A 230,686-nucleotide genomic window follows, 5' to 3' on the forward strand; every position below is an offset into this window, starting at 1 on the left:
GCGACCTGTCCCGTGCGGGTGAGCAGGTCGGAGGCCATCAGTTTGGTCAACGACGCCTCCGGGCCCGGCCGGCCGCCGGCGGCGCTCGTCCTGGCGACGCGGTCGACCGTTGCGGCTCGCAGGGCGGCACGTACGTACAGGTCGGCGAGGCTCTGGCGGACCAGCGGGTCCGCGGTGCGGCCGAGGGAGCGGGCGAGGGCGAGAACGTCCGAGAACGTGCCGCCCTTGCGGCGGTTGCCGCTGCCGGAGGCGGTCCGCTCGAAGGCGAGGGTGGTGGTGGCGACCTCCCAGCCCTGGCCCGGGTTCCCGATCCGGAGCCGGTCCGGGACGCGTACGTCGCTCAGGAAGACCTCGTTGAAGGAGGCGCCGCCACTCATCTGACGGATCGGGCGCACCTCCACGCCAGGGGCGTCCATCGGGACCAGGAAGGCGGTGATGCCGGCCTGCTTGACGACGTCCGGGTCGGTGCGGGCGAGCAGCAGGCCGTAGTCGGCGAACTGGGCGCCCGAGGTCCACACCTTCTGACCGTCGATCACCCAGTCTCCCCCGTCGACCTGGCGAGCGCGGGTGCGCAGGGCCGCCAGGTCGGATCCCGCACCGGGCTCGCTGAAGAGCTGGCAGGCCAGGAGGTCGGTGCGCAGGAACGCGCGTGCGTGGTGATGGCGCTGCTCGGCCGTACCGAACAGGGAGACGGCCATCGCGACCAGCCGCACGGTGACGCTGATCAGCTCGGTGGACGGCGGCACCTCGAAGGCGGACTCCTCCTGGGCGAAGGCCGCCGCGTGGGCGGCGGTCAGGCCCGCGCCCCCCTTGTCCACGGGAAGGGTCAGCGACTGGTAGCCGGCGTCGAAGCGGGCCCGCTGGTAGCGACGGCAGCGCTCCAGCAGCAGGCGTTCCTCGTCCTCCGGGAGATTGTGGAACACGGCGAGCTCGGCGGCCTCTTGGGCGGACTCCGGCGCCCGCGCCGGTTCGAGCACGGTGGCCAGCCACCGCCGAACCTGTGTGCGCCATGTGTCCGGATCGGTTTGGGACACGGCTCCTCCTCGGGCAGTTACCAGACGGAAGATGCAGTAACGGTGAGCGGGACTTGCGTCCACCTCGCCGCTGGAGCATGCGGTAATGGCTCCATCTGGGATCAGAGTGTTCCGTACTTTCTTGATAAACGCTACAGTCTCCGCATCTCCTCTCCCCTTGGATCGGGAGAGGACCGAGGAGCCGCCGGAGGAGCCATGTCGCTGCTGCCACTCGACCGTCGCGCCCAGGAGACACCCGATGAACCCGCCCTGGTGGACGACCTGGAGGTGCTGTCCTGGTCCGGGCTCGTCGACCAGGTGGCACGGGCGGCGGCACGGCTGCTGGAGTTGGCACCCGGCCCCGACGACCGGATCGCCGTCCTCGGCGACAACGCGATCCCGACACTGGTGGCCCATCTGGCCGGTCTGCGGGCCGGGGTCGGGACCGTGGCCACGTCCCGGCACCTCACGTCGAGGGAACTCGTCGACCAGATCATCGACGCGGGCGTCACCGGGATCATCGCCGGACCCGCCGGCGCGGGTGCCGCCCTCGACGCGGCCCGGGAACTGGGCCTGCCGTTGGTGCTGCACGGAACCGCGGCGATCGGACACGCCTTCGACTGGGACGTGTGGCTGGCGGCCGCACCCGCCGCAAGCACCCTCCCCACGGACCGGCCCGCCCGGCCTCCGCTCGTCTACACCTCGGGAACCACCGGACGGGCGCGCGGCACCGAGGTGCGCTGGGTGAGCGGCCCGGTCGCCGACGCCTCCGCCTACCTCGCCGCGATGTCCGCCCGGCCCGGTTTCCCTCCGGGACCGCATCTGGTGTGCGGCCCCCTGCAGCACAACGCACCGCTGACCTCGCTGCGGCACCTGGCGGCCGGTCAGCCGGTGGTCGTCCTCGGCAGATTCGACGCGGAGACGTTCCTCAGCAGGGTGCAGAGGTGGCAGGTCGCCTCGACGGTGATGGTGCCCACCCACTTCCAGCGGCTGCTCGCGCTCCCGGAAGAGCTCCGCGCCCAGTACGACGTCTCCAGCCTTCGGCAGGTCTCCCACACCGGCTCCGCGTGTCCACCGGACGTGAAGCGAGCCATGATCGACTGGTTCGGGCCGGTACTGACCGAGTCGTACGGCGCCAGCGAAGCGGGAACCGTGGCCCGCATCAGCAGCGCCGAGTGGCTGGCGCACCCGGGCTCGGTCGGGCGCGTCCGGCCCCCGTTCGAGGTGCTGGTCACCGATGAGGACGGCCGGCGACTGCCGCCCGGCGAACCTGGGCTGCTGGCCTTCCGCGCGCCGGACGACCAGGGCGTCCGCTACCACGCGGATCCGGAGAAGACCAAGTCCGCCTATCTCTCTCCCGGTGTCTTCACGCTCGGCGACATCGGCTATGTCGACGCGGACGGCTACATCTTCATCACCGACCGGGCCGCGGACGTCGTGGTCTCCGGCGGGGTCAACCTCTACCCGGCCGAGAGCGAGGCCGTACTGCGGCAGCACCCGGCGGTCGCCGAGGTCGCGGTCATCGGAGTGCCCGACCCGGACTTCGGCGAATCCCTGCGGGCGCTGATCGTGGCGGCGGACGAGCCCTCGGCCGATGAACTGGACCGGTTCTGCCGCGAGCGGCTGGCCGCCTACAAGTGCCCCAGGTCCTACGAGTTCGTCCCGGAACTCGTACGCAACGCCATGGGCAAGCTCGACAAACGCGCGATGCGCCGCTCCTACTGGCACTCCGAGCGCACCATCGCCGGCTAGCACGAAGAACCATAGATGGGACCACCCATGACCGAACTGCTCCTCATCCGGCACGGCCTCCCCCGGGCCGGCGTGTACGACCCCGGGTTGTCGCCGGAGGGCATCGCGCAGGCCGAGCGCCTCGCCGCCTGGCTCGTGCACGAGGACATCGACGCCCTGTACACCAGCCCGTTCCAGCGGGCCCGCCAGACGGTGGCACCCCTGGAACGGCTCACCGGCATGACCGCGACCGTGCTGGACGATCTGCGCGAGTGGGACACCGACGTCTCGCATCCCTACACACCACCGGAGCAGATCGACGCGGACGACCCCCGGTCGGTGGCGCTCGCCGAGGGACGGTACGAGGACTTCGTGCCCGATCTGAACTGGGACGCGTTCCGGGCCCGGGCGGTGCGCGCGATGGACACGATGCTGGACGCCCACCCCGGTGAGCGGGTCGCGGCCGTGTGCCACGGCGGCATCACCAACACCTATCTGGCGACGGTGCTCGGCCTGCCCACCATGTTCTGGTTCCACCCCGGCTACACGTCCGTCAGCCGGGTGCGGCGCATGCCCGGCGGCCGGATCGTTCTGCACTCGGTGAACGAGACGGCCCACATGATCGCCGAACGTGCCGTCGACGCGGTCGCCTGACCCCGCCCCACACCCAGGAGGTCCCGGTCATGCCCGGATCCGTCATCGTCGCCGGAGCCAGGACGCCCATCGGCAAGCTGATGGGCGCCCTGAGCACTCTGTCCGCGGTCGACCTCGGCGCCCATGCCATCGGCGCGGCCCTGGCCGCCGCACATCTGGACCCGGCGGCCGTGCAGGCCGTCGTCATGGGACATGTCGTGCAGGCCGGGGCCGGCCCCAACTCGGCCCGGCAGGCCGCGATCCGGGCCGGCATTCCGTTCTCCGTCCCCGCGAGCACCGTCAACAAGCTCTGTCTGTCCGGTCTGCACGCCATCGCCCTGGCCGACCTCATGATCGCCTCCGGCCGTCACGAGGTGGTCGTCGCCGGTGGCATGGAGTCCATGTCGGGCGCCCCGCATCTGCTGCGGGGGGCTCGCACCGGCTGGAAGTTCGGTTCGGCGGCCGTGGAGGACGCCCTCGACCGCGACGCCCTCGTCTGCGCCTTCGACGGCGTCTCCATGGGCGCGGCCACCGAGCGCTACCAGCAGCCGTTCGCCCTGACCCGGGAGGAACAGGACGAGTACAGCGCACGGTCCCATCAAAGGGCCGCCCACGCCCAGGCGTCGGGTGCGCTGTCCGAGGAGATCGCCCCCCTCACCGTGGCCGGACGCGGGGGCGAGACGGTGGTGGAGTCCGACGAGGGCGTCCGGCCGGGAAGCACCGCCGAGGGCCTCGGGCGCCTGAAGCCGGCCTTCTCCGGCGCGGGCACCATCACCGCGGGCAACTCGTCACAGCTGTCCGACGGCGCCGCGGCCGTCGTCGTGATGAGCGCGCAGCGCGCCCGACGGGAGGGCCTGACGCCGCTCGCCGAGATCGGCGCCTACGGCACGGTCGCGGGACCCGATCCCTCGCTCCTCGTCCAGCCGGCCGGCGCCGTCCGCGACGCCCTGTCCCGGGACGGCCGACTGAAGGCCGCCGACCTCGACCTGTTCGAGATCAACGAGGCGTTCGCGGGAGTGGCCCTGGCGTGTGTACAGGAGCTGGACATCCCCCTGGACAAGGTGAACGTCAACGGCGGGGCGATCGCGCTCGGGCACCCGGTCGGCATGACCGGAGCCCGCCTTGTGCTGACTCTCGCCGCCGAACTGCGGCGGCGCGGAGGCGGCAACGGAGCGGCGGCCCTGTGCGGGGGCGGCGGCCAGGGCGACGCGCTGTTGCTGCAGGTACCGACGCAGGCTTGAGATGCGGAGCTGAACCACCATGAACGAGCCACTCCCCACGGCCCCGACAGTCCTCACGGTGGCCGCCCGCACCCTCGCCGCCGACGGCGTGGTCTGCCTCACCCTGCGCCGCCCCGACGGCGGTCCGCTCCCCTCCTGGACGCCGGGTGCCCACATCGACGTACTCCTGGACGGTGACGACGGCGAGCTGATCCGTCAGTACTCCCTGTGCGGACGCCCGGCCGAACGGGCGGCCTGGCAGATCGCCGTGCTGCGCGAGCCGCAGGGCCGCGGCGGCTCCGCGTACGTCCACGACCAGCTGCGCGAAGGCGCCACCGTGCGCGTCCGCGGACCGCGGAACAACTTCCCGCTGCGGCCCGCCGCGCGCCAGCTGTTCATCGCCGGCGGTGTCGGCATCACGCCCATCCTTCCCATGGTCGAGGCCGCCGAGGCCGCGGGTGCCGACTGGCGTCTGCTGTACGGCGGCCGCACCCGCGCCTCCATGGCGTTCCTGGACCGCCTCGCCGCGCACGGGGACCGGGTGCTCATCCGCCCGCAGGACGAGTACGGCCTGCTGGACCTCGCCGCCCACCTCGGCGAGCCCCGGGAGGACACCCTGGTGCACGCCTGCGGTCCCGAACCCCTGCTGCGGGCGGTGCAGGAGCTGTGCGCGAGCTGGCCGCCCGGCACCCTGGGCGTCGAACGGTTCGCGCCGACCCGGACGACCGCACCCGGTCCGACCGGGACCTTCGAGCTGGAGCTGGCCCGTTCCGGGCTCACCCTCACCGTGCCCCCGGACCGTTCGGTGCTCGAAATCGTGGAGGCGGCCGGCGTCATGGTCGACTCCTCCTGCCGGGAAGGCACGTGCGGTACCTGCGAGACCGAGGTACTCGACGGCAGGCCCGACCACCGCGATTCACTGCTGACCGAGGACGAGCGGGCCACCGGCGACACCATGCTCATCTGCGTGTCCCGCTCGTGCGGACCTCGCCTGGTCCTCGATCTGTGACGGCGGTCACCTCCAGCAATTTACTAGGACGTCCTAGTATTTATGTGTCCCGCACCACCCCGCCCTGCCCGGGAAGGCCCCCATGAGCGCTCTGCATCGACCCGTGCACCCCGTCCGACTGGTCACCGCCTCAGCTCTGTTCGACGGGCACGACGCCTCGATCAACATCATGCGGCGCATCTTCCAGTCCCAGGGCGCCGAGGTGATCCACCTCGGACACAACCGGTCGGTGCGGGAGGTCGTGGACGCGGCGCTGGAGGAGGACGCGCACGGCGTGGCGGTCTCCTCCTACCAGGGCGGGCATGTCGAGTACTTCGAGTACCTGGTCGAGTCACTGCGCTCACGGGGAGCGGAGCACGTCCGGGTGGTGGGCGGCGGAGGCGGTGTCATCGTGCCCGACGAGATCGCCAGGCTGCGCGAGAGCGGGGTGACCGTCTTCTCCCCGGAGGACGGGCAGCGGATGGGCCTCGCCGGGATGGTCAACTCGGTGGTGCGGGACTGCGACTTCGACCTCTGGGACGGCGGGCCGGCCGATGCGGCCGCCGTGCTCGCCGGTGACCGGTTCGCGATCGCCCGCGCCATCACCGGAGCCGAACTCGGCAAGCTGCCCACGGGATTCCTGGAGCGGCTGCGTGCCGCCGCGGCCCGGGTCGTACCGGTGCTCGGCATCACCGGCACCGGCGGCTCGGGCAAGTCCTCGCTGACCGACGAACTGGTGCGCCGCTTCCGAGTCGACCAGCAGGAAAAGCTGCGGATCGCGGTGATCGCGGTCGACCCGACGCGCCGCCGTGGCGGCGGCGCCCTGCTGGGTGACCGGATCCGGATGAACTCCCTGGACGGGGACCGGGTGTTCTTCCGGAGCCTGGCCACCCGCGGCAGTCGCGAGCTGCCCGAGCACCTGTCCGATGTGATCGACGTGGTGAAGGCCGCCGGGTTCGACCTGGTGATCGTGGAGACACCGGGCATCGGGCAGGGTGACGCGGCGATCGTGCCGTTCGTCGACACCTCGCTGTATGTGATGACGCCGGAGTTCGGCGCCGCCTCACAGCTGGAGAAGATCGACATGCTCGACTTCGCCGACGTCGTGGCGATCAACAAGTTCGAGCGGCGCGGCGCCGAGGACGCGCTGCGCGACGTGGGCCGCCAACTGGTCCGCAATCGCGAGGCGTTCGGCAAGCGGCCCGAGGACATGCCGGTGTACGGCACCTCGGCGGCGACCTTCAACGACGACGGTGTCACCGCGCTCTATCAGCATCTGCGAACCGCCCTGGCCGAGAAGGGGCTGCCGCTGGCCGAGGGCGCGCTGGCACCTGTCGAGGTGCGCCACTCCTCCCGCATCCGGCAGGTGGTTCCCGCGGACCGGGTGCGCTACCTCGCCGAGATCACCGACACCGTCCGTGCCTACCACGCCGAGACCGGGCGGCTTGCCGAGGCAGCCCGGCGGGTGCAGCGCCTGGAGGCGGTCAAGGGCGAGCTCGTCGAGGCGGGCTCCGACGCCGGAAACGTCCAGGCGCTGCTCGAGGACGCCCGCAGGCGGCTCCCGCTCGACGTCAGGGAGCAGCTCGACGACTGGCCCGCTGTCGTCGCCTCCTACTCCGGCGACGAGCAGGTCGTGAAGATCCGAGACCGGGAGATCCGCACCAAGCTGACCCGCGAGTCCCTGTCCGGCAACAAGATCCCCCGCGTCGCCCTGCCCCGCTTCACCGACCACGGAGAGCTGGTCCGGTTCTGGCGCCGGGAGAACCTGCCTGGCCACTTCCCCTTCACCGCCGGGGTGTTCCCCTTCAAACGCGACGGCGAGGACCCGGCGCGGATGTTCGCGGGCGAGGGCGATCCCTTCCGCACCAACCGGCGCTTCAAACTGCTCTCCGAGGGCCAACCGGCCACCCGGCTGTCCACCGCCTTCGACTCCGTCACCCTCTACGGCCGCGACCCCGGCGAACGCCCCGACATCTACGGCAAGGTCGGCACCTCCGGCGTCTCGGTGGCCACCGTGGAGGACATGAAGGCGCTCTACGACGGCTTCGACCTCACCGCGCCGACGACCTCGGTCTCCATGACCATCAACGGACCCGCGCCGACCATCCTGGCGTTCTTCCTCCACACCGCGATCGACCAGCAGATCGAGAAGTTCCGCGCCGCGGAGGGCCGGGCCCCTTCGCCCGAGGAGGCGGCCGAACTGCGCGCCCACGCGCTCGCCACCGTGCGCGGCACGGTGCAGGCGGACATCCTCAAGGAGGACCAGGGCCAGAACACCTGCCTGTTCTCCACCGAGTTCAGCCTGCGGATGATGGCGGACATCCAGGAGTGGTTCATCGCCCACCAGGTCCGCAACTTCTACTCGGTGTCCATCTCCGGCTACCACATCGCCGAGGCCGGCGCCAACCCCATCAGCCAGCTCGCCTTCACCCTGGCCAACGGCTTCACCTATGTCGAGGCCTACCTCGCGAGGGGCATGCACATCGACGACTTCGCCCCCAACCTGTCGTTCTTCTTCTCCAACGGCATGGACCCCGAGTACTCGGTGCTCGGCCGCGTCGCCCGCCGGATCTGGGCGGTGGCGATGAAGGAGAAGTACGGCGCGAACGACCGCTCCCAGAAGCTGAAGTACCACGTCCAGACCTCGGGCCGGTCCCTGCACGCCCAGGAGATGGACTTCAACGACATCCGCACCACGCTCCAGGCGCTCATCGCGATCTACGACAACTGCAACAGCCTGCACACCAACGCCTACGACGAAGCGGTGACCACCCCCACCGAGGAATCCGTGCGGCGGGCCCTGGCCATCCAGCTGATCATCAACCGTGAGTGGGGCCTGGCGATGAACGAGAACCCCCTGCAGGGCTCGTTCATCATCGACGAACTCACCGACCTGGTGGAGGAGGCCGTCCTGCAGGAGTTCGAGCGGATCAGCGAACGCGGTGGTGTGCTCGGCGCCATGGAGACCGGCTACCAACGCGGCCGCATCCAGGACGAGTCGATGCTCTACGAGCAGCGCAAGCACGACGGCACCCTGCCCCTCATCGGCGTCAACACCTTCCGCAACCCGCACGCCGACACCACCGAGCCCGCCGTCCTCGAACTCGCCCGCGCCACCGAGGAGGAGAAGCAGTCCCAGCTGGAGCGGGTCCGGGGCTTCCAGGCCCGCCACCAAGAGCGAGCCCACGCTGCCCTGGCCGCCCTCAAGGAGGCGGCGGTGAACGGGGGCAACGTCTTCACCGTCCTCATGGACGCCGCCCGCGTCTGCTCGCTTCAGCAGATCACCGAGGCCTTCTTCGAGGTCGGCGGCCAGTACCGCCGCAACGTCTGAACCAGCCCCGCACACCACACCCAGCGACTCATCAGAGAGGACCCCGGATGGATCCCGTCACCCGGCTCGGCGTCGTCGGCTGCGGCCTCATGGGCTCCGGCATCGCCGAAGTCGCCGCCCGCAGCGGCATCGACGTCCGTGTGGCCGAGGCCACGCCCGACGCGATCGAGGCAGGCCGCCGCCGACTCACCTCCTCCCTGGACCGAGGCGTACGGCGCGGCAAGCTCAGCGAGGAGCAGCGAGACCAGGCCCTCGCCAGGCTTTCCTTCACCCATGACCTCAGCGACATGGCAGACCGTCAGTTCGTCATCGAGGCCGTCGCCGAGAACCGCGACATCAAGGCCGACATCCTGCGCACCCTGGACAAGACGGTCGAGGACCCTGCGGCAGTCCTGGCCACCAACACCTCCTCGATCCCCGTCGTCGATCTCGCCGTGGTCACCGAGCGGCCCGCGCAGGTCATCGGCATGCACTTCTTCAACCCTGTACCCGTACAGCAGTTGGTCGAGCTCATACCCGCTCTCGTCACCGGCACGGACACCGTGCGGCGCACCCGCGACCTGGCCGGGCAGTTGGGCAAACAGGCCATCCAGGCGCCCGACCGCTCCGGTTTCGTCGTCAACGCCCTTCTGGTGCCCTACCTTCTGAGCGCGGTACGGATGGTGGAGTCGGGCTCCGCGCGGCCGGAAGACATCGACCGGGGCATGGAACTCGGCTGCGCCCACCCCATGGGCCCCTTGCGCCTGCTCGACCTCATCGGCCTCGACACCGCACAGGCGGTGGCCGAGTCCATGTACGAGGAGTTCAAGGAGCCGCTGTACGCGCCCCCCGCCCTCCTGCGCCGCATGGTCGCCGCGGGCCACCTCGGCCGCAAGAGCGGCCGCGGTTTCCACACGTACGGTGACTGACTCCACCTGAGCCGGCATCGACACGGCGAGGCGTGGACTGCCCGACGCGGCCTCAGTGGGGTCAGCGGGTGCGGATCCAGACCGTCTTCTCGCGGGTCCACTGGTCGAAGGCGTTGGTCGATTTCTCCGCGCCGCCGAATCCGGACTGTTTCCAGCCGCCGAAGGGTGTGGTGATGTCGCCCTCGCTGTAGGCGTTGACGGAGACCACGCCGGCCTGGATGCCGTGTGCCAGTCGCAGGGCGGTGTCGAGGTCGCGGGTCCACACCGAGGCGGCGAGGCCGTACTCGGTGGCGTTCGCCAGGTGCAGCGCCTCGTCCTCGGAGGTGAAGGTCTGGACGGTGACCACGGGACCGAACAGTTCCTTGGTGAGGACGTCGCTGCCTTCGGGGGCCTGGGTGATCACCGTGGGCGGGTAGTAGGCGCCGCGCTGGGGCAGGCCGTGCGGCAGGCCTCCGGTGTGGATACGGGCTCCGCCGGCCCGGGCGGCTTCCACCGCCGTCGCGACCCGGTCGAAGGCCGTCCGGTCGATGAGTGGGCCCAGTTGCGTGCGAGGGTCCGCCGGGTCGCCGATGACCAGGCGTTTCGCGGCGGTTGTGAAGCGGTCGAGAACCACGTCGGCGATGCTGTGGTGCACCAGGACGCGGGAACCGGCCGTGCAGTTCTGTCCCATGGTCAGGAACGCGGCCTCGGTCATGTGGTCGATGAGTTCGTCACCGTAGGAGAGTGCGTCGGCCATCAGTACCTGGGGGCTCTTGCCGCCCATCTCCAGCGAGACGCGTTTGAAGTTGGTGTCGGCCGCGTCCTTGAGGATGCGGCGGCCGGTGCTGGTGGAGCCGGTGAAGGAGAGGGCGCCCACGACGGGGTTGCGGGCCAGGGCGGTGCCGGTGACGGAGCCATGGCCCGGCAGGACCGTGAGGACCCCCTCGGGCAGGCCCGCCTCGGCGGCGAGTCGGGCCAGGTGCAGGGCCGAGCGCGGGGTCGTCTCGGCGGGCTTGAGCAGCAGGCAGTTGCCCGCGGCGAGGGCGGGACCGACCTTCCAGGCGGTCATGGCCAGCGGGTAGTTCCAGGGCAGGATCGCCGCGACCACCCCGACCGGCTCCCGGGTCATCAGGCCGAGGCCGTCCGGTCCGCCGGGGGCGATTCTGCCGAACACCTTGTCGGCCGCTTCGGCGAACCAGCGGATCGACTCGATCGCGCCCGGTACGTCGCCGGTCAGGCATTCCGTGATCGGCTTTCCCGCGTCCTCGCTGTCCAGCCGGGCCAGGATCCCGGTGTCGCGTTCCATCAGGTCGGCCAGTCGCAGCAGCACCGCGCTGCGCTCCCGGACCGGCCGTCCGGACCAGACACCGGATACGAAGACCTGTTCGGCCCGCTCGGCGGCCTTGGTGACGTCTTCGGCACTGGTGGCCGGCACGGTGGTGATCGGTTCCCCGGTCGCCGGGTTGACGATCACCAGCGTGGCGGGGCGCTCCACTGCGGTCATTTCTCCTCCACCAGTTCCCAGCGTCCGTCCGTCTGCCGGGCCAGCCCCCGGCGGCGCAGCTCCTCCAGGTAGCGGGCCATCCCGCGCTCCCCTCTCTGCCGGAACAGCGGGAACACCTTCGGCAGCAGGTTGGGCGCCAGCATCGCGAACCGGACCAGGCGGGACTCGCCGGTCCGGGGGTAGGCCTCCAGACGCGGCTTGTCGAGCAGGGACACCACGGCCGCGACGACGTCGGCGGGCTGCTGCGGCGGGTCCTGGAACTGCATGGAGTTCCCGCCGTCCACGGCTTCCTGGCGCAGCATCCGGGTGTCGGTCGCCGACGGCAGCACCGACCCTGCCAGGATGCCCTTGCTCCTCAGGTCGAGCCCGAGGGCCAGCATCGCCCCGCGCAGCCCGAACTTCGAGGCCGTGTAGATCGGGGTCTCGCCCAACGGGAAGATCCCGCCGAGGGAGACGGTGGTGACCACGCGGGCGTCCTGGGAGGCCCGCAGCAGTGGGATCGCGATCCGGGTGGTGACCAGCGGCGAGGTCAGGTTGAGGGTGATCTCCTGCTCGATGCTCTCGACGCTGCGTACGTCGAAGCGTTCGGCGTTGGTCATTCCCACGTTGTTGACGAGGACGTCGAGGCGGCCGTACACGTCGGCGACCTGGTCGAAGAGGAGCTCCACCTGGGCACGGTCGGTGAGGTCGCAGCCGAGAGCGGTGTGGCCGGCGCCGGGAAGCTCGGCGGCGACGCGCTTCGCGCGGGCCTCGTCGATGTCGACGACCACGCAGCGGGCGCCGGAGGTGGCGAAGCGGCGGCACATCGCGCTGCCGATCCCGCCTGCGCCGCCGGTCACCAGCATGACCTTGTCACGGAAGTCGAAGCCGCTCACGAGACCGCCTCCACGCCCCGCAGGGACCGCACGCGCGGCGGCAGGCCCTCGGTGCGCCAGCCCATCTCGGCGGCGACCTTGGCGAGATGCTTCACGAAGGCTCCGCTGTCGACGTAGCCGGTATGCCGGGGCGAGTCGACGAACGTGAGGCCGCCGGACAGGTCCGGGTGGTCGGTACGGATCATGCCCGCGAACCGCTCCGCGTTCGGCAGCCCCTGCGCCACGTCGTCGATGTGCCCGGCGATCATCTGCGCCTGGGTGTCGAAGAGCCGGTACGCACCGGAGTTGGTCTCGACGAAGCCCACTCCGAACAGGCCCTGGTGCTCGCGGGAGAACGACGACAGGTACAGGTCGGGGTGCTGCTCGTCGCCGAAGTACTTCTGCGCGACCGGCACTTGGTGGACGTAACCGGTGGCCAGCAGGATCAGGTCGAAGTCGTCGCGGGTGCCGTCCGTGAAGTGGACCGTACTGCCCTCGGTGCGGGCGATCCCCGGCCTGGCGGTGATGTCGCCGTGCTGCAGGTGGTGGATCAGCATCGAGTTGATCGTGGGGTGGGTCTCGAACAGTTTGTGGTCCGGCTTCTGCAGGCCCAGGCGCGTCGGGTCGCCGTTGATGATCCGCAGGAGGGTGCCGAAGACCCGCTGCGCCAGCCACATCGGCAGGTGCGGCCCGTCGTTGGCGATGGTGTCCACGGGCCGGCCGAAGAGGTGCTTGGGGATGAACCAGTAGCCGCGGCGCATGCTGATCACCGCGCGGTCCGCGCTGCGGGCCGCGTCGCACGCGATGTCGCAGCCGGAGTTCCCGGCGCCCACGACGAGAACCCGCTTGCCGCGCAGCTCCTCCGCGCTGCGGTAGCCGACCGTGTGGCGGATCTCCCCGGTGAAGTGGCCGGGCAGTTCAGGGACGTTGGGGTGCCACTGGGACCCCGTACACACCACGACCTGGCCGTGCACGGACTGCCGTCCGTCGGTCCGGGTGACCGTCCAGGTGCCGTCGGCGTCCTTGTCCACGCTTTCGACCTCGACGCCGAACTGGATGCGCTCCGTCAGTTCGTAGGCGTCGGCGAAGGACGTCAGATACGAGAGGATCTGCCGGTGCGGCGGATAGTCGGCGAATTCGTCGGGCATCGGAAATCCCCCGAAGCCCGAGAGGGTTTTGCTGGAAATGAAATGAGCCGACTCGTACATCGGGCTGCCGGGGTTGTCGATGTCCCAGATGCCACCCGGGCCTGTGTGCCGCTCAAGATGCGTGTACGGCAGGTTCCGCTCCGTCAGGGCTCTGGCGACCGCGAGCCCGGCAGGTCCCGCTCCGATCACGCAGGTGTCGTACTGGATTTTTCCCATGAGGGGATCCCTTTTCTATCGGTTCGCAAGCCCATTCCTGAAGGACTGAAGAGTTGAAGGCCCGAAGGCCTGAAGGTCGTGGGGTTGAGGGGTTGAGGGGTTGAAGGAAACTTATTCATCTGCAGTTCAGCGGGAAATGGTCCCTGCGGTCAGAGAGGGGGCCTGGGCGGCCATGCGAAAGACCGGGCGGTCGCCAGGAGCGCGAGGACGAGTGCGGCCGGTATCGCGTAGGCGAGGCGGAAGTGGCCCGTGGAGCCGAGGATCCCGCTGGCGGCCCCGCCCGCGAGCACGCCCGTGTAGTTGAAGACGTTCATTCGGGCCAGGACCGCCTCGGTCGCCCCCGGTCGCAGGCGTCCGGCGGAGGCGAGGCACAGGGGCACGAGTGCGGAGACCCCGAGCCCGGTGCACGCGGCGGCCAGGACGGCGTACGGCCAGGCGGGGGCGGCCGCCAGTCCGGCCAGGGCGGCGGCGGTGAGCACGGTGGCGGCACGGATCACCGCCACCGGGCCCAGGGTGCGTACGAGACGGTCGGCGCAGGTCCGCCCCGTGACGGTGCCCACCTGGTAGGCCGCATAGGCCAGGGGTGCGAGGGACAGGGCGGTGTCCAGGGTCTGGTGGAGGTACAGGGTCGACCACGACGAGACCGTGGAGTCGATGACATAGGCGACCAGGAGGACCAGGCCGAACGGGGCGAGTGTGACCCACAGTTCGCGGCCGAGCGCGACGGACTCTCCCCGGGGCTCCTCATGGGCGGACGGGGCGAGGGGTGAGTGGGTGGGAAGCTCGTGCGCGCGGACGGTCAGGGCGAGGGCCGCGACGAGGCCTGCCTGTGCGGTCAGGGTGTGCTCGGCGGGCCAGCCGAGGTGAGCGGTGCCCGCGGTCAGCAGCGCGGCCGCGATTCCGGCCGCGCTCCAGGCGGCGTAGAAGGAGGCGAAGATGCTCCGGCCGTAGTGGCGTTCGACGACCGCGGCCCTCGTGTTCGCCGACACGTCGATGCAGCCCAGGGCCATGCCGAACAGTGCGTAGGACACGGCGGCCACGGCCTGGCTGGGAGCCCAGCCGATCAGCAGCAGGGCCGCGGCGGTCGCCAGGACGGCGGCGCGCATCGCGGCGACCAGCCCGACCCGCCGGATCACGGCCAGTCCGGCGAAGCTGCCGACGCCCGCGCTGAGCGCGACGGTCACGACGAGCACGGTCATCGTCAGCGGGGAGAGCGCGAGACGCTCCTTGACGGCGGGCACCGTGGTGGACACCGCGGCCACCGCCGCTCCCTGGGCGGCGAACACCGTCGCCACGGCCCCTCGGGCCGCCGCATGAGGGCTGCGGCGCACGGATCGTCGCCGGGCCGGGGTCTGAACGGGTGCGGTCATGGTGAGCCTTCGTTCGTTGCGCCGGCGCGAGAGCGCACATCGGGCGGGTTCCGCAAAAGGTAGGGATGGCGAAAAGCCCGTGTGCAGCGCGCCGGAGGCCGAAAAGGGGGCCCCGGCGGCCACCCCCGCGACAGGCGGGGCCCGGCTGCTTACAGTGAGGCGAGAAACGCCCTGGTGAGAGGGGACGCGATGCCCGATGCTCCCGCCCCGGTCACCTCTCCGGGAACGAACCGCAGCACCTCGGCGACCATCGCGCCGAACATCCTGCGCTACCTCGGACGGGTCGCCGGCGAGTCCGGCGTCGACCTGCAGCCGCTGCTGACCCGCGTGGGGCTGGACCCGGCGGTGATGGGCTCCGCCGCGCTGCGGGTCTCCTACCGGCAGGGCAGCGACGTCATCCGCCAGGCGGTGCGCCTGACCGGCGACGAGCATCTGGGGCTGCGGGTGGGCGCGGCGCAGCACCTCACCGCGTGGGGGCTGATCGGCCTGGCCATGATGGCCGCCGACACTCTTCAGGACGCCATCGAGACCGGGGTCCGCTTTCAGAACCTGTCCGGGGCGATGACGGTGTGGTCGGCCCGTTGGGAGGACGCCGGCTATGTGCTGCGCGCCGATCTGCCGGACCCCGCGCTGGATCCGACGGTCGCCGTCTTCCTCACCGAGGAGGCGTACTCCAGCGTCGTCACCCTCACCCGGCTGAGCATCGGCGCCGCGTTCGCCCCGCAGACGGTCGAGTTCGCCTTTCCCGCCCCGCGCGACACCCGCCCGTTCGACGACCTGTTCCGCTGCCCCCTGCGCTTCGACGCCGCCGGCAACCGCATGGTGTTCCCGGCCCGGTGGGCCCGTGCGGCCATGCCGGGCCGGGACCCCATCACCTACGCCTCAGTGCTGGAGGTACTGGAGAAGGAGACGGCCTCACGGCGCGACCAGCAGGACCTGCTGGAGGTGCTGGAGATCTCCATCGCGCAGAGCCTTCCGGCCGTCCCCTCCTTCACCGAACAGGCCCGCAGACACGCGTCCAGCGAACGCACCCTGCGCCGCCGCCTGGCCGACTGCGGCACCACGTACGAGGCGATCGTCGACGGAGTCCGTCGCGAGCAGGTCGAACAGCTCCTGCGCCGCCCGGAACTGACGCTCCGTGACATCACCCGCCAGGCGGGCTTCGCCGACGTGAGCGCGCTGCGACGTGCGGTACGCCGATGGCACGACCTGACCCCGCTCGAACTGCGCGCCGGACTGCTGCAGCGGGAGACGCCGCCCGACGGACCGCACGGCGCCGGTCCCTACCGCCGACCTGATCCGAACAACAGGGCCTAGCGCTGCCGCTCGCAGACGAAACTGTGGCTGCCCGGCCCGAGGTCCGACACGGTGACCAGCCCCTCGGTCACCTGCACGCCCCGCGTCGACGCCCGGCGCCCGTCCCACAGTGTCCGGCGGTCGGTGCGCACGCTCTGCCGGTGGGCATCGCCGGGGAAGGAGATCGAGCCCCGCGTGTGTGCCGGTGCGTGGACGGTGAGGCGGAAGGCCTGATCGCTGTTGTTCCATTCGACGCGCAACGGTCCCTGTGGCGTGGGCAGTTGGCCTGTCGCCCAGTCGACGTCGCCGGGCTGCGGGCGTATCTCCCAGGTGGCGTAACCCGGCGAGGTCGGGCGGGCTCCCAGCAGGTGGTGGGTCAGGGCCGGCAGGACGCCCGTGGACCAGCCGTGGGCCATGCTCGTGTAGGCGCCCTCGTACAGGGAGCCGCCCGGGCCGATGCCTTCCCAGTGGGTGATGCCGGGGTCGTTCCTGTCCATCCAGCCGTAGGTGCGCCGGATCTGGTCGAGCGCGGACGCGGCCCGGCCGGTCAGGAAGCGCGCCTCGATCTCGGGGTAGGAGGTGAAGGCGTAGACGCGCTGGGAGGCCTGGTCGAAGAGGGTGTCGTTGTCCATGAAGGCGTTGCCGTACGGCCGCCGCGTCGTGGCGTCGAGGTGGGCCAGTGCCGATGCGGCGCGGTCGGCGTCGGCGATGCCGGTGACGACGGCGAGCGCGTTGCCGTCCTGCGCATGGCGCGCCGGGCCGGTCGCGGAGTCCAGATAAGCCCCCGCTTCCGCATCCCACATCACCGCGTTGACGGCCTGGGCGACCTTGTCCGCTCTGGCACTCCAGCGCTCGGCATCGACCCCGCAGCCCAGCAGACGAGCCAGCTGAGCCCCGGCCCGCAGGGCCTGCACGTACAGGGCGTTGTAGTAGGTGACCTGGCCGGTGCGCCCCAGGAAGGCGTAGTCGCCGTATCCGCCGGTGCCGTTGAGCCCTTTGCTCAGCAGGCCCGCGTCGTCCGTGACGCCGGGGTACCAGGTGTCCAGGACCTTGACCAGGTTCGGGTGGTGCTGGGCGGCGTAGGAGCTGTCGCCGGTGTAGAGGACGTAGTCCCAGCCGCAGGTGACCCAGTACAGCGGATAGTCGAAGAGGGGCAGGCTGTAGTCCGAGATGGAGGCGGGCGGGATCCAGCCGTCGTCGCGCTGGTGTGCGGCGAGGTCGGCCAGCACGTTGCGAACCGCCTCGGCGGTGTCGTCGTGGGTCAGGTACAGGGTGCGCGCGGAGACCGCGAGGTCGCCGACGTAGGGGTCGCGGTCGCGTTTGGCGCCGTCGTGCAGGACCAGTTTGCCCTCCAGGGTGGCGCTCCAGGCGCCGCGCGGGTCGACGTCGTCCTGGCGGAAGGTGTCGGTGACCAGTTCGTTGGTGTACGACGCCCCGTACCAGTAGCGGTTCAAGTCGTCGTCGGAGCACAGGAACCAGCCGCGGTAGGTGCCGGGCGTGCCCAGGTAGCCGGTGAACTGCAGGGACACCGAGTCGATGTCGACCTCGCCCCACGGCTGCGCGGCGGGCGCGTCCGCGGGCAGGGCGTCGAGGGCGATCCTGAGGTAGCGGAAGCCGTGCAGCCCGTCCGCGAAGACCTTGTCAGCGGACTGGAAGCCCTTGTGGTCGGTCCAGCCGGCGCCGCCTGCCGGGACGGCGAACTGGTCCGTGCCCTGTCCGGCGCCGCCCGCCTGGTCGGAGCGGGTGAAGTCCGAGCGGTCGGTGAGGAACTGTCGGGTCTCGGAGAACGCCAGCCGCACGCCCGGGGAGTTCTCGGAGGCCGAGGTGAACCTGATCCGTGGATACCCGACCACGACCTTGCCGAAGTCCACGGTGACGCTCGGCACGGCGATCGGCTCGACGGGAGCGGGCCAGACCTCGTTGATACGGGTGAAGGCTCCGCGCGGGGTGTCCTGCACGGCCGTGACGGTGATGCGGACGCGGTCGGCCGTGACCGGCGAGGCGAAGGGCACGGCCTTCTGGATGACATCGTTGTCCACGATCGTGGCGGCGGTCTGCCACGCACCATCGCGCCCCACCTCGACGGTGAACGCGGTGGGCACGCCGTCGCTGTTGGAGACGAGTGTGATGCCGGGAAGCCGGACGGCCTGCGGCAGGAGGATGGTGAGGGTGTCGGGGAACGCGCCGATCGTGTCGTCGTTCCAGAACGTGTCCGGGTTGCCGTCGATGGCGTTGGCGGCGTCGTAGGTGCGGGGCTGACCGTCATTGCCGTTGTTGCCGGCGTGGGTCGAGGAGGCCTCGGCCGTGGTGCCGTCGGGCCAGTGGGGTGCGGCCGCGGGGCGGGGGCGCCGCAGGACGGTGGTGGCCCCTCCGGGCTGGAGCAGCGCCTCGGCGTTGTCGACGTCGCCGCTGGTCGTGACGGTCCGGACGGGCCGGACGGTGCGCGAGGACGGCGCCTGGACGTAGCGCTGCCAGCCCTTGGCGCGGCGGGCCGTCTCGTCGGCGGCAGGGGCGGCTCCCCCCTCGGCGGGGAGCGCCGCCGCCGAGGGGAGCCCGGCGGAGGCGAGGGCCGCCGTCAGCCCGATCGCGCCGGCTCCGGCCATCACGGTGCGTCTGGGGATGTCGTTCTCCGGTGTGCCGTTCGACGTCACTGCGCCTCCCTGAGCAGACGGGATTGAATCGTTTCAGACGATGGTGGTGACGTGACGGTATCCCGGACACCGGGCGCCCGTACAGAGATGGGACAGGAGTCGGGCGGGCCCGGTGCGGACGGTCGGAGGCGTCAGGACAGGGCCGGGGACACCCTCACTCGGCGTCGGCGACGACCGAGCCGACCCGTTCGGCCAGGCCCGGATCGCGGCGGACCAGCAGGGTCGCGTAACCGACGGACAGCAGCAGGGCGGCCAGCGCCGCGACGGGGAACCAGTTGTACGGCGCGGGCTGGCCGGGCTTGGCCAGGTAGTACAGCGGGACCAGGATGGCGAGCGCGCCGAGGGCGGGCAGCACCAGGTGGCGGCCGGTGCGGAACTCCTGTGGCCGGTAGCGGCGGTAGTACAGCGGCAGCGCGATGTTGGAAGCGAGGTACACCAGCAGGATCAGGATGGCGCCCAGGCTGGAGGACTCGGTGAAGAAGACGACGGGGTTCATCGGGCCGCCGTCGGCGCCGAGCAGATGGCCCAGGCCCCAGCCGCCGATGATCAGCAGGGAGATGGCGGCGAAGGTGACGATCGCGTTGTTGGGCGTACGGCGGGTGGGGTGGACGTAGCCGAAGAACGACGGCAGCAGTCCCTCGCGTCCGGCGTTGAACACCAGGCGGGCCTGGGAGTTGATGCCGGCGATCAGCACGCCGAGGGTGGAGGTCAGACCGCCGAGGTAGGCGAGGAAGGCCAGTGCGCCCAGGGTGTGGTGGGCGACCTCGATGAAGGGGATGCGCGCCTCGCCGAGGCGGGCGACGTCGTAGTCGAAGCCGGTGACCGTGGCGTAGGAGAAGAGGATGTAGCTCACGGTCATGATGCCGATGGAGGAGAACACGGCGCGGCCGACGTTGCGCCGGGGATTCTCCGTCTCCTCGGCCAGGGCCGCGGAGTTCTCCCAGCCGATGAAGAGGTAGACCGCAAGGGGGAAGCCCGCCGCCAGGCCCCTGAGGCCGTGGTGGATGTGCCCGGGCAGGAAGGGCGCGGCGGAGAGGTTGCCGCGGTGTTCGACGAGCGCCGCGACCGAGACCACGACGAGCACCAGCATCTCGACGCCGAAGAAGTAGCCGGCCCACTTGGTGGAGACCACCACCCCGCGCAGCATCAGCACCACCGAAAGGCCGGTCAGCAGCAGTGTCCAGATGATCCAGGGCAGGTCGACGCCGGTGTAGTGGTGCAGGGTGATCTGCACGAAGCCGCCGGAGATCGCGATGACGGAGGCCATCGCGATGATGTAGCCGAGTACGGCCAGCAGGGCCGTGGTCACGGCGCTGACCGGTCCGAAGGTCTTGCCCACGAAGGTGATGAAGCTGCCCGCGGAGGGGTGCGCGCGGGAGAACTGGGCGAGCGTGTTGCCCAGCAGGGCGACCGCGACGCCCGCGGCCAGGATGGTCAGCGGGGACGCCACGCCGGCGGTGGTGGACAGGAAGGCGAAGCCGAAGAAGAAGCTCATGGCCGGACCGACGTTGGCCATGGTGGCGGCGGCGATGTCGGCCATGCCGAGCACGCCGCCGCGCAGCCGCTGGGGCGTGCCGCCGACGGCGCCCGGCGTCGGCGGCGGGCCGACGGCTTTGGGGTCGGGCATGGCGGCGGCTCCTTCTGATCCAGTGCGGAGGTGCGAGCGGTGCGCGGGGGGACGTCAGCCGGGATGGGTGTGCTGGTGTGCCTTCACTGCCTGTACGGCCGGGTCCAGCGCGCCGCGGCCGAGTTCGGCGAGCAGGTCGGCGTGGCAGCGGTTGCGTGCCCGTACGGCCGCGAGGTCCGGGGCGGGCTGGACCAGGCAGAGCCTGCCGAGGAGGTCGGCGGTCAGTTCCCGGACGCCTGCGCCGCCGAGTGCCTCGGCGAGGTCGAGGTGGAAGCGGGTCTCCAGCATCAGCAGATGTCCGGGGTCTTCGGTCAGGTCCATCTCGTCGACCAGCACCTGCAGGCCGTCGAATCGGCCGGCCGGGACCTCTCCCGCGGCGTGGGCCACGAGGCCGCACTCCAGGAGCAGGTGGAAGGCGCTCAGCGAGGCCGCCTCGCCCTCGTCGTGCAGCGCGGGGACGATCGTGTCCCAGCCCTGGGCGACGAAGGTGCCGCCGGTCCGGCCGCGCCGGCGGTCGAGCAGGCCGTCCTGGCACATGGCCTCCAGTGCGCGCCGCACGGTGATCTCCCCGATGCCCAGCTCCTCGGCCAGGACGCCCGCGTCGGGCAGCCGGTCTCCGGGCGAGACGGAGGTCAGGCGCACCTGCAGGGCGATCCGGGAGCGGACGAGTTCCGCGCCGGTCTGGCCGCGGCCGGGCAGCACTCGGGCGTCGTGCACACCGGCGACCGACGCCGGTGCCGGCTGGCCGTAGGGCCCGAACTTGCCCGCTGCATTCACCACGACGTCACCTTAACGGCCTGCTGAGCGGGGGTTACGGCGGGCGGCGGAGCAGGGTCCTGTGCGCGCTCGGATGCATGCTCGGAAAATAGAGCATGGTGAACAGTTAAACAAGACTGTTCTTTTGGATCGTACTGAACTAATTTCCCGGTCACCGTCCCCGCTCCCCTCATGGATGTGTGATGACCTCAACGCTCACCCAGAGTCCGCCCTCCGAGCCCGGCCTCAAGGCCGGCCTGAAGAACCGCCATCTGTCGATGATCGCCATCGGCGGTGTGATCGGCGCCGGCCTGTTCGTCGGCTCCGGCTCCGGCATCGCCGCCGCAGGCCCCGGCATCCTCATCTCCTACGCCCTCGTCGGTGTCCTCGTCGTCCTCGTGATGCGGATGCTGGGCGAGATGGCCGCGGCCAACCCGACCTCGGGCTCGTTCTCCGCGTACGCCGACCGTGCGCTGGGGCGCTGGGCCGGGTTCACCATCGGCTGGCTGTACTGGTTCTTCTGGGTCGTGGTGCTCGCGGTGGAGGCGACCGCGGGCGCGAAGATCCTGGCCGGCTGGATACCGGCGGTCCCGCAGTGGGGCTGGGCGCTGATCGTCATGGTCGTGCTGACCGCCTCGAACCTGGCCTCGGTCAGCTCCTACGGCGAGTTCGAGTTCTGGTTCGCCGGCATCAAGGTGGTCGCCATCGCCGCGTTCATCGTGGTGGGCGGTCTGGCGATCTTCGGTCTGCTGCCCGGCTCCGACCACCCGGCCTCCGGCTTCTCCAACCTGACCGCACACGGCGGCTTTCTGCCGCACGGGCCGGGAGCGATCCTCACCGGCGTGCTGATGGTGGTCTTCTCGTTCATGGGCAGCGAGATCGTCACGCTCGCGGCCGGCGAGTCCGCGGACCCGCAGGGCGCGGTCACCAAGGCCACCAACAGCGTGATCTGGCGGATCGCGGTGTTCTACCTGGGCTCGATCCTGATCGTGGTGTCGCTGCTGCGCTGGGACGACCCGGCCATCCTCAAGGACGGCTCCTACGTCGCCGCGCTGAGCTCCATCGGCATCCCGCACGCGAGCCAGATCATGAACGCCATCGTGCTGACGTCCGTGCTGTCCTGTCTCAACTCGGGCCTGTACACGGCCTCGCGCATGGCGTTCTCACTGGCCCGGCGCAGTGACGCCCCCGCCTCCTTCGGCCGCACCACCGGGCGCGGTGTGCCGCAGGCGGCCATCCTGGCCTCGGTGGTCTTCGGCTTCGTGGCGGTCGCCTTCAACTACCTGTGGCCGGACACCGTCTTCCAGTTCCTGCTCAACTCCTCCGGTGCGATCGCCCTGTTCGTATGGCTGGTGATCTGCTTCTCGCAGCTGCGGATGCGCAGGATCATCGAACGGGAGACGCCGGAGAAGCTCGTCGTCAGGATGTGGCTCTACCCCTACCTGACCTGGGCCACCATCGCCCTGATCACCTTCGTCCTGGGCTACATGCTCACCGACACGGCCGACGGCGGCGGACGCGACCAGGTGGTCCTGTCCACCCTGGTGGCCCTCGGCGTGGTGGTCTTCGCGCTGGCCCGCGAGCGGGTGGGCCGGAAGAAGGACGCGCTGGCCCCGTAGGACGGACCTGCTGGTCCCGTAGGCCGACGGAACCCCGAGGGGCGGTGGCACCGCCCCTCGGGGTCGACGCGTCTCCTACGCCACCGCCTCCCCTGCGGCGGCGATCCCGGTCTCCTGCGCCGCCCGCTCCTCGAACTGCGTCCGGTACAGCTCCGCGTACCGCCCGCCGGCCACCAGCAGCTCCTCGTGCGTCCCCCGTTCCACGATCAGCCCGCCCTCGATCACCAGGATCACGTCCGCCGCCCGCACGGTGGACAGCCGGTGGGCGATCACGACCGCGGTACGGCCCTCCAGCGCCTCGGCCAGTGCCTCCTGGACCGCGGCCTCGGAGGTGTTGTCGAGGTGGGCGGTGGCCTCGTCGAGGATGACCACGCGCTGGCGGGCCAGCAGCAGCCGGGCGATGGTCATGCGCTGGCGTTCACCGCCGGAGAGACGGTAGCCGCGCTCGCCGACGACCGTGTCGAGACCGTCGGGCAGGGACCGTACGAGATCGTCGAGGCGGGAGCGGCGCAGGGCGTCCCACAGTTCGGCCTCGGTGGCGGTGGGGGCGGCCAGCAGGAGATTGGCGCGGACCGTGTCGTGGAAGAGGTGGCCGTCCTGGGTGACCATGCCGAGGGTGGCGCGCAGGGAGGCCGCGGTCAGGTCGCGGACATCGCTGCCGCCGACGCGTACGGCGCCCCCGTCGACGTCGTACAGCCGCGGAAGCAGTGCGGCGATCGTCGACTTGCCCGCACCGGACGATCCGACGAGCGCGACGGTCTGGCCCGGTTCGGCGCGGAAGGAGATGCCGTGCAGGACCTCGGCGCCGCCCCGGGTGTCCAGGCTCGCCACCTCCTCCAGGGAGGCCAGGGAGACCTTGTCGGCGGACGGGTAGGCGAAGCGGACGTCGTCGAACTCGACGGAGACCGGACCGTCGGGCACGGTGTGCGCGTCCGGTTTCTCCTCGATCAGGGGCCTCAGGTCGAGCACCTCGAAAACGCGCTCGAAGCTGACCAGCGCGCTCATCACCTCGACGCGCGCCCCGGCGAGCGCGGTCAGCGGCGCGTACATACGGGTCAGCAGCAGCGCCAGCGACACGACCGCGCCCGGCTCCAGGCTGCCGCGCAGCGCGAACCAGCCGCCGAGACCGTAGACCAGGGCGAGGGCCAGGGAGGAGACCAGGGTCAGGGCGGTGATGAACACCGACTGGGCGGTCGCGGTGCGCACGCCGATCTCCGCGACCCGGCGGGCGCGGGCCGCGAACTCCACCGACTCCTCCTCCGGCCGCCCGAAGAGCTTGACGAGCGTGGCGCCCGGGGCGGAGAACCGCTCGGTCATCCGCGTGCCCATCGCCGCGTTGAGCGTCGCCGCCTCCCGCTGCATCCGGGCCATACGGCTGCCCATGCGGCGGGCGGGAATCACGAACACCGGCAGCAGCACCAGCGCGAGCAGGGTGATCTGCCAGGACAGCGTCAGCATGACGGCGAGGGTGAGCAGCAGCGTGACCAGGTTGCTGACCACTCCCGACAGTGTGTTGCTGAACGCGCGCTGCGCGCCGATCACGTCGTTGTTGAGTCGGGAGACCAGCGCTCCCGTACGTGTGCGTGTGAAGAACGCGACCGGCATCCGCTGCACATGATCGAACACAGCCGTGCGCAGATCGAGGATGAGTCCCTCTCCGAGCGTCGCCGAAAGCCTCCTGCCGAGGATGCCGAGGGCCGCCTCCGCGACCGCGATGAGCGCGATGAGCAGGGCCAGGCGTACGACCGTGCCCTCGTCGCGGCCCGACACGATCGCGTTCACGACACGCCCGGCCAGCACGGGCGTTGCGACGGCGAGCAGCGCGGTCACCACCCCGAGCACCACGAACTGCGCCATGCGGGCACGGTGCGGGCGGGCGAAGGCGGCGATACGGCGCAGCGTGGCGCGCGCCAGAGGGCGCCGCTCCTGCTCGGCATTCATGACACTGTGCAACTGCATCCAGGCGGTGGTCTCCATGCTCATGAGGGAGACCGTAGAACCTCAAGCAACATTGAGGTCAATGTTTTCCTGACGTCCCCCACGAAGGACCCCATGTCCGTACGCAAGCCGCTGTCCCCGCTTCAGCCGCTGTCCCCGCTTCCGCAACCCGCCGTTGGCACGGCCTGGAAACCCTCCCCGGATGTGACTGCGGTACACCTTCCCCAAGGGCCACTCCCCCAAGGACGATTCCCCCGACGCGTCCCGGCCCGCGTGCTCCGGCAGATCCTGTGCCTGCTGCCGCTGCTGCTCGTGTCCGTCGTGGCCGTGCAGCACCGCTCCGTGCTCGTCGAGGGCTTCGGTCATCTGCGGGCCGCCGAGTGGCCCTGGCTGCTGGCGGCAGCCGGCGCCACCTGTCTGACCTGGGTGGCGGCCGCCGTCACCCGGCAGGGCGCGGTCGTCGACCGGCTGCCCAAGCGGCGCCTGCTCGCCACCCAGTTCGCGGCGGGCTCGGCCAACCACCTGCTGCCGACGGGCCTCGGCGCGGGCGCGGTCAACCTGCGGTTCATGACCGTCTGCGGGATTCCGCTCGCCCGCTCCTCGGCCGCGCTCGCCCTGTATCTGCTGGCGGAGTCGGTCACCCGGCTGGGCCTCTTGATCGGGCTGCTGCTCGTCTTCCCCGATGCGCTGCGGTTCGACCATCTGCTGCCCGAACGCTCCGTGGGTCCGCTGCTGCTCACGGTCTGCGCGGTCGCGGTCCTGGCCGTGGGGCTCCTGCTGCTCGTCCGCCGGGTGCGGACGGCCGCGCTGTCCTTCCTGCGCACGGCGCTGTGCGAACTGCGCTCGGTGCACACCCGCCCGTCCCGCGCGCTCGCGCTGTGGGGCGGCTCGCTCGCCTTCCCCGCGCTGCAGGCGGCCGGGCTGGTCCTGGTCGGTCTTTCGCTGGGGCTGCCGGTGCCGCCCGTGCACATGGCGGTCGCCTATCTGGCGGCGACGGTCGCGGTCGCGCTGGTGCCGACGCCGGGCGGGCTCGGCTCGGTGGAGGCGGCGCTGGTCGTGGCGCTGGTGGCCGCGGGCGGCCCCGCGGCCGTCGCGACCGCGGTCGTGCTCGCCTACCGGATCATCACGGTGTGGCTGCCGCTGCTGCCGGGCGCGCTGACGCTGGGCGCGCTGGTACGGCTGAAGGTGATCTGAGCAGGTCCTCGGCCCCTCACCAGGGAATCGGCTTCCCGTCCCGGAAGAAGCCCCCGGTCGGCCCGTTGTCGGGCAGCGTCGCCGCCCACACGATCCCGGCGGCACCTTCGGCGACGGGACGTCCGCCATGGCCACCCATGTCGGTGGCGACCCAGCCGGGGCAGATCGCGTTGACCAGGATGCGATGCCGGCGCAACTCACCGGCCAGCAGGCAGGTCAGGGCGTTGAGCGCGGCCTTGGAGACGCTGTAGGCAGGGGTGCCACCGCTCATCGACTGCAGCGAACCGCCCTCGCTGCTCACCATCACCACCCGCGGGTGCGGGCTGCGCTGCAGCAGCGGCAGCAGCGCCTGGGTGACCCGCCAGGCCCCGAACAGATTGGTGTCCAGGGCCCGTTGGACCTCATCGAGATCGGCCGACCGGGCCTGCGCCCAGGTGTCGTACAGGATCGCCGCGTTGTTGACGACCACGTCCACGCGCCCCAGGTCGTCACCCACCCGGTCGGCCATGGCCGCCACGCTCGCGGCGTCGGAGACATCGAGCTGCACCGCACTCACCCGCTCCCCGCCCGGATCGATGCGCGCGGCGGCGGCGCGTCCCTTGGCGAGGTCGCGCGAGCCGAGCACCACGTGGTGGCCGCGGGCGGCGAGCTGCCGTACGACCTCGTGTCCGATACCGCGGTTGGCGCCGGTCACGACGGCGACCGGTGGCGCGCCCGCATGTGCAGCTGCCATCAGCAACACTCCCTCTGTACGGTGATCCAGCCTCGCACAGCCGTTGCACGATCGCCCCGCCGGTGGCCGCCCGCACCGGCACTGTCGGAGAAAGAGGCCCAGCATGCCGGTCCGTACCGAACGCCAGGGACACGTCACCACCGTCGTGCTCTCCCGCCCCGAGGTCCGCAACGCGGTGGACGGTCCGACGGCCGCCGAACTCGTCGCCGCCTTCCGGGAGTTCGAGGCCGACGACGAGGCGCGGGTGGCGGTGCTGTGGGGCGAGGGCGGCACGTTCTGCGCGGGCGCCGACCTCAAGGCGCTCGGCACCGACCGCGGCAACCGGGTCGCGGAGGACGGCGACGGCCCGATGGGGCCGACGCGGCTCAGGCTGTCGAAGCCGGTGATCGCCGCGGTCGCGGGGCACGCCGTGGCCGGCGGGCTCGAGCTGGCACTCTGGTGCGATCTGCGGGTCGCCGAGGAGGACGCCGTCTTCGGCGTGTTCTGCCGCCGCTGGGGCGTCCCGCTGATCGACGGCGGCACGGTACGGCTGCCCCGGCTGATCGGGCAGAGCCGCGCACTGGACATGATCCTCACCGGGCGGGCGGTACCGGCAGGCGAGGCCTACGAGATCGGCCTCGCCAACCGCCTCGTCCCCACCGGCACGGCACGCACCGCGGCGGAGACCCTGGCCGCCGGGATCGCCCGCTTCCCGCAGGCCTGTCTGCGGGGCGACCGGGCGTCGGTGCTGGAGCAGGACGGGCTGGACGAGTCGACGGCGATGCGGGCCGAACTCCGGTACGGGACAGGGGTGTTGGCGGAGGGCCTGGAGGGGGTGGCCCGGTTCGCGGCCGGGGCCGGGCGGGGCGGGTCGTTCACGGACGTGTGACGGTGACCTCGAGCGTCCCGTCCCTGGTGCAGGGCGCCGTCCGAAACCGCACCGTCCGACCGGCCACCAGGTACGAACTCCTGTGCGGAATAGGGCAGGATGAGCGGCTGCACATCCCGAACTTGGAGGTAGCCGGTGAACCGAGCGCTCACCGTGGACGACCTGGTCATCGCCTCAGTCGCGCTGGCGGCGGGCCTGTTGGCCGCATTCCTGCTGCGCATGCTGCTGCGCTGGCTGGGCAAGCACGCCGACCGCACCCGCTGGAGCGGCGACGACGTCATCGTCGACGCGCTGCGCACGGTGGTGCCGTGGGCTGCGATCGTGGGCGGCGCGGCCTCCGCGGGGGCGGCGCTGCCGCTGACCAGGACGGTCCAGAACCACGTCAACCAGGTGCTGACGGTGGTGCTCATCTTCGTCGTCACGGTGACGGCGGCCCGGGTGATCGCCGGTCTGGTGCGGGCGGTCACCACGTCCCGCTCCGGGGTCGCCCGGTCGGCCACGATCTTCGTGAACATCACCCGGGTGCTGGTCCTGGCGATCGGTTTCCTGGTGGTGCTGCAGACGCTGGGCATCTCGATCGCTCCGATGCTCACCGCGCTGGGCGTGGGCGGTCTGGCCGTCGCGCTGGCGCTGCAGGACACCCTCGCCAACCTCTTCGCGGGCATCCACATCCTGGCCTCGAAGACCGTGCAGCCCGGCGACTACATCCGGCTGAGCAGCGGCGAGGAGGGCTATGTCGAGGACATCAACTGGCGTCAGACGACCGTGCGCGCTCTCTCCAACAACCTGGTCGTCATCCCCAACGGGGAGCTGGCGAAGGCCAACATGACCAACTTCATGCGCCCCGAGCAGAAGTTGACGATCCTCGTCCAGGTCGGTGTCGCCTACGACAGCGATCTGGAGCACGTCGAGCGTGTGACCATGGACGTCATCGCCGAGGTGATGACCGGGGTCGAGGGAGCGGTCCCGGACCACGAGCCGGCGATCCGCTTCCACACCTTCGGCGACTCCCGGATCGGCTTCACCGTCATCCTGGGCGTGGGCGAGTTCAGCGACCAGTTCCGGATCAAGCACGAGTTCATCAAGGCGCTGCACAAGCGCTACCGCGAGGAGGGCATCCGTATCCCGGCCCCCGCGCGGACGGTGGCGCTGCAGCAGGGGTCCGTGACCATCCCGCAGCAGCGCGGCCCGCAGGGGACGGTCGTCGAGGCGGGCGACGTGTCCGCCGCCCGCCTCGACTGAGAACCTCAAGGGTCGACGAGGTCAGAGCGTCGCGGAGTTCTCGTGCCAGTGCCCGCCCCGGCGGCTGTGCGGGGAGGCGAGCGCGGAGCTCACCGGCTTGACCGTCCAGTCCGGGTGGCCGGGCATCCGCGGCGTCTTCGTACCGTAGAGCCAGTCCTTGAGGAATCCGGACAGATCCTGCCCCGAGACCTCCGAGGCGACGGCGATGTAGTCGTCCGTCGTCACCGAGGAGCCCCGGTACCGGTCCAGGAAGCACCGCTCGATGGCGTGGAAGACGTCCTCGCCGACGACCTGGCGCAGCGCGTAGAGGACCAGGACGCCGCCGGTGTAGCGCTGGCTGTCGAAGAGGTTCACCGCGTTCGGGGCCGCGACCGGCCCCGAGTCGTGGCGCCACTGGTCGCCGACGCCGTAGGTGTACTTCATGCGGTCCTCGAACGTGCTGTAGCCGAGCGAGTCCGTCCAGCCGCGCTCGTAGCGGTACAACAGGCCGTAGTAGTCGGCGTGGCCCTCGTTCAGCCACAGGTCGGCCCAGTTGGCGGGGCTGACGAGGTTGCCGAACCAGGAGTGGACCAGCTCGTGCATCATGTGCGAGCCGATCTTCTTCTCCTCCTGGAGCAGGAAGTTCGGCTTGTACAGGGTGAGGGTCTGCGTCTCCAGGCCGGTGAAGTCGAAGGCGTTCGGGTTGTCGGAGTTGCAGGGCAGCAGCCCGTACGTCTCGAAGGGGAACGCCCCGAGCCGCTGCTCCAGCCAGTCGACCAGCCCGGGGGTGAGCGCCAGCGCCGGTTCCAGGGCGGCGGCCCGGGCGGTGGGCACGACGTCCCGCAGCGGCAGCCCGTGCGGGCCCTGCCGGTCCTTGACGACGTAGTCGCCGACGGTGATCTGGACCAGTTCGGTGGCCATCTGCTCACTGGAGCGGTACGAGTACGCGGTGCGGCCGTCGGCGAGGGTCTCGGTGCCGGTGAGCAGACCGTTCGCGACACCCCGCAGACCGGCCGGGACGGTGACGCGGAAGGTGAAGTCCGCCTTGTCCGACGGGTGGTCGTTGCACGGGAAGACGGTGTGCGCCGAGTTCGGCTGCGGGCAGATCGCGAAGCCGTCCGGGGTGACGACCCAGGCGGTGTGCGCGAGGGTGCGGCTCGGGTCCGCGCCGTACTCGACGCACACCGTCGTCCGGGCCCCGGCGGGCAGCGGGCGGTCGGGCGTGATCCGCAGCTTCTCGTCCGCCTGCTCGAAGGCGGCGGTGCGGCCGCCGACGCGGACGGAGCGTATGTCCAGGCCGAGGGCGTCCAGGGAGAAGCGGCTGAGCGCCTGGGTGGTGCTGATCCTCAGGACGGCGGTGGCGTCGACGAGCTTGGTCGTCGGGTCGTAGGAGAAGTCGAGGTGATAGGCCAAGGCGCGGTAGCCGTCGTTGCCGAGGGCCGGGAAGACGGAGTCGCCGAGGGTCTCGGGGCCCGGCGTGCCGTCGTCCTTCGGCGTGCGCCTGCCGTTCGGTGCGGCGGACGCCGTACCCCCCACGGTCAGTGCCGCGGCCGTGCCGATCAGGGCGGCCGCGGGGGCCGTCACTCTGCTGCGATATCTCATGGTCAGCTTTCGCTCTGGCGGCCGGGAGGTCAGCTCCGGCCGTCGACGAACAGATGCACGATCTCCTTCCAGGACCCAAGATCGGCCGCTTTGGTTGCACGGCGGGAGCGCAGATCGGTTCCGGAGTGTGGGACGTGTGGCCGGACCCCTGTCGAGCCGACCTCGATCAGGAGATATCTTGATGTCGAGCAATGTTGCAGACGTGGAGCGGAGCACCCGGTGACTGACTCGACCATCTTCTATACGCACACTGACGAGGCCCCGGCCCTGGCGACGTATTCCTTCCTGCCGGTGGTCCAGGCGTACGCCTCGCAGGCGGGTGTCGCTGTGGAGACCCGTGACATCTCGCTGGCCGGGCGCATCATCGCCCTGTTCCCGGAGTACCTGACCGAGGACCAGCGGATCCCGGACGCCCTCCACGAGCTGGGCGAGCTGGCCAAGACGCCCGAGGCCAACATCATCAAGCTGCCGAACATCTCGGCCTCGATCCCGCAGCTGAAGGCCGCGATCGCCGAGCTGCAGGGCCAGGGCTACGCGCTGCCGAACTACCCGGACGACCCCAAGACCGACGAGGAGCGGGAGATCCAGGCCCGCTACGACAAGGTCAAGGGCTCCGCCGTGAACCCGGTGCTGCGTGAGGGCAACTCCGACCGCCGCGCCCCCGCCTCGGTCAAGAACTACGCCAAGACCCACCCGCACCGCATGGGCGCCTGGACCCCCGAGTCCAAGACCAACGTCGCGACCATGGGCGAGAACGACTTCCGCTCCACCGAGAAGTCCACGGTGATCTCCGAGGCCGGCACGCTGCGCATCGAACTGCTCGGCGAGGACGGCACCACCACGGTGCTGCGCGAGTCCGTACCGGTGCTCGCGGGCGAGGTCGTCGACGCCTCCGTGATGCGCGCCGCCGCGCTCAACGAGTTCCTGGCCGCGCAGGTCGCCCGCGCCAAGGCCGAGGGCGTGCTGTTCTCCGTGCACCTCAAGGCCACGATGATGAAGGTCTCCGACCCGATCGTCTTCGGTCACGTGGTGCGCGCCTTCTTCCCGAAGACCTTCGCCAAGTACGGCGAGACCCTCGCCGCGGCCGGCCTGTCCCCGAACGACGGTCTGGGCGGCATCTACAAGGGTCTGGAGGGCCTGCCGGAGGGCGCCGAGATCAAGGCCTCCTTCGACGCCGAGCTCGCCGAGGGCCCGGCCCTCGCGATGGTCGACTCCGACAAGGGCATCACCAACCTGCACGTGCCGTCCGACGTCATCGTCGACGCCTCGATGCCGGCCATGATCCGCACCTCCGGCCACATGTGGGGCCCGGACGGCCAGGAGGCCGACACCCTCGCGGTGCTGCCGGACTCCTCCTACTCCGGCGTCTACCAGGCCGTCATCGACGACTGCCGCGCCAACGGCGCCTACGACCCCGCCACCATGGGCTCGGTGCCGAACGTCGGTCTGATGGCGCAGAAGGCCGAGGAGTACGGCTCCCACGACAAGACCTTCGAGATCAAGAAGGCCGGCACGGTCCGTCTGGTCGACCAGGCCGGCCATGTCGTCCTGGAGCAGCCGGTCGCGGTCGGCGACATCTTCCGCGCCTGCCAGACCAAGGACGCGCCGATCCGCGACTGGGTGAAGCTGGCCGTCACCCGCGCCCGCGCCACCGGCGACCCGGCGGTGTTCTGGCTGGACGAGACCCGCGGCCACGACGCCGTGATCATCGAGAAGGTCAAGCAGTACCTGCCGGAGCACGACACCGAGGGCCTGGACATCCGGATCCTCGCCCCGGTCGAGGCGACCAAGCTGTCCATCGAGCGCATCCGCCGCGGTGAGAACACCATCTCGGTGACCGGCAACGTGCTGCGCGACTACCTCACCGACCTCTTCCCCATCCTGGAGCTGGGCACCAGCGCCAAGATGCTGTCGGTCGTCCCGCTGATGGCGGGCGGCGGCCTGTTCGAGACGGGCGCCGGCGGCTCCGCGCCGAAGCACGTCCAGCAGCTGGTCAAGGAGAACTACCTGCGCTGGGACTCGCTGGGCGAGTTCTTCGCGCTGGTGCCGTCCCTTGAGCAGTACGCCACGGCCACCGGCAACACCCGCGCCAAGGTCCTGGCCGACACCCTCGACCGCGCCACGGCGACCTTCCTCAACGAGGACAAGTCCCCGACCCGTCGCGTCGGCGGCATCGACAACCGCGGCAGCCACTTCTACCTGTCCCTGTACTGGGCGCAGGAGCTGGCCGCGCAGACCGAGGACGCGGACCTGGCGAAGGCCTTCGCCCCGCTCGCCGAGACGCTCACCGCCAATGAGCAGAAGATCGTCGACGAGCTGCTCGCCGTCCAGGGCAAGCCTGCCGACATCGGCGGCTACTACCAGCCCGACCCGGCCAAGGCCGCCGCGGTCATGCGCCCCTCGGCCACCTGGAACGAGGCGCTGGCGTCCCTGAGCTGACGCACCGGGCCTCGACGGCCCGTTCCTGACTCCGCCCCGGCCGGCACACTGCCCGGCCGGGGCGGAGCCGTGTCACGAACGGCCTGCCACGGGAGGTGACCGCCGTCCCGCGTTCGACGGGGACGCCCTGCACGTCACCGACGGGGGAACACCCAGTCCGACGTCGAGCGGTTCTTCGCCGGCCGTGCCGGCACCCGCCGTCAAGGAGGCCGGCATCACCGGCGGGCCGGAGTCCGCGTTCTCACCGCTGCACCGGCGTTTCGTGGCGTCGGGAGTCAGCGGCGCCGGCTGACGACAGGCCGGTCGGCTCCTCACCGGTCGAGCAGTGACTCGTTCAGGGCAGTACGAGCTCCAGCTCGAGCCAGCGGGCCAGGTCCTCGATCTCCCGGCCTATCTCCGCCGCCATGGCCGGGGTGAACGGGACGTCCTCATGGACGGCGCCGACCCGCAGCACTCCGGCCCTGCGGTCCGCGGTGGCATCGAGTTTCCCGACCAGCCGGTCCCCGTACAGGACCGGCAGCGCGAAGTAGCCCCAGCGGCGCTTGGCGGCGGGCTTGTACATCTCCAGCTGGTATTCGTACTCGAACAGCTCGGCGGTGCGTCTGCGGTCGTGGACGAGACGGTCGAAGGGCGACAGCAGTGCCGCCCGCCCCTCGAAGGGCAGGCCCAACTGATCGGGGTCCACCCGCCACCTGCCCCGCACCCCCTCCACGACGGCGGGCTCACCCGCCTCGCCCACGTCCGCCGGCTCCACCGGGCACTCCGGCCCGCGGGCGCGGGCGATGCCGAGGGCGCGCAGCCGCCGCTCGTCGCGGATGCGCAGCGCTTCCTCCACCGGGACCGGCGGGAGGTCGGGGTAGACCCGGCCGGCCAGGTCCCACAGCCGGTCACCGCCGCTGCGCCCGGCTACGGCGACCTCACCGCGCTGCACCATCAGCTCCAGGAGCTTGGTGACATTGCGGTTGTCGGTCCAGCCGCTCGACTTCCACGGTGTGGCGCAGGTGTCCGGGAGGGCACGGGAGGGCAGTGGCCCTTCGGCGCCGAGCCGGTCGAGGATGTCCCGGCGGCAGGCGTCGTTGGCCGCCACCCATGACCGGTGATGCTCACGCCACGAGGAGGGCGTGCCCCGCTCGGGCCATTCGGCCATCTCGGCGCGGTACAGCGCGAGATCCTCGGCGGGCCGGATCATCGCCTGCAGCTCCAGCAGCGTGCGACTCTCCCGTGCCGCGCTCAACTGTCCTGGTGCGTACGGCGATCCGAGTCGGCTCCACGCCACCAGGTCGGCGTTGGGCGCGACGGCGGCGGTCGGGTCGATCTGCAACAGGGTCAGCCCACGCACCACGTCGAGCAGCCCGTCCGGCCGTACGGCGTCCAGGAGTTGGGCGCGTACGGCGATACGGCGGGCGTCGGTGCGCGAGAGCTCGTGGACGGTCATGATCCGACAGTAGGCGACGGCACTGACAACGGCCCGTGGCTGCGTCACCCCGCCCACGGCTCACCACTCCCGGGTGGCGATCAGCTCCTCCGCGTCCGCGTCCTCGAAGCCGTAGGCCTGGGCGATGAACCAGAAGTCGCCGCCGATCTCCTCCCGTGCCACGGTCTCGATCTCACTGCCTGCGGCGTCGAACGCGGCCTCCAGGAGGTTGAACTCCTCCGTGGCCGCCTGCGTCAGGGCATAGAGCGCGGCGAGGTCTGCGGGCCGCTCGGCCTCGATGCGCTCGCACAGGCCCAGCAGGATCGCCTTGCCGCGGTCCAGTACCCGGTCGGGAAAGTAGTCGTCCTCGTACAGCACTTCCAGAAAGGCGTGCTCGATGACCTGCTGGTTGGTGATGCGCATGCTGCTCCCCCACCGGTTCTCGTCGAACGAAGGCGGTCCACACCGTAAGCCCTCGGGGCGTACGGATATCACGCGGCGACTCCTGGCGGGAGCTGGCAGGCTGTGACCATGGAGTTCTTCTGTTACCACCGTGATCGAACCGGATCCCTCGGCCTGCGCGGGGAGTTGGTGGAGGAGCACTGGTCCTACATGGACCGGTACGCGGCGGAGCTGATCGCCCGGGGCCCGACCTTCGCCGACGACGGCGAGACGCCTTCCGGGAGTGTGCACATCGTCGGCCTGCCCGACGCCGCGGCCGCCCGTGCGTTCGCCTTCGACGAGCCCAACCACCAGGCCGGGGTGTACCGGGACGTGCTGGTGCGGCGGTGGCGGAATCTGCTGGGCCGCACCATGTGGGAGTTTCCCGGGGGCGCGAACGGCGGCAATCGCTACCTCGTGCTCGGCCTCGGTTCCGGCCCGGCGGCCGACCTCGAGGTGCCCGCCGACCGTGACGAGTTGATCGCGTACGGTCCGCTGTTGTCGGACGACGGCGTCGCCTGGCTCGGTACCGCTGCGCTGCTGCGGGCTCCCGACCCGGACCGGGCCCGTGCCGTCCTCACCGCGGAGCGTTACGCGGACGTCGAGGTCCACGCCTGGGAGTTCGGCGGGCGGCGCTGATGAACCCCTCCGTGCCGGCACCGTCCTACGCGCTGCTGCCCGGCGCGCCCCACTCCCCCGTCCTCCTTCATGTGCCGCACTCGGCGCGGGAGATTCCGGCCGAGGTGCGGGCGGGCATCGTGCTGGACGGGCCCGCGCTGGAGCGGGAGTTGGACCACATCACCGACGCGCACACGGCGGAGATCGCCGCGGCGGCGGCCGACCTGGCCGGGGTCGCTCCCTGGCGGTTCGTGAACCGGCTCTCGCGGCTGGTGGTCGATCCGGAGCGGTTTCCCGACGAGCGGGAGGAGATGCTCGCCGTCGGGATGGGCGCCGTGTACACGCGCACCACGCACCGGGAGGCGCTGCGGGCCGACGACACCGACCCCGCGCCGCTGATCGAACGGTACTTCCGGCCGTACGCCCAGGCCATGACGGAGGCGGTGGCCGACCGGCTGGCCGCCACCGGGCGGGCCGTGATCGTCGACGTCCACTCCTACCCGAGCGCGCCGCTGCCCTATGAGCTGCATGGCGAGGGACCGCGGCCGCCCGTCTGTCTGGGCACCGACTCCTTCCACACACCGCCGGGGCTGCAGGCGGCGGCGCGCGAGGCGTTCGCGGCGTGCGGGGAGACAGGACTCGACAGCCCGTTCAGCGGGGCGTATGTGCCGCTGGAGTTCTACGGGAAGGACCCGCGGGTGAGCGCCCTGATGGTGGAGCTCCGCCGGGACACCTACATGACCGAGCCGGGCGGGCCCGCCGGCCCCGGGCTGACCCGGCCGGCGCGGGCGCTGGCCGCGCTCGTCGACGCCGTGACCGGCTGAGGCAGGGCTCCCGCCCTCCGGCTGGAGCACTCCCGCGCGACAGGCGTCCGGGCCGAGGTGAGGGTGGAGGGCATGACTGAGGAGACCACCACGCTGACGGAGCAGGTCCCGCCCCCGGTACGGGAGTGGCCCGCGCACGACCTGGCCGGGACGGAGTTCGACCCGGTGCTCGCGGACCTCATGCGCGAGGGCCCGCTCACCCGCATCCGGCTGCCGCACGGCGAGGGCTGGGCGTGGCTGGCCACCCGCTACGAGGACGTGAAGCTGATCACCAACGATCCGCGGTTCAGCCGCACGGAGGTCACCCGCCGTCAGGTGACCCGGCTCGCCCCCAACTTCGCGCCCCGGCCGGGCTCGCTCGCCTGGGCCGACCAGCCCGACCACAACCGGCTGCGCAAACCGGTCGCCGGCGCCTTCACCGTGGGCGCGATGAAGCGGCTGCGGCCCCGCGCGCAGCAGATCCTCGACGGACTGCTCGACGGGGTCGTGCGGGACGGGCCGCCGGCCGACCTCGTCGAGCGGGTCCTCGAGCCCTTCCCGATCACCCTGGTCAGCGAGGTGATGGGGGTGCCCGCCGAGGACCGGGAGCAGGTGCATGCCTGGACCCGGCAGATCATCTCCACCTCCGGCGGGTCCGCGGCCGCCGACCGCGCCAAGAACGGCATGTACGGCTGGATCACCGACACCATCCGGGCCCGGGCGCACAGCACGGACGAGGACGTGTACGCGCTGCTCGGCGCCGCCGTCGGCCGGGGCGAGATCAGCGAGGAGGAGGCCGTGGGCCTCGCCGGGCCGCTGCAGATCGGCGGCGAGGCCGTCACCCACAACTGCGGGCAGATGCTGTTCCTGCTGCTCACCCGGCCGGAGTTGATGCAGCGCATGCGGCAGCCGCAGGCGCGCGGGCGGGTGCTGGACGAGCTGCTGCGCTACATCCCGCACCGTACCTCGGTCGGTCTGGCCCGCATCGCCCTGGAGGACGTCGAGCTGCACGGCCACCGCATCAGTGCCGGTGACCCGGTGTACGTCTCCTACCTGGCCGCCAACCGCGACCCGGACGTCTTCCCCGACCCGGACCGGATCGACCCGGACCGCGACCCCAATCCGCATGTGGCGTTCGGAAACGGCGTGCACTACTGCACCGGCGCCGTGCTCGCCCGTCTGCAGACCGAACTCCTCGTCGACACGGTGCTGGAACGGCTGCCGGGCCTGCGGCTCGCGGTCCCCGCCGACCAGGTCGTCTGGCGCCGCAAGACCATGATCCGCGGGCCGCAGACCCTGCCCGTCACCTGGTGAGGGCAGGGCCCCGCGTCAGACCGTCACCCAGTCCGTGACGAGCACTCCCTCGCCGGTCCGCAGCCGCAGCGCGAACGGGCCGGCGGGAGGTTCGCCGTAGGTGAAGCGCCCCATGTCGTCGGTGGTCAGCGGCGAGCCGGCCTGCGGGCCGCTGAGCACCTCGATGCCGGCCGTCTGCGGCGGCAGCACCTGTCCCATCAGCCCCTGTGCGGTCAGTTCGACGTCGACGGTCACCCCGCCCGCGTGGAACGTGAGCATCCGCGGCACGTCCGTCGCTCCCCTGACGGGGATGGCGTCCACCACGGAGTCGAAGGTCAGCTCGGCGATGCGGGCGTCGAGGTCGTGCAGCGCGAAGGCCTCGACGGCGATCTGCCGCAGCTGGGCCGGAACCGGGTCCAGGATGGCGGCGGCCCTGCGGAGCTCCTCCTCCACCAGGTCGTACGCCACCTCGTCGATGCCGTCGATGCCGTTGACCCCGTCGATGTCGCCCAGGTCGTTGATGTCGTCGTTGTGGTTGGCGTTGTTGTTGGCGTTGTTCATGTCGGTCACGCCGCTCCCCGTGCTTCCAGTCGTGCCCGCAGGCGCCGCAGACAGCGCTGGCGGAGCGGTCCGATGCTGCCCACGGCGATACCCAGCGCCGCGGACACCTCCTGGTAGCTGGGCGGCGGCGAGGCCATGAGGACGCGCAGCAACTGCCTGCAGCGATCGCCGAGTTCCTCGAACTCCTGCCACAGGTGCCGGATGCGCTCGGTCTCGGCGGCCGCCTCCTCCAGGTCGAGGAACGACTGCTCGGGCGTACGGTCCTCACTGACCCGGTCCAGCAGTTGCGGATCGTCCGTCGGGGTCAGCCGCCTCAAGCCCTTGAGGACCTTCAGGGACTCGTGGCGCGCCGTACTGGCCAGCCACGACCCGGCCTTGTCGGGTTCGCGGATGCGCCCCAGATGCTGGGCGAATCGGAACCACACCGTCTGGTACACCTCGTGTGCGTCGGCGTCCGAGAGCCGGTGCGCGCGCACCACGGACCACACCAGTGGGCTCAGGCCCTCCACGAGCGCCTTCCAGGCCGCCGCGTCGCCGTCGACGGCGGACTGGACCAACGCGCCGACATCTGCTCGGTCCACGGCCCCACCCCTCGTGTACGGCAAGTCATCGTACGCCGTGGAGGGGACCGTTCCGGACCTCATGCGGGAGGTGCCAGCTGCGTGACGGGCGTGGGGCGCCACGTCGGCGGGCGCAGCGCCGGCACATGCGCCCCGCGCACCTCCGCGTACGCCCCGGTCTCCGCGAGGAGCTTCCTGCGGGCGGCACGCGCATCACCCAGCTTGTTGGCGGTCATGTAGGCGACGACCATGCCCGCGGCGACCGGGGTGGCGAACGAGGTGCCGCTCCAGTGTGCGTAGCCCTCGAACATCACCTGGTCCGCCTTGCCGGCGGTGGGGGTTCCCGCCGTGCTCAGCACGCCGGTGTGCCGCGGGTACTGGCAGGTGCACGCGTAGGTGAAGTGGTACCGGCACGCGTCGTAGGTGGAGTGCTGGTAGACGTACGGCACGGGCGCGTCGAAGCCGGTCAGCGTGCTGGTCAGCCGCTCTCCGGGAGCGTAGGCCTTCACCCAGGAGCCGTAGTTGGAGAAGCAGGCGCCGAACTCGCCGTCGCTGCGCAGCGCTCCGACCGAGAGCACGGCGTCCTCGTAGTCGGGCAGATCGGCGTAGGCGGCGGGCCAGAACTTCGACGCGCTGGAGTTGTTGCCGGCGGCCGTGACCAGCAGGGTGCGCCGCCGGCGCAGTTCGTCCATGAAGCTCCGCACGCCGAGCAGGCCGTCGTCGCGGCCGTTGGCGGTGCCGGCGGAGAGGCTGATGACATCCGGCCAGCCGTGCTCGTCGACGGCGTCGAAGAGCCGCTGCCCGAACTGGTCCTCCAGGATCGCGCCGGCGTCGTTGAGGGTGTTGCGCACGGTGATGTTCGTGTTGGGTGCGACGGCCGCCAGCAGGCCCGCGATGAACGTGCCGTGGCCGACGTACTGCAGCAGGTCGCCCTGGGCGTCGGTCTCGGTGCCGTGCAGGTCGCCCTGGACGTGGGCGAGCAGCGGAACCGTGCCGTGGTCGTGGGTGAGGCCGTTGTCGATGACCAGGACGCCGACGGCGGTGTCCGCGTCGTAACCGGCCTCGGCGGCGGCCGGGTTGGTGCCCTGGGTGAGCGGGGCGGGCACGGGCTCGTCGCCGGGGCAGGAGTTGACCGCGATCGACACCACGTGGTTGCGGCTGACCAGCCGGCGCTCGGCGCGTGCCTCGTGCTCGCGCATGGCCCGCAGGGCGTGCGCGACCGCCCGGTCGCCGCGCCGGTCGCCGTGGCCGGGGTCGCCGACCTGGATACGGGTGATGCCCGAGCGGTTGGTCTCCGGGCCGGCCCGCCGCACATGGTCGGCGGTCAGTCCGGTCGCCTCGGTGAAGTGGGTGCGTACGGTGTCCTCGACGAGCCGCGCATCCTCACCGTCGCGGGCCAGGACCACGCCCTTCTCGTAGATGAACTCCGCCGCGTCGTCGGGTCCCATGGCCAGGGAGACGTCCGGCATCGAACGCTGGATCTGGTCGAACTGTTCGTGGAATCGCTGAGGTGCCATGGCGTGTCCTCCCCCTAGAGGCGACTGTCGTCAGACAGAGTCGCGGAGCCGTCCATTGATACAGCGCCAAACCGGTGTGGGGCGCAACCCACGGCCACTACCATCCTTTGAGTGACAGCGGGAAGCGACTCGGTTCTCGAACTGCTGCCGATGGTGTTCGCCGACCCGGGCGAGGCCCGGGCGCGGGCGCAGGGCGTACTGGACTCCGATCCCACGCCGTGGCGTGCCTCCGTCGCGCACCAGGTGATCGGCATCTGGCAGCGGGACTGGGGCGACCTGCGGATCGCGCTGCACCATCTGCGCCGTGCCCGCGATCTGGCCGCGCGTGCCCAGGCACCCGACCGGGAGGGCGACATCCTGGCCACCCTCGGCGTGGCGCTGGTGCACTCCGGCCGCACCCGGCAGGGTCTGGAGGCGCTGGAGCGGGGTGTCGCGGTGAGCAGCGGGCACACCCGCGCGCGGGTCCTGTTCCGGCGGGCCTACGCCTCCTGGGTGCTGGGCCGGCACCGGGAGGCGCTGGAGGACGTACGCAAGGCGATTCCGGTGCTGCGGCAGGCGGACGACGTCATCTGGACGGCGCGGGCGCTGACCCTGCGGGCCACGGTGCATCTGGCGCTCGGCGCGGTGGACCGGGCGGAGGCGGACTTCACGGCCGCGCACGCGCAGTGGGACACCACCGGCCAGGAGCACGACAAGGCGGACGTGGTGGAGAGCCGGGGCCTTGCCGCGTTCCGGTCGGGTGACATCCCCCTCGCGCTGCGGCTGCTGGACGAGGCCGAGGAGCGCTACGCCAAGCTCGGCACCCCGTCGTTCATGCTCTACATCCGGCGCTGCGAGGTGCTGATGGCCGCCGGGCTCGCCCCGGAGGCGCTCGCCGAGGCGGACACCGCCACAGGGGCGCTCGACGGCATCGGCGGGCAGTCCACCCGCAAGGCGGAGCTGCTGCTGGTCGCGGCCCGCGCGGCGCGTCTGGCGGGTGATCCGCACACCGCGATCGCGCGCGCGGCGCTGGCCGTGCGGCTGTTCGCCGGGCAGCGGCGCAGCTGGTGGGAGACGCATGCCCGGCTGGTGCTGATCGAGGCGCGGGTGGCCGCCGGGCGCCGCTCGGGACGTCTGGTCGCGGACGCGGCGGCGGTGGCCGAACGGCTCGCTTCCTTCGGCGCGCCGGCCGCCCCGGAGGCCTCGCTGCTGGCGGGCCGGATCGCGCTCTCGCTGGGCTGGACGGCTGACGCGGAGCGGCATCTGGCCGTCGCCGCCCGCAGCCGGCACAGCGGGCCGCCGCTGGCGCGGATGACCGGCTGGGCCGCGCAGGCGCTGCGCGCGCGGGCCGCGGGTTCCGGCCGGGGTGTCCTGGAGGCGTGCCGGCGCGGCCTCGACGTGCTCGACGACCACCGGATGACGCTGGGCGCCTCCGAACTGCGGGCCCGTGCCACCGAACAGGGGGCGGAGCTGGCCGCGTTGGCCCAGCAGGCCAGCCTCGACTCGGGCAGCCCGCGCCGGCTGCTGATGTGGAGCGAACGCTGGCGTGCCACCGTCCTGTCCACCCCGCCCACCCGGCCGCCCGCCGACCCGGCCCTGCTCGGCAACCTGACCGCGTTCCGGGAGATCGCCGCCCGCGCGGAGGAGGCCCGCAGCGACGGCCGCCCGATCCCCGCCCTGGAGCGTGAACAGCGGCGTCTGGAGCGGGAGATCCGCTCCCGGACGCTGCACATGCGCGGCGACGCGCCCGGCGACGGGGACCGTTTCGACGTCGGCCGTCTGCTGGAACGGCTGGGCGAGGTGCGGCTGGTGGAGCTCGCCGTGCTCGACGGGCGGGTCCAGGTGCTGCTGTGCGGGCAGGGGCGGGTGCGGCGGTTCGAGGCAGGGCTGCTCGCCGATGCCGAGACCGAGGCCGAGCACGTGCAGGCCGGGCTGCGCAGGCTGGCCCACCCGGGCGCGGAGGCGCGGCTTCCGGTGGTCGAGGCGATGGGCCGCCGCCTGGAGGAGCTGCTGCTCGGCCCGGCCGCCGCCCACCTGGGCTCGGGCCCGGTGGTGGTCGTACCGCCCGGCCGGCTGCACCGCGTGCCGTGGGCGCTGCTGCCGTCGCTGCGGGAACGGGTGCTGAGCGTGTCGCCGTCGGCGAGCAGCTGGCTGCGCGCCCACGAGACAGAGCCGCCGCCCGGCGGCCGCCATGTCCTGGTGCGCGGGCCGGGGCTCGCCACCGGCGGCGCGGAAGTGCCCGAACTCGCCGACCGCTACGGCAGACCGACCCTCCTGGAACATGAGGACGCGCGTGTGCCGCGCGTCCTGGAGGAACTCGACGGCGCCGCGCTCGCCCACATCGCCGCGCACGGCACCTTCCGCGCCGACAGCCCCCTGTTCTCCGCGCTGCGGATGGCCGACGGCCCGCTCATCGTGCACGACTTCGAACGATTGGACCGCAGCCCGTACCGGATCATCCTGTCCAGCTGCGACACCGCCCGCCTCGCCTCGGTCGGCGCGGACGAACTCCTCGGCCTGGTCACCGCCCTGCTGCCGCTCGGCACGGCGGGAGTGGTGGCCAGCAGCGCACCCGTCAACGACCACGCCGTGGTGCCGTTGATGCTCGCCCTGCACAAGGGCCTGAGCGCGGGCCTGTCCCTGGCCGAGGCCCTGCGCGACGCGCGCGCCTCGCTGCCGGGGGACGCGCTGCACCAGGCCACGGGGTGGGCGTTCACGGCGTTCGGGGCGGCCTGAACTCGCAGGGGCCCGCATCTCCCTGACGGCACGGGCGAATCGCCGGTTGTCCGCTTCGCCGGGGACTGCTGATGAGGTTCCGCCTGGGGAGTGTTCGCCTGCGCCAAGCTCACCGGTTGTCCGGCCGCTGCGCAAACGCAGGCGCGCGTGGCTCGGCGGCGCGGGCCTGCTCTTCGCAGGCGTGCTCATCGCCTCCCCCGCGAACGGCGAACCGACGGCCACTCGATGCGGAGGTCAAGCCCGCGACGACCATCACGGCGACCGTGACGGCCGCGCCCGCGGGCGGCACGCCGATCAAGTGCACGTACAGCTCGAACGCGTGGCGCTGGAAATGCGCGTGCCGGGACACGCCCGGCGCTCCGGGCAGCGGTCGGCGGCCTGACCCCTCCCCCGAATACTGGGGGTCAGACCGCCGGTTCTAGGGCGCGGCTCAGGCCGGCTGCGCGTCCGGCAGCTCCACGAGCCACGGCAGCGCACCCCGGTCGCTGGCACCGAGCCGGGCGTAGGCGCTGTAGAGGTGGTTGCCGACGGTGCGGATGGACAGCGTCAGCTGTTCCGCGATCTGCCGGTTGCTCAGGCCCGCCGCCGCCAGGGTGACGATCTGCCGCTGGCGGGCGGTCAGTTCGCCCAGGACCAGCCCGGACAGGGCGGGTGTACGGGCGCCCTGGCAGCGGCGGGCCAGGGCGACGGCACGCGTGCGTGAGGTGCGCGCGGCGCGCGGGTCGCGGTGCGCGCGTACGGCCTGCGCGTGCGCCTCGGCCGCGAACAGCAGGAACCCGCGCCCCTCCAGCGCCTCCGCGGCCCGGTCCAGCGCGGGGCCGTCCCCACGGGCCAGCGCCTCGGCATGCCTGGCGAACACGCCGTCGGCCGGGAGGCGTTCGGCGACCTTCTCGGGGGCTCCGAGGCGTACGGCGTCGTAGAGGGCGAACGCGCTGTCGGAGCCGGCAGCCATACGGTCGCTGCCGTCGCCGTACCGCTGCACCATGCCGTCGGTGGCGTCGCCGATCGCCGCGAGCGCCCCTTCCACGTCCCCGCGGGCCGCGATCAGCCATGCGGTCGGCTCGTCCAGGTGCGGGCAGCCCGCGGCGGCCTCCTGGGCGGCCGCCGCGTCTCCCGACTGGGCGGCGGCCAGGGCGAGTTCGGTGCGGCAGGACGCGTCCCCCAACGCGTCCCGCAGCCCCTCCCGCGCCCAAGCCGCCGCCTCCCGCAGCTCCCCCCGAAGCCGCGAGAACCTCGCCCGGACGGCCGCGTACCCGGCGGGCACCGGTGCGCCCTCCTGCGCGAGCCACTCCCCCACGGGCGTCGGCAGCGGCCATACGTCCGCCTGCTCGATCCGGCGGGTCAGCGCGTCCGACTCGGCGGTGAGGGCCGCGGCGCACTGGGCCGGTGTGCGGGCCAGCCGCCTCGCCCGGAGCCTGCCGGCCGCGGCACGTAGCACCGGGCCGTGCAGCGGGTGGGCGAGGCGGACGGTGCCCTGGTCGTCGACGCGGATCAGGCCCTCGCCCTCGAGGTTTTCCAGGATCCGCAGGTCGAGGTCGTCCATGTGCAGGGGCAGGGGCTCTGCGAAGGCGAGGCGTTCGAGGGTGTCCCGCTCGGCGGGGCCGGGGCGTTCGAGGAGCTCGGCGGTGCGCTGGCGGACGGTCGTCGTCACCGGCACCGGGCCCCGCCACGCCCATTCGTCCGTGTCCGGCAGGAGGCGGGTCAACAGGCCCTGCTCGCGCACCGCGTCCACCAGTTCGCGCAGCAGCCTCAGGTCTCCCTGGCACAGGTGGTGAAGGCGGTTCAGGGTGAGCGGCTCCAGGCTGCCGCCGACGCCCGCCGCCAGGAGCTGTTCGGTGTCCTCGCGGGGCAGGGGCTCCAGGGTGAGGCGCGGCAGCAGTTCGCCGGTCCACAGCCGGGAGATCGCGCCGGGGTACGGGCCGCCGTCGGCGGCGACGACGATCAGCCGGGTGCGGCCGTGCACGGCCAGCTGGTGCACGAGGGCGGCCGAGGCGTCGTCGAGCAGGTGCGCGTCGTCGACCACCAGCAGCCGTACGCCGGACAGGAGTTGGACCGCCCGGTGCAGGGAGACCGCCTCGGGCAGCAGATGGGCGAACGCGGCGAAGGGGATGTGCCGGGTCTCGGGTGTCCCGGCCGCACGGGTGCGGTCGCTGCCCCGTACGGCCTCGGTGACCAGGCGGGTCTTGCCGCTGCCGGCCGGCCCGGTCACCACGATGCCGTGCCGGCCTGCGGTCAGGGAGCGGCGGATCAGCTCGAGCTCGTCCTCACGTCCGGTGAACTGCCAGGGCAGTTCAAGGGCCTTCGCGTCGCGTTCGAAAGTCGTCACGGGAGTATGAGCGCGAGTACTCACCCCTGATACAGGGTGACTTGAGTAGCCCTCGACTCAGGCGCCCGTGACGCTGCCCACGGCAACCTGTGCGCATGACCGGACGCTACTGCTCCCTCGCGCAGCAGTCGGCCCCCGCTTTCACACCGGGGCTGACCGCCGAGCGGCTCAGTGCGCTCATCGGCGGACGGTCGATGTGGGTCAACGGCACCGTGCTGCACTACTGGTTCTTCGACGGCGACACCGACGGGTCGGTCATTCCCGTACCGGGAACCGGGCGGTCCCGCCGGGTGTCGTGGGCCGGCGCCAAGGAACAGCGGGACGTGGTGCGCGAGTGCTTCCAGGAGTGGCAGGGCCTCGGCATCGGCGTGTCCTTCGTCGAGGTCGGCGACCGCTCGGAGGCCGAGCTGCGCATCGGGTTCCAGCTCGGTGACGGCTCCTGGTCGATGGTGGGCAAGGACTGCCTGCGGGCCGGGAAGAACGAACGGACCATGAACTTCGGCTGGGACCTGACCGCGCCCGGGGAGCGCGGGACGGCCCTGCACGAGATCGGGCACGCGCTCGGCATGCTGCACGAGCACCAGAGCCCGTTCGCCGGCATCCACTGGGACGACGAGGCCGTCTACGCCGATCTGGCGGGCCCGCCGAACTTCTGGAGCCGGGACAGGACGTACTTCAACATCCTGCGCAAGCTCGACCCGGACGAGGTCAACGGCTCCGTCTGGGATCCGCAGTCGATCATGGAGTACCCGTTCCCGGACGGGCTGATCCTGGAGCCGGAGCAGTTCCGCGGCGGCCTGAACCCGCCCGGCACGCTCTCGCCGGCCGACAAGGAGTTCGTGCTGCGCTGGTACCCGCCGGCCGATGTGCCGCGGCCGCCTGCGCTGGTGCCCTTCCGCTCGGCGCCGCTGGGCCTCGGCCCCGGCGAGCAGGCCGACTTCACCGTCGACCCGCCGGAGACCCGCGAGTACACCATCGGCAGCTTCGGCGCGAGCGACTGCGTCCTCGTGGTCTTCGAGGAGCGGGACGGGGAGCCCCGATATCTCGCCGGCCGGGACGACGGCGGAGCACCGCACAACGCCACCCTCAAGGCCCGGCTCGTCAAGGGCCGTCGCTACTTCGTCCGAGTACGTCTGTACTCCGCGTGGGGACCGGGGGAAACAGCGGTCATGTGCTGGTGACAGCACAGATCCGCACCCACGCGGTCAGCCGGTCCACAGTCCGGCGCCGGGGGAGGGTCGGGGAACGGTTGCCTTCGGGGGAGGGAAACCGTTCCCCGACCCATGTCCGGGGTCGCCACGGTCAGCGGCCGTTCCGGTCTCGCAGCGCCGAATGTCAGTGGCGGCCGATAACGTCCAGTCATGAGTCGATCACACATCACGGGATACGTCATCGGCGAGAGCCTGCGGCCCGGAGCGGTCTTCCAGCCCCCTGGACTGCGTCTGCGCAACGTCACCCGGCTCGACCTGTCGGCAAGCGCCAGCCCCGCCCAGCCCCGGCTGTGGACACTCGTCGAGTGGGAGACCGACAGCGACGACGTGAGCGGACTCGCGCAGGCGCTCGCCGAAGCGCTGGAGCCGGAGAACGGCTGGTACGCGGACTTCACCGTGGGGGACGAGCGCGTGGTCGTCTTCGCCGGAAAGGCCACGCGGCGGCAGCCGCATATCGGATCAGCAGGTACCGGCGCGGCGATGCGGCGGGACGCGCCGAAGCGATCGCGTACGGGCGGTCGGTGGGGACCCCTGAGCATCAGCTCGACTGGGAGGAGTGAGCCGGGCAGGGGGTCAGGCGCCGTCCTTGACCACCGCCGCGTCGAGGAGGGGGCCCAGTTCCCGGGCCACGCTCGTCAGGGCGCGGACGTTCCGCTCGGTTCGGGCGATGAGGATCGCCCCCTCCAGGGCTCCGATCATGAGCGTGGCCAGCGTCCCGGCCCGGTCTTCGGGTACGCCCATGTCCGTCAGGGCCCGGGCGACCGAGCCGGTCCAGGTGCCGAATGCGGCGGCCGCGGCCTCCCGGGTCGACGCGGTGGACTCGGCGCAGTCCACGGTCGCGGCGGCCACCGGGCAGCCGCCCGCGAATCCGGCGGTCTCGTACTCGTCGGTCCACTGGCGCACCATCTCGGCGAACAGCCCGCCGGGCGTCGGCGTGGGCAGCGCGGCGAGGAACCGGTCGATGCGGTTGCCGGCGTATCTCCCGGCCCAGCCGACCGCCTCGTTGACGAGCTGCTCCTTGCCGCCGGGGAAGTAGTGCTGGAGGGAACCGCGTGGCGCCTGCGCGTATGCGGCGACCTCCCGCATCCCCGTGGAGGCGACCCCGTCGCGCCGGATGAGCTGGGCCGCACCGAAGACCATCCGCTCCCGCGGTCCACGCCGCGGCGCCTGTGCCGCCGTCATCCTCGGTCTCCTCCCACCACTCCAAGCATCGACGACTCCTCCGCACTCTATGACCGCCGTCATAGTGCGGGCTACTATGACCGCCGTCATAGCCGGGGCGAGGGCAGTCGCCTCCGCGTCGGCCCGATCGGTATCAGCCAGGACGGTGGTCCATCGTGTACGTGGGTTTCGTCGGCCTCGGGGTCATGGGCCGGCCCATGGCGCTCAACCTCGCCCGCGCCGGGACACCTCTGGTCGTCTTCAACCGCACCCCGGCCCGGTGCGAACCCCTGCGGGCCGCCGGAGCCGAGATCGCCGCCGGCCCCGCCGAGGTCTTCGACCGGGCGCAGACCGTGATCCTGATGCTGGCCGACGAGAGCGCCGTCGACGCGGTCCTGGGGCGCGGCACCCCGGATTTCGCCCCGCGGGTCGCCGGGCACACCGTCGTCCACATGGGCACGACCACGCCGGAGTACTCGGCCGGCCTGCGGGAGGCCGTCCACGGTGCGGGCGGGCGTTACGTGGAGGCCCCGGTCTCCGGGTCCCGCGTCCCGGCGGAGCAGGGGCAGCTGGTGGCGATGCTGGCGGGGGACGACGACGCCGTGGCGGCCGTACGGCCCCTGCTGGCACCCATGTGCGGGGAGACGTTCCGCTGCGGCCCCGTGCCGGGCGCGCTGCTGATGAAGTTCTCGGTCAACCTGTTCCTGATCACGCTGGTCACCGGGCTGACCGAGGCGTTCCACTTCGCCGACCGGCACGGACTCGACCCGCGGCTGCTGCGGGATGTCCTGGACGCGGGCCCGATGGCCAGCGCCGTCTCCCGGATGAAGGCGCCCAAACTGCTGGACCGTGACTTCGCCGTCCAGGCGTCGGCCGCCGACGTCCTGAAGAACAACCGGCTGATCGCAGAGGCCGCCCGCAAGGCCGGTCTCGCCTCCCCTCTGCTCGACGTCTGCCATATCCTGTTCGGGGAAACGGTCGCGCAGGGCCACGGAGGCGAGGACATGGTGGCCGTACTGCGGGCACTGGAGGCCCGCTCCGACGGCGCTGCCGTAGCCACGCGCCCCGTGCCCGCCGGGTCGGATGTTTCGGCTGGGTTTCCGGTGCAGTAGGGCGTCCCCGGCGATGGTCAAGACTTGTACAGGAACGCTTGTGCGGTTGTGCGGCGACGCCGATCATTGGCCGAATCGCACCCATACCCCGCGCGCACGCAGGAGTTCCCGTGACCGTTGGCCAGATCGCGTCCGAGCCGGAAACGGCCCGGACGGAGCGGCAGAAGCTGCGTAAGCACTTCGGCCGCTTCGACATTCTCTTCTTCCTCCTGTGCACCATCGTCGGCGTGGACACCATCGGCACGGTGGCCTCGAAGGGTGCCGAGGCGTTCACCTGGCTGATCGTGCTGGCTCTCGTGTTCTTCGTGCCCTCCGCGCTGCTGACCGCGGAGCTCGGGGCCGCGTTCCCCGACGAGGGCGGTCCCTACATCTGGACCAGCCGGGCCTTCGGGCGCCTCGCCGGGGCCGTCAACAACTTCCTCTACTGGATCACCAACCCGGTGTGGCTGGGCGGCACGCTCTCCGTCGCCGCCGTCACGGCCTTCACCACCTTCTTCAACGACGGCAAGGACCTGAGCACGCCGGCCTTCTACGTCTTCACCCTGGTGTTCGTCTGGGTGGGCGTACTCGCCGCGATCCTCTCCTTCGACGTGGGCAAGTGGATTCCCACCATCGGCGCCTGGAGCCGTTTCGTCCTGCTCGGCCTGTTCACCGTCACCGTCGTGATCTACGGGATCAAGCACGGCCTGCACGGCTTCGGGGCCGGTGACTTCTCGCCGACGTACGCGGGCTTCGTCGGTCTGGTGCCGGTCCTGATGTTCAACTACGTCGGCTTCGAACTGCCCAACACCGCAGGCGACGAGATGACCGACGCCCAGAAGGACGTGCCCTTCGCCATCTTCCGCAGCGCCGCCCTGTCCGTCGCGCTGTACGCACTGCCGATCTTCGGCATCCTGCTGGTCCTGCCGGTCAAGGCCGTCACCGGTCTCGGCGGGTTCCTCGACGCGATCCGGCAGGTCTTCACCGTCTACGGCGGGCACGTCGCCGCCGACGGCACGGCCACGCTCAGCGGCGTCGGCAGCCTGCTCGGGGACATCGCCGCGATCATGTTCATCCTGACGGTGCTGTCGTCCGGCGTCACCTGGGTCATGGGCTCCGACCGCGCCCTCGCCGTCTCCGGCTACGACGGCGCCGCGCCCCGCTTCCTCGGCGTCATCTCCAGCCGCTTCGGCACCCCGGTGCGGGTCAACATCCTCAGCGGCCTGGTCTCCACCGTCGTCCTGGTGCTGGCCCACGAACTGACCCACGGCAGCGCGGCCAAGCTCTTCGGCGCGGTCCTCGGCCTCGCCGTCTCCACCACGCTCGTCAGCTACCTGGGCATCTTCCCGGCGCTCGCGGTACTGCGCCGCAAGGCCCCGGACGTCCCCCGCCCGTACAAGGCGCCCATCCCCGGCATCATCAGCGTCGTCCTCACCGTGCTCATCCTGTTCGCCAGCGTGCAGCTGGTCGCCCCCGGGCTCGGTGACCACTGGTTCGGATCCGCCTACGCGCCGGACGGCTGGAGTCACGCCGAGCGCTGGAAGTACCTGCTGACGGAGGCCGTCCCGCTCGCCGGGTTCATGCTCCTGGGCGTGCTGTTCTGGGCCCTGGGCAAGCCGACCCGCGCCTCGCTCGCCACCGACGAATGACCTGATCCGCTCCCTCGCGGACCGCACGGCACACCACCGCGACCGGACCAACCCTCCTAGGATGACGGGGAGTTGATCGTTCCCGTTGCGTGCGAGGTGGTTGTGCCCATGTCCCACACACCGTCACGACGTGCCCTGCTGCGCGGACTCACGGTCTCCGGTGCGGCGGTGGTCGGCTTCGACCCCGCCGCCCGGACCTGGGCTGTGAGCGGATCCGAGTCCGGCCCGGGCCTGGCGGGGATCCCCCCGCTCGACGGGACACTCGTCATCGACGAGGCGTCACTCGCCGCCGCCTCCGAGGACTTCGGCCACATCGTGCACCACCGTCCCCTTGCCGTCCTGCACCCGGGCTCGGTCCATGACGTCGTCGCCATGGTCCGCTTCTGCAACACGCACCGCCTGCCCCTCGCACCGCGCGGCCAGGGGCATGCCACCCACGGCCAGGCGCAGGTCCAGGGCGGCCTGGTCGTCGAGACCGCCACCCTCGCGGACATCGGCCCTCTCACCCCGGACGGCACGACGGTCACCGTCGGCGCGGGCGCCAGGTGGAGCGAGGTCGCCAGGGCCACCCTCGCGCACGGCCGCACCCCGCCCGTCTTCACCGACTACCTCGAACTCTCCGTCGGCGGCACCCTGTCCGTGGGCGGTCTGGGCGGCCAGACCCACCGGCACGGCGCCCAGGTCGACAACGTCAGCGAGCTCCAAGTCGTCACCGGGGCGGGCGAGTTGGTGCACTGCTCCCCCACCCGTCACCCCGACCTCTTCCACGCCGTCCTGGCCGGCCTCGGCCAGTGCGCGGTCGTCGTCGGCGCCACCCTGCGCCTGCTGCCCGCGCCGCGGACCGTACGGCACTACCTGCTGCCCTACGACGACCTGCAGACCTTCCTCGACGATCAGCGCACCCTGGTCCGGGAGGGCCGTTTCGACTACGTCGAGGGCCAGGTCTCGGCGGACGCCGACGGAGCCTTCCGCGCATACACCCTGGAGGCCGTGGCCTACGGCCCGCCCGTCGGTCCCGCACCCGACGACACGGTCCTGCTGCGCGGCCTGCGCCACAACCCGTCCGGCGTGGAGCAGGCCGACCTCCCCTACTACGACTTCCTCGACCGGGTCGCCCCCGGCGTCGAAGAGCTCAAGGAGGCCGGCCTGTGGACGTACGCCCATCCCTGGCTCAACCTCCTGCTCCCCGGACGGTCCGCGGCCGCCCTCACCGCCGACGTGCTGGACGCGCTCACCACGACCGACCTGGGCCCCGGCGTCGTCCTCGTCTACCCGCTCCTGCGCGAGCGCCTCACCACGCCCCTGCTGCGCACCCCCGACGATCCCGTCCCGTACCTCTTCGCGGTGCTGCGCGCCGCCCCGCCGGACGACACCGCCACCGTCGACCGCCTCCTCGCCGCCAACCGCCACGCCTACGAGGCCACCGCGGCGGCCGGCGGCACGCAGTACCCGGTCGGCAGCATCCCCTTCACCCACGCGGACTGGCGCACCCACTTCGGTCCGGCCTGGGCGCGGTTCGAGTCGGCGAAGCGCACGTACGACCCGTGCGGGATCCTGGCGCCCGGCCAGGGCGTCTTCTCCACTCCCACCGGTGGCCGGCCGGCGCCGGGGGACGCTCAGGGGGCGGGCCGCAGCGGCTCCACGCCGATGACCTTGCGGTAGACGCCGTCGTGGTCGTCGACGGCGTAGTGCCAGGATGACCGCATGCTCGTGGTGATCGGCGGCCTGCCCGCCACCGGAAAGACCACCCTTGCGCGGCTCCTGGCCGCGCGGACCGGCGCGGTGCATGTGCGGGTGGACACCATCGAGCAGGCGCTGGTCCGCTCCGGGACGGCGCGGCATCCGGTGGGTCCGGCCGGTTACGTCGTCGGGTACGCGCTGGCCGAGGAGCATCTGCGGCAGGGGTTCTCGGTGATCGCGGAGTCGGTGAATCCACTGGCGGTCACCCGGGACGCCTGGCGGGACGCGGCGGTGCGGGCGGGTGTCGCCTGCGCCGAGGTGGAGGTGATCTGCTCGGATCCGGCGGAGCACCGGCGGCGCGTGGCATCACGGTCGGTGGACATCCCCGATCTGCCGCTGCCCGACTGGGCAGAGGTCACTGCCAGGGAGTACGAGCCGTGGAACCGCGAACGCATCGTCGTGGACACCGCGGGAGCGGCGCCCGAGGAGTCGCTGGCCGTGCTGGTGAGGGCGATCGCCCTCAGCTCGTAAGCAAGGGGGCGGACGCCGACGCGGGCTGCGGAACATCGCGCATGCGGCGGAGCGGGGAGAAGAACACGAACCAGCCGGCCGCCCACGAACCGACGAAGGCCAGCCAGAGTGCGGGCCGCACCCCGATCAGGGTGCCCAGCGCCCCGCCGAGGACGCCGCCGAGCGGCAGCGTGCCCCACACCACCCAGCGCACGGCCGCGTTCATCCGGCCCATCAGCTCCGGCGGTGTCACCGACTGCCGGTAGCTGATCTGGGCGATGTTGTAGACCATCCCGGAGAAGTACGCGACGCCCCAGCCCAGCGGGAACAGCAGCACTCCCCAGCCCTGCCAGGCCGCCGCCGCCATGACCTGCGGCGCGCTGCAGACCAGCATCGACACCCAGATGATGCGCGCCGAGCCGACCTTCCCGGCGAGCCGGCCGGCCAACGCTCCCCCGGCGATCCCGCCGATGGCCGCACCCGCCATGATCAGCCCGGTCAGCGCGGGGCGCACGTGCAGCACCCGGACGAGGAACACCATCGCCAGCGCCGAACTCATGCCGCCGAACAGGTTCGCGGTGGCCGTGCACGCCACGACCCTGCGCAGGATGGCGTGCCCGAACACGAACTTCAGGCCCTCGGCGATCCGGTGCCGCAGCGTCTCGTCCGCCGGTCGCGCCGGCGGCGGCTCCTCCCGGGTCCTGATCCCGAGGAGCGACAGGACCGAGACCACGTAGGAGAGGGCGTCGGCCGTCATCGCCCCCGCGGCGCCGAACACCCCGACCAGCCCGCCGCCCAGGCCCGGTCCCCCGAGCTGGGCGAACGCCTGGGTGGTCCCCAGCTTGCCGTTGGCGCTCATCAGGTGTTCGGGGCGGACGAGTGACGGCACATGGCTCTGGTACGAGACGTCGAAGAACACCGAGCACACACCGGCCGCCACCGCGACCACGTACAGCTGCGCCAGCGTCAGGACACCGAACGCCGCCGCCACCGGAACCGAGCCGATGATCACCAGACGGAGAAGGTTGCAGACGATCATGATGGAGCGCTTGGCGGCGCCGTCCACCATGGCACCCGCCGGGAGCGCGATCACCGCGAAGGCCAGGGTGGTGGCCGCGGTCAGCAGTCCGACCTGGAACGTGCTCGCCTTGAGCGCGACGACCGCGAGCAGCGGCAGAGCGACCTCGGTGACCGCCGACCCCATCTCACTGACCGTCTGGCCACTCCACAGCAGCATGAAATCCCGCTGCCGCCACAGGCCCGGTAAGTCCTTCGCTGCTTCCCTCACGACACCGCCCTCGCTCTCGGCTCCACAGCGAGGACTGTGCCATGGATCAGCGGCGGGCCGGCACGGTGCTCACTGCTGCCGGATGCGGCGGGCGATCTCGCTGTTCTCGGTCTCCCACCACGGGCGTACGAGATCGGGCGACTCGGTCTGCCCCTCCGTCGGCGCCGCCGGGATCAGTTCCGTCGCCAGGCGGCGGTCCAGTGCGGCCGTCGTCGCGCGTTCGGTGCGGGCCCACTGGACCAGGATGGCGAGCAGGAAGGGCAGGGCCACCAGCTCGGCGATGCCGACCATCGCGCCGCCGCCGAGCTGCTGGTCATGCTGTACGTCCGGCGACCAGGGCGGGGCGTGGTGCAGATACCAGGCGCCGGCGATCAGCGTGCCGTGCGTCATGACCACGATGCCGGGGACGGCGTCGACGATGCCGTCGAGGAACACCAGCGCCGCCCGCACGGGATGGGTGCACCAGGCGGGCAGCGCCTCCTCGCGGGTGAGCACCGGCACCACGAACAGGCAGCCGGCCAGGAGCAGGTGCAGATACATCAGCTGGTGCAGCCAGCCGTGGCGCAGGGCCGTCTCGAAGTACGGGGTGAAGTACACGGTCAGTTCGGTCGCCAGCACCAGGGCCGTGCTGACCAGCGGGAAGGTGAGCAGGCGTACCAGGCGGCCGGTCATGGCCCGTTGGACGCGCTCGGCGGCTCCTTCGGGAAGGGCGCGCACGGCCAGCCGCAGGGGGTCGCCCAGCGCAAGGCCCAGCGGTGCGACGAGGTCGAGCAGGATGTTCTGCACCGCGGCCGGCCAGAACAGCACACGGTCGTAGACGGCGAGGGCCGACATGGTCGCCACGACGAGGGTGCCGAGGCCGAGCACCGCGAAGGCGGCGATGCGGGATACGGGCCAGCGCTCGCCCCGGCGCCGCAGCCGCAGTACGCCCCAGCCGTAGAAGGCGCCCAGCAGCAGGACGAGCAGCAGCGCGGGCACGTCCGGTTGCCATGAGGACAGCAGCCGCCCCATGGTGAGTTCCGGCGGACTGGCCATCGCGCGCTCCCTCCACGGCATGTCGGGCCACCCGACCGGACCCGGCCAGGCACTTTACGCCGCACTCGACCGGCCGGCCCGCGCCGGGTCCGGCGATCACCCTCCGTCATACCGAGCTCATGCCGAGCTCTTACCGAGACCGCCGGAGCGATCATTTTCGGGGCGCATGCGGGAGCGGCGGGACCGACGACGGCACGCAGGCCGTCGTCGCGGGGCACATCCAGCCGAGCCCGGAACCGGTTTCCGGTTTCCGGGCTCCGGGCTCCGGGCTCCGGGCTCCGGGCTCCGGGCTCCGGGCTCCGGGACACCGTCCGCCACCTCTCCTGGACGACGGTCACACCGCCGAGCACTACCGGAGCTGCGGCACAGGCGGCGGACCGCCACACCCGTATGAAGCTCGCCCCGACCGGTTCGGGCTGTCGAGTCTCACCGCCGCTTCCACTCCTCGGCCAGCAGCTCGTACGACCGCACCCGGTCCGCATGGTCGTGAGTGATCGTCGTGATGAGCAACTCGTCGGCGCCCGTGGCCTGTTGGAGCTGCTCCAGCTGGTCGGCCACCCGTGCCGGGGAGCCGACGAACTGGGTGTCGAGGCGGTCCTGGACGAGGGCGCGGTCCTCGTCGGTCCAGGGGTGGGCGCGTGCCTCCTCTGGTGTCGGGAACTCGATCGCGCCCTCGGCCGTGCGGATGCTGCGCACCCACGGGCCGTAGCCGGTCGCGAGTTCGCGTGCCGTCTCGTCGTCCTCGGCGACCACGACGTCCGCGGACACGCTGACGTACGGCTTGTCGAGGACGTCGGACGGCTGGAAGAACGATCGGTAGCCGTCCACCGCCTCCAGGACCGTGGCCGGGCTGACGTGGTAGTTGGCGGCGAACCGCAGGCCGCGCGCGCCGGCGACCTCAGCACTCTGGCCGCCGCTGCTGCCGAGGATCCACAGCTCGACCTCGGCGCCCTCGCCCGGCACGGCGTGCGCCTCGACGCCCTCCGGGGAGCGGTAGGTGCCGGCCAGCAGGGCGAGGATGTCGTCGATCTGCTCGGCGTAGTCCTGCGATTCGGCGTTCGGGAGCAGGAGCAGCCTGCGTTGCAGCGCGATCCGGGGTGAGCCGAGGAGGCGCTCGAAGGAGAAGCGGGGCGGGATGAGCAGGCCGTTCGGGGCGCGGCCGTCGACGACCGGGGTGGTCGTCGGCCCGGTCGCCTTCTCGCCCGGCGGGCGGCCGCCCGAGCGACCCAGGCCCAGATCGAAGCGTCCGGGGTGCAGGGCGTCGATCAGGCCGAACTCCTCCACCGTGGACAGGGCTGTGCGATGGCCGAGCTGTACGGCTCCCGAGCCCAGGCGGATGGTGGAGGTGGCGGAAGCCGTCAGGGCCAGGACGACGGCGGGGGACGTGCCCGCGACGCCCGGGTTGAGATGGTGTTCGGCGAACCAGTAGCGGGCGTAACCGAGGCGTTCGGCCTGCTGGGCCAGGTCGATGGAGTTGCGCAGGGCGTCGGCGGCCGTCGAACCGGAGGAGATCGGCACCAGGTCGAGAACGCCGAGGGGAATGTCAGACATGGGCCGGCTCCTCACTGGTCGGTGCTCCCGGCAGCACCGGGCCCCACTCGAAGGGCGGGTCCGGGATGGCCTTGCGCAGGGTCGGAGCCACCGCCGAGTGGAACAGCTCCAGCGAGTCGCGGTGCTGGGTGTCGGTGAGTCCGCTCGCGTCCGCGTGGAGGTGGACCACCGTGTGCCCGAACTGCTCGTGGTAGCGGTGCACCTTGTCGATGACCTGCTGCGGGCTGCCGATCAGGGCGGAGCTGCGCTCGACGAAGTCCTCCAGGGTCTCGAAGACGACCGGCAGACCGGCCTTCTTGAAGAACGCCAGATTGGACTCGAAGACCGGCCGGTACGCGGCCAGCGCCTCCTGGGTCGTGGGAGCGACGTAGATGCCCGCCGTGCCCGCGCCGACGGCGATCCGTGCCGGGTCGTGGCCGTAGTGCTCCCAGCGCTCGCGGTAGTGGCGGATCAACTCGGCGTACGGCTCGATGGGGTTGGTGACGTTGGCCGAGAACAGCGGGTCGCCGTAGCGGGCGGCGAGGTCGACCGACTCCTTGCTGGTCGCGCTGCCGTGCCAGACCCGGACGGGCTGCTGGTACGGGCGCGGCCAGACCTCCGCCTCCTCCAGCTCGGGGCGGAAGCGGGTCGCCGCGGTGACCTTGTCCTGGCGCCAGATCTGCCGGAACACCTCGTAGCTCTCGGCGTTGCGGTCCCACTGGTCCTCGGGCGTGACGTGGAACAGGTCGCGCTGGGCGGCGCCGTTGCCCTTGCCGATGATCAGGTCGAGCCGGCCGTTCGAGAGGTGGTCGAGGGTGGCGTAGTCCTCGTAGGCGCGGACCGGGTCCAGGAGGCTGAGGGTCGTCACCGCGGTGAACAGGCGGATGCGCTTGGTCAGCGCGGCGATGTGGCTCAGCACGACCGGCGGCGAGGAGGAGATGAACGGCCGCTCGTGCCGCTCCCCCACTCCGAAGCCGTCGAAGCCCAGCTCCTCGGCGAGCAGGGCGTTGTCGAGCACCTCCCGGAACCGGTCGTGGGTGGACTTCTGCACCCCGGTGACCGGGTCCGGGCGGTGGACGATCAGCGTGATCGCGAGGAACTTCACGAGGCCACCCGCTCGTCCGACGCCTCGTCCGGGTGCGCGAGGCCCAGGTGGTGGCGGAGGGTCGGGCCCTCGTACTCCGTGCGGAACACGCCCTGTTCCTGGAGCAGCGGCACGACCTTGTCGGCGAAGACGTCGAGGCCGCTGGGGGTGATGTGCGGGACGAGGATGAAGCCGTCGCTGGCGTCGGCCTGCACGAAGTCGTTGATGGTCCTGGCGACGGTGGCCGGGGAGCCGATGAAGTTCTGGCGGTTGCCGGTCTCGATGACGAGGTCACGGATGGACCAGTTGTTGGCGGCGGCCAGCTCGCGCCACTCGCGGGCGGTGGCCAGCGGGTCGCGGTACATGCGCACCTGGGCGCGGCCCTTGGAGATGTGGTTGTCGCTGACGTCCGGGTCGATGTCGGGCAGCGGGCCCTCCGGGTCGTAGGAGGACAGGTCCCGGTTCCAGACGAACTCCAGGTGCTTGATGGCGGTGGCCCCGCTGACCTGCTGGCGGCGCACCACCTTGGCCAGTTCCTCCGCCTCCTCGTCGGTGTCGCCGAGGATGAAGCTCGCGGCGGGCAGGATCAGCAACTGGTCGGCGCGGCGGCCGTACTTGGCGAGGCGGCTCTTGACGTCCTTGTAGAAGCTCTGGCCCGCCTCCAGGGTGGCGTACCGGCTGAAGATCGCGTCGGCGGAGGAGGCGGCGAACTCGCGGCCCTCGTCGGAGTCGCCCGCCTGGAAGATGACCGGGCGGCCCTGCGGGGAGCGCGGCACGTTGAACTGGCCGTGGATGTCGAAGTGCTGGCCGGAGTGGACGAAGGAGCCGGCCTTCGCGTCGCTCAGGAAGACGCCGGTGGCCTGGTCGGCGATGATCTCGTCGCCGCGCCAGGAGTCGAAGAGTTCGTGCGCGGTGGTGAGGAACTCCTTGGCGCGGGAGTAGCGCTCGTCCTGCGGGAGGAAGCCGCCGCGGCGGAAGTTCTCGCCGGTGAAGGCGTCCCAGGAGGTGACCACGTTCCAGGCGGAGCGGCCGCCGGAGAGATGATCGAGGCTGGCGAACTGGCGGGCCACCTCGTAGGGCTCGTTGAAGGTGGAGTTGATGGTGCCGGTCAGGCCCAGGTGTTCGGTGACGGCGGCGAGCGCGGCCAGGACGGTGAAGGTGTCGGGTCGGCCGACGACGTCCAGGTCGTAGATCTTCCCGCCCTGTTCGCGCAGCCTGAGGCCCTCGGCGAGAAAGAGGAAGTCGAACTTCGCCCGTTCGGCGGTCTGCGCGAAGTGGACGAAGGAGCTGAACTCGATGTGGCTGCCGGCCTTCGGGTCGCTCCACACGGTGGTGTTGTTGACGCCCGGGAAGTGTGCGGCCAGATGGATCTGCTTCAGCGGCTTGCTCATGTCGGTACGGTCCTTCCGGCTCAGGCGGTCGCGGCGGCGTAGCGGTTGGCGGGGCGGGCGAGACCCAGCAGGCCGCGCAGGGTGTCGGCCTCGTAGGCGGTGCGGAAGGCGCCGCGGCGCTGGAGTTCGGGGACCAGGCCGCGGCTGATGGCGGGCAGGTCGTGTCCGGCGACGGCGGGCCGCAGCCGGAACCCGGTCAGCCCTGCCTCGGCGAACTCCTGCAGCAGATCGGCGAGTTGGGCGGGGGTGCCGGCGAAGATGCGTGCGTCGCTGGTGTACGGCTCGGCCGCGAGGGCGTCGAGGCGGGCGCGGCGGTCCTCGGCGGCGGTCTGGTCGTCGTCGAGGAAGACCACCAAGTCACCGAAGACGTGCAGGAGTTCACCGGCACGCCCGGCGGCCTCCTGCTCGGCGCGGATCTCCGCGACGATCGCGCGGGCCTGGCCGGTGTCGTGCGGGGTGACGTAGCCGACGTCGGTCTGGCGGGCGATCAGCCGGTACGGGACGGTCTGGTGTCCGAGAGAGGTGACGAGCGGCTGGCCCTGCGGCGGGCGCGGGGTGATGGAGGGGCCCTTGACGCTGAAGTGCCTGCCCTCGAAGTCGATGTAGTGCAGCTTGTCCCGGTCGATGAAGCGGCCGGTGGCGACGTCCCGGATCTCCGCGTCGTCCTCCCAGCTGTCCCAGAGCCGGCGCACGACCTCGACATAGTCGGCGGCCTCGTCGAAGAGCTCGGTGAGCCGCTCCTGCCCGGCAGGGCTCTGGAGTTCGGCCAGGTCGATGGGCGGGAAGGTGCGGCGGCCGAAGTGGTCGGCCTCGTGCGGGCGGGCGGTGATCTGCACCCGCAGCCCGGCGCGGCCGGTGCTGACGTAGTCGAGGGTGGCGATCGCCTTGGAGATGTGGAACGGCTCCGTGTGGGTGGCGATCACGGTCGGCACCAGGCCGATGTGCCGGCTGAGGGGGGCGATACGGGACGCGATCAGTACGGCGTCGAGGCGGCCGCGGACCTCGTCGGTGCGGCCGTCCGGCTCGCCGTAGCGCGAGGACTGCAGGCCCAGGCCGTCTTCGAGGGTGACGAAGTCGAGCAGTCCGCGCTCGGCCTCGGCGACCTGGTCGGACCAGTATCCGGCGGTGAACAGGTCCCGAGGGCGGGCCACTTGCTCGCGCCAGGAGGCGGGGTGCCAGCCGGTGCCCTCGAGGGCGACGGCAAGGTGCAGATGAGAAGCGGGAGTTGAGGACACGAGGGGTGCCTTCCTGGAGGTCCGTACGAGATCGCCGGCCCGCGGGATCGGGGCACACGGCGGCGGGAGAAACCGGTCAGGAGCAACAGAGGGCGCCGGCCACGCGCTGGAGGTCGATGTGGGGCCGGGAGTGCAGGCGGATGCGGTGGCGCGGGTTGTGGGCACGGACGCGGAGTACACGTGTCACGTCCCACACCTCCGCCCGAACGCACGAACAGTCAGCCTTCGACAAGGACAACGCCACGGCTATGCCGTTTCTTCCAGGGCGGCGGCTGCGGTCGGCCGTACCAGCGAGAAGACGGTACGGCGGCGCAGGGTGAAGCCGATCGACTCGTAGAGCCGGATGGCGTCGGCGTTGGTGGCCCTGGCGTGCAGGAAGGGGCGCTCGCCGCGCTCCTTGATGCCCGCTGCGACCGCGCGGACCAGGCGGGTGGCCAGGCCCCGGCCGCGATGGGCGGGGTCGGTGCACACGGCGCTGATCTCGGTCCAGCCGGGCGGGTGGAGGCGTTCGCCGGCCAGGGCGATCAGCCGGCCGCGGTGGCGGATGCCGAGGTAGGTGCCCATTTCGACGGTGCGGGGCAGATAGGGGCCCGGTTGGGTGCGGGCGACCAGGTCGAGGATCTCGGGTACGTCGTCGGCGCCGAGCCGAACGGCTTCGGGATCGGGCTCGGCGCGCAGGCCGGTGTCCACGAGCTGGACGCCCTGTCCCGTGCGCAGGATCTCCCAGCCGGCCGGCGCCTCGGTCACTCCACGCACCGAGGCGGTGCCGGCGGGGCCGACGAGGGTGGCCAGGTCGGCCCAGGCCCGCGGGTCGCCGGTGTCGGTGATGGCGTAGAAGGGGGCCACGTCCTGCCGGTAGCGGGCGGCGCGGCCTACGCGTTCGGCGAAGTGCGCGTGCGGGCCGGTGAGGGCCGCCCAGGCGGGGTTGTCCAGAAGGTGCGAGGAGGTGGCTTCGATGCTGGTGGCGGACATCGTGGGGCGGTCTCCGAGGGGGCCTGGGCGGGGACCCCGCCGCGGGGCGGCGGGGTCCCCTGTCGGTGGCGGTCAGGAGTTGTCGAGCGGCAGGCCGGGCGGGTTGACCTCGGACTTGGCGACGGCCTCGTTGGAGAGGTTCCAGGCGGCCAGCCACTTGGCGTACTGGCCGTTCTTGATCAGGTAGTTGATGGCGTCGGCGAGCGGCTTGGCCAGGCCGCTGTCCTTCTTCGCGGTGGCGGCGATCAGGCCCTGCAGCGAGGCGCCTGCGCCGGAGTAGGTGCCCGCGTTGCGCGTCGGGTTGGGCGTGCTCGCGGACTGGGTGATGTGGTACGCGATGCCGGGGTTGGGGCCGAAGAAGGAGTCGATCTTGCCGCTGTTCAGGGCGAGGTAGGTGCCGTTGCGGTCCGGGTAGTACTTGACGGTGAGCTTCTTGCCCTCGCCCTCCAGCTTCTTCTTCCACTCCAGGAGGATCTTCTCCTGGTTGGTGCCGGCGCCGACGGAGACGGTCTTGCCGGCGAGGTTCTCGTAGTTGCCGTCGAAGTTCCACTTGCTGGACTTGAGCACCTCGAAGCCGAGGTTGTCCTTGCGGTAGGAGGCGAACTCGTACTTCTTCTTGCGCTCCTCGGTGTCGGTGACGTTCGAGAAGGCCACGTTCACCTTGCCGCTGTCGATGCCGACGAAGAGGTTCTCCCACGTGAAGTTCTTCAGCTCGGGCTTGAGGCCGAGGACTGCGGCGACCAGGCGGCCGAAGTCGGGCTCGGCGCCGGTGAGGGTCTTCTGGTCGCTGCCGACGTAGGCCAGCGGCGCGAAACCGGCGGGCAGGGCGCCGACGCCGATCTCCAGCTTGCCGCTGCTCTTGACGGACTTGGGCAGTTCCGCGCTGATCGACTTCACCTCGGAGACCTTGAGGCCGGTCTGCTTGGCGGCGCCGTTGGAGAGCTGTCCGACGGTCACGGTCCCGCCTGCGGCGCCGGTCGTGGTGGCCGCGTCGCTGTTCCCACCGCAGGCGGCGAGCCCGGTGGCGAGAGTGGCGACCGCGGTCGCCGCGGTGATGCCGCGTATCAGGCTGCGTCGGGTGAAGTGGACAGACATGGCCGTTCCTTGTCGTTCAGGAGGGTGATGAGGAGGGTGGCGTGGGGGGAAGTCGTGGGGCGCGCCGGGCGTGTTCCGGGGTCAGAGGACCTTGCTGAGGAAGTCCCTGGTGCGCTCGTGCTGCGGCTTGTCGAGGATCTCGGAGGGCGGGCCCTGTTCGACGATCCGTCCGCCGTCGATGAAGACGACCCGGTCGGCGATCTCGCGGGCGAAGCCGATCTCGTGGGTGACGATGACAAGAGTCGTCCCGCTGGTCGCCAGGTCCTTGATGACGGCCAGGACCTCTCCGACGAGTTCGGGGTCGAGGGCGGAGGTGGGCTCGTCGAAGAGGATGACGCCGGGGCGCAGGGCGAGGGCGCGGGCGATGGCGACGCGCTGCTGCTGGCCGCCGGAGAGCTGGCGCGGGTAGGCGCCGGTCTTGTCGGCGAGACCGACCCGGCCGAGCAACTCGCGGGCCAGTTCCTGCGCTTCGGGCTTGCTGAGCCTGCCGGTGGCGACCGGAGCGGCGGCCACGTTGTCCAGGACCGTCAGATGCGGGAAGAGGTTGAAGTTCTGGAAGACGAAACCGATCCGGCCGCGCTGGGTGAGGATGGCCCGCTCGCTCAGCTCCTTCAGCCGGTCGCCGTGCCGTTTCACGCCGATCAGTTCGCCGTTGATGCTGACGTGGCCGATCTCCGGCTTCTCCAGGTGGTTGATGACCCGCAACAGGGTGGACTTGCCGGAGCCGGACGGGCCGAGGATGACGGTCACCTCGCCCGGCCGTACCGTCAGGTCGATGCCGTTGAGCACGCGGTGGGCGCCGTACCACTTGTGCACGTCGTGCACCTCGACGGTGGCGGCCTCCACGTCGGCCAGGGGCTCGAGGGTCTTCGCGCTCATACGGCGGCCTCCCTGCGGATACGGGCTCGCAGGTCGGTGAGACCGGTGCGGAGCTTCTGCAACGGCGTCGGCGGCAGGGAGCGGGTGGCGCCCCGGGCGTAGTACCGCTCGACATAGAACTGGATGACGGAGACGACGCTGGTCAGGATCAGGTACCAGACGGTGGAGACCAGCAGCAGCGGCACGATGTCGCCGGGGTAGGTGGAACCCATGGACTGCGCGGTGCCGAACAGGTCGAGCAGCGAGACGTAGAAGACCAGCGAGGTGCTCTTGATCAGGCCGATGAGCTGGTTGACGTAGTTCGGGGTGATCGAGCGCAGCGCCTGCGGGAAGACGATCTTCGTGAACTGGTAGCTCTTCGGCAGACCCAGGGCCGCCGCCGCCTCGTGCTGGCCCTGGTCGACGGAGAGGATGCCGCCGCGGACCACCTCGGCCGCGTAGGCCGCCTCGTTGAGGCTGAGGCCGATGACGGCGACGACCATGTCGCTGGCGAGCTTGGACTCGTCGAAGGAGAAGAAGGCGGGTCCGAAGGGGACGCCGACGCTCAACGTCTTGTACAGGGCGCTGAAGTTGTAGAGGAAGAGCAGCACCACGATGAGCGGTATGGAGCGCAGCGCCCAGATGTAGGTCCAGCTGACGGCTCTCAGCACCGGGCTCTTCGAGAGCCGGGCCAGGGCGAGGACGATACCGCCGGCCAGGCCCAACACCGCGCTGTAGGCGGCGACTTCGAGGGTGATGACCAGGCCGTCGAGGATGTTCGGCCGCAGGAACCAGTAGCCGAAGCGGTCCCACTGGTAGAACGGGTTGGTCGTCAGTCCGTGCACGAACTGGGCCGCGAGGACCAGGACGACGGCGGTGGCGATCCAGCGTCCCGGCCTGCGCAGCGGCAGAACTCGCTGTGCGGCGAGGGGCTTTGGCTGTTCGTCGGCGGGCGGCGCGTCGGCGAGGGCGACGGTCGCGCCAGGGGGTTCACTCATGGTGGGCTCCGGCGGAGTCGGACACCCCACTTGCCACGGCAGCCGTGCGCCGAAGCGGCTTGCTCAGCGCACGGGTGTGCAGGGGCACCGGGGGGCGGGGAGGACAACGACACACCGCGGGGCGGTGTTCGTCAGGGAGTGCGGGGGCTGCGGGGAGGTGTCAGCCCCGGCAGCGGGCACAGCCCGGCGCGGTACACAGTGCGCTGTTCACACGGAGCAGATCGACGGCGCGGTCGGCGGCGAACAGGTTCAGCAGGTTCGCGTACGGCTGTACGCAGCCCTGAGGGCGGCGTGCGACCGTCCTGGGAGCTGCGTACATGGCGTCACCATCACTGTTCCGGCCCCTGTGGGCCTCGCGCTTACCGAAACGTCATCCGGTCCGGTCGTCACCTGGGGCACCCCACCGCGGAGCGAGGGTTGCCGGTCAGCTAGCCAGGGCTTGTCGCTGACACTCATGACCGTTCTGGTTCGTAGTTAAAACAATTGCCCGAAGGAATGTCAACGCCGGTCCACTGTGTGGAACGACTCAATTCCCGTTGACCTGCGAGCCTGTCCCGTTTCGGTCGGATGCATGGGCCGCCCAGTCCAGGATCTGGACAGCGGCTCCGGCGGCCTCCAGGCCCTGGCAACGGGCGTGGTGGCGGCGGGCGATGCCGTCCAGGTCGAGATGGGCGCCGAAGGCCGGGTGGGCGGCCAGCCGGCGGGCGTAGGCCCACAGGGTGGGATGGCCGGCGATCCGCTGGACGGCACCGGCGTCCAGGTGATTGCGGTGCACGGTGTCGAGTTGCACCAGTGCGACCCACAACTCGATGTCCGCGGCGGTGATTTCGTCGCGGATCATGTACGTCCGCCCGACCAGCCACCGCTCCAGTGCACCGAGCGTTTCGAGCAGCGTCTCCAGCGCCGCCGCGCGCTCCGACTCCTCACCGCCGGCCGATCCGGCGCGCTGCGCGGCGTCCTCGATGCCCTGCGCGCACATCCGCTCCACGGCCTCGATCTCCGACTCCGCGCCGCACGGGTAGGGCGAGGGGCGGTCGCCGCCGAAGCGGCGGGCGAGGTCGCGCATGATGTCCGGGGCGTGTGTGCTGACGATCCGCCCGGACCAGTCGTCGCTGAGCACGGGCGCGAGTGCCGGGCCGGTGTAGTGGTGCGCGCTCGCCTCGTACAGCGGGCGCAGGGCGCAGTGGCTGCCTTCGGGGGTGTCGGGGACGGCGGGCAGGAAGGTCGCCGGACAGACGGTGTCCAGGCCGAGCAGGCTGTGGAGGACGGCGATGCGCAGGCCGTCGGGACACGCGGTCGACAGATGGAGGCGGTAGCGGCCCGGTACGGCGTAGTGGCCGCTGCGGGCGTCGCTGCCGATCCGGCCGCGGAAGGCGGGCGCGGACCGGACGGAGGTGTGGGCGGCCAGCGGTGTGATGGACATGGAACTCCCCGGGAGAGGGCGCGGACGTACGCGCGGCGGAAGCGACGTCGGGCGGACTCAGCCCCGGGGGCTGATCGCACTGCAGACACGCTGCAGATCGATGTGACGGCGGGAGGTGAGGAGAGGCGGACGGATCACTCGGACGGTGACCGGCTCAAGGCGCCCCATGCGTTTCCCTACCTATTCACTAGGATTCTCCTCTGGAGTGTCGGTCCGGCTCGGAGCCACGTCAAGAGGGCCGTCCCGCAATACGGACAGCGCGGTGGACGCTGCTCCCTCGCCTAGTTCTTCTGCAGGGCTCGGCTCACACCCGCGATGACGGCCGTCGTCAGCACCCAGCCGAAGGCGATCAGCAGATAGGCCAGCCACTGGAGGGTGCCGCTCGTCCAGTACCAGGTGGTGCGCTGGCCCAGACCGCCGATCGGGATCAACAGGTCGAGCGTGTAGACGAGGGGCTGGAACGGTGGCCCCTCACCCGCCTGCACCCGTGTGGGACGGTGAGCGCCGAACGTCAGGGTGCCCAGCAGGGTCAGCACGAACAGCCAGACACCCGCCAGCCAGGGGCGGTAGCCGTAGCCGACGGTCGCGTCCAGCAACTGCCCCCAGGCACGGGCCGCCGGCCGCAGCGTGCGGCGCCGGTGCCGCTGCTTGGCGAGCAGCACCCGGCGGGCGTCGTCGTCGTGGCCGGCCGTGCGGTACCAGCTCGCCAGCTGCTCGTACGGCTGGGGGCTGTAGCCGGGGCTGCGCCGTATCCACCGTATGCGGTGTGCCACGGAGTCCGGCCGGCCCACCGCCTCCCGCCGCTCGCCCGCCACGGCCACCCTGATGGAGCCGTAGACGAAGCCGTCCAGCTCCACCGTGGCCGGCCAGCTGTGCTCGTTGTCGTGGAGGTACGACACCTGCGCGCCCCGCAGGTCCACCGCCTGGGACGGCGGGCGGGCGAGGGTGAGGTCGAAGTCGACGGCCTGCATGAGCGCGCACAGCAGGGCCGGGCCGTCGCCGCCGGGAGGCCCGTTAGCGCGCACAGCAGGGCCGGGCCGTCGCCGCCGGGAGGCCCGTTCAGGACGGCTCCCTGGAAGGTCACGTTGTCCGAGACCCGGGTACCGCGCAGACGCACGGTTCCGTTGGCGGTGAAGCCCCGGGAGAACTCGAGCGTCGAGGCGACGGCGTTGTCCAGGGCGAGGGCGACCCCGCGCGGTCCGGGGCGCTCCAGCCGTGCGCCCTGCATGAACAGTCCGCCCGGCAACTGCGCGCCCAGCAGCCGGACTTCACCGTGGGCGACGAATCCGCCCCCGCAGAAGACACCTCCGTCCGTGACCAGGCCACCGGCCGACAGGGCCCACCCCTCGGGTGCGAGCAGCCGGGCCTTGTTGAGGTTCACTCCGCCGGTCACGTGCGCGTGGGTGAGGGACAGGGCGCTGAGCTCCCGGTGGAAGGCGGACACCGGGCCGGCCTCCACGGTCGACCCCAGCAGGTCGAGACGTCCCTCGATGCGCGCCGACCCGGCTTCGAGGCCGGGCACCCGGCTGCGGGTGAGCGCGACGGTGCGGGTCTCGGCCCCGAAGAAGCTGACGTCCTGCTCGAACCAGCAGTCCTCGATCCAGAGAGGGTGATCGATCCGCGCACCGGCCAGGTTGATCCGGCCGGTTATCCGCGCGCCCGCGAGCGCCAGGGCGCCCACCGCGCCGGGCTGCACGGAGTGCGCGCCGAGCAGCAGCGCGACGATCACTTCGGCCCGGACGGTCCGCCCGGGCCCCCACTGCCCGCCGCCCGCCACACGGTCGTCCTCGGCCACGCCGGACCGCAGATCCACGCGGCGCCCTTCGGGGAACGCGTCCCACAACTCACGCTCGGGTGGCGTCAGTTCGTCGTATGACAGCACACGGACAGAGTAGTGATCTCTCCTCTTGGCCGGCCTGCCTCTCCGCGCTCCCCACGGGGGTGGTCACCTCACCGGGATCGCCAGGTACTGGTACTCCAGGAACTCCTCGATACCGACGCGGCCGCCCTCCCGGCCCAGCCCCGACTGCTTGACGCCGCCGAACGGGGCCGCCGGGTTGGACACCAGGCCGGTGTTGAGGCCGACCATGCCCACCTCCAGGCGTTCGCTGACCCGAAGCGCCCGGTCCAGGCCCTCGGTGAAGAGGTAGCCGACCAGGCCCCAGGAGGTGTCGTTGGCGCGGCTCACCACCTCGTCCTCGTCGTCGAAGGTGAGGATCGCGGCGACCGGACCGAAGATCTCCGTGTCCATCAGACGGCTTCCTGGGGCGACGTCGGTGAGGACCGTCGGCGGGTAGAAGCAGCCCGGTCCCTCGGGGGTACGGCCGCCGACGAGCACCGTGGCGCCGCGGTCGACCGCGTCGGCGACCAGTTCCTCGACCTTGGCCCGGCCCGCCGCGTCGATCAGGGGGCCGACGTCGACGCCGTCCCGGGTGCCGGGGCCGACGACGAGGGCGCCCATGCGTGCGGCGAGGCGCCGTGCGAACTCCTCGGCCACCGCGCGGTGGACGAAGAAGCGGTTCGCGGCCGTGCACGCCTCGCCCATGTTGCGCATCTTGGCGACCATCGCGCCGTCCACGGCCACCTGGAGGTCGGCGTCGTCGAAGACGATGAACGGCGCGTTGCCGCCCAGCTCCATCGACGTCCGTACGACGGTGTCGGCGCACTGGGCGAGCAGCAGCCGGCCGACGGCCGTGGACCCCGTGAAGGACAGCTTGCGGATCCGGCCGCCGCGCAGGAGCGGTTCGCACACCTCGCCCGCGCGGGAGGTGGTGACGACGTTCAGGACGCCGTCCGGCAGGCCCGCCTCCTTCAGGACGGCGGCCAACGCGAGGCTGGACAGGGGGGTTTGCGGGGCCGGCTTGAGGACCATCGTGCAGCCGGCCGCGATCGCCGGGCCGATCTTTCGGGTGCCCATCGCGAGGGGGAAGTTCCACGGGGTGATCAGCAGGCAGGGGCCGACGGGGCGGCGGGAGAGCAGCATGCGGCCCTTGCCGTCGGGGAGGGTGCCGTAGCCGCCGTCGACGCGGACCGCCTCCTCCGAGAACCAGCGGAAGAACTCGGCGGCGTAGGCCACTTCGCCCCGTGCCTCCGCCAGCGGTTTGCCCATCTCGGAGGTCATCAGGTGGGCGAGTTCGTCGGTGCGGGCGAGGAGGATCTCGTGCGCGCGGCGCAGGATCTCGCTGCGGGCCCTGGGTGCCGTGCGGGCCCATTCCTGCTGGGCGTTGACGGCGGCGTCCTCCGCGAGCCGTGCGTCCTTGGGGCCCGCGTCGGCGACGTGACAGAGGATCTCACCGGTCGCGGGGTCGTCGACGGGCATGGTGGCGCCGTCCGAGGCGTCGAGCCAGGCGCCGCCGATGAAGAGCTGCGTGGGGGTGTCGGTCATGAGGTCTCTCCTGGTCGTCCGGCGGCGGGGCGCTCCGCCGGTTGTGCGGAATCGCGGCTGCACCGCAGGGCCCTGATGTGCCGTCGATCGTCTGCGGCACCGTCGGGGCTGGTCGCTCCCCCACTCTCGGCTTCGCTCGAGCGGGGGACCCCCATCGCGGCGGAGCCGCACATGGAGACAGCCCCGCGCCCCTTTGGGGCGCCGCTGCCGAACCGCCACGGCCTTCGCCGAGGCCGCTTGAGGCGTCCGTCATCGGGTGGCGGAGGACCCCGATGTACCGGCCTCGACCGCGGTGGCCCACGCCCGGAGCCCCTCGTCCACAGCCGTCTCGTCGATGACAAGGGCGGGAATCATCCGTACGACCTGGTTCCAGGCTCCGCACAGCAGCAGGAGCAGGCCCTCGTCGACGGCGGCCCGCTGTACGCGGGCGGCGGTGTCGGGGTCGGGGCTGCCGTCCTCGGTGACGAACTCGGAGGCGAGCATCAGGCCGAGGCCGCGTACGTCGCCGATGGCCGGGGTGCGCTCGGCGACCGCCTCCAGGCCGGTGCGCAGCCGCTTGCCCATCGCCTCGGCGTTCTCCACGAGTTTCTCGTCGCGTACGACGTCGAGTGTGGCGCAAGCCGCCGCGCAGGCAACGGCGTTGGCGCCGTAGGTGCCGCCCTGCGAGCCGGGCCACGCCTTGCTCATCAGTTCCTCGGAGGCCGCGATCCCGGACAGTGGGAAGCCGCTGGCCAGGCCCTTCGCGGTGACCAGGATGTCCGGGGCGACCCCGAAGTGGTCATGCCCCCAGAAGCGGCCGGTGCGGCCGACGCCGGTCTGCACCTCGTCGAGGACGAGCAGGAAGCCGTGGCGGTCGGCGCGTTCGCGCAGGCCTTCCAGGAAGGCGCGGGTGGCGGGCACGTAGCCGCCCTCGCCGAGCACCGGTTCGACGACGACCGCGGCGGTGTCGGCGGGCGAGGAGATGGTCTGGAGGGTGTAGTCGAGTTCCTTCAGGGCGAATCGGGTGGCGGTGTCCTCGTCCCAGCCGTAGCGGAAAGCGGTCGGGAAGGGCGTGACGACCACTCCGCTCATCAGCGGCGAGAACCCGGAGCGGAAGCGGGTGCCGGAGGTGGTCATGGAGGCTGCGGCGACGGTACGGCCGTGGAAGCCGCCGTGGCAGACCAGGACGTTGGGGCGGCCCGTGGCCTGGCGGGCCAGCCGCAGGGCGGCCTCGACGGCCTCGCTGCCGGAGTTGGTGAAGAACAGGCTGTCCAGGCCGGCCGGCAGGACCTCGCCGAGCTTGTCGACCAGGCGGCGCAGCGGCTCGTGCAGGACCGTCGTGTACTGGCCGTGGATGAGGGTGCCGACCTGTTCCTGGGCGGCCGCCACGACCCTGGGGTGACAGTGGCCGGTGCTGGTGACGCCGATGCCGGCGGTGAAGTCGAGGTAGCGGCGGCCGTCCTCGCCGTAGAGGTGGACGCCCTCGCCCCGGGCCGCCACGACGGGGGTGGCCTGGCGAAGGTGCGGCGACAGTGCGGTCATGTTCGTCTCCTGGGCCGTGCGGTGTCGGCTGCTCCCGTCCTTCGAGCGTCCCGGCGGCCCGCGGTCGGCCGCAACGCCTGAACTGTCCAGCGTGAACACGGTGTTCGGACGGTCTGTCAGCCGCGCTGCCCGGCACTGCGCCGACGCGGGGCGCCGGGACGCGCGTCAGGGGCGTCTTGCGCAGGTCAGCACCGCTTGTCACAGTGTCCGGGCAGGCCGTCCCGATGCCCGAGACGAGGCCCCATGCGTGAGAACGCCGACCCGGCGAGCCGTCCGCTGACCGTCGCCGACGCGTTGGCCCTGCCCGTGCTGGCCGCGGGGCAGCCGCAGGTCGTCACCGGTGTGGACCGCCTCGACCGGCCCGTCCGCTGGGTCCACATCACCGAACTGACCGACCCGGCGTCCTTCCTCAAGGGCGGCGAACTCGTCCTGACCACCGGCATGCCCCTGCCCGAGCAGCCGGCCGGAGTGCGCCGGTACGTGGACGAACTCGCCGACGTCGGGGCGGCAGCTTTGGTCATCGAGCTGGTACGGCGCTACCACCGTCCGCCCGGGGTTCTCGTCGACGCCTGCCGGGCCCGCGGTCTGCCCCTCGTCACGCTCGCGGCGGACGTCAACTTCCTGGAGGTCACCCAGGTCGTCCATGCCCTCCTGCTGGGCAACCAGACGGACGCGATGCGCCGGACCCAGCGCATCCACGAGGCGTTCACCGCGCTGACGCTGCGCGGCGCGGGGCCCGGGGACGTGGTGCGCGCGGCGGCCGAGATGAGCGGCCGTACCGTCGTGCTGGAGAACCTGGTGCACCAGGCGCTGATCTGCGAACCCTCCGGCAGCACGGTGGCCGAGGCGCTCACCGGCTGGGAGCAGCGCTCCCGTGGCGTGCCGTCCCGCGAGCGCACCGAGGTGTGCGGCGGCGAGGGCTGGCTCGTCGCGCCGGTGGAGTACCAGGGCGAGCGCTGGGGCCGGGCCGTGATGCTCCCGGGCCCTGACCGCAGGGGGGAGTTCCGGGACGAGGACGTCACCGTGCTGGAGCGGACGGCGATGGCCCTGACCGTCGCCCGGCTCATCCACGCCACCCCCTGGGAGCGCACCGCGCATCGCAGCGCCCTGCGCGAACTGGCCGAACAGCGCCACCACTCCCCCGAGGACGCCCGCGCCCGCTTCGCCGCGCTGGGCCTGCCCGCCGAGGACTGCGGCTTTCTCGCCGTACTGGTGGACACGCGCGTGGACGACGCGGCGGAGGGCAGGCTGTCCGAGGAGCTGCGGTCCGCGGGGGTGCCCGCGCTCGTCGGTGTCCTGGCCGCTGGCCGGCTCGGCATCCTTCTCGCCCTGCGCGCCGCCCGGCCGTGGCGGCCCACGGTCGAACGGCTGAGCCGCACCGCGCTCGCCCTCGACCCGCGGGCGGTGGTGGGCGTCGGCTCCGAGGTCGACCGACTCGCCGACGCCGCCCGCTCGTTCCGCGAGGCCGGCCGCGCGGCGGAGGCGGCCCTGCCCGGACTGCCCCTGCCCGAAGGCCGTTCCTTCCACGAACTGTCCGACATCGGCCTGCGCCGCCTGCTGTACGCACTGCGCGAGGACATCCGCGTCCAGGACTACGCCGAACGACAGCTCGGCCGACTCGTCGAGCACGACACCCGGCACGGCACGGATCTGCTGGCCACTGTGCGCCACTACCTCGACGCGGCCGGCAACAAGACCACCGCGGCCCGCCGCGGCAACCTGTCCCGGGAGACCGTCTACCAGCGCCTGCGCACCATCGAGCGGCTGCTGGACTGCGACCTGGAAGCGGGCGAACAGCGCACCGAACTGCATGTGGCGCTGGCCGCCTTGGACGTCATGCGGGCACGTTGACGCCCTCCTCGGCGACCTTGCCGTCCGTGGACGCGCCGGAGGCGATCCCGTACGTCGGCTCCGGCACCGACGTCGGTTCCAGGAGCACCGAGCGGCGGCCGTCCACGCCCACCGGCACATCGCCGTCGATGGTGACGCGGCGCAGGGTGCGCGTGTGGTCGCCGGAGTCGTCGACGCCGTAGTGCTGGGTGGCCCGGTTGTCCCAGACGGCGACGTCGCCGGAGCGCCACTGCCAGCGGACGGTGTTCTCCGGGCGCTCGACGTGCGACTGGAGGACGCCGATGACCGCCCGCGAGTCGGGGCCGCGCAGGCCGACCAGCCGCTTGACGAAGCTGCCCAGCACCAGGGTGCGTTCGCCGGTCTCCGGGTGCACGCGGACCACCGGGTGGTCGGTGCGGAACTTGGTGGAGGTGAACACCTTGCGGTGCTGGTCCAGTTCGTCGGCGCGGGCTTCGGGGCGCGCCTCGGCGTAGTCGTAGTCGTTGGTGTGCTCGGCCCGCAGGTTGTCCGCCAACAGCTTGAGTGCGTCGGGGAGTTCGGCGTACGCGGCGGCCGTGTTGCCCCACAGGGTGTTGCCGCCGTACGGCGGGACGACCTCGGCGCGCAGGATCGAGAAGGCGGGGTAGGCGGGCACGAACGTCACGTCGGAGTGCCACTGGTTGGCGCGGCCGCCGTGGTCGTTGTCGACGCCGAAGGCGTACTTGCCGTCGACGGAGGGGACGGTGGGGTGGGCGACGGGCTCGCCGAGGAGCCGGCCGAACGCCTCGTGGCTGTCGGCGTCGAGATGGTGCTGGTCGCGGAAGAAGACGACCTTGTGCTCCAGGATCGCGGCACGGATCGCCGCGACGACGGGCTCGGGGAGGTCGCCGCCGAGGCGGACACCGGAGACGACGGCGCCGATGCGGCCGCCGACCTTCTCGACGGTCAGGGTCGCGGCGGGTGCGGTGGAAGTCATGGAAGGGCCCTTCGCGAGGTGACGGCGATTGGTTGCTTCCTGAGCGGAAGGAAATCAGGGCAGGTGGAAGCCCGCATGGTGAAGAACGACAGGGGAGTTGGTGTTCCTCAACGAGCTTGGGCGGCCCGCCGCACGCCGGTCAACACTCCCCCGGTCCGTTTCACGACCCTGCAACACGCCCGCCATGCCGGCCGCGGTCCCGGCCACCGGCGGTCGCCAAACCGGCCGGGGACACGGCATGTTGGACTCTGTCCCTCAGACCGGAAACCGCGAGACCGAGAAGGCCTGCCATGTCGACGACTGTTCCCCCTGCCGCGCGCACCTCGGGCGACGGCCGTCGGGAGGCGAATGCCGCGTCGGTGCTGCGGGCCGTGCTCGACCACGGTCCGGTGGCCCGCAGCGGCATAGCCCGGCTGTCCGGGCTGAGCCCGGCGGCCGTCTCCCGGCAGTGCGCCGACCTGGCCCGCCTCGGCCTGCTGTGCGAGGTGCCGGAGCTGGTCGCGGCGAGCGGGGTGGGCAGGCCGCAGATCCCGGTGGACCTGCGGACCGGCAGTGCGGGTGGGCCGCTGGTCGCGGGCGTGCACATCGGGGTGCCCGGCGCGGACTTCGGGCTGACGGATCTGCGCGGCACGGTCGTGGCCCGCCGGCAGCTCCGGCACGACGGGATTCCGGCCGCCGACCTCCCGGACCACCTGGGCCGCGCGCTGGCCCGTTTCATCGCCGAGCGCACCCCGGCCGGCGCGAGGGTCCTCGGGGCGGGCGCGGCGATCGGCGGCTGGGTGGCCCCGGAGACGGGCACGGTCGTACGGCACGACGCGCTCGGCTGGCACCAGCGCCCGCTGGCGGCCGAGCTGCGGCGGCACACCGGGCTGCCCGTGCGGGTGGACAACCATGCACGCGCCGTCGCGCAGTCGGAGCTGCTGTTCGGCCGGCCCGAGGCACGGCGCTCCCTGCTGCACCTCTTCGTGGGCAACGTGGTGGACGCCGCCCTGTCGATCGCCGGCGTGGTGCACAGCGGGCCGCGTTCGGGCGCGGGGGATGTGGCGCATCTGCCGGCGCCGGGCAGTCGGGTGGCCTGCCCGTGCGGCCGTACCGGCTGTCTGGAGGCGACCGTCTCCGACACCCGGCTGACCCGGCGCGCGGTGGAGCGGGGCATCGTCCCCGACGCGCACATCGGTCTGCTGGCGGACGCGGCGGCGGCCGGCGACGGGCGGGCCGACGCGTTGCTGCGGGAGCGCGCGCAGGCGGTGGGCCGGGCGACGGGGCTGCTGCTCGACGTGCTCAACCCGGACCTCGTGGTGATCACCGAGACGTCGAGCACGCTCCAGCCCGAGTACCTCGAAGAGATCAGGACGGCCGCGATCGCCCACGCACACGTCTGCGACGACCCCGACCGGATCCAGATCCCGCACGCCGGGCCGGCGATCCTGGTCGTGGCCGCCGCCACGATCGTCCTGGACCCGCTGTTCAAGAGCCCCCTGCGGTCCTTCGCCGACACGGCCGCCCCGCACTCGCCGCCGCCCTGGAGGTCCCCCACACCGACGAGTGGCTGATGGCCATCGCCGCGGGCCGCGCCGTGGGCACCCACGCGGTGCCGGCGAGCGAAACGGCCGGTTCACGGACCGCGCCGCCGGTGAAGGAATTGCCGTTCGCCCTGGTCGGCCGTGCGACGCTGGTGGTGGGACCGGCTCAGGAGGCAGCCATGACGGGAGACAGGGAAGGGAGACAGCCCAGGCAACCGGACCTTCGCGACCTGCAGCTGCGTCTGCGTTCCGAGGTGGGCCGGATCGACGAGCAGCTGCGCGCCCTGCTGTCCACCATGGACCGGCTGCAGGGCCTGCTGGACGCGGTGATGGCCATCAGCCGCGAGGTGGAACTGCCCGCGGTGCTGCACCGCATCGTGACCACCGCCATGGACCTGGTCGGCGCCCGCTACGGGGCACTGGGCGTCCTGAACGAGTCCAAGGAGGGCCTGGAGCAGTTCATCTCGGCCGGTCTGTCCGAGCAGGAACGCAACGCTCTCGCCGAGACCGGTCTGCCCCGGGGTCTGGGCGTCCTCGGCCACCTGATCCGCTACCCCGAGCCGCTGCGGGTCGACGACATCCCGGCCCATCCCTCCTCCGCCGGGTTCCCGCCCCACCATCCGCGCCTGCACACCCTGCTCGGCGTCGCCATCAGCGTGCGCGGTGAGATCTACGGCGACCTCTACCTGTCCGAGCGGCTCGACGGGCAGCCCTTCGACGTGCAGGACGAGAACGTCGTCGTCGCCCTGGCCGGCGCCGCCGGCATCGCGATCGAGAACGTCCGCCTCTTCGAACGGATCCGGGTCGGAGCCGAGCAGTTCCAGCGGCTTCTGCTGCCCACCCTGCCCGATCTGGGGCCGTTCACCGCCGCCGCCATCTACCGGCCCGCCACCGAGCCCAGCCAGCTCGGCGGGGACTGGTACGACGCCATTCCCCTGCCCGACGACGTGGTGGCCGTCGTCATCGGCGACGTGGTCGGCCACGATCTGCAGGCCGCGGCCGCCATGGCCTCCACCCGCAACATGCTGCGCGCGCTGCTGTTCGACCAGCGCAATTCGCCCGGCGCGATCCTCGCCCAGCTCGACCGGACCCTGGAGGCCCTCACGAACAACCCCGTCACGACCACCCTCCTGGCCCGCATCGAACCGGAGGGACCGGGCTGGCGGCTGCGCTGGAGCAGCGCGGGACACGTCCCGCCCCTGCTGATCACCCCTGACGGCCGGGCGGAATACCTGCTCGTCGAGCCCGGGCTGCCGCTCGGCGTCGACACCGCGCAGGATCGGCCCGACCACTCCCGCGTCCTGCCCCCAGCCGCCACCGTGGTCTTCTTCACCGACGGTCTGGTCGAACATCCCGACCACCCCATCGACGAGAGCCTCACCGAACTCACCGAACTCGCCGCAGCCCACGCCGGCCTGCCCCTGCCGTTGTTCGTGCAGACACTGGCCGATCACCACCCCAGCGACGGTCACGACGACATGGCCATCCTCGCCCTGCGCGCCCTGCCCGCCTGACCGGCACCGCCGAGCCGTGAGCCCGGCGCCGTGGAGGAACCGCGGGATCCGGCGGATGATGGGGTTCGGGCCGATGTCGACACGGAGGTCGCCCGATGGCTTTCGCGCGGCATGAACGGCTCCGGCACAGCGGCTCGGCCGCCCTGGAGATCTGTGTCATTGCCGCGCTGTACTTCGGCTCGGCCAAGGTGGGGCTGCTCCAGCAGCTGGTGCGCAGTCAGGTCACCCCGCTGTGGCCGCCCAGCGGTATCGCGGTGGCGAGCCTGCTCCTGCGCGGCCGGCGGGTGTGGCCCGGGATCGCCCTCGGCGCGTTCCTGGTCAACGTGTCGCTGGGGCCGTCTCTGCCGGCCGTGCTCGCCATCGTGGCGGGCAACACCCTCGCGCCCGTCTGCTCCTACGAGCTGCTGCGCCGCGCGGGCTTCCGCAACGCCATGGACCGGCTGCGGGACGCCCTGGCCCTGATCTTTCTCGGCGCGTTCACCGGCATGCTGGTCAGCTCCACGACCGGCAGCGCGACCCTGGCCCTCGCCGGAGTGCTCGGCCCGGGCGACTTCTGGCCGACGTGGTCGGTCTGGTGGACCGGTGACGCGATGGGCGTCCTGGTGGTGACGCCGGTCCTGCTCGTCCTGTCCTCGGCGCACCGGCCGAAGGACGCGCCGCCGTCCCGCTGGGTGGAGGGGCTGCTGCTGGTGGCCGCCACGGTCGGCGTCGGTTTCCTGGAGACCAGCCGCGCCTCGCTGCTGTTCCTCGGCATCCCGCTGCTGATCTGGGCGGCCTTCCGCTTCCAGCTGGCGGGAGCCGCGCCCTGCGCGCTGGCCGTGTCGACCTTCGCGATCATCGCGGCCGCCCGGGGATCGGGCCCGTTCCACGGTCACGACCTGCTCACCAACATGATCACGCTGCAGGCGTTCAACGGCTCCGCCGCGCTCACCGCGCTGCTGCTCGCGGCGGTCGTCAGCGAGCGGAACCAGACCCAGCAGGAGATCGCCCGGGCCTGCGGGCAGCTCGCCGACATGGTGGCCAGGATGGCCACCGGAGACCTCCGCCCCACGCTTCCCCACCGGCACGACGAGCGGGAAGAGCAGGGCGGAGAGGCCCCGAGACGGGCGTGATCCGCCGGTCAGTGCAGGTCGGCGCGGGCGGGACTGTCATCCAGGGCAGTGTCTTCCACGGCGCTGCCTTCCATTGCGCTGCCTTCCATTGCGCTGTCCGGGGTGGCGCTGTCGTCCACGGCACTGTCGTCGAGGAACCCGCCCGACTGGTGCTGCCACAGCTTCGCGTAGGCGCCCTGGGCCGCGAGCAGTTCCTGGTGCGTGCCCTGCTCGACGATCCGTCCGCGGTCGAGGACGACGAGCCGGTCCATGCCGGCGACCGTGCTCAGCCGGTGCGCCACCACGAGCGCCGTCCGCCCCTCCATGAGCCGCCACAGCGCCTCCTGGACCAGGACCTCGCTCTCGGAGTCCAGGGCGCTGGTCGCCTCGTCGAGCAGCAGGATCGGCGCGTCCCGCAGGATCGCCCGGGCCAGGGCGACGCGCTGGCGCTGTCCGCCGGACAGCTTGATTCCGCGCTCGCCCACCATGGTGTCGAAGCCGTCCGGCAGCACGTCGGCGAACTCCGTGACGTGTGCCGCCTCGGCCGCGCGGCGGATCTCGGCGTCGGTGGCGTCCGGCCGGGCGAAGGCGATGTTCTCCTTCAGCGTGCGGTGGAACATCGCCGGGTCCTGCGGCACATAGGCGATCAGTCCGCGCAGGTCGGCCTGGCGCATCCGGCTGATGTCCTGTCCTCCGACCAGGATCCGGCCGCCGTCGATGTCCATCATCCGCAGCAGCAGCCGGGACAGCGTGGTCTTGCCGCCGCCCGAGCGGCCGACGAGGCCGATCTTCGTGCCGCTGGACACGGCCAGGTCGAGGCCCCGGAAGAGCGGCTCCCCGCCTCCGTGGGCGAAGGTCACCCGCTCGAAGCGGACGTCGGCGGGCCCCGGCAGCAGTGGCTCCGGCGACGCCGGGTCGAGCACGGTCGGCGGGACCAGCAGCAGCTCGGTGAACTGTGCGGCCTCCGTCATCGAGCTCTCCAGGCGGCGGTAGATCTGGTTGAAATCGAACATGATCTTCGTGGCGCTGCTGTAGTAGGTGAAGGCGACCACGATCGCCTCCACCCCGTGCTCGCCCCCGCCGAGCGCGACCGCGAGCAGCAGGCCCAGCACATTGGTCAGTACGGACATCGGCGCGACCAGCGTGTCGATGCGCAGGTTGCCGTAGTCCCACGACCTCAGGGTGAGCCGCCGGGAGTGGGCCACGCGGGTGCGGTGCTCGGCGGCCTCGCGGCGCTCCGCGGCGAACGCCCGGACCGTGTCCATGTTCATCAGGCTGTCGGCGACATGCCCCGACACCCGGGCGATCGCCTCCTCCCGCTGGTCGACGAGCCGCTGGCGGCGCCGGATGAGCGGCGCCACGCACAGCGCCGTCACCGCGATCATCACCAACAGCCCGACGACGAGCAGCGGGTCGTAGCGCCACAGCACCACCGACCCGAACAGCAGCGGTACGAGGCTGCCCATGATGTTGAAGGTCAGCGTGTCGGCGAACTCCTCGAAGCGGGAGGCGAAACTCAGCACCCTCTTGGTGAGGGCTCCGGCGAAGTTGTCGTGGAAGAAGGCGGCGTCCTTGGCGAACAGCTCGTCCATGCCGAGCACGTACAGGTGCTCGATGCCGAGGGCGTCGAGGCGGTTCAGGCAGTGCAGACCGATCCGCCACAGCACCTCCGCCAGCAGCAGGGCACCGGCGAAGGCGAGGACGTACGGCAGCGTCGAGCCGATGCCGATACCGGTGTCCCCGGCGATCCGGCCGACGAGCTTCGCGACGACCAGTGGCGCGATGTAGTTGATCCCGATGTTGCCGAGTGCCGGGAGCAGCATGCCGGGCACGGCCCAGGCCCGTAGCCGACCCAGCTCCCGTCCGTAGTAACGAAGTGCGAGGAGCACGGAGCCCCTGCGCGGGGGCACCTTGCTTGCTTGAGGTAATCCCATTCCGATCCCGTGTGGTTGTCCGGCGGGATGGGAGTGTCCCGCGACGACACCCACGGCGTCCAAGCGTTTTTTGGGCCGATGGGGCCTTCGCCCCATGTGTCACTCGCGAGCCGTACGGCGGCAGCCGGTCGGCTCAAACGTCCTGCTGGGTCTGCCAATTGAGCAGTTCGACGTGTCTGACGGTGGCGATGTGGGTGTGCACGGCGGCGGCGACCGGAGCGTCAGCGGGGGCTCTGCGGGAAGGTCAGTGGTCGAAGCCGATGTGTACGTGGTCGTGGTGGGTGTTGTCGCTGAAGAACTGGTTGGCGGCCCCGCCGCCGGACAACAGGACGGGTCCCCCGACGTTGTAGGAACCGGCCGCTGCCGCGTCCCGCATGAAGCGCTCGATCAGAGTGCGGGGCGTGCCCGGATCGACCACCGCGTGACCGTCGATCTGCCACACGTCGAAGGCCCGCCCGCGCGGATGGTCGCTGGGGCGACCGGTGCCGAAGACGTCGAGGGGGTGACCCGAGCGGACCACGCTGACGTACATCCGGTAGGTGCCCGCCAGACGCAGCATCGCCGCCGGCACGCTGTCGTGTACGCGCCCGCTGCGCAGATCGGCCTGCGCGGCGGGCGGCAGTTCGATGCGGGAGTCGGACAGCACCGCGCGGACGCGAGCGGGCAGCGCCGACGCGGCGGCTCCCGGCCGAGCCGGGTGCAGGGCGGTCACCGTCCAGCCGGAGGCCGCCCGGGTCAGCCGTACGTCGACCGTCGTGCCGCCGGCGCGCACGCTGCCGCCGCGGCGGGTCCACTGACGGCATACGACGAGCACGCTCGCGGAGTCGGTGAGGATGCCGCCGTACTGGGCGTCGACCACCTGCAGCACGGCCGCGTCCGCGTCCGGCAGCAGCGGACCGGCCTCGTCGACAAGGCCGGTGGGCAGCCGGAGCGCGGCCACCCGCGCCCTGGCCGCGGCCGCACCCCCCTTGCCCTCCGGCCACGCCCCGATCGCCTCGACGACCTGAACGGCGCGGAGTTTGGCTGCCGGCGTGACCTCGGCCGAGGTCGGACGCCACGGCGTGGTGTGCGGCAGGGCGGCGGCCTGCGAGATGGGAGGGAACGCCGCAGCGGATCCGGAAGCGGCCGATGCCGCACCGGAACGGGCGGTGCCGGACTGCGACGGCGCGGTGTGCGAGGAGCCGCCGGAGCAGGCCGCCACACCGGCGAGAGTGCCGGTCGCACCCAGGAGCACGGCGCGGCGGGACGGTGGGCCGGGCTTGCGCGTCATGACATCCAGTGTCCGTCAATCGTGGGGCGGGGAGCGGACGGACCCGCCCTGGCCGCGACACGCACAGCCCGTCCACGGCGGCCCCCGACGGTCATGGCCTGCCGATCGTCACCTTCCAGCTCCAGATCGCCGACCCGCGCCTCGCCCGCCTCGACCGCTGAGCGGCCGCGGTACGTCAGCGAATCACGCGGCAGGCATTGACGTTTATGGCGGGGTTCCTATCATCCTCAGGGTCCGAAGTGCCGATCGTCGTTCGATACTCCGGACGGCAGGCTCGACCCGGCACTGAGCGAGACCGCACCCCCCACCACCGAAGGAGCCGCTCATGTCCTCCCGTCCACGGTTACGTCCCCTGCGGCACGCGCTGCTCGCCGGCGGCGCCGCCGCCGCGCTCGGCGTCGGCCTGCTCACCGCCGCCGCACCAGCCGCACCCGCGGCCACCTCGCAGCCCTGCGACCTCTACGCCGCCGGCGGCACCCCCTGCGTTGCCGCACACAGCACGACCCGCGCCCTGTACGCCTCCTACAACGGGCCCCTGTACCAGGTGCGCCGCGCCTCCGACAACGCCACCCGGGACATCGGCGTCCTCAGCGCGGGCGGGGTCGCCAACGCCGCCGCGCAGGACTCGTTCTGCGCCGGCACCAGCTGTCTGATCACCGTCATCTACGACCAGTCCGGCCGGGGCAACCGCCTCACCCAGGCACCCCCCGGCGGCTTCTCCGGCCCCGCCGCGGGCGGCTACGACAACCTCGCCAACGCGACCGCCGCGCCCATCACGGTCGCCGGGCACAAGGCGTACGGCGTGTACGTGGCGCCCGGCACCGGATACCGCAACAACAGCACCAACGGTGTCGCCAAGGGCGACCAGGCCGAAGGCATGTACGCGGTCCTGGACGGCACGCACTACAACGGCGGCTGCTGCTTCGACTACGGCAACGCCGAGACCAACAGCCGGGACAACGGCAACGGCACCATGGAGGCCATCTACTTCGGCAACATCAAGGTGTGGGGCTACGGCAGCGGCAACGGCCCCTGGATCATGGCCGACCTGGAAAACGGCCTGTTCTCCGGTGTCAACCAGCACTACAACGCGGGCGACCCCTCGATCAGTCACCGTTATCTCACCGCGGTCATCAAAGGCGGGGCCAACCGCTGGGCCATCCGCGGCGGCAACGCCCAGTCCGGCTCCCTGTCCACCTTCTACAACGGGGTGCGTCCCAACGTCGCCGGCTACAACCCGATGAAGAAGGAGGGCGCCATCATCCTCGGCATCGGCGGCGACAACAGCCACGGCTCCGCCGGCACCTTCTACGAAGGCGTCATGACCTCCGGCTATCCCTCGGACTCCACCGAGAACGCGGTGCAGGCCAACATCACCGCTGCCGGATACGGCAGGTAGAACCACCTCCACGAAGGGTCTCGCTCCGGCGGACTCCCGCCGCTGCGGGATGCGGCAGCGGCGGGAGTCACGAGCGGGTCGCCCGTGGAGGGCCGGTCAGGCATGGAACTGGTTCGCCGGGACCGGCAGCCCGTAGTGCTCGCGCAGCGTCGTGCCCTCGTACTCCTCGCGGAACAATCCCTTGCCGCGCAGGATCGGCAGGACGTGTTCGACGAAGGCCGCGAGACCTGACGGCAGGGCGGGCGCCATGATGTTGAACCCGTCCGCCGCGCCGCCCTCGAACCAGGCGATGATCGTGTCGGCGATCTGCTCGGGCGTGCCGACGAACTCGAAGTGGCCGCGTCCGCCGCCGAGCCGGGAGATGATCTGCCGGACCGTCAGCCGCTCGCGCACCGCGAGGTCGATGATCAGGTCGGAACGGCTCTGTGAGCCTTCCAGCTTCGGCCTCGCGAGGATGAAGTCCGGCAGCGGCTCGTCGAGTTCGAAGACCGACGGCTCGGTCTCGAACACGGCGGCCAGCTGGCGCAGCCCGTACTCCGGGACGCGCAGCTCGTCGAACTGCCGGGCCAGCGCCCGGGCTTCCGCCTCGGTCGACCCGATGTACGGGACGATGCCGGGCAGGACGATCACACCGTCCGGGTCGCGCCCCGCGGCCCGGGTGCGGGCCTTGATGTCGGCGTAGAAGGCGGCCGCGCGCTCGTACGTCGTATGCGCGGTGAAGATGGCTTCGGCGTGACGCGCCGCGAAGTCCTTGCCGTCCTCGGAGGAGCCGGCCTGGACGAGCAGCGGGTAGCCCTGCGGCGGGCGCTCGACGTTGAGCGGTCCTGCCACCTTGAAGTACCTGCCCTCATGGCCGAGCCGGTGCAGGCGCTCCGGGTCGGCGTAGCGTCCCGTGGACCGGTCCGCGACGACGGCCTCCGCCTCCCAGCTGTCCCACAGCGCCTTGGCGACCTTCAGGAACTCGTCGGCGCGGGCGTAGCGTTCAGCGTGGTCGGGGCGGGTGTCGAGGCCGAAGTTGGCGGCCTCGTCGGCTCCCGCCGAGGTGACGATGTTCCAGCCGGCGCGGCCGCCGCTGACGTGGTCGACGGAGGCGAGCCGGCGCGCGAGGTTGTACGGCTCGTTGTACGTCGACGACACGGTCGCGATGAGGCCGATCCTGCTGGTCGCCTGGGACAGCGCGGTCAGCAGGGTCAGCGGTTCGAGCTGGCCCGGCGGGCGGAACTCCCCGGTGCCGAGGAGGGCCGGGCCGTCGGCCAGGAACAGGGAGTCGAACTTGGCGCTCTCGGCCAGCTGCGCCAGCTCGATCCAGTGCCGCAGGTCGAAGTCCGCCCGCGGGTTGCTGTGCGGCAGGCGCCATGCCGCCTCGTGATGGCCCGCCTCCATGAGGAAGGCGTTGAGATGGAGCCGCCGTCTCGCGCTCATGAGGTGACCTTCAGCTTCGAGCTGTCGTAGTCGGCCGGGAGGAGGTTGTCGGTGATGGACGCGACGTCGACCGTCTTGGTGATCTGGCCCGCCTCCAGGAAGGCGTCGGCGAGCTTCTGCTCGGCCGCGATGTCCGACTTCTCCACCGGGGTCACCCTGGTCTCGAAGGCCTTCAGGGACGCCTTGGCGTCGGCGAGGGGGATGCCCTCCTCCTTGGAGACGGCCTCCGCGTACTTGTCCTCGTGCTTGATCGCCCAGGCGAACTCGTGGGCCAGTCGCTTGAGTACGTCCGCGAGGGCGGCCCGCTTGGTCCTGTCGCTCAGCGACTTCTCGCTGGCGACGTAGTAGCTGCTGGTCTGGTCGATGGGCGGGAGGCCCTTCGCCAGGATGCGGGCGCCGTTCTTGACCGCGATCGCCGACTGGGGGTTCCAGATCGACCAGGCGTCCACCTTGCCGGTGTTGAAGGCGGTGGCGCCGGCCGCCGGGTCGAGGAAGACCAGGTGCACGTCCTTGGGGGTGAGGCCGACGCTCTTGAGGGCGTTCAGGGCCAGGCCGTGGGCCGAACTGCCCTGCGGGACGGCGATCTTCTTGCCCTTGAGGTCCCCCAGCGTCTTCAGCTGGGAGCCCTTGGGCACGATGATGTTCTCGCTGGACTGGGTGGGCGTGAGGGAGCGGTTGACGGCGACGACCTTGAAGCCGTACTCCTTCGCGGCCCCGGTGATCGGCGGGACGTCGCCGACGCTGCCGAGGTCGATGTCGCCGGAGGCGGCCGCCTGGACCAGCGGCGGGCCGTAGGTGAAGCGGGCGAACTTCACCTTGTACGACGCGTTGTCGAAGACGCCGGTGATCTTGGCGAGTTCCTCGCTGCCGTCACCGCCGTTGTCTCCGATGGTGAAGGTGTACTTGCTCCACTCGGGGTGCTTGGCGTCGCTCGCGTCGACGGCGTTCTTCAGCGGTGCCGCGGTGTCCGACGACGAGCCGCAGGCGACGAGGGTGCCCGCCAGGGCGAGCGTGCCGACGGCGCCGATGACTGTGCTGGTTCTCTTACGTGTGGAACGCATGGGATGTCGTGTGCTTTCTGTGCTGGGTGAGGGTGTTGGGGGTGGTTCAGTGCCGGACTGCGAGGCCGAGGTCTTCCAGGAGCCGGGCGCGCAGTTCCTCGCGGGCGACGCTCGCTTCGCGGTCCGCGGCGGAGAGCCGGACCTCGTGCGAGGTGCCGATGCGGCCGCTGCTCATGACGACGATGCGGTCCGCCAGGGCGATGGCCTCGTCGACGTCGTGGGTGACGAGCAGCATGGCGGCGTGGTGCTTGGTGCGCAGGGCCCGTACGAGGTCGTGCATGCGCAGCCGGGTGATGGCGTCGAGGGCCGCGAACGGCTCGTCGAGCAGCACGAGTTCGGGCTCCGAGACCAGGGCCCGCGCGAGGGACACCCGCTGGGCCTCGCCGCCGGAGAGCTCCTTGGGCCAGGCCTTCTCCCGGCCCGCGAGACCGACCTCGGCGAGCACGTCGCGGGCGCGTTGTTCCGCGTGGCGTCCGCGCAGGCCGAGCGTGACGTTGCGCAGGACGCGCTGCCACGGCAGCAGCCGGTCGGCCTGGAAGACGATCGCACGCCGCGCCGGGACCTCCACCCGGCCCGCGTCGGGCCGGTCGAGTCCGGCGAGCAGCCGCAGCAGGGTGCTCTTGCCGCAGCCCGAGGGGCCGAGCAGAATCACCAACTCCTCGTCCCCGACGGTGAGATCGAGGTGGTCGAGCACCACCCGGTCACCGAACTGACGGACCACCTGCTCGACGACGACCCCGGTCTGCCGACGCGGCTCGGTCGCGACTGTGCTGCTCATGACGCCTCATAACTGGGTCGCCACCGCAGCAGCACCCGCTCGAGAGCCCGGACGAACTGATCGGCGAGCAGACCGAGGAGCGAGTAGATCACCAGCCCCACGAAGACCTGGTTGGTCTGCAGATACGTCTGCCCCTGGGTGATGAGGAAGCCAAGTCCCTTGTCCGCGTTGACGGTTTCGGCGGCGACGAGGCCCAGGACGCTGTACGCCAGGGAGAACCGCAGGCCCACCAGGAACCCGGGCAGTGCTCCCGGCACCAGCACCCGCGTCACCAGCCGCCGGCGGCCCGCGCCCGTCGTGCGCGCCATCTCGATCAGCCGCTGGTCGACGCCCCGGATCGCGGCGAACAGGTTGAGATACATCGGGACGCCGGCCCCGAAGGAGATCAGCAGCACCTTGGTGAGCTCGTCGATGCCGAACCACACGATCATCAGCGGCAGCACCGCGAGGAGGGGGATCGTGTTGAGCACCTGCACGACGCCGTTGAACAGGAACTCACCGCTGCGCAGCAGCCCGCCGAGCACGCCGGTGACGATGCCCACCGTCAGACCGATCGCGAGTCCGATGCCGGCCCGCTGCAGCGAGATGGCCAAGTCCGGCCCGAGGACGCCCTGTTGCCACAGATCGGCGGCGGCCTTCACGATCGAGGTAGGCGCCGGAGCATAGGTCTTGGCGAGCACTCCGGCGCGGGCGAGGACCTCCCAGACGATGAGGATCGCGACCGGGGTGGTGTAGATGCCCAGCGGCCAGCGCAGCCGCTCGCGCAGTGTGGTGAGCGGCGTCCGGCGGCGGGCGTCACGCGGCAGGAACACCTCGCGTTGCCGCGCGCCGGTCGTCTCGGCGGCGGGGGCAGGCCTGGCGAGCGCCGCGGCCGGGACACGGATTTCGGTCATGGCGCCACCGCCGGCACGTCTTCGGTGACCGTGCGGACGCGGTCGGTGAGCTTACGGAGGGACACAGGCATGAGGAAGCCCTTCTCGGAGGAAGCGGGCGCACCGCTGGGTACTGAGGGGTGAAGAGCGGCAGTCAACGACCGGTTCGAGGCGGTCGAACGAGGACTTGGCAGTCGGTGCGGCCACGAGGCGGCGTCAGCCGACGGTCACGGGACGGCACACTGCGCCCGCAGACACTTCTCCCTCAGCCGGGAAGGACAGACGTGAGGTGAGGCCGGAGAAGAGTCGCTCAGGACGCGGATACGAAGATCCCGCAGGACGGCATCACCGGATGCCGCCGGGGACCACTTACCGAGTCAGCGACAACAAAACGCGCTGGAGACGTGCGCCAGATCGATGTGGCGCCGCCGGGTCAGGTCCACGCGCGGGTTCATGGAACGGGAGTTCAGCAGAGGTCCACCAGGTTGGTCAACCACTTCTCGGACAGGTCTTGCATTGCGGACACCGGGAACTTCCCCGCCCCTTCGGGACGCATCTCTCCTTGCCTTTGACGCACGCGCCAGGGCTCAGCATGTGCACGCCCCACGCCGGCAGGTCGTCACCGCTCGGCTTGTCACCACCCCTGAGGGGCCGCCCGGCCGCAAACACTTCGCCGTCGCAGGCGCGACCGAGGGTGCTGCTCGGGTGGCGCGAGCACGCGCCGGCTCCCTGGCCCTCGAACCGCCCGCCGCCGACGGCACCGTCGTCCTGGACTTCGACCGCGCCACGAACCTGGTCCGCGCCTACACCGACCTGGCCACCTGCCCGCTGCCCCGGCCGAAAACCGCCTTTCCGGTGGCCATCGAAGCGGGCCAGAAGACCCCTCGCGAGCGCGGCGGGTCCTGAGCACCAGAGCCGGCCGGCAATCCTCGGCTCGGTGGCAGCAAGGGCGGGCGGGGGGGGGGGGGGGGGGGGGGGGGGGGGCGGGGGCGCCCCCGGGGGGGGGGCCCCCCCCCCCCCCCCCCCCCCCGCCGCGTGCGTCAATAAAAACACCCCCCCCGCCCCCCCCCGCCCCCCCGGGGGGGGGGGCGCGGGGGGGGGGGGGGGGGGGGGGGGGGGGGGCCGCGGGCCCCCCCCCGCCGGCGGGCGCGAGGAATCGCACCCTCCCCTGGTACGACATCCCCGCGCGGGGTCGTCCTCGCGGCCCGGGGCGTGCGAGAGTCCGCCCCAGCTCGAAGCCACCGCAAGGACGAGGCCCAGGCCTGCACCGCCGGGCGGGTAGCCCGATTTCCGGTCCGGAATCCCCGAACGTGGCAACAGCAGCACCGACAGGTCGTATTTCGGCCTCCCTGGCACGGACGGTCCACGGACGGCCTGTGCGGATATTCACACGCGCAACCACCCCTTCATCAGTCGCGCGGCTTTACGCGCCGCGCCGGGCGGCCCGTCGTCCTCACCCGCGCGCACGGGCCCGAGGGACCGTAGCGTGAGGGAGAGGGGCGGCCGGAGGTGGTTGCGTTGCCGGACATGGACTACGCGGCGTTGTTCGCCGCCACGCCGAGCCCCTATCTGGTGCTGGACCCGGATCTGGTCATCGCGGAGGTCAACCAGGCATACCTCGACGCGACCGGCCGCATCCGTGAGGAACTGCTCGGCAAGCACATCTTCGAGGCGTTCCCCGACAACCCCGCCGACCCCGACGCGGACGGCGTGCGCAACCTCAGCGCCTCCCTGCACCGGGTGCTGGCCCTGCGGAAGCCGGACACCATGGCGCTGCAGAAGTACGACATCCCGGTCATGGACGAGCCCGGAGGGTTCGAGGAGCGCTGGTGGTCGCCGATCAACACGCCGGTCCTCACCCCGGACGGGAAGGTGCAGTGGATCATTCACCGCGTGGAGGACGTCACCGCCTTCGTCCAGGCCCGCGTGGCCGGCAACCAGCCGCCCGTACAACAGCTGACCAAGCGCGACGCGCTGGAGGCGGAGCTGTACGCGCGCGCCCGTGAGCTGCAGCGGCTGAACGAGGAACTGCGGCTGGCCCACACCCGCGAACGGCAGGTGGCCCTCACCCTGCAGGAGGCCATGCTCCAGGTGCCCGACCTGGCCCGGCATTCGGACGTCGCGGTGCGCTATCTGCCCGCGACCGGGTCACTGAACGTGTGCGGCGACTGGTACGACATGGTCAACCTGTCCGACAGCCGGTTCGCGGTGGCGGTCGGCGACGTCGTCGGCCACGGCCTGGAAGCAGCCGCCGTGATGGGCATGCTGCGCAGTGCGCTCAGTGCCGCGATCCGCGCACTGGAGTCACCCGCCCGGGCTCTGGAGGTGCTGGGCCTCTACGCACGGTCCGTCGACGGCGCGCTGAACACCACCGCCGTGAAGGCACTCGTCGACCCCCGCAGCCAGTTGATCATCTACAGCAACGCGGGACACCCGCCGCCGGTCCTGATGCACCCGGACGGCACCTGCGACCTGCTGGACAAGGCCACCGACCCGCCCCTGGGAGCCCGGCCCCAGCACGTGCCCCGCCCACAGGCCGGCCAGGCCTACGAACCCGGAGCCACCCTGGTGCTGTACACCGACGGCCTGATCGAACAACGCGGCGAGGACATCGAGAAGGGAATCGCCCGCCTGGTCGAGGTCCTGCGCCTGCACCGCACCCTCGGCCCGGACCGCCTGGCCGACACCCTCCTGGCCCACCTCGGCGTAGCAGGAGGCGCCCACGACGACATCGCCCTCGTCATCGTCCGGCTGTGACCCTTCGGCGCCTCGTACACCTGATTCTCACCTGAATGTGAACCGATCCCAGGCATCCCTGGCAGTGTCCTCGCCCTCTTGCACGTCGTACGGCTGACGCGCGTTCGGGAAGGTTCGTCCATGGGGGTCACCACCTCAGAACTCATCAGGCCGGTCCAGCGCACGGGTGGCCCTCCGCCTGCGCGCGGGAAGGGGTTCGACGCCAGACCGGCCTGGTGGGCGATCATGCTGGTGGCGACGGTGCTGTTCACCTGGGACATCCAGCACAGCACCTACCACTCGTTCTACTCCGAGACCGCGCGCAGCATGACGGAGAGCTGGAAGGGCTTCCTCTTCGGCTCGTTCGACCCGGGCAACACGATCACCATCGACAAGCTCCCGGGTTTCCTCTGGCCGCAGGCCCTGTCCGCGCGGATCTTCGGCTTCCATCCGTGGGCACTGACACTGCCGCAGGTCATCGAGGGCGTCCTCAGTGTCGCCGTGCTGCACCGCGCCGTGCGCCGGTGGGCGGGCGAGAGCGCGGGACTGCTCGCCGCCGGCGCCTTCGCACTGACTCCCGCGGTCGCGGGATTGTTCCGTACGGAGGTCGAGGACCCCGCGTTCACCCTGTGCGTCCTGCTGGCCGCGAACGCCACGCTGCGCGCCGCCCGTGAGGCCCGGCTGCGTCCGCTGCTCATGGCCGGGCTGTGGGTCGGCCTCGGCTTCCAGGCCAAGATGCTGGAGGCCTGGGCGGTGCTTTTGGCACTCGGCCTGCTCTACCTGGTGTCGGCCCCGGCGACGCTGCGCCGCCGGCTGGCCCACCTGGCGACGGCCGCAGCGGTCTGCGTCGCGGCGTCGGCCTCCTGGATGGTCCTGGTGGCCCTGACCCCGGCCCAGGACCGCCCGTTCATCGACGGCACGACCGACAACTCGGCGTTCAGCCAGGTCGTCGGATACAACTTCCTCAGCCGTTTCGCCAGTCTCGGCATCAGCGCCAAGGCCACCGGCAGCGTCGCTGCCACGACCATGGCCGGCACCGCGCCGGCACACTCCGGCGCGGAGGGACAGCCCGCCGCCCTGTGGGCCAAGATGTTCGGCCCTTCGCTCGCCTCCCAGGTCGGCTGGCTCTATCCGGTGGCCGCGCTGTCCGTGGTGTGCGGCCTGGTCTGGCTGCGCGGCAGGCACCGTACGGATCCGCTGCGGGCGGGCTTCCTGCTGTGGGGCGTGTGGCTGGCCACGTACTTCCTGGTCTTCAGTGCCGGCGCGGTCGGCGCCCACACCTACTACATGGGAGTGGTGGCGGTCCCGCTCGCCGCGCTGTTCGGTGGCGGCATGGTGCAGTTCTGGCGGGCCTGGCGGCGCGGAGACCGGACCCGGTCGTGGGCACTGCCGACGGCGGCGGTCAGCACCATGGTGTGGTCGGCGTTCATCGCTACGCGGTACTCGTTCCTGCCCTGGCTGGCACCCGCCGCGATGGTCGCGGGGAGCGGAGGGCTGCTGCTGCTCGTGCTGTCGCGCACCACCGGCGGGCGGGCGCCCTCCCGGATCGCGGTACTGGGCGTGGGGGCAGTCCTCGTGGGCATGCTGCTGCCGTCCGCCGCCTGGGCGTCAACGGTCCTGGACCCGAAGTACGGCCACTCGGGCATGGGCGCGGCCGGACCGGTCTCGACCTGGCACGACCACCGGCACGACCGGGCCCCGGGCGGCAGCCCGCCCCGTGCGAGGAAGCCGCACGAGAACACGGTCAGGTACGACTACCGGACGGCACTCACCCGCGAGCAGCGGCGCTTCCTGGCCTCCATGCAGGCCCGCCAGGGCCATGCCGCCTTCGTCTTCGCCACGACCAGCTGGCGCTCGGCCTCCCCGTACATCCTCTTCGCGGGCGCCAAGGTGCTCCCGATGGGCGGCTTCACCGGCGCCGCCCCCACGCCCACGAACGCCGAGTTCCGCAGTCTGATCGCCACCGGCCGGCTGCGTTACGTCGTCCTCGGCGGCGCGCCGACCAGACCGGGCCGCGCCGCCGCGCACTGGGTGCGCGACCACTGCACGCCCATGCCCCACCAGACGTTCCGTGTCTACGACTGCGCGCCGACATCCGACACGCCGCACAGGAACTAACACCTGGTGAACTTACGAAGTCCGGCGTCCGTAAGGGTTTCACAAGAAATTCTCAGCCAAGTCAAACGCCCGCCCTCACCTTCGTGAGACAGAGTGATCACTGATGGAGCGCATCTCACGCATCATGGTCACCTCGCGTCACGCGTTGCTCGGCGTCGTGATGATGTTCACCCTGGCCTCGTCCGTGTCCGCCGCGGAGGTCGAGCACAGGCCCTCGGGGCGGGCGTCGGAGGTCCCGTCGTCCGGCGGAAGAGCGGGGCAGGCACGACCGCCGACCCAGGCCTTGGGGGCCACCGTCGACGTCGTCGCCGATCGTGCGTCGGCGCGGATCGGCGCACTGTTCGGCGCGGACCGGGCCGACGACCTGACCGGCGGACACCTGTGCACGGCCTCGGTGGTGCACAGCCCCCGGCGCGATCTCGTCGTCACCGCCGCGCACTGCGTCAGCGACGCCAGTACCGACCTGGTGTTCGTGCCGGGCTACCGGGACGGGCACGCGCCGTACGGGGTGTGGAAGCTGGGGCAGCGCTATCTGCCCGACGGTTGGACCAAGGACCAGGACGAGGACAGCGATCTGGCCTTCGCCACCGTCGACGATCAGGACGGCAGGGCGATCGAGGACGTCGTCGGGGCCAACCGGTTCACGCCCGGCACGGCCACCGGCGCCACCGCCGTGACCGTCGTCGGCTACCCCGACTCCCGCGAGACGCCCATCAGCTGCACCAACAAGCCGACCGCGTACAGCAGCACCCAGCAGCGCATCGACTGCCCCGCCTTCACCCAGGGCACCAGCGGCAGCCCCTGGATCAACGACGTCGGCCAGGTCGTCGGCGTCCTCGGCGGCTACGACCAGGGCGGCGACACGGACGACGTGTCCTACAGCGTGACACTGGGCAGCCAGGCGGCCGACCTGTACAAGGCCGCCGTCAGCAACCACTGATCCGCGCGACTGGCCCGTCGCCTGCCCGCGACACCGTCGACAAAGCCCTGCCCCGCGCCGACCGCGCACAGGGCTTGCATCATGTGTCACACAAACGCATCAGCGGGACGACATACCAGCCTTGGTCAGGGTGCATGACGTGTGCAGGGGGCTCCTCTTGACGTCGTGCAGCTGGTGGGCCGCACGGCCGAACTGGCCGGGTCGGCTGTCGTGCGCGCCTTGGTGAGGGAGCTCCGGGCCGGTCGACCTCAGGTGGTGACAGGCGGCCGGTCAGGGGCCTCTTGGTCGCTGGGCATGACAGAGGTCATGTCACATGCGGCCCGACGTCGCGGCGGAAGCGGAGTCCGCGGTCCCGGTCCCGGACCGGTGTTCGGTCACCGCCACGCGTTGCCGCCGGTGCGTCACCAGCACGTAGGACAGGGCCACCATGGCGATGAAGGGCACGCCTGCCTGCCAGGCCGGCGAGAAGGCGTCCACGAAACCGGTCAACACCAGGACAAGGAAGGTGAAGGTCATGGCCAGTGCCGTCGTGATCGGTGCTCCCGGCAGCCGAACCGTGGGGGTCCGCGTCGGATCCTCGGTTCCGGCACGCCTGAACGCGAGATGCGTGGCGAAGATGAGCAGCCAGGTCACCATGCCGGTGAACAGCGCTGCGCCGAGGAGCACGGGGAACGCGGTGTCCGGTGACACGGCGGACACGATGGAGGCGGCTATCAGTCCAGCCGCGGAGGCCAGCACGGCAGGCACAGGGATCTTGCGGTCGCTGGTGCGCCCGAGAGCGCGAGGCGCGTAGCCGCTCAACGAGAGGGAGTGCATCATGCGGGAGGCCACGTACAGGTTGATGTTGGCGGCGGACAACGCGGCCGTCAGCACCACGGCGTTCATGATGTCGGCGGCTGCGGGGACGCCGACGAGGCTGAAGAGGCGGACGAAGGGGCTCTGCTGCACACCGGAGACGTTCACGGTCTCGGTCCAGGGCATGATCGACACGATCACGGCGGTACCCAGGACGTAGAACAGCAACAGACGCAGTACGGCCCCCCGCGCGGCCCGGGGCACGTCCCGACCGGGGTTCTTCGACTCGGCTGCTGTCATGGCCACGGCCTCGGTGCCGCCGTAGGCGAGCGTGGTGACGGTCAGCGCGAGCAGCATCCCCTTGAGGCCGTTCGGAGCGAAGCCGCCGTGCTCCGTCCAGCCCCCCAGACCTGCTGCCGGATGCTCGCCCGCGCCGAAGAAGATGAAGGTCACGCCGAAGCCGATGAACAGGACGACCGCAAGCACCTTGATGAGGGCGAACCAGTATTCGACCTCTCCGAACACGGACACCGCCGCGCAGTTCACCACGGTGATGAACACAGTGAAGATCGCCACCGGTACCCACAGCGGAAGATCGGGCCACCAGAAGCGGAGGTAGATGCCGGCGGCCACGATCTCGCCTCCGATGGTGACGACCAGGCAACCCCAGTAGCACCATCTCTGCACATAGCCGGCCAGCGGCCCGAGGTACCGGTCGGCGAGCCGGCCGAAGCCTCCGGCCTCCGGGTGCGCGGAGGTCATCTCGGCCAGGGCGTAGGCCAGCGCAATGGCGCACAACGCTCCGACGAGATAGAGGACCGTCACGGACGGACCCGCCATGGACATGGCCAGCGACGAGCCGAGGAAGAGGCCGGTGCCCAGGGCGCCGCCGACGGCCAGCATGGTGATCTGGCGACTGCCGAGCGACCGGTCGAGTCCTCCGGCGTCGCTGCGTGCTCCCCGGTCAGTCATGGTCGAGCGGCTCCTTCGCACGGGTCGCGTCATCGGCTCGCAGTGCACTGCGTTCACGGATGGCTCGCCCGACCGCCCACTGCCCGGCGGCCACCAGGACGCAGACGCCGAAGCAGGTCCCCCACAGCGCCGTGGGTCCCGCGTGGGCGTACAGCTGCGTGCCTCCGGCCGGGGCGACCACGGCGGCCAGCGCGTAGGCCGCGCCGAAGAGGCCGTTGTAGCGTCCGCGCAGATGCCCGGGTGAGAGGTCGGCGACGATGGTCTGTACGACGGCCGCAATGGCGATCTCACCAGCCGTCCAGATCACCACGGTGACGGCGTAACCGGCGAGGCTGGAGACCCAGGCCCCCAAGCCGAATCCGGTGCCCATCAGCAGGACACCGCAGGCGATGACCGCGCTGTGGTCCTTCCGGCTGAGCCACTTGATGAGCAGGGGCTGTACGAGCACGACGAGCACGCCGTTCACGGCGACGGCGAACCCGTAGTCGGCGGGCGTCAGTCCGCTGTCCACCATGGCGAGCGGCAGGGTGGAGCCGACCTGGAACTGTACGGACGCGTGCAGCACGAGCAGCAGCACATAGGCGACCATGACGCGGTCCCGCAGGACCTCTCGATAGCTGCCCGAAGGCTGTCGCGCGCTCTGCGCGGGACGTGCCTCGTCGGCCGGAAGGCGCCACCAGATGAACAGACCGAACAGCACGCAGGTGACGGCGTCGATCCAGAAGAGCCACAGGAAGCCGCGCTGGGCCAGCACACCGCCGAGCACGGAAGCGACGGAGAACCCGACGTTGATCGCCCAGTACAGAAGACCGTAGGCGCGGGGCCGCTCCTCCTTGGGCACGGCGTCGGCGACGATGGCCCCGGAGGCGGGCTGGTAGAGCTGGAGGCACAGACCCGCGAGGAAGGCAGTGGCGAGGATGGGCACCAGGCCACGGACGTAACCGAGGGTCAGCAGGGCCGCACCCGCGGCGACAGGGCCGGTGGCGAAGGTCGCCCGGCGTCCCCACAGATCGCTCAGGAACCCCCCGACCAACTGGGAGCAGGTACTGCCCAGGCCGAGTGCGGTGACGACGGCGCCGGCCCAGGTCACCGACATGTCGCGCTGGTCGGTGAGGTAGAGGGTGAGGAAGGGGACCACCATGGTCCCGGCCCGGCTGACGAGAATGCCCGACCAGACCGCCCAGTAGATGGGCGGCAGCCCTCCGAAGTGTGAGCGCAGGAAGCCGACGACCCGTCCGGCCGGTGCGCCGCTCTCCGGACGGTCCGTCATCGCCTTCGTCACCACGGGAGTTGCTCCGGCCGCGCGTGTGTGAGCCGGGCATGGGACATCCGCACCGAATCCGGATCGAGGCACGACATGAAGGAGGCCGCTCGCGGATCCGTTCGGATCGCTTCGGCGGCGGCCCGAGCGGCGGCCAGGTCCTCCCACCACACCAGATCGACGCGGCTGCCGTCGGCCTCGACGGTCAGTACCTGCCGGGACAGGAAGCCGGGCTGCTCCGCCAGGAAACCGTCCACGGCCCGGACGGCCTCGTCGAATTGCTGCTCCAGCACCCCGTCGTGGGTGCGGAACGTCACGAGTTCAAGAATCACCGACTTGCCTGCCAATCGTCTTCCATGAGGAACTTCTCCGCGGACCCGTGATCCGGTGCCGTGAAGAGAACGTGTCCGTGGCGCCGGTGGGGGAGTCTGATGTTGTCGAGCGCGTCAGGCTCTCGGCTGTCGGGTCCGGTGAGGACGACCTCCGCCTGGACGCCGGCAGGCAGAACGGGCAGACGTCGTCCCATGCCGTCGGCGGGCCGGCCGAGGAAGCGGACCCCCGCGATCCTGCGCGGGACCGCGGGTGGCCGGGGCACCTGCCCCGACAGCAGCGCGTCGTAGAACTGGCCGAACACCGCGATGTCCAGGGCTCGTTCCATGAGGAGGGGGATGAAGTCCCCGCCGAAGCGCGTGTGGATCTCGATGAGGTCGATGGTCTCGTCCGTCACCTTGACCTCGGCGTGAATCGGGGCGGTGCCGATCCCGAGGGCGCTCACGACGTCCTGGACGTAGGACGAGAAGCGGGGGTCGTCCCGCTGAGCGCGGGCGGGCAGCACATGCCCGGTCTCGTAGAAGGAGGGAAAGCCGCTGGTCTCCTTCTGCGTCACGGCGAGCAGGTGGAAGGTCCCCGCCAGGCAGATGCCCTCCACGCTGTACTCGGTGCCGGGGAGGAACTCCTCCAGCAGCAGGCGACGTCCCCGGTCCTGCTCCGCGTGCGGATCGTCGAAGAGGTCCCGGTAGGACGAGACCTCTGCGTGATCCCGTACAGCGCGTACGCCGATGCTGCCGGTCATGTCGACCGGCTTCACGACGAACGGCACAGGGAAGGTCTCCGCGGTACGGGCCAGGTCCGCCAGCGTCGTCACGGCGGACCGCACGGTGGACAGCCCATGGTCGACGAGTCTTTGACGGGTGGCGCCCTTGTCCCGTATCAGGTCCTCCACCGCGCTCGGCTCACCGGGCAGGTCCAGTCGTTCCCGAACGCGTGCGGCGAGGCCGAGATGCAGCTCCGAGAAGGACAGGACAAGTTCCGGGCCCACCGGGGCCACCGCGTCGGTCACGTGGTCCGGTGTCATGTCGGCGGCCTCGATCAGCCGGGACACCGGAAGCGTGCCGGGAACGGCAGCGAGACCCGCCGCCTGGTCGACGAGCACCACATCGAGGCCGCGCAACCGTGCCTGCACCACCGCTTCGTGCAGCGTGTACGCCGTGCGGGGCACGCCCACGAGCGCCAGGTACGTCATGCGACCTCCTCCAGTTCCGCCTTGAGCACTCCTCTGATCCGCTCGGCGGTGGCCTCCACCACGGACCGGCTCTCGCCCTCCACGAGGAAGGCCGCTATGTGGTAGTCGGTGCCTTCCGGAAGGGTGACGAGGATGTCTCCCGGCTTCTTGACGACGTCCAGGAGGAGAACTCCGGGCAGTTCACGAGCCGCTTCCTCGCCCGTGATGCGGACGACGCGGCCCGGGCGCTCCACATTGACCGCGCCGTACAGACAGGCCCGGTCGGCGGGCACCGGGGGCACCTCCGGCAGGGTGCCCTCGACCATGAGCCGTACCAGGGCTGCCAGCGGGTCCATGCCGGTCAGACGCTCCACTGCGAGTGGGGTGAGGAACCCCCCGGGTCGCAGCGCGCCCTCGATGACGACCGGTCCGTGGTCCCCGACGCGGAGTTCGACGTGCGCCGCTCCCCTGGTCGCGCCCAGGGCTCGTGCGGCCCGCACCGCGACATCCACGGCACGGCCGACGTCGGCCGGCGAAAGGGAGACAGGATGGACGCTGTGCACCTCGCCGAAGGTGGGACCGGCCGCCGGGTGCTTCTCGAAGACGCCGAGTACGGCGTGACCGTTCTCGGACAGCAGCAGATCGATGTTGAGTTCGGCACCGCTGACGTACTCCTGGGCGAGGACCATCGCCGTGTCGTCCGTGCGTGCGTAGAGGCCGGCGAGCCTGTTGTCCGATGCCTCGGCGCGGTAGAGCTGACGGATGACGGACATGGCTGCTTCGAGTTCGGTTCGCGTGCGGACGAGCATGACCGACTGACTGTTGGTGGACCGGGGGATCTTGACCACCATCCGACCGTCGACGCAACTCCCCAGCACATCCACGCCGGCGCCCGGCGCTGTGGCGTCGAAGGTCCAGCTGCGGGGGTGGGGGACGCCGGCGCGCCGGAAGCAGGCGGAGGCGAGCGACTTGTCTCGTGCGGCGCGCGCGGCATCCGGTGTGCAGCCGGGCAGCCCCAGCGCCTCGGTGATGAGCGCGGCGGTCTCCACGGCGCCTTCCCACACGGAGAAGGCGGCGTCCAAAGGGGCGTCTCGGTGCAGCTTCCGCGCGAGCGTCACGGCCTCGAAGGGGCTGCAGTAGGTGTGCACTTCGACTCGACCGGCGAGGGCCGGTGGTGGTGCCGGCATCGACCCCGGGGCGGCGGGGACGAGCAGTACGACCTCGTCCGCCGCGGTGAGCAGGGAATGCAGCAACCTCAGTGCGGCAGAGGAGTGCAGCACGAGGACGCGTGTGCGTCGAACCGTCATTGTCCTTCGCTTCCCGACACAGCGAGCGCGGCCGGGGTGCGGCCGTCGAGCCATGCACAGGCCGCGGGCGCGAAGAACGCGCCCTGATGGACGTTGGCGACACCACCGGTTCCGGCGGGTACGCCACGGGCGAGGAAACCGGCGAAGTGACCGTCCACGGAGAGACAGCCGATGCCCACTTCGAAGGGAGCACGTCCGTGGGGCACGGGAAGATCGAGGCTGCCGGAAGGCACGTAGTCCTGCAGGACGTGAGGGCGGGCCAGCGCGGCGCCGAGTCGTGCGTCCCACTCGTCGGCTGACACGGCACGCCCGATGACCACGCCCCGGCCGCCGTATCCGATGGCGGGCTTGAGCACGAGGCGCTCGCGTTCGGCGCGTGCCCAGGAAAGGGCGGCCGGAGTGACCAGGCGCGTGGCTGCCACGCCCCGGAGCCCGTCAGCCCCGTGCTCGCCGTCCTCCAACGCCAGCATCGCCTTGTTGCCGAGCAGGCTGAAAACGGGTGGCGCCACGTAGACCGGTCCGCCCCGCGCGTGGCAGGCGAGGGCCTTGTCGACGAAGGCTCGGTACCGGGGCGTGATGACCTCGTCGTAGGTGAAGCAGCCGTAGACGAGGTCGACGCGTTGTCCGCCGACCGCGGCGCGGGAGCCGTCGAAGGCGATGTCGGAGGTGCGGGCCACCCTCGCCTCGAAGCCCTCGGCGGTCAGGTAGTGGGCGGCGTCATGAGGGATGGGGATGTCGGCCTCTTCGTCGGTGACGGCCAGGACCATCCGGGGGCGGGACCCGCCCGGCGGCGCGTCGGCGAGACGTCGGAGGGCGCGCCCCCATGGCTGGGCCGGCCTGGGCAGACGCACGGCGGGGGACGTCGCGCGGAACAGATCGGCGGCACCCGGCAGGTCGTCCACGACGTCGGCGTACCGGTCGAGGATGCCGATACCGCCGACGGTCGGGCCTACGTTGATCTCGACCAGGCGCGGCCCGTCGGGGCCCAGGACGAAGTCGGCCCGGGCGAAGCACCCGGCGATGTCCAGTGACGTCGGCGTGTGGATCGACGCCAGCCATGCTGCCTCGTCAGGGGGATACCCCAGACCGTCGAGCGTGCTGCCGCAGCCGTCGGCAAGAGCCCGAGACGCCCGGGTCCGGAGCCGTGCCAAGCAGGTGCGCGTCGTCTCCCACATGTCTCGCGCCGCTACGGGGGAGACAACCAGGGGCGTGAAGGCGGGCCTGATGCGGCGGTAGCCCGCGTGGTGCGCTGCGAAGCGTTCGGGCAGCGCGGTGCTGAGCTGGGCGAACGACGTGTCCCAGGCAGCGTCCGGGACCCGCAGGGCCGGTTCGTTGCTGCTCATGAGCCCGACGCCCCCCTGGTACCCGCTTCGTCGGCTCGCGGCGACTGCGCCAACATGAAGTCGATGTTCTCCTGCACGGCACGGTGAGCGGGGGCGGAGAACAGGGCACGCCCGGCGCGCCAGTACATCAGACGCACGCCTTCGTAGGCGCACAGCTTGGGTTCGGCGGTCGCGTCGACCTCCAGCTGTACGACTGCCTCGGGGTGCGGGAAATCGTACGAGGCCCAGCGGAAGGCCGATCCGACAGGAGCGCTGAAGAATCCGACACCCCAGACGGCGTCATGGCCCTCGGCGCCCGGCGCAGGCCGCGTCCCGTTGAGCATCGCGTCGAAGTAGGCCTCGAAGGGCCGCACTCCGCGGCTCTTCTCCAGGAGCCGCACGATGTCGTCGCCGCCGTAGCGGGTGTGCAGTTCGATGACTTCGACAGCGTCGTCGCTCACCTTCAGTTCCGCATGCACCGGAGAGGTCACCACGCCGAGGGCCGTGACACAGCGCTGCAGGTAGTCACGTACCCGCGGCTCCCACTGCGCGCTGTGCGCACTGGGCATGAGGTGACCCACCTCCACATAGTGGGGGGACCCGGTGTTCACCTTGTCGGTCAGGGCGAACACGTGCAGCTCCCCGTCGACGACGAGGCCCTCCACACTGATCTCGACGCCGGGCACGTAGCTTTCGACGAGCAACCGGTGACGGTCGAAACTCTGTGCCGTGTCCCGCTGGTACTGCTCGATCAGCCGCGCCACATCCGCGGGTGAGGCGACCAGCCGGACGCCGGCGCTGCCCGTCAGTTGACGGGGCTTGACGACGACCGGCAGGTCGATGGCCGCGACGAGGTCGGCGACCTCGTCGAGCGTCGTCTCCCAGTGGTCGACCCGCGTCAAGCCGTGTTTCTGCAGCACGGCCCGGGTGCGGAACTTGTCGGCGACGGTCAGTTCGGTGTCGGCGGCCGTGCCGGGGTGCCCTACGGCCGTGCGCACCCGGGCGGCGAGCTCCATGGTCAGCTCGGTGATCGACACGATGCAGTCGGGCCCGATCCTGTCCGCTGCCGCGACGAGTTCGGACTCGTCGAGCACGGGGACCGGGACTCGCTCGTACGACGGGTCGTCACCGAGAGAACTCAGTGTGTCCGGTGTGTCGACCACATGCAGCCGAGCACCCAACCGCTCGGCGTCCCGTGCCGCCGGCGCGAGTTCGTGGCTGCTCCACGGGACACCGACCACCATGATTCGCCTGGCCATACTCCACTTTCCGTTCACGCGGCGGAGGTCACAGGGTGACGCGATTCGAATAGTGCGACTCGAGTTCCTCGACCCAGCTGTCGTGGATCTCCCGTTGCGGGTCCTCGAAGAGGTCCACGGTGATGTTCGGGATCCATTCCTTGCCCTTGTCCGTGAGCCGCAGTTCGCCGTCGCCGATGAACGCGTATCCCTGTTCCACGAGGTTGTCGAGGAAGACGCGGGTCCGGGCGTCGTCGGGGATGCGGTCCAGCGCCGTGCGGAAGAACTTGGGGAAGAACACCATGCCCCGATTGCGGGGGTCCTCAAGGAGCGCCGACACCTTGTTCACCGGCAGCTTGCCCTCTTCGATCTGCTCCACGTACGGGTCGGGGGCGAGCGTGTTGGCGTAGCTGTATCCGTTCAGGTAGCCACGGGCCGAGGCGCCGACGGCCAAGGTCTCGGCGCGGTGCTCACCGAACCCGCCGCCCCACAGCAGGCGGTAGTACTCCGAGCCCCGGGGATTCTTGGCGTACACGTGGTCCGTGACGTGGTGGTAGCCGAGTTCTTTCATGCGACGCTGCACGAGCCGCCCCATCTGGGGGCGCATCTCCGCGGGCGGCCTGCGCGGGTACGTGCCCTTCTCCATGCCGAGGAACGTACTCTTCGGCATGGCGTAGTAGGACATGTAGTAGTAGTCGACGCTGTCGAACCCGCAGTTGCCGAGTTCCTTCAGGTCGCGCTCCACCGCGGCCAGTGTCTGGCCAGGCATGTAGTACATCATGTCGACGTTGATGTCCTCGAAGCCGAGCTTCTTCGCGCGCTCGTTGGCAGTGAGGGCATCCTGCACCGTCGCGGCGATGTTCATCGTCATCCGCAGCGGCTCGTCGAACGTCTGGATGCCGTAGCTGAGCCGCTTGGTGCCCTGCGAGGCGAGCAGCTCCAGCAGTTCCGGGTTGCACAACCCGGCCGGCTCCCCCTCGAAGGTCCATTCGGCGTCGGCCTCGATGGCGAAATTTCGGCGCAGCGCTTCGTACAGTCGCTCGATCTGCTGGACGGTGAGCAGGGAGGGGGACCCTCCGCCGAAGTACACCGCGCGGAAGGTCATGTCCTGCACGTACGGAAGGCGCCCCAGCATCTCGATCTCCCGTAGCAGCGCGACCACGTAGCGCTCGTACACGGAGACGTCACGCTTGACGCGCACATGGAAGGGGCAGAAGGTGCACCGTTTCTCACAGTAGGGAATGTGCAGGTAGAGCAGATTGTCCGTGGCCTCCGGCTTGGGGCTGTCGAGGACACGCAGGAAGTCGGAGAACGGGGCGACCTCCGGGTCGGTGTGCCGCTGCAGCGGGTAGAAGTGGTGCGTCACCGGCACCAGCGATTCGTACACGGCCGTGCTTCCCCTCTTGTCGTGGCGTGGGGCGGATGGCAGTTGAGCTCGACGCTTTCGGGTACTACTCCGCCCCGTGGAGGGACCGCAGGTACCGGTAGTTGTCACCGAGCCCCTCGGCGTGCAGTTGCTGCTCCTCGCGGATCGCGTCGAACAGCTGCTCGGCCCCGGCGACGGACTCGGGCCGGTGTTCCAGGATCGGCAGGGTGTGATCGGGCATGAGTCCGAGGCCGGCGAATATGCTGTAGTAGCTGCCGTTGGTCCAGAAGTTTCGGAACTCCGCCCCAGGGTCGCCGTAGTAGGTCTCGGCGGTGGTGTACGGCTGGTTGATGGGCAGGCCGGCCTTGTACGCCTCGACCTTCTCCAGGATGTTGTCGGTGAGCTTCAGCTCCTTGTTCGCGCGCCAGAACTCCGTGTCGTTGCGCGGCGAGAAGTAGAAGTGCGCCTGGATGAAGTCACGCGTGTCGTCGAACATGAACTCGATCTCGCGGTTGAAGCCGTCGACGAGGGCCTGGTCGAACCGTCGGTCGGGGAAGTGCTTGACCAACTGGTAGATGGCTCCGTACGTGAAGTGGATGCCCGTCGACTCCAGCGGCTCCAGGAAGCAGGACGCCAAGCCGACGCTGACGCAGTTGCGCACCCAGGCGCGACGGTTGCGCCCCACCCGGAAGCGAATGCGGTTGATCTGCGCGGTGTCCGGATCCAGCCCCCACAGGCGGCACAGGTCCTCCGCGGCACGGTCATGGTCCGCGAACCGGCTCGAGAACACATAGCCGCTTCCGAAGCGGCCGAGCAGCGGGATCTTCCACGTCCACCCGGACTCCATCGCGATGGCCGAGGTGTAGGGCTCGATGCCGTTCTTCTCGTCGTCGTGCGGGACCGAAGTGGCGACCGCGCTGTCGCACAGCAGGTGGTCGCTCATGTCGATGAACGGCTCCTCCATGGCTTGGTTGATCAGCAGGCCACGGAAGCCGGAGCAGTCGATGAACAGGTCCCCGGGCAGGGAGTGTCCGTTCTTGGTCCGCAGTTCGGTGAGGAAACCGCGCTCGTCCTTGAGGACCTCCGTCATCTCGTCCTGCACATGGACGACGCCCTGCTTGCCGGTCGCGTAACGACGCAGGTAGTCGGCGACGAGGTGGGCGTCGAAGTGCCAGGCGTAACGGGTGGCGGGGCCGCCGTCGGCCCACCTGGGCGCCCTCTTCGCGTCCATCATGGCCGGCTCCTTGAAGCAGGCGTAGTCGAACGGAAGGTCGGTCTCGCCCAGGGCACGCTTGCGGTACCAGTAGTGGGACAGCGGGACACCGTCGTGGTTCGGGAGCAGCCCGAACGGATGGTAGAAGTGGTCGCTGCGCCCCTCGTGGGGTCGGCCGTCGGCCTGTGCGGGGCCGGGCGTGCGCCAGTTGATGAACTTGACGGCTGTCTTGAAGGCGGCATTGCACTCGCGCATCCACTCGTCTTCGGGGATGCCGAGGTAGTTGAAGAAGGCGTTCTGCAGCAGCGGGATGGTGGCTTCACCCACACCGATCTTGGGTATGGAGGGCGCTTCCAGGACGGTGATGCTCGCCGTGCCCTGCAGCGCTTTGCCGAGGTACGCGGCGGTCATCCAACCGGCCGTTCCGCCGCCGAGAATGACGACGCTTCGTATCCTGTGGTCTTCCATCTGCTTTCCCATCGCCAATGAGTGGACATGAAAGAGTCGGATGGTCGGGCGTAACGCCCGCAAATGATCGTTCAGCCTGCGTGGCCCGGCCAAGAGGCGAACGTGCGCAGCCCGTAAAGCAACGGCGAACCCTTCAACGTGCCTTCTATACGAGTGATACGTCCCAGAGTCAGGACGTGGTCGCCGACTTCATGGGTCTCCGTCAGTGCGCATTCCGCCAGAGCGAAGGAGTCGTCCACCAGCCACGGAATCCCGGACACCCCTGAAGGTTCCCAGTTGATTTGGCCGAATCGGTCAGGGACCGGGGTGGAGAATATCCTTGCTGCTCGCTCGCCGTTCTTGTGAAGCAGGTTGACGGCGAATGCGCGACTTCGATGAATCGCGCCGAGCACGGGACTCTCGCTCTTCACGGACACCAGCAGCGTGGGTGGCTCCAAGGTGACACTGACGAGGGAAGAGCAGGTCAAGCCGTAAGGCTGTCTTGATACAGGGCAGCGGGTGGTGATCACGGCGACACCGGTGGGAAAGCCACTCATAAGGTCGGCACCAGCGCGCGGAGAAACGGCTGAAACGCTAGTCGATGCCGAGCTTCCTCCGGGCATCAACCCCCCCCATTCAGTACTGCTGCGTCCTGGTCGGGTTCGCCACGGCGCGGATATCGCGGATCACTCGGGGCCCCTTGTGCAGGGATCCTTGCCGGTGCCACGCACATCGTTCGAGCGCCGTACAGTTCGTGGACTGTACATAAGCGTGGTGAGGCCGCACAAGATTCGCTGTCATTGCGTCAGAGTTTGGCCGAAACGCTTCGAGGATCGTCCCGGTCTGCAAGGCGCTTGCTGTACTACGAGTTGCACCGGAGTAAGGTACACAGTTGCCGCTGGCGTATGCCCCTCGCATGCCGGCTGTGAAGTGCTCGGGTGCGCCGGGATCGGACGGACTTCCCTTGCTGTCGCGCGCCCCACGGGCTTATCGCGTTACTCAGCAACTCGTCCAAGCCTGCTTGAGGAGTATGTTCCATGACCCAGCCTGGCCTGGGGCCCTCGGTGCCGACCTTGCTCGGGCGGCGACCACGACCCCCTGCCCACACGGGTTTCGATCGAGTGGCGGTCGTCGTGGCGGCCCCCGACATGAAGCGTCTGGAGACCGCCGTCGCGGATCATCAGGATGATCTCGCCAAGGCGGCCGAGTACGCCCACGAGAACGCGAAGTGCTACGCGGACTGGTTCGCCCACAACGGCCACACCAGTCCCCTGTCCGGCCAGCTCGAACTCGTCCCCGACGGGCGCCCCCTGCGTGGCCCCGCCCCCGTGCGCGCGCTGCTGCACTGCGAGTTGTCCCACGGAGTACTGATGGGCGTGCAGGACTTCGACGCGGTCCGCGGCCCGATGCGGGTGGAGTTCGCCGCAGCGGGGGACACGTTCGCGGGCTTCCGGTCCACGGTGACGTGTCGTGCCGACGAGCCGGTCCTCCGGGACGACACCGGCATCTTCGCCTCGGTGTTCCAGGGGCCCGACGCCCGTACCGGAGTCACGCGCAGAACCGAGCGACTGGTGTTCCTGGTCTTCGACGCACCCGGTCTGAGTCCCGAACGCTTCGACAGAGCGGTGCACGGTGTCTCCGCACTGCTCGACGAGGCCGGCGGAACTCCTCGCGTCGAAAGCGTCGACCTCACATGAGGGCGTACGGCTCGGTCCGTTCCGTCTGGGACGGGCCCCTGCCACCCGCGCATGAACGCCGAGTCCTCATCCATGTGTCCGACCGCGATCCGCGGCCTGACGTCGTTTCGGTTGCCCTTGACTGGCAGCAGGCCCGCATCGGATCGGTGTTCGTGTCCGTCGGAGCCGGGCCCACAGCGAGCGCCAACGAGGTCGAACTGGTCCAGTCCCTGCTGAACATGGGGTACTTGCCGCAACAGACCACCTTCTACACGCCACGTGAGGTGCGTCGCCTCCCGGAGCTCACCGCCATCGTGCGAGAGCTGTGGCGGCGATCGGCGGACGATCGGCCCTCCGCGCCGCCCGACGAGCAGGCGCCCGCGGTCGCCGAACTCCTGGCGGTGGGCGCTACGGACACCTTCGGCATCCCCCCTTCCTTGGTGGCTGCGGCCCGTCACACCGCCTCCGCCCTGAATCGGCTGCTCGGATCCAGCGAGCTGCCTCTGGCGACCGCGAACTCGTTCTCCCTGCCCTCGACGGACCCGACCGCTGTCCCCGCGGCGGTGACACTTCCTGGAACGGCGGACACCCGGACGCGGCACCAGGATGCCCGTCAGCTGCTCCGCGCGGGAGGGCTCGCAGTGACCTTGGAGTGCGACCAGTTGGTGAGTCTGCTCTGTGACCTCTAGGCAGCGCGCGGCCGGAGGGGACCGAGCAGGATCTTGCTGACGTCCGTCGACGGCCCCCGCCAGGACCTTTGGAACGCCACCTTCTTACTCCTGGAGTCCTTATGAAGGCACCGTCGGTTGTCCGTGCTGTTCTCGACTTCGATGTGGCGGAGTACGTCTCCACGACACGCGCGGTGGGAAGGCACCACCTGGATCCCGAACTGCGCAACCGGATGGCGGAACTCTATCTGGACCTACGCGACGCACTCCACGAGTCCGACACTGTGTTCGACCGTCAGGAGCTGCGGGTGCTCCGCTTCGCCGAACTGGCTCTGCAGAGCGAGTGGAAGCTCGCCGATCCTTCGGGCTCAGCGAGCGGCGCGGGCTTGCTGAACGCGGTGAGCGGCCCCCGGGGCAAGCGCTACCAGCCCTACGCGAACGTGCGCCTCCTCAATCAGGTACTCGGCACCCGACGCGGTTCCAGCGACGCGTCCATCGAGTATCGCTGCCGACAGACGCTGCGGTTCCTCGTCCGTTCCTGGCTGGAGTACGAACAACGCACGTCGAACGGCACGGAGGTGACGTGGGGGTGGCAACGCCCCCTCGCGCCGGACGCGATGAGCGAGCGCCTCGAGCGCCTCGAACGGCTGCAACAGGAGACCGCCGACTGGCCGGCCCTGCCGCGACCTCACACGGTTCCTCCCGCTCGCTGGCACGACTACGTCGGAGACGCGGGGCGCAGTGACACCCTTGAGTACCTGGTGAACCTGCCCCAGACCCAGCATCACGACGAGAACGCGTTCCTCCGGGTCATCCACCTGACAGAGGTGACGACGTCCGGCATTCTGGCCCGAACGCTCGGAGCCAAGACATGGCTGGAGGCGGGAAGGCTCCGAGAGGCCGGGATGTGTCTGGAACGCGCCGCCGCCCTCGCGTCCCTCCAACTGGACGTGATGCGGGTGTTACGCCGAACCATGTCGGTGGAGAACTTCCTCGGCTTCCGCAAGGAGACCGGAGACGCGAGCGCGGTGCAGATGACCTCCTCGCAGGCACTGCATGTTCACCTTCTGGGCGTCCACCCTCTCAAGGTGGAAGCACTTGAAGGGGTCCCCGAGAACGCCTTCCTGCTCTTCCACCTCAACGACCGCTTCCGACCGCTGCGCTCCCTCCTGCACGAACTTCCCAAAGACTCCGATGACGCCGCCCTGGTGCTGACCGCGGCGCGTGATCTCGACGAGGCACTGTATGCGTGGCGCCGACTGCACCTCGGGCTCGCCCATCGCTACCTGCCCAAGGACGCGATGGGCTCGGGAGGCACCTCCGGGGCGCCGTACCTGACCGGCTTCTACCAGGACCGACTCTTCGACCATTCGGGCGAGTTGACCCCGCACCCGGTGCCCGTCACCTCGCCGTCCCTCGACGGCCGGCCGGTGTGGGCACGTGCGGTCTTCTCCCCCATGAACTGAACGGGCCAGGTTGGCTCAGACCACGAGGAGAACTTGTGTCCAACGCCGAACAGACAACCCGTCTTCTGGTCTCCTTGCCCGTGGTGATCCTGGCATGCCGTGCCGGGGCCGCGGTGTTGCGGCGCTTCAGGCAGCCACCCGTCGTGGGAGAGATCGCCGTCGGTGTCCTGCTGGGGCCCTCACTCCTGGGCCGACTCTGGCCCGAGGGCAGCGCATACCTCTTCCCTCAGGGTGTCATCGACCACATCGATGCACTCGGACAGTTGGGGCTGCTCGCCTTCATGTTCTTCGTCGGCCTGGAACTGGATCTGGGTCACCTTCGAGGGAACGGGCGCGCTGCCGTCGTCATAAGCCAGTGCAGCATCCTCGTGCCCCTGCTGCTGGGAGCGCTGCTGGCGCTGGTCATGTATGGCTCACTGGCACCCCACGGCGTCAGCGAGGGCGCCTTCGTCCTCTTCGTCGCCGTCGCCCTGAGCGTCACGGCCTTTCCCGTACTGGCCCGCATTCTCATCGACGACGGGCTCTACCACACACGGCTGGGCAGCTTGGCCATGACCTGCGCCGCCGCGAACGACGTCATGGCATGGTGTCTCCTCGCCGTGGTGGTCGCGGCCACGACGGGCGGCACGTCACTCGCGTTCCTGAGCACCCTGGCCCTGCTGGTGGGCTACTTCGGGGTCATGCTGCGGGTGGTTCGTCCCGCACTCGCCCGGGCGAGCCGGCTCAGGCGGTTCACCGTGGGAGGAGAGAGCCATGACGGTCTCGTTCTGGTGCTGCTGTTCAGCGGACTGTGTCTGTCTGCCCTGGCCACCGACGCCATAGGGGTGCATGCCATCTTCGGCGCCTTCCTCTTCGGTCTCGTCGTGCCGCGCCGAACAGTTGTGGTCGAGCGGGCTGCGACGCGGCTGCGCTCGGTCACCGAACCCCTGTTGCTCCCGCTGTTCTTCGTGACGACAGGTCTGCACACGGACGTCGGGCTGCTCGCCGCCGATCCGCGGCAGTGGTTGTGGTTGAGTGCGGTGCTCGTCGTCGCGATGGTGGGCAAGTGGGGTGGCGGCGGGGGCGCCGCACGCCTGAGCGGCATGCCGTGGCGGGATTCCCTCGTTCTCGGCGCTCTGCTGAACTGTCGGGGGCTGACCGAGCTCATCGTCCTGAACGTCGGCCTCGATCTGGGGGTGATCTCCGGGACCATGTTCACCATGCTGGTTCTGGTGGCCATGATCACCACCGCGGTCACCTCTCCGGCCGTCAGAGCACTCGGCGCAGGGGGGCCTGCCGTGCGCGCCCACGAGGAGGAGCGGGACCCTGCGCAGGACCTCCCTGAGCGTTCCCAGCCAGGGTGATCGAGGGGCCTGCCTCACCTTGAACTCCTGCCATGGAGCATGGTCACGCCGCCTCCCACCAGTCTGGGGTGGCAGGGACGGCAATCGGACAGGATCGCCGTCCCTGCCACCGGTGGTTCACAGGATCCTGATCTGGTCCATGCGGACCCCGCCCGGGTTGTTCGGGAAGGTGTAGACGGTGTTCCTGTCGATCGGCGTGGCCGGCTGCCACCTTCCGTCCCCGTACCACTGGACGCGGTTGTTGCCGGTCGAGATCCGGTGCAGCCACATATTGGCACCCGTCATGTCCCACGTTCCGGCGTTGGCGAGACACCAGTCGTAGGGTCCGCCGGAGTCGGTTGTGTGGACCGTGATCTGCAGGAAGTCGCTACGGCCGCACGACACCGTATTGATCGCGAACGCGTCCGTCGTCGTGACGGCGGTCAGCGAGGCCGCCAGTGCCAGGGTCGTCGTCGCGGCCAGAGCCGCCCGCTTGCCGATCTGCTTCATGGAAATTCTCCGCCTCCTGGAAGTCGTCCTGCTCTTTGGGGCAACTGCCGGCGGTTCAGAGGATCCTGATCCAGGATGCGCTCACACCACCGGGGTGGTTCGGCCAGGTCATGACGGTCCACTGGTTGATCCCGTCGGCGGGCTGCCAGGCTGCGTCCCCGAACCACTGGACGCGGTTGTTGCCGGTCGAGATCCGGGTGATCCACGAGTTGCCGGGCAGGGCGATGGTTCCGGCGTTTGCGAAGCACAGGTCGGAGTCGGAGTGGCCGGCCTGGTGGTACGTGACCTGTACGAAGTCACTCCGGCCGCAGTCGACCTGATTGATCGCGGACGCGTCCGTCGCGGTGAGGGCAGTCAGTGACACCGTCAGCGCCAGGGTCGTCGTCGCGGCCAGAGCCGCCCGCTTGGCGAGTTGTTTCACGGAGATTCTCTACCTTTCGGAAGTCGACAAAGAACGAGTCGGTCGACTGTCCATACGAACCGGCGGTGGACCAGGTTGCATCGCCTCGGCAGAGTTTTTCGAGCCCGTCCTTCAGGGCGAGGTCGACGGCGAAACGGGCATGATCTTCGGTCGTTCATGGCAGTTCGCCGGTACATCCGGCGCGCTGTTTCCGTCCGTGCCGCGGTCAACCGGGGCCGGGCAGGGCTTCGAGTCCTGCCACGGCATCGTGGCCAATGGGGCCCGGGGCCAGTGCTTCGCGAACCGGAGTCGTGTGACAGGCGGGATCCGAACGACCCCGAGGCCGGAGTCACTTGGAGTGGCTCCGGCCTCTGTCATGCGGAGGGTGTGGCCCAGGGGTCCGCCGGTGCATGGCCCTCGATGTCGACCACCGACCCGGTCCGCAACCGGTCGTAGAGCCACTTGGCGTCGGCCGTCCGCAGGCCGATCCAGCCGGACGTCATGTCGTAGACACCCGGCACCGTCTCGTCGGTGGAAAAGCCGAAGACGGCTGTCGTCTTCCCGTCGTCCGCGCGGAGCCGGATCACCCAGGGCACGTTGTACCGGAGGTCGGCGGGTCGGCCGACCACCGCTCCCGACACCATGGCGACGTCGACCCTGGAGACGACGGTCATCCGCCCGGTCGGAGTCGGGGTGCGTACGAAGCCGGACGAGACGGGCATGCTCCGGCCGCCGGCCTTGAGAAGCCGCGACGAGAGATCCACCTCGGCGTCGGGCGCCGGCTGCTGCATGAGCGTGCTCGTCGGGCGTGTGGCCGGCATGTCCTGTCGTCCGGCGCCCGATCCGCCGAGGCTCAGCACCAGTGCCAGGGCCACGGCCGCCACGGCGGCCGTCCCGCCGAGGGCCGCAATCGTATGGCGCCGACGCCTGCGCCGCTGGGCGAGGCGGCGGACGTCGGCGCCGGAGGACGGGGGCAACTGCTCGGCGGACTCAGCGAGTTCCCGCAGACCGACGGTGAGGTCATCGGACACGGTCGTCCTCCCTCTCCCCGAACTCCGCGTATTCGGTGCCCAGTTCCTGCTGTAGCGCGACCCGGCCACGGGACAGCCGGGCCTTGACCGTCCCCACGGGCGCGCCGGTCTCGGAGGCTACCTGCTCGACGCTCAGGTCGCACAGATGGTGCAGTACGACCGCCATGCGCTGCGCCTCGGGCAGCCGCCGCAGCGCGGCGACGAGATCGGCGAGATGGGCGTGCTGCGACTCCGGTCCGGGGGTGCTCTCGGGTGGCGGCGTCCGGCGCACCAGTTCCAGCCACCGTCGCGCCCGCCGCCACCGGCTCACCGCGAGCCGCATCGCCACCGTCCTGACCCACGCCTCGGGCGCTCCGTCGGCAAGGAAGTCCCGTCGCCGGTCCCAGGCCCGTACGAACGCCTCCTGGACCACGTCCTGCGCCTCCCCGCGGTCCCCGGTGAAGGCATAGAGCTGGCCGGTCAGCCGAGGGAACGCGGCGGCGTAGAACGCGTCGAACTCATCCTCCGTCATTTTCCCTGGCGTCCCTTGCAACCCGGTGGTCCCTGCCGTGCGTACAGGTCCCGTACGTCGCACATCGAAACACACCGCAGGGGGATCATTATGACCAGCACCAGAGCCAAGTCCTCCCATTCCCCCTCTCCCCGTGGGGACTTCACGGCCTACGCCAACGAAGCCTGGCCCCGCCTCCTGCGCACCGCTCGCCTCCTCACCGGCGACGTGGACGAGGCGGCCGACCTGGCACGGGCGGCGCTGGCTCAGACGTACGCACGCAGACGGAGGGTGCCGAGGGACGACGCCGACTTCTATGTGCGGCGGACCTTGGTACGGCTGCACGGCCGCCGCCGTTCGCCCCGAGGCCGACGCCGACTCACGGCGCTCGGGCGTGCGTTGGCGGACCTGCCCTTCCGGCAGCGGGTCGTGCTCGTGCTGCGCCACGGCGACGGACTCGCCGAGTCGGAGATCGCCGAGGTGCTGGGCTGCTCGCAGGGCGCGGTGACGTCGTACGCGCGGCGGGGACTGGCCGCCCTGAGTACACGCTCTCTCCCGGAGGTTCGCCGATGAACCGCACCGAGGCACGCCAAGTCGACCTGCGACGCATCGAATTGAGCGAGGCGTTCGCGGCCGAGGTGCGTGATCTGGTGCCGTCGCCGCTCCCGCTGGCGCGGATCGAGCGCGAGGGGCGTGCGTGGAGAAGGCGGCGGCGGGTCCGGTGGCTGACGGCAGTCGCTCTCCTGCTCGGGGGGATCACCTACGTCGTCGTACCGCGCGTGACCGCGAGGACCGCCTCCGGAGCACCGACGCCCTCCGCCGGGGCGGCGAAGGTACGGGTCGTTGCGGCCGGCGAGCACGTACGCCCCTTGCACGACGAGGAGTTGTGGCTGACGAAGGAGGGAGAGCACTGGTCGTCGGCGCCGGGGCTGGTCCTGGCGCCCCCAGGACGCGCCGGGGGCAGGGCCGCGGTGACCATGACGGTGGTGGGTACGGGCAACCGCTATCTCATGACCGGCACCTACCGGGGGCAGACGCCCGCGGCCCGCGTGACCTTGCGCACACCGTTCGGCACGACGTCCGGCACACTGCTGACACTCGCGGGCAGCCCCGGCTGGAGCGCGTGGTACGCGACCGGCGAACTCCCCAAGGACGGACACCAGTTGCTGGATGCGCGGGTGACGATCCACGACGCACGGGGCGCGGTCCTGGCACAGGGCGGGGTGGCCCGGTGAGCAGCACGACGGGCGTACCCCATGAGATCCACGAGAAGCCCGTACGCCATCGTCGCCGGGTCACCTTCCGCGTCCGCACCCGGCGCCGCCGCGCCCGCTGGATCCGGCGCGCGCTCATCGCCGTACTGGTCCTCCTCCTGGCCCTGTGCACCGCGGTCGTCGTCGCCTATCAGCTGACGGTCATCCCCGCCCCGCATCCGGAGACGGTCATCCAGAGCACGGTGTTCCTGGACGCGAGCGGGCAGTATCTGGGCCGGCGCGGCCCGGTGGACCGGCAGGACGTGCCCCTGTCCCAGGTGCCGCGCGAGGTGCAGGACGCGGTGATCGCGGCGGAGAACCGCTCCTTCCGCACGGACTCGGGCGTCTCACCGACCGCGATCGCGCGGGCCGCCTGGTCCACGCTCAGCGGCGCGGAACGGCAGGGCGGCTCGACGATCACGCAGCAGTACGTGAAGAACGCGCTGCTCACCCCCGAGCAGTCGCTGTCCCGCAAGGCGCGCGAGGCGCTGATCGCCCTCAAGCTGGACCGCACCCGCTCCAAGGACGTGATCCTCAAGGGGTACCTGAACACCGTGTACTTCGGCCGGGGGGCGGCCGGCATCGAGTCGGCGGCCCGCAACTACTTCGGCGTCGACGCGAAGGACCTGGACCTCTCCCAGGGCGCGGCCCTGGCGGCGATCATCAACCTGCCGTCGTACTACGAACGAGTCGGTGCGGACGCGAAGGTGACGGCGACGTTGCAGAAGCGGTGGGCGTGGGTCCTGGACGGCATGCGCGCGGCGGGCGCGATCACGGCCGAGGAGCGGGCGTCGGCCGCCTTTCCGGCGTTCCGGTTCTATCCGCCGGGCGACACGGACGGGCAGCGCCAGTACCTGATCGACGCGGCGTCGGCCGAGGCGGCCGCCCGGCTGGGCATCACCCAGGACCAGTTGGCGCGGGGCGGTTACACGGTCCGTACGACGTTCGACATCGAGGCACAGGACGACACCGCCCAGCAGGTGGTCCAGGCTCCGCCGGCCGCCAAGAGGACACGCCTGCACACGGCCGTCGTCGCGATGGTCCCGGGCGACGGCGCGATCCGCGTCCTCTACGGCGGCGCGAACTACGCCAGGCAGCCTTTCAACGACGCCGTCGCCGGGGCGGTGGAGGCGGGCAGCGCCCTCGCTCCGCTACGCGCCACCAAGCCCGGCGCGGCCGCGGTCTCCTCCCTCGTCAGGACGCCGACCCCGACCCCGCTGCAGTTGGCCTCGGCGTACGCGACGGCTTCGGCACAGGGGACGTACGCGAAGCCGTACACGGTCACGAGGATCACCCGCGGCGGCCGCACCCTCTACACGGCCCACCGCGAGACCCGCGACCTCCTGCCCGCGGTCGGCGTCCATCCGGCCGCCACGGGCATGACCGGCTACACCGGCACCGCGGGCTCCGGCGCCACCACCACTCGCACCCTCTGGCGCACCGAGTCGGACCCCCAACTGTCCGTCACCGTGGCCCTGTTCGCGGAACACCCGGCGAAGGGGAAACGAGCAGCGACCCCTGCCCACCTGTCCGACGCATCGGCGGCGAAGCAGTTCGCGACGGGGGTGGCGGAGCGGGTGCGGGAGAAGGTGACAGGCAGATGAGGGGGAGTTCGATCCCGGTGGCCGGGTCCTGCGGAGCCACCGTGGCCAGGGCGCCGAACCGACCCGGCTGCCGCCGCACGATCGCGGCCGGCGCATCGTTGAACCCCCGGGCCCAAGGCACCACGTCGGCGGCGGGACAGGACTGGACCCCGGACGGATTGAGACTGGAGGAGCTCGCCGCCGCGGCAGCCCGGGCCCCTGGCACGTGCGCCAGCTCGACGACGAGTCCGCCATGAGCCTCGTCGCCATCAGCGCCATCCCCGACACGGGGAACGGCGAACGCCGACCCCACTTCGACCAGCACAAGATCGTCGCTGCCGAGATCCGACGCCTCCTCGAACCCAGGGATCCGGAACCAGGGGAAGGCTGACCGACAGCGCTGATCAGCAGGAATCGACACTTGCTCCCCCGTCTCACGCTGGACCGAGCCGCACTCCTCCGCGTGGCCCCTGAAGCCACAATGCCCGAGACCGACTTGACAGTCGACGTCGACGATCTGCTCCGCCACCGACCAACGTCGAGGCCCCCGGCGCTGTGAAGTACGCAGACCATCCAGGCACACACTCCACAGGGCCCCATCGCCGCTGGGAGCACCCTGGGCCGCACGCTGCCCCAAGCCACGCCGCCGGCCTGCCATCTGTGGTGCACCTTGACCGGGTCAAGCTGCACCACAGCCCCTTCAAAGTGCACTGGTCCCCGAGCGGTCCCCAAGAATGATCAAGGGGCCGTTTCAGATCTCCTCTGAAACGGCCCCTGATCTGCGACTTCGTAAAGTCGGGACGACAGGATTTGAACCTGCGACCCCTTGACCCCCAGTCAAGTGCGCTACCAAGCTGCGCCACGTCCCGGTGCGCTTTCCGCGGTGAGCCGCAAAATCGCGCAGGTCAACCTTACCGTACGTACACCGGTGTTCGGGCCGGGCCCGGTGGCCGACCCGGCAGTCCGGGCCGGCCCCCCGCGTCAGGCGCGGGTGCCGGATGCGGCGGCTTCCGGCTCGATGGGTGTCGGGTCGGCGGTGGGGGCCGGACCGGTGAGGCGGGCCGTGCGCGCCGTCGGGACCAGCAGGGCCGCCAGAGCTGCGGCCAGGCACAGCACCGCCAGCAGGGCGAAGCCGTGGGTGTAGCCGGAGGCGTACGGCAGCCCCGAGGGCTGGAGGCGGCCGGTGACGAGGACACTGGTGACGGCGGCGCCGATCGAACCGCCGATGGTGCGGATGTTGGCGTTCATACCGGTCGCGGCGCCGGTCTGGGAGGCCGGGACGCTGCCGACGATCAGGTTGGCCATGGAGGCGAAGGCCAGTCCGATGCCGAGGCCGAACACGCCCGATACCAGGGCGACTTGCCACTGCGCCGAGTGCCAGAGGGCCAGCATGCCCAGGGCGAGGGCGCCGAGCGCGGCACCGGTGGTCAGGAGGGACTTCGCGCCCACCACCGGTTCCAGACGGCCGCTCAGGATGCCGGAGAGGAACATCGCCACCAGCATCGGCAGCATCAGCAGGCCGGAGGCGGTAACGCTCGCACCGAAGCCGTACCCCGCGGCGGCGGGCGTCTGGACGAACGCGGGCAGGAAGGACCACAGCGCGTACATCCCCGCACCGAAGAGCAGGGCGGCGGTGTTGGTGGTCCACACGGCCGGCAGCCGCATCACGCGCAGGTCGATCAGCGGGGTGCGGGAGCGGGCCTCGGACAGCAGCCACAGGGCGAGCAGGGCGACGGCAGCGGCGAACAAGCCGATCACCTTGGCCGAGCCCCAGCCCCACTTGCTCGCCTGGCTCAGCGGCAGCAGCAGGGCCACCAGCCAGGCCGAGAGCAGTCCGGCGCCCAGCCAACTGACCTTGCCCTCGGCCCGGTTGGGCGACTCGGGCACGTAGCGAAGGGCGATGAGCACGGTGACCGCGACGACGGCGACGGGGATCCAGAACAGCCAGCGGTAGTCCAGCGCGGACACGATGGGTCCGGCCGCGACGATGCCGACACCGCCGCCCGCGGCGATCACCGCGGACAGGTTGCTGATGCTGCCGCTGACCTGGGACGGGGCGAACTCGTCGCGGATGATGCCGAAGGAGAGCGGGAAGAGCGCGCCGCCGACGCCCTGGACGACCCGGGCGACGATCAGGACGCCGATGTTCGGGGCGAGCGCGGCGAGCAGACAGCCGAGCAGCACCACGAACAGAACGGTGACCAGGGTGCGCTTCTTGCCGATCAGATCGCCGACGCGGCCGAGGATCGGGGTGAAGACGGAGGCGGACAGCAGATAGGCCGTCATCACCCAGGTCGCGGTGGACTGGGAGGTGTGCAGCGCGTGCTGGACGGTCGGCAGGGCCGGCGCGATCAGCGACTGCAGCATGGCGAACACACCGGCGCCGGTCGCGAGGACCGCGAAGGTGAGACGGGTGGACTTGCGGGGCATGGAGGGCCTCTCCGAACGAGCGGGGTGCGGCCGAGGTTCTCGGGCCACGGTCGTGCGGACCCGGAGCGCCGGTGGGCGGGTTCGGGCACGCCGACGGCCGCGGTGAGCGGTCGCGGAAAGGTGGTGGACGTACCCTCCACTGGTAAAGTGGAGGCGTACCTCCACTCTAACGGAGGCACCCCTCCGCTTCAAGTACCGGAGGTAATCCTCCGTATCGAACCAGCTCTGGAGGCACCCGTGACGTTCCCCGTGGGCGAGATCGTGGCGTCCCGGCGGCCGCACCGTAAGGACGCCGCCCGCAACTACGACGCCCTGCTGGACGCGGCCCGCGAGGCGTTCGCGGAGCACGGCTCCGATGCCTCCCTGGAGGACATCGCGCGTCGCGCGGGCGTGGGCATCGGCACGCTCTACCGCAATTTTCCGACCCGCCGGGATCTGTTCGAGAGCGTCTACGCGAGCGACGTCAACGAACTGTGCCGGGTCGCGCAGGAGGTCGCCGGGCTGGAGCCGTGGGAGGCACTGACGGCCTGGCTGCGCCGGTTCGCGGGGTACATGGTGACCAAGCGGGCCGTCCGTGAGGCCCTCAACGACGAGTCCGAGATCTTCCAGGCCTGCCGGGAGTCGATGTACGCGGCGGGCGGGCCACTGTTCGAGCGGGCCCAGGCTGCGGGCGAGGCGCGGGGGGACATGGACTTCGTCGACCTGCTGCGGATGGTGGCCGGCATCACGGCCACCGCCTTCGACGACGACGCCCAGCGCGATCGCGTCATGGCGATCGCACTGGACGGGGTGCGCACCACCGTCCGTTGACGCCGCCGGTGCCGCTCCCCCGCTCTACCGCCCGTGTTCGCGCAGCGGCCCGACCGACAGGCCCCGCTCCTCACAGGTGTCGAGGATGCGGGGCAGCGCGCCGAGGGCCGAGCGCCAGGCGCCGGGAGCCGAGGTGCAGTCGGAGTCGTGCAGCAGGATCGTGCCGCCGCCGTCCAGGTCGCGGGTGACCGTGCGGTGGACCGAGTCCGGGGTGGCACGTGCGGTCCAGTCCTCGCCCCAGGCCGTCCACAGCACCGGGGTGAGGCCGAGGCGGCGGGCGGCGAGGTGGGCGCCGGTGGACATCACGCCGTAGGGCGGCCGGAAGAGCGTCGGGGTACGGCCGGTGAGGGCGCCGACCGTGTCGCGGGCGCGGGCGAAATCGTCGTACGTGGCGCGCGGGCCGCGCAGCAGCAGCGGGCGGTGGAGCCAGCCGTGGATGCCGATCTCGTGCCCGGCGGCGGCGATCTCGCGGACCAGGCCGGGCGAGCGGCGCGCCTGGCAGCCGAGGAGGAAGAAGGTGGCGGTGACCTTGCGTTCCTCCAGGGCCCGCAGAAAGAACGGGGTGGACAGCGGGTCGGGCCCGTCGTCGAAGGTCAGCGCGACGTGATCGGCGCGGCCCCGGCCGGCGAGGCGGGGCATGACGCGGTTGCGCAGCGGACCGAAGGTGGACAGCACCGGGGCCGCGTGCGCGGCGGCGAGTACGGGAACGGCGACCCGGGCGGCCGTACGGAGCAGACGTGTGGCACTCACGAGCGGTGACCCTCCGGGTGGTGAGCGCCCGCGTGCGGCGGGTCGTCGAGGTCGAGCCTGCGGCCGATGGCATGCATGACACCTTTGCCCGTGTCCGTGGTGGCGACCGCGGTGCCGACTGCGCACACCCAGACGGCGGAGGCTGCGGCGGCAGTGGCGGCAAGACGACGTACGGCCGGACGGGTCCGAGGCCCGTCGGCCGCACGGGCCCCGGTCTCACCTACGACGGAAGGCCCGACACCCGGACCGTCCCCGCGTGCAGCAGGCGACACAACGGCCGGATCGGCACCCGTCGTCCGCACGCCGGACGACTCAACGGCCGAACCGGCTCCCGTCCCGCCGCCGACGGAAGGGCCGGCTGCTCCACGGGCTCCCGTTCCGCGTCCGACGGGTCGGGCAAGGGCGAGCGGGGCGCGGGCGCCGCAGGAGCGGGCTATTGCGTCCGCGGGGCCCCGGCCGGCTGCGGCGAACAGAGCGAGTCCTGCCTCGCGTTGGAGCAGGCCGCGAGCGCCGTCGATCAAATCGCAGAGGACTGGCTTGAGTTGAGCCCGGTCCTGGATCCAGGCGGCGACGCCCGCCTCGTCCAGCGCGGCCGCGTTGGCCGGTCCATGGCCCGGTATGCAGCGGTAGCTGGCGACGGGCAGGCCGGCGGCGAAGGCCTCCAGCGAGGTCAGTCCGCCGGCGTTCTGGACGAGCACGTCGGCGGCGCGCATCAGGCCGGGCATGTCGTCGACCCAGCCGTAGGCGTGCTCGATGCCGTCCTCCCGCAGCTGCCGGGCCAGCGCCTCGTTGCGGCCGCAGACCACGACCGGCACGGCCGCGCCGCAGTCCCGCAGCTCCAGGGCCATCTGCCGGACCGGCCCGACACCCCAGGAACCGGCGACCAGCAGGGCGAGCGGGGCGGCGGCGGGCAGCCCGAACCGGGCCCGGGCGGCGGCGCGTTCGGCCGTCCGCGCGGGCCGGAAGCGCGGGTCCACGACCGGTCCGGCCACCCGGACGTCGTGCGCGCCGAGGGCCCGGGCCTGTGCGGCGGGCACGGCGTGGGCGGCGAGGTGGACGTCCACGCCGTCGGCCACCCACAGCGGGTGCACCGAGAAGTCGGTGAGGTAGGTGAACACCGGCACGTCGAGCCGGCCGGCCAGCCGCAGCCTGCCCAGCACCCGGCTGGCCCCGGGGTAGGTGGACACGACGGCGCCGGTGTCCGCGGGGAGGGCACGCAGCATCCGGTCCTCGGCGGTGCGCAGCAGGGCACGGGCCAGCGGGCCGCCGCCACCGGCGCGCTCGGTGCTGTCGTAGACGCGCTGGTAGATCCAGGGCGCCCGGACGAGCATCCGGTGGTAGCCGTCACGGACGGCCCGGCCGATCCGGGCGGGCAGCAGGTCGAGCAGGTCGTACCGGTCGACGGGGACACCGGCCGCCTGGAGCCGGCGGTGCAGCTCGCGCGCGGCACCGTCGTGGCCCGCCCCGATGCTTGCGGAGACGATCACGACGCGTTCGGCCGGTGCCGTACTGCGGGGCGTCGTCGCGGGTCGCGTTCTCAGGGCGGCGGCCGCAAGGGCGCGCAGATGCACCGTACTTCCGAGGTGGGGCATGAGCTGGTTCCTCCGCAGGTGGAGTGAGGCGGCGAAACTCTACAACATGTAGTAGGTAAACTCGTACAAGTTGTAGTAGCAATCCTGGGAGGTCGGCCCGAAGGTCGGTTCCGGGAGGCCGACCCATGTCCTACATGTCGTAGTGGACGGGCGGATAGGCTGTGCCACCGAGCGACGAAAGACGGTGAGGTGAACAGTGCACGACCGGGAGGGCGAGGCATCCGGCAGGCGGGCGCGCGGTGAGCTGGAGAGCGGGGTGCTCGCCACCCTGTGGGGAGCCGAGGAGCCGCTGACCGCACGCCAGGTCCGGGACCGGCTGCCCGGCGATCTCGCCTACACGACCGTGCTGACGATCCTGTCGCGGCTGTACGACAAGGGCATGCTCGTCCGGCACCGGGCAGGCCGCGGCTACGCCTACGCACCCGCCCGTGACGAGGCCACCCACACCGCCGATCAGATGCACGCACTCCTCGAGCACGGTTCCGACCGCGAGGCGGTGCTCAGCCGCTTCGTCTCCGAACTGTCCGAGGAGGACGAGCAGTTGCTGCACCGGCTGCTGTCCGACCAGGACAGCGGGCAGGACCCCGGCCGCGCCGGCAAGGAGCCGTGAGCCGGTGCGGATCAGCGTCTACGTCCCCCTCCTGGTCACCGTCGTCCTCGCGGTGCTCGTCCCCGGTCCGGCACGGCGGCTGGCTCCGCGTCCGGCGGCCTGGGCGCTGGCCTGTGCCGCTCTGGTGACGGCGCTGGGCTGGCTGGGGTCGCTGGCCCTGCTGGCGTTCGCCGGGTTCGCACGCATCCCCGAGGTCGCCGCGGAGGGCCGCTGGTCGGTGTCGGCACTGAGCGCCGAGGACCCGGTGTACCTCACCGTCGCGACGGCCGCGGCCCTCGCCCTGGCCGCTTCCTGCGCCGGACTCGGGGTGGCCGCCGTACGCCAGGCGCGGCATCTGAACTGGGCCCGCCGGGAGTGCCGGCGGCTGTCGGGCGACACCGAACTGGCCGTTCTGGACGACCCGTCACCGGCCGCCTTCGCCCTGCCCGGCGCACCCGGGCGGATCGTGGTCTCCCGCGGCATGCTGCGCTGCCTCGGCGACGGCGAACGCGAGGCGCTGCTGGCCCATGAGCGGGCGCATCTGCGCGGCAGACACCACCTCTTCCAGACCCTGTGGCGGCTCACCGCGGCCGTCAGCCCGCTGCTGCGCCCGCTCGCCGCGACGGGCGGTTTCATCCTGGAACGCTGGGCCGACGAGGAGGCCGCCGCACAGGTCGGCGACCGGCGGATCGTCGCACGCTCGGTCGGCCGCGCCGCCCTCGCCTCCGCGGCGCACCCGCCCCGCGCGACCATGCTGGCGGCGGCCGGGGGCGCCGTACCGCAGCGGGTACGCGCACTGCTCGCGCCCCCTCCGCCACGACGGGCGCTGCCGTTCGTCGGGGGTGCGTTGCTGCTGGCGGTGTGCTGCACCAGCCTGGCGAACGCCGCGTCCGACAGCGAGGACATGATCGAGAGCGCGCAACGGGCGGCGTGCGCGGCAGAGGTGAAGACGGCGGGGCCAGCCGGCCGGCCGGTGGGGCAGCTCGGGCACGGGCATGAGCGGTGTTGCCCGCATGACGGGCGGCGCGGGCACTGATCGCTCGGCGGTCAGGTGGAGAGACCCGGTCCGGCGATGTAGCGGATACGGCGGTCGGTGTGGTTCCGGTCGGTGACGTCGGTGCTGTCGACGTACTGGTCGATCGCACCGACCGGGGGCAGTGCGCGCAGGGCGGGATCGCCGATCGAGGCGATCAGGGCATCGGTGAAGCGGTGGGCGTCCAGGACCAGGAACGGCCTGGTGTGGAAGTGGCGGACCTTCACGTCGAGAGGTTCGGTCAGCCCGAGGCTGTTGTGCATGCCTGCGGCCCGCTCGTACGCCGGTGACAGGTACTGCTCGCGTTCCTGCCAGCTGCGGGCCGCCAACGCGCCCGCCAGGAGCGGGGTGAGTTCCGCGGCGCAGGGCAGTGCGGCGAACGCGCTGCCCAGCCACTTGCTGTAGGGCGGATAGACCCGGTGCATCAGCAGGCACAGCTTCATCAGATCACGGACCTGCCGGGCGGCGACCACTGCGGAGCCCAGGTCGTCACCCACCTCTCCACACCGCCCGACGAACGGTTCTTCCTGGGACAGGCGCATCCACTGGCAGGCCAGCACATAGCGCCACACGTCATCGGGGTACCAGGCCAGAGCGGCGCGGTAGGACTCGAGCAGGCCGAGGCCGTCGTGGAAGACCGCGCCGCCGGTCAGTTCCCGCAGCAGTTGCGTCGGAGTCATGAGCCACTCGCGCGCCGACAGTCCCTGGGCCGGGTCGGCGCCGAGCTGCTCGGTGAAGAAGACCCGCAGATCGCTGACGTGCACCCAGTGCCGGGCCGGGGCGCCGTCCGGAAAGGAGAACCGAACCGGGTAGCCGCGGAACTCCTCCGGAAGCCGCCGGTCGAGCTCCGCATCCAGGTGCTGCGCCCGGGCCCGGAAGTCCTCATCGGCGAGGAACACCTCCAGGCGCGGCCCCCAGGCGTGGTCGGTGGAGCGCACAGTGTCGAAACCCTGCACCTCGGAGCCGTAACCGAGCAGCGCCGCCGAGTACGCCACGCCGTGCAGCGCGGTGTCCAGGACCGGGGCGACGACCTCCCTGTGGAACAGCTCGGCCAGCACGAGACCGGGAAGAAAGCGACGCGTCACGCCCGCCACCCTGACAGAACCGCATGACGGCCGGCCAACGGTTATCAGGGACCTCGCCCCGGCTCGAACCGCACGGGCCCCTGGTGCGGCGGCTGCAGCGCCCGCGTCGTGCCGCCGGGCACGTCGCAACGGCGGACGGCGGGGCCGCGCCTGCCGCCGTCGCTCACTGGGCCGCGCGTGCAGGCCGCCCGCGCTGGTCGAGGCACACGCCGCGTACCTGGCCGTACTCCCGGAGCACCCCGCCGGCAGGACTTCCCTCCGGCTTCTGGGCCAGGTCAGTCCTGCGGCGAGAGGACGATCGGGACACGCCGGATGGTCGTCGGCACCGCCTTTGGAGGCGCAGTCGAGGTCATCGGGGACCGCCATGGCGGACGGTCCTTTCCGGTGCGGAAATCCGGCACCCCTCGGACGGAGCCGGCGCGAGGTTCTCGACACGACCTCGAGCCCGGTCGCCGAACGGTGGCGCGCCGGCGTCAGCGGGCGGAGCCTTTGCGCAGGACCTTGTCGACGGCGACCGTGACGACGACCAGGGTCCCGGTGGCGACGTCCTGGTAGAGGCTGTCGATGCCCGCCTGGGTGAGGCCGGAGCGGAGCACGGTGACGATGAGTGTCCCGATGAGCGTGCCGGCGACGCTTCCCCGGCCGCCGAAGAGGCTGGTCCCGCCGATGACGACCGCCGTGATGCTCTCCAGATTCGCCGTCTGGTAGGAGTTCGGGTCGGCGTTGGGGATGCGGCCGAGGGCCTGCCAGGCGGCGATGCCGTAGAGGAAGCCGGCCGTGACGTAGACCGACAGGACCGTGCGCCGCACGTTGATGCCGGTCAGGCGGGCGGACTCGGGGGCGTTGCCGACGGCGTAGAGGTGCCGGCCCCAGGCCGTCTTGGCGAGCCCGTACCAGAAGAACGCGTACAGACCCACGAGCAGGAACGTCCCCCAGGTGACGAGGACCCTGCCGACATGGACGCCGTTGCCCCAGAAGACGAGCAGATCGTCGGTGACCGGGTAACTGCGGGAGTCGGAGTAGAGCCTGGCCACGGCGTAGATGACGGTCAGCGCGCCCAGCGTCACGATGAAGGGGGGCAGGCCCAGACGCGCCACGAGCAGGCCGTTGACCAGCCCGAGGACGGTGGCCGTGAGCAGGCCGAGCAGCAGCGCCCCCGCGGGGCCGTGCCCCTCGAAGACGAGCTTGGCCATGACGAGCGTGCCGAGGACCGCGATGGCCCCGTTCGCGAGGTCGATGCCCGCCGTGAGGATGATCAGCGTCTGGCCCAGTGCCAGCGTGCCGGTCACGATGGACTGCTGCAGCACCAGGGCGAGGTTCTCGGGCGTCAGGAACGTGTCCGTCACGAGCGAGAAGACCAGTACGGCGACGGCCAGGGCCACGAGGGGGCCGACGATCGGTGTGCGCAGGGCGTACCGCAGCGCGTCCCGCAGCGCGGTGCCCGGCTCGCCGTCGGCGGCGGCACTGGTGGTCACGGGAGATCTCATGATCCGTTACTGATCCCTTCGCCCGGGCGGCGCCCGGAGGTCACCCCCAGCAGTGCCGGAGTCCCCAGCCCGTGTCGCGGGACGCCAGCCCCCGCACCGGCTTGTCGGTGATGAGTTGCGTGCCGGTGTCCGTGAAGCCGGACGGTTTCCTCCCGTGCCGTGCGAAGTCGGTGACCGCGGCCACGCCCAGGTCGGCCATCCTGACCGGGAACTGCATGACGGTGGCCGCGTACTTGCCGGACCTGACGTCGCGCACGCCCGCGCATCCGCCGTCGATGGAGCCGACGGTCACCCGCCCGGCCAGACCGCGTGCCGCGAGGGCCGTGTAGGCGCCGTCGGCCACCGGTTCGTTGATGGTGTAGACCGAGTTCACGTCGCTCGTGCGCTGCAGCAGGTTCTCCATCGCGGTCTGCCCTCGGTTGCGGTCGCCGTTGGTGATCGCCCGTCCGCGGATCGCCGGTGAGTCGTCCTTGATCCCGAAGCCGCTGAGGAAGCCGTCGTGGCGCTGCTGGCTCACCGTGGACCCCTCCGTGCCGTCGAGCATGAACAGCTTGGGGGCCCGGTGGCCGAGCACGGCCCTGACATAGGCGCCCTGGAGGCGTCCGGCCTGGAAGTTGTCGGTCGCGTACGTGGCCACCGCCGCGTTCTCCGGGTCCGTCGCGGTGTCCAGCGCGATCACCAGGATGCCCTGCCGGCGGGCCTCGGCGATGGCACCCAGGATCCCCGTCGTGTTCGACGGTGTGATCATGATGCCCCGCACATGGCGGGCGATGAGGCTCTCCACCGCGTTGACCTGGCCCTCGTTGTCGCCGTCGAACTTGCCGGACAGGGCGATGAGCTCGGCGTGGTCCTTCTTCGCGGCAGCCTGGGCCGCCTCGCGCAGAGCCACGAAGAACGGATTGGTCTCGGTCTTGGTCACCAGACCGATGGTGACCTTCCCCGTTCCCTGGCCACCCGTGGAGGCCTGATGTCCGCCACAGGCCGCGGCGCCGAGCAGGAGCGTTCCCACCAGGAGGAGCGTCGGCCCCGCTCGCGAACTCCGTGGCCGACCGCGCCTGCGGACGGTGCAGTGGTGTGCCATCGGTGACACCCTCCTCCGGCCGGGTCCGACGTTGTGGAAGCCTCGCGATCTACACCACGTGCCCAGTTTGTTCATACATATCGCACTGTGTCGCTTCAGTCTCCTCTTCGAGCGGGCGCGGCTGGACGCGCCGTTCGGACGGGTTCGTGCGTTCCGCATTGCATACGTCCGGACAGGGACGAAAGATGGTGATCGGAACAGGGAGCCCGGGGCCGTGCGGCGTCACCGCGGTCGCGCGGAGAAGGTGAGGTTCGCGTGACTGGGCCGCCGCTGCTCGCGCTGCACGGGATCTCCAAGCGGTTCGGCGCCGTCCAGGCCCTCAAGGACGTGGACCTGGAGGTCCACGAGGGCCAGGTCGTCGCCCTTCTGGGTGACAACGGTGCCGGCAAGTCCACTCTGATCAAGGTCATCTCGGGGGTGGATCCCCCCGACAAGGGCGTCATCGAGTGGGAAGGGCGGGCCGTCCAGATCAGGACTCCCCGGATCGCCCAGCGTCTGGGCATCGCGACGGTCTATCAGGACCTGGCACTGTGCGACGAGCTCGATGTCGCCGCGAACCTCTTCCTGGGCCGGGAGCGGCGGTGCTCCGGTGCGCGGGGCCGCCTCTTCCGGTCGATGGACGACAGCGGGATGCGCAGGGAGGCGCGCGGGCAGCTCGACACACTGGGCATCCGCGTCCCCGACCTGCGTGCTCCGGTGGCTTCACTGTCCGCGGGCCAGCGGCAGTCCGTCGCGATCTCCCGCGCGCTCCTCGGCCGACCGAAGGCCGTGCTCCTGGACGAGCCCACCGCGGCGCTCGGCATCGCACAGGCCGGCCACGTCCTCGACCTCGTCGAGGAGCTCCGCGAGCAGGGCATCGGAGTGATCCTCATCAGTCACAACCTGGGAGACGTCAAGGCGGTCGCGGACGAGGCAGCGGTACTGCGGCTCGGCAGCAACAACGGCTTCTTCCATGTGCCGACCTCCCCCCAGGACCGGATCTTCGCCGCCATCGTCGGTGCCACGAGCAACTCCTGACGCTCTCTCACCCGGCCTCCGCCGCCACGCGGACCCGACGGAATCGAGCTGATGATCATCCTGCTATCGTGCGCCGATGTCATCGGTCAAGCAGTTCCAGGTCACCTTCGACTGTGCGGAACCTGAGCGCGTCGCTCGCTTCTGGTGCGAGGTTCTGGGGTACGTCGTACCGCCGCCGCCCGAGGGGTTCGCCACTTGGGACGATTTCGACCGCTCGCTGCCGCCCGAGCGTCAGGGTGCGTCGTTTGTCTGCATGGATCCCACAGGGGTCGGCCCGCGCATGTACTTCCAGCGCGTCCCCGAGGACAAGGTCGTCAAGAATCGCGTGCACCTCTGTGTGCGAGCCGGTACCGGCCTCGTGGGCGAAGAGCGCCTCACCACCCTCGAGGCCGAGTGCGCACGACTGGTCGCGCTCGGTGCGACGCGCGTGCGTCTGCTGCGCGCCGATGGTGTCGACGAGTCGTGCATCGTGATGCAGGACATCGAGGGCAACGAGTTCTGTCTCGACTGAGTGGCCGTCTGGCGTCTGCCAGGCGGCGGCTAGCCAGTCCCGCTCTGCAGGACGCGGCGGGCCGCTTCGGCCTCTGCTGCCGGGGGTGACAGTTCGTCGAGGGTGTCGAGTTCGTCGTCCGCTTGGAGTTCCTGCTCCCAGGCCGCCGCCAGGCGCTCTTGCTCCTGGCGCGGCTTGGCGCCGACGGCCTCGCGCTGCTCGGGGCCCAGGGCTGCCAGGAATCGTCCGACCGGGTCCGTGCGCATACGGTGCTCCTTGCCGCGGGAAGAGATGCCACCTGTTCCAGCATGACTGAACGTTCCCCCGTCGGCCGCCCGACAGTGCTCATGGGAGGCGAGGGGCCGACGTGCCGTGCTGCACGGTGATGCCGGGTGCCCGCCACCGCCTGCCCTTGGGGTCACGGCCCAGCGGCCCCCGGCGCACCTCGTCCAGCACGCGGTCGCCGTCCACGTCCGCATACGGCGTCCGCCCGTCCGGCGGCGCCCCCGGCGCCGAGGAAAGAGGCGGGACCGGCCGCGAAGATCATGAACTGCAGCGGGATCATCGCACCTCCGCAACCCGTACGACCGCCAGCGTGATGTTGTCGGGCCCGCCCGCCGCGATCGCGGCCTTCCACAGCTCGAAGGCAGCCCGGCCGTCGTCGTGGTCTCTGAGCAGCTCCTCGATGACGTCCGTCGTCAGCGGGTCGGTCAGGCCGTCCGTGCAGACGAGGTAGCGGTCGCCGGGTGAGAGGGGCGCCGTCGTCACATGGGGGCTGATGGCCCGGTAGTCAGGGCTGCCGCCCAGGCACTGGGTGACCAGGGACGTGGTGCGCCGGCCGGGGGCGAGCGGTGGGCTGTCGTCGGTGCTCAGCTGGCGCAGGCCGTCTCGGGAGGCGGTGAGGACCCGGCTGTCGCCCACGTTGAAGATCAGCAGCGAGCCGGGTCGTACGACGATGCCGGCCACCGTCGTTCCCATGGCGGTGAGCTCGCTGCCCTCTGCCGCGGCCTGGTACACGGCACGGTTGCAGGCGTTCAGGGCGGCGCGGACGGCGTCCTCGTCGTCCAGGGCAGGGCCGATGGACGCGACCCTGCGGGCGACCAGGGCGCTGGCCACGTCGCCGCCGGGATGTCCGCCGAGCCCGTCGGCGACCGCGACGACCAGGGGCGTCCCGAGGGGGAAGACCAGCGTCTGCGGGCTCTCGGTCACGGTGGCGCACAGGGTCCACGGTCCGACGACGAGGCTGTCCTCGTTCCGCTCGCGCAGCAGCCCGGGGTGGCTCACCGCGCTCACCGCGACGTACGGCATGGAGCGTCACCGCCTTCCCGCACCAGACGCGCCAGGACGCACCACTGGAGAGCTCGCTCCCGCTGCAAGTCTAGGAGCGATTGGGTGTTTCTGCTGGTCAGCAGTCCTCTCCGCCCGTCCGCCGCTCATGCTCCCAGGTAGCGCAGTACCGCCAGCACCCGCCGGTTCGCGTCCTCCGAGGCCGCGAGGCCCAGCTTGCCGAAGACGGCGGCCACATGTTTCTCCACCGTGCCGGCCGACACCACGAGAGTCTGCGCGATCGCGGCGTTCGACCTGCCCTGTGCCATCAGCGCCAGCACCTCACGCTCGCGTGCCGTCAGTGTTTCGAGGTCCTCGCCCCGGCGGCCGGCGCCGGCGAGCTGCGTGACGACCTCCGGGTCGAGGGCGGTCCCGCCAGCCGATACGCGGGCCAGTGCGTCGGTGAACTCGGCCACGTTCGCGACCCGGTCCTTGAGCAGGTAGCCGACACCGGCCGAACCCTCGGCCAGCAGTCTCGTCGCGTACTTCGTCTCGATGTACTGCGAGAACAGCAGCACCCCGGTGCCGGGATGCTCCCGCCGGATGTCGATGGCGGCGCGCAGGCCCTCATCCGTGTGGCTGGGCGGCATACGGATGTCGACGACGCCGACGTCCGGCCGGTGCTCGGCGACGGCCGCCCGCAGACCTTCGGCGTCGCCCACGGCCGCGCACACCTCGTGGCCGCGCTCGGTGAGCATCTGGGCCAGCAACTCCCGCAGTACGGCGGCGTCCTCGGCGATCACGACACGCATACCGGAATGCTCCCTCATCTCGCGCCGCCCGCTCACGCGTGCAGCGGCAAGGCGACCGTCACCGCCGTCGGCCCGCCTTCCGGGCTGCTGACGTGCAGGGTGCCGTCGACCGTACGTACCCGTTGCAGCAGACCCGTCAGACCACTGCCCGCACCGGGCGCCGCGCCTCCGCGCCCGTCGTCGCTCACACACAGCCGCAGCAGGCCCTTCTCCTGGGTGACGCGCATGGCCGCCCGCCGGGCGCCGCTGTGCTTGATGACGTTGGTGAGCAGTTCGGCGGCGCAGAAGTAGGCGATGGTCTCGATCGCCGGTGTGGGCCGCTGCGGGACGTCGACGGCCAGCTCCACAGGTACGGTGCTGCGGGCGGCCAGCGTGGTGAGTGCGTCGGGCAGGCCGTCGTCCAGTACGGGCGGATGGATGCCGCGGGCCAGATCGCGCAGCTCGCTGAGGGCTTCGGTGGCGTTGGTGTGCGCGCTGTCGATCAGCCGGCGCAGCCGCCCGGGGTCGGCGACCGGTTCGCCCTCCGCGCCCAGCCCCTCCCTCGCCATGTCGAGGCTCATGGCCAGCGCGACGAGCCGCACCTGCGCGCCGTCGTGCAGGTCCCGCTCCAGCCGGCGCAGCAGGGCCGCGGAGTCGTCGACGGCGAGGGCGCGGGTCTCCTCCAAGTTCCGTACGCGCTGGGCGAGTTCACCCGGCCCCAGCAGCGCACGCACCAGCCAGCGGTCGACGGCGACGATGCCGCGGGTGACCCACGGCGCCGCGAGCAGCGTGACCGCACCGATCGCGGCGGCCACGAAGGTCCCCGCGAAGGTGGTGCTGTGCGGGGCGCCGCCGCCGGCCGGGACGGGTGTGATGGTCGGGATGCCTTCCCCGCCGGGGTGCGGACGCTGCCCGAAGGCGGCCCAGCGCAGCGGAGCGGACAGATCGAGCAGGCCGGTCAGCCACCACCCCACGGCATACAACTGCAAGGCGGCAACGGGCAGTTTGACCAGCACATACGCCACCGAGCGCCATCCGGTGGCGTCCCGCAACCGCGCGTCGAGCCGCGCGAAGGCCTTGCCCGTGGGCCGCAGCGCGGGCGGCACCGCCACTCGCTCGCCCAGCAGCCCCGCCGCAAGGCGACGATGCACGGCAGCAAGGACACGGGCGAGCCCGGTCGAGCCGACGACGAGCACCAGCCCGAGCACGGCACCGACGAGGGAGACGGTGAACCCGGTACCGAGGGCAAGCACAACGAGCACGAGTACGAACCCGACGAGGGCAATCGGAAACCCGACCAGACAGTAGGCGGCCTCGGCCCAGGTCCGGGCCGTGAACGGCGCCCGCAGCACGGCCCGCAGACGCGCCGCCCCCGTATGTGTGTCCTGCATGGTCCCAGTGTCCCGTCCATCTGTCCGCTGCGGTTCCGGCAGCGCCCGACAGGGGCAGGGGGGTTGAATCGATACGCGGCTCCGCCGCGATGGGGGTTCCCCCGCTCAAGCCGGTCCCCCCGCTCAAGCGAAGCCGAGAGTGGGGGAGACGACCGACAGCTGTGCGGGTGGGCTTCAGCGGATCGCGGCGGCCGCGTCCAGGATCACGTCGGCGACCCGTGCGGGCTGCTCGACCAGTACGAGGTGCCCTGCGTCGGGCACGGTGACCATCCGGACCTGCGGGCAGGCCTCCAGGCCACGCCGCTCGACGTCCGTCACGCCGATCTCGTCGTGGTCGCCGCGCACCACCCAGGCCGGGACGGCGGCCTCGCACAACCGTGGGACCAGGGTCGGATACCGGTCCAGGTATGCGTAGTAGCGCCGCACGATGCGGCGGCAGGTGGCCGGGTCGTTCCGGGCCAAGTCCGCCGCCAACGCCTCCGCCCGGTGTGCGGGCATCTCGCGTTTCATGGCCTTGGGCAGCATCTTCAGCATGCCGGTCCAGGCCGCGATGCCGAGCCCGGGCACCCGCCCGAGGATGTCCATCACGACCAGGAACTTCGCCTCGTCGCTGCGCGAGAAGGCCGGAGAGAGCAGCACCAGCGGCCCGTGGAACAGGCCCGCCGCCGCCATCTCGATCACGACGTTCGCGCCGAGGCTGTGCCCGACGGCCACATCGCAGCCCGATTCGGCGGCGAAGTCCGCCATCAGCCGGGCGTAGTGCTCCATCGTCACGTCCTCGGGCGCCGTGGTCCCGCCGAATCCGGGCATCGTGACGGCGACCAGCCCCAGTTCCGCCAGCGCCGGCTCGGCCATCACGTCCGCGTAGAACTCGGTCGAACACAGCCCGCCCGGAATCATCAGCACCCGGTGCGGCGCCTGCTCCGGCCCCGCACGGCGGACATCCCACTGCTCACTCATATTCCGAGCCTGACGCCGGACGCCGGCCCCCGCATCCGCTGCGGCGGCCGACCTCCGTCCTCCTGCCCCGCCACGGGGGTACGGCCGCTGGTCAGCGGGCGGTGACCAGCTCCTGGCCGGTGCTGCTCGGGGTGCCGGAGGTCCAGCCGACGGCGGTGGCGCGGCTGCCGGGGGCGGCACGCCCATCGGCGTGGGGACGCCGAGCCCGGCGGTCGGCGGCTCCGCTCGGGCCGGGGCGACCGACCTCTCAGGTGACCGGCGGCGTCCCGTGCGTGTGGAACGACTCGATGGTCTTCAGCCCCCAGGCCTGCCCCTTCTTCCGCTCCTCCTCGGTCCAGGTGATCAGCGGCCAGTCGGGGGCCAGGACGAGACGGGTGAGCGGGTTGCACAGCTCGATGCGGTTTCCGCCGGGCTCGTAGACGTACAGGAAGAACGTCTGCTGGATGGCGTGCTTGTGCGGGCCCGTCTCGATGAACACGCCGGAGTCGATGGCGAGATCGGCGGCGCGCAGGATGTCCTCGCGGGTGTCGGTCGCGAAGGCGATGTGATGCAGCCGCCCGGTGGAACCGGTCCAGTCCTCGGTGTAGACGACGTCGTACGACTTGTTCGTGTACGTCAGCCAACGCGCCGCGATCCGCCCGGAGTCGAGCCGGATCTGCTCGGTCGGCCGTGCCCCCAGCACGTGTTGTTGGAACTCGGCGCTGCCCAGGACGTCGGCCGCGAGGAAGTTGATGTGGTCCAGTCGCCGCACCCCGACGCCCCGGTTGGGCTTGGCCTGCGGCTGGTTCTTGAGTGCGGGCCTGAGCTCCGCGGGGGCCCGGTAGTGCTCGCTCTCCCAGTACAGGGCGTGCTCGTGGCCGTCCGGATCGGTCGTCAAGTACAGCCTGCCGAGGCCGGGTTCGTCCTCGACCCACGTGCCGGAGCCGCCCGCCCCCTCGATCGCCTTGATTCGGCGATGGAGGGCCTCCTCGCTGGAGGTGCGCAGGGCGAGCCGGCCGAGGCCGGGCTGTTCGCGGGCGGTGAGGACCAGGCTGTGGTGCTCGTAGTCGTCGAAGGTCCGCAGATAGACCGTGTCGCCCTCCTGGCCGTTGACCGTGAGGCCGAGGTAGTCGGTGAAGAAGGCGACACTGGCGTCCAGGTCCGGGGTGAACAACTGGGCGTGGCCGATGTGGGCGATGTCGCCGAGCGGCGGGGTCATCGGTGACCTCCTTCGGGGTGCGGGGGCATCGGTGCCGTCCCGGCGGAGCGTGGGAAGACGGTGCCGTCGAAGATCTTGCGAGCCGTACGGACGACGGCGGTGCGGCGGGCGGCGGGCTGACCGTCGGGACCGGTGGCGAGGCTGCTTTCGATGTCCAGGAATCCGGTGGGATGTTCGATACGGATGCGGTCACTGCCGGTATCCAGCTGTGCGAGCTGCGCGCCCACCCCGCCCTCGATCCGCAGGCCGGCGGCCACACTGGCCGCGCCGAGCACCCCGATCGACGTATGGCAGCGCACCGGGATGAAGGTTCGAGTGGAGATCGCGCCGCCGTCCCGGGGTGGGGCGAGGAGGGTGAGCTTGGGCACGGTGGTGTCCGCGACATCACCGAGGCCCATCAACCTCCCTGCTTCCAGGCGGATTTCACGCAGCCGATGGTTCGACGCGCCTTCCATGAGGGACAAGAGGCGCGGAGTACGTCGGTGTGTGAGGCGCGTCAGCGCCCGCTCGATCTCCTGGCCGGCGTCATCCTGGGCGGCGGCCTTCCCGCGTCAGGCGGCGGGGAACTCCGGTGCCGCGCCCTCGTACGCCGCCCGCAGCACGGTGAGTGCCCCGTCGGCCGTGACCTCGCGGGGGTTGGCGTAGGCCTGGCCCGCGGTCTGGGCCGCCGCCACCTCCAAGTCGCCTTCCTTCAGGCCGAGTTCGGCGAGGGAGCGGGGTGCGCCGAGGCGTCCGGCCAGCTCCCGCAGGGCGTGCGGGGCGTCGTCCGTGTCGAGGGCGCGGGCGACGGCGGCCGCCGCGTCCGGTGCCGCGGGCGCGTTGTACGCGAGGGCGTACGGCAGGACCACCGTGTGGGTCTCGGCGTGGGGCAGGCCGAAGGCGCCGCCGAGGACGTGGCACAGCTTGTGGTGCAGGCCCATGGTGGTGGCGCCGAGGCAGGAGCCGCACAGCCAGGCGCCGTACAGGGCGCGGCTGCGGGCCTCCAGGGATTCCGGGTCGGCGGCCACCTCGGGCAGGGCGCCCGCCATGGCCCGTACGCCTTCCTGGGCCATCAGGGCGATCAGGGGTGAGGTGTCGGGGGCGTACAGCGCCTCGACGGCGTGGGCGATCGCGTTGATTCCGCTGGTGACGGAGAGCGGCACCGGCAGGGAGAGGGTGAGTTCGGGGTCGTAGACGACGCTGCGGGGCAGGACGACGGGGTCGCGGCCGGTGCGTTTGGCGCCGTGTTCGGTCAGACCCCAGACCGGGGTCATCTCCGAGCCGGAGTAGGTGGAGGGCACGGCGATCAGCGGCAGGCCCGTGCGCAGGGCGATCGCCTTGCCGAGGCCGATCGAGGAGCCGCCGCCGACGGCCACGCAGCCGTCCGCGCCCGCCGCGCGGGCCGCCTCGACACCCCGGTCGGCGACCTCGACGGGCACGTGCATCCGGGCTCCGTCGTGCAATCCCGCGCAGGCGGGCCCCAGCGAGTCGGCGACCGCGCGTGCCGTCCGGGCGCCGTGGCTGCCGCACACCACGAGCAGCCGCCGCAGGCCGAGCGCCGCGGCCTCGCCGGCGGTCGCGCTCGTGGCGGCCCCGGGCCGGAAGACGACCCGCACGGGCCGGGACTCGTAGGAGAAGTCGAGGTGGTGCTTCACGCATGCTCCAGTACGAGGTCGAAGCGGGCGTGGCGGAAGGGGTTCGGGACGCCGAACTCCCGCGCCAGGGCGGAGTCATCCGTTCGGGTGAACTCCTGGACCAGGCTCGGCTTGACGGCGAACACCGCGTCGGAGTCGAGGTAGTCACTGCCCTCGACGAAGATGTGCGTGGTCACCGGTACGTGATCTTCGGCCGAGGCGATGAAGTGGATGTGCGCGGGCCGGTAGGGGTGGCGGGCGGTCGCGCGCAGCAGGTCGCCGACCGGGCCGTCGGTGGGGATCGGGTACGGGCTCGGCACGCAGGTGCGGAACCAGAAGCGGCCCTCCGCGTCCGCGGTGAACAGCCCGCGCCCGTTGCCGGGCGGCTGCACGTCCGGGCGCTGGACGTCGTAGAAGCCGTTCCCGTCGGCCTGCCAGACGTCGACGAGCGCGCCCGGCAGCGGCGTTCCGTCCCCGGACAGGACCCGGCCGCTGACCACGCAGGGTTCGCCGCCGCCCACCAGGTCGATGTTCGCGCCGGGTTCGCGGGCCGGGGACTCGGTCATGTGGAAGGGGCCGAGGACCGTCGACTCGGTGGCTCCGGCGGCCCGGTCGCCGTTGATCGTCTCGACGAGCATCGACAGGCCGAGCACGTCCGACAGGAGGATGAACTCCTGCCGGGTGTCCGTGCACATCTGCCCGGTCGCCGTGAGGAAGCCGATCGCCCGCTCCCACTCCTGCTGCGTCAGCCGGGTCTCACGGGCGAAGGCGTGGAGATGGCGGATCAGACCGGTGAGCAGTTCGCGCAGGCGCGGGTCGGTGGTGGCGTGCAGGCTGCCCACCGCCTCGTCCGTGACCGTGGTGCCGGTGGCATCGGTGGTCATGTCGGCTCCCTTCACCGCTGCGCGGGTCAGCCGAACCAGACGACGAGCCGTACGTGCTCGTCGCCGTACCTGGCCGCCAGGTCCCGCATGGCGCTCCATACCTGTGCCCAGCATCCCTCGTCCGGCGGGGCGAGCATCCGGGCCGTGAGGATCACGGGGCGGTGCGCCACGTCGTCCAGGCGCACCTCGGCGCCGGGGGGCCACTCCGGCGGCGCCAGCAGCAGGTTCCCGCCGAAGGTGTCGGCGGCCGCCGAGCGCAGGCCCGGAGTCACCCGCACGAGTTCGTCACCGTCCGGCAGGGACCGCACCGCCCAGTTCCAGGCCGGGCCGTGCGCGAGCGGGGCGTCCCAGTCGACCGCCGCGACCTCGGTCCAGGTGGCGTAGGTGTGGTCGTGCTGGTATTCGCCGATGCCCGCCTCACGTACCGCGTCGGAGATGCCGTCCGGCAGTCCGCGGGCGGCGAAGAGCGGACGTTCCACGTCCCCCGCACCGCGCACTCCGAAGAGACACTCCCAGGCGACGTAGTCCCGGGGAGGATCGAAGTCCAGCAGATCGGCCGTGAAGCGCCAGTGCCCGTCGGGCGAGCGGCTCTCGATGACACCGTCGATGTCCGTACCCACGAGGGATGACCATACGACAGTCCGGGGGGCAATCGGCCCCCGATGGCCGTCACTTGATGACGGCGTTCGCGACGACCACGACGACGCCGAGCAGCGCGTCGACCAGGCCGGTGCGCAGGGCGACGGCCCAGGAGCGGCCCGACCATCGTGCGGTGACCAGCCCCAGAGTGAACAGCAGTGCGATATTCAGGGCGAACGCCGGATCCTCCACCCCGTCCGCCGGCCACCAGCCCCAGCCCGCCCCCGCGAGGATCGCCACGGTCGGCAGCACCGCCGTGACCAGGGGCCATTCGTCGACGAGGGCACGCAGGGCGTCCCACCGGCGCTGCGGTGCGCGCTCGGCGATGTAGTGGGCGTAGCCGTGGGCAAGGGCGGAGGCGAGCGCGGTCACCAGCAGCCAGATGGCGTCGTAGCGTCGGCTGACGCGGGAGCTGTGGCCGTACTGGCTGAGTGCCGCGACCATGGAGCAGGCGAGTACGGCGCCGTAGACACCGCCGAAGAGAACGGCCTCGCGGGTGTCGTGCTGTCGTTGCCCGGGGGCGGCCGTGGTTGTCTGCGCCATGTCCTCCACGATCACCCGGCACCTGCCCGGCCGCCAGTCGCGCCCCGACGAAGTGTCCCCCACCTGGGCCGATGTCGCACACAGTGTCCAGGCACGGGCGAAGGGCGGTCTCGCTAGGGTCGGCGCATGACGCACAGTTTCGTTCTTCACATCCCCGACGCCGAGCTCGAGCCCGAGCCACTCGATCCGGAGCAGATCGTCTCCGGGAGGCCGGAGGTCACCGGGAAGGTGGTGTGGGAGTCGGCGGACGGCCGTCAGCTCCGCGGGATCTGGCAGATCACGCCCGGCGTCGTCACCGACACGGAGGCGGACGAGCTGTTCGTGGTGATCAGCGGGTCGGCGACCATCGAGGTCGAGGGCGGGCCGACGCTGACGGTGGGGCCCGGGGACATGGCCGTCCTGCGTGCGGGCGACCGTACGACGTGGACGGTGCACGAGACGCTGCGGAAGGCCTACGCCATCACTGTGTGAGCGGGGCCGCCGTCGTGCCGCGGATCTCCAACGTCGGTGCGGTCAGGTGCAGTCGGCCGACTCCCCCGGGGTGTTCGAATCGGTCCAGGAGACAGCGGGCGGCGCGGCGGCCGACCTCGTGGCTGCCGTTGTCGACCGTGGTCAGCCAGACGTGGCGCAGGCGGGCGATGCTCGTGTTGTCGTAACCGACGACGGACACGTCCTGCGGGACGCGCAGGCCCAGTTCCTCGGCCGCCGAGAGGGCGCCGACGGAGGCGATGTCGTTGACGGCGAAGAGGGCGGTGGGCCGGTCCGGGCGGCTGAGCAGCCGTACGGTGCTGCGGTAGCCGCCCTCCTCGGTCATGTCACCCGCCTCCACCAGGGCCTGGTCCGCGAGGCCGTGTGCCCGCATCGTCGCCTCGAAGCTGCGGCGGCGCAGTTCGCCGACGGCGCCGTAGCCCGCGATGTGCGCGATGCGGCGGTGGCCGAGGCCGATGAGGTGCTCGGTGACCAGGCGGGCGCCCCGCTCGTCGTCGCCCGCCACCACGTCCACGCCCGCCGGGGCCGGTTCGCGGGCGCCCGCGACGACGACCGGGATCCGCTCGGCGGCCGTGCCGAGGGCGGCCGGGTCGGGCAGGGTGCCGACGACGACCAGGCCGTCCACCCGCAGGTCGAGGAGCGGGTCGGCGGGGTCCTGGCCGGTGCGGCGGTTGAGGCGGGCGTCCGCGAGGAGCATGCGCAGTCCGTTGTCGTGCAGCAGTGAGTTGAGGCCGTCGAGCAGATCGACGAACCAGGGGTTGCGCAGGTCGTTGAGGAGCACGCCGACCGTGCGGGTGCGCTGCTCGCTGAGGCTGCGCGCGGCGGCGTTGGGCCGGTAGCCGAGTTCGCGCACCGCCCGCAGCACGGCCTCCCGTTTCTCGGGCCGCACCTGCTCGGAGCCGCGCAGCACGAGCGAGACCAGCGACTTGGACACGCCGGCCTGTTCGGCCACGTCGCGGATGGTCGGCTGCTTCATGCCCTGGACCGTTCCATGGGCCGGTGCGGCTTGTCAAAGGGTCCGGGGAGGGTTGACAGCTGCTGAGCGGGAGCTTCAGGGTGGCCTGGACAGATTGTGGACCGGTCCAAAGAGGGGCTGTCATGGTGGATTCGCTCGGTGTCGCCGTCGTCGGGTTCGGCTGGATGGGCCGGGTGCACACCCAGGCGTACGCCCGCGTCCTGCACCACTACCCGCGGCTGGGACTGCGCCCGCAGCTGATCACGGTCGCCGAGGAGGTGCCCGGACGGGCCGAGGAGGCGGCCGCGCAGTTCGGGTTCGCCTCGACGACCCGGGACTGGCGTGATGTCGTCGGGGACCCGCGGATCCAGGCCGTCAGCATCACCGCGCCGAACTTCCTGCACCGGGAGATCGGCGTCGCCATGGCGGAGGCCGGCAAGCACATCTGGATCGAGAAGCCGGTCGGCCTGAGCGCGGCGGACGCCCGAGCGGTCGCCGACGCGGTGGCCACGGCAGGGGTCCAGGGCGCCGTCGGCTTCAACTACCGCAACGCGCCCGCCGTCGAGGCCGCCCGCGAACTGATCGCCTCCGGCGCCATCGGCACCGTCACCCATGTCCGCGTCCGCCTCTTCAGCGACTACGCCGCCCACCCCGAGTCCGCGCTGACCTGGCGCTATGAGAAGGAGCGCGGCGGCAGCGGCGTCCTGGGCGACCTCGCCTCGCACGGCGCGGACCTCGCCCGGTATCTGCTGGGCGACATCGAGGCGCTGACCGCCGACACGGCCGTGTTCATCCCCCAGCGGGCCCGGCCCACCGGCGCCACCGCCGGCCACACCCGCGCCACCGGCGGCGAGCTCGGGCCCGTCGAGAACGAGGACTACGTGAGCTGCCTGCTGCGCTTCGCCTCCGGCGCCCGCGGGGTGCTGGAGGCCTGCCGGGTCTCGGTCGGCGAGCAGAACAACTACGGCTTCGAGGTGCACGGCACCCGCGGGGCGGTCTTCTGGGACTTCCGGCGCATGAACGAGCTGGGCGTCAGCCGCGGCACGAGCTACCAGGACCAGCCGGTCAGCACGGTGTACGTCGGCCCGGGCGACGGCGAGTTCGCGGCCTTCCAGCCCGGCGCGGCGAACGCCATGGGCATGGACGACCTGAAGGTGATCGAGGCCCACCGCTTTCTGCGCTCCATCGCGGAGGGCAAGCCGCAGGGGGCCACGCTCCCGGACGCGGTGCACAGCGCCGCCGTACTGGAGGCGATGGCGCGGTCGGTCGAGAGCGGCTCCTGGGTCAGCCTTCGGGCATAGCGGAGGCCAGCGACTCCACGCCCTTGGCCAGGGCGTCGACGACGTGCCGCGGGGGTGTGTCCGGCACTCCCGGGGCCCCTCGCCTGCGCAGGGTCCTGGCCGCGAGCGGGAGCTCCACCTGGACTCCGCCCCGGCGGGTCAGGTTCACCGGGTTCCTGGAGTGCAGGCCGCGCAGCTTCACGGGGATCTCGTCGAGGTCGGTGACCGGGGTGAACTCCGGCCGCAGGGCGTCGAGTCCGCCGGCGACGAGACGGGCCGCCCGCCGGTTGCCGCCGCCGAGGAAGATGGCCCGTGGCGTCGCGGTCCTGTTGTGGCCGTGCAGGGAGACCGTGAGCGCCACCCGGGACAGGAAGTCCCGCAGCAGCGTGCAGTGTGCGACCGCCATGCGCGGGGAGGGGATGTGCACCGGATCGGGCACGCCCGGCTGGGTGAAGACCAGGCTGGTGGCCCCGCACCGCTCGGCCACCGCCCGCGCCAACTCGGCCGTGCCGCCTTCGTTGCTGCCGTGCAGGGCCAGCAGTCCCAGCTCGCCGCCCGTGGTGAGCGTGGCGAGCAGGCGCACGCCCTCGATCTCCACGTGTTCGCTGCTCGTCGTCACCCGGCTCCTCGGTTCGTCGCCTGCGGGGGCATGTTGTACGGCGTGACCACCTGGATCGCCGACGGCAGCGTAGGCCCCGCGGGCGGCAGGGCGCCGTGGGCGCGCATCACGGTGTGGCAGGCCTCGCGCATGTCCTGGCGCAGGTCGTGGTGGAGGACGGCGGACAGACGGTGCTCGCGCAGCAGCCGGGTGTTGTCGTGGTCGAGGTCGTGCACGACGAACACCGCGCACTCGCGGCCCAGGTCCTCGAAGGCGCGCAGGGTGGCGTTGTTGCCGCCGCCGATCGAGTAGACGGCGCGGATGTCCGGGTCGCGTTCGAGGGCGGCGCGGACCAGGTCGTACTGGGTGGCGTCCAGGCCGTGGCCCTCGGCGATCTCGACCAGGGTGCGGTCGGGGTGACGGCTGCGCATGGCGCTGCGGAAGCCCATCTCGCGCTCCTCCTCGTTGCGGAAGAAGCCGCTGCTGAGGCTGGTGAGCACATTGCCGGGGCGCTCGCCCAGCCACTGGCCCATGAGGTACGCGGCGGTCGCGCCGGCGGCCCGGTTGTCGATGCCGACGTAGGCGAGGCGGGCGGTGGCGGGCAGGTCGGTGACCAGGGTGACGACGGGGATGCCGGCCGCCACGAGGCGGCCGACGGCAGCCGTCACCTCGGGCACGTCCGGGGCCTTGAGGATCACGCCCTGCGAGCCGCGGCGGGCGATCCGGTCCAGCGTCCTCGTCAGCTCCGCCACCGGGCCGGTCTCGCGGAAGTGGAAGCGCGAGCGCACGACGGCCGGGTGCAGGGACGGCAGCTCCGCCTCCAGGGCGGCGCGCACGGCGGTGGAGAACCGCTCCGGCGTCTGCATCACTATGTCGATCATGAAGGTGCGGCCGACGAGCCGGACCTGGGTGCGCTGCCGGTCCAGGTCGGCGATGGCCTGCTGGACCTCCCGCGCGGTGCTCTCCCGGACGCCGCCCCTGCCGTTGAGGACCCGGTCGACGGTGGCCTCGCTCAGGCCCGCCTGACGTGCGATCTCCCGGATCGGGAAGGGATGGCCCACCGCAGGCTCCTCTCGCCGGCTTGAGGGGTTTTTGATGGCTGCCTGCTGGTTGTTCGACGGGTTTGTACTGACAAGAATGACAGGGCTGAGTCGCCCCTGTCACCGAGAGGACGCCGATGTCCTTCACCGCCGTACACCACCGTGCCTGGCTCTCCGAGCAGGACTGCGACCTCGACTCGTTCCGTGCCCTCGTCGAGCGGACGGCCGACCCCGCCGACTACCCGCACGCCTCGTCGGTGGAGCGGAACGTCCTGCTGTACGACGCCGAGCGCGTCCTCGCCGCCGGGCGCCGCGAGATCCAGGAGGAGCTCGTCAGGGCCCTCACGGACGGGCCCGGCGTGGCGGTGTTCCGGGGCGCGTTCCCCGATCACGCGGTGGTCGACCGGGCCACCGAGGTGTTCGACGCGCTGATCCGCGAGCAGTACGCGGCGGGCACGACGGCCGGCGACCACTTCGCCAAGCCCGGCGCCAACGAGCGGGTGTGGAACGCGCTGGAGAAGGCGGCCCTCTACGACCCGGCGGCGTTCGCCGACTACTACGCCAACCCGGTTCTCGCTCTGGTCTGCGAGGCCTGGCTCGGCCCCGGCTACCAGGTGACCTCCCAGGTCAACGTGGTCAACCCGGGCGGCCTCGCGCAGACCGCGCACCGCGACTACCACCTCGGCTTCCTCTCCGACGCGAGGGCCGCGGCCTATCCGGCGCACGTCCACCGCCTCACCCCCGTGCTCACCCTGCAGGGCGCCGTCGCGCACTGCGACATGCCGGTGGAGTCGGGGCCGACGCTGTACCTGCCGTTCTCGCAGGCGTACGAGCCGGGCTATCTGGCGTGGCGGCGGCCGGAGTTCCAGGCGTACTTCAAGGAGCACCACGTCCAGCTGCCGCTCGCCAAGGGCGACGCCGCCTTCTTCAACCCGGCGCTGTTCCACGCCGCCGGGACCAACCGCACCACGGACGTGCGGCGCATGGCCAACCTGCTGCAGGTGTCCTCGGCCTTCGGCCGGGCCATGGAGAGCGTGGACCGGGAGGCGGTGACGAACGCGGTCTACCCGGTGCTGCTGCGGCGCAGGGCGGACGGCGCGGACGAGGCCTGGCTGGAGAACGTGATCGCCGCGAGCGCCGAGGGCTACCCCTTCCCCACCAACCTCGACAGCGATCCGCCGGCCTGTGGCCTGGCCCCGCCCTCGCAGGGGGATCTGGTACGCCGGGCGCTGCGCGAGGGCCGGCTGCCGCGGGTTCTGCGGGACGAGCTGCGGGCAAGCGCCGAACGCCGCACCAGCTGACGCGAGCCGAAGGGACAGCGAAGATCATGGGACTTCTCGACGACAAGGTCGTCCTCGTCAACGGCGGCAGCCAGGGCGTCGGTGCCGCGATCGCCCGCGCCGCCGTGCGTGAGGGCGCGGTCGTGGCCGTCACCGGCCGGCGCGCGGAACCCGGCGAGGCACTGGTGAGCGAGCTGACGGCGGCCGGCGGCAAGGCGATGTTCGTACGCGCCGACCTGTCCGACGCCGCACAGGCGAAAGCCGCTGTGGACGAGGCGGTCGCCGTGTACGGGCGGATCGACTGCCTGGTCAACTCGGCGGGCCTGACCTCCCGGGGCACGCTGCTCGACACCACACCCGAGCTGTTCGACCAACACATCGCGATCAACCTCAAGGCGCCGTTCTTCGCGATGCAGGCCGCCGTCGCCGACATGGTCTCCCGCAGGGCGCCCGGCACGATCGTCAACATCATCACGTCCTCGGCGCACGGCGGGCAGCCGTTCCTGGCCCCGTACGTCGCCGCGAAGGCCGGCCTGGTCGGCCTGACCCGCAACGCCGCGCACGCGCACCGCTGGGACCGGGTGCGGATCAACGGCCTCAACATCGGCTGGACGGCCACCGAGGGCGAGGACGCCACCCAGAAAGCCTTCCACGGCGCCGGCGACGACTGGCGTGAGGAGGCCGCCGCCAGGCTGCCGATGGGCAAGCTGGGCCAGCCGGACGAGATCGCGGACTTCGTGGTCTTCCTGCTGTCGGAGCGGTCGGGCGTGGTGACCGGATCGGTGATCGACTGGGACCAGAACGTGCTGGGCGGCCTGGACTGACACTTCAAGCCCGTCCGGCGTTTGAGGACGAGCCCGAAGGGCGATCGGGGCCCGGGGCGGAGCCCCGGCAGTGGACAGCAACCACACACCAAGAAACAGGAAAGCAGCGGAGCTCATGCGTATCGGAATCCTCGGCCTCGGCCGCATCGGCGCCTTCCACGCCGAAACCCTCTCCGGCCTCGACGTGGTCGAGTCGCTCGTCCTGACCGACCCGTTCACGGACGCCGCCAAGTCCGCCGCGGAGCGGTTCGGCGGCGAGGTCGTGGACTCGCCCCAGGCCCTGCTGGCGGCCGGCGTGGACGGCATCGTGGTCGCGGCCGCGACGGACGCCCACCCCGGGCTGATCCTGGGCGGTGTCGAGGCCGGCATCCCGGTCTTCTGCGAGAAGCCCGTGGCCAGGACGATGGCCGAGGGCGTCGAGGTCCTCAAGGCCGTCGAGGGCAAGGACGTGCCGATCCAGATCGGCTACAACCGCCGCTTCGACGCGGGCTTCGTCGCCGCGCGCGCCGCCGTGCAGAGCGGCGAGCTGGGCAAGCTGCACACCGTACGGTCGACCACGCTGGACCCGGCACCCCCGCCGGCCGCGTACATCGCCGCCTCGGGCGGCATCTTCCGCGACTGCTCCGTCCACGACTTCGACATCATCCGCTGGGTGACCGGCCGCGAGGTCGTCGAGGTGTACGCCGTCGGCGGCAACCGGGGTGCCGAGTACATCAAGGAGGCGGGCGACGCCGACACCACCGGCGCGATCCTCACCCTGGACGACGGCACCATCGCGGTGGTCTCCAACTCCCGTCACAACGCCCGGGGTTACGACGTCCGCATGGAGATCCACGGCTTTGCGGACTCCATCGCGGTGGGCCTGGAGGACAAGCTGCCGCTGCGCTCCGTCGAGCCCGGCGTGACCTTCCCGGCGGGCACCCCGCACGACTTCTTCATGGACCGCTTCACCGCCGCCTACCGCGCCGAACTCACCGCGTTCACCGAGGTCGTCGCCGGTACCCGCCCCTCTCCCTGCACGATCGCGGACGCCCTGGAGGCGGGCTGGATCGCCGACGCGTGCACGCTGTCGCTGCACGAGCACCGCCCGGTGACCATCGCCGAGGTCCGCACCGCCTGAGCAGCGGCCCAGTCCCTCGTGCTCCGGGCGCCGGCCCGGCCTCCGGCGCCCGGAGCACGAGTGTGCGCATCGCCACGTTGCCCTCGTCGGTCACGACCGCTGGATCTCCCCGTATCACCATGAGATCCACGCACGTCGGACCGACGAGGAGCAACGACCATGAGCACCGGCGAGATATCCCGGCCCCACGCCGACAACCGTCACCCCGCCCTCTCCGGCGGGCAGTTACACAGCGATCGGCGCGTGGTGGTCATCGGCGCCGGGCCCAGCGGCCTCGCGGCCGCCCGTGAACTGGAGCGCGCCGGACACCGGGTGACCGTCCTGGAGGAGCAGGAGACGGTGGCGGGGAAGTGCCAGAGCGTCCACGTCGACGGCCGGGCCCACGATCTGGGCGGCCACATCTGCACCAACCGGTACGAGCGGACGGCACAGTTGCTGACGGAACTGGACATGGAGACGGAGCGCACCACCCGCTACCGCGTCCTCGACGTCGAGCGGCGCACCGCGGCCCGCCAGTCCATGTCGTTCCTGCGCGACGGCGCCTTCCGGCGCTACCGGGCGCTGCGCGAGCGGGAGTTCCCGCGCATCGCCGCACCCGGGCTCGCCCACTCGGCGCGGGCCCTGGCCGCCCCGGTCACCCACTGGCTGGCCGAGCACGGCCTCGAGTCCATGGCCGAGTCGTTCGGCACGGGATACACCGCGGCCGGGTACGGCCATCTCGACGACCAGGTGCCCGCGCTGTACTTCGTCAAGTACGCCGAGATGACCGGACTGCTGTCCCGAAGTCCCGAACTACTGGGCCACGCGGGCGCGTTCACCGTCACGGGCGGGTTCGCCACGCTGTGGCAGCGGGTCGCGGAGGAGCTGAAGGACGTGCGGTGCGCGGCGCGCGTGGAGTCGGTCGAGCGGTACGAGGGCGGGGTGCGGGTGCACACGGACTCCGGCCCGGTGGAGGCCGACGACCTGGTGCTCGCCGTCACCCTGGACCGCATCCTGCCCGTCCTGGACGCCACCGCCGAGGAACGCGACCTCGCCGGGCGGATCCGCAGCAACGCCTACCACACCACCCTCGCCACCGCCTCCGGCCTGCCCGAGAACGCCTTCTACTTCCTCGACCGCCACACCGCGACCCGCGAGGCGACCGGCCACTGCGTCTCGTACCACCACCGCTACCCGGGCAGCGAGGTGCGGACCTTCTACTCCTACGGCCGCCCCGAGGACGTGAGCGCGTTGCTGGAGGCCGACGTGGCGGAACTCGGCGGGCGACTGGAGAAGACACATCTCCACCGCCAGTGGGCGTTCATGCCGCACTTCGGCAGCGAAGACCTCGCAGACGGCGCCCTGAACCGGCTGGACGCCCTGCAGGGCCGCAACCACACCTACTACGTCGGCGGCCTGCCCGCCTTCGAGCTCATCGAATGCACCATCGCCCACGCCCAGGACCTGGCCCGCCGCCATTTCCCGCCCGCCGGCGGCACACTGACCCTGCACGAACGGACAGAGAAGGAAACGACCTCATGAGCGAACCGGTCCGCGAACCCCTGCGCATCGGTGTCCTGGGCGCCGCCCGGATCACCGAACGCGCCCTGATCGACCCAGCCCGCACCGCCGGCCACCGCCTGGTCGCGGTGGCCGCCCGCGACCGCTCCCGCGCCGAGGCCTTCGCCGCCGAGCACGGCGTGGAGCGGGTCGCCGACTCCTACGCGGCCCTGCTCGCCGACCCCGAGGTCGAGGTCGTCTACAACCCGCTCGCCAACGGCCTGCACGGCCCATGGAACCTGGCCGCCCTCGCGGCCGGCAAGCACGTCCTGAGCGAGAAGCCGTCGGCGAGCAACGCCGAGGAGGCAGCCGAGGTGTGGGAGGCCGCGGCCAAGGCCGGCACGGTCTTCATGGAGGCCTTCCACTACCTCTTCCACCCGGTCACCCGCCGCCTGCACGAGCTCCTGGCCAGTGGTGAACTGGGCGAGCTGCAGCGGGTGGAGACCATGGTCGCCATCCCGGCTCCGGGGGATTCCGACCCGCGCTGGTCGCTGCCGCTGGCCGGCGGCGCCGTGATGGACCTGGGCTGCTACAGCCTGCACGCCGTACGCATGCTGGCCCCCTGGGCGGGCGGCGCACCGAGTCTGGTCTCCGCGCGCGGCGGGGAACGCGCGGGCGCGCCCGGCGTCGACGAATGGCTCGACGCCGACCTGGCCTTCCCGAACGGCGCCACCGCCTCCGCGCGCTGCCACATGGCGTACGACAAGCTGGAGATGAGCTGCCGGATCATCGGCAGCCGCGGCGAGGCCCTGGCCCCGAACTTCGTCCTCCCCCAGATGGACGACCGGATCGTGATCCGCACCGCGGACGGCGAGCGGACGGAGCGACTCGGCACCCGGTCCTCGTACACCTACCAACTGGAGGCGTTCGCGGCCCGAGTACGGGAGGCCACTTCGCTGCCCCTGGACGCGGACGACGCGCTGGCGACGATGACCCTGATCGACGAGAGCTACCGGGCGGCGGGCTTCGAACCGCGGCCGCGGAGCCGGGTGTAGGGCGAACCCGCGGTACGGCCATGGCTCTGCGATGATCGCCGCCATGGCCGCACACATCGAACCCGCCCACGTCACCGACATCCAGCAGGTCCTCGCCGACCACCCCCGCTACTGGGGCGAGCGCGATCTGCGCGATCTGCATCTCCTGGCCCTGGTGCAGGAGTTCGGCGAGACCTGTCTGGTCGCCCGTTCCGACGACGGCATCCTCGGGTATCTGATCGGCTTCGTCACGCCCGGCGGTACCGGATACGTGCATCTGATCGCGACGCGGGACGACGCCCGCGGCAGCGGTCTCGGGCGGGAGCTGTACGGCGCGTTCACCGAGGCCGCGCGGCGGCAGGGGGCGGTCCGGCTGAAGGCCATCACGAGCCTCGGCAACAAGGGGTCGGTGGCCTTCCACCGCAGTCTCGGGTTCGAGGTCCGAGTGGAGGAGGACTACAACGGGCCCGGCGAGGACCGGGTGGTGTTCGGCCGGGCTATCGGGTGACCTCGTACAGCGCCGGCCTCTCCACCAGTTCCACCGGCACCCGGGTGCCTTCCTCCAGCGCCTTCACGCCCGCCTCGCACACCGCGGCGACGGCGTAACCGTCCCACACGCTCGGGCCGACGACCTCGCCGCGGCGGGTGGCGTCGACCCAGGCCTGAACCTCGCGGTCGTAGGCGTCGGCGAAGCGCTGGAGGTAGTCCTGCGTGATGGTGCCGCCCCAGCGGCCGGCCATGTTGGTGACCATGCCGTGGCCGTCGCCGATACGGGCGGTGCCGCGTTCGCAGACCACCTCGGCCTGGACCTGGTAGCCGAAGCCGCAGTTGACGAAGATCTCGACGTCGACGATCGCGCCGCCGTCGGTCTCGAAGACGACGAACTGGGGGTCCTGTATCCCGTCCGGGGCGTTCGCGGACGGGGTGGGGCGCAGGACGGTGACGGCAGTGATCTCCTGGCCGAGCAGCCAGCGCGTCACGTCCATCTCGTGCACGACGGAGTCGTTGATGAGCATCTCGCTGCGCCAGCCGGGCGGTGAGGCGAGATTGCGGTGCCGGTTGTGCAGCATGAGGGGGCGCCCCAACTGTCCTGTGTTCAGGAGGGACTTGAGCTTCATGTACTCGGTGTCGTAGCGCCGCATGAAGCCGACCTGGACCCGGCGGCGGCCCAGCTTCTGCTCCGCTTCCAGCACCCGCAGCGCGGAGGCCGCGTCCGGGGTGAGCGGCTTCTCGCACAGCACGGGCAGATCGTGCTCGAACGCCGTCAGCAGGGCCGCCTCGTGGGCGGGCCCCGGGGAGGCGATCAGCACGGCGTCGACATCGGCTGCCGACATGGCGGCGGCCGGGTCGGAGTAGGCGGTGCAGCCGTCGATGCGGGCCGCGACGTCCTTGGCGCGTTCCGCATCGACGTCCACGACTGCGGTCACCCTGGCCCCGCTGACGACCTCCTGGACACGGCGGACGTGGTCGGCACCCATCTTGCCGGTGCCGACGACCGCGACCTGCAGTGTTCCTTGCCGAGCCATGGTCGATCGTCCCCCTTCGGAGGTCAGGCGCCGCAGGACCTCAGGAACTTACGGGTGCGCACCGCGATCGGCAGCGGCTTGTCCGGCTCGCACGGGTACATGTCCTGCTCGACGATGGCGAACAGCTCCACGCCGAGCTTCTGCGCGGCCTCCATCACCGGCCCCAGCTCCGGGACCCCGGCGGGCGGTTCGCACATCACTCCCTGCGCCACGGCAGGCCCGAACGGTGTGCCCTTGGCAGTCACGTCGGCGAGGATCTGCGGGTCGACCTGCTTGAGGTGCAGATAGCCGATGCGTTCGCCGTAGGTCTCGATCAGCTTGACGCTGTCGCCGCCGCAGTAGGCGTAGTGCCCGGTGTCCAGGCACAGGTTGACCAGTTCGGAGTCGGTCGAGTCGAGGAAGCGCTCGACGTGGTCCTCGGTGTCGATGTGGGTGTCGGCGTGCGGGTGCACGACGATGTCGAGGCCGTACGCCTCCTTCACCTCGTGCCCGAGCCGCTCCATGCCCTTGGTGAGGTACGCCCACTGCTCGCCGGTCAGCTCCGGCGGCTCCAGGATCTCGGCCGTCTTGTCGTCCCGCCAGAAGGACGGGATGACGACGAGATGCTTCGCGCCCATCGCCTGGGTGAGCGCCGCGACCTGGCTGACGTGCTCCCAGGTGGACTCCCAGACGGAGGGGCCGCGGTGCAGGCCGGTGAAGACCGTGCCCGCCGAGACCTTCAGGTCTCGCTTGCCGATCTCGTCGGTGAGACGGGCCGGGTCGGTCGGCAGATAGCCGTACGGGCCCAGCTCGATCCATGAGTAGCCGGCCTCGGCGACCTCGTCGAGGAAGCGTTCCCAGGGCACCTGCTGGGGGTCGTCGGGGAACCAGACACCCCAGGAGTCGGGGGCCGATCCGACCCGGATGCGGTCCAGAGCACCAGCCATGTCAGGAGGTTCCTTCCGGGCTTGTCGCCACGGGTGCGGTGAGGTCTTCCTTCTCCGGGAGTTCCTCGACGTCGACGCCGCTGACCTGGGACAGTTCGTGCTTGAGCGCGGCGAGTTCGGCGCCGCCGGCCATGTGGTTGGTCAGTTCTTCCAGGGTGATCCGGGAGCGTTCGGCGGACAGTTCCATGGTGCCCAGGCGCAGCACGCTGAAGTGGTCGCCGACCATGTAGGCGTGGTGCGGGTTGTGGGTGATGAAGATGACACCCAGGCCGCGCTCTCGGGCCGCGGCGATGTACTTCAGCACCACGCCGGACTGCTTGACGCCGAGGGCGGCGGTGGGCTCGTCGAGGATGAGGACGCGGGCGCCGAAGTAGACGGCGCGGGCGATGGCCACGCACTGGCGCTGGCCGCCGGAGAGGGTGCCGATGGGCTGTTCCAGGTTGTCCAGGACGATGCCCATCTCCCGCAGCTCGTGGTCCGCGGTCTTCTTCATCTTCTCGATGTCCAGGCGCCGGATCGGCCAGGGGCCCTTGGTCATCTCGGAGCCGAGGAAGAAGTTGCGCCACACCGGCATCAGCGGCACGGTCGCCAGGTCCTGGTAGACGGTGGCAATACCGCGGTCGAGGGCGTCGCGGGGGGTGGTGAAGCGGACCGGGGCGCCGTCGACGAGGAACTCGCCCTCGGTGTGCTGGTGCAGCCCGGAGATGATTTTGATCAGGGTGGACTTGCCGGCGCCGTTGTCACCGAGCACGCAGGTGACCTGGCCGGGGTGGACCTTGAGGCTCACCCCGTGCAGGGCCCGGACGTTGCCGTACGCCTTGCCCGCGTTGCGCAGCTCGACGATCGCGCCGCCCTCGTTCTCGGGCGGGGTGTCGTGGAGGACGGCCCCGTGGGTTTTGCTGGTGTTGTCTGTCATCGCATGTCACCTTCGGGTCATGGTGCGCTGGACCCACAGATTGATCAGGACGGCCCCGAGGAGCATGACGCCGAGGAAGGCCTTGAACCAGTCGGGGTTCCAGCCGGCGTAGACGATGCCCTGCTGCACCATGCCGAACATGAACGCGCCGAAGACCGGGCCGATCGCCGAGCCGTAGCCGCCGGTCAGCAGGCAGCCGCCGATCACCGCGCCGGAGATGTAGATCAGCTCGATGCCGACGCCCTCGCCGGACTGCACGGTGTTGAAGGTGAACAGCTGGTGCATGCCCACGAACCAGGCACCGAAGCCCACCAGCATGAACAGACTGATCTTGGTGAACGCCACGGGCACACCGACGGCCCGCGCGCTCTCCTTGTTACCGCCCACTGCGAAGGTCCAGTTGCCGTACTTGGTGCGCAGCAGCACCCAGGTCGCCAGCGCCGCGAACAGCAGCCACCAGAACACGGTGATCTTCACCTGCACGCCGCCGATGTCGAAGCTGGAGGCGAAGAGCTTCCTGGCCTGGTCGAAGCCGTCCATGTTGCTGATGTCGTCGGTGGCGACGTTCCCGGTGACCAGCTTGGTCACCGCCAGGTTGACGCCCTGCAGGATCAGGAAGGTGCCCAGCGTGACCAGGAAGCTGGGCAGGCCGGTCTTGACGACCATCCAGCCGTTGAAGAAGCCGATCGCCAAGGACACGACCAGCGCGGCGATCACGCCCACCCACACGTTCATGGTGAGCTGGTAGCTGATCATGGCCGCGGTCAGCGCCGAGGTGATCACCCCGACACCCGCCGACAGGTCGAACTCCCCGCCGATCATCAGCAGCGCCACCGGGATCGTCACGATGCCCAGCGTCGAGGACTGGTAGAGGATGTTCGCCATCGAACTGGCGTCACGCACCGGCGGCGCCGAGATCAGGAAGAACACGTACACCGCGACGGCACCGAGGAAGACACCCACCTCGGGCCGGGCCAACAGCCGCACGACCAGAGGCCGCTCAGCGGTTCGCCCGTCCGTCTCCTGGGGGCCGGGGGCCGGCGGTGAGGTCACCGCCGGCTCGGCGTGCTGGGTCATACTCATCACCGGGTTCCGTTGGCGGCAAACTTCGAGACCGCCTCGACATTGGACTTGTCGACGAACGCAGGACCGGTCAGCACCGGCTGCTCACCGCCGCCCATGTAGTTGCCGTTGTTCTTGTACAGCCACAGCGAGTCGATCGCCAGGTAGCCCTGGAGGTAGGGCTGCTGGTCCACCGCGAACTGGATCGTGCCCTTGCTGATGGCGGTCGTCAGGTCCTTGTTGAGGTCGAAGGTGGCGACCTTGGCCTTGGAACCGGCGTCCGAGACCGACTGCACCGCGGTCAGCGCGTACGGGGCGCCGAGGGCGGTGACGTAGTCGATGGAGGAGTCCTGCTTCAGCTTCGCGGTGATCGTCGACTTCACCGACGGCATGTCGGTGCCGTTGACGTAGAGGACGTCCGTCTTGCCGGAGAAGGTCTTCTTCACGCCGTCGCAGCGCTGGGTCAGGCCGACGTTGCCCTGCTCCTGGATGACACAGACGGTGTGCTTGGCGCCGAGGTCGTTGAGCTTCTTGCCGAACGCCTCGCCGGCCACGGACTCGTCCTGGCCGAAGAACTCCATCAGGCCGAGCTTCTTCCAGTCGCTGACACCGGAGTTGAGGCCCACGACGGGTATGTCGGCCGACTTCGCCTTGCCGACGACGGCCTTGAGGGCGTCCGGCTTGGCCAGGGTGATGGCGATGCCGTCGACCTTCTGGTCGATCGCGTTCTGCACCAGGTTGGACTGGTTGCCCGCGTTCGGGTCGGCCGAATAGATCAGCTTGATGTTGTCCTTGGCCGCGGCGGCCTCGGCACCCTTGCGGACGATGTCCCAGAAGGTGTCGCCGGGCGACTGGTGCGTGACCAGAGCGACCGTCATCCGGGGCGTGGTGGCCTTGCCGGCCGATGCGTTGGCGCCACCCTCCTCGGACTTCTTGCCCCCGGAGCTGCTGGAGCAGCCGGCGAGGGTCAGGGCAGCCGCCGCGGCCACCGCGACAACGGGGGCGATTCTGCGGGAGCGGGGGTGAGAAGAGCGGTCCATCTTTCCTGGCACCTCACTGTGCGTTGCGGTTGGAAAGGGAGAGGGGATCACGATGATCCAGCGGCCCGGGATCTTGGCATGCCCGGGTCGTCTGCCGCAAACGCGGCGGTCGGCCTGGGACGGGATCAAACCCCTGGCCGCGCCCGCTGTCAATACTTTGTTAAGACATCATTTCACGAGCTAGTCCGAATGTAAGTACAAACTATTGACAGCGTCACCTTCCGAGGCCTACACCTGTGGGGCGGCAGGCCCTCTGGGACCCGCATCCCCAGACCAGCTCGAGGAGTGTCGCGCATGGCCGAGTCAGACCAGTCCTTCGACTTGATCACTATGGGCCGTATCGGAGTCGATCTCTACCCGCTGCAGTCGGGGGTACCCCTGGCCCGGGTCGAGACCTTCGGCAAGTTCCTCGGCGGTTCGGCCTCCAACGTGGCGGTGGCCGCCGCCCGGCTCGGCCGGAACACCGCGGTGATCACCCGCACCGGGGACGACCCCTTCGGCGCCTATCTGCACGAGGCACTGAAGGAGTTCGGCGTCGACGACCGCTGGGTGGCGCCCGTCGCCGCGTACCCGACACCGGTGACCTTCTGCGAGATCTTCCCTCCTGATGACTTCCCCCTGTACTTCTACCGGCAGCCAAAGGCTCCTGACCTGGAGATACATTCAGAGGAACTGGACTACTTCGCCATCCGCGCGAGCCGGGTCTTCTGGATCACCGGCACCGGTCTGAGCCAGGAGCCCAGCCGCTCCGCCACGCTCGCCGCCCTCAAGGCGCGCGACAAGGCGGGTACGACGGTCTTCGACCTCGACTGGCGCCCCACGCTGTTGAATGACTCGGCCTGGAAGGACCCGGACGAGGCCCGCCCCTATTACACGGAGGCGCTGCGGCACGTCACGGTCGCGGTCGGAAACCTCGACGAGTGCGAGGTCGCCACCGGCGTCCGCGAGCCGCGGGCCTGCGCCGAGGCGCTGCTGGAGGCGGGCGTGGAACTGGCGGTCGTCAAGCAGGGCCCCAAGGGGGTCCTCGCGGTGCACCGCGACGGCACCAGCGCCGAGGTACCACCGGTGCCGGTCGAGGTGGCCAACGGTCTCGGCGCGGGCGACGCCTTCGGCGGCTCCCTCGTGCACGGCCTGCTGGCCGGATGGGAGTTGGCCGAAATCATGCGGTACGCCAACGCGGCCGGCGCCCTCGTCGCCTCCCGTCTCGCCTGCTCCTCCGCGATGCCCACCGAGGCCGAGGTCGAGGACCTCCTCGCGCGAGCCACCCTCTGAAACGGAGCTTCCCCTTGTCCCTCAGCATCCCCGACCTCGTCTCGGTCAGGGCCCGCCATCCCGAGGCCGTCGCCGAGGCGGCCGCCCGGCGCGCGCGCCGCCCGCTCATCGGCGACAGCGGCCGCCTGATGATCGTGGCCGCCGACCACCCGGCCCGCGGCGCCCTCGGCGTCGGTGACCGGCGGCTCGCCATGGCCGGCCGCGCCGAGCTGCTGGAGCGCCTGTGCATCGCGCTGTCGCGGCCGGGCGTGGACGGGGTGCTGGCCACCGCCGACATCCTGGAGGACCTCCTCCTGCTCGGGGTGCTGGAGAACAAGGTCGTCATGGGGTCGATGAACCGCGGGGGCCTGGCGGGCGCCGTCTTCGAGATGGACGACCGCTTCACCGGCCACCGCGCCGAGGACATCGCCCGGCTCCGCTTCGACGCGGGCAAGCTGCTGCTGCGCATCGACTACGACGACCCGGGTTCGCTCACCACGCTGGAGTCCACGGCCCGCGCGATCGACGACATGGCGGCGCACCGGCTGCCGCTGTTCGTCGAGCCGTTCCTCTCCCGCCGGATCGACGGCCGGGTCAGCAACGACCTGTCCGCCGAGGCCGTCACGAAGTCCATAGCGATCGCCGCGGGCCTGGGCGGCACCTCCGCCTACACCTGGCTGAAGCTGCCCGTCACCGACGACCCGGACGACATGGGCGAGGTGCTGGAGACCTCCACTTTGCCGACCGTGCTGCTCGGCGGCGAGGTGGGCGAGGATCAGGAGGGCGCGTACGAGCGCTGGCGCAAGGCCCTCAGGCTGCCGACCGTGCAGGGCATGGTCGTCGGTCGGTCGCTGCTCTACCCGGCGGAGGGCAGTGTGGAGACGGCGGTCGACACGGCCGTAGGACTGCTGTGAGTCGGAGGAGTGCTGTATGACCTACCACCTGCCCGCCGGCAAGGCCCTCGGCGGCCCCTACGTCGTGGACGTCACCCCGGAGAAGGCCGGCTGGGGCTACTCCAGCCTGCGTGTGCTGGAGCTCCCGCCGGGCGGCGCGCACACCTTCGACACCGGCGACAGCGAGTGGATCGTGCTGCCGCTCAGCGGCGGCTGCACGGTCGCGGCGGCCGACGACTTCGGCCACGACACCTTCGAACTCACCGGCCGTGACAGTGTGTTCAGCGCCGTCAGCGATTTCGCATACGTACCGAGGGACGCCCGTACGACGATCACGTCCGCCGGTGGCGGACGGTTCGCGCTCACCGGCGCGCGCTGCACCCGGCGGCTGCCCGCCCGCTACGGACCGGCCTCCTCGGTGCCGGTGGAACTGCGCGGCACCGGGAACTCCTCCCGCCAGGTCAACAACTTCGGGGCAGCCGCCCGCGCCGGAGGCGCTGATGGACAGGGTTTTGAGTGCGACAAGCTCATCGCGGTCGAGGTGATCACGCCGGGCGGCAACTGGTCGTCGTTCCCGCCGCACAAGCACGACGAGCACCGGCCCGGCGAGGAGTCCGTCCTCGAGGAGATCTACTACTTCGAGTTCGCCGACCACGACGGCGTCCCCGGCCTCGGCTACCAGCGGGTCTCCCCCTCCGGGCAGGGCCGCAACACAGATGTGCTGGCCGAGGTGCGCGGCGGCGATGTCGTACTGATCCCCGACGGCTGGCACGGGCCCTCCATGGCCGTGCCCGGCCACCACATGTACTACCTCAACGTCATGGCGGGCCCGGAGCCCGAGCGTGCCTGGCTGATCTGCGACCACCCCGATCACGCCTGGGTCCGCTCCACCTGGCCCGAGCAGCCCGTCGACCCCCGCCTCCCCCTCTACACGGCACCGGAGAAGTCCTGATGAGCACCACCACCCGCCGCCTGACCGTCGCCCAGGCCCTGGTGCGGTTCCTGTCCGTCCAGTACACCGAGCGCGACGGCGTGCGCCGGCGGCTGATCGCGGGCACCTGGGGCATCTTCGGCCATGGCAACGTTGCCGGGATCGGGCAGGCCCTCCTGGAGGCGGGCGAGGACACGATGCCGTACCACCAGGGCCGTAACGAGCAGGCCATGGTGCACGCTGCCGTCGGCTACGCCCGCCAGCTCGACCGTCTGTCCGCACAGGCGGTCACGACGTCCATCGGCCCGGGCGCCACGAACCTGGTCACCGGCGCCGCGCTCGCGACGATCAACCGCCTGCCGGTCCTGCTGCTGCCCGGCGACTACTTCGCCACCCGGGTCGCCGACCCGCTGCTGCAGCAGCTGGAGCACCCGACCGAGGCGGATGTGTCGGTCAACGACACCCTGCGCCCGGTGTCACGGTACTTCGACCGCATCACCCGCCCCGAGGCCCTGATCCCCTCCGCGCTCAACGCCATGCGGGTCCTCGCCGACCCGGCCGAGACCGGTGCCGTAACTCTGGCGCTCCCCCAGGACGTGCAGGCCGAGGCGTACGACTGGCCGGAGGAGTTCTTCGCCGAACGCGTGTGGCACGTACGGCGGCCCGCGCCCGACCCGTACGAGCTCGCGGAAGCGGTGGCGGCGATCCGGGCCGCCGAGCGTCCGCTGATCGTCGCGGGCGGCGGCATCCACCACAGTGAGGCCGAGGAGGCCCTCAAGGCGCTGGTGGACGCCACCGGTATCCCGGTCGCCTCGACCCAGGCAGGCAAGGGCTCGCTGCGCCACGACCACCCTGCCGACCTCGGCGGCATCGGCCACACCGGCACGGCGGTCTGCGACGACATCGCGCGGACGGCCGACCTGGTCATCGGTGTCGGAACGCGCTACACGGACTTCACCACCGCCTCCCACACGCTCTTCCAGCGGCCGGAGGTCCGGTTCGTCAACCTCAACATCGCCGCGTTCGATGCTCACAAGCTGGCGGCGCGGACGGTCGTCTGCGACGCGCGTGCGGGGCTCACAGCGTTGACGGAGGCTCTCGCCGGTCATCGTGTGAACTCGGTTTACGAGGCCGAGTACCGCGCCGGCAAGGAAAGCTGGGAGCAGGTGGTTGACGCCGCTTTCACCGCCGCCGACGAGAACGCCGTACCCACGCAGACCCAGGTGCTCGGCGCCCTGGACGCGGTGGTCGGCGAGGACGACGTGGTGATCAACGCGGCCGGTTCGCTCCCCGGCGACCTGCACAAGCTCTGGCGGGCCCGCAGCAGGCGCCAATACCACCTGGAGTACGGCTACTCCTGCATGGGCTATGAGATCCCGGCCGGCATCGGAGTCCAGCAGGCCGCCCCCGACACCCCGGTCTGGTCCCTGGTCGGCGACGGCACGTACCTCATGATGCCGACCGAGATCGTCACGGCCGTCCAGGAGGGCCTGCCCGTCAACCTCGTCCTGATCCAGAACCACGGCTACGCCTCCATCGGCGGCCTCTCCGAGTCGGTCGGCGGCGAGCGCTTCGGCACCGCCTACCGCTACCGGGCCGCCGACGGCACCTTCTCCGGCGCCCCGCTCCCCGTGGACCTCGCCGCCAACGCGGGCAGCCTCGGCATGGACGTGCTGCGTGCCAAGACGGTCCGCGAACTGCGCGAGGCGCTCGCCGCGGCCCGCGCCTCCGCCCGCCCGACCTGCGTCTACGTCGAGACCGACACCGCCGGCCCGACCGCTCCCCCGGCCGAGGCCTGGTGGGACGTGCCGGTCGCCGCGACCGCGTCCCGCGAGGCCGCCGTACACGCCCGCGAGGAGTACGACCGGCAGGTCGCCGGGCAGCGCCGCCACCTCTGACCTCCCCCGCACAACCCTTTGTGAAAGGCCCCCGCACCATGAAGACCATCACCCACTGGATCGACGGAAAGCCCGTCGAGTCCGCCTCGGGCCGCCACGGCGCCGTGTACAACCCGGCGACCGGCGCGCAGGAGAAGCAGGTCGGATTCGCCACCGTCGACGAGGTGGACACCGCCGTCGCCTCCGCCAGGGCCGCCTTCGAGACCTGGGGTTCCTCCTCGCTGGCCAAGCGCACCGCGATCCTGTTCAAGTACCGCGAGCTGCTCGACGCGCACCGCGACGAGATCGCCGAGCTGATCACCGCCGAGCACGGCAAGGTGCACTCCGACGCGCTCGGCGAGGTCGCGCGCGGCATGGAGATCGTCGAGCTGGCCTGCGGGATCAGCGTTCAGCTGAAGGGCGAGCTGTCGACGCAGGTCTCCACCCGAGTGGACGTCGCCTCGATCCGTCAGCCGCTGGGTGTGGTCGCGGGCATCACGCCGTTCAACTTCCCGGCCATGGTGCCGATGTGGATGTTCCCGCTGGCCATCGCGTGCGGCAACACCTTCGTGCTCAAGCCGAGCGAGAAGGACCCCTCGGCCTCCTTCCGCCTGGCCGAACTGGCCACCGAGGCGGGGCTCCCGGACGGCGTCCTGAACATCGTGCAGGGCGACAAGGTGGCCGTGGACCGCCTGCTGGAGCACCCGGACGTCGAGGCGGTCTCCTTCGTCGGTTCGACGCCGATCGCCAAGTACATCCAGCTCAAGGCGGTCGAGCACGGCAAGCGCGTCCAGGCTCTGGGCGGCGCGAAGAACCACATGCTGGTGCTGCCGGACGCCGACCTGGACTTCGCGGCCGACCAGGCGATCAACGCGGCGTACGGCTCGGCGGGCGAGCGCTGCATGGCGGTGTCGGTCGTGGTCGCGGTCGGCGACACGGGCGACGAGCTGGTCGCCAGGATCGCCGAGCGGGCGAAGAGCCTGAAGATCGGCCCCGGCAACGACCCGACGTCCGAGATGGGCCCGCTGATCACGCGCGAGCACCGCGACAAGGTGGCGTCGTACGTGTCGTCGGCCGCCGAGCAGGGCGCGGAGGTCGTGGTCGACGGCACCGGCTACTCGGTCGAGGGACACCCCGAGTGCGCGGACGGCTTCTTCCTCGGCGTATCGCTGCTGGACAAGGTGCCGCTGACGGCGGACGCGTACCGGGACGAGATCTTCGGCCCGGTCCTCGCCGTGGTCCGTGCGGAGTCGTACGACGAGGCCATCAAGCTGATCAACGACTCCCGCTGGGGCAACGGCACCGCGATCTTCACCCGGGACGGCGGCGCCGCCCGCCGCTTCCAGCTGGAGGTCAAGGCGGGCATGGTCGGCGTGAACGTGCCGATCCCGGTCCCCGTCGGCCACCACTCCTTCGGCGGCTGGAAGGACTCCCTCTTCGGCGATCTGCACATCTACGGAGGCGACGGCATCGCCTTCTACACGCAGGGGAAGGTGATCACCACGCGCTGGCCGGACCCGGCCGACGCGGGCATCAACCTCGGTTTCCCCAGCCACTCCTGACGTTTCGTCAGCACTCAGAGGGAGGTACGCCCATGGCGAGGACCGGCGGCACCACTCGTGCCGCGACGGCCGCTGTCGACTCGCTGGACTTCGCCCTGGACCGGGGCAGTCCGGTGCCGCTGTACTACCAGCTGGCCCAGCAGCTGGAGGCGGCGATCGAGCACGGAGCCCTCGCGCCGGGCAACCTCCTGGGCAACGAGATCGACCTCTCGGCGCGCCTGGGCCTGTCCAGACCCACCGTCCGCCAGGCCATCCAGTCCCTGGTCGACAAGGGGCTGCTGGTGCGCCGTCGAGGGGTCGGCACACAGGTGGTGCACAGCCAGGTCAAGCGCCCGCTGGAGCTCAGCAGCCTCTACGACGACCTGGAGTCGGCCGGGCAGGGCCCCACCACGCAGGTGGTGCGCAACGAGCGCGAGCCGGCGTCCCCCGACGTGGCGGCCGCGCTCGGCATCGCGGAGGGCAGCGAGGTGATCGTCCTGGAGCGGCTGCGCCTCACCCACGGCCAGCCGGTCGCCCTGCTGTGCAACTACCTTCCCGCGACCCTGCTGGAGCTCGACTCCGCCCGCCTGGAGTCGACCGGCCTGTACCGGATGATGCGCACCGCCGGCATCACCCTGCACAGCGCCCGCCAGACCATCGGCGCCCGCTCCGCCACCGCCGACGAGGCCACCCGCCTGGAGGAGGAAGAGGGAGCGGCACTGCTCACCATGCAGCGCACGGCCTATGACGACACCGGGCGGCCGGTGGAGTACGGGACGCACATCTATCGGGCGTCGCGGTACGCGTTCGACTTCCAGTTGCTGGTGAGGCCGTGAACCGGCGCTCTTGACTCCCGGGGGCCGAGAAGCGCACTGTCTGAATATACGCCGTAAACATACGACGTCACTCTCCTCAGGCTCGACGAGGAACCGTGGACAAGGACCGGCGAGCGCCCGCCCACCGGGGGGTCGCACCCTCCTGGGCTCCGTCCACCGTCCTCGTCACCGGGGGCGCCGGGTTCATCGGCAGTCACGCCTGCGTCGAGCTCCTCGACCACGGTTACGAGGTGATCGTGGTCGACGACTACGTGAACAGCACACCCCATGTCTTCGCCCGGGTGGAGCGGATCGCGGGCCGGTTCGTCGGGGCCGTCTACGAACTGGACATACGGGACCGGCGCGCCCTGTCGGCCGTCTTCGACCGGCATCCCGTGGACGCCGTCATGCACTTCGCCGCGCTCAAGTCCGTGAGCGGATCGGTCGAGTCGCCGGTCGAGTACTACGACACCAACGTGGGCGGCACCACCTCCCTGCTGCGCATGATGCACGAGCACGGAGTCCGCCGGCTCGTGTTCGCCTCCTCGTGCTCGGTCTACGGCGACGCGGGCGCGGGCCCACTCGACGAATCGACCCCGGCCAGGCCGGCCAACCCCTACGCGGCTTCGAAGTATGCCTGCGAGCAGATCCTCGCCGATGTCTGCCGCCGCCGCCCCGAGTACACGGTGCTGTGCCTGCGCCACTTCAACCCGGCCGGCGCGCATCCCAGCGGGCTGCTCGGCGAGGACCCGCGGGGCGCCCCCGGCCACCTCATGCCGCACGTGGCGCGGGTCGCCCTCGGCCACAGCAAGCGGCTGCGGGTGTTCGGCGGCGACTACCCCACCCCCGACGGCACCGCCGTCCGCGACTACATCCACGTCATGGACACGGTCGCGGCGCACCGCATCGCGCTCGACCACCTCGCCGACGCTCCCGGCATGCATGTGTTCAATCTCGGCCTGGGACAGGGCATTTCGGTCCTGGACCTGGTCGAGGCCTTCTCCGAGGCCAGCACCAAGCCCATTCCGTACGAAGTCGTGCCCCGCCGTCCCGGAGACGTCGCCACACTCGTTGCCGACGCGAGCGCCGTCAACCGCGCCTGGGGCTGGCGGCCCACTCGGACTCTTGCGGACATATGCCGGGACGCGTGGCACTTCCAGCGGCTCAACCCGCACGGGTACGCCGGTGCCGAGCGGCGCCCGCATCCGAAGCCCTGAGGGCGAACGCCGTCTCCACCAGGGCGATGTGGCTCAACGCCTTGGGCGCGTTGCCCAGTTGGCGGCCCGCGTCGGGATCCCACTGCTCCGAGAGCAGGCCGACGTCATTGCGCACAGCGAGCACCCGCTCGAAGAGATCTCGGGCCTGTTCGACGTGGCCGGTCGCGGCAAGGACGTCCGCGTACCAGAGGGAGCACGACACGAAGGCGCCCTCCGAGCCGTGCACACCGTCCACGGCATGGACACCGTCGCCGTCCGACGCGTAGCGCCGCACGAAGCCCCCGAGATCGAGCCGCCGCATCGCGCGGACGGTGCCGCGCATCCGCTGGTCGCGGGCGGGCAGGAAGCCGAGCCGGGGCATCAGCAGGACCGAGGCGTCCAGCGCCGACGAGCCGTAGGACTGCACAAAGCTGCACTGCCTGGAATCCCAGCCCTCCTGGCAGACCTGGCGGTGCACCTCGTCCCGCATGGCGCGCCATTCGCCGGAGGAGCCGTTGCGGCCGAGCAGCTCCCCCATCCGCAGGGCGCGGTCGGCGGCCACCCAGGCCATGACCTTGGAGTGCACGAACTGCCGCCGGGGGCCTCGCATTTGCCACAGGCTCTGATCCGGTTCGCGCCAGTGCCGCTGCAGATAGCCCATCATCGCCTCCACCAGATTCCACACATGGGCCGGCATCGGAATGCCGGCGCGCAGCGACAGGCAGAAGGTGTCGAGGACCTCGCCGTACACGTCCAGCTGGAACTGGTTCGCCGCGGAGTTGCCGAACCGGACGGGCCGCGAACCCTCGTAGCCGGCCAGCCACGGCGCCTCGGTCTCGGGCAGCAGGCGCTGCCCGCCGACGCCGTACACGGTCTGCAGATCGCACGGGTTGCCGGCGATGGCCCGCACCAGCCAGTCCAGCCAGGCCGTCGCCTCCTCCCGGTAGCCGCTGTGCAGGAGGCAGGACTGGGCGAACGTGGAATCGCGCAGCCAGCAGTACCGGTAGTCCCAGTTGCGCTCGCCGCCGATGCAGCCGGGGAGGGAGGTGGTCGGCGCGGACACTATGCCACCGGTGGGGGCGTAGGTGAGGGCCTTGAGGGTGATCAGGGACCGCATCACGGCGTCCCGCCACGGCCCGTCGTAGCGGCACTGGGCAGCCCAGCGGCGCCAGAAGTCGCTGGTCTCCTTGAGCAGTGTCTCGGCGGGCGCACACAGCGGCGCGGGCGGTTCGGGCAGGTGCGAGGGTGACCACACGAGGGTCAACGCCAGCCGCCGTCCGGCCAGGACGGTGAAGTCGTACACCGTGGCTTCCCCGTCCCCGGCCACGCGTACTGCCCCATCCGCCCCGAGCCAGACGGCATCCGGGCCGGCGACCGCCACCGCGCACCGGTCGACGGCCCGGACCCAGGGCACGACCCGTCCCTGGTGGAAGCGCAGCCGCACCTCGCTGCGCATGGACACGGAGCCCGAGAGGCCCTCCACCACCCGGACCAGACAAGGCACCCCCGCACGCGGCGGCATGAAGTCCGTGACCCGCACAACCCCCGACGGGGTCTCCCAGCACGAGTCCAGGACCAGGGTGTCCGGCCGGTAGGACCGGTGCGTGCACCGGGCGCCGCCAAGGGGGGCGACCCGCCAGAATCCGTTGTCCGGCGTGCCGAGCAGCGCGGCCAGACAGGCGGGCGAGTCGAAGCGGGGCAGACACAGCCAGTCGACGGAACCGTCCCGGCCGATCATGGCGGCGGTTTCCAGGTCGCTGAGGAGGGCGTAGTCCTCGATGGGGGTGTTCACGGGTGACATCGCCTCGCCGTATGCCGCTCTTACGGACCAGGCCTTCGGGACACCGTATATTTACGATGTATACGTATATCCTACGCGCGTGGCGACCGCAGTCAATCCACGAAACGAGGAGGCAGGGCGATGGTGAAGCCCCCCGTACCGGGACCCGCGCGGCGCGCCAGTGACCGCGGCCGTTACGGCAGGCTCAGCCGGGATCGCGTACTTGCCGCCGCCCTGGAGTTGGTCGACCGTGACGGCCTCTCGGCGTTGAGCATGCGCCGCCTCGGCGCCGAGCTCGGTGTGGAGGCGATGGCGCTCTACCGGTACGCGGCGAGCAAGGACGCGCTTCTCGACGGCCTGGTCGAAGCGCTGTACCTGGAGCTCGAGGAACGCCTCACCGCCGAGACGGATGCCGCGGCCGAGGCGCCGTCGTGGCGCGGCGAACTCCACCGCATCGCCCGCGCCACCTACGACGTCTGCCTCGCCCACCCCCGGGCGGTCCCGCTGCTCACCACCCGCATGCTCGCCGTTCCGCTCGCACAGCGGCCGCTCGCCGTGCTCAAGGACCACGAGAGGGTGCTCGCGCTGCTCGGGCGAGCCGGGCTCGACGAGGCCGGTACGGCGGCCGTCTTCCGGGCCTTCACGGCCTGGCTGCTGGGCTATGTGTCCGTGGAGCTGCGGCCGATGGTGGACAACCCCGACGAGCAGGACCCGGCGTTCCGTCTCGGGCTGCATCGCATGCCGCCCCAGGAGCTGCCCGGGCTGCGCGAGGCGGCCCCCGCCCTCACCGAGCCGGGCGGACCGGAGGGCCTTGCCGCGGGCCTCGACGCGCTGCTCGACCGGTTCGGGGAGATCGCCGGGGAGTAGGCGTCCGTCGGAACGCATTCTTCGACGGTGGCGGAGACCGAGCTGATGCAGCTCCCCGGGCGACCGACACGTACGGCCTCTACACCTCCGACGAACCGTCCGTATCGGGCGTGGACGGCACCGGTCTTCCTGTTCAAGGGCTCGTACGCGTTCTGGCTCGGCGAGCAGATCCCCGGCGGCGTCCCGGGCCGGCTACCGGGCTCCGGTCCGAGCAGACACCGCGGAGGTGACGAAACCGTCAACCGCCGCACGCGGAGCGGATCTTGTAGAACGTGCTCAGATACTTGGCGTGGTACGACGCGCTGACGATCCGCACGATCGCCTCGTCCGCCGAGCGCAGCGACGACCCGGCCAGATTGGCACTGCCGGTGTAGACGCGCGGTGTGATGCTGCCGCCGAAGTCACCGTCGATCAGGATCTCCTTGTTGTGCGGACGGACGTCGATTCCCGGGCCGTTGGGGATGCGGCACCTGCGGTGCTGGATGCCGGCGGCCGTCAGCCTGTTGGTGATCTTGGAGTCGCTCTCGGCGTAGATGATGTCGATCCAGCAGCCCCGGCCGCGCAGTTGGGCCAGCTTGTCGGCGACCTGGATGCGCGAGCCGTAGAAGGCGTGCACCACGATGCGGATGTCGGTCTGGTGCCGTTTCCCGTCCGTACCGGTGTAGGCGCAGCTGACCTCGTTCAGGGCGTTGACGATGGTGTCGGTGGCCGGGTTGTTGTACGAGGCGTCACCGCGCGGGAAGAAGAAGGCCCGGTAGGTCGAGCCGGTCGGGGTGGAGAAGTACACGTGGTTGTTGCCGCGTGCGAGGTAGCGCCCGGCGCGCTGCTTCTCGTGGTAGGACGCGTAGCCGTCGTAGACGGCGGCGTTCACGAAGGTCACGGCGTCGTTGAAGGACTCGACCTTGTACCAGTCGGAGAGGTTCGAGGAGGTCTGGAAGACGACCTTCGAGTAGCTGGTGCCGTCGTCGAAGGGCCCGATCCTCGAGAAGATGAAGTACTTGTTGTGGTTGTACGCCGGCGCGGGCGGGGCGACGCTCAGGCAGCCGCGCACGACGTCGTCCACGCCGTCGTCGTCCTCGAACTTGTCGTCACAGACGACGATCCAGGAGCGCGCGGCGTCATTGTTTCCGAGGCCGGCCTTGAGGGCCTGGTACACCGGGTTGTCGTACGCGACGCCCGCAGCGCCCTCGTAGGTCGACTCGTCGACGATGAGCTTGACGTTGACGCCACGCTGGTCGGCGGCGAGCAGCGCGTCGGCGACCTCCTGGTCCTGGAACTCGTACATCGAGCCGCGGATCGTCGCACCGGCGGGCGTCGCGTCGATCAGCCGGACGAGCTGGGTGAAGATCGCCTTCTGCTGTGCCGGCGTGCCCAGCGGATCGTTGAACACGGGGCCGTTGATGACCGGCTTGGTCAGTGCGGCCGCGGGTGTCGCGCCGCCGACCAGGAGTGCGGCCACCAGGTACAGGACCACGGCGACGGGCGCCAGCACACGGCGGGGGCGAGCCGGCTGCGGGCCCACGGTCGAACGGGTCATCGTCGCCTTTTCCTCAGGAGTCGGGAGGGAGCACGGAAGTGGCGAGATCACTCTGTGCCGGGCGAGGTCACTTTGTGGGGCAGGGGCACGGCGAGCGACGGGAGAGTCCAGGCATTCGGAGCATCGGGGAACTCCACGGTGGTGGGCAGCACACCCGGCCTCGAAGCCCTCAGCAGCGCACAGCAGGTGTGGCCGTCCGGCAGCGACACCGAACGGCCACACCCATACGTCTGAGACGAACCGTCAGCTCTTGCCGACGAGCCGCCAGATCTGGTTCTTCTTGGTGCTCAGTGCGCTCGCGGGGTCACAGGGCCACTGGTGGATCAGCGCGCCTGCCGTCTTCGAGACACTGCTGACGTCGACGCATTTGCCGCTGTGTGCGGCGACCAGCTGGTAGTCCTGGCTGATGCCGAGCGCGGTGACCGGGTTGAGGGTGAACATCTGGTTGGTAGCGCCGTTGCAGGTGTACTGGATGACGGCGGCGCCGTCGGCGGTGGAAGCACTCGCGACGTCCAGGCACTTGCCGCTGTGCTCGTTCACGATCGTGTAGGTGTTCGCCCGTCCGGCGACCGGCTTGAAGTCCAGCATCTGCTGGTAGCCGCCCTCGCAGTAGTACTGCTGGTACTGGGTGCCGTTGGCGGTGCTGAGGTTGGTGTCGTCCAGGCACTGGCCGCTGTTCTCGCTGAGGGCGACCGTGGAGATGGTGGTGTTGGACGGCGGGAGCAGGGTGATGGTGTAGCCGTCCGTGGCGTTGGTGTAGGGGAGGGTCACCGAGGCGGCGTTGTTGCTGACGGTCAGGTCGGTGTCGGAGACGGTGCTGGGTCCGGCGACGCCGTTGCTGTTGGGGAGGCGCTGGATGACGGCTCGGACTTGGCCGTTCTCCACGACCGAGGTGGTGTCCAGCCGGTTGAGGTTGACCGTGACGTTACCGGTGTTGCCGTTGCTGCCTATGAGGATCCTGGCGTTCTTGGCGGTGTTGTCCTTGGTGGCGAAGCCGTCGGTGTTGGTGCCGGGCACGAGGTTGACGATGGTGCCCGTCTGGGAGCCGTAGTAGCGGTACATGAACCACTCGCCGCGCGGCAGGTACTGGCCGGCGCTGTTCTTGGTGAGCAGGTTGGCCTCGTAGTCGTGCAGTGCGGTGCCCGACCCCCAGTTGCCGCGCAGGCCGTCGGCACCGGCCCGCTCCAGGCGGCTGATGTACCAGGCGCCGCCGCCGGGGCTCTGCAGGGCCTTCCTGGCGTATTCGTTGATCTGGTACGGCCGGTGGTTGGTGAGGCCGTAGGAGGAGAGCAGGCTGTCCATGGCGTGGGCGTCGGCGACGGGGTCACCGTCCTCGGCGTGCCAGCTCCAGATGTCGGGGACGGCGTTGTTGGCCTTGACGTACGGCATGAAGGCCTGCCACCACGTGTTGTTCTCGGGGTTCTGGGAGTAGCTGGGGCCGACGATGAGCTGGCCGGGGAAGTTGGTGCGGACGGCGGCGTAGAAGCGGGACCACATCTGGAGGTACTGGGTCTCCGGCCGGGGCCAGAATCCCTGGCCGTTGGGCTCGTTCCAGAGGTCCCACTCCACCGTCATGTTGTTGGCCTTGACGTCGGAGAACAGCTGGTTGACGAAGTTGTCGAACTGGGTCCAGTCGCCGTTGTCACCGGGGAAGGGCTGGGTCGTGGTGCTGTCGGAGCCCCACAGGTCGTGAGGCAGGAGGACGAACGTGCCGCCGAGCGCCTTGGTGCGCTTGTACTGGGCAAGGGTGGCGTTCCAGCGGGTCTGGTAGGCGGCGAGGCTGGTGCCGTAGCCGCCGCTGTTGAGCTGGGCGCCGCCGGCCCGCTCGAACTTCCACTTGATGTCCTTGTAGAAGTGGTCCTGCGGCAGCGAGCCGTCGGGAGTCATCCCGTACAGGGTGCCCGACGCCCGGTAGGTCGGGGCGCCTCCGGCGGTGGCGAAGTCGACGGTGACGCTGGTGTCCGCGGCCTGCGACGGGCCGGCGGGCACCAGGGTCGTGGCCAGCGCGGCCAGGAGTACGGCGACGGCCGAGGTGGCTCGGCGTCCGGTGCGGGTGGCGGGCCTCGGAGGTGTCCAGGGCGATTTCATGGTGCGGCTCCTGCGTGAGCGGGGAGGGAGAGGTCCGGGGCCGAACGGTCCCGGGGCTGTGGGGAGACGGGCCGTCAGCGGCCGTCCCGGTGGGCGTTGTTGCTTCGTTGAGGAGGAGGTGGGCGGCGGTCCCCCCGACCGGAACCGGCCGTCTGCGGCGGGCTGTGGCACGGCGGACGGTTCATCGGTCAGCCCGACCCGGGGATGCCCCGCCGGCAGCGGGCCAAAGGCCGTCCGCCACGTCACCGGTCGGCCCGGGCGGGTCTCCCTTTCGCGCTGGGAGCCCCCGCCCGGGGACAGGTCAGCGCATGCCCTGGAGGCGCCAGATCTGGTTCCTCTTGTTGTTCAGCGCGCTCGCCGGGTCGCAGGTCCACTGGTGGATCACCGCGCCGGGTGTGGTCGAGACCCCGCTGACGTCGACGCACTTGCCGCTGTGCACCGCGACCAGCTGGTAGTCCTTGCTGTTGCCCAGCGCGGTCACCGGGTTCAGGGTGAACATCTGGTTCGTGGTGCCGCTGCAGGTCCACTGGATGACGGCGGCACCGTCGGCCGTGGAGGCGCCCGAGACGTCCAGGCACTTGCCGCTGTACTCGTTCACGATGGTGTAGGTGTTCGCCCGTCCGGCGACCGGCTTGAAGTCCAGCATCTGCTGGTAGCCGCCCTCGCAGGAGTACTGCTGGTACTGCGTGCCGTCGGCGGTGGAGAGGTTGGTGTCGTCCAGGCACTGACCACTGTGCTGGGCCACCGCGACGGTGGAGACGGTCGTGTTCGACGGCGGCAGCAGCGTGACCGTGTAGCCGTCCGCGGCGTCCGTCCACGGCACGCTCACCGAAGCGGAGTTCCCGCTCACGGTGAGGATCTGGTCGGAGACCGTCACCGGGCCCGTCACGGCCCCGCCGCCGTTGTTCGGTATGCGCTGGACTATCGCGCGGACCTGGCCGTTCTCCACGACCGAGGTGGTGTCGAGACGGTTGAGGTTGACCGTGACGTTGCCCGTGTTGCCGTTGCTCCCGAGCAGGATCTTCACGTTCCGCGCGGAGTTGTCCTTCGTCGCCAGCCCGTCGGTGTTCGTACCGGGTGTGAGGTTCACGATGTTTCCGGTCTGGGAGCCGTAGTACCGGTACAGGAACCACTCGCCGAGCGGCAGGTACTGACCGGAGCTGTTCTTGGTGAGCAGGCCGGCCGCGTAGTCGTGCAGGCTGGGGCCCCCTCCCCAGTTGGAGCGCAGGCCGTCGGCGCCGGCCCGCTCCAGGCGGCTGATGAACCAGCCGCCGCCACCGGGGTTCTGCTGTTCACGCCCGGCGTATTCATTGATCTGGTACGGACGGGTGTTGGTCAGGCCCGCGGCCGCGATGGTCGAGTTGGCGTTGCTGACGGCCGGGACGGGGTCGTGCGGGATGGCATGCCAGCTGTAGATGTCGGGGGCGACGTTGTTGGCCTTGACGTAGTTCAGGTAGGTGGTCCACCAGGTGTTGGAGGAGCTGGGCGGGTTGGCGATGCTGGGGCCGACGATGAGCTGCCCGGGGAGGTTTGCCCGCACGGCGGCGTGGAAGCGGGACCACATCTGCAGGTACTGGCTCTGGGACCGGCCCCAGAAGCCGCTGAGGTCCGGCTCGTTCCACAGGTCCCACTCCACCGTCATGTTGTTGGCCTTGACGTCGGAGATGAGCTGGTTGACGAAGCTGTCGAACAGCGTCCAGTTGCCGTTGTCGCCGGGAAAGCCCTGGCTGGTGGTGCCGTCGGCGCCCCACAGGTCGTGCGGCAGGATGACGAACGTGCCGCCGAGCGCCTTGGTGCGCTTGTACTGGGCGAGGGTGGCGTTCCAGCGGGTCTGGTAGTCAGCGAGGCTGGTGGCGTAGCCGCCACCGTTGAGCTGGGCGCCGCCGGCCCGCTCGAAGTGCCACTTGATGTCCTTGAAGAAGTGGTCCGGCGGCAGCGACCCGTCGGGAGTCAGTCCGTAGATCATGCCCGAAGCGCGGTAGGTGGGGGCTCCCCCGGCGACGGAGAAGTCGACGGCGACGCCGGTGTCGGCGGCCTGTGACGAAGCGGCGGGCATCAGGGTCGCGGCCAGGGTGGCCAGGAGGACGGCCGCGGACGAGATGACTCGGCGTCTGGTGCGCGGGGCGCGTCCGGGCGGTTCGGAGAGCGACTTCATTGTGCGGCTCCTCACAAGGTGGGGGGGGACGGACCGGGGACTGAACGGCCCCGGAGCTCGCGTAGGGCGGCCGGTCAGCGGCTGCCCCGGTGTGCGTGTGCTTCGGCCAGCAGCAGGTAGCTGCTGGCGGTCCAGGTGTAGGCGCGGTCGCGCAGGCCCGTTCCGGTGAGGGCGTCGAAGTTCTCGGCGAACCCGTGGGTCTCGCACAGGGCGCGGAAGCGGGCGCTGACATCGTCGGCCAGCCGGTGGTGGCCGGCACGGCGCAGGCCGTCCTCGACCAGGACGGTGGCGGGGGCCCAGATCGGGCCGCGCCAGTAGCCGTCGGCGAGGTAGTGCGGCGAGGTGGTCAGTTCGGTGGCCAGGCCGTACGGGGTGAGGTGGGCCTTGATGTGGTCGGCCAGCGCGCTGCTGATCTCACCGGGCAGGTGCTCGCCCAGCACGATCGGCATCAGGTCGAGGAGGCTGGCGCTGCTCCAGGTGTCCCCGCCGGCGGCTCCCCGGGCGACGAACCGTTCACCGGTCCAGAGCTGGTCGAGCAGCGCCGTCTGTGTCTCCTCGGCCACGGCCGTCCAACGGCGCGCCGCCTCCGCCTCACCCAACTCATCGGCCAGATCGGCCAGTTCACGCAGCTGAAGAACGAGGAAGGCGGCCAGATCGGCGGTGACGACCACCCGCTCCCGATCGAAGGTGGTGGCGTTGTCCCAGCCGCTGTCGTTGCCGTGCTGGTAGTAGGGAAGTTCGGCCCCGGGGGCTCGTCGTGCGGTGAGCCAGAAGTTCGTCCAGCGCTCCAACTGGCCGTAGAAATGGGCCAGTTGAGCACGGTCGGGAGGTGCCGGCAGGCGACGGCGCAGGTGGCCGAAGGCCCAGCCGTGGATGGGGGGCTTGACGAAGTTGTACAGAACCTCGGAGTGGGTGACCGAGTCGGGCAGGGCCCCGCTGTCGTCCTGGTGGTCGAAGGGCAAGGCGAACTGGTCCAGGGACAGTTCGGGGCAACCGGGCGCCAGGGCAAGGGCGTTGAAGCAGTGGTCCCAGCTCCACACCTTGTCCATCCAGTGCTTGGACATCAGCACGGCGGGCCGGGTGACCAGCCCCGTGGGCCGTACGGTCGCCGACCAGACGACGTAGGCGGCAAGTTCGGCGGCGGGTGTGGCGGAGGAGCGCCAGGGGGCCACCGCGTCGACGAAGTCCGCGAACGCGCCCTGTGCGCTCGCCACGATCTCGTCGAAGGCCGCCGAGGGCGCGTACGGGGGGCGGGCGGTGTCGAGTTCCTCGACCGCGATCTCCCAACCGCCGCCGGCCTCCTCGGTGACGGCGAGCCCGCGGTCGGCGCTGCCCAGGGCCTGGGCTCCGGCCGCCTCGGCGAGGGTGCCTGCCAGCACGGTCACGCGGTAGCGGCGTCCGGTCTCGTACGACGTGAAGACGTGCGCGCCCGCCGCCGGATCGTGGAAGAAGTACGTCCCGCTGAACGGGGTCAGGGCCTGCGCGGCGGCGAACACCCCGATGCCCAGGCCGCTCCCCCGCAGACGGACGGTGTCCGGCGACTCGTAGGCGAGGTCGAGGCGCCCGCTCTCGCCGATCCAGCTGAGCAAGCCCGGCGTCGCCTCGACGCGGGTCTCGGCACGTCCGCTCGTCGTCGGGTTCAGCGGAACCAGGCGCAGGACGCCGTGCATACCGTTCTGGTGCGAGACGAGGTGGAGGTCCTCGGCGTACGTCTTCTCCGCGATCACGGGCGAGATGTCGAACCAGGACCCATAGGTACTGAACGGAATGTCATGGACGGAGAAGGCCGGGCCGGACGGTGCGGCGGTCATGTGGCGTGACTCGTTTCTGAAGCAGGGGGGCAACGACGGGGGCCTGTGCGGATCGGGGTGAGGACACCGCCCCCAAGGGGCGCGGGACTGTGTCTGATGTGCGGCTACCGCCGCGCGGGCGCGACAAGCCATGACGAAGCCGCAGACAAGAGACGGCAGCAGCAGCGGCACTTGAGCGGACGTCTAGTCCTTGACCGCACCGGCGGTGACGCCGGCCGCAACGTACCGCTGGGCAAGAACAAGAATCACCGCGGCCGGCAGCGAGGCCACGACGGCGGTGGCCATGATGGCGTTCCACTGCTGGTTGTTGTTGCCGATGTAGTGGTAGATGCCGAGGGTGATCGGCTCATGGGCGCCGCCGTTGACCAGCGTGCTGGCGAAGACGAAGTCGGACCAGGACCACAGGAAGGCGAACAGGGACACCGTGACGACGGCGTTGCGGCTCATCGGCAGCACCACGGACCAGAAGGTCCGCAGCGCCAGCGCCCCGTCCATCTGCGCGGCCTGGAGCAGTTCGCCGGGGATGCCGGACATGAACGCCGTGAAGATCAGCACCGCGAACGGGACGGCCAGGGTGGAGTCGGCGACGATCAGGCCGGGAACGGACTGCAGCAGCCCGAGCTGGAGATAGATGGCGTAGAAGCCCATCGCCATGATGATGCCGGGGATCATCTGCGCGGCCAGCAGCACGAAGCTGAGAATGCCGCCGCCGCGCGGGCGCAGTTTGGCCAGGGCGTAGCCGGCGGGGGCGGACAGCAGCACGGTCAGCAGGACGGTGCCCAGGCCGATGACGAGGCTGGTGCCGAGGTAGGGCAACTGCTCGTCGAGGACGGTGCGGTAGCCGGCCAGGGTGCCGTGCAGCGGCAGCAGGTCCGGCGGGCTCTTGCGCATGTCCTGGTCGCGGGTCAGGGACACGTTGAGCATCCAGTACACCGGGAAGAGCATGATCGCGGTCAGTGCGACCCCGATCGTGGTCTTCACCCACGTACGCCTGCGGATGCGCCTCATGACAGGGCCTGCTTTCTCTGCACCCGGACGTAGACCAGGCCGAAGACGAGCGCGGCGACCACGAGCAGGTTGCCGACGGCCGCTCCCGGGCCGAAGGCCGGCAGGAGGTTGCCGAAGCCGAGCTGGTAGGACCAGGTGGCGAAGGTGGTGGAGGAGTCGGCGGGGCCGCCCTTGGTCATGATCCAGATGATGTCGAAGACCTTGAGCGTGTAGACCAGTCCCAGCAGCAGGGTGATCGCGGACACCGGGCGCAGCAGCGGGAAGGTGATGCTCCAGAACCGGCGCCAGGCACCCGCCCCGTCCAGCGCGGCGGCCTCGTACAGGCCGGCCGGGATGGACTGCAGACCGCTGTAGAGCACGACCAGGTTGAACGGGACGCCGATCCAGATGTTCGCGATGATCACCGAGGTCAGCGACCAGGACGGCGAGGTCAGCCAGTTGACCGGCCCGATGCCCAGGGCGTGGAGGGCGGCGTTGACGATGCCGGAGTCCGTGTTGAGCATCCACGACCAGGTGGACGCCGACACGATCAGCGGCAGCAGCCACGGTACGAGGAACAGGGCGCGCAGGGTCGCGGAGAGCCGGAAGTGCTGGTTGAAGAAGACCGCGAGGGCGAGCCCGATGGCGTACTGGAAGACCAGGCAGACGGCGGTGAAGAGCGCGGTGTGCAACAGGGCCGGGGCGAAGGTCGGGTTGTCGAAGACGGTGCGGTAGTTGGCGAGGCCGGTGAAGGGTGCGTCGCCCTGGACGAAGGAGCGGACGGTGTAGTTGCGCAGGCTGAGGTCGATGTTTCGGTAGAGCGGATAGGCGTAGAAGAGGGCGAGGTAGAGGGTCACCGGGGTGAGGAATCCCCAGGCGGCCCTCCCCCAGGCTCCGCCGGGGGGGACCCCCAGCGTGGAGGCGGGCCGGCGGCGCTTCCTGGAGCGGGCCGGGGGCGGGGCGGCGAGGGCCGCCCCGTTCCGGTGGACCGCGGGCCGGTGGTCCGGCGGACGGGTCGTCTGCTTCATCTGCTTCATCGGGCTCATGTCACTTGGCCGCGGACTGCGCCGAACTCAGCGCGTCCTTGGGCGACTTGGAGCCGCTGAGGGCGGACTGGACGGCCTTCCACATCTGCTCGGAGATCTTGGGGTACTTGGTGCCCAGGTCGTCGCTGGTGCGGCCCTTGGCGGCCTTGACCGCGGCGACCCACGGCTTCAGGTCGGCGTTCGCGGCCACCTGCTTGTCCTGGACCTCGCTGGTGGGGGCCACGTAGGACAGCGTGGTGTCGGTGGTGTAGAGGTTGTCGCCGCTGGTCAGGCAGGTCACCAGCTTCTGGGAGGTGGCGTAGCGGCCGGAGTCCTTCTGGGCCGGGACGGTGACGAACTCGCCGCCGGTCGGGGCCGCCGCGTTGCCGCCCGTGGCCGCGGGGATGGGCAGGACGCCGTAGTCGAAGCCGGCCTTCTTGGCGTTGGCGAGCTGCCAGGTGCCGTTCTCGCTGAACGCGTAGTCGCCGCTGGCGAACTCCTGCCAGCTGGTGGTCTGGGTGTTGTTGAGCACCGAGTTGGGGGCGTAGCCCTGCTTCAGCCAGTCCTTCCAGAGGGAGAGCGCGGACACGGCCTGGGAGGAGTCGAGTTCGGTGAGCTTGGCGCCGGATCCCCAGAACCAGGGCAGGAACTGGAAGCTGCCCTCCTCGGTGCCGATCGCGGAGAAGGTGATGCCCTTCTTGCCGGCCTGCTTGACCTTCGCCAGCGCCGCCGTCAGCGACGTCCAGTCCTTGATCGAGGCGACGTCCACGCCGGCCTTCTTCAGCACCGCCTTGTTGTAGTAGAGGGCCAGGGTGTTGGCGCCGATGGGCGTGCCGTAGGTCTTGCCGCCGGACTGGCCGGCCGCGAGCAGGTTGGGGTCGACCTTCGAGGTGTCCAGCTTGTTGTCGTCGGTCGTGGTGAGCACGCCCGCCTCGGCCAGGGTGGACACCACCGGGTTGTCGACGATGAGGACGTCCGGGGAATTGCCCTGCTGGGCCGCCAGCAGCGTCTTGTTGCCCAGGTCGCTGGTGTCGAACGCGGTCCGCTTGACCTTCACTCCGGCCTTGGTTCCGCACTGGTCGAGCAGCTTCGCCCAGTCCGAGCTCTTGTCGAACTGCGGGTACGGGTCCCAGATCGTGTACGTGCCGCCGCCGGCGCCCTTGGTGTCGGTGCTGCCCGAGCCGGAGGAGCAGGCGGTGGCGGAGACGGCCACGGCGAGCGCGGTCACGGCCGCGGCGGTCAGACGGCGCTGTCTGGAGGAGCTGTTCATGGCGAGGGTTCCTTTGTTCTGGGCATGCGGGTGCCGAGGGCACGGGTGGGTGAAGGCATGGCTGGAACGGGCCTGTCCCGGCAGGGCGAGGACAGGCGGGCACGACGGACGGCACGCTGTCGGGCGGTGCGAACGGCCGGTGAAGTGAAGTGAGTTGAGGAGTGCTACGCGGGTGCGGTCAGGGCGCGGTGACGGGCCCGGTGCTGGCCCGCAGGGAGATCGGCGGTGCGAGGAGGTGGTGGCGGGGCGGGGCGTCGGGATGGTCGAGCCGTTCCACCAGCAGGTCGACGGCGCGCCGGCCCATCTCCTCGGCCGGTACGTCGGCCGCGGTGAGCTGCGGGGTCACCGTCTCCGCCCAGCGGCTGGCGACGACCCCGGTGACGGAGAAGTCGCGCGGCACATGACGGCCGGCCTGGGCGAGCCCCCGGTACAGACCGCCGAGAGCGGCCTCGTTCAGGGTGACCAGGCCGGTGGTGGCCGGGTCGTCGTGCAGGATCTGTTCCAGACAGGCCTGGCCGGCTGCCGCGTCGTCCCCGCAGCAGTACGTCCGGGCCGTCAGCCCGCGTTCGGCCGCGGCCTTGGTGAAGCCGTCCAGGCCGCGGTGCGCGGACTCGTACCCGGCCCGCAGCAGCTGCTCCGGGCGGTTGACGAAGGCGATCCGGCGGTGGCCGAGATCCGCCAGGTGGTGGACGCACGCCGCGGCCAGTGTGGTGTGGTCCAGGCCGACCCACCAGCCGGTTTCCGGGTGGGCGGTGCGGCCGATGGCGACGGAGGGGAAGCCCAGCTGGGCCAGGTGGTCGACCCGGGCGTCCTCGAGCCTGATCTCCATCAGGATCGCACCGTCGACCCTCCGCTCCCCCAGCAGCCGCTGGAACGAGCGGTCGCTGTCGACGCCGCTGGGTGAGAGCAGTACGTCGTAGTCGTAGGCCGCGGCGGCCTCCACCACGCTGCCGATGAAGTCGAGCTGCATGCCGGTGTAGTGGTTGCCCGCGGGCGGGAAGACAAGGCCGATGGTGCTGGTCCGGCCGTTGGCGAGGGCACGGGCGCTGGCGTTCGGGCGGTAGCCCAGCTCGTCGATGACCTGCTGGATCTTCCGGCGGGTGTCGTCCGAGACCGGGCGCTTGCCGCTCAGTGCGTAGGAGACGGTGCTCCGCGAGACACCGGCCCGGCGGGCGATCTCTCCGATGTTCACGGGCGGCTCCTTGATCGAAATCCTGACTCGAACCGGTTCGATTTCTCGGTGGAAAGAGTACCCAGCGGTTCACGAGGGTGGGATGGGAACTGCGGCGCGGATCCGGTCGTCGAACCGGTTCGCGTGAAGTGACCGTAGGAACGGACACAACGGCTGTCAACACTTCAGACGAAAACTTGCGGACCCGACGGAAGGTCCGGATTTCTTCTGGTCGAGGGGATTGATGGCCAGGATTCCCGGTGCTAGTTTCCCGAACCGGTTCGATGAAGTGATCCTTCCGACGACCGCGGGCCCGTGCCGAGCCGCCCAACAAGCACGGGACCCGTCCCCGACCGACCAGCCGAGCCCCCACGCCACGCATCGCCCAGCGTCGAACCGGTTCGACGCAGACTCCCGAGGATTGAGGACGCAATCCATGCCATCCGCTGACAGATCCGCCCGGCGCCGGACCCCGGCCGCCATGGTGCTGGCTCTCGGTGCGGGCCTGCTGGCCGCACCGGCCGTCCCCGCGCAGGCAGCCGATACGCCCCAGCCCGCCGCCCACTACACCTTCGACCAGGACGACCTCGCCTCCGGCCGGATCACCGACAGCTCCGGCAACGGGCTGACGGCGACCCTCGTCAACGGCTCCACCGCCCAGTCCGTCGCGGGCTCGGACGGCGGCAAGGCGCTGTCCCTGCCCGGCGGGGCGCCCACCTCGGACGGCGCGTACGTCCGCCTCCCCCGCGAAGTGCTCGGTGACGCAAGCGACTTGACGGTCTCGGCCCGTGTGAAGTGGAGCGGCGACAAGTCGGCCTGGCAGCGGATCTTCGATCTGGGCACCGACACCAGCAAGTACCTCTTCACGACGCCGTACAACGGCAGCGTGCTGCGCACCGCCGTGACCACCGGCGGAGGGGGCGCGGAGGCACAGGTCTCCGGGTACGGTCCGCTGCCCGCCGACGGCTGGCGGACCGTCACCGTCACCCTCGACACCGCCGCCCAGCGGGTCACCACCTACCTCGACGGCGTGGCGGTCTCCTCCGCCGCGACGAACATCAAGGCCAAGGACCTGCTGGACAGTTCGGCCACCGCGGCCGGCTACATCGGCAAGTCCCTCTACCCGGACCCCCTGCTCAAGGGCGCGGTCGACGACTTCACGATCTGGCACTCGGCGCTCACCGCCGAACAGGTGGCCGGCACGGTCGGGACCCTTCCCACCCTCCAGCAGCTCTCGCACACGTCCTTCGAGGTCCGTACGACGACCGGGACGGCCCCCTCCCTGCCCGCGGCCGTCCGCTCCTCCTTCTCCGACGGCTACGACCGCGACACGCCGGTCACCTGGGACGCCGTACCGGCCGAGAAGTACGCGCAGCCGGGCACGTTCACCGTGGCCGGAACCGCCGCCGGACGCGCGGTGAAGGCGACCGTCACCGTGGTCCGCGAGGGAGCCCTGACCGTCGACCTCGGCTCGGACACCGGGACGTTCCACGGCGGTGCCTCCGGCACCCTCTACGGCGTGTACGGGCCGGGCGTCCCCACCAACAACCTCATCGAGGGCATGGGCCTGCGCACCGTCTCCACCAAGGCACAGGACGGCCCGCAGCACCCCGGCGCCGACGCGCTGGACGTGGTGAAACCGCTGGCCGACTCCACCGACGGCGACGTGTACATCTACATGACGGACATCCACCGCGGCTTCCCGTACGAGTGGCCCGGAGCCACCCCCGAGGAGAAGCTCAAGCTCTACCAGGAGAAGATCGCGGGGCAGGTCGACCAGGTGCTGCAATTGCCCAAGCGGTACCAGGACAACATCGTCTTCGTGCCGTTCAACGAGCCCGAGGGCAACATGTTCGGCACGGGCGAGTGGAGTTACGACAAGGTCAGCTGGCTCAGCGACCCCAAGGACTACTTCGCCGCCTGGGACTCCGCCTACAAGCTCATCAAGGGCAAGATGCCGGACGCCCGGATCGCGGGCCCCAACACCAGCATCCTGTACGACCAGGTGAAGGGCTTCCTCACGCACGCCCTGGCCGCCGGCACGCTCCCGGACGTCATCACCTGGCACGAGCTGAGCCACCCGGAGGCGGTGCGCGAGAGCGTGGCCACGTACCGGGCATGGGAGAAGGACCTGTTCAAGGGAACCTCGCGGGAAGGAACCCGACTCCCCGTCAACATCAACGAGTACGCCTTCAACTACCACACCTCCGTCCCCGGGCAGATGATCCAGTGGGTGTCCGCGATCGAGGAGTCCAAGGTGGACGCCGACATCGCCTACTGGAACATCGACGGCAACCTCTCCGACTCCGCGGTGCAGTCCAATCGCGGCAACGGCCAGTGGTGGCTGCTGCACTCGTACGCCTCGATGAGCGGGCACACCGTGAAGGTGACCCCGCCGTTCCCTGGCCAGAACTACACCATGCAGGGCGTGGCCACGCTCGACGAGAAGAAGAAGCAGGCCCGGCTGATCTTCGGCGGCTCGACCGGCAAGGGCCACATCACCTTCGCGGGCATCCCCAAGAAGGTCTTCGGAGGTCAAGTCCACGCCTGGGTGCGGGAGATCGACTGGAGCGGCCAGATCGGCGACAACTCAGGCCCGAAGCTGCTGACGGAGACGAACCTGAAGGTCGGTGACGACGGGACGGCCGTCGTGGACTTCGGCGACGGCACGCTGCCGAAGCTCAAGGAGTCCTCGGCGTACGAGATCGTCCTCAGCCCGGCCGGCAAGGCGAAGGGCACGCAGTCCGCGTCCGTGCGCTGGCAGGGCTCGTACGAGGCGGAGGACGCCGCCCACACCGGGTCCGGCTACTCCAAGAACGGCCCGGAGGGCTCGACGGCCGACGTGTCGAAGTTCTACACCTCAGGCGGCTACGACGTCGGCGGCCTGCGCACCGGCTCGGACGTCACGCTCGACTTCACGGTGGACGTGCCCGAGGACGGCACGTACGACCTGGGCGTCTTCGCCAACTCCCTCAACACCTTCGACAAGGTGAAGGAGCAGGGCCCCACCAACGTCTTCCTGCGGGTGGACGGACAGGCCGACAGCGAGCAGGAGTTGTATCTGCCGCTCGGCTACAAGTGGGTGGTGTGGGACCACACGGACACCAAGGTGCGGCTCACCAAGGGCAGGCACACCCTGACGCTCGCCGCGAAGAGCCTCGACGGCACGCGCGCCACCAAGGGCGACGCCATCGTGGACCGCCTCACCCTGTCCCTGCCGGACCCGTCGGCGGCCACCGAGGTGCACGAGGGCGAGCTGGCCTGGCTGGGCGGCGGGGCGCAGCCCGTCTACGACCTGCCGAAGCAGGCCGGAACCCCCGCGACGGGCTCGGGCGCGGCCCGGCTCGCGAAGGGCCAGACGGCCACGTTCTGGGTCTACTCCCCCGCCGACCGCGAGGCCACCCTCGACGTCGGCACCCTCGGCGGCGCGGACGCACGGCTGTCGGTCAACGGGCACGAAGTCCTGCACGTGACCAGGGCCGGGCACAAGGTCGCCGTCTCCCTCTCGGGCGGCATCAACAAGGTGACCGTGACCGGCGGTTCGGCCGCCACCTTCGTCGACCGTCTGACGGTCACGCCCACCACCGGCGCGCTCGAGGTGCGGACGTACGAGGCGCAGGACGCCAAGCTCGCGGGCTCGGCCACGCTGACCTCGCTGCCCCTGGCGACCGACGGTACGGCGGTCACCGGGATCGGCGGCGACCCGGGCAACGGCAACACGGCGACGTTCACGGTCGCCGCGGACAAACCCGGCCTGTACGCGGTGCGCATCCGCTACTCGAACCCGGAGCAGTCCGAGGCCACCCACTACAACCCCGACCCGCTGGCCCGCCACGCCGACATCACCGTCAACGGCGCCGGCCTGCAGCGCGTCAGCTTCCCGCACACCTTCCACCAGGACAACTTCTGGGAACTGACTGTCCCGGTCCACCTCGACAAGGGCCGGAACACCCTCACCTTCCGCTCCGAGGAACTGCCGAACTTCGACGGCACGACCTACGCCTCGGACACCTTCCCGGGGGTGCTGCTGCGCTCCCGCTACGCACCGCTGATCGACCGGATCGCCGTGGCGCCGTATGCGCGGGAGGTGCGCTGAGTCAGGCGCCGCCGCCGTGAGCACAGTCCCGGTTCCGCCAGGCCTGGCGGAACCGGGGCCCGGCGTTTCCGGGGAGTTCCGCCCACAGCCCTGGGTCGGTCACGTCGTGCCGCGGACTTTCAGGCTCGGTGTCAGGACGATAGGGGGTGGCAGTTCGCCTGCGAGGAGTTGGTCGACCTGGTGGATGGCCAGTTCACCCAGCCGCCGCTTGTCGAGGTGGACGGTGGTCAGCGGCGGGTCGATGAGATCGACGACGCTCAGCCCGTCGTAGCCGACCAGTGCGCAGTCGTCCGGCACTTGGACGCCGAGCCGGCGGGCGGCCCGGAGCGCACCGATCGCCACCATGTCGTTGAAGGCGACCACGGCGGTCAGCTCCGGGCGCGCGGCGTACAGCGCCTCGAACCCGGCGGCACCCCCGGCCGGGGACTGCTCGGCCATGACGATCCAGTCTTCGTCGACCGGCAGCGCGTGTTCGCCGGCGACTTCGAGGAAGGTGCGGTGCCGGACCAGCGGGGCGCTCAGGCACTCGCAGTCGATCATGCCGATCCGGCGGTGACCACGGTCGATAAGGTGCTGCAGCCCGGCCCGGACTCCCGTCGCGGTGTCGATGTGGACCAACGCGTGGTGCGACGAGTCCAGTCCACGATCGACCAGGACCAGCGGCGTGCTGCCCACGTACGCCTCGAGCTGCGCGTCGGGATGGCTGATGTAGCCGACAAGAGCGTCGACCTGTTGACCGAGTGAGCGGACCAGGGCCAGCTCCCGGGACCGGTCGTTCTCGGTGCTGGCCACGAGCACCTGCCAGTCGCGTTCGTCCGCGGCCGCGATCACTCCTGCCACGAACTCCGGGAAGAAGGGGTTGACCACGTCGGGGACGATGAGCCCGACGGATACGACGTCCGGGCGGACCAGTCCCCGGCCGAACCGGCTGGGCCGGTAGCGCAACTGCCTTGCGACGTCGAGCACGCGTTGCTGAGTTGCCGGGTCGATCTCCCCCTTGCCGTTGATCGCGCGGGAGACGGTCTGATGGGACACGCCCGCCGCCTGGGCGACGTCGCGGAGCGTGACGCGCTTGACGGTTTTCACGCCTCGCGCCCGCTGGTCTTCCGTTCCCCGCTGTCCGGCCACGCCGCCCACTCACTTCTGTTCCTGTGCCGCCCTGTGTCCAAGTCAATCAGGTTCACCGGCCTGCCGTGCCCTCGCCCGTCCGGAAACGGGCGTTGACGGACTCTCCTCCCCTGGGCAAGAATCACGTTAGCGGTCACGTTAACGGTAACGGAGCAAGCGAAGGAGAGCACAGTGGCTTCATCGAGGGGCCCTCTGCCGCACGAGCCCCACCCAGTGCTCCATGGCGTGTTCAGGGGCTGGCACGCAAAGGCCGGCGCCTTTTCGGCGCTGCCGGACGCACCTGTCGAGCCGGATGATCCGCAGCCTTGGTGGCGGCGACTGATATCTCGGCGACAGAAGCCGAGCAGCAGCGGTGCATCTTCACGCGGCCGGTCCACGGCGCGCCCACGGGCCTGCCCTGTTCCCACTGGGGATGGCGGGAGCTGAAGGGGCTGGCTGGGGCTGCCGCTGGGGACAGGACGTACGACGGGGCAGCCTCCGAGCACGGCGCGCCGACGCCCCCGGAGGCGACCATGCACACGAAGAGCACGGCCGCGCAGAACACGGCCGGTTCAGCCCACCACACCCTCCGAGGAGCCCTGAGATGATCTTCATCACGGCGAAGTTCCGGGTCCTGCCCGAGCACGCGGACGAGTGGCCGGAGATCGCTGCCGCATTCACCCGGGCGACACGCGCCGAACCCGGCTGCCTCTGGTTCGACTGGTCCCGCAGCGTCGGCGACCCGGCCGAGTATGTCCTCGTGGAAGCCTTCCGCGACGACGAGGCGGGCGCCGAGCACGTCGGTTCCGAGCACTTCCGGACCGCACAGAAGACGCTGCCGCCCTACCTCGCCGAGACCCCGCGCATCATCAACGCGGCGATCCCGCAGGACGACTGGTCCCTGCTCGGAGAGATGGCCGTTCCTCGGCCCGCTGACGGGTAAGCGCGGGTCAGTCGTCGCGGAGCAGGTGACCGAAGCCGGTGAGCATGGCCCGTAGGCCGATGTCGAAGGAGTGCTCCGCGCGCGTGTGGTCGGTCGCGGGCTCGCCACCACCGACGTCGACTGAGCACGCACGGCCGAACTCGCCCACGACGGCGCCCTGGTACCCCGGAGCACGGCGCGGTGGCGCCGCCCACGGTTGCGCGGCGCCACCGGCACCCTCCGTTCCCATGACCCGGCGGTGGCCGTCCGGTCCGCACCCGCATGGCGACGCACGGCGGGGAAGGCGAAAATGAGATCGGGACAAGAGCCACCCGATCACCGGACACGGCGTCGCCGTCAGCGCGAGGGACGCCCGGCATCCTCAGCGCGCTGGAGCCGAGCCGAGAGGGCAGCAGCGGGGCGGTGCAGCCAGGTGACCGGCGGACTCGTGGAAGACTCCGGGCGCCGCGAGCGGGAACCTCAGGGCATTCCCGAAGGTGCGGCCAGGAACAGGTGATCGCTCATGTGTCGATGGCTCGCTTACTCGGGAACACCCCTCCTTCTCGACACCATCCTCTACAAACCGGCCCACTCGCTGATCGATCAGAGCCTGCACTCCAGACTGGGTGTCGAGACCACGAACGGCGACGGTTTCGGCGTCGGATGGTACGCACAGGAGAGCATCGACACCCCGGCCCTGTTCAGGGACGTCGGCCCCGCCTGGAACAACCGCAACCTGAGGGAGATCGCGGATCATGTCCGCTCGCCGTTGTTCTTCGCCCACATACGGGCGACGACCGGAACGGCGGTGCAGCAGACGAACTGCCACCCGTTCCGGCACGGCCGCTGGATGTGGATGCACAACGGCGCCATCACAGGTTTCCACCTCGTGCGTCGCGACTTGTCCCTGCTGGTCGACCCGGGGCTGTACTCCGACATGGAAGGCACGACGGACTCGGAGGTGATGTTCTACCTGGCGCTCACCTTCGGCCTGGATCAGGATCCGCCGGGCGCTGTGTCCCGGATGGTGGGGGCGGTGGAGCGCAGCGGCCGCGACCACGGTGTGGAGTTCCCGCTGCAGATGACGATCGGCGTGACCGACGGTGAACGCGTATGGGCCTTCCGTTACTCGAGCCAGGGCGCTTCCCGGACCTTGTTCTTCAGCACCCGCGTGGACACACTGCGCAAGCTGCACCCCGATGCGGCTTTCCTCCGGGAGGTGTCCGACGAGACGCGCCTCATCGTGTCCGAACCTCTCGGCGACCTGCCTGGCGCCTGGAACGAGGTGCCGGAAAGCAGCTACGGCGTCGTGGAGGCCGGGTCCGACGAGTTGTATCCCTTCGTCCCGGAACCGGCATGATACGTCGACCGCTCGTCATCATCGCCGGGTCCTGGGCACGACTCATGCCGTTCTGGTGACGGACCGCTTCGCGCTTTTGCCCCTACTGGTCCCCGTGCCGCTCCGGCCGGGCCTGGCGGGAACGTTCTTCCTCTCCGTGGCGGTCTCTGTGCCTGCGGCCGGCTTCGACGACGCTGTCCGCGTCGGTGCGGTCGGCCACTTGAACTCGATCTCCAGCTCCATCTCCCCGTTGCCGATCTCGACTTCCACCTCGCTGCGAAGGTCGTCGGGAATCCGCAGGCTCAGCGTCGCGGCACCGATTTCCAGTTCGGCATCCCCGCCTTCTCTCAGCGCAGCCGCAAGCGCAGTCAGCTGGTCGGCCGCCTCAACGCGTGACAGCGAGCTCTTCTGCTCGAACTTGAGATCCTTCATGACTGTCTCCGATCCCGAACAAACGGGGTATGACACCAATTCTGCGGCCATACGCGGGATCGGACATCCTCACGGGCGGGCCCGGCCGCCCTGCCTGCCTCAGCAGCCGGCGCCTCGCGGATCCAGTGGTCTCAGAGGAAATGGTGTTCGGGATCCACGATGTACGTGAGGATTCCATGCCAGCGGGAGTCGGGGTTCTCCAGGGCTGCGGGATCCACGCACATCATCGCGCTTCGGACCCGGGCCTGCGCGGCCTCGGGGTCGTACGGCACCTCGATCTCGCTTTCCCATTCCGCGTCGAAGTGCGGGCGTTCCTGTTGAAGGACGTACAGGAAGTGCACGAAGGACCGGAGCGAGCTGTTCCAGAGGTAGGTCTCGGAGTCGTCGGGCAGGCAGTAGACCTTGCCGGTGTCCGGGTCGAAGGCGATGCCGTCATAGGGGATCATGCCCAGCCCGATCCACTTGCCCGCGCCCTCCGGGACGACGGAGTAACGGTCGGCGAGCTTCTCGTCCCAGTCCTCGACGCGCCCGAACCGCTCCGCGATCCCGTCCTCCATGTCGAACCACGGGTTGTCCCAGACCGGGATTCCCAGCGTTCCCAGGACCTCCCTGGCATCGGGGTCGCCGACAGCGGGGAGGTTTTCTTCCGGGGCAACAATCAGTTCGGCCGGGTCGAAAACGGTCTCCAGCATCTCACGGGTGAGGGCGGGCGGGCGATTCATACTCTTTCCCTGTCATTTTTTGACGGCACTCGGAAGCGTAAATATATCATCTGCTGGCCTGCAGTTCGGGGAGATAAAATTGCATCTCGTCGTTCCCCGCGCCGAAACTGTGCGTGACCGCAGTGTTCGGTAATCTCTCCGCCATCCAGGCACTGCAGTTCACCCCGGTATCGCATGGCGCTCTCTCGGTATAGAGCTGGGTTATTCTGTTTTCCTCCCCCTGTCTCAGGAACGGAGTACCTATCATGCGCTCCGAATGCCGGTACCCATTGCTGCGTGCGACCAGTATGAAATCGCCCTTGCCGTTCGCGCCGTCCACCCTGGCCGCGGCGTAGTTGTTGCTGGTGAATTCTCCCTTCCGGTCCAGGCCGCCGTAGCCCTGGTCCGCGTGGCGGGCGAGCTGGGTGGCCACGGAGAGATCGGTACTCCCCGCCGTCACCTGTTGCGACGACACCTGCGGCCGCGGAGTGTCCTTGCCCTCCTGGTCCGTTTTGAGCCGGGCATTCCGCTCTCCCAGCCTCGGGCGCCCTATGTTGGCTTCGTTGAGCCCCAGCCGCTCCTTGTCTTCGGCCGTGAGCTCGGAATGACCACCACCGGGATGCAGTCGGCGAATACTCCCGTCGTCGGCCATGTGGTAGACCGGCGTCTCACCCTTGGCAAGCTTCTCCATTTCGGCCGCATGCTTCGCGTCCACCTCGAGATAGTTGTGCGAGACTTTCTTCAGGCGGGCGTGTGTATCGTGATAGAGGGCCTTGATGGATTTGCCGGCGTCTTCACCGAGTGCCTTGCCCAGCTTTTTCGCGCCGTCCTCCAGCGCCGCGGTGATCTTGTTGGTCATTCGAACGACATCCCGGCGGCCCGAATTCTGAACTCCTCCGCATGCGAGGCGACCGTGCCGGCGTGTGTCTTCATCAGCTCGGCACGGTTCTGGAGTTCCTCCGGATGGACGGAGAACCCGGTCCCCGCTCCCCCGGCACCGGCCGTCACGCCGAGCGCGGACTCGGTGGTCTTGAACATCAAGCCGCTCGCCGCCCGCCCGACCACCTCGACCAGCGGGTTGACCGCGGCCTCGATGACCGCGCCGATGATGTACTGCTCCAGCTGCTGCTCCAGGTAGTCCACGGCCTTTTCCGCCGCCTCCACGATCAGCGCCTCGGCGGCCTCCGCCAGTCCTAGCGTGGCAACCGCGGCCGCCTGATCGGCCACGAACGACGCAGCCAGGACCACGAGTTCGGCAATGGCGGCCTCCTTCATGCCCACGATGACGTCGGCAGCCACGTCCAGCGCGGTCGCCACGGTGTGGCAGGCGGTCAGCAGCTCGGACATGTGGCCGTTCGACATCTGCGCCCACTTGGCGAGCAGCGCGTCGTAGGAGGGGCCCTGGTACACGTCAGCCATCTGCTTGATGGTGGCCGTGGAGTTCTGATGCGTCTCGTCCACTTTCGTGGCGAAGTCGCGTACGTGCTGAGCGAACTCCCGTACCTTGTCCTCGTTCACATTCGGCCAGTTGACGCCGATGAACTGAAGCAACGAGACGACTTCTTCGGGTAGTTCAATCGCCAAGTTTCCTGCTCCCCCGTCAAGTCGGCCAAGACTCCATCAGGTTCGCGCGGATCCGAGGGTTCGACGCCATGGCGGGGCAAAGGTTCGACAATGAAAGCCACTCCCCTCCCACGAGACTGACGCCGTATCAGGCTGCGGGAGAGTGTTGGCTCCACAGCCGCGCCGCGTCAAGACTCAGTGCGTAGGAGCCCTCGCTGCCCCCGATCATGAGGCGGAGCCGGGAAGCGGAATGGGCCGGCTCGTCCGCGACAGCCGGCGCAGGGGTGCAGGCGAGGGAGGAACACGGCAGGAGGAGCGGAACGGCACGAACCCTGCCGGAAGGCAGATGCCACAGGTGAAGTGAGGCGTCGTTCCAGGCGACGGCGAGGAGAGGGCCGACGGAAGTCTGCTCGGCGGTCATGGCCGTGGCGAGGGCGGGCCGCTGCTCGACGGGGCGGGGCATGGGGTCTGCGGAGGTCTTCCAGAGCCGGACGGTGCCGTCCAAGGCCGTGCTCATCACCAGCGTCTGCCCTTCGCCGGGAAGGGCCAAGCAGGTGACGGCGGTGACAGGAGCGGGGTGCAGGACACGTGAGAGGGGGACGGTCTCACCGGCCTCAAGGCGCCACACATGGACGCTTCCCTGCTCGTCACCGATCACGACGACCTTGCCGCAAGGGCTCTGTCCGAGGGCGCTGGGCCGCTGATCAGCATGTGCGAGAGCGGCCCTGCCATGGTGGGCCGCGATGCGGCCGAGGACGCCACCCGGCTCCTCACCGGTGCGGTGAAGAGCGCCGGTGTCACTGAGCAGAAGTGCGCCGTGCTCGGACCAAGCGGCCATGCCGTCGAGGCGGGGCAGACCGGCTGCGGTCTGCGGAATGGAGACGCCGTACCTGCCGGAACCGGCGTCCATTTCGAAGAGGCTCCCCAAAGGATCGGCGACCAGGATGGTTCCCGACTTGCCTGGGACGGCGGCCAGGGCGCTCACGGCCGTGTCCTGCCGGGCCCAGACGGCCGTCCAGGCGTGGTCTGCGAGGAGGGGCAGCAGGTAGCGCGCGAGGAGGGGGCTGGACTCCAGGGCTGCCGCGTGGAGTACGGCCGCACGCTCAGTGGTGTCGTACTGCGCGTCCGAGAGGTGCGGCGCGGCCAGCTCCCACGTCTGCCGAAGACCTCGCGGGGCGGGGATCCGCTCATCGGCCAGACACGCAGCGATGGACACGGTCGACCCGTGGACCAGGAATCCGGGGTCGCTGACGAGCCTCGCGACGGCGGACTCAGGTTCGGGCGCGGCCAGTGCCCGGTCCAGGGCATGTTCACGGGCGGTCCCGGACGCCTCGTCCCACCGCACGCGCCCCTCCGGTGTGCGGGGAAGCAGAAGGTCGTCCTCCGCGGTCGCAGCCGCACCGGCGTCCGTGAACGGCTCGTCGCCGACGTCGATGGTCGTGACGATCCCGACGTCTGTCAGGCCGTCGAGGAAAGCGGTGTCGCCGACCTCGACGACGGCGCGGGTCTGCGGCAGCTCCAGAAGAGGCGCGAGAAGATCACGGACCAGGGTCGTCGGATCGGCCGCCGGGCGGTCGGCCGGACCACGACCGGATCGGTGCAGATCCACCACCAGCACGAACAACGGCCTTCGGTCCACCGCCAGGCGCTCCAGCAGCCGCTCCGGCGCGAGCGGCCCGTAGCCGAGTTGGCGCCCGAGCTCCCAGGCGACGGCGTCCGCGAACAGCCCCTCGGCGAGGACCGTCGCGTGGACCGTGGTCGACGGATGGCTCGCGGAGCCGGCGAGGAACCAGGCCAGCAACTGGCTCTTGCCGCTGCCTCGTGCGCCACGCACCAGACAGAGCCTGGATTTCTCCGGCGGGACACAGGCCGCCCACTCGAGCAGGGCGGGGCCGTGGGTGGCGGTGACCCCGTCGGGCGGCGGCCATTGCGTGATGTCCGGGCCCGTGGACACCGGGGAGAGGCTCACTGCTGCGCCGCCGTGCCCGCGTTCTCGCGGAGCAGGCGGATGCCCTCCGCGCGGGAGTCGGCCGACTCCCCGTAGGAGAAGGTGTGCGTCATCTCCACGTGCGGGAAGACCTCGGCCAGCCACATCGAGCAGTAGTGGCCCGGCATGAAGCAGGGCTGCAGGTCGGTGTGGATGCGCAGGACCTGCTCCGGACCGACACCGGCGGCGCGCAGCCTGTCCCACAACCGCTCTTCGGGGTGGGCGGCGATCGTGCCCGACTGGGTGACGATCCGCTTGCCGTGTTCGGGGTCGACGTACTCGAAGGCCGCGTAGTTTTCCGCGCTCGCGGTGTCGCGGATGTCGTCCAGGACCCGGGGCCACCAGTCCTCCCGGTCGCCGAAGGCCGACGGGTCGCGGGCCTGCAGGCGTTCCTGAAGAGTCTCGAACGCCGAGGAGGCCACGGCGGGTTGGTCGGTGGTGAGGATGACACGCAGGGCGTCACCGAGTTCCACGAGGCAGGAGGCGAATGCCTGCGGGGAGGAGCTCACGAAGCGCCGCTCCTCGTCGTAGTCCAACAGCACCGCCCAGACAGCGCCCCGCGGGTCGGCGCACAGTTCGAAACCGCCGTCGCCGCCCAGCCGCGCCCACGAGGCGCACTCCGCGCGGGCTACACGGCGTCCCGCTGCGGCGGCGTACGCGCCCAGCGCCACCAAGTCGCCGTCGAGCGTGGAGAAATAGGGGCCGACCCTCCGCGGTACCGAAACCCCGGCGAGGCGCTGCACGGCGGGGTCACCGGGCCCTCGGTCGCCAGTCGGATCGAAAGTCCGGAAGGTGGGTTCGTCGATCACCGGAGGTTGCTCCTTGGGCTCCGTACCAGGCTGCGGTGTTGCGCGCTGCGGGCTTGTCGGTGTCATCCGCCGGGATCGGCGCGACCGTCAGTATGACTCCCATCGGGGTCCTCATCGAACCAGAGGGTGAGGAGTAGCTCAACGTGGTCGACTGCTCGTGAAGGACCGGATTGCGCGCCGGATTGCTCCACACCGCCGTCAGTAACGGCCGTTCTCGTACACCTCTTTGCTGTCGCCGACGGCCGTGGTCACCACGGCCCATAGGTCGTGGCCCGTGTCGCGGGTGCCCTTGTCGTGGTTGTACTGGAACTGGAAGACGTATGTTCCGGGGTCGAGGGTGAGGCCGGCGTTGAGCGTCACGACGTAGTCCGCTCCGCCGTCCGAGGCCCTGCCGGTGTGCACCGTGACCTTGTCGCCGAGGGACGTCCAGACGCCGGTGTTCGCCACGCCACCGGTCTGGGCCACGTGCAGGACGACCTTCAGTGCGCTGAGCTTCTTGATGGTCGTGACGCTGACGTTGCTCTGGCTCCAGTAGTTGTTCGGGGACGTCACGGAGGTCCGTACGGAGAGGTAACTGCTCTGCCCGGCCGTCGAGGACCTGGCCGTTGCCTTCTGGGGTGAGACTGCGGTGCTGTGCGACGGCGCAGAGGTGTCACCGTCCTGGGTGTGGGCGGCCGCCAGGCCCACGGCGGGGGGCGCGGCCGCCTTTGCGGCCCCTGCCGCGAGGCGGCCCTTCGCAGGCGTCGACGGAGTCCGGGTCGGGGAGCCCGGCTCGTCGAGGCCCTTGCCGGGGCCCAGCAGAGGCTCCGGCTTCTCCTTCGCCGTCGCGGCGGTCGCATGCGACCCCAGTCCGTCGGCCACCCCCACCGCCGCGAGCAGACCGGCGGCCGCGACGGCGACGCCCAGAAGCCACTTCGAGACGGCGTGGCCGGCGACGGCCCCCGTGGGAACCGGCGCGGCATGCGCACCGCGCTGCTGCTCGGCGACGGACGCCTGCCACAGGGCGACCGAAGACCCCTCACCGGCAGCCTCCGCACCGGCTTCGGTGTCGTCGCCGGTGTGCTCGCTCTTGTCACGGACTGCGGCCGCCGGGGCCGCCGACGTGGCCTGAGCGGTGCTCTGGTCCTGGCCGTCGTCCTGCGGACCGGCCCAGGGCAGGGGTTGATCCCATACGGCGCCCGTCGGCGCGGCGGCCCGGTTGCCGGTATCGGCGTCCGTTGCCGTGGGCGCCGGGGCGAGCGCGACCTGCGCCTGGGACTGCCCGGCGGGACCGTCCGTCCCGCCGGGTTCCTCGGGGGTCTGGTCTCCTGTTGTCATCTGAGCTCTGTTCCCTTCGTCATGGCATGTCGGTACGGCTGCTGCCGGTGTCGGCGGTGTGTTGATCACGGTTGATGCGGGCGAGGAACCTCTCCGCGCTGGCCTCTGCGGTCTCCGCGTCGGGCAACTGGTCCGTCGGCGCGGCGGATTCGCTCCCGGCGGCCGATTCCAGGGGCGGCTGGGCAGGACCGGGCGCGGCATCACCGTTCACCCGGGTCAGGAACGCCTCGACGAGGCGGTCCGTCGTGCGCTCCGTGCCGGACGTCGGCTCGGCGTCGTCGTCCGTGTGTGCGGTGTTCGTCTCCGGTTCGGTGACGAGGACTTCCGCCAGGGCGGGTGAGTCCGCGAGGTCGAGGGGGAGCATGAAGTACAGGCCGTCGGGAACGTCGACGAGCAGCTTTCCGTGCGGGCCGGAGAGGACGACCCGCACGTCGGCCTTGTAGTAGCGGAACGGCCGGACACTGGCGAGGTTCCGCTCCAGGATCTCCTCGGCCTCCGCGGCCCGCTCCCCGGACGTCTCCCCCTCGTGGCGCAGGGGCGCTGAGTCCCGAAGCGAGTGGCCGTCGATGTCTCCGCCGAGGTCGGGGCCGGCCCCGGCGAACCATGCGCTCGTACGGCCGTGGAGGTGCTCCTGTGTCTCGCGGCCCTGGTCGAAGTGACGCGAGAGGATCTCCACGTCGGATGCGGGCAGGACGGTGACGCGGGTGATGCGGATACCTGCGGTCACCTGCTCACCGCCTACCTTCACCTGGTACCGGTGCCGCAGCAGGCGTTCCAGGCTGAGTCGCAGCTGCACCTCGTTGGTGAGGTGGTCGTACAGCATGCCGGGGAGCGTGGTGCGGTCCGGCCGCCAGGTCTGCGGTGCCTCCGGCCGGGGGCGGGTGGCGGTCGGCGCCGCGGGCAGTACCGCCCAGCGGTTGATCGCGGCCGCGGCGGGCAGCGCCCAGGGATGCCCGTGCTCGGACATCAGGTCCACCAGGGCGTCGTTCAGGGGCTGTTGCCCGGTCTGCCACACCGGCGGGGCGGTCTCCTGGAGATGCGTCGGTCGTGGCGCCTGCCCCGGCCGGACGAGGTGCTCGGGTACGACGACGCGTACCCAGCCGTCGAGGGTGCCGTCCTCGGACCGCTGCGGGAACCGGGCGAGGTACGACCGGGGCCGGGAGGCAGCCGCCGCCCAGCGCCTGTGCCCCGTCAGGGTCGAGACGGCGAGGGAGACCCCGTGGAGGAGTCGGACGGGGGCGGAGAGCACCTCCGGCAGTTGTCGGGTGAGGGCCATCTCGACCCTGAACCGCTGCCGCAGCCGGAACTCGACCGACGGGTTGCGGGTCTGGCCCCAGTAGACCTCCACGTTCTCCTCGTGCTGCTCGTGGGCCGTGCTCGCCTCACCGGACCAGCCGCCCGCGATCTGGAAGCCGCCCTGTGTCCCCCGGCCGATCCGACCCTGCACTTCGCCGTGGAGCTCGACCTCGGTCGAGCGGGACGTGCTGGTCGTCTCCTCGGTGATCGCCTTGCCCCGCAGCATCATGGTCAGTTCGGGCCGGTCGTGCTGCGAGACCGGCTCCAGGGTCTCGGCGGTGACCTTGGTCCACAGGTAGCGGGTGGCACCGAACGCCGAGGGGACGGGCAGCCACCGTGTGACTCCGGTGGTGTTGAGCAGGGTGAACTGGTCGAGCAGGGCGGCGGGAGAGTAGGAGGCCTCGATGGAGCTGAGCAGCAGGCTCGGCCGGTGGCCGAGGCCGTCGGTGCCGGGTCGCAGCAGACCCTGCTGCGTCAGCCACTGCTTCATCGTCTCCAGCACGCCCTCGGCCTTCAGCACCTCGGGATGGGTGCCTCCGGGCAGCAGCGCCAGGTCGAAGTGACCGGTCGGCGGCTGCGGTTGGACGGGCGCCACGCCGTCCGGCACCGGCAGACCCAGGTCGAAGATCCGCCGCTCGGGGACCACGAACTCCAGGCCGTGCCTGACCTCCAGCACCCGCTCGACGCCGGTCGTGCCGGATGCGCTGCGGGTCAGTGCGTCGCTCGGGCGGGGATGGCGCCAGCGGTGCAGGCTGATCCGGAACACCGCGTGGGCGCGGTAGGTGTGCTTGGGGCCGCCGTAGGTGCCGCGGGTGATGCCGACCGGGCCGACGGCCGTGCCGTGGCCGCTCTCCCAGCCCCACTGGAGCCCGCCGCCGAAGGTGGCGCGCAGCTCGCCGGTCAGCGGGGAGTGGTGGGCCGAGGACTGATGCTCGCCGGTCGTGAGCCGCTCCACGCCGGTCGCGGCCGACGCTTCGCCGTCCTCCTCGCCGTGGCCGAAGTGCAGGGACGGACCCAGGCGGCCCGCCAGGCCGAGCTTGTGGGTGCGCTCGGCGGTGCGCTCGTAGTGGGCGGTCCCGCTGGTGTTCTGCCACAGCTGGAAGGCGGCCCCGGTGTGCGCCCGCACATGCTCCGGTTCGGCGGCGACGAGCTGCACTCGCAGGGCCTGGTGCCACCCGTCCGGCCCGTCGGGCAGCTCCACCAGCCGCCCCTGGACGGTGGTCAGGGACGGGAAGTGTGCCACCAGTTCGTTCGGCGCGAACGGCTTCTTGAGCTCCGCCGGCCAGTTCGCCGGGTTCGCCTGCCATTCGTCCGGGAGTCCGTTGGCCTGCTGGTACATGGTCGCCGCCGTATGCGCCAGTTCGGGCGCGGCCAGGAACGACCGGTACACGACGGCGGAGCCGTGGCTGGTGAAGTCCACCGACTGGTCGGCGGCCGGCAGGGATTCGAGCGGCCGCACCTGCCCGGCCTCGGCCAGCAGCCGCGCCGGGATCCTCTCCGACGGCACGTGCAGGTGAGGCACGGCCACCCGGGCCACCACCTCGTCCGGCCGGTCGATCCACCACTGCTGGTCGGAGTGGCCGTCGGTGCGTACGGACAGCTCGTAGACGGTGTCGTAGACGTGCTCGTCGGCCTTGCCGCCCATGTCGGCACGCTGCGTGGACTTCGCCGCGCCGGAGAACTGGTGCTCGGTGCCGCGTCCGATGCTGCCGGTCAGCCCCGCCTGTCCGAGGCGCAGCCGCAGGAGCTCGGTCAGTTCGGTATCGCCGCGGGCCCCCAGGAAGCCCCGCAGCTTCCAGCCGTTCTTGCGCTCTCCGCTGACCGTGGCGCCCTGCCCGGAACGGACGTTGAGCGAGATCGGCCGACCCTCGTCGCCGGTGACGCCGCCGACGCGCTCCCGCAGCCGGGCGGTCACCGACACGTGGTACGTCCGGCCGCCCAGCCGCACGGAGTGCTCGACGCCCGCCATCAGCTGCGCCAGGTCGGTCTCCAGGGACGGCCGCCCGAAGGCGGTGAGCAGTTCCCGGTCCGCGCCCGCCCAGTCCACCCGGGGGCGGACCTGCTCGACGAAGGGCAGGTGGCCGGTCAACTTCAGTCGGCGGCCGACCAGTTGCTGGTGCGTCCGGCCGATGACGGTGCGGATCTGGTCGTGGACCAGTTCGGCGCCGGGCAGGGCCAGGAGGGTTCCGAAGCCCAGGCCTCGTCGTGTCGCCAGGGCGAGGGGTTCGCGTTCGTGCGGCTGTGGCAGGGGCGCGTCCAGCCGCTCCGGGCGCCGGAACGCCGACTCCGGCAGGCCGACACCCAGTTCGGCCGCCTCGGCGAGCAGCGCCCGCACATACGGCCGTGTCTCCACCGGACCGGCAGGCCCGGGCTGAGGCTCCCGCAGCAGCGGGGCGTCCGCACCGAGCACCCGGCGCTCGAAGTCGGCGGCCTCATGGCTGGGGACGCCGAGTTCGGCCGGCACGACGCGGGTGAGCGGTTCGATCCGGTGCGTGGTGGAACGCACTTCGAGGGAGACGTTCAGCGAGGTGCGGTAGCGCGCGTGGTCGTCCGAGGTCTGCACGACGGTGTGCAGCGCCGTCGACACGGCCAGGCCCTGACTGGTGCCGCGCTGGACCTCCCCGATGAGCGAGAGGAACTCCGCCGGCCCCGCAGCGACCCGGCCGCCCAGCGAAACACCGCTCTTCGCGCCCTCCTTGCGATGCACGACCAGCGTGCCGGCGGAGTCCTCGCGCACGGGGACCTTGACGGTGTCGCCCAGGTACTCCAGGCCTTCGATCGTCGCCCGGATCGCGACATGGCCCTGGAACGACCGGCCGAGGCCGGTGGAGAGGGACACCCGGTCCGTCACCAGCTCGTTGCCCAGCAGGAACCGGCTGCGGTTGATCGCGGACCGCTCGTTGAGCTGGACGAGGGTCGTTTCCATCAGTGCGCGTACGGCGTCGGCGGGCAGCCCGGCGCTGTGCAGCCGGCGCTCGAACTCGGCGGCCAGCGGTGTCAGATCGATGGCGTTGAGGATCGTACGCGCCCGATGGCGTCCGGCATCTGGTGGTACGGCGTCGCGCACGGGCCCGGCGTGGGGCACGTGCCGCAGAGCACCCGGCACCGTCAGCGACTTGGGCAGCCGCACGGTGAGACGGCCCGGGACGACCAGGTCGTGCCGGCGTTCCTCGCCGTCGACGAAGATCCGCAGCTGCAGGCCCGCGCGGAACGGGGTGCTCTGCTGCATCCAGATCTTCCGGTCGAAGACCACCGTGCGGTTCGTCTGCGTCTGGCCGGTACGGTGCGCCTCGACACTCAGCACCGGCGCCGGTGTCACCGACGAGACGACCCTCGAACCGGTGGAGATCGCCGTCAGCAGGGAGCTCGCGCCGGACCAGCCGCCCTCCCGGGCGGACTTGTGGGTGGTGGCCAGGGAGCCCCAGTTGAGGGCGTACCCGTCGACCGGGGACGCCTCCTGCGGCAGCGGCTCGACGTTGCGCAGCACCGGCCGTACCCACACCACATGACCGCCCGCGCCGGCCAGTCGGCCGCGCTGGAGGGCCGCCTCCCAGAAGTCCAGCGCCCGCTCCCGTTCCGCGGCGGCGGAGCGCTCGCCGGCCGCGAGCGTCCCGGGCACGGCCCCGCTGCGCAGGATCGTGCGCAGGGCCTCGCGGATGCCGGTCTCCAGCTCGGCGCTGTCGCCGTCACGGCGCACCGCGTACGCGATGTTGTTGGCCCACTGCCGCACCAGCGCCTCGTCCCAGCGGTCGACGGCACTCACGTTCAGCTCACCGTGCGCGTCCATGCCGAACTGGCCCATGTACCAGGGGACTTCGGCGTGCGGCGGCCGTGCGGCCGGCTGCTCGGGCTCCGGTGCCGTGGACGACGCCTCCTGCGCTGCCGGGAGGGGCTCGGTCGGTGTGCCTTCGGCGCCGAAGAAGAACGTGTCTCCGGTGTGCTGGTTCCCGACGACGAACTGACGGCGGGGATCCGTGCTCGTCCCGTTCTCGTCGCCCGCCCAGTCGATGGTGAGGTGGGCGCCGACCCGGGCGCCGTCCGCCCATGCGAATCCGTACTCCCCGTCCGGGGTGTGGGTGACCTGGACCGGCTGTCCCGACAGCTCCCGGGGGGCCTCGTGCAGGTAGATCTGGTGGGAGACCAGTTCACCGCCGGGCCCGAACAGGGTCTCCAGGCCCGTGGCCCCGTGCCTGACCGGCCGCACCCCGTCCGGGCGAGGGGGCAGCACCGTGAACCCGTTCACGGAGAGCCCGGCCGCGTCCACGTCCCGTCCGGCCTCCTCCAGCGCCTGGCGCGCGGCCGACCACAGCGCCTCGTGCGCCGCGGCCCGCAGCTCGGCGAGCCCCTCAGGGTCAGCCGACGGATCCAGTCCCGAGCGCCGCAGGAAGGCCGTGGCGTCGGGCGAGATCAGCGGCACCAGCAGCTGAACCGGCTCACTCCGCGGGCCGGACCACCGTGCCTTGGGGAGCGTCTCGTCGAAGATCCGGGCCAGGTTCCCGTCGTACTCCACGCCGACCGTGCCCACGTGGTTCTGCGGCCGCACCCCGGGCGCACGCCTCGCGAGCAGCCCCTCGTTCGGTCGGCGCAGCCAGGTCCGCCACGGTGCCTCCCGGCCGGGGCGTGCCTGTACCAGGACCCCGTCCGTGTCGAAGCGGAACTCCTCGTCCGTCACCCGGTCGATGAGCACGTAGCCGTCCGAGCTCGTCCGCACGCCGTGGGACGCCACGACCAACGGGTCGTCGGCGGCCAGCTCCGCGATCCAGCCGTGGGGCGCGCTCGGTGAGACGGGGACCCTGAGCCTGCGGATCAGCGCACCCGCCAGGTGTTCGGGCAGGCCCTCGCCGCGAAGCGGCACCTCGACATCCCGGGGGACGCCGTTCCCGTCGAAGCGCCACCCCAGGGCGTCCCCGGGAGCGCTGACCCAGACCTCGGTCAGCTCCCCCGACGCGTCGCGCACCTCTCCCAGTTCGTAGTGGTCCGCCCCCGTCACCCGCAGTTCGGGACCGTCCTCGCCGACGCCGAACCGCAGGAAGTCCTCCGTCCCCGCCAACCGCGCCTCCAGCGCCAGCGGCAGCCGGTCCGCGCCGAACTGCCAGCGCACTTCTCCCGCCGCGTCGGACGCGGTGTACCCGCCGTCCGCCCGCGACGCCACCGTCCAGCCGGGCATCGGCCTGCCGTTCGCGTCCACCAACTCCGGGAGCGTCGGCAGACCCAGCAGCTCGTACCGGGCGACGGCCTCCGGGGACGGCACCACCAGCCGGAACCCGGGAACCACGGGCAGTTGCTCGGGAACGGGCGGCAGCCCCAGCCGCCACCGCGCCCGCTGTCCGCTGCGGGACTCCGCCTGCCCGGACTCCTCCCGCATCTCTTCCGTGGCGTCGGCGGACGCCTGCGGCTCAGCGGGCTGCTCCTGCCATGCCACGGCCGACGAAGCCTCTGCCGACGGTGCCTCAGCCTCGCCCATCGGGGCCTTCCCACGGCCCGAGATCCCGCTGCCGGACGACTCACCGGCCTGCGGCAGCCTCTGGCGGACCAGCACACCCCGGGTGTCGAAGCGCCACTCCGCCACCGCGCCCTCGTACCGGCCCGCGAGTGGCAGCGTGACGGTCAGTCCGTCCGGGAACCGGGCCAGCCGCCCGTTCTCGACCGGAACACCCGCACGGTCCAGCAGCCCCAGCGGACCCTCGATACCGGCCGGCTCTCGCAACCGCACCACGTGGTCGACGCCCGGCAGTTCCAGCTCCCGGTACTCGAACCGGACCCGGGAGTCGAGGAACAGGTTGCCCTCCTCTCCCCGGACGACGAATCCGCCGCCCTCACGCGGCAGCACCGTCCGGTCGGGCACCACCTCACCCGCGGCATCCACCAACTCCAGCCGCGAGTACGCCGCGACGGTGCCGGTCGCCGCGGTGTCCGTCCGCCGCAGCCGGTACCCGGCCAGCGGCGCGACACCGTGCAGCGGCTCGTCCGCGACCCGCACCGCCGGGGCGAGGGCGTCGACGGGGAGCGTGTGCGGCTGCTCATCACGTTCCTCGAACTCCTCGGGCACGGTCGGCAGCACCGGCCGACGAGTCCGCCCGTTGCGCTGAGGCTCCCGTACCTCCCCGGGGCCCGGGGCGAGGTCGTCACCCGGTTCCGCCAGACCCAGTCGGTCCAGGCCCTCCCGGTCCACCACGACCAGGATGGGCTCGTCCGGCCCGGTGGTGATCGGTTCCCGCCACCGCGCGGGGAGCTTCTTGGCGCGATAGGCGGGAGTGACCGTCCACCGGGGGGTCAGCCGTACCAGGTAGCGGGGCTCGGCATCGCCCTCCCCCTCGGGCTTCGGCTCCTTGCGGGTCGTCTCGCTCGTGACCGACTTCGTTCCCTCGTACGTCAGCCAGGTGCTGTACGCGTCGTCACCCAGCACGAAGGGCCGGTTCGCCGCGGTGTGGTCCCCGAGGTGGATCGTCGGTTCGCGGAGGTCGGCGTACCACGCGGGGCCCGCTTCTCCGGCGCTCGTCCAGCTCGGCTCGGCCTTCGAGGTGTCGGAGGCGGTGGTGGTCAGGGAGCCTTCGCGGATCGCCCGGACCACCTCCCGCGCCACCACGTCGGCCTTGACGGTCACCTGCGCCAGTGCGTCCCCCGTGATCTCGACGACGTGACCCCGCGGCGACATCGCGTCCGACAGCTTCGACCGCAGCAGCACGGCACCCGTGCGTGCCTGCAACTCGAAGCCCGCGCGAGGGCGCAGCACCGGCCGCCCGTCCCGGCCCCCGAAGGCCAGCTCGTCCAGCACCGTGCGCAGTCCGGGCGCGTCGAACGGGCGCACCAGCGCCCTCGCGGGCAGGCCCGCCTCGGGCCCGGCACCGCGCTGCCACTCGGCCGGCGAGCCGTGGACCGCCGCCGCCACCGACGGGCCCGTCTCCTCCCTCAGGGGCAGCACCTCATCGGCGGGCACCGTGGAGCGCGCCGCACCGGGAAGTGTGAACTGTGCGCTCCACGAGCCGCCGAACGAGCGGCCGCCCAACTTGGGCATCCAGTCCGGCAGATGCCTGCTGTAGTGCCCCGGACCCGCGTACGGGTACACGTCCATCGTCACCAGCAGGTCGTGGAGGAACTGCACACTTTCCCCGGACCCGGACCTGGAGCCCGACCGGGACGCGGAGCTCTGCGCGGACGCGGCCCCGGACTCGGAGCTGATGACCGACGCCGTGTGCTCCCTGGTCACCTCACTCTTCGCGGTCCATGAGTGGGAGTGGCCGACTCCGGCCATGAGCAGGGAGGCAGGACGGTGCGCCACGCCCGGATTGGCGATGGCATACACGCCCCACGAAGCGGACAGGCCTGACTGAGCCGTGTCGGTCGTGCGCTCGGTCGTCTCCAGGCCGTCCTTCGAGGTGTGGCGGGAGAGGGTGGCGTGGTAACGGCCCTCGCCGAGCCGGGCCCGCAGCACCACCAGCTGCTCCACCTTGCCGAAGGGCGTGTCACCCGCCAGGAACACCGGCCGCCCGCCGTTCAGCATCTCCTCGATCACCGTGCCGAATCCGGACGCGGTCAGCGACGGGCCCAGCACGTCGTGGATCAGCCTGTCGTTGATGCGGTCGAACTTCGCCACCCGCGTCGACGCCGTCCGCCCGTTCTCCACCGACCACTGGTCGAGCCGGCGGGCGATCTGCTGGACCAGCTCTCCGCCGGCCTCCAGCCGGTACAGCTCGACGCGTCCGCTGCCCCGGCCCGTGTTCGCGGGCGCCCGTACCGCCGGTATGTCCGGTGTCCCGGCCACCGCGGAAGGTCCGTCCAGCGTCGTGTCCACGGCCGGTTGTGCCGCCGGTGTGCTGTCGGCGGGCTGCGGTTCGGCGTCCGCGTCGGTCTCGGCCGCTGCCGCGCGGTACCGCTCGGCGTCGTCGGCGACCAGCCTGGCGATGTCCTGCTCGGTCAGCTCGCCGATGCGGTGGATCTCCCGGGCGGGTACCCACAGGGTGGCCGCGTCGGGTACCAGTGCCCAGGTCGACCGCTCGTCGGCCGGGGTCCGGTGGACCATGGTCGCGAGGTCCTGCCAGGCCGTGTCCTTGCGCGTGCGCACCTCGTACGTCACGTCGAAGGTGACCAGGTAACCGCGTTCGACCCACTCGTCGGCGGACATGGCCTCAGCGGCATGTGCGGTGGACGTGCCCTGTGTCTCGGCGTAGGTCAGTGAGCCGCCGAGCTCGGCGCCGACGGAGGTGTGGAGGTCGGTGAGCGGGGTCGTCACGCCGCCGGCGAGCTTGCCCTTGACGGCCCACCCTCGCTGGGTGTCCGACGTCTGCTCGACCTGGCCGAAGCGCGTACCGCCGAAGGTGTGCTCCTCGTCGACCGCCACGATCCGGGGGTCGACGAGCGTGGCCGACAGATCCACGCGCGCGAGCAGCTCGCGGTTGCCGGCGAGTCCCGCCCGGTTGTGGCTCTTGAGGGTGACGGTGTCCTTGAATCCCACGGTCCGCTCGAACCCGGCCATGCGGGCCGCCGGACCGGTGAAGTTCTCCAGGACGTCCAGGGCGGCGTTGCGTTCGTTGATCTCGTCCGGTGTGCGCTCCAGCCAGTTCTTGCCCTGGTGCTGGTCGAACGCGGCCGGGGCACTGCCCAGCAGCGGCCGGCGGTAGAGCTCCCGCCAGCTCGTTCCGCTGGGTGCGGACAGCATCCCGGCCACCGTGCTCTGCAGCCCCGGGACCGGCTTGAGCGAGTCCAGCCGGTAACCGGCGGGCAGATGTCCCTCGCGCTGGACGGGCCGCGGTGTGCCCCCTTCCCGCCACAACGGGGCGGACGGTTCGGCCGGCGCCTGCGTCGGCTCCGCGAGCGGCACCACGGTCCGCTCCGGCACCGCCACCTCGACCCGGCCGGGAATCGTCGCGCCCACGTAGCCGGCGGCTGCGTCCGCCTCACGCCACCGCGCCACCTCGCCCGGCGCCGACCAGCGACCACCCACCCGGATCTCGAAGTCGGCCGGGAAGTCGAAGCGATGGATTCCCGTGCCGCCGCCCAGCGGCCGTTCGTCCCGCAGCCGCTGCCTCACCTTGCGGGTGACGGCCTGGTTGGCCTTGTAGGCCAGTCCGGTCCCGAGGTATTCGACCTCCTGCGTCGGGGCGATGGACCCGGCGCCCGCCACCCCGACGGAACCGTCCTTCCGCCGGGTGACGGCGGTGTTCTGGGCATGGCTCGCGGTGACGGTTCCGCTGAGCGTCACCTGCGCGCCGTCGCCCAGGTACCGGCCGTCCGCGGGCCGCAGTACGCCACGGACGAAGACGTCCGGGGCGCCGCTGCGCCATGCGCTCAACGGGAACCGTACGCCGTCCCCGCTGTGTGTCACCTCCCGCGCGTGCTCCCGCAGGAAGGCGCGGAACTCGGTCGCCACGTCCGGCAGTCGAGCGGCGTCCAGCAGCCCTTCCGCGTCGAGACGGTGCAGAACCCGGCCGGCGATCTCCTCCACCGTCGCGTCCGTGAGCCGGTAGGCGGCGTCCAGCCGGTCCGCCACGGTGAACCGGCTCGCCCCCGCCGGCTCCGGGACAGCAGGGGGTTCTTCGACCGCGGTTTCAGCAGGGGCTTCGTCGAAGGCCGCGGTCTCGGTCGTGGCGTCCGTGGACACCGTGCTCCGGGTCTCGTCCGCCGGCACCGCGTCGTCACGCTCACGCGTCCACAGCGTCGCCACACCGCCGTCCACCCGCTGCGCCACGCCGTCGTGACCGCCCACGCGGACGACCAGGGCGAACTCCGCCTGACGCTTGTGGATCGGTCCCTGGTACGTCTCCGCTTCGGTGTGTTCGCGTGTGTCGGTGACGTCGGTGACGCTCTTGGTCAGGCTGTAGCCCAGGACGACCGGACCCAGTACGCCGGCCGTGTGGACGGTGTTGCCCACGCCCAGCGTGAGGCCACCGCCCCAGCGCCGGGTCACTCCCTGCCCCCAGGTGCTCTCCTCGCTGATCCGGTGGGTCCGGGTGACCGTGCCTTCCGCCTCCGGGAGTTCCCGTACGACGATGTCCTTGGCGACGGCCACCGCGACCTGGGTCCTGCCCCGGCGTCCCTTGAACGGGAAGGACTTGCGGACCACCTGACCGCCGAACAGTTCCGGCGCACGCCCTGGGAGCTGATCCAGCCAGGCACGCAGTTCCCGCGCCACGGGGTCGTTCACCCTGAACGTGCTGCCCAGCGTGCCCTCCACGGCCTGGAGGACGCCGGGGCCGACGCCCGCGAACTCGGCGTGCAGCACCTCCTCGGTGCGCCGCCGCCCGGCGTCCTGCGCCTCGTCGGGCAGCGTGACGGTGTGTTCGGCCGGCTTGGGCCAGGCGAGCGTCACCGGCACGTGGACGACGTCCTCCCGGATCCTGGCCCTGCTCCAGGGCCGGCGGCCGGGCTTGCGCACGGAGACGCGGTACGTCACCGTGTGGCCGGCCCGCGCGACCGGTACCCCGGTCTCGGCGACCTCCGTCTTCATGTCGCGCTTGGTCTTCGTGGACAGGCTGGTGTCCCGGGCGTTGATCAACCCGGCGATCTTTCCGGCGATCTGCAGGAAGGGCAGGGGAACGCGGGCCGCCCGCGGCTCGAGGGCCGGCTGCTGGCGCGTGACCGACGCGCCGCGGTTCTCCACGGTGCGGGTGTGACTGAATCCGAAGTCGTCGACGGCCGATGCCACGCCGTGAGGGGTGCCGAGGCCCACGGCCTCCACCACCACCTGGGGTCCGCCGTTCGCACGGGCGCCGAGGTCGACGCTGTAGCCGCCGTCCAGGGAGCGGTGGAAGTGCTCCTTGAGCTGCTCGTCCGAGAAGGCGTTGTCGATCAGGGCGTACGTGGCGTGGTCGGCGGCGGTGCGTCCGACCATCCGGACGATAGCGGTGCGCACGTCGAAGCCGTCGATCTCACCGGTCACCTTGGGCCGGTCGGCCCGCGCCCGCCGCACGAGTTCGGCGGGGTCGAGCGGGTTGTCGCTCCGGCCGAGCACGTCCGCCAGGTCGGCCTGGGCGAACAGCTGGGTCAGGGTCCGCTCCGCGGAGCCGGCCTGTCGCGTGGAAGCGGGCGCCGCCTGCGTCATGCCCATGGCGCCGTCCGAAACGTGCTGCTCGACGGGCGGCTCCGGTAGCGGCTGCTCGGTGGCGAAGTGGGCCATGTCCTGCCCGGTGGCGGCACGGACCACGTCCTGCCCCGCGGCGGCACCGGCCGTGTCCTGCTCGGCGGACGACTCCGTCCGCGGCTGCTCGGTGGCCGAGTCGGCCGCGTCCTGCCCGGTGGCGCCACGGGCCACGTCCTGCCCGGCGGACGGCTCTGGCCGCGACTGGTCGCCGAGGGCACCGGCCGTGTCCTGCTCGGCGAGTTGCTCCGGTCGTGCCTCGGTCGCCGGTGGCTCCGTCGCGGTCGGCGGCAGATCCTGTCCCGCTCCGTCCCCGTCGTCCACCGGCTCCGGCAGCGAGGACACCGGGGAATCCTCGCCCGCCGCAACGTCCGTCCTCGACGACCGAGACCCGGCAACCTCCGCACCGGCCTCCGGCGGCTCCTGCACGGCCCGCGCCGCCGACTCGGCGGCCGGCTGCTCCGTAACGCCGGGCCGCTCGAACAGCACCCGGGGCGCCGCCCCGTCCTGCCCCGGAAGCACCACCCGCACGTCGCCGCCGTCGGCGACCTCCAGTACGGCGTGGTCGAACCGGCCACCGGCGAAGGCGACCGTCCTGCCGTCGTCGGCGACCCGCAGGGCGATGCCGGCCCGGAAGTCGAACTTCCAGTGGCTGCCGGGGAGTTCGTGGCCGGCCGGCGCGGCGACGGTCTCCTCCAGGCGGTGCCCGGTCCGGGCGTCGACCACGATCCGCTCCAGCGGCGACGTGCCGGACGCCGTGGGCACCAGAGCCACCCTCTCGCCGCCCAGGTCCTCCACCCGGTGCAGCGTCGACGGATCGCCCGTCCGGTCCAGCAGTCGGGGCTTCCCGCCCGGCCGGGCCATGTCGAACCGCAGATGTCCGAGCCCGTCGGCGAGCGCCTGGTCCTTGGCGATCACCCTGCCGTCGGCCAGGTAGTGCAGCCACCGGCCGCTGTCCCGCTCCAGGACGCTGAACGCCGCCTGACGGCTCTCCCGCAGGTCACGGGGAGCCTCACGGACGGTGAACCGGTCCACCTCCTCAGCGGCGCCGAGGAGTCGGTACCGCACGTCGATGCGGCCGTCCTCCTGCCGTACGCGGTCGACGGCCACCTTGAGGCCGCGTAGTTCCCTGGGTCCGAAGCCCGGAACGGCCTCATGGTGGACGACCTCGTGCCGCTCGCCGGCGAACCGGGTGACCAGGCCCGTGGGGGTGTGGACGACTTCGTGGCCGTCGTCCACCGTGGTGATCGTGAAGTCCTGGCCCGAACGGCTGTGCCGCCGTCCGTCGAGGTGGTCGATGAGGGCCTGGCGGGCGTCGTCCACCGGGTCGTAGGCCGCGATGCCGGGGCCGCGCACCAGTTCGTCCGGGAACAGCCCCTCCGGGGTGACGTGATCCCGCAGTTCCTGCTCCGTCAGCGGGGCGAGGTGACGGTACCGCTCCCAGGTGTTCTGGTACCGGAAGCCCAGGGCACGACGGGTGCCCGCCTTGCGTGCCCACGCGTCGGCCCCCGCGAGAATCTCGTGCAGCGTGTGGTGACCGGCCGACAGCATGTCGCCGACGATGGCGAGCCGCAGCCATCTCAGGTCGATGTCCGCGTTCCAGACGCGGTTGGCGGAAGAGGCCTCCTTCAAGAAGATCTGGGTCGTGCCGGAGATCCCGGACGAGACGAGCCCGCCGGTGCGCTGCGCTCCCGCGTGCAGCCCCGCACCGAACACCTTGTCGTCGAACGGCACCGGCTCGCCGTCGTCCCCGACGGGCAGCAGGCGTATGCCGGTCTTCTCGGCACCGCTCTTCCACGACGTCCCGCCGTCCGACCAGACGGCCTCCCGCTCGCTCAGGGGGACGGTCTCCCGGTACCCGCCGTGGGCCGGCTCCAAAACGGTGGGGTGCTTGTCCTCCCAGGGCTCCTCGGCGTCCTTGCCCTGCCGGATGTCCTCGAAGTCGATGCCCAGGGCCTTCGGGATGACGTTGTTGTAGCTGCCGTTCATGAGGAAGCCCATGTGCTCACGGATGTTGCCGTGGCGCACGACCTCCTCCGCCCGGTCCTCGCCCGGACCCACGGCGCCGACCGAGGCGCGGCGGTGGGTGGCGAACTTCGCCCGGTCCTCGGGGTCCGCGTGTTCCCATGCCGCCTGGACGAACTTCCGGACCGCCCGCCGCACCTCGGGGTGCTGCACCAGGTAGGCGCCGAGCCTGCGCTCGAAGCGTTCGGCCTCGCGCTGGAAGTCCAGCCGCTCCCGGTCGGCACGGCTCACGGAGGCGTCCGCGGCCGCCTTGGCGGGGGTGTGCGCGCCGAAGCCCTCGGAGTGCAGCCAGGCGATGCTGTCGTTCGTGCCGGGCCGCTCGAACAGGACCCGCCGTCCCTCGTCCTCGCCACCCGGCCGGATCACCCGGAGCCTGCCGTCGTCGGCGATCTCGATCAGGCCGTGGTCGAGCGGGCCGACCACGGACTCGCCGTTCCCGCCGTCCGCGGCTCCCTCGCGCAGGCGTACGGCCGTTCCGGTCCGGAAGTCGAGCTTCCAGTGCGTGTAGCCGTGCAGTTCACCGCGCTCGCGCGGCGCGGCGACGGTCTCCTGCAGCACCCGCGCGGTCCCGGTGTCGACCACGAGACGGGCTTCCTCGTGCCCCGCACCGTCCGTGCGGATCACCGCCGTCCGGCCGCCGCCCAGATCCCGCGTCGTCACCACCAGGTCGCCGCTCAACGGCCCCGAGAGCCCGACGAGTTGCGGCTCCCGGTTCTCGCCGAGCCGCAGGAACAGTGGTGCCGGGCCGGTCGGCACGCGCTCGCCGACCGCCCCCGGATACAGCGGTACGTCCCGCGCCACCAGTCGTGCGCCGCGGCTGTAGTGGTGGCGTACGCCCTGGTGGGAGTCGGTGACGGTGAACTCGACCGCCGGGTCCTGTCCGAGGTCGGCGGGTGCCGGACCGATGGCGAACCGCTCCCGCGCGGCCTCGGGGCCGTCCAGTGTGAGGTGCGGCCCGCCGGAGGTGTGCCGTACGACGAGCCGCAGGTCACCGAGGGCCGCGTCGGCGCCGCCCAGCAGCGGCAGTTTCTCGAAGCGCGGCCGGCCTCTGAGGGTGAAGTCGTACTGCGCCTTGGCGCCGTTCGCCATGCCGGGCACCCCGACTTCCACGGTCAGGATGTCCGCCCTGGAGAACCGCACCGGCACGTCGATCCGCTCACCGCTGTCCCGGTCCACCAGGCGCAGTGCCTCCGGCTCCCCCAGGGGCGCGTCGATGCGCACCGGCCGGTCGCCGTCGGCAAGCCCGATGCGGAAGCCGAACGCTCCGGGACCGACCGGGAGCCGTCGGCCGTCCGCCATGACGTCGCCCAGCGGCGGGCGTTCGAAGAGCAGCGTGGAGTCGGTTCCGTCGCTCAGCAGACGGAGACCGCCCTCCTCCTCGGCGAGCACCACAGCGTGCGACGAGCCGTCCGTGGTGAGGGAACGCCCCATCTCGTCCAGGCGCACCGCCCGGGCGCGCCAGTGGTCGATCTCCCAGAAGCCGGTGACCTTTCCTCGTCCGCCGCGGATCGCGACGGTCTCCGTCAGCAGCCGGCCGGTGACACCGTCGACTTCCAGGTGCTCGATCGCGTCGGCCGGTGCATCGGAGCGCACCAGTTTCACTCGGCCGCCGCCGTCCGGCGGGCTCGCGCTCCATTCCTGCGACGGTGTACGGTCCGCCTCCAGCACCTCGGGGGCCCGGCCCGGGAGCATCGCGTCGTACCGGAGACGGCCCACTCCGCCTTCGACGCGGATCTGACGCTCCATCACGACACCGGTGGCGTCGACCGTGTAGCGGTGGCCGTGGACGTCGTCGACGATCTCCAGCCCGCCCTCATCGAGTCCGGTCGTCTCGGTCGGGGATGCGGCGTAGAACCGCGCGTTCGCCCCTTCCCCGCTCTCACCCGCCAGATCGCTCCACTGCGCATCCGACCCGTCCCGCGCGGACTCGCGGTGGACCACGAGCTTCACGGAGGCCAGCTCCGCGGGCGCGTCCACCAGCCGGAACTCGCGCGAGGTCCACACCGGCCCGCCGTCGACCAGTTCGAAGGTGGAGCGCAGCCCGGTCGTGTCATGCACCGCGACGATGCCGTCGTCCTCCAGCGAGGCGACGGTGAATCCGTCGATGTGCGCCCCCTGCGACCGCTCGGACGCGTCGAGCCACTTCCGCGTCGCCTCGGCCGCGTCCTGGAGAAGCTGGTCGTAGACGGCTTCCCGCTGCTCGACCGCCCGGGCGTGGTCACCGGAATCCACGTCGGCCGCGGCCGGCCGGGACCTGGCGTCCAGGACAGCACGGTCGACCATGTCGAGGGACTGCCGGGCCTCGTCGGCACTGCTGTCACGACGCACGGACCGCGAGGCCGTCCCGCCGGGGAGCGACCACCGCGTACGCGGCTCCTCGGAGGCAGCAGCCACCCCGTCGAGGGGCACCTCGGACACCACTTCCTGCTCGGCACTCGGCTCCGGCGGAGGCGCTTCTTCCGTGACGACCGCCTCCGTTGCCGCCCTCCGCGGGGGCGAACTCGCCAGGAGGTCCGCCAGACTCGGCCCCCGGTGACTGGCAGGGACCTCGTCGGGCGCAGGCTCTTCCCCGGCCGGACGCGCCTCGGCCGGCGGACGTACCGCCTCGGGACGTATCGCCTCTTCGGCGGCGGACGCCTGCTCCGGCGGACGCACTTCCTCCGCAACCGCCGCCTCCGAAGCGGCAACAACCCCACCGGGCTCTCCCTGCGGAACCGCCCCGTCCCCCGCCGGCTGCGCCGCCCTCCGCGGGGGCGAACTCGCCAAGAGGTCCGCCAGGGTCGGCCGCGGGTGGGTGAGGGTGATGACCGCGCGGCGGAGGGCGACCGCGCCGTCCGCGGGGCTCGTGCCGGCCGGGTACTCGCGGCCGCGGGACGTGACGACGACGGGGAAGTCGGCGGCGTTCAGTGCGGCGGGCGCCCCCGCCTGCGTCAGGTGCCTGCGCAGGCTTTCGGTGAAGGCGTCGGCCACCGCGTCGGCACGGTCCTGGCCTCGCTCGACTGCCCGGCCGTAGTGGGGCCGCCCGAGTACGGTGCCGTTGCCGTGACCGCTGATCGACACGACGGGCAGCGGCCGTCCCCGCTCGGCGGCCGTCATGCCCTCCTGGGCCGTGGTCGCGGCGAGGGCGTCGATGGCACGCATGGCATCGGTGGTCAGCCGGTGCGATCCCCGGTCGAAGAGGATGTGTCGGGTGACCGGCTCGGGCGCCGGCATCTGCTGTGCCGCACGGTCGAAGTGACGTGCGTCGGTCTGGATGGGCGTGGGCCTGGAGCGCTGCGTGGGCGGGGCGGCCGCGGCGGGGTGGTCCGCCAGGGCGGAGCGGCGGGAGACCGGGTCGAGGGCGAGCGTGCCGGGGTCGGTGAGGAGCGACGTAGGGGCGAATGTCTCCTCCTTGCCGCCCGCCTGGATCCGGGCCAGGAGGTCGAGGACCCTTGTCAGCGCCGGGCCGGGCTGCCGGCCGCCGAGGCCCTTGGTGATCCGGCCGCGCATGTCGGTGGCCAAGCCGCGGTACTCGTCGTTCCTGGCCGGGAGGACGGTGCTGTCGCCGACCTTGAACCGGTAGTCGTTGAGTATCTCCGTGCGGCGCCTGCTCAGTTCGCTGACCGCGATCTTGACGTCGCGCGGCGGGTTGTTCTCCGTCAGCGCGGCCGCGGCGGGCTCGCCGAGGGCCTCGAAGCCGGAGCGGATCGCGAACCGCTCGGCCATCAGCTCACCGTGGACCCGGCCCAGTTGCCGGTCGGCGGTCCTGCGCTGTCCCCGCAGGGTGGGCTGCACCTCGGTGAGGCGGTAGTCCACCGGCCGCTCCGACGGGTTGCTGGTGAGGAACTGCTCGTACTCCTTGTAGAGGGTCTGCGCGATGCGCGCCTGAGAGGCCCAGGGACTCACGTGGTCGCGGACGAAGGCGTCGACGGCCGCCCGCTTGCCGGCCCGGTCGTCGATGCCGTTCTTGAGGTGCTCGGGGGCGTGCTGGTCGAAGTACGCCTCCACCTGCTTTCGCGACAGGTGCTTGTCGCCGGGCTCGCGCAGCCCGGGGTTGTTGTAATGGGCAGCGACGATCTCCCGGAGTGTCCTCGCGATGGCCTCGTTCGTGACGGGACTGACGAAGCCGTCGCCCTCGGTGAAGACCGGGAGCCCGGGCATGCCCTCGTTCGGGACGCCGAGCCTGCCGCGGAGTTCGCCGAGGGGCCGTACGTCGCCCCAGGAGTCGGGACGGCCCTGTGTCGGTCCGTCCGTGTACGTGCGCACCGAACGGGGCAGCGCCGTCCGGCGGAGCAGTTCGAGGGAGCGGGGGTCTCTGATCCCGAACTGGTTCGACGCGTAGGGCTTGTCGACGTTGAGGTCGTCCCTGATCTCGCCGGGCCCGTACGCAAGCCTCCCGGCCTGGTGCTCGGTGACCGCGCCACGCGAGATCTCGTTGGCGACGCGGAGCGGCACGAGGAAGGACCGGATCACCGGCTCGGTCGCGCCTTTGGCCTTGTAGTTGTCGATCCATTTGATCTGGCGCAGGGGCTGGCCGATGCTGACCCAGAAGACGCTCTCCGAGGGGTCCTTGGGGTCGTGGTTCGGGGTTCCGGTGTGGATCTGGACGACTCCGTTGGCGTCCTGACCGACGTCCTTGTGCTGCGGTCTGTCAGCGCCCAGTTCGTCGCCGTACACGGTCGAATAGACGGTCGCATACGGTTCGCCGTCGATGACGACGACCTCGGGGATGTCGCGGTGGACGAAGCCGGCTCCCCTGGGGGCCGTGACGCGGCTCGCGCTCAGGTACTGCGCGCCGGGTACGGCCAGGGTGCTCCGGTAGGTGTCGAAGGTGTTCAGAGCCCGGTGGGCGGCGTTGACCGACTCGTCGGTGTACTGGGTGTCGGGCAGGGTGTCGATCAGCTGCCGGGTCTCGTGGACCCAGGCCGCCCGATGCTTCGGAGCGACACCGTCCAGGAACGCTCCGATGCTCTGCCGCAGCCGCTCGGGATCGGGGTGGGGCCTGACCACCAGGCTCTTCAGCTCGTCACGGAACCGCCCGAACCGACGGTGTTCCGCGGGGTCCCCGGGGGTCCGGCGGACGCCCTTCGTCTTCGTCTGCGCCTTGGTGGACGAGGAGCTGGTGGACGAGGAGTCCGTCAGCGGGTGGTCGTACACGACCGGGCCGGAGTCCACGGCGTTCTCGATGGCGGCCAGGTATTCCTTCGGGACGCCGGGGGAAGGTGCTTCGACGACGTCGGCCATGATGCCGCTGCGGCTGGACTTCGCGGCGGTGTCGCGGAAGACCGAGTCCGGCGCGTAGTAGGTGTCCGGCAGGCCGACGAAGTGGCCGAACTCGTGCAGGCCCAGCAGGTCGTTGAGCTGCCGTCGCCGCGCCAGTTCCTCGGGGGCGAGCGCGGGGTCCTCGCTGTGCAGGCGGAAGCGCAGCTGGTCGGAGCGGCCGGGCTCGGGCGACATGCTGAGCTCGATCGCCTCGGGGTGGTCCGGTACGTGGCTGAGGTTGAGGTCGATGTGGAGCTGGTCGCCGGAACGGGGCAGCCGTAGACCGGTGTTGAAGTGGTCGTCCAGCGCCTGCCGCCAGCGGGCCTCGAACCGCATCAGCATGTCCTGGTGGAAGCCCTCGCCGAACCGCACCGGCAGATGCAGGTTCAGGTTCCGCACCCAGCGGCCGTCCTCGGCCTGGACCCTGCGCACCCACGCCCGGATGAGGGTGCTGCTGCCGGGCAGTGTGCCGTCGCCGGCCGGCCTCCCCCGCTCGGGATCGAAGCGCTCCGTCCACAGCTCACTGCCGGCCGCGTCGGCCCGGCGGTGCCGCCACTGCTCGGGCCGTATCGGATCCGCCGCCGGGAACACGAGTTCCTGCGGCGCGTGACCGGCCTCGCTCCGTACGGCCGATGCTCCGGCCGGCGCCTGCGCAGGCCGCTGTCCCCCGGTGTCCAGGAGGCCCTGGACCGAGCCGCCCTCGCGTCGGGCCCTGGCCAGCTTCTCGGCCAGCCTGACACCCTCGACGGTTCCCCGGCGGGGACCGCCGTGCAGGTGGATCTCCTGCGCCACCCGCATGGTGTGCCAGTACTGCTCGGGATCGCGCTCGAGCAGCGCCGGATCGATGAGGCGGTGCCCGACCAGAGGAGGCAGGGGCTCGTCGACCACCGTGTCGAACCGGTTGTGGGTCCGGGTGATGAAGACGGCGCTGTCCCAGAGGGTGTGGGACTTCGAGATCGTCATCTCGGCCAACTGCTGTGCGAACCGCCGCAGTTCCTCCGGCACCTCCACCGGCGCCGACGCCTGCGTCCCTGCGGCCGTGGCGGCCCTCGCCCGCTCCAGGATCTGCTCGACCTCCCGGGTGGTGACCGGCCTGCTCACCTCGCTGTTGACGGCGGTCGGGTCGAACGCGGGGTTGGACTTCCAGCTGCCCCTGATGTGGCTGCCCTGGGCGTCCTTGATGTGCTGCGCCCGCCTAATGAACTGCGGTCGGATGCCGCCGGGGAACGCGATCTCGTGCTCTTCCGTGTGCGGGTTGCCGAGCTTCGCGCGTCGCGGCTCATGACCGAGCTCGTCGCCCGGTTCGTCGAACCGGTGGTCCTTCAGTGTCTCGTTGACGTCGATGCCGCCCGGCGCGTGGATCTCGTAGCGGAATTTCGCGGGGTGGGTGTAGTTGTCGTCCTTCGACGTGCTGACGAACATCGAAGGGCCCCACGCGACGACGTACTGCGCCAGGTCGCCCCTCTCGGTGCCCTTGGCCTCGAAGCCGTGCTTGAAGACGACCTTCGGCGGCCGGAGGTCATAGCGCCACAGGGGTTCGTAGGAATCACGCCATACGACGCCCTCCGGACGCAGACCCGACAGGTCCAGCGCGCGGTCGACGGCCGCCGCGAGCCGGTCCGGCACGATCAGCGTCTGGTCGCGCAGCGCTCCGTCCTCGTCGAAGTCCCAGCGCAGCCGCGTCTCCTCCTGCCCCGGCACCGGGAGGGTCACCGCCACACCGCCGTGACCGGCGCGCCGGATGTCCGCTCCCGGCACCGGAGAACCGTTTCGGTCCAGCAGGTGCGGTGCGGTGTCGACGCCGGACGGTGTGCCGAACCGTGCGACGTGGCCGGTCCCGGGCAGCGACACGTCCCGGTGCGCGAAGTCGCCGTCCGCCGTGAAGTGCAGCTCTCCCGCCGTGCCGGTGACGACGAAGCCTCCGTCCCGGCCGGGCCGCGCCGCATGACCGGGCAGCCGCGAGCCGTCGGCGCCCTGGAGCTCCAGCCGGTCCGGGACTCCGGAGGCCGTGTCACCGGGAGAACGTGTGATACGCGCCCCCTGCTGCGACAACGCCCCGGCTCCCCGCAGCGGCAGTGCCGCCCGGCCCTGGGACGCCTCCCCCCGCGTACCGGACTCGACGGTCCGGGGCGCGTCCCCGGCCTGGCGGAGCGGCCGGTCCGCGGTCGCGGCCTCGGGAGCACCGCCCCGCAGGCTCTCCCGCACGGCACCGACGCCGCGCTGCTCGGCCAGCTCCCGGGCCGCGGCCTCGGCCCGGGTCTCCCGGTCCGCCGCGCCCTCGTTCCGGTGGAGTACCCGCGCCACTCGCATGGTGGCCCAGTACTGCTCGGGGGCGCGCTCCAGCAGGCCTCGGGCATCCTCGTCGACCGTGAGACGGAACGGGAGGTGCCGCGCGGTGATCTGCGACGCCTCGGCCCAGAGCTGACGTGCCCTCGGCCGGCTCAGCTTGCCGAACTCGCCCTCGGCGAAGCGGCGCAGCGATGCGTCGGAGTCGATGTCCTGCTGTCCCCGAGCCGACGTGTCCGCCCGCACGTCCTGAGCGGCGGCGGAACTGTGCCGCTCGCCCTCGGAAGTCTCTGTTCGGGGAGCTGTGCCGGCGTGCGGAGCCGTCTTGGCCTGCGGAGCCGTCTTGGTCTGCTGCGGCATCGCGGGCGGTCGCGGTTCTCCGGGCCGGGAGACCATCTGCTGTGCCGCGTCCGGGGCGGGTACGGGGGACTGCACGTCGTGGGGCGCGGTCCGCTGCTCGGGGGCGCGGGCCGCGGACTGGGGTTGATCGGAGGTGGGGCGGGCCGCGGGTCGCTCCGTGACCGCCGTGGGTTCGGCGGCGGCCGTGGGTTCCATGGCGGCCGTGGCGTCGGGTGCGGCGTCGTCGCCGACGGCCGCCAGGCGCGCCGTCTGTGCTTCGTCCAGCGCGGTGCCGAAGGTGTTCTCGTGCTCGGCCTCGTGCCGCAGCCATGCCTCGGTGTCGTGGTCCTCCGCACCCCAGATGCGGTCGCGAGCGGTGACGGTGTCGCGGCGAAAGTCGTCGGCGAGCGCGTTGAAGGTCTCGTCGGAGACGTCGTAGCGGTGTGTCCCGCTCTCGGGGTGGCCGGCGATGCCGTGGAAGTCCTCGGCGGCCCGCTCCAACACGGCGCGCAGAGCGGCCTCGTGCTCCAGCCGGTGCGCGAGTGTGCCGGTGAGTCGCTCGAACCTCTCCTCCCAGGCCGGCCGGGCGGTACCGGGGGCCGGTTCTGAGGGCTGTGCGTCCGTGGGCCCCCGGCGGAAGTCGGTGTGGCCGGGCGTGGCGAGCCAGTGCTCGTCCAGCGCGGACTCCACGGCCTTGGTCCATTCCTCGGCGAGGCGTTCCCTGGCCGGCTCACTGAGCTGACCGCCGCCCGCGAGGTCGTCCCCGAACCTGCCGAAGGCCTCGTCGAGGACCTGCCGGGCCCGCTGCAGCTGCCCCTCGCGGAACTGCGCGTGCGCCAGCCGCTGCGGCAGGCCGGCCGCCATCTCGTCGAACGCGCTCTGGCGCTGCGGGGCGTCGGCCAGCCGCTCCCACGCGGTGCGCAGGTCCTGGGCGAACTCCTGACGGGTGCGTGCGACGGCCTCCTCGCCGAGCTGCCCCCCGTCCGTGAGGTCCTCCTGCCATGCCTCGAAGGCCCGGTCGAACTCCCGCTCGCCGTGCCGCAGCAGGCGGTGCAGCCCGCTCGCCTCCCGCAGCCGCTCGCCCAGTCCGGAGCGCAGCTCGTCCAGCGCGGACCGCAGCCGCGTGGCGCGCCATTCGGCCGACCGCCCGGCGGACAGCTCCCACACCGTGGCCACCGTGTCACCGACCCTGGAGCGTTCCGCGGCGCGGAACTCCGCCATCGCCTGCGGGTCGTCCAGATGGACGCCGCCGAACAGGTCCTCGTCCCGGAACCGTGTGAGCGCCTCGTCGACGTGCGTGTTCCACGCCGCCGTCTGCCGCTCCACCTCGCTCGCCCCGGCCAGCCGTTCGGACAGGGTCGACCGCAGGTTCTCGAGCCTGGCCTGCCAGACGTGCTGAGGCATCATCCGGTCGCCGGCCTCGTGCCAGCCCGCCTCGAAGGAAGCCTCGGCGTCCTTCCGGAATGCTTCACGCACCTGCTGCAGCGCGGTGCTGTCGTCGGTCAGGTAGGCACCACCGAACAGGTCCTCGTCCCGGAACCGGGCCAGGGCCGTGTCGACGTCGCCGTCCAGACCACCGGTGTGCCACGTACGCTGCTCCGCCATTCTGAAGCGGTCGTGATAGCCCCTGTCCCGCTCGTCGCGGAACTCCTGCCACCGCTCGGCCCGATCCTGCACGTCGTGCGTCGCGGCCCTTGCCCACTCGGCCCCGGGCAGCGCGGCCGGATCACCGACGCTGTGGGTGGACGGGGCAGCGGCAGGCGTGGACAGCATCCCGGAGGGCACCATGACCGGCCCGGATCCGTCCGTGGTGTGCGGTGGCCGCTCCTCGGTGGACGGGACGTCGTCGTTACGCAAGCCCTCGAACCGCCGCGCGAGATCCTCGTGCACAGCCGCCGTCACCGCCGGGTCAGCCACCCGCGACGACCGCTCCTGCGGAGCACTCGTCTGCGGCTCCGGGGACACCGAGTCGGCCTGCCGGCTCCCTTCCGCACGGTTCGCCGGCTGCTCCGACACGGGGACCGGCGCCGGTTCCGGCGACCTCCGCGGGGTGGGCGTGGTCGGTTCCGCTGTGCGCTGCGTGGGGGTGGCGGACGTGTCCCGCTGTGCTTGGTCATCCGCGGGTGTCTCGGTGTGCGCCGACGTGTGCTCGGGCCCGGTGACCGGCTCGGTCGGCGCGCCGTCGTGCTCCTGCGACGACTGCGGGGTGTCGTGGGCGGGCTCCGCCGTCGGGCCGTCGTGTTCCAGTTCGGCGAGAGCCCTGTGCCAGTGCTCCACATCCGCGAGCTTCGGAGCTCGCGCGGCCACCGTGTCCCGGTCGACGCGCGAAACGGAATCCGGCACCGGCGGCGCGTCCGTGTCGGCGGCCGGCCGGAGCCGCTGGGCCTGCGCGACCTCGGACCCGGGGCGAGGTACGGCCCCCTCGACACGGGGAGACCGCGCCTGCGGGGACGTCTCGGTGTGCGCCTGGGCGGCCGGCGCCTCGGCCGAACGCGCCGAGGGACCGGCCGGTGCGCCGGGAAGACCCCCGATCTCGGGGGCGATCCGGTCGGCCACCTCGTCGGAGACCGGCACGCGCGGCTCGTCCCCGACCTGGCGCGGCTCCTGCGGAACCGTGGCGTCGGACCTGCCGGCATGGCCGACCTGCGCATCCGGCGGGGAGTCGGTCCGACCGGCGGCCGAGGGCTCCGTCCGGGTGGTCGGCGCACCCGGCGAGGCGTCCAACCTGACACCATGCACCGGCACACCGGGCAGACCATCGAGCTCATCCGAAGTGAACGGCACATGCTCACCGGACTCCGGACCCAACTCACCCGGCGAGGCGTCCAACCTGACACCATGCACCGGCACACCGGGCAGACCATCGAGCTCGTCCGAGGTGAACGACACATGCGCGCCGGGCTCCTGGCCCAGGACCCGCTGCTCCTCCTGCGTACGCGCGAGTTCCTGCTCGGCCCGTCGGGAGACGTCGTCCTGGATCAGCCGGTCCAGGCGGCTCCCGGAGCCCGGGCCGGAAGCCGAGCCGGAACCCGTACCAGGGGACTCCGTTCCCCCTCCGCGGCCGGACCCGGCGGCGGGGCGGTCGGAGTCCGACGCCGGGCGCTCGATCTGCTGTTGGAGTTCGTGGCGCAGCGCGGCGCTGTTCTCGTCGGGGGTCCGTGCCGTGGCCAGGCGCTGCTCGGCCTGCTCCAGTTGCCGTTGAGTCTCCCGTACGACCCCTTCCGGCGCACCGGATCGGCGCTCCTGGGTGAGCTGGTCGCGCAGGTGGCTGACTTCCTCCTCGTGGGCACGCACCTGCGCCAGCCGCTGCTGCTCGGCGACCTGCCGCTGCTGCTCCCGCTCGGCGAGGTAGCCCGAGAGCTGCTGTTCGGCGGTCCGCGCCTCCTGCGGGCTGCCCGCGGCCTCCACCCGCCGTATCAGCTCGGCCTCGCGCGGGTCCTGGTGCGACCCGTCGCCGCGCAGTTCCTCGAACCGCCGCATGAGGTCCTCATGCGCCGCCGCGGCGGCCGGCCCCGCGCCGCCACCGCCCTGCTGACGCAGCCGTTCCTCCAACTGCCGTGTCTGCGCCTCGATCTGACGGTCCGTGTACTGCTTGAGCTCCTGCTGCGCCTGGCGCGCCTCCTCCGGCGTACGGGCGTTCTCCACCTGCCGCACGAGCGCCGCACGATGGGCGTCCGCCTCGGGCGCGCCGCCGGGGCTCAGCGCCGTACGCAGCTCGGCCAGCCGCCGCTCCACCGGCGTCGAGTTGTTGAACCTCGCCTGCGCGTCGAGCGCCTGCTTGCGCTCCTGCGGCGTCGTCGCGGCATCGACCCGCTGCTGCAGCACCTGTTGTTGGTGCACTCCCAGTTCGTGGATGATCCGGGATCGCTCCTGCGGGCTCGCCGCGGCGTCGAGCCGCTGCCGCAGCTCGACCTCGCGCGGGTCCTGTGGCGTACCGCCGTTCATCCTGTCGAGGCGTCGCAGCAGGTCCTCGTCGGCCGCGTGCGTACGGGAGTCCTCCTGCGTGTGCAGGCGCTCGGCGAGGGTCTGCTGCTGCTCCTGGATCTGACGGTCCGTGTACTGCTTGAGCTCCTGCTGTGCCTGGCGCGCCTCCTCGGGCGTGCGGGCGTCCGCCACTTTCTGCACGAGTTGCTCGCGCTGTGGGTCCTCGGCGGGCAGCAGGCCGTCGCGCAGGGTGTCGAGCCGCCGCTCCAGCGGCGCCACCTGGTTGTGCGCGACCAGGTCACGAAGCGCCTGCTCGTGCTCCTCCGGCGTGTTCGCCTCCAGCACCCGCTGCAGCAGCTCCTGCCCGCGGGTGTCCGGCAACGCCCGGCCGCGCAGCGCGTCCAGCCGTCGCTCCAGTTCGGTCTCGGCCGCGCCCTGGCGCACGTCGTCGATCCGCCGCTGCAGGTAACGCTGGTCCTGGAACTCCCGCAGCCCCTCCCGGGCCTGCGCCGCCTCCTCCGGCGACCGCGCCGAATCCTCCAGCGCGACCGTCCGGCGCCGCATGATGTCGGACTCGGGGTCGGACTGAGCCAGCCGGTCCAGACGCTGCTGCATCTGCTGGTGCCACTCCAGGTCCTTCTGCAGCGCCTCCCGCGCCGTCGGGTCGCCGACCGTGGCGATCTCCCGGCGGATCTGCTCCGCAGCCGGGTCGAAGGTGCGCGGGCCGTTCTCCGAGACCACCTCGACCGGAAGGTGGCGCTCGACGAAGTCGGTGTACTCCTTCAGCGCGCTGTCCAGCAGGGCCGGCTTGCCCGTCCGCTGCGCCCGCTCCACGGCGTCCACCTGGTCACGCCAGGCGCCTTCCGCCACCCCCAGCTCACGCAGCCGGGAGAATCCGCCCTCCACATGGGTACGGAAATCGGTGAGTCGCTGATCGAGGATTCCGTGCTCGACCGTCGTCCGGAACGCGTGCAGGCGTCGGGCCGCCTCGGCCCAGTCGCCCGACCCGGCCGCCTCGCGCACCGAGTCGGCGTGCGGCCGCCACTGCGACTCGGGCAGCCCGGCCGTCCGCGCGATCGTGCTGAGCTCGTCGACGCGGCCGCGCACCTGCTGCAGGAGCGGAGCCGACCTCCCGGTCGGAGCGGAGGGAAGGTCCGTGACCAGCGCGCGCGGCGACGGGTCCGGCAGCACGGACGCGTCGAACGGCTTCGGTGCGTCCGGCAGATCCAGGTGTTCCTCGGCGGGCCGCTGCCCGGCCGTGTGCGGCGACGGGTCCGGCATCGCGGACGCGTCGAACGGCTTCGGAACGTCCGGCAGATCCAGCTGCTCCTCCGTGCCGGGGTCCGGCGCGGTCGCGTGCTCCTCGGACGCCTCCCCCGAGCTGCGCTCCTCGGCCGCCTCCCCAAAGCTCTGCCCCGGCACCTGTCCCGGACTCTCTCCGGGCACCTGTCCCGAAGCCTCGTCGGACACCGAAACCGGATGCTCGAGGGCGCCGGGTTCGACCTCGCTCTCCAGACCGTGCTTGAGCGCCTCCGCGAACGACTTGTCGACCGTGGGCACGTCGATGTGCTCCGCCGACTTCTCGCCGTGCAGGGTGTGGCCATGGGTGATGGCCCCGCCCAGCGCCCCGGCCGCGGCGCCCAACCCGAGGTCCTGGCCGGCGCCGAAGACGAGATTGGACGCCTCGGCCGTGCCGAGACCGGCCAGTGCGCCTTCGACTGCGTTGCCGAGCAAGGACTTGGAGAACCCGGGGGCCAGGTGGCGCATGAGCTGCCCCATCCCACCGCCTACGAGCCCACCGAGGGCCCCCATCTCCGCCGCGCTCTTGGTGGCGTTCCAGTCCCAGTGGGTGCGGTCGCCCTTCAGGAACTGGAGGACCTGCACCGCGACGTCCATGCCGACCTGCATCACGATCGACGTGATGACCGCGATGAACAGCTCCCGCAGGATCGTCTGGACCGCGAACCGGCCCATGGTGACCACGGCCGGAACCGCCGCCGCGCCGAATCCCGTGGCCGTCAGATACGCGATCTCCGCGGCCATCCACGCCAGCTGCAGGATGATCATGTACTTCGCGTACTCGATCTCCAGCGCGATCTCCTGCGCCATCTGCCCGAGCTGCGCAGCCGACGTGGCCATCACGGGCAGCGTCGAACTCAACTGGTTGACGAACTGCCCGAACTGCTCCGCCGGAGCCCCGGCCAGACTCTCGAACGTCGCGGCGGTCGCCGGACTGAGTTCACCGAGCAGCTGGTTCAGCTCCTGGGCCGTGGCGTTCCACACCGCGCCCAGTTCCGCGAGGTGGTCCTCGTTCCCGGTCGGAAACTCCTGTCCGACGGTCAGCTTGGCGAAAGGCTGCAGTTCCGGCGGAATCATGATGCTCATGCGTTACTGGGCCTTTCCACCGGAGAACTGCTGAGGCACGTCAGGAGCGCGCGGGGCCGTGGCTGTGCGAACCACCGGACGGCTTCGCGTCCCCGACGGGGCCCGAGTGCGTGTCGGTGCCGCGCTGGAGGCCGTGCGCCGTCGCCTTGGCCTGCTCCTCGGTCTGGTGGAATCCCTTCGCCATGGTCTCCAGACCATCGGCCGTGCTGTCCAGCACCTCGACGATCCCCTGCAGCCCTTCGACCATCTGGTCGCGAGGGGTGACGTACTGCTCCGCGAAGGCCTTTCCCATCGGGTCGTCGCCCCAGCAGTCGCCGAGCTCGTTCATGCGCGTCTCCAGTTGGCTGAGGACCTGCCTCATCTGGTCGGAAAAGGCCCGCACCTGAGGGGCGTTCTTCGCCAGACGGTCGGGATCCACAGCGAAGTAGTCGGAAGACACTGCGATCTCCTGTCTCATGTCGACTCAACGGGGAAATTCCGGGGATTCCAGGGGCTCCGGGGGCTCCAGGGCTCCGAGATCCCGGGTTTCAGGGATCCCGGGGTTCTCAGGCGAGCGGAGGCCGTGCGATCCGCGGACCGCTCGCGCCTCGGCCGGGGCGACCGTTGGTGACGTACTCCTGAACCTCTTCCGCCATGGCCGGCGTCTCCGGCAGCAATCCGCCGAAATCGGCCTTGCCCTGCAGAAGATCGACAGCGGACATCCCCGCGGGAAGGTGACCGGACAGCACCTCGGCCGCTGCCTCTACGGCGGTGGCCCGGGCCTTCTGGATGGTCGAGACGAGCATCTGCGAGAGCTCGGCAGGGGCCATGCGCTTGTAGGCGCCGGTGGGGAACTCGATCGCGGTCACCTCGCCCTGCGAGTTCACCGTGACCTTGAGGGCCTGCCGGGGAGCCGTCGCGCTCGCCTTGACCTCACGCATCCTGCGCTGCAGGTCGCCGATCTGGGCCCGCTCCCTGCGGTATGCGCCCAGCAGTTCCTCGATGTGCTGGTCATAGGGACTACTCGGCACGTTGCTCCTCTCTCACACCTGTCGTCACGCGCCCCGTACTGCCAGGGACGCCGGCCGCGCCTTCCGCGCGGAGTTCGTGAAAGACAGGAAACATGGCTCTCCCGGGCCGCGGAAACGGATGGGCCGATGGGTGACCCGGCGGACACCGACCTCTGCCCCAACGACCAGGTGCGGCGGAGACGGCGGGAGGTCCCGGTACGCTCCGCCGCACCCTTGGGCGGCGCTGGACGGTCAGCCGAGCATGTCGGCCTGGTCGGGGACGGCGCCCCAGGAGTCGGCGCCCTGCCTCAGCAGGTCGGCGATGCCGTGGCCGCTCTTCGCCTCGTCGCCGCCCTCCTCCGTCTCCTCCTCCTGCTCGTCCTCCTCCTCGTCATCAGGCACGTCCGCGGTGCTGAGCAGCATCCCGGCGTACGCCGTGACCGGCATCGGCGGCTGTTCGGCGGCTGCGGCCTGGGAGCGGTCGGGCCGCCAGGTGGCCAGGGCCGGAGCGGTGACAGGCTCGGCGGAGCTGCTGTCGGGGGCGGGGGCCTGCGGGAAGCCGAGCCCGGCGGCGAAGGCCGCGCCGTCCTCGTCGCTCCACCCCGGATCCCGGGCAGCGGTGTCCTCGTCGTCCTGCTGGTGCTGCTGCTCGTCCTCGTCGGCGCCCATGCCCGCCTCGGGCGCGGCGCCGTCCTGGTCGCTCCACCCGTCGTCGTCGCTGAGGACGTACTTGGGCAGGAGCTCTTCCTCCTCCTCGTCCTCGCTGCGGCGCCCGCCGAGCGCCCACAGCATCGCGGGGTCGGAGGCCTCCCAGGCGCTGGTGTCCTCCACGGTCTCGGCACTGCGGACTCTCGCGACACGGTCCTCGGCAAGCTCGTCCGACGCCGCGGACCCGGCACCGCGGAGAATCGCCCCGCCGGCCGGAGCCCCCTGTGTCTCGCTCGGCAGGTCCTCGGTTCCGGGATCGGCCCAGCCCTTCTCGGTGTCCCCCAGCAGCCCCGAGGAGTCCGAACGCTCGTCGCCGCCTTTGGAAGCCCCGCCGGGCATCCCGTACGGCGGCATCATGCCCCCTCCTGTCGGCACAGCCGCTTCCTCTGATGCCGCAGCCGCACCGAGACCGGCCTCCCCGGCACCCTCCTGCGCACCGGCGACCGTCTCGCCCTCGGGGGGCACCGACGCCCCGGCAACCCCCACGCGCGCGGCGGTGGGCAGCAGCCCCGGACGCACCGCGGCGGGCTCGTCCACGCCGTCCTCCTGGGTCGCCGGGGACACCGGTGGCACCGGCGGTGTCGCCGGGGTCGGCTGAGCGGCCCCGGTCAGCGTGCCGGGCAGAGGAAACAGAGCGGGAACGGGCACCGCGTCGTCGTGCTCGTCCTTCTTCTTGGGCGCGGGCATGCCGACGCCCGTGGCGCCGGGGAGCGTCACACCATCGACCTCGGCATGCGGCGACACCGTCGCACCGGTGCTCTGGTGCACCAGTCCGGGACCGCCCGCGGACGCCCCTCCGGACGGGGCGACCTCGCCGTCACCGGGTACGTCGCCGTGCGCATCCGCCCACGGCTCGACCCCGCGCGCCACCAGTCCGGAGGCGTCGGAACGGTGCTCCTCCTTCGGCGCACCACCAGCACCCGGCGCCATCGGCATGAACGGCATCCCCGCACCAGCACCCTCCGGCACCGCCCCCGGGACGGGAGTCGCGCCCAACGACACACCGCCGGCGCCGATGCCGCGCACCCCGCCACCGCCGCCGTGACCCAGCGAGTCGGCCGGCACAGGGGAAACAGACGCGCGCGGCACCGACCCACTCGGCACCGACAGGTGCGGTACGGATCCAGCGGGGAGCGACCCCTCGGGCAACGGCACCACCGACCCCGGCACAGACCCGGCGGGCACCGGCACATGCGGCACAGACCCGGCGGGCAACGACCCGTCAGGCAGCGGTGCCACCGACCCGCTGGACGCCGACTCGTGCGGCACAGCCCCGGCCGGCAGCGACCCATCAGGCACCGACACATGCGACACGGACCCGGGGGCCAACGCCCCCTCGGGCAACGGCGCCACAGACCCGCTGGACACCCCGCCAGCGCCTTGGCCGGGCATCACCAGCCCGGGCCCGCCGGCGCCGGCACCCGCGGTCGGCGACAGCTCACCCTCAATGGGCGACACCGCACCCTTGCCCGACCACGGCTCAACACCACGCGCCACCAAACCGGACGCATCCGAACGCTGCTCCTCCTTCGGCGCACCACCAGCACCCGGCGCCATCGGCATGAACGGCATCCCCGCACCAGCACCCGTACCCACACCGGCACCCGCCCCCTCCGGAACAGACCCCAGCCCAGGAACCCCACCCAACGACACACCACCAGCACCAGTCCCGACACCGGCACCACCCACACCACCATGACCCAACAGGTCAGACGGCAACGGCGAAACAGCCGCGGGTGACACCGACCCAGAGGGCACCGACAAGTGAGGCACGCTTCCGGAAGGCAACGACCCACCCGGCACCGGCCCATGGGACACAGATCCGGGCGACAACGACCCCTCGGGCAACGGCGCCACAGAGCCAGGCAATGACGCACCCGGCACCGCCGCATGCGGTACAGACCCCGAAGCCAACGCCCCCTCAGGCAACGGTGCCACCGACCCGCTCGGCACCGATCCAGCACCCTGACCCGGCATCACCAACCCAGGCCCGCCGGCCACAGCACCCGCGGTCGGCGACAACTCACCCTCCACCGCCGGCACCTCGCCCCTGCCAGCCCACGGCTCAACACCACGCCCCACCAGCCCGGACGCATCCGAACGCTGCTCCTCCTTCGGCGCACCACCAGCACCCGGCGCCATCGGCATGAACGGCATTCCCGCACCAGCACCAGCATCAGCATCAGCACCCACACCGGTACCGGCCCCCTCCGGAACAGACCCCAGCCCAGGAACCCCACCCAGGGACACACCACCAGCACCAGTCCCGACACCGGCACCACTCACGCCACCATGGCCCAACAAGTCAGACGGCAACGGGGAAGCAGAGACGTGCGGCACAGACCCAGAGGGCACCGACAAGTGAGGCACGGATCCGGAAGGCAAAGACACACCCGGCACCGACACATGCGACACGGACCCGGAGGACAACGACCCCTCGGGCAACGGCGCCACCGGCTCCGGCCCGGATCCAGCGGGTGCCGACGCGTGCGGTACAGCCCCGGGGACCAACGACCCCTCAGGCAACGGCGCCGCCGTCCCGCTCGGCACCGATCCAGCGCCGTGGCCCGGCATCACCAACCCAGGCCCGCCTGCCACAGCACCCGCGCTCGGCGACACGTCACCGGTCACCGGCGACACCGCACCCCTACCCGACCACGGCTCAACACCACGCGCCACCAGTCCAGAAGCGTCCGAACGGTGCTCCTCCTTCGGCGCACCACCAGCACCCGGCGCCATCGGCATGAACGGCATTCCCGCACCAGCACCAGCACCAGCACCAGCACCAGCACCAGTCCCCTCCGGAACAGATCCCAGACCAGGAACCCCACCCAACGACACACCACCAGCACCGTGGACCCCGACACCACCCACACCGCCACGACCCAACAAGTCGGACGGCAACGGAGAAACAGACCCGCCCGGCACCGACACGTGCGGCGCGGATCCGGAGGGCAGCGACCCACCCGGCACCGACACATGGGACACAGACCCGGGGACCAACGACCCCTCAGGCAACGGCGCCACCGACTCGCTCGGCACCGATCCAGCGCCCTGGCCCGGCATCACCAGCCCAGGCCCGCCCGCCACAGCACCCGCGGTCGGCGACAACCCACCCCCCACCGCCGACACCGCGCCCTTACCCGCCCACGGCTCAACACCACGCCCCACCAGCCCGGACGCATCCGAACGCTGCTCCTCCTTCGGCGCACCACCAGCACCCGGCGCCATCGGCATGAACGGCATCCCCGCCCCCATGCCAGCACCGGCCCCCTCCGGAACAGGCCCCAGACCAGGAACCCCACCCAACGACACACCACCAGCACCAACACCCGCACCGCGCAACCCGACGCCGCCCGCACCCCCATGACCCAGCAAGTCAGACGGCAACGGCGAAACAACAGACGGCTGCGGCAAAGACCCCGAGGGCACCGACACATGCGACACGGATCCAGCGGGCAACGACCCCTCAGGCAACGGCGCCACCGACCCACTCGGCACTGACCCAGCACCCTGACCCGGCATCACCAACCCAGGCCCGCCCGCCACAGCACCCGCGGTCGGCGACAACCCACCCCCCACCGCCGACACCGCGCCCCTGCCCGACCACGGCTCAACACCACGCCCCACCAGCCCGGACGCATCCGAACGCTGCTCCTCCTTCGGCGCACCACCAGCACCCGGCGCCATCGGCATGAACGGCATCCCCGCCCCCATGCCAGCACCGGCCCCCTCCGGAACAGACCCCAGACCAGGAACCCCACCCAACAGCACACCACCAGCACCAACACCCGCACCGCGCAACCCGACGCCGCCCGCACCCCCATGACCCAACAAGTCAGACGGCAACGGCGAAACAGCCGGCGCCGACCCACCCGGCAGGGACCCCATCCCCACTGAGCCGCCGGTCGCCGGCAACCCGCTCGTCGGCGCATGTGACGTGAGGGACACGGGCTTGATACCGGCGAGGCCGCTGCCGGTCGGCACGCTCACTCCGCCCGCGTTGACCCCTTGCGGGTTGGGCAGCAGGCTCCCGACCTTGCCGCCCTTCAACAGGTCCGACGGCATCGGCGCAGGAGAACCGAGTGCGGGCGACGTACGCCCGTCGGCAGCGCCCTTGCGCTGGTTCGGCGAGATGGGCGGCAGGGACATCGCCACAGGGCCGGACAAGCCCGACGTGGGCGACAGCCCCCCACCGGCGGTCGGGACGGAGCCGAGGGAGACGGGCTTGATACCGGCGAGGCCGCCGACCGGCACGCTCACGCCACCCGCATTGACACCCTGCGAGGTGGGAAGCACGCCCCCGAGCTTGCTGCCCTTCAGCAAACCCGACGGCATCGGCGACGGAGAGCCGACCGACGGTGACGAGGGCATGCCCTTCATGGCGGGCGCCGTCGGCAACGTCGCGTCCGGCGCGGCGCCAGGGTTGAGGGCCGCGTGCATCGCGGGGTCCAGTTTCCCGGGGAAGGGTGTGGGTGACGGCATGGACCCCGGCAGGGGCGAGTTCACCGGCGCCGAAGCCAACTTGGTCGATGTCACCGGCGAGCTACCCGGCAAGCCCATCGGCGGCGACCCCAGCACCGGAGAATCGACCGGCGCACCACCCGGAGCGCCCAGCGGGTCCTGCACCGGCGCCGAGGCCAACTTGGTCGACGTCACGGGCGAGCCACCCGGCAACCCCATCGCCGGCGCCCCCAACACCGGCGAGTTCAGCGGCGTACCGCCCCCAACACCCGACGTATCCGGCAAGCCCGACGCACTCGGCGCACCCGGCAGCGCGGTCCCTCCGGGTCCCCCCAGGGAGACGGGCGTCGGGGACGGCAACGGGGGCACGGATATCGGGGACGAGGGCCCCATGGGCGCGGATATCGGGGACGAGGACAACTGGGGTACGGATACCGGCTGCGAGGACCCCGGGGACGGGGACAGCGAAGGCACGGATACCGGGGACGGGGGCACCGAGTGGATGGTCGGCGTGGAGGGCGTGTTGATGGGGGGGAGAGCGACGCCGGGGTGAACATCCGGCAGCGGAGCGATCTCCGGCGGCGTGAGATTGGGGTTCGCACCGCTGGTCGGAGACGTGATGTTCGCCGGGGAGACCTGGCCGAGCGCGCGCGTCTGGACGGAATACTGCCGGGCCAGCGAGTGCAGCACACCGCGCATGTCGTCCGTCATCATCTTGACGATCTCGGGCTTCTTGCTGACCGGAATGAGCCCGTTGTCCATCGGCTCGACGCCGAGGTTCAGCGCCTGCTGCGCGTACCAGTGGTCGATGGTGGCGATGTTCGCCTGGGCCACCGCGAGGTTGTTGCCTGCATCGACGAGGGTCTGCGCGACCGATGCGCCCATACTGCCCCCGGACAGCGCGTTGGCGCCGGACGCCACCTGCTTGGAGAAGGTCTGCATCATGGTCATGAAGGAGTCCGCCGCAGCGCCCTTCCACGGGGCGTCCTGGTGGCCGGCCAGCGCGTTGGCCTGCGCGACGATGTTCTGCGAGACCATCTGCAGGACTTCCTGCACGAACTGGAAGGTGTCACCCGCGTCATAGAGGCTCTGCGGGGAGACCACACTCTCCGCCCGATGCGCGTCCTGCTGGGAAGGAAGGTTCGAACCACCGACGATGACCGCTTCGATCTGTTTCCAGTTCCAGGTGTCGTAGTCATTCGTGGACCCCATGACGGCGTTGTTGCCGAAGATCCCGGAGGTGTCCGACTCCTGGGTGGTGTTGCCGGTGTTGTAGTTATTGCTGTCGGGTTTCCATCCCATGGCGTCCAAGCTCCCGTTCGTGCTTGTATGGGCCAACGCCTATAGCGGCGTCAGGTACACACGCACCTGACGCCGCCCGAGGCAGCCGTACGGCTTGTTCTCATCCGCCAGTGCCCATCTTGGTGAAATCGCCCTGTGCGGACTGCATCGCATTGTTCAGATCCTCGGCCGTCATCTTGGCCTCTTCTTCGGTGGTCTTGTACTTGGTGCTCAGCTGACGTATGCCGGTGCTGAGGTCTGCCAGACCCTGGCCGAGATCGTGGAGCATCTTGAGGTATTTGTCCTGGAGCCCCGAGTCACCGTTGGCTCCGCACGTGACCTGCCGGAGTGCGTAGCCGTCGTAGAAGGCGCCGGGATTGACCCGTTCAAGCTGCATGAGCTTTTCGTACGCCTCCTTCACCGGCCCGGCCAGCTTCTCCATGTTGTCGGCGAAGAGTTCCATGGACGGCGTGTCGACGGAGGTCTTTCTTCCGTCGGCCGAACCGCCGGGAACCGACGGTGGCGTGGGGTCGAAATGACGCGGTCCGGGTCGGGTGTCCGGCGCGTGGAACGTCGTCGGATCCCACTCCTTGGGGGACGGCTCGGGCTTGTCTTTGCCGTACGAGCCGCCGTTGTCGCCCCAGTCGATGGAACCGTTGTCCGGCATCAGCGGCTCCAGATGTTGACGCCGGACCTCTCACCATCGGCGTAGTGGCCGGTGATCTGGTTCAGTGCGTTCTGGGCGTTGACCGCCTGCGTGGCCATGTCGGCGGCACCCTGCGCCCAGATGGTGCGCTGCTGGTCGAACAGGTCGCGCGCGCCGCTCTCCCACTCGATGATGGACTTCATCGTGCCGGTCTGCAGCTCCTGCAGGAAGTCGTTGATCTGCCGGGATATGGTGCCCATCTGGGTGACCGCCTGCTCGAGGCCGTCAAACTGGAGGCTGTAATCCGCCATTTCTTTCTCCTGTTTCTTTTCCGTGCAAACTCTTGAATGTGACTGTTTCTCAGAACCCGGGAAGGCGCGGCGCGGTGATTCCGGCAGCGGCCTGCTGGGCGCGTTCGATGGTCACCTGGTTCGTCTGGTCCAACACGCTGGTGTTCTGGCTCAGGGCGTTCTCCATGCCGTTGAGCACCTGGATCACCTTGTTGAAGTCGACGAGCCAGTTCTGCAGCGCCCGGTCGAATGCCTGGTAGGCCTGGCCGGTCCACACGGACTGAATGTTGCTGACCGTCTGGGACATCGACCTGTACTGGCTGTCGAAGTTGGAGACGCCATTCGAGAAGACGTTGATGGCACTCCGGAGTCCGGCAAGGTCGACCTGTGTCATGTTGCCCGCCATGGAATCCTCCTGCTCGGGGTTCGAGTTCCTGGTGGAACCTTGTGCTCATACCTTCTCGGAGCCCGGGGGCGAAAGGAATGGCATTCGGCGTCCCTTGCCCCGTCCACCAGCGATCGTTGCCCCGACGACTCCCGTCAGGCGCCCGCGCCCGCACTCGCCAGAGCCGGGCTGCCCTCCTGCCCGGGCACCTGACCTGCGCCGACGGGCCCGGCGGCGTCCTCACTCGGGGCCGGCCGGATCGCCGGAGACTCGGCCGCGGCCAGGCGTTCGGCGAACCGGTGCGCGCCGTACGCCCCGGCCGGCGGAGGCGAGTCGGTGAAGTGCTCGGCGAGCGAGCCGCGCACATGGTCCTCGACCGTGAATCCGCGAACGGTCAGGTAGCGCAGGGAGAGTTCCGCCAGCTCCGCTCCGGAGTAGTCGGCGAACGGCAGGTACTCGGCGAAACACGTGGCCAGTTCGGAGCCCGGGCGCGCGTTCAGGGCATCGGCGAGGGGCGACTCCTCACCGCAGAGCACCAGCGCGACCTCGGCGTTGGCCGCCGCGGCGGCGCGCAGGGCGCCCGTCACGGCGCTGCGCTCCGCCTCCGGGCGGGCCAGGAACTCCTCGTCCAGTTCGAGCAGCAGCAGCCCGCCCGCGGCCTCGTCGAAGAGGGCTGCGGCGTATGTCTCGGCCTGCTCCCGCCAGCGCGCCGGGAACGCCGAGAGGGCCTGCCGGTGCACCGCGCCGGTCGCCAGGAGGCCGTGCTCGGCGAGGCATCGCGCGTACAGTCCGGCCACGGCACTGCGACCGCTGCCCTGTTTGCCTGCGAACACCAGGTTCATCAGCCCCGCGACCGGCTGGCCCTTCCGGTGCAACTCCGCGAGCCCGGCGAGGCGTTCGAGCAACGAGGTGCGGACCGTCTGAAGTCCGACCAGGTTCGCCAGGCGCCGACTGCTGCGCGGGGCCGGCTGCGGGGTGCCCCCGGAGCGGGGTGCGGCGGGCTCCGCTCCAGGCGCTGTTTCCACGTCGTCGGCCGTCAGACGCGTGAACTCGCAGTCGGCCGTGGGTGGTTGCGTGGCCAGCCGGGATGCCTGCCGGTTGATCATCGACTCGAACAGCTGGCGGGCCACGCGGCCGTTGCCGAAGGTCGGGCCCTTCGGGATCCGCTCGAAATAGGAGGTGAGGGCGTCCAGCGCGGAGTCGGTGAGCTCGTAGTAGTGCTTGCCGCACAGGCCCCGGACGATCGTCACCAGCTCGTCCACCGAGTAGTTGGGGAACTCGACGGTCCGCGAGAAGCGTGACGCCATGCCGGGGTTGGAGGACAGGAACTGGTCCATCTGCTCGGAGTAGCCGGCGACGATGACCACGATCTCGTCGCGGTGGTCCTCCATGAGCTTCATGAGGGTCTCGACGGCCTCCTGGCCGAAGTCGGGGCCGCTTCCCTTGGCCTGGCTGGTCAGGGTGTAGGCCTCGTCGATGAAGAGCACACCGCCGATCGCCTTGGTGAAGACCTCCGTGGTCTTGATGGCCGTGGCGCCGATGTACTGCGCGACGAGGTCGGCGCGCGCGACCTCCACGATGTGGCCCTGGCTGAGGATGCCGAGTTCGGCGAGGACCGCGCCGTAGAGCCGGGCCACCGTGGTCTTGCCCGTGCCCGGGGGGCCGGCGAACACCAGGTGCCGGCTCATCGGGGGCATGGGCAGGCCCATCTCCTCCCGGCGCTGGGCCATCTTGTTGAGGTTGATGAGGCCGGTGACCTCCTGTTTGACGCTCTCCAGCCCGACCAGCGCGTCCAGTTCGGCAAGCGGGCCGGTGCCGGTGTGCTGCGCGGCCTCCGGCGCGCCCGGCTCCTGCGCGCCACCCTCCGGACGCTGCTTCCCCTTCGGCCCGGACTTGTTCTTCCGGTCGCCGCCGGTCAGGTTGGCGGCCGTGAACCGCGGGTTGTCCCGGAGCTGGTGCACCTGCCGGCCGCCGTTGTCCCGCACCTCGCAGTCGCGGACGAGGACGGTCTCCTCGGTGTTGGTGCGGACGCCGTCCCCGGCGTTGTCGAAGATGGTGCAGTTGCTGACCTCGGCCCGCGCCTTGGCCTGGATGTTGAGGCCGTGCCCGCGGGCACTGTGCACCCGGCACCCGATCGCCGTGACCGATCCCCCGCCGGTCACCCGCACGGCGTCGGTCCCGGAGCCGGCGATCTCGCTGTCGCGCAGGGTGAGCGTCGCGCCGGTCCCGATGAGGATCTCGCAGCCCTGGAGCCTGGCGGACACCACCTCGGCGGAGCCGTCGGTCACGCAGATCCCGGAGCCGCCGGAGGTGCGCAGGCGCAGCCCCTGGAAGGTACCGGTCCCCTTCTCGGCCAGCTCGACCGCGTTCGCCCGGTCGGTGGTGATCTCACTGTCCCGCAGGGCGACCTTGGCACCTCCCGCCACCCGCAGTCCGACGCCGGCGCCCTCGGCCACCGTCAGCCGCTCCAGTTCGGCGGTGGAGCCCTCCGCGACGACCACCGCGGCCTGGGCCGCCTCGCGTACGGACAGCAGGCTCAGGTCGGCCGTGCTGCCGCCGTCCACGGCGACGCCCACCGACGCCTGCGTGATCTCGCAGTTCTCCAGCCGGGGCCGCGACTTCCCGGTGATCCGGACCGCGGTGCGGCCGGGGGCGACGACATGGCACTCCTTGAGCAGCGGACTCGAACCGCCGGCGATGTGTACCGACTCCGCACCCGCCCCGGAGAACCGGCATCCGGCGAGGGTGATCCGGCCCTTGCCGGTGAGGTACGCGTCCACGCTCACGCTGTCCGTCACGGTGAGGCCCGAGACCTCGGCCGCACCGTTCTGCTCGACGACCAGCGCCGGCTTGCCGCTCTCGGTGACCGTCGTGTCCTTGATCTGCGCGCGCCCGTGTCCGTTGACGCAGATCCCGTTGCCCGCGGCCCGGTCGACGACGCTCTCCCGGACCGTCAGCCGCCCGCTCTCGGCAACCACGATGGACGACGAGCGGGTCTCCTTCACGACGGTCCGCTCGACGGTGTTGCCACCGGCCGAGGTCACCACGATCCCGGCGCCCTGTGCCTCGTCGATCCGGCAGTCCCGTGCCACCAGTGTTCCCTGGTGCCACGCCAGGATCGCCGTCCAGCCGGCGCCGGTGATCCGGCAGGTGTCGAGTGCGGCCTCGCCGCGCCGGATCTCGACGGCGGCCGTGTCGTCGTCCCCACCGGACATCGTCAGTCCGGAGAGGTGCACGGCCTCGGCGTCGATGACGACGGCGCTTCCCGAGCCCACCCGGATGAGCACCTCGCCCGCGCCGCTCTCCGCGGCGATGGTCACCATGCGGGTGATGACCAGCGCTTCCTCGTACGTCCCTGCGGCCACGGTGATCAGCGCGCCGTCGGAGGCGGCCCGCAGTGCCTCGCCGATGGACTGGTAGGCGCCGGGTCGGTCCCGGGAGACCAGCAGGACCTGCCTCGTCATGGCGTCGTTCCCTTCCTCGGTGGTGCGGTGTCGCTGCCGCGCCGTGTGGCACTTCGGTCGGTGAGGATCAGCCCCGGTGGATGGCGCAGCGCGCCGACGGCGGTCGCCGGGAGCCGTACGGCGGGTTTGCTGTCCAGCCACTCGGTGGCGGCCTGCTCCAGCCGGGTGAGGGCGATGTCGTCCAGCGGGAGGCGCCGGAGGTCGACGTCCCCCTCCGGGCCGATCTCCGGCCCCGTCAGCTCCCGCAGCAGCAGCACGCGCCGTTCCCCGTCGCGCACCCCGAGCACCTTGAAACTGGTGCCGGGCAGGTAGCAGACCCGGTCGGGGGCGGTCGGGTCGAGCAGCGCGGTACGGCGCGCGGTCATCGACCAGATCATGACGTCGACGTCGCCGGGCAGGTCCGCATGCGCGGTGGTCAGCGCGGAGCAGAACGCCCACTCGGTGACGACCCGGCGCTTGCCGTACCACTGCCACTCCGCCTCGCTCAGGGTGGTGCGCAGCATCGTGGCACCGCGGTAGGAGGGCAGTCGGCGCAGCCCTGACGCCACGCAGCGAGCCAGCGGCACATGAGGGCCGACGGCCGCGCTGCGCACGGCGCCGTCGATCCGCTCGGTTCCGCCGGACAGGTACAGCCGGACCGCGACCAGGTCGGTGACCACGTCGTCGGCCGACTGCCGGGATCCGCCCCGCAGGCCGGGCGACTCGGACAGCACCCGCGCCACGTGGTTCGCGGCGGCGTCGTACTGCTGCTGGAAGGTCCGCCGCAACCAGGCGCGCTCCTGCTCGATTCCACGCTCCGGGAGGGCCGCGCAGGCTTCGGCGGTCGGCACGGGCTGCACGCGGACCGCGGACCGCTCGGCCTTGGGCGGCGCGGCCGGCGTGGCAGCCGGCGCGGGTGCGGGCCTCCCCGAAGGGCTGGGCTCAGGAGCAGCCGTCGCAGGAGGTACGGGGGATGACGCCGGTGCCGGTGACGCAGGGGGTGGCGGCGAGGTCCGCGGCGCCCGGTGGGTCGCGGGCTCGGGGTCCACGGTGGCGGGAGCGTCGACCCCGTCGGACGGAACCTCGGCTCCACCGGTGGACGCAGGATCGGCCGGACCGCCGGAAGGGCCCTCGGCCGAGTCGGCAGGCGCGGGGCCGGACGGCGGGGCGGACTCCAGGCGGAGGGTCCGCGGGCGGATGGGCGCCGGTGGGGGCGGCGGCGCCTGCGCGGTTCGTGTGTCCTGCGTCGCCGGACCGGTGAGCGGGGGCCCAGCCGCGCCGGGCGCCGGCTCCGCCCCTACGACGTCAGGGATCGGAGCCGGCGCCTCCTCGGGGACAGCCCCGGGCCCGTCCGTCGCGTGTTCCGGTACGGAGCCGACATCGGGGGCAGGCAGCACACCGCCGCCTCCGGGAACTCCACCGCCGGCTCCGGGCCCCCCACTCGCAGGTCCGGTCAGGCCTCGCGCAGGATCAGACGCTCCCTGCGCCGGATCAGCCCCACCAGCCGCACTCGCCTCACCAGAGCCGGCTCCACCAGCCGCACTCCCCCGCGCCGATGCCGCCGTTCCACCCGCAGCCCCCGAGGACGAGCCGAGCCCCCCGGGGCCCGCAGGCACCTCGGCCCCCGCGAACCCGCCGGAGCCCGCAGAACCCGGTTCCGCAGCCACCGGCACCGGCCCCGCGCCTGGCACCCCGCCCACGCTCCACGGCGCTCCCGCACCCCACCCCGCGATGG

Annotated in this window: 173 protein-coding genes, 1 tRNA gene, 2 pseudogenes and 1 riboswitch (2 of these 177 cut by a window edge); of the genes and pseudogenes, 66 read left to right on the plus strand and 110 right to left on the minus strand. The window is 71.1% G+C overall.

The genetic code is table 11. From position 1 onward, the window contains the following. Positions 1–1,034, minus strand: partial view of an acyl-CoA dehydrogenase family protein gene (locus ACFY1U_RS11895; protein ID WP_390693976.1) — the 5' portion only. It extends 208 nt beyond the left edge of the window; the window shows 1,034 of its 1,242 coding nt (coding positions 1–1,034); its start codon is at positions 1,032–1,034; its stop codon lies beyond the left edge, outside the window. Positions 1,035–1,229: 195 nt separating this feature from the next. On the opposite strand from ACFY1U_RS11895, the gene ACFY1U_RS11900 reads away from it, so the two are divergent. The 6 genes from ACFY1U_RS11900 to ACFY1U_RS11925 all read left to right on the plus strand — a co-directional run bounded on the left by ACFY1U_RS11900 (position 1,230) and on the right by ACFY1U_RS11925 (position 9,824). Next, positions 1,230–2,765 (plus strand): AMP-binding protein, encoded by a 1,536-nt coding sequence (locus tag ACFY1U_RS11900; protein WP_390693977.1) that lies wholly within the window; start codon positions 1,230–1,232, stop codon positions 2,763–2,765. A 27-nt stretch (positions 2,766–2,792) separates the two neighbouring features. Then, positions 2,793–3,398: a histidine phosphatase family protein gene (locus tag ACFY1U_RS11905; RefSeq protein WP_390693978.1), complete on the plus strand. Its 606-nt coding sequence runs from the start codon at positions 2,793–2,795 to the stop codon at positions 3,396–3,398. A 29-nt stretch (positions 3,399–3,427) separates the two neighbouring features. Further along, a complete protein-coding gene (locus ACFY1U_RS11910) occupies positions 3,428–4,618 on the plus strand; it encodes an acetyl-CoA C-acyltransferase (RefSeq protein WP_390693979.1) in 1,191 nt (396 codons plus the stop codon). 19 nt (positions 4,619–4,637) lie between these two features. Continuing rightward, positions 4,638–5,606, plus strand: a complete 969-nt coding sequence (locus ACFY1U_RS11915; RefSeq protein ID WP_390693980.1) for a PDR/VanB family oxidoreductase — start codon at positions 4,638–4,640, stop codon at positions 5,604–5,606. Positions 5,607–5,688: 82 nt separating this feature from the next. Further along, the gene (icmF, locus tag ACFY1U_RS11920) at positions 5,689–8,916 is read left to right on the plus strand and encodes a fused isobutyryl-CoA mutase/GTPase IcmF (RefSeq protein ID WP_390693981.1); all 3,228 of its coding nucleotides are present in this window, start codon (positions 5,689–5,691) and stop codon (positions 8,914–8,916) included. A gap of 47 nt (positions 8,917–8,963) precedes the next feature. Then, complete coding sequence (locus ACFY1U_RS11925) at positions 8,964–9,824, plus strand: 3-hydroxybutyryl-CoA dehydrogenase (protein WP_390693982.1); 861 nt, start codon at positions 8,964–8,966, stop codon at positions 9,822–9,824. A 61-nt stretch (positions 9,825–9,885) separates the two neighbouring features. Here the strand turns inward: ACFY1U_RS11925 and ACFY1U_RS11930 are convergent, their stop codons facing one another. The 4 genes from ACFY1U_RS11930 to ACFY1U_RS11945 form a co-directional block, all read right to left on the minus strand. After that, positions 9,886–11,307 carry an aldehyde dehydrogenase family protein gene (locus ACFY1U_RS11930; RefSeq protein WP_390693983.1) on the minus strand — a complete coding sequence of 474 codons (1,422 nt, stop codon included), beginning with the start codon at positions 11,305–11,307 and terminating at the stop codon, positions 9,886–9,888. Beyond that, on the minus strand, positions 11,304–12,182 hold the full coding sequence (locus ACFY1U_RS11935) for an SDR family NAD(P)-dependent oxidoreductase (RefSeq protein WP_390693984.1): 879 nt from the start codon (positions 12,180–12,182) through the stop codon (positions 11,304–11,306). The genes ACFY1U_RS11930 and ACFY1U_RS11935 overlap by 4 nt, the downstream gene beginning before the upstream one ends. Further along, positions 12,179–13,525, minus strand: coding sequence for a flavin-containing monooxygenase (locus tag ACFY1U_RS11940; protein ID WP_390693985.1), 1,347 nt, complete (start codon positions 13,523–13,525; stop codon positions 12,179–12,181). The genes ACFY1U_RS11935 and ACFY1U_RS11940 overlap by 4 nt, the downstream gene beginning before the upstream one ends. 149 nt (positions 13,526–13,674) lie before the next feature. Continuing rightward, entirely contained in the window at positions 13,675–14,895 is a 1,221-nt protein-coding gene (locus ACFY1U_RS11945) for an MFS transporter (RefSeq protein ID WP_390693986.1), read from the minus strand. A gap of 189 nt (positions 14,896–15,084) precedes the next feature. On the opposite strand from ACFY1U_RS11945, the gene ACFY1U_RS11950 reads away from it, so the two are divergent. Beyond that, positions 15,085–16,212: an AraC family transcriptional regulator gene (locus tag ACFY1U_RS11950; RefSeq protein ID WP_390693987.1), complete on the plus strand. Its 1,128-nt coding sequence runs from the start codon at positions 15,085–15,087 to the stop codon at positions 16,210–16,212. Here the strand turns inward: ACFY1U_RS11950 and ACFY1U_RS11955 are convergent. From ACFY1U_RS11955 to ACFY1U_RS11965, 3 genes are all read right to left on the minus strand, one after another. Further along, positions 16,209–18,842 (minus strand): alpha-L-rhamnosidase C-terminal domain-containing protein, encoded by a 2,634-nt coding sequence (locus ACFY1U_RS11955; RefSeq protein WP_390693988.1) that lies wholly within the window; start codon positions 18,840–18,842, stop codon positions 16,209–16,211. The genes ACFY1U_RS11950 and ACFY1U_RS11955 overlap by 4 nt on opposite strands. 154 nt (positions 18,843–18,996) lie before the next feature. Continuing rightward, the gene (locus ACFY1U_RS11960) at positions 18,997–20,469 is read right to left on the minus strand and encodes an APC family permease (RefSeq protein WP_390693989.1); all 1,473 of its coding nucleotides are present in this window, start codon (positions 20,467–20,469) and stop codon (positions 18,997–18,999) included. Between the two features lie 54 nt (positions 20,470–20,523). Then, positions 20,524–21,249 carry a FadR/GntR family transcriptional regulator gene (locus ACFY1U_RS11965; protein ID WP_390693990.1) on the minus strand — a complete coding sequence of 242 codons (726 nt, stop codon included), beginning with the start codon at positions 21,247–21,249 and terminating at the stop codon, positions 20,524–20,526. Positions 21,250–21,428: 179 nt separating this feature from the next. On the opposite strand from ACFY1U_RS11965, the gene ACFY1U_RS11970 reads away from it, so the two are divergent. Beyond that, positions 21,429–22,844: an amino acid permease gene (locus tag ACFY1U_RS11970; RefSeq protein WP_390693991.1), complete on the plus strand. Its 1,416-nt coding sequence runs from the start codon at positions 21,429–21,431 to the stop codon at positions 22,842–22,844. Between the two features lie 75 nt (positions 22,845–22,919). Here ACFY1U_RS11970 and ACFY1U_RS11975 read toward each other — a convergent pair whose 3' ends face one another. Continuing rightward, positions 22,920–24,821, minus strand: coding sequence for an ABC transporter ATP-binding protein (locus tag ACFY1U_RS11975; protein WP_390694511.1), 1,902 nt, complete (start codon positions 24,819–24,821; stop codon positions 22,920–22,922). A 165-nt stretch (positions 24,822–24,986) separates the two neighbouring features. On the opposite strand from ACFY1U_RS11975, the gene ACFY1U_RS11980 reads away from it, so the two are divergent. Continuing rightward, positions 24,987–25,976 carry a YbhN family protein gene (locus ACFY1U_RS11980; protein WP_390693992.1) on the plus strand — a complete coding sequence of 330 codons (990 nt, stop codon included), beginning with the start codon at positions 24,987–24,989 and terminating at the stop codon, positions 25,974–25,976. A 16-nt stretch (positions 25,977–25,992) separates the two neighbouring features. Here the strand turns inward: ACFY1U_RS11980 and ACFY1U_RS11985 are convergent, their stop codons facing one another. Then, positions 25,993–26,709, minus strand: coding sequence for an SDR family oxidoreductase (locus ACFY1U_RS11985; RefSeq protein WP_390693993.1), 717 nt, complete (start codon positions 26,707–26,709; stop codon positions 25,993–25,995). Positions 26,710–26,812: 103 nt separating this feature from the next. On the opposite strand from ACFY1U_RS11985, the gene ACFY1U_RS11990 reads away from it, so the two are divergent. Together ACFY1U_RS11990 and ACFY1U_RS11995 are read left to right on the plus strand one after the other, a co-directional pair. Then, the gene (locus ACFY1U_RS11990) at positions 26,813–27,577 is read left to right on the plus strand and encodes a crotonase/enoyl-CoA hydratase family protein (protein ID WP_390693994.1); all 765 of its coding nucleotides are present in this window, start codon (positions 26,813–26,815) and stop codon (positions 27,575–27,577) included. 135 nt (positions 27,578–27,712) lie between these two features. Continuing rightward, positions 27,713–28,819, plus strand: a complete 1,107-nt coding sequence (locus ACFY1U_RS11995) for a mechanosensitive ion channel family protein (protein WP_390693995.1) — start codon at positions 27,713–27,715, stop codon at positions 28,817–28,819. Between the two features lie 21 nt (positions 28,820–28,840). Here the strand turns inward: ACFY1U_RS11995 and ACFY1U_RS12000 are convergent, their stop codons facing one another. Beyond that, entirely contained in the window at positions 28,841–30,400 is a 1,560-nt protein-coding gene (locus ACFY1U_RS12000) for a M1 family metallopeptidase (protein ID WP_390693996.1), read from the minus strand. A 219-nt stretch (positions 30,401–30,619) separates the two neighbouring features. Here ACFY1U_RS12000 and ACFY1U_RS12005 point away from each other — a divergent pair, with 219 nt between their 5' ends. After that, positions 30,620–32,839 (plus strand): NADP-dependent isocitrate dehydrogenase, encoded by a 2,220-nt coding sequence (locus ACFY1U_RS12005; protein WP_390693997.1) that lies wholly within the window; start codon positions 30,620–30,622, stop codon positions 32,837–32,839. A 334-nt stretch (positions 32,840–33,173) separates the two neighbouring features. On the opposite strand, the gene ACFY1U_RS12010 is transcribed toward ACFY1U_RS12005, so the two are convergent. Further along, positions 33,174–34,274: a DNA glycosylase AlkZ-like family protein gene (locus tag ACFY1U_RS12010; protein ID WP_390693998.1), complete on the minus strand. Its 1,101-nt coding sequence runs from the start codon at positions 34,272–34,274 to the stop codon at positions 33,174–33,176. Between the two features lie 60 nt (positions 34,275–34,334). After that, positions 34,335–34,676 carry a DUF5713 family protein gene (locus tag ACFY1U_RS12015; protein ID WP_390693999.1) on the minus strand — a complete coding sequence of 114 codons (342 nt, stop codon included), beginning with the start codon at positions 34,674–34,676 and terminating at the stop codon, positions 34,335–34,337. Between the two features lie 108 nt (positions 34,677–34,784). Here ACFY1U_RS12015 and ACFY1U_RS12020 point away from each other — a divergent pair, with 108 nt between their 5' ends. The 3 genes from ACFY1U_RS12020 to ACFY1U_RS12030 all read left to right on the plus strand — a co-directional run bounded on the left by ACFY1U_RS12020 (position 34,785) and on the right by ACFY1U_RS12030 (position 37,429). Continuing rightward, entirely contained in the window at positions 34,785–35,333 is a 549-nt protein-coding gene (locus ACFY1U_RS12020; RefSeq protein ID WP_390694000.1) for a YciI family protein, read from the plus strand. After that, a complete protein-coding gene (locus ACFY1U_RS12025) occupies positions 35,333–36,136 on the plus strand; it encodes an N-formylglutamate amidohydrolase (protein ID WP_390694001.1) in 804 nt (267 codons plus the stop codon). The genes ACFY1U_RS12020 and ACFY1U_RS12025 overlap by 1 nt, the downstream gene beginning before the upstream one ends. Positions 36,137–36,208: 72 nt before the next feature. Further along, the gene (locus tag ACFY1U_RS12030) at positions 36,209–37,429 is read left to right on the plus strand and encodes a cytochrome P450 (RefSeq protein WP_390694002.1); all 1,221 of its coding nucleotides are present in this window, start codon (positions 36,209–36,211) and stop codon (positions 37,427–37,429) included. A 15-nt stretch (positions 37,430–37,444) separates the two neighbouring features. On the opposite strand, the gene ACFY1U_RS12035 is transcribed toward ACFY1U_RS12030, so the two are convergent. From ACFY1U_RS12035 to ACFY1U_RS12045, 3 genes are read right to left on the minus strand one after another with little or no spacing between them, the layout of a single operon-like run. Next, a complete protein-coding gene (locus ACFY1U_RS12035) occupies positions 37,445–37,969 on the minus strand; it encodes a hypothetical protein (protein WP_390694512.1) in 525 nt (174 codons plus the stop codon). 5 nt (positions 37,970–37,974) lie between these two features. Then, positions 37,975–38,550 (minus strand): RNA polymerase sigma factor, encoded by a 576-nt coding sequence (locus ACFY1U_RS12040; protein WP_390694003.1) that lies wholly within the window; start codon positions 38,548–38,550, stop codon positions 37,975–37,977. 59 nt (positions 38,551–38,609) lie between these two features. Beyond that, positions 38,610–40,046, minus strand: a complete 1,437-nt coding sequence (locus tag ACFY1U_RS12045) for a S8/S53 family peptidase (RefSeq protein WP_390694004.1) — start codon at positions 40,044–40,046, stop codon at positions 38,610–38,612. Between the two features lie 150 nt (positions 40,047–40,196). Between ACFY1U_RS12045 and ACFY1U_RS12050 the strand changes: the two genes are divergently transcribed. Then, positions 40,197–42,761 carry a CHAT domain-containing protein gene (locus ACFY1U_RS12050; protein WP_390694513.1) on the plus strand — a complete coding sequence of 855 codons (2,565 nt, stop codon included), beginning with the start codon at positions 40,197–40,199 and terminating at the stop codon, positions 42,759–42,761. Between the two features lie 109 nt (positions 42,762–42,870). Here the strand turns inward: ACFY1U_RS12050 and ACFY1U_RS12055 are convergent, their stop codons facing one another. Further along, entirely contained in the window at positions 42,871–43,110 is a 240-nt protein-coding gene (locus ACFY1U_RS12055) for a hypothetical protein (protein ID WP_390694005.1), read from the minus strand. 81 nt (positions 43,111–43,191) lie between these two features. Continuing rightward, positions 43,192–45,087, minus strand: a complete 1,896-nt coding sequence (locus tag ACFY1U_RS12060; RefSeq protein WP_390694006.1) for a LuxR C-terminal-related transcriptional regulator — start codon at positions 45,085–45,087, stop codon at positions 43,192–43,194. Positions 45,088–45,182: 95 nt separating this feature from the next. Here ACFY1U_RS12060 and ACFY1U_RS12065 point away from each other — a divergent pair, with 95 nt between their 5' ends. After that, the gene (locus tag ACFY1U_RS12065) at positions 45,183–46,268 is read left to right on the plus strand and encodes a M12 family metallopeptidase (protein ID WP_390694007.1); all 1,086 of its coding nucleotides are present in this window, start codon (positions 45,183–45,185) and stop codon (positions 46,266–46,268) included. Positions 46,269–46,871: 603 nt separating this feature from the next. Here ACFY1U_RS12065 and ACFY1U_RS12070 read toward each other — a convergent pair. Continuing rightward, the gene (locus ACFY1U_RS12070) at positions 46,872–47,480 is read right to left on the minus strand and encodes a TetR/AcrR family transcriptional regulator (RefSeq protein ID WP_390694008.1); all 609 of its coding nucleotides are present in this window, start codon (positions 47,478–47,480) and stop codon (positions 46,872–46,874) included. Between the two features lie 155 nt (positions 47,481–47,635). Between ACFY1U_RS12070 and ACFY1U_RS12075 the strand changes: the two genes are divergently transcribed. The 4 genes from ACFY1U_RS12075 to ACFY1U_RS12090 all read left to right on the plus strand — a co-directional run bounded on the left by ACFY1U_RS12075 (position 47,636) and on the right by ACFY1U_RS12090 (position 52,410). Next, positions 47,636–48,571 (plus strand): NAD(P)-dependent oxidoreductase, encoded by a 936-nt coding sequence (locus ACFY1U_RS12075; RefSeq protein WP_390694009.1) that lies wholly within the window; start codon positions 47,636–47,638, stop codon positions 48,569–48,571. Between the two features lie 110 nt (positions 48,572–48,681). Further along, a complete protein-coding gene (locus ACFY1U_RS12080) occupies positions 48,682–50,199 on the plus strand; it encodes an APC family permease (protein ID WP_390694010.1) in 1,518 nt (505 codons plus the stop codon). A 108-nt stretch (positions 50,200–50,307) separates the two neighbouring features. After that, positions 50,308–51,861 (plus strand): FAD-binding protein, encoded by a 1,554-nt coding sequence (locus ACFY1U_RS12085; RefSeq protein WP_390694011.1) that lies wholly within the window; start codon positions 50,308–50,310, stop codon positions 51,859–51,861. Positions 51,862–51,903: 42 nt separating this feature from the next. Next, positions 51,904–52,410, plus strand: coding sequence for an AAA family ATPase (locus tag ACFY1U_RS12090; protein ID WP_390694012.1), 507 nt, complete (start codon positions 51,904–51,906; stop codon positions 52,408–52,410). Here ACFY1U_RS12090 and ACFY1U_RS12095 read toward each other — a convergent pair. From ACFY1U_RS12095 to ACFY1U_RS12165, 15 genes are all read right to left on the minus strand, one after another. Beyond that, positions 52,400–53,677: an MFS transporter gene (locus ACFY1U_RS12095; protein WP_390694013.1), complete on the minus strand. Its 1,278-nt coding sequence runs from the start codon at positions 53,675–53,677 to the stop codon at positions 52,400–52,402. The two genes, ACFY1U_RS12090 and ACFY1U_RS12095, sit on opposite strands and share 11 nt — an antisense overlap. Positions 53,678–53,746: 69 nt before the next feature. Then, the gene (locus tag ACFY1U_RS12100; protein WP_390694014.1) at positions 53,747–54,712 is read right to left on the minus strand and encodes a cytochrome c oxidase assembly protein; all 966 of its coding nucleotides are present in this window, start codon (positions 54,710–54,712) and stop codon (positions 53,747–53,749) included. 426 nt (positions 54,713–55,138) lie between these two features. Continuing rightward, a complete protein-coding gene (locus tag ACFY1U_RS12105; protein ID WP_390694015.1) occupies positions 55,139–56,263 on the minus strand; it encodes an MsnO8 family LLM class oxidoreductase in 1,125 nt (374 codons plus the stop codon). Continuing rightward, positions 56,256–57,347: an LLM class flavin-dependent oxidoreductase gene (locus tag ACFY1U_RS12110; protein ID WP_390694016.1), complete on the minus strand. Its 1,092-nt coding sequence runs from the start codon at positions 57,345–57,347 to the stop codon at positions 56,256–56,258. Before ACFY1U_RS12110 ends, ACFY1U_RS12105 begins: the two co-directional genes overlap by 8 nt. Next, positions 57,344–58,717 (minus strand): NtaA/DmoA family FMN-dependent monooxygenase, encoded by a 1,374-nt coding sequence (locus ACFY1U_RS12115; RefSeq protein ID WP_390694017.1) that lies wholly within the window; start codon positions 58,715–58,717, stop codon positions 57,344–57,346. Before ACFY1U_RS12115 ends, ACFY1U_RS12110 begins: the two co-directional genes overlap by 4 nt. A 20-nt stretch (positions 58,718–58,737) precedes the next feature. After that, entirely contained in the window at positions 58,738–59,952 is a 1,215-nt protein-coding gene (locus ACFY1U_RS12120; protein WP_390694018.1) for an LLM class flavin-dependent oxidoreductase, read from the minus strand. A 76-nt stretch (positions 59,953–60,028) separates the two neighbouring features. Further along, positions 60,029–60,139, minus strand: coding sequence for a putative leader peptide (locus ACFY1U_RS12125; protein ID WP_390694019.1), 111 nt, complete (start codon positions 60,137–60,139; stop codon positions 60,029–60,031). A 59-nt stretch (positions 60,140–60,198) separates the two neighbouring features. Beyond that, positions 60,199–60,924: a GNAT family N-acetyltransferase gene (locus tag ACFY1U_RS12130; protein WP_390694020.1), complete on the minus strand. Its 726-nt coding sequence runs from the start codon at positions 60,922–60,924 to the stop codon at positions 60,199–60,201. 72 nt (positions 60,925–60,996) lie between these two features. Next, on the minus strand, positions 60,997–62,019 hold the full coding sequence (locus ACFY1U_RS12135) for a transporter substrate-binding domain-containing protein (RefSeq protein ID WP_390694021.1): 1,023 nt from the start codon (positions 62,017–62,019) through the stop codon (positions 60,997–60,999). Between the two features lie 81 nt (positions 62,020–62,100). Beyond that, a complete protein-coding gene (locus ACFY1U_RS12140) occupies positions 62,101–62,898 on the minus strand; it encodes an amino acid ABC transporter ATP-binding protein (RefSeq protein WP_390694022.1) in 798 nt (265 codons plus the stop codon). After that, positions 62,895–63,875, minus strand: a complete 981-nt coding sequence (locus ACFY1U_RS12145; protein ID WP_390694023.1) for an amino acid ABC transporter permease — start codon at positions 63,873–63,875, stop codon at positions 62,895–62,897. The genes ACFY1U_RS12140 and ACFY1U_RS12145 overlap by 4 nt, the downstream gene beginning before the upstream one ends. 160 nt (positions 63,876–64,035) lie before the next feature. Beyond that, the gene (locus ACFY1U_RS12150) at positions 64,036–64,194 is read right to left on the minus strand and encodes a hypothetical protein (protein WP_390694024.1); all 159 of its coding nucleotides are present in this window, start codon (positions 64,192–64,194) and stop codon (positions 64,036–64,038) included. Between the two features lie 31 nt (positions 64,195–64,225). Further along, positions 64,226–64,335, minus strand: a riboswitch (SAM riboswitch). A 66-nt stretch (positions 64,336–64,401) separates the two neighbouring features. Further along, a complete protein-coding gene (locus ACFY1U_RS12155; protein ID WP_390694026.1) occupies positions 64,402–65,298 on the minus strand; it encodes a glutathione S-transferase C-terminal domain-containing protein in 897 nt (298 codons plus the stop codon). Between the two features lie 57 nt (positions 65,299–65,355). Beyond that, entirely contained in the window at positions 65,356–65,466 is a 111-nt protein-coding gene (locus tag ACFY1U_RS12160) for a putative leader peptide (protein ID WP_390694027.1), read from the minus strand. A 113-nt stretch (positions 65,467–65,579) separates the two neighbouring features. Beyond that, on the minus strand, positions 65,580–66,323 hold the full coding sequence (locus ACFY1U_RS12165) for a hypothetical protein (protein ID WP_390694028.1): 744 nt from the start codon (positions 66,321–66,323) through the stop codon (positions 65,580–65,582). 404 nt (positions 66,324–66,727) lie between these two features. On the opposite strand from ACFY1U_RS12165, the gene ACFY1U_RS12170 reads away from it, so the two are divergent. Further along, positions 66,728–67,174 carry a hypothetical protein gene (locus ACFY1U_RS12170; RefSeq protein WP_390694029.1) on the plus strand — a complete coding sequence of 149 codons (447 nt, stop codon included), beginning with the start codon at positions 66,728–66,730 and terminating at the stop codon, positions 67,172–67,174. A gap of 69 nt (positions 67,175–67,243) precedes the next feature. On the opposite strand, the gene ACFY1U_RS12175 is transcribed toward ACFY1U_RS12170, so the two are convergent. Both ACFY1U_RS12175 and ACFY1U_RS12180 read right to left on the minus strand, forming a co-directional pair. Continuing rightward, on the minus strand, positions 67,244–68,683 hold the full coding sequence (locus ACFY1U_RS12175; protein ID WP_390694030.1) for an NAD-dependent succinate-semialdehyde dehydrogenase: 1,440 nt from the start codon (positions 68,681–68,683) through the stop codon (positions 67,244–67,246). Between the two features lie 249 nt (positions 68,684–68,932). Continuing rightward, entirely contained in the window at positions 68,933–70,204 is a 1,272-nt protein-coding gene (locus tag ACFY1U_RS12180; RefSeq protein WP_390694031.1) for an aspartate aminotransferase family protein, read from the minus strand. Between the two features lie 243 nt (positions 70,205–70,447). On the opposite strand from ACFY1U_RS12180, the gene ACFY1U_RS12185 reads away from it, so the two are divergent. Then, positions 70,448–72,055: a PucR family transcriptional regulator gene (locus ACFY1U_RS12185; protein ID WP_390694032.1), complete on the plus strand. Its 1,608-nt coding sequence runs from the start codon at positions 70,448–70,450 to the stop codon at positions 72,053–72,055. Here ACFY1U_RS12185 and ACFY1U_RS12190 read toward each other — a convergent pair. Next, complete coding sequence (locus ACFY1U_RS12190) at positions 72,039–73,010, minus strand: TauD/TfdA dioxygenase family protein (protein ID WP_390694033.1); 972 nt, start codon at positions 73,008–73,010, stop codon at positions 72,039–72,041. The two genes, ACFY1U_RS12185 and ACFY1U_RS12190, sit on opposite strands and share 17 nt — an antisense overlap. Positions 73,011–73,300: 290 nt before the next feature. Between ACFY1U_RS12190 and ACFY1U_RS12195 the strand changes: the two genes are divergently transcribed. The 3 genes from ACFY1U_RS12195 (at position 73,301) to ACFY1U_RS12205 (ending at position 77,159) form a co-directional block, all read left to right on the plus strand. Continuing rightward, on the plus strand, positions 73,301–74,563 hold the full coding sequence (locus ACFY1U_RS12195; RefSeq protein WP_390694034.1) for an ROK family protein: 1,263 nt from the start codon (positions 73,301–73,303) through the stop codon (positions 74,561–74,563). A gap of 266 nt (positions 74,564–74,829) precedes the next feature. Beyond that, positions 74,830–76,047 (plus strand): PP2C family protein-serine/threonine phosphatase, encoded by a 1,218-nt coding sequence (locus tag ACFY1U_RS12200; RefSeq protein ID WP_390694514.1) that lies wholly within the window; start codon positions 74,830–74,832, stop codon positions 76,045–76,047. A gap of 95 nt (positions 76,048–76,142) precedes the next feature. Next, positions 76,143–77,159, plus strand: coding sequence for an MASE1 domain-containing protein (locus ACFY1U_RS12205; protein WP_390694035.1), 1,017 nt, complete (start codon positions 76,143–76,145; stop codon positions 77,157–77,159). 8 nt (positions 77,160–77,167) lie between these two features. Here the strand turns inward: ACFY1U_RS12205 and ACFY1U_RS12210 are convergent, their stop codons facing one another. Further along, positions 77,168–79,072, minus strand: coding sequence for an ABC transporter ATP-binding protein (locus ACFY1U_RS12210; protein WP_390694036.1), 1,905 nt, complete (start codon positions 79,070–79,072; stop codon positions 77,168–77,170). A gap of 244 nt (positions 79,073–79,316) precedes the next feature. Next, the gene (locus ACFY1U_RS12215) at positions 79,317–80,342 is read right to left on the minus strand and encodes a hypothetical protein (RefSeq protein WP_390694037.1); all 1,026 of its coding nucleotides are present in this window, start codon (positions 80,340–80,342) and stop codon (positions 79,317–79,319) included. A gap of 8 nt (positions 80,343–80,350) precedes the next feature. Between ACFY1U_RS12215 and ACFY1U_RS12220 the strand changes: the two genes are divergently transcribed. Beyond that, positions 80,351–80,503 (plus strand): hypothetical protein, encoded by a 153-nt coding sequence (locus tag ACFY1U_RS12220; RefSeq protein ID WP_390694038.1) that lies wholly within the window; start codon positions 80,351–80,353, stop codon positions 80,501–80,503. A 164-nt stretch (positions 80,504–80,667) separates the two neighbouring features. Then, positions 80,668–81,732: pseudogene (locus tag ACFY1U_RS12225) on the plus strand (arabinofuranosidase catalytic domain-containing protein); the annotation flags it as partial. Between the two features lie 105 nt (positions 81,733–81,837). Here the strand turns inward: ACFY1U_RS12225 and ACFY1U_RS12230 are convergent. From ACFY1U_RS12230 to ACFY1U_RS12245, 4 genes are read right to left on the minus strand one after another with little or no spacing between them, the layout of a single operon-like run. Continuing rightward, positions 81,838–83,163: an LLM class flavin-dependent oxidoreductase gene (locus tag ACFY1U_RS12230; RefSeq protein ID WP_390694039.1), complete on the minus strand. Its 1,326-nt coding sequence runs from the start codon at positions 83,161–83,163 to the stop codon at positions 81,838–81,840. After that, positions 83,160–84,224, minus strand: coding sequence for an aliphatic sulfonate ABC transporter substrate-binding protein (locus tag ACFY1U_RS12235; protein ID WP_390694040.1), 1,065 nt, complete (start codon positions 84,222–84,224; stop codon positions 83,160–83,162). Before ACFY1U_RS12235 ends, ACFY1U_RS12230 begins: the two co-directional genes overlap by 4 nt. A 46-nt stretch (positions 84,225–84,270) precedes the next feature. Continuing rightward, the gene (locus ACFY1U_RS12240; protein WP_390694041.1) at positions 84,271–85,002 is read right to left on the minus strand and encodes an ABC transporter ATP-binding protein; all 732 of its coding nucleotides are present in this window, start codon (positions 85,000–85,002) and stop codon (positions 84,271–84,273) included. Next, positions 84,999–85,895, minus strand: coding sequence for an ABC transporter permease (locus ACFY1U_RS12245; protein WP_390694042.1), 897 nt, complete (start codon positions 85,893–85,895; stop codon positions 84,999–85,001). The genes ACFY1U_RS12240 and ACFY1U_RS12245 overlap by 4 nt, the downstream gene beginning before the upstream one ends. A 432-nt stretch (positions 85,896–86,327) precedes the next feature. Here ACFY1U_RS12245 and ACFY1U_RS12250 point away from each other — a divergent pair, with 432 nt between their 5' ends. The 4 genes from ACFY1U_RS12250 (at position 86,328) to ACFY1U_RS12265 (ending at position 91,668) form a co-directional block, all read left to right on the plus strand. After that, the gene (locus tag ACFY1U_RS12250) at positions 86,328–86,780 is read left to right on the plus strand and encodes a DUF1684 domain-containing protein (protein WP_390694043.1); all 453 of its coding nucleotides are present in this window, start codon (positions 86,328–86,330) and stop codon (positions 86,778–86,780) included. Between the two features lie 621 nt (positions 86,781–87,401). Beyond that, positions 87,402–88,631, plus strand: a complete 1,230-nt coding sequence (locus ACFY1U_RS12255; RefSeq protein WP_390694515.1) for a PP2C family protein-serine/threonine phosphatase — start codon at positions 87,402–87,404, stop codon at positions 88,629–88,631. Positions 88,632–88,751: 120 nt separating this feature from the next. Further along, the gene (locus ACFY1U_RS12260) at positions 88,752–90,728 is read left to right on the plus strand and encodes an ArnT family glycosyltransferase (RefSeq protein WP_390694044.1); all 1,977 of its coding nucleotides are present in this window, start codon (positions 88,752–88,754) and stop codon (positions 90,726–90,728) included. Positions 90,729–90,831: 103 nt separating this feature from the next. Then, the gene (locus tag ACFY1U_RS12265) at positions 90,832–91,668 is read left to right on the plus strand and encodes a trypsin-like serine peptidase (protein ID WP_390694045.1); all 837 of its coding nucleotides are present in this window, start codon (positions 90,832–90,834) and stop codon (positions 91,666–91,668) included. Positions 91,669–91,977: 309 nt separating this feature from the next. On the opposite strand, the gene ACFY1U_RS12270 is transcribed toward ACFY1U_RS12265, so the two are convergent. The 10 genes from ACFY1U_RS12270 to ACFY1U_RS12315 all read right to left on the minus strand — a co-directional run bounded on the left by ACFY1U_RS12270 (position 91,978) and on the right by ACFY1U_RS12315 (position 103,713). Then, complete coding sequence (locus ACFY1U_RS12270) at positions 91,978–93,435, minus strand: amino acid permease (RefSeq protein WP_390694046.1); 1,458 nt, start codon at positions 93,433–93,435, stop codon at positions 91,978–91,980. Continuing rightward, positions 93,428–94,705, minus strand: coding sequence for an MDR family MFS transporter (locus ACFY1U_RS12275; protein WP_390694047.1), 1,278 nt, complete (start codon positions 94,703–94,705; stop codon positions 93,428–93,430). The genes ACFY1U_RS12270 and ACFY1U_RS12275 overlap by 8 nt, the downstream gene beginning before the upstream one ends. 8 nt (positions 94,706–94,713) lie before the next feature. Next, on the minus strand, positions 94,714–95,013 hold the full coding sequence (locus ACFY1U_RS12280) for an antibiotic biosynthesis monooxygenase family protein (RefSeq protein ID WP_390694048.1): 300 nt from the start codon (positions 95,011–95,013) through the stop codon (positions 94,714–94,716). Between the two features lie 11 nt (positions 95,014–95,024). After that, positions 95,025–96,218 carry an acetyl-CoA carboxylase biotin carboxylase subunit family protein gene (locus tag ACFY1U_RS12285; protein WP_390694049.1) on the minus strand — a complete coding sequence of 398 codons (1,194 nt, stop codon included), beginning with the start codon at positions 96,216–96,218 and terminating at the stop codon, positions 95,025–95,027. Then, positions 96,215–97,504, minus strand: coding sequence for an ATP-grasp domain-containing protein (locus ACFY1U_RS12290; protein WP_390694050.1), 1,290 nt, complete (start codon positions 97,502–97,504; stop codon positions 96,215–96,217). Before ACFY1U_RS12290 ends, ACFY1U_RS12285 begins: the two co-directional genes overlap by 4 nt. Beyond that, the gene (locus tag ACFY1U_RS12295) at positions 97,501–98,847 is read right to left on the minus strand and encodes a hypothetical protein (RefSeq protein WP_390694051.1); all 1,347 of its coding nucleotides are present in this window, start codon (positions 98,845–98,847) and stop codon (positions 97,501–97,503) included. Before ACFY1U_RS12295 ends, ACFY1U_RS12290 begins: the two co-directional genes overlap by 4 nt. Further along, positions 98,844–100,085 (minus strand): acetyl-CoA carboxylase biotin carboxylase subunit family protein, encoded by a 1,242-nt coding sequence (locus ACFY1U_RS12300; RefSeq protein ID WP_390694052.1) that lies wholly within the window; start codon positions 100,083–100,085, stop codon positions 98,844–98,846. Before ACFY1U_RS12300 ends, ACFY1U_RS12295 begins: the two co-directional genes overlap by 4 nt. Positions 100,086–100,113: 28 nt before the next feature. Beyond that, on the minus strand, positions 100,114–101,451 hold the full coding sequence (locus ACFY1U_RS12305; protein WP_390694053.1) for a coproporphyrinogen-III oxidase family protein: 1,338 nt from the start codon (positions 101,449–101,451) through the stop codon (positions 100,114–100,116). Between the two features lie 64 nt (positions 101,452–101,515). Next, a complete protein-coding gene (locus tag ACFY1U_RS12310; protein ID WP_390694054.1) occupies positions 101,516–103,111 on the minus strand; it encodes a tryptophan halogenase family protein in 1,596 nt (531 codons plus the stop codon). Between the two features lie 71 nt (positions 103,112–103,182). Beyond that, positions 103,183–103,713 (minus strand): flavin reductase family protein, encoded by a 531-nt coding sequence (locus ACFY1U_RS12315; protein WP_390694055.1) that lies wholly within the window; start codon positions 103,711–103,713, stop codon positions 103,183–103,185. 414 nt (positions 103,714–104,127) lie between these two features. On the opposite strand from ACFY1U_RS12315, the gene ACFY1U_RS12320 reads away from it, so the two are divergent. From ACFY1U_RS12320 to ACFY1U_RS12335, 4 genes are all read left to right on the plus strand, one after another. After that, entirely contained in the window at positions 104,128–104,787 is a 660-nt protein-coding gene (locus ACFY1U_RS12320) for a hypothetical protein (protein ID WP_390694056.1), read from the plus strand. 152 nt (positions 104,788–104,939) lie between these two features. After that, positions 104,940–105,455 carry a hypothetical protein gene (locus tag ACFY1U_RS12325; RefSeq protein WP_390694057.1) on the plus strand — a complete coding sequence of 172 codons (516 nt, stop codon included), beginning with the start codon at positions 104,940–104,942 and terminating at the stop codon, positions 105,453–105,455. A 101-nt stretch (positions 105,456–105,556) separates the two neighbouring features. Next, the gene (locus ACFY1U_RS12330; protein ID WP_390694058.1) at positions 105,557–106,900 is read left to right on the plus strand and encodes a hypothetical protein; all 1,344 of its coding nucleotides are present in this window, start codon (positions 105,557–105,559) and stop codon (positions 106,898–106,900) included. A 35-nt stretch (positions 106,901–106,935) separates the two neighbouring features. After that, on the plus strand, positions 106,936–108,243 hold the full coding sequence (locus ACFY1U_RS12335; RefSeq protein ID WP_390694059.1) for a cation:proton antiporter: 1,308 nt from the start codon (positions 106,936–106,938) through the stop codon (positions 108,241–108,243). Between the two features lie 117 nt (positions 108,244–108,360). On the opposite strand, the gene ACFY1U_RS12340 is transcribed toward ACFY1U_RS12335, so the two are convergent. The 4 genes from ACFY1U_RS12340 to ACFY1U_RS12355 all read right to left on the minus strand — a co-directional run bounded on the left by ACFY1U_RS12340 (position 108,361) and on the right by ACFY1U_RS12355 (position 110,674). Further along, positions 108,361–108,732, minus strand: coding sequence for a beta/gamma crystallin domain-containing protein (locus ACFY1U_RS12340; protein WP_390694060.1), 372 nt, complete (start codon positions 108,730–108,732; stop codon positions 108,361–108,363). A 55-nt stretch (positions 108,733–108,787) separates the two neighbouring features. Further along, on the minus strand, positions 108,788–109,153 hold the full coding sequence (locus ACFY1U_RS12345) for a beta/gamma crystallin domain-containing protein (protein ID WP_390694061.1): 366 nt from the start codon (positions 109,151–109,153) through the stop codon (positions 108,788–108,790). Between the two features lie 353 nt (positions 109,154–109,506). Further along, positions 109,507–110,163, minus strand: a complete 657-nt coding sequence (locus tag ACFY1U_RS12350; RefSeq protein WP_390694062.1) for a L,D-transpeptidase — start codon at positions 110,161–110,163, stop codon at positions 109,507–109,509. Continuing rightward, positions 110,153–110,674: a SigE family RNA polymerase sigma factor gene (locus ACFY1U_RS12355; protein ID WP_390694063.1), complete on the minus strand. Its 522-nt coding sequence runs from the start codon at positions 110,672–110,674 to the stop codon at positions 110,153–110,155. Before ACFY1U_RS12355 ends, ACFY1U_RS12350 begins: the two co-directional genes overlap by 11 nt. Before the next feature lie 90 nt (positions 110,675–110,764). Between ACFY1U_RS12355 and ACFY1U_RS12360 the strand changes: the two genes are divergently transcribed. From ACFY1U_RS12360 to ACFY1U_RS12375, 4 genes are all read left to right on the plus strand, one after another. Beyond that, the gene (locus ACFY1U_RS12360) at positions 110,765–111,226 is read left to right on the plus strand and encodes a sigma factor-like helix-turn-helix DNA-binding protein (protein ID WP_390694064.1); all 462 of its coding nucleotides are present in this window, start codon (positions 110,765–110,767) and stop codon (positions 111,224–111,226) included. Continuing rightward, on the plus strand, positions 111,223–111,888 hold the full coding sequence (locus tag ACFY1U_RS12365; protein WP_390694065.1) for a hypothetical protein: 666 nt from the start codon (positions 111,223–111,225) through the stop codon (positions 111,886–111,888). Before ACFY1U_RS12360 ends, ACFY1U_RS12365 begins: the two co-directional genes overlap by 4 nt. Next, positions 111,885–113,510: a transglycosylase domain-containing protein gene (locus ACFY1U_RS12370; protein ID WP_390694066.1), complete on the plus strand. Its 1,626-nt coding sequence runs from the start codon at positions 111,885–111,887 to the stop codon at positions 113,508–113,510. Before ACFY1U_RS12365 ends, ACFY1U_RS12370 begins: the two co-directional genes overlap by 4 nt. A 232-nt stretch (positions 113,511–113,742) precedes the next feature. Further along, positions 113,743–113,880 carry a hypothetical protein gene (locus ACFY1U_RS12375; protein ID WP_390694067.1) on the plus strand — a complete coding sequence of 46 codons (138 nt, stop codon included), beginning with the start codon at positions 113,743–113,745 and terminating at the stop codon, positions 113,878–113,880. 404 nt (positions 113,881–114,284) lie between these two features. Here ACFY1U_RS12375 and ACFY1U_RS12380 read toward each other — a convergent pair. Together ACFY1U_RS12380 and ACFY1U_RS12385 are read right to left on the minus strand one after the other, a co-directional pair. Continuing rightward, positions 114,285–114,358: transfer RNA gene (locus ACFY1U_RS12380), tRNA-Pro, on the minus strand. A 112-nt stretch (positions 114,359–114,470) separates the two neighbouring features. After that, entirely contained in the window at positions 114,471–115,919 is a 1,449-nt protein-coding gene (locus ACFY1U_RS12385; RefSeq protein WP_390694068.1) for an MFS transporter, read from the minus strand. A 237-nt stretch (positions 115,920–116,156) separates the two neighbouring features. Between ACFY1U_RS12385 and ACFY1U_RS12390 the strand changes: the two genes are divergently transcribed. Next, complete coding sequence (locus ACFY1U_RS12390) at positions 116,157–116,729, plus strand: TetR/AcrR family transcriptional regulator (RefSeq protein WP_390694069.1); 573 nt, start codon at positions 116,157–116,159, stop codon at positions 116,727–116,729. Positions 116,730–116,753: 24 nt separating this feature from the next. On the opposite strand, the gene ACFY1U_RS12395 is transcribed toward ACFY1U_RS12390, so the two are convergent. Further along, positions 116,754–117,479 (minus strand): polysaccharide deacetylase family protein, encoded by a 726-nt coding sequence (locus ACFY1U_RS12395; RefSeq protein ID WP_390694071.1) that lies wholly within the window; start codon positions 117,477–117,479, stop codon positions 116,754–116,756. Next, complete coding sequence (locus ACFY1U_RS12400) at positions 117,476–119,071, minus strand: UDP-N-acetylglucosamine--N-acetylglucosamine transferase (RefSeq protein WP_390694072.1); 1,596 nt, start codon at positions 119,069–119,071, stop codon at positions 117,476–117,478. The genes ACFY1U_RS12395 and ACFY1U_RS12400 overlap by 4 nt, the downstream gene beginning before the upstream one ends. A gap of 196 nt (positions 119,072–119,267) precedes the next feature. Here ACFY1U_RS12400 and ACFY1U_RS12405 point away from each other — a divergent pair, with 196 nt between their 5' ends. Together ACFY1U_RS12405 and ACFY1U_RS12410 are read left to right on the plus strand one after the other, a co-directional pair. Then, positions 119,268–119,681: a BlaI/MecI/CopY family transcriptional regulator gene (locus ACFY1U_RS12405; RefSeq protein ID WP_390694073.1), complete on the plus strand. Its 414-nt coding sequence runs from the start codon at positions 119,268–119,270 to the stop codon at positions 119,679–119,681. Positions 119,682–119,685: 4 nt separating this feature from the next. Further along, a complete protein-coding gene (locus ACFY1U_RS12410; protein ID WP_390694074.1) occupies positions 119,686–120,696 on the plus strand; it encodes a M56 family metallopeptidase in 1,011 nt (336 codons plus the stop codon). Between the two features lie 11 nt (positions 120,697–120,707). On the opposite strand, the gene ACFY1U_RS12415 is transcribed toward ACFY1U_RS12410, so the two are convergent. The 3 genes from ACFY1U_RS12415 to ACFY1U_RS12425 all read right to left on the minus strand — a co-directional run bounded on the left by ACFY1U_RS12415 (position 120,708) and on the right by ACFY1U_RS12425 (position 124,274). Continuing rightward, the gene (locus tag ACFY1U_RS12415; RefSeq protein ID WP_390694075.1) at positions 120,708–121,787 is read right to left on the minus strand and encodes a DUF4037 domain-containing protein; all 1,080 of its coding nucleotides are present in this window, start codon (positions 121,785–121,787) and stop codon (positions 120,708–120,710) included. A gap of 464 nt (positions 121,788–122,251) precedes the next feature. Continuing rightward, complete coding sequence (locus tag ACFY1U_RS12420) at positions 122,252–123,253, minus strand: ABC transporter permease (RefSeq protein ID WP_390694076.1); 1,002 nt, start codon at positions 123,251–123,253, stop codon at positions 122,252–122,254. Positions 123,254–123,305: 52 nt separating this feature from the next. Then, positions 123,306–124,274 (minus strand): substrate-binding domain-containing protein, encoded by a 969-nt coding sequence (locus ACFY1U_RS12425; RefSeq protein ID WP_390694077.1) that lies wholly within the window; start codon positions 124,272–124,274, stop codon positions 123,306–123,308. 327 nt (positions 124,275–124,601) lie between these two features. Here ACFY1U_RS12425 and ACFY1U_RS12430 point away from each other — a divergent pair, with 327 nt between their 5' ends. Beyond that, on the plus strand, positions 124,602–125,363 hold the full coding sequence (locus ACFY1U_RS12430; RefSeq protein WP_390694078.1) for an ATP-binding cassette domain-containing protein: 762 nt from the start codon (positions 124,602–124,604) through the stop codon (positions 125,361–125,363). A 76-nt stretch (positions 125,364–125,439) separates the two neighbouring features. Then, positions 125,440–125,874: a VOC family protein gene (locus ACFY1U_RS12435; RefSeq protein WP_390694079.1), complete on the plus strand. Its 435-nt coding sequence runs from the start codon at positions 125,440–125,442 to the stop codon at positions 125,872–125,874. A gap of 29 nt (positions 125,875–125,903) precedes the next feature. Here ACFY1U_RS12435 and ACFY1U_RS12440 read toward each other — a convergent pair whose 3' ends face one another. From ACFY1U_RS12440 to ACFY1U_RS12490, 11 genes and pseudogenes are all read right to left on the minus strand, one after another. After that, positions 125,904–126,119 carry a hypothetical protein gene (locus ACFY1U_RS12440; RefSeq protein WP_390694080.1) on the minus strand — a complete coding sequence of 72 codons (216 nt, stop codon included), beginning with the start codon at positions 126,117–126,119 and terminating at the stop codon, positions 125,904–125,906. 295 nt (positions 126,120–126,414) lie between these two features. Continuing rightward, the gene (locus ACFY1U_RS12445) at positions 126,415–127,161 is read right to left on the minus strand and encodes a PP2C family protein-serine/threonine phosphatase (RefSeq protein ID WP_390694081.1); all 747 of its coding nucleotides are present in this window, start codon (positions 127,159–127,161) and stop codon (positions 126,415–126,417) included. A gap of 125 nt (positions 127,162–127,286) precedes the next feature. Beyond that, a complete protein-coding gene (locus ACFY1U_RS12450) occupies positions 127,287–127,931 on the minus strand; it encodes a LuxR C-terminal-related transcriptional regulator (protein ID WP_390694082.1) in 645 nt (214 codons plus the stop codon). Between the two features lie 32 nt (positions 127,932–127,963). After that, positions 127,964–129,301: a sensor histidine kinase gene (locus ACFY1U_RS12455; RefSeq protein ID WP_390694083.1), complete on the minus strand. Its 1,338-nt coding sequence runs from the start codon at positions 129,299–129,301 to the stop codon at positions 127,964–127,966. Between the two features lie 174 nt (positions 129,302–129,475). Continuing rightward, positions 129,476–130,261 carry an alpha/beta fold hydrolase gene (locus tag ACFY1U_RS12460; protein WP_390694084.1) on the minus strand — a complete coding sequence of 262 codons (786 nt, stop codon included), beginning with the start codon at positions 130,259–130,261 and terminating at the stop codon, positions 129,476–129,478. Between the two features lie 247 nt (positions 130,262–130,508). Beyond that, complete coding sequence (locus tag ACFY1U_RS12465) at positions 130,509–131,459, minus strand: catechol 2,3-dioxygenase (protein ID WP_390694085.1); 951 nt, start codon at positions 131,457–131,459, stop codon at positions 130,509–130,511. Continuing rightward, positions 131,456–131,893, minus strand: a pseudogene (locus ACFY1U_RS12470) (PrpF domain-containing protein); the annotation flags it as partial. The gene ACFY1U_RS12465 and the pseudogene ACFY1U_RS12470, both read right to left, overlap by 4 nt. 117 nt (positions 131,894–132,010) lie before the next feature. Next, positions 132,011–133,093, minus strand: coding sequence for a maleylacetate reductase (locus ACFY1U_RS12475; RefSeq protein ID WP_390694086.1), 1,083 nt, complete (start codon positions 133,091–133,093; stop codon positions 132,011–132,013). After that, entirely contained in the window at positions 133,090–133,956 is an 867-nt protein-coding gene (locus tag ACFY1U_RS12480; protein ID WP_390694087.1) for an intradiol ring-cleavage dioxygenase, read from the minus strand. The genes ACFY1U_RS12475 and ACFY1U_RS12480 overlap by 4 nt, the downstream gene beginning before the upstream one ends. A 26-nt stretch (positions 133,957–133,982) precedes the next feature. After that, positions 133,983–134,576, minus strand: coding sequence for a hypothetical protein (locus ACFY1U_RS12485; protein ID WP_390694089.1), 594 nt, complete (start codon positions 134,574–134,576; stop codon positions 133,983–133,985). A 49-nt stretch (positions 134,577–134,625) separates the two neighbouring features. Then, on the minus strand, positions 134,626–135,138 hold the full coding sequence (locus tag ACFY1U_RS12490; RefSeq protein ID WP_390694090.1) for a hypothetical protein: 513 nt from the start codon (positions 135,136–135,138) through the stop codon (positions 134,626–134,628). Between the two features lie 126 nt (positions 135,139–135,264). Between ACFY1U_RS12490 and ACFY1U_RS12495 the strand changes: the two genes are divergently transcribed. Then, entirely contained in the window at positions 135,265–135,609 is a 345-nt protein-coding gene (locus tag ACFY1U_RS12495) for a cupin domain-containing protein (protein WP_390694091.1), read from the plus strand. Here the strand turns inward: ACFY1U_RS12495 and ACFY1U_RS12500 are convergent. Beyond that, positions 135,599–136,603, minus strand: a complete 1,005-nt coding sequence (locus ACFY1U_RS12500) for a LacI family DNA-binding transcriptional regulator (protein ID WP_390694092.1) — start codon at positions 136,601–136,603, stop codon at positions 135,599–135,601. The two genes, ACFY1U_RS12495 and ACFY1U_RS12500, sit on opposite strands and share 11 nt — an antisense overlap. Positions 136,604–136,725: 122 nt before the next feature. Here ACFY1U_RS12500 and ACFY1U_RS12505 point away from each other — a divergent pair, with 122 nt between their 5' ends. After that, positions 136,726–137,883, plus strand: a complete 1,158-nt coding sequence (locus ACFY1U_RS12505; RefSeq protein WP_390694094.1) for a Gfo/Idh/MocA family protein — start codon at positions 136,726–136,728, stop codon at positions 137,881–137,883. Here ACFY1U_RS12505 and ACFY1U_RS12510 read toward each other — a convergent pair. Continuing rightward, positions 137,867–138,481, minus strand: coding sequence for a poly-gamma-glutamate hydrolase family protein (locus ACFY1U_RS12510; protein WP_390694095.1), 615 nt, complete (start codon positions 138,479–138,481; stop codon positions 137,867–137,869). The genes ACFY1U_RS12505 and ACFY1U_RS12510 overlap by 17 nt on opposite strands. Further along, complete coding sequence (locus tag ACFY1U_RS12515; protein WP_390694096.1) at positions 138,478–139,521, minus strand: LacI family DNA-binding transcriptional regulator; 1,044 nt, start codon at positions 139,519–139,521, stop codon at positions 138,478–138,480. Before ACFY1U_RS12515 ends, ACFY1U_RS12510 begins: the two co-directional genes overlap by 4 nt. Positions 139,522–139,637: 116 nt before the next feature. On the opposite strand from ACFY1U_RS12515, the gene ACFY1U_RS12520 reads away from it, so the two are divergent. The 6 genes from ACFY1U_RS12520 to ACFY1U_RS12545 all read left to right on the plus strand — a co-directional run bounded on the left by ACFY1U_RS12520 (position 139,638) and on the right by ACFY1U_RS12545 (position 145,745). Beyond that, positions 139,638–140,801 (plus strand): phytanoyl-CoA dioxygenase family protein, encoded by a 1,164-nt coding sequence (locus ACFY1U_RS12520; protein ID WP_390694097.1) that lies wholly within the window; start codon positions 139,638–139,640, stop codon positions 140,799–140,801. 26 nt (positions 140,802–140,827) lie between these two features. Next, on the plus strand, positions 140,828–141,604 hold the full coding sequence (locus ACFY1U_RS12525; RefSeq protein ID WP_390694098.1) for an SDR family oxidoreductase: 777 nt from the start codon (positions 140,828–140,830) through the stop codon (positions 141,602–141,604). Positions 141,605–141,719: 115 nt separating this feature from the next. Continuing rightward, a complete protein-coding gene (locus tag ACFY1U_RS12530; protein WP_390694099.1) occupies positions 141,720–142,724 on the plus strand; it encodes a Gfo/Idh/MocA family oxidoreductase in 1,005 nt (334 codons plus the stop codon). Between the two features lie 159 nt (positions 142,725–142,883). Then, positions 142,884–144,245, plus strand: coding sequence for a protoporphyrinogen/coproporphyrinogen oxidase (locus ACFY1U_RS12535; RefSeq protein WP_390694100.1), 1,362 nt, complete (start codon positions 142,884–142,886; stop codon positions 144,243–144,245). Further along, on the plus strand, positions 144,242–145,258 hold the full coding sequence (locus ACFY1U_RS12540; RefSeq protein WP_390694101.1) for a Gfo/Idh/MocA family protein: 1,017 nt from the start codon (positions 144,242–144,244) through the stop codon (positions 145,256–145,258). Before ACFY1U_RS12535 ends, ACFY1U_RS12540 begins: the two co-directional genes overlap by 4 nt. A gap of 43 nt (positions 145,259–145,301) precedes the next feature. Further along, positions 145,302–145,745, plus strand: a complete 444-nt coding sequence (locus ACFY1U_RS12545; RefSeq protein ID WP_390694102.1) for a GNAT family N-acetyltransferase — start codon at positions 145,302–145,304, stop codon at positions 145,743–145,745. Here the strand turns inward: ACFY1U_RS12545 and ACFY1U_RS12550 are convergent. The 5 genes from ACFY1U_RS12550 to ACFY1U_RS12570 are packed head-to-tail and all read right to left on the minus strand — an operon-like array spanning position 145,735 to position 150,707. Then, positions 145,735–146,763 carry a Gfo/Idh/MocA family protein gene (locus ACFY1U_RS12550; RefSeq protein WP_390694103.1) on the minus strand — a complete coding sequence of 343 codons (1,029 nt, stop codon included), beginning with the start codon at positions 146,761–146,763 and terminating at the stop codon, positions 145,735–145,737. The genes ACFY1U_RS12545 and ACFY1U_RS12550 overlap by 11 nt on opposite strands. Positions 146,764–146,786: 23 nt before the next feature. After that, the gene (locus ACFY1U_RS12555; protein WP_390694104.1) at positions 146,787–147,689 is read right to left on the minus strand and encodes a sugar phosphate isomerase/epimerase family protein; all 903 of its coding nucleotides are present in this window, start codon (positions 147,687–147,689) and stop codon (positions 146,787–146,789) included. A 1-nt stretch (position 147,690) separates the two neighbouring features. Continuing rightward, positions 147,691–148,605, minus strand: a complete 915-nt coding sequence (locus ACFY1U_RS12560) for an ATP-binding cassette domain-containing protein (protein ID WP_390694105.1) — start codon at positions 148,603–148,605, stop codon at positions 147,691–147,693. A gap of 6 nt (positions 148,606–148,611) precedes the next feature. Then, entirely contained in the window at positions 148,612–149,688 is a 1,077-nt protein-coding gene (locus ACFY1U_RS12565) for an ABC transporter permease (protein WP_390694106.1), read from the minus strand. Beyond that, positions 149,688–150,707, minus strand: coding sequence for a sugar ABC transporter substrate-binding protein (locus tag ACFY1U_RS12570; RefSeq protein ID WP_390694107.1), 1,020 nt, complete (start codon positions 150,705–150,707; stop codon positions 149,688–149,690). Before ACFY1U_RS12570 ends, ACFY1U_RS12565 begins: the two co-directional genes overlap by 1 nt. A 294-nt stretch (positions 150,708–151,001) precedes the next feature. On the opposite strand from ACFY1U_RS12570, the gene iolC reads away from it, so the two are divergent. The 7 genes from iolC (at position 151,002) to galE (ending at position 159,232) form a co-directional block, all read left to right on the plus strand. Continuing rightward, complete coding sequence (iolC, locus tag ACFY1U_RS12575) at positions 151,002–151,979, plus strand: 5-dehydro-2-deoxygluconokinase (RefSeq protein WP_390694108.1); 978 nt, start codon at positions 151,002–151,004, stop codon at positions 151,977–151,979. Positions 151,980–151,993: 14 nt separating this feature from the next. After that, positions 151,994–152,872 carry a deoxyribose-phosphate aldolase gene (locus tag ACFY1U_RS12580; RefSeq protein WP_123968947.1) on the plus strand — a complete coding sequence of 293 codons (879 nt, stop codon included), beginning with the start codon at positions 151,994–151,996 and terminating at the stop codon, positions 152,870–152,872. Positions 152,873–152,888: 16 nt separating this feature from the next. After that, on the plus strand, positions 152,889–153,803 hold the full coding sequence (gene iolB, locus ACFY1U_RS12585; protein ID WP_390694109.1) for a 5-deoxy-glucuronate isomerase: 915 nt from the start codon (positions 152,889–152,891) through the stop codon (positions 153,801–153,803). Continuing rightward, on the plus strand, positions 153,803–155,680 hold the full coding sequence (gene iolD, locus ACFY1U_RS12590; protein ID WP_390694110.1) for a 3D-(3,5/4)-trihydroxycyclohexane-1,2-dione acylhydrolase (decyclizing): 1,878 nt from the start codon (positions 153,803–153,805) through the stop codon (positions 155,678–155,680). Before iolB ends, iolD begins: the two co-directional genes overlap by 1 nt. Positions 155,681–155,718: 38 nt before the next feature. Beyond that, positions 155,719–157,221, plus strand: coding sequence for a CoA-acylating methylmalonate-semialdehyde dehydrogenase (locus ACFY1U_RS12595; RefSeq protein ID WP_390694111.1), 1,503 nt, complete (start codon positions 155,719–155,721; stop codon positions 157,219–157,221). 32 nt (positions 157,222–157,253) lie between these two features. After that, positions 157,254–158,036: a GntR family transcriptional regulator gene (locus tag ACFY1U_RS12600; protein ID WP_390694112.1), complete on the plus strand. Its 783-nt coding sequence runs from the start codon at positions 157,254–157,256 to the stop codon at positions 158,034–158,036. 95 nt (positions 158,037–158,131) lie between these two features. Beyond that, positions 158,132–159,232 carry a UDP-glucose 4-epimerase GalE gene (gene galE, locus ACFY1U_RS12605; RefSeq protein ID WP_390694113.1) on the plus strand — a complete coding sequence of 367 codons (1,101 nt, stop codon included), beginning with the start codon at positions 158,132–158,134 and terminating at the stop codon, positions 159,230–159,232. On the opposite strand, the gene ACFY1U_RS12610 is transcribed toward galE, so the two are convergent. Then, entirely contained in the window at positions 159,180–161,003 is a 1,824-nt protein-coding gene (locus ACFY1U_RS12610) for a glycoside hydrolase family 15 protein (RefSeq protein WP_390694516.1), read from the minus strand. The genes galE and ACFY1U_RS12610 overlap by 53 nt on opposite strands. A gap of 129 nt (positions 161,004–161,132) precedes the next feature. Here ACFY1U_RS12610 and ACFY1U_RS12615 point away from each other — a divergent pair, with 129 nt between their 5' ends. Beyond that, on the plus strand, positions 161,133–161,858 hold the full coding sequence (locus ACFY1U_RS12615) for a TetR/AcrR family transcriptional regulator (protein WP_390694115.1): 726 nt from the start codon (positions 161,133–161,135) through the stop codon (positions 161,856–161,858). A 238-nt stretch (positions 161,859–162,096) separates the two neighbouring features. Here ACFY1U_RS12615 and ACFY1U_RS12620 read toward each other — a convergent pair whose 3' ends face one another. The 8 genes from ACFY1U_RS12620 to ACFY1U_RS12655 all read right to left on the minus strand — a co-directional run bounded on the left by ACFY1U_RS12620 (position 162,097) and on the right by ACFY1U_RS12655 (position 173,923). Continuing rightward, positions 162,097–163,395 carry a phosphatidylserine/phosphatidylglycerophosphate/cardiolipin synthase family protein gene (locus ACFY1U_RS12620; protein WP_390694116.1) on the minus strand — a complete coding sequence of 433 codons (1,299 nt, stop codon included), beginning with the start codon at positions 163,393–163,395 and terminating at the stop codon, positions 162,097–162,099. 243 nt (positions 163,396–163,638) lie between these two features. After that, positions 163,639–165,483 (minus strand): RICIN domain-containing protein, encoded by a 1,845-nt coding sequence (locus ACFY1U_RS12625; protein WP_390694117.1) that lies wholly within the window; start codon positions 165,481–165,483, stop codon positions 163,639–163,641. A gap of 301 nt (positions 165,484–165,784) precedes the next feature. Continuing rightward, positions 165,785–167,638 carry an RICIN domain-containing protein gene (locus ACFY1U_RS12630; protein ID WP_390694118.1) on the minus strand — a complete coding sequence of 618 codons (1,854 nt, stop codon included), beginning with the start codon at positions 167,636–167,638 and terminating at the stop codon, positions 165,785–165,787. A gap of 74 nt (positions 167,639–167,712) precedes the next feature. Further along, positions 167,713–169,449 carry an amylo-alpha-1,6-glucosidase gene (locus ACFY1U_RS12635; RefSeq protein ID WP_390694120.1) on the minus strand — a complete coding sequence of 579 codons (1,737 nt, stop codon included), beginning with the start codon at positions 169,447–169,449 and terminating at the stop codon, positions 167,713–167,715. Positions 169,450–169,632: 183 nt separating this feature from the next. Next, a complete protein-coding gene (locus ACFY1U_RS12640; RefSeq protein ID WP_390694121.1) occupies positions 169,633–170,457 on the minus strand; it encodes a carbohydrate ABC transporter permease in 825 nt (274 codons plus the stop codon). Further along, complete coding sequence (locus tag ACFY1U_RS12645) at positions 170,454–171,464, minus strand: carbohydrate ABC transporter permease (RefSeq protein ID WP_390694517.1); 1,011 nt, start codon at positions 171,462–171,464, stop codon at positions 170,454–170,456. The genes ACFY1U_RS12640 and ACFY1U_RS12645 overlap by 4 nt, the downstream gene beginning before the upstream one ends. Positions 171,465–171,483: 19 nt before the next feature. Continuing rightward, entirely contained in the window at positions 171,484–172,731 is a 1,248-nt protein-coding gene (locus tag ACFY1U_RS12650; protein ID WP_390694122.1) for an extracellular solute-binding protein, read from the minus strand. 178 nt (positions 172,732–172,909) lie between these two features. Next, a complete protein-coding gene (locus tag ACFY1U_RS12655) occupies positions 172,910–173,923 on the minus strand; it encodes a LacI family DNA-binding transcriptional regulator (protein ID WP_390694123.1) in 1,014 nt (337 codons plus the stop codon). A gap of 460 nt (positions 173,924–174,383) precedes the next feature. Between ACFY1U_RS12655 and ACFY1U_RS12660 the strand changes: the two genes are divergently transcribed. Beyond that, on the plus strand, positions 174,384–177,998 hold the full coding sequence (locus tag ACFY1U_RS12660; RefSeq protein ID WP_390694518.1) for a LamG-like jellyroll fold domain-containing protein: 3,615 nt from the start codon (positions 174,384–174,386) through the stop codon (positions 177,996–177,998). Between the two features lie 99 nt (positions 177,999–178,097). Here ACFY1U_RS12660 and ACFY1U_RS12665 read toward each other — a convergent pair whose 3' ends face one another. Further along, entirely contained in the window at positions 178,098–179,084 is a 987-nt protein-coding gene (locus ACFY1U_RS12665; protein ID WP_390694124.1) for a LacI family DNA-binding transcriptional regulator, read from the minus strand. Between the two features lie 625 nt (positions 179,085–179,709). On the opposite strand from ACFY1U_RS12665, the gene ACFY1U_RS12670 reads away from it, so the two are divergent. Then, the gene (locus tag ACFY1U_RS12670) at positions 179,710–180,048 is read left to right on the plus strand and encodes a putative quinol monooxygenase (protein WP_390694125.1); all 339 of its coding nucleotides are present in this window, start codon (positions 179,710–179,712) and stop codon (positions 180,046–180,048) included. A gap of 7 nt (positions 180,049–180,055) precedes the next feature. Here the strand turns inward: ACFY1U_RS12670 and ACFY1U_RS12675 are convergent, their stop codons facing one another. Next, positions 180,056–180,277 (minus strand): hypothetical protein, encoded by a 222-nt coding sequence (locus tag ACFY1U_RS12675; RefSeq protein WP_390694126.1) that lies wholly within the window; start codon positions 180,275–180,277, stop codon positions 180,056–180,058. A gap of 273 nt (positions 180,278–180,550) precedes the next feature. On the opposite strand from ACFY1U_RS12675, the gene ACFY1U_RS12680 reads away from it, so the two are divergent. After that, positions 180,551–181,387 (plus strand): class II glutamine amidotransferase, encoded by an 837-nt coding sequence (locus tag ACFY1U_RS12680; protein WP_390694127.1) that lies wholly within the window; start codon positions 180,551–180,553, stop codon positions 181,385–181,387. Positions 181,388–181,429: 42 nt separating this feature from the next. Here the strand turns inward: ACFY1U_RS12680 and ACFY1U_RS12685 are convergent, their stop codons facing one another. The 11 genes from ACFY1U_RS12685 to ACFY1U_RS12735 all read right to left on the minus strand — a co-directional run bounded on the left by ACFY1U_RS12685 (position 181,430) and on the right by ACFY1U_RS12735 (position 219,507). Further along, positions 181,430–181,798 carry an amphi-Trp domain-containing protein gene (locus tag ACFY1U_RS12685; protein WP_390694128.1) on the minus strand — a complete coding sequence of 123 codons (369 nt, stop codon included), beginning with the start codon at positions 181,796–181,798 and terminating at the stop codon, positions 181,430–181,432. Between the two features lie 131 nt (positions 181,799–181,929). Next, positions 181,930–182,520: an SUKH-4 family immunity protein gene (locus ACFY1U_RS12690; RefSeq protein ID WP_390694129.1), complete on the minus strand. Its 591-nt coding sequence runs from the start codon at positions 182,518–182,520 to the stop codon at positions 181,930–181,932. Between the two features lie 46 nt (positions 182,521–182,566). Continuing rightward, positions 182,567–183,358, minus strand: a complete 792-nt coding sequence (locus ACFY1U_RS12695; protein ID WP_390694130.1) for a nucleic acid/nucleotide deaminase domain-containing protein — start codon at positions 183,356–183,358, stop codon at positions 182,567–182,569. Continuing rightward, a complete protein-coding gene (locus ACFY1U_RS12700; protein WP_390694132.1) occupies positions 183,355–184,083 on the minus strand; it encodes a WXG100 family type VII secretion target in 729 nt (242 codons plus the stop codon). Before ACFY1U_RS12700 ends, ACFY1U_RS12695 begins: the two co-directional genes overlap by 4 nt. 127 nt (positions 184,084–184,210) lie before the next feature. After that, complete coding sequence (locus tag ACFY1U_RS12705) at positions 184,211–186,016, minus strand: WD40 repeat domain-containing protein (protein WP_390694133.1); 1,806 nt, start codon at positions 186,014–186,016, stop codon at positions 184,211–184,213. A gap of 11 nt (positions 186,017–186,027) precedes the next feature. Continuing rightward, positions 186,028–186,858 (minus strand): nucleic acid/nucleotide deaminase domain-containing protein, encoded by an 831-nt coding sequence (locus ACFY1U_RS12710; protein WP_390694134.1) that lies wholly within the window; start codon positions 186,856–186,858, stop codon positions 186,028–186,030. Between the two features lie 198 nt (positions 186,859–187,056). Then, complete coding sequence (locus ACFY1U_RS12715) at positions 187,057–188,175, minus strand: hypothetical protein (protein WP_390694135.1); 1,119 nt, start codon at positions 188,173–188,175, stop codon at positions 187,057–187,059. Positions 188,176–188,194: 19 nt separating this feature from the next. Continuing rightward, a complete protein-coding gene (locus tag ACFY1U_RS12720) occupies positions 188,195–216,745 on the minus strand; it encodes a hypothetical protein (RefSeq protein WP_390694136.1) in 28,551 nt (9,516 codons plus the stop codon). Positions 216,746–216,785: 40 nt separating this feature from the next. Further along, positions 216,786–217,184: a WXG100 family type VII secretion target gene (locus tag ACFY1U_RS12725; RefSeq protein ID WP_390694137.1), complete on the minus strand. Its 399-nt coding sequence runs from the start codon at positions 217,182–217,184 to the stop codon at positions 216,786–216,788. A gap of 106 nt (positions 217,185–217,290) precedes the next feature. After that, positions 217,291–217,755 carry a YbaB/EbfC family nucleoid-associated protein gene (locus ACFY1U_RS12730; protein ID WP_390694138.1) on the minus strand — a complete coding sequence of 155 codons (465 nt, stop codon included), beginning with the start codon at positions 217,753–217,755 and terminating at the stop codon, positions 217,291–217,293. Between the two features lie 231 nt (positions 217,756–217,986). Next, complete coding sequence (locus tag ACFY1U_RS12735; protein WP_390694139.1) at positions 217,987–219,507, minus strand: hypothetical protein; 1,521 nt, start codon at positions 219,505–219,507, stop codon at positions 217,987–217,989. Positions 219,508–222,730: 3,223 nt separating this feature from the next. Between ACFY1U_RS12735 and ACFY1U_RS12740 the strand changes: the two genes are divergently transcribed. Together ACFY1U_RS12740 and ACFY1U_RS12745 are read left to right on the plus strand one after the other, a co-directional pair. Next, on the plus strand, positions 222,731–223,459 hold the full coding sequence (locus ACFY1U_RS12740; protein ID WP_390694140.1) for a hypothetical protein: 729 nt from the start codon (positions 222,731–222,733) through the stop codon (positions 223,457–223,459). Positions 223,460–223,525: 66 nt separating this feature from the next. Beyond that, entirely contained in the window at positions 223,526–223,990 is a 465-nt protein-coding gene (locus ACFY1U_RS12745) for a hypothetical protein (protein ID WP_390694141.1), read from the plus strand. Between the two features lie 318 nt (positions 223,991–224,308). Here the strand turns inward: ACFY1U_RS12745 and ACFY1U_RS12750 are convergent, their stop codons facing one another. From ACFY1U_RS12750 to ACFY1U_RS12770, 5 genes are all read right to left on the minus strand, one after another. Continuing rightward, positions 224,309–224,854: a hypothetical protein gene (locus ACFY1U_RS12750; RefSeq protein WP_390694142.1), complete on the minus strand. Its 546-nt coding sequence runs from the start codon at positions 224,852–224,854 to the stop codon at positions 224,309–224,311. Then, entirely contained in the window at positions 224,854–225,144 is a 291-nt protein-coding gene (locus ACFY1U_RS12755; RefSeq protein WP_390694143.1) for a WXG100 family type VII secretion target, read from the minus strand. The genes ACFY1U_RS12750 and ACFY1U_RS12755 overlap by 1 nt, the downstream gene beginning before the upstream one ends. 49 nt (positions 225,145–225,193) lie before the next feature. Next, a complete protein-coding gene (locus ACFY1U_RS12760) occupies positions 225,194–225,529 on the minus strand; it encodes a WXG100 family type VII secretion target (protein WP_390694144.1) in 336 nt (111 codons plus the stop codon). A 134-nt stretch (positions 225,530–225,663) separates the two neighbouring features. Next, the gene (locus ACFY1U_RS12765; protein ID WP_390694145.1) at positions 225,664–228,972 is read right to left on the minus strand and encodes a right-handed parallel beta-helix repeat-containing protein; all 3,309 of its coding nucleotides are present in this window, start codon (positions 228,970–228,972) and stop codon (positions 225,664–225,666) included. Next, positions 228,969–230,686 carry the 3' portion of a hypothetical protein gene (locus ACFY1U_RS12770; protein WP_390694146.1) on the minus strand. 1,291 nt of this gene lie beyond the right edge of the window, so 1,718 of the gene's 3,009 nt are visible here — the last part of the coding sequence; its start codon lies beyond the right edge, outside the window — the gene reads right to left on this strand; its stop codon occupies positions 228,969–228,971. Before ACFY1U_RS12770 ends, ACFY1U_RS12765 begins: the two co-directional genes overlap by 4 nt.

Origin of the sequence: Streptomyces sp. NPDC001351 (assembly GCF_042896045.1) — a bacterium.
GTDB lineage: Bacteria > Actinomycetota > Actinomycetes > Streptomycetales > Streptomycetaceae > Streptomyces.

Coding starts and splice junctions, on each gene's coding strand:
- ACFY1U_RS12650 (WP_390694122.1), bottom strand. CDS start 172,731: ATGAACAGCTCCTCCAGACAGCGCCGTCTGACCGCCGCGGCCGTGACC.
- ACFY1U_RS12495 (WP_390694091.1), top strand. CDS start 135,265: ATGACGCACAGTTTCGTTCTTCACATCCCCGACGCCGAGCTCGAGCCC.
- ACFY1U_RS12600 (WP_390694112.1), top strand. CDS start 157,254: ATGGCGAGGACCGGCGGCACCACTCGTGCCGCGACGGCCGCTGTCGAC.
- ACFY1U_RS12180 (WP_390694031.1), bottom strand. CDS start 70,204: ATGACCGCACTGTCGCCGCACCTTCGCCAGGCCACCCCCGTCGTGGCG.
- ACFY1U_RS12025 (WP_390694001.1), top strand. CDS start 35,333: ATGAACCCCTCCGTGCCGGCACCGTCCTACGCGCTGCTGCCCGGCGCG.
- ACFY1U_RS12290 (WP_390694050.1), bottom strand. CDS start 97,504: ATGACGGTTCGACGCACACGCGTCCTCGTGCTGCACTCCTCTGCCGCA.
- ACFY1U_RS12265 (WP_390694045.1), top strand. CDS start 90,832: ATGGAGCGCATCTCACGCATCATGGTCACCTCGCGTCACGCGTTGCTC.
- ACFY1U_RS12520 (WP_390694097.1), top strand. CDS start 139,638: ATGTCCTTCACCGCCGTACACCACCGTGCCTGGCTCTCCGAGCAGGAC.
- ACFY1U_RS12250 (WP_390694043.1), top strand. CDS start 86,328: ATGGAACGGGAGTTCAGCAGAGGTCCACCAGGTTGGTCAACCACTTCT.
- ACFY1U_RS12675 (WP_390694126.1), bottom strand. CDS start 180,277: ATGGGAACGGAGGGTGCCGGTGGCGCCGCGCAACCGTGGGCGGCGCCA.
- ACFY1U_RS12695 (WP_390694130.1), bottom strand. CDS start 183,358: ATGACCAACAAGATCACCGCGGCGCTGGAGGACGGCGCGAAAAAGCTG.
- ACFY1U_RS12190 (WP_390694033.1), bottom strand. CDS start 73,010: ATGACTTCCACCGCACCCGCCGCGACCCTGACCGTCGAGAAGGTCGGC.
- ACFY1U_RS12285 (WP_390694049.1), bottom strand. CDS start 96,218: ATGACGTACCTGGCGCTCGTGGGCGTGCCCCGCACGGCGTACACGCTG.
- ACFY1U_RS12145 (WP_390694023.1), bottom strand. CDS start 63,875: ATGAGTGAACCCCCTGGCGCGACCGTCGCCCTCGCCGACGCGCCGCCC.
- ACFY1U_RS11985 (WP_390693993.1), bottom strand. CDS start 26,709: ATGGCAGCTGCACATGCGGGCGCGCCACCGGTCGCCGTCGTGACCGGC.
- ACFY1U_RS12490 (WP_390694090.1), bottom strand. CDS start 135,138: ATGGCGCAGACAACCACGGCCGCCCCCGGGCAACGACAGCACGACACC.
- ACFY1U_RS12255 (WP_390694515.1), top strand. CDS start 87,402: ATGGACTACGCGGCGTTGTTCGCCGCCACGCCGAGCCCCTATCTGGTG.
- ACFY1U_RS12565 (WP_390694106.1), bottom strand. CDS start 149,688: ATGAGTATGACCCAGCACGCCGAGCCGGCGGTGACCTCACCGCCGGCC.
- ACFY1U_RS12755 (WP_390694143.1), bottom strand. CDS start 225,144: ATGGCGGATTACAGCCTCCAGTTTGACGGCCTCGAGCAGGCGGTCACC.
- ACFY1U_RS12205 (WP_390694035.1), top strand. CDS start 76,143: ATGGCTTTCGCGCGGCATGAACGGCTCCGGCACAGCGGCTCGGCCGCC.
- ACFY1U_RS11970 (WP_390693991.1), top strand. CDS start 21,429: ATGACCTCAACGCTCACCCAGAGTCCGCCCTCCGAGCCCGGCCTCAAG.
- ACFY1U_RS12545 (WP_390694102.1), top strand. CDS start 145,302: ATGGCCGCACACATCGAACCCGCCCACGTCACCGACATCCAGCAGGTC.
- ACFY1U_RS12160 (WP_390694027.1), bottom strand. CDS start 65,466: ATGGGGCGCCTTGAGCCGGTCACCGTCCGAGTGATCCGTCCGCCTCTC.
- ACFY1U_RS12745 (WP_390694141.1), top strand. CDS start 223,526: ATGTTCGCCGGGGAGACCTGGCCGAGCGCGCGCGTCTGGACGGAATAC.
- ACFY1U_RS12715 (WP_390694135.1), bottom strand. CDS start 188,175: ATGACAACAGGAGACCAGACCCCCGAGGAACCCGGCGGGACGGACGGT.
- ACFY1U_RS12300 (WP_390694052.1), bottom strand. CDS start 100,085: ATGGCCAGGCGAATCATGGTGGTCGGTGTCCCGTGGAGCAGCCACGAA.
- ACFY1U_RS12240 (WP_390694041.1), bottom strand. CDS start 85,002: ATGAGCAGCACAGTCGCGACCGAGCCGCGTCGGCAGACCGGGGTCGTC.
- ACFY1U_RS12045 (WP_390694004.1), bottom strand. CDS start 40,046: ATGGCACCTCAGCGATTCCACGAACAGTTCGACCAGATCCAGCGTTCG.
- ACFY1U_RS12620 (WP_390694116.1), bottom strand. CDS start 163,395: ATGACCCGTTCGACCGTGGGCCCGCAGCCGGCTCGCCCCCGCCGTGTG.
- ACFY1U_RS12440 (WP_390694080.1), bottom strand. CDS start 126,119: ATGCGCACGGACCCGGTCGGACGATTCCTGGCAGCCCTGGGCCCCGAG.
- ACFY1U_RS12065 (WP_390694007.1), top strand. CDS start 45,183: ATGACCGGACGCTACTGCTCCCTCGCGCAGCAGTCGGCCCCCGCTTTC.
- ACFY1U_RS12625 (WP_390694117.1), bottom strand. CDS start 165,483: ATGAAATCGCCCTGGACACCTCCGAGGCCCGCCACCCGCACCGGACGC.
- ACFY1U_RS12245 (WP_390694042.1), bottom strand. CDS start 85,895: ATGACCGAAATCCGTGTCCCGGCCGCGGCGCTCGCCAGGCCTGCCCCC.
- ACFY1U_RS11900 (WP_390693977.1), top strand. CDS start 1,230: ATGTCGCTGCTGCCACTCGACCGTCGCGCCCAGGAGACACCCGATGAA.
- ACFY1U_RS12020 (WP_390694000.1), top strand. CDS start 34,785: ATGGAGTTCTTCTGTTACCACCGTGATCGAACCGGATCCCTCGGCCTG.
- ACFY1U_RS12535 (WP_390694100.1), top strand. CDS start 142,884: ATGAGCACCGGCGAGATATCCCGGCCCCACGCCGACAACCGTCACCCC.
- ACFY1U_RS12275 (WP_390694047.1), bottom strand. CDS start 94,705: ATGACGGACCGTCCGGAGAGCGGCGCACCGGCCGGACGGGTCGTCGGC.
- ACFY1U_RS12140 (WP_390694022.1), bottom strand. CDS start 62,898: ATGAGCGCGAAGACCCTCGAGCCCCTGGCCGACGTGGAGGCCGCCACC.
- ACFY1U_RS11915 (WP_390693980.1), top strand. CDS start 4,638: ATGAACGAGCCACTCCCCACGGCCCCGACAGTCCTCACGGTGGCCGCC.
- iolC (WP_390694108.1), top strand. CDS start 151,002: ATGGCCGAGTCAGACCAGTCCTTCGACTTGATCACTATGGGCCGTATC.
- ACFY1U_RS12530 (WP_390694099.1), top strand. CDS start 141,720: ATGCGTATCGGAATCCTCGGCCTCGGCCGCATCGGCGCCTTCCACGCC.
- ACFY1U_RS11930 (WP_390693983.1), bottom strand. CDS start 11,307: ATGACCGCAGTGGAGCGCCCCGCCACGCTGGTGATCGTCAACCCGGCG.
- ACFY1U_RS11925 (WP_390693982.1), top strand. CDS start 8,964: ATGGATCCCGTCACCCGGCTCGGCGTCGTCGGCTGCGGCCTCATGGGC.
- ACFY1U_RS12260 (WP_390694044.1), top strand. CDS start 88,752: ATGGGGGTCACCACCTCAGAACTCATCAGGCCGGTCCAGCGCACGGGT.
- ACFY1U_RS11910 (WP_390693979.1), top strand. CDS start 3,428: ATGCCCGGATCCGTCATCGTCGCCGGAGCCAGGACGCCCATCGGCAAG.
- ACFY1U_RS12340 (WP_390694060.1), bottom strand. CDS start 108,732: ATGAAGCAGATCGGCAAGCGGGCGGCTCTGGCCGCGACGACGACCCTG.
- ACFY1U_RS12100 (WP_390694014.1), bottom strand. CDS start 54,712: ATGGCCAGTCCGCCGGAACTCACCATGGGGCGGCTGCTGTCCTCATGG.
- ACFY1U_RS12480 (WP_390694087.1), bottom strand. CDS start 133,956: ATGACCACCGATGCCACCGGCACCACGGTCACGGACGAGGCGGTGGGC.
- iolB (WP_390694109.1), top strand. CDS start 152,889: ATGACCTACCACCTGCCCGCCGGCAAGGCCCTCGGCGGCCCCTACGTC.
- iolD (WP_390694110.1), top strand. CDS start 153,803: ATGAGCACCACCACCCGCCGCCTGACCGTCGCCCAGGCCCTGGTGCGG.
- ACFY1U_RS11940 (WP_390693985.1), bottom strand. CDS start 13,525: ATGGGAAAAATCCAGTACGACACCTGCGTGATCGGAGCGGGACCTGCC.
- ACFY1U_RS12435 (WP_390694079.1), top strand. CDS start 125,440: ATGTCATCGGTCAAGCAGTTCCAGGTCACCTTCGACTGTGCGGAACCT.
- ACFY1U_RS11975 (WP_390694511.1), bottom strand. CDS start 24,821: ATGGAGACCACCGCCTGGATGCAGTTGCACAGTGTCATGAATGCCGAG.
- ACFY1U_RS12465 (WP_390694085.1), bottom strand. CDS start 131,459: ATGACCCCGCCGCTCGGCGACATCGCCCACATCGGCCACGCCCAGTTG.
- ACFY1U_RS12330 (WP_390694058.1), top strand. CDS start 105,557: ATGAAGGCACCGTCGGTTGTCCGTGCTGTTCTCGACTTCGATGTGGCG.
- ACFY1U_RS12630 (WP_390694118.1), bottom strand. CDS start 167,638: ATGAAGTCGCTCTCCGAACCGCCCGGACGCGCCCCGCGCACCAGACGC.
- ACFY1U_RS12570 (WP_390694107.1), bottom strand. CDS start 150,707: ATGGACCGCTCTTCTCACCCCCGCTCCCGCAGAATCGCCCCCGTTGTC.
- ACFY1U_RS12560 (WP_390694105.1), bottom strand. CDS start 148,605: ATGACAGACAACACCAGCAAAACCCACGGGGCCGTCCTCCACGACACC.
- ACFY1U_RS12765 (WP_390694145.1), bottom strand. CDS start 228,972: ATGACGAGGCAGGTCCTGCTGGTCTCCCGGGACCGACCCGGCGCCTAC.
- ACFY1U_RS12105 (WP_390694015.1), bottom strand. CDS start 56,263: ATGTCTGACATTCCCCTCGGCGTTCTCGACCTGGTGCCGATCTCCTCC.
- ACFY1U_RS12720 (WP_390694136.1), bottom strand. CDS start 216,745: ATGAGCATCATGATTCCGCCGGAACTGCAGCCTTTCGCCAAGCTGACC.
- ACFY1U_RS12455 (WP_390694083.1), bottom strand. CDS start 129,301: ATGCAGGACACACATACGGGGGCGGCGCGTCTGCGGGCCGTGCTGCGG.
- ACFY1U_RS12085 (WP_390694011.1), top strand. CDS start 50,308: ATGTCCCACACACCGTCACGACGTGCCCTGCTGCGCGGACTCACGGTC.
- ACFY1U_RS12615 (WP_390694115.1), top strand. CDS start 161,133: ATGGTGAAGCCCCCCGTACCGGGACCCGCGCGGCGCGCCAGTGACCGC.
- ACFY1U_RS12355 (WP_390694063.1), bottom strand. CDS start 110,674: ATGACGGAGGATGAGTTCGACGCGTTCTACGCCGCCGCGTTCCCTCGG.
- ACFY1U_RS12505 (WP_390694094.1), top strand. CDS start 136,726: ATGGTGGATTCGCTCGGTGTCGCCGTCGTCGGGTTCGGCTGGATGGGC.
- ACFY1U_RS12230 (WP_390694039.1), bottom strand. CDS start 83,163: ATGAGCGCGAGACGGCGGCTCCATCTCAACGCCTTCCTCATGGAGGCG.
- ACFY1U_RS12550 (WP_390694103.1), bottom strand. CDS start 146,763: ATGGCTCGGCAAGGAACACTGCAGGTCGCGGTCGTCGGCACCGGCAAG.
- ACFY1U_RS12445 (WP_390694081.1), bottom strand. CDS start 127,161: ATGCCGTACGTCGCGGTGAGCGCGGTGAGCCACCCCGGGCTGCTGCGC.
- ACFY1U_RS12115 (WP_390694017.1), bottom strand. CDS start 58,717: ATGAGCAAGCCGCTGAAGCAGATCCATCTGGCCGCACACTTCCCGGGC.
- ACFY1U_RS12685 (WP_390694128.1), bottom strand. CDS start 181,798: ATGAAGGATCTCAAGTTCGAGCAGAAGAGCTCGCTGTCACGCGTTGAG.
- ACFY1U_RS12690 (WP_390694129.1), bottom strand. CDS start 182,520: ATGAATCGCCCGCCCGCCCTCACCCGTGAGATGCTGGAGACCGTTTTC.
- ACFY1U_RS12010 (WP_390693998.1), bottom strand. CDS start 34,274: ATGACCGTCCACGAGCTCTCGCGCACCGACGCCCGCCGTATCGCCGTA.
- ACFY1U_RS12320 (WP_390694056.1), top strand. CDS start 104,128: ATGACCCAGCCTGGCCTGGGGCCCTCGGTGCCGACCTTGCTCGGGCGG.
- ACFY1U_RS12555 (WP_390694104.1), bottom strand. CDS start 147,689: ATGGCTGGTGCTCTGGACCGCATCCGGGTCGGATCGGCCCCCGACTCC.
- ACFY1U_RS11950 (WP_390693987.1), top strand. CDS start 15,085: ATGCCCGATGCTCCCGCCCCGGTCACCTCTCCGGGAACGAACCGCAGC.
- ACFY1U_RS12130 (WP_390694020.1), bottom strand. CDS start 60,924: ATGTCCGCCACCAGCATCGAAGCCACCTCCTCGCACCTTCTGGACAAC.
- ACFY1U_RS12030 (WP_390694002.1), top strand. CDS start 36,209: ATGACTGAGGAGACCACCACGCTGACGGAGCAGGTCCCGCCCCCGGTA.
- ACFY1U_RS12460 (WP_390694084.1), bottom strand. CDS start 130,261: ATGAGTGAGCAGTGGGATGTCCGCCGTGCGGGGCCGGAGCAGGCGCCG.
- ACFY1U_RS12150 (WP_390694024.1), bottom strand. CDS start 64,194: ATGTACGCAGCTCCCAGGACGGTCGCACGCCGCCCTCAGGGCTGCGTA.
- ACFY1U_RS12645 (WP_390694517.1), bottom strand. CDS start 171,464: ATGAAGCAGACGACCCGTCCGCCGGACCACCGGCCCGCGGTCCACCGG.
- ACFY1U_RS12270 (WP_390694046.1), bottom strand. CDS start 93,435: ATGACTGACCGGGGAGCACGCAGCGACGCCGGAGGACTCGACCGGTCG.
- ACFY1U_RS12310 (WP_390694054.1), bottom strand. CDS start 103,111: ATGGAAGACCACAGGATACGAAGCGTCGTCATTCTCGGCGGCGGAACG.
- ACFY1U_RS12315 (WP_390694055.1), bottom strand. CDS start 103,713: ATGCCCGGAGGAAGCTCGGCATCGACTAGCGTTTCAGCCGTTTCTCCG.
- ACFY1U_RS12295 (WP_390694051.1), bottom strand. CDS start 98,847: ATGAGCAGCAACGAACCGGCCCTGCGGGTCCCGGACGCTGCCTGGGAC.
- ACFY1U_RS12385 (WP_390694068.1), bottom strand. CDS start 115,919: ATGCCCCGCAAGTCCACCCGTCTCACCTTCGCGGTCCTCGCGACCGGC.
- ACFY1U_RS12660 (WP_390694518.1), top strand. CDS start 174,384: ATGGTGCTGGCTCTCGGTGCGGGCCTGCTGGCCGCACCGGCCGTCCCC.
- ACFY1U_RS12360 (WP_390694064.1), top strand. CDS start 110,765: ATGACCAGCACCAGAGCCAAGTCCTCCCATTCCCCCTCTCCCCGTGGG.
- ACFY1U_RS12195 (WP_390694034.1), top strand. CDS start 73,301: ATGTCGACGACTGTTCCCCCTGCCGCGCGCACCTCGGGCGACGGCCGT.
- ACFY1U_RS11905 (WP_390693978.1), top strand. CDS start 2,793: ATGACCGAACTGCTCCTCATCCGGCACGGCCTCCCCCGGGCCGGCGTG.
- ACFY1U_RS12185 (WP_390694032.1), top strand. CDS start 70,448: ATGCGTGAGAACGCCGACCCGGCGAGCCGTCCGCTGACCGTCGCCGAC.
- ACFY1U_RS12540 (WP_390694101.1), top strand. CDS start 144,242: ATGAGCGAACCGGTCCGCGAACCCCTGCGCATCGGTGTCCTGGGCGCC.
- icmF (WP_390693981.1), top strand. CDS start 5,689: ATGAGCGCTCTGCATCGACCCGTGCACCCCGTCCGACTGGTCACCGCC.
- ACFY1U_RS12050 (WP_390694513.1), top strand. CDS start 40,197: ATGGTGTTCGCCGACCCGGGCGAGGCCCGGGCGCGGGCGCAGGGCGTA.
- ACFY1U_RS12500 (WP_390694092.1), bottom strand. CDS start 136,603: ATGAAGCAGCCGACCATCCGCGACGTGGCCGAACAGGCCGGCGTGTCC.
- ACFY1U_RS12135 (WP_390694021.1), bottom strand. CDS start 62,019: ATGTCTGTCCACTTCACCCGACGCAGCCTGATACGCGGCATCACCGCG.
- ACFY1U_RS12070 (WP_390694008.1), bottom strand. CDS start 47,480: ATGACGGCGGCACAGGCGCCGCGGCGTGGACCGCGGGAGCGGATGGTC.
- ACFY1U_RS12015 (WP_390693999.1), bottom strand. CDS start 34,676: ATGCGCATCACCAACCAGCAGGTCATCGAGCACGCCTTTCTGGAAGTG.
- ACFY1U_RS12035 (WP_390694512.1), bottom strand. CDS start 37,969: ATGAACAACGCCAACAACAACGCCAACCACAACGACGACATCAACGAC.
- ACFY1U_RS12635 (WP_390694120.1), bottom strand. CDS start 169,449: ATGACCGCCGCACCGTCCGGCCCGGCCTTCTCCGTCCATGACATTCCG.
- ACFY1U_RS11945 (WP_390693986.1), bottom strand. CDS start 14,895: ATGACCGCACCCGTTCAGACCCCGGCCCGGCGACGATCCGTGCGCCGC.
- ACFY1U_RS12750 (WP_390694142.1), bottom strand. CDS start 224,854: ATGCCGGACAACGGTTCCATCGACTGGGGCGACAACGGCGGCTCGTAC.
- ACFY1U_RS12235 (WP_390694040.1), bottom strand. CDS start 84,224: ATGCGTTCCACACGTAAGAGAACCAGCACAGTCATCGGCGCCGTCGGC.
- ACFY1U_RS11990 (WP_390693994.1), top strand. CDS start 26,813: ATGCCGGTCCGTACCGAACGCCAGGGACACGTCACCACCGTCGTGCTC.
- ACFY1U_RS12215 (WP_390694037.1), bottom strand. CDS start 80,342: ATGACGCGCAAGCCCGGCCCACCGTCCCGCCGCGCCGTGCTCCTGGGT.
- ACFY1U_RS12640 (WP_390694121.1), bottom strand. CDS start 170,457: ATGAGGCGCATCCGCAGGCGTACGTGGGTGAAGACCACGATCGGGGTC.
- ACFY1U_RS12375 (WP_390694067.1), top strand. CDS start 113,743: ATGAGCCTCGTCGCCATCAGCGCCATCCCCGACACGGGGAACGGCGAA.
- ACFY1U_RS12450 (WP_390694082.1), bottom strand. CDS start 127,931: ATGCGTGTCGTGATCGCCGAGGACGCCGCCGTACTGCGGGAGTTGCTG.
- ACFY1U_RS12200 (WP_390694514.1), top strand. CDS start 74,830: ATGGACCGGCTGCAGGGCCTGCTGGACGCGGTGATGGCCATCAGCCGC.
- ACFY1U_RS12210 (WP_390694036.1), bottom strand. CDS start 79,072: ATGGGATTACCTCAAGCAAGCAAGGTGCCCCCGCGCAGGGGCTCCGTG.
- ACFY1U_RS12595 (WP_390694111.1), top strand. CDS start 155,719: ATGAAGACCATCACCCACTGGATCGACGGAAAGCCCGTCGAGTCCGCC.
- ACFY1U_RS12155 (WP_390694026.1), bottom strand. CDS start 65,298: ATGTCCATCACACCGCTGGCCGCCCACACCTCCGTCCGGTCCGCGCCC.
- ACFY1U_RS12670 (WP_390694125.1), top strand. CDS start 179,710: ATGATCTTCATCACGGCGAAGTTCCGGGTCCTGCCCGAGCACGCGGAC.
- ACFY1U_RS11960 (WP_390693989.1), bottom strand. CDS start 20,469: ATGCCCGACCCCAAAGCCGTCGGCCCGCCGCCGACGCCGGGCGCCGTC.
- ACFY1U_RS12365 (WP_390694065.1), top strand. CDS start 111,223: ATGAACCGCACCGAGGCACGCCAAGTCGACCTGCGACGCATCGAATTG.
- ACFY1U_RS12000 (WP_390693996.1), bottom strand. CDS start 30,400: ATGAGATATCGCAGCAGAGTGACGGCCCCCGCGGCCGCCCTGATCGGC.
- ACFY1U_RS12525 (WP_390694098.1), top strand. CDS start 140,828: ATGGGACTTCTCGACGACAAGGTCGTCCTCGTCAACGGCGGCAGCCAG.
- ACFY1U_RS12400 (WP_390694072.1), bottom strand. CDS start 119,071: ATGCCCCACCTCGGAAGTACGGTGCATCTGCGCGCCCTTGCGGCCGCC.
- ACFY1U_RS12680 (WP_390694127.1), top strand. CDS start 180,551: ATGTGTCGATGGCTCGCTTACTCGGGAACACCCCTCCTTCTCGACACC.
- ACFY1U_RS12760 (WP_390694144.1), bottom strand. CDS start 225,529: ATGGCGGGCAACATGACACAGGTCGACCTTGCCGGACTCCGGAGTGCC.
- ACFY1U_RS12090 (WP_390694012.1), top strand. CDS start 51,904: ATGCTCGTGGTGATCGGCGGCCTGCCCGCCACCGGAAAGACCACCCTT.
- ACFY1U_RS12175 (WP_390694030.1), bottom strand. CDS start 68,683: ATGACCGACACCCCCACGCAGCTCTTCATCGGCGGCGCCTGGCTCGAC.